Here is a 230,686-nt window from a genome sequence, read left to right on the forward strand (position 1 = left end):
AGGACAGCCAGCCTCGCCAGATTCCGCTCGGCGCTCACGCCCGCGGCCTGGAGGACACACTCGACGAACTGAGACGCTTCGGCTGCACCAAAACACTGCAGACCGCTGTTCAACGTCTATGGGCGGCAGGGCCCGCCAGCCCGGTACAAGCCGCCATACAGCGGTCGGTGACGGCGCCATGGACCCACACCAACGCGTCGTCGAAGCTGGCCCTTCTGCGGCACGCCGGAGACCTCCTCCCGCCCGAACTGGCCGATCAGGCAGGACACCACTGTCTGACCCTGCTCGAAGACCCTGACCCCTTCGCGCAACGCGTACGACCGACGTTCTCCATCGATCACTACGCGCACAGGGCTCTTTGGCGGGTCCTGCCCGCAGCCAGCGACGCGGTCCACGCGGCAGCAGCAGACGTGCTCCTGCGCATCCTGCCCGACCGGCCGGGCGCGCCTGCGGAAACCGACCTGATCAAACTCGCTGCGCACCTGAGGCCTTCTGCCGTCGCAGCCTCCTCCAGCCGGCTGCTCGCGGCCGCAACAGGCCACAGCAGCCCCAGCATGTCCGCCGCGTTCTTGGGCGTACTGATCGCCTGCGGCGACTCCGCGGCCGAAGCCGAGCTGCTGCGCCGCACCGAAACCGGCGACATCGACGCCATCGGCGAAGTGCGGTCACCGGCGGACCTCGCCCCCCGCACCGGCCAGCACGTGATCGGCCTGGCCGCTTCTCACTGCCAGCAGCAACTCGAGGAAGCTCACCGAAACAGCTGGGGACTCGGGGGCTGGGACTGGGCGCGCCTCCTGGCACTGTGCAGCTTTCATTTCCCCGAGCATGCCCGCTGGGACCCCGTCATCGACATCGTGCTCGATCCTCAGGTCGCCCAAGAGCACAAAGCAGGGGCCGTCCGCGCCCTCACCACACGCGCCGACCAGCTCCCCGCCGCAGCTGCCGCCCGTCTGCGGGCTGCCTTCGAGACGGGACTGCCCACAATCAGGGGGGTACCGGGCTTGATCGACGAAGCCGGGGACCTCACCGAGGCAGCCTTCGCCTTCGGCCTCGCCCTCGGCGCCGTCGATAGCAACACGGTGCTCCACCGCATCCTCACCTGGTTGCGCGGCTCCGCCTCACAACGCCAATCAGCCTCACGCCTCGTAACCGCCCTCAGCTACCACACGAACGACCCCGTCATCCAGGGAACGCTGGTCGCTCTCACCGGCGATCCGCAGTACCAAGTCCGCGCCGCAGCAGCCTTCTCCCTCACCCGCGGACTCCAGGAGAACCCCACTCCAGCCGTCGAAGCAGCCATCACCACAGCAGCATACGAACCCGGGTGCCGCGTGCCCCTCGCCATCGCCCACGCCCTCGACCACACATCAGCCCTAGAAACCCACCGCGCCCTGCGAAACGAGCTCCGACAACACATGTCCGCTCTCGTGCGCTCAGCAGCCACCCCCACAGCCAGCCCACCATCCACAACAAACACACCATGCCCCGCCACCACCCCTTGATAATCCCTGTCCTGTAGTCGACGCCCTGACACTGGCCGGGCCCCAGCGCCGAGGAGTAACAGCGCCCGCCACGGGCGGGCGCCATGCTCTCGCCTGCAGGTAGTAGGACAAAGCATCCGCGGTTTACAGCACCGCGAGGACGAAGGTCAGCAGCGCCAGGGACAGGGTGGCACTGCCCGCGAAGGCCACGCCACCGCGCAGCAGAGCGGTGGCATAGGTGGCTCCGTCGATACGAGCGAGCAGACCGGCCGCTGCTCCTACGAGCGTGCAGAAGAGACCGACGACGGCCAGAAGCAGGGCCAGCAGGATCAGGTGAATGGATGAGGTGTTCATGCCTTCTTCCCAGGACAACCGACGACGGGGACTCCGGCGAATTTCGCGGTTCTGGTGTTCACCGGGGTTCAGGGCGAACAAAGATGAACGAAGACGGTCGCCTGGGAGACGGAGAAGCAGGACATGGGGGACGTGTACGAGGATCCGCTGGCGGAACTCGCGCTACGGCTACGCACCCTCAGGGCGCAGCGGGGTCTGCAGATGGGTGGGCTGCAGCAGCGGACCGGGCTGGGGCGGACAACGATCAGCCAGGCGCTGAACGGCCAAGTGGCGCCCTCCGAGAACACACTGGTGGCCTTGGCGAAGGCACTGGGCGCGGATGTGGAGCCATTGCTGGCCTTACGCGACACCGCCGCCCGCGTACCGCAGGTGCGCCAGGGCTTGCCGAGGAGAGTCACCCGCAAGTCGGTGCGGCCCAGAGTGCAGCCCTCGTTCGAGGAGCGGTACCTCAGCTACGTGACAGAGCGGCATTCCCAGCTGACCGTCGTAGGGCTGGACCTGAGCCGGCCGGAACGTGCGCGCTGGCCGCTGGACGCGGCGTATTTGAGCTTGGAACTGGCGGAGCGGCCGGAAAACTGGCCTGCAGGCAGTGAGGAGCCGAACCGGCCATCCGTCGTGGTGAAGCGTGCCGAACACGCGTTGGCCGACTGCCGACGCGTGCTTCTGCGAGGGCTCGCTGGCAGCGGAAAGACAACGCTGCTGCAGTGGCTGGCTGTCGCCATGGCGCGCGACGAGCTGCCGGCAGAACTGGCAGACTGGCGGGGGCGGATTCCGTTCGTCCTGCCGCTGCGGACGCTGGTGAGGCGTGGGCCCCTTCCAGAGCCGCAGGATTTCCTCTCTGCGGTCGGCACCCCCCTGGCCGCCTCACAACCTGAAGGCTGGGCCGATGCCGTACTCGCCAGGGGGGAAGCACTCGTCCTGGTCGACGGCATCGACGAGGTTCCTCAAGAGCACCGAGGCGCCACCCGGGACTGGCTCGAGCGGCTCTTGGCAGCCTACGGGGACGCACGCTTCGTGGTCACCACGCGTCCGTCCGCTGTACCCGAAGGCTGGCTGGCTTCGTCGCGCTTCACCGAACTGTCAGTACGGCCTATGAGTGCCGCTGACATTGGACTCTTCGTCGGCCGGTGGCATACCGCCGCCCGGCAAAGTGCAGCAACCGACGCCGAACGGTCACAGCTGCATGATCTCGAAGCAGCGCTCCAGGTGACAGTGCGTGCTCAGCGTGACCTGGCGCAGTTGTCCAGCACACCCCTGATGTGTGCGTTGATCTGCGCACTGCACCGGGACCGCCGCGGTCACCTGCCCCACAGCCGCATGGAGTTGTATGAGGCAGCACTGTCGATGCTTCTAGTGCGCCGTGACCTTGAACGCAGTATCGATGTCCCGGAAGGCATTCAGCTCACCGAACACCAGAGCGTCCAGTTGCTGCAGCGCCTGGCCTACTGGCTCATCCGCAACCGCCAGACCGAGATGGAACGGACTACCGCGACAGCCCTGGTCGACGACGCTCTGCCAGCTATGCCGACTGTGGCCGAGCAGGGCACAGCCGACCAGGTCCTGACGCATCTGGTCGGCCGCAGCGGGCTGCTGCGCAAGCCCACCATGGACACCATCGACTTCGTCCACCGCACCTTCCAGGACTATCTCGGGGCAAAAGCCGCCATCGAGGCCCATGACTTTCCGCTGCTGGTCAACAATGCCCATGACGACCAATGGGAGGACGTCATACGCATGGCCGTCGCCCACGCCAGGCCTGTTGAAAGCGCAGATCTGCTACGCCGCCTCATTAAACGCGGTGATGCTGAGAACGAGCACCGGCCCAGGCTGCACCTCCTGGCGGCCGCCAGCATGCACTACGCCACCGAAGTAGCCCCTGACACGCGCCATAAGGTCACGGCGCGCGCCGCAGCCCTGATGCCGCCCCGCACTCTCCAGGAAGCAAACACCCTGTCCGCGCTGGGTCCCGGCATTCTGGACCTACTGCCACCCACCGCCGACGGACTGCCCGAAGACGAGATCATTGCCGTGTTGCGCACTGCCGCAGCCATGGGCGGCGACCAAGCTTATGCGTACCTGCAACATTTCGTCCCGACTGTCGCCCCCTCGGTGCCGCGCCACGAACTGATGCTGGGCTGGACCAACTTTGAGGCAGCCGATTACGCCCGCGACATCCTCCGCCTTGTCCGGGATCGCCTGCATGTCACCGTCCGGACTCGTGCGCAGTTTGACGCTCTCCCGCTGCTGACACCGATCGAACTCATCTCGTTCGAGCTGGCACTCACCCCGTCAGACATCCTCGAGCATCTTTCCCCGGAACACACCACATCCCTGTACCTCCGGGGCATGGAGGGGCCCTCGCTGCACAGCCTGTCGTTCGTTCGGTCTCTGGCCGCGCTGCGCTCGTTGGCTCTTGGCCCCTCGACACCCGTCGACGGCCTACACCATCTCGCCAGACTGCCCCTGCAGAAGCTGAACCTGCTGGACCTGCCTGAGGGTTTCTCCTTCCAGGCGCTCAACAATCTCCCACAGTTGCGTGAACTGCTGCTCTATACCGTCCTGCCGTGGAGAACGCTGCATACCCTGCCCGCCTCGCCAACTCTCACAAGGCTTTGGCTCGGCGGCCAGATAGAGGCCTCCATCACCGGCATCACCCAGTGGGCCATGCTCGAAGACGTTGTCGTCAACCATGTCATGGACGCACTGGAATGGGCCGAGCTCGCGGAGCTGCCTCAGCTGACCAGCCTTCAGGTCACCGACGCCGACTTCGCCAACGCCCCCCTCATGGCCACCGTCAATCGTCTCGGGCTCTCTGTGTCTCGGTCCGACATCCGCCTCGACCTGATCCCGGACCGGTTTCCGAATCTTGAGCAGCTAAGGATCAACGCTCTCGCAGACGTTGCCTACGATCTAGCCCCTCTCCAGTCCCTTATGAACGTGGAGATCCACCTCTACAACGCCGATCGCATCTCGCTCACCGGTCTGGAGGGATTCGCTCCAGAACGATTCACGCTCTTCCCCCGTCCACGGCCCATCCAGACGTGACCGTCAGCCCCGTCAGCCGCCGCCGAACGCCACTACGCCACCGCGCAGCGGGCAGCCGCCAGTGCCAACGATCCCCGTGGTCGGAGCGAACGCCCTGGCGTTCCGGACCCCTTCCGCAACTTGAGAAAGGGGGTCGACGAAGAGGAGTAGGCGAGGCTACTAGCATCCTTCGCCGCTCACCGAACTGCTGCCAAGGGTGCGCCCGTACCGGGAGGCCCCGGTCGAGTGGCCGGTGCACTACGCGAGGGAGGACCGAGGAGTCCTAGCCTGGCCCTTCCCGGCAGTCAGCGCTGGGGCGTTCGCGCCCCTACGCGCTGAAGTGTCCGCCGTCCGATGGGGTGGACTGGGCTGCGGTGGCCGAGGGTGAGGACTCGGCGGCGGACTCCGGCTCCGGCTCATCGACCACCGGCGCGACGTCGACGGCCGTGACTACAGCCTCCGCCTCGGCGACTACGGCCTCCTCCGTCGCGGGCGCGGTCTCGGAGGTCACGACCGTGGCCTGGGAAGCGGCGACGGCGCGGCGGTCGCGGTAGTCCTTCAAGACCTTCCACCCAGCCACCGGCACGCCGACGGCAAGGGCACCGAGAATGAAGGCTCGCCGCTGGCCTAGCCGTCGCCCGAGCTGGACGTAGGCCGCCCGTAGGGCATCAGGGCCTCCTAGCTTGCGTGCCTCCGCGCTGAGTTCCGAGTAGTCCCACACCGCGCTCCCCCTCACCTTTCGCTGCTGTCCAGTAACGGCTTGATCATCCCAGGGCCAAGCTGACTCGGGGGCGGATCAGGACAACCGGCCTACCGGACCCTGGATCTGAGGGCGGGGCGTTGTCGAAGCTGCGACCGCACTCTCACCGGCGGCCCCCGCTCCATAGCACACGCGGGCGTAGCGCAGCGCGGTGAGGGTGTAAGGCAGGTGGTGTTCGGCGGCGTCGCGTAGCCCCATCGCCTGGTCGTCGTCGACCGGGGCCGCCGGCGACGTCGCCGCTGGGTCGGCGGCCGGAGCCGGGGCCGGGTCGGGCGCCGCCGTGGTCAGCGTGGTGCTCCAGACGTCAGCAAGCGAGTCCGCGGGCACGGCAGCGGGCTGAGTGTCGGACGTGGGCGGCTTCTGCATCCGCACCGGGCTGGCCTGCGCGGGAAGGGCTGCGGGGTTCGGGCCGTCGGCGGCCTTCTTGCCGCTGGTGGCCCACTCGCGGGCTTCGGTCTCGTGAAGAACAGCACGTGGGTCTCGCCGGCCGAGGGCCGCACCTGGCACCACCACGTCACCCTCGTCACCGCCGCTCAGGCATTCCTCACCCTCAGGCGGCTCGACCCAAAAGTCCGCACACCGGCCTGACCCTCTACCAGGTCCTCGACGTTCTCCGGGACCTGCTGAGGTGCTGGACCGGTACCTGCACCCACCTGCGGACGCCCCCGCCCCGCCCCCGGAGCAGCCACAGACAACCCACAACCTAACGAAGCACTACTACTGTAGGCTCCACGGCCACTTGGACGGGACGTCCTTCACCTGCTCGCACCAGATGCCGTCGGTCTCCTCGATCAGGAACTCAATCCCGGCGCCCGCCCGGCCCGGAGGCTCCAGACGGATCCTCGACGCCCGCCCCCGCAGGAGATCTGCCACCCGCCGCGGTCCACCAGTCCTCGTACCGGTTTCCCGCCTTATCCGCAGCCCTACCGACAGCCCCATCCGGCATCACTTCCCCAGGACACGGCAGCAGGCTTCTCATCGCCAGCAAACCCCAGCAACCCGCGACGTTATCGCCGCCGACAGACACCCGCACGCGCCAGACCGCAGGTGTCAAAAGCATGACTTAACAGCAGGTCACCCCCACAACAAACATCCCTGCCATCTCCACAACATCTAGATAATGGACATCACCGGCGAGCGCGGAGTCGAAGCCGTCTGCTTCGCCGACACCCGCGGCTCCCAGGTCGAGATCGTCCAGAACATCGGCCGCGCGCTCCGGCTCAACCGCGACGGCTCCACCAAGGTAGCCAGGATCATCGTGCCGGTGTTCCTGGAGCCCGGCGAGGACCCGACCGACATGGTCGCCTCCACAAGCTTCAAGCCGCTCGTAGCCGTCCTCCAGGGCCTGCGCTCGCACGATGAACGCCTCGTCGAGCAGCTCGCCTCCCGCGCACTCACCAGCGGCAAACGCAAGGTCCACATCCAGCGTGACGAGGACAGGCGGATCGTCGAGGCCGGCGGCAAGGGCGAAGGCGAGGGCCAGGAGCGGGACGACACCGACGGTGCGGTCGAGTCGGCGCTGCTGCACTTCTCCACCCCGCGCGACCCGGCAACGATCGCGGCGTTCCTACGCACCCGCGTCTACCGCCCCGAATCGCTGGTCTGGCTCGAGGGCTACCAGGCCCTGCTGCGCTGGCGGAAGAAACACGAGATCACCGGCCTCTACGCCGTTCCCTACGACGTCGAGGCGGAGGTCGGAGCGACCAAGGCGTTCCCGCTCGGGCGGTGGGTACACCAGCAGCGCAAGGCCCTGCGGGCTGGGGAGCTGGAGGAGCGGCGCAAGGAACTGCTGGACGCGCCCGAGGCCGGGATGGTGTGGGAGCCGGGCGAAGAGGCGTGGGAGAACAAGCTCGCCGCACTCCGGTCCTACCGGCGAGCCACCGGACACCTCGCCCCCCCCGCCAGGACCAGGTCTGGGGCGAGGGCGAGGCCATGGTGCCCATCGGGCAGCACGCGGCCAATCTCCGCCGCAAGGGCGGCCTCGGGAAAGACCCCGAGCGCGCCGCAGCGCGGGGGGCACAGCTGGCGGCGATCGACCCGGACTGGGACTGCCCGTGGCCACTCGACTGGCAACGCCACTACCGCGTCCTCGCGGACCTGGTCGACGCCGACGGCGTCCTGCCGGCCATCCAGCCGGGTGTCCTGTTCGAGGGCGACGACCTGGGCAAGTGGCTCGCACGGCAACGCGAGGCGAGCACCTGGGCGCAACTGTCCACCGAGCAGCAGGAGCGCCTCTCCAGGCTGGGCGTGCAGCCGCTTGAGGCGCCGTCTCCCGCCCCGACGGCCACGCGGTCGACGAAGGGCCCGAGCAAGGCCCAACAGGCGTTCCAGCGCGGCGTACAGGCCCTCGCTCAATGGGTGGAGCGGGAGGGCCAGCGGCCGGTGCCGCGCGGGGCCATTGAGGAGATCGCGGTCGACGGCGAGACGGAGCCGGTGACCGTGAAACTGGGCGTATGGGTCTCGAACACCCGTGCCAGGCGGGACAAGCTCAGCGCCGAACAGCTCGCCGCCCTCGCGGCGTTGGGCGTCGACTGGGCGGGCCCGGCACCGACGGACGAAGGTTCTGAGCAGCTGGCGCCGACGGAAGCGCCCGTGCCGGAGCAGCGCGACGCGGGCGGCGCAGGGGCGGACGATGAGAGCGAAGCCGAGGTGGCCTGCGGCCTGGCGCGCATGAAGCGCCTCACCGAGCTGACCCGGAAGCACACCAAGGCCGAACTGCTGCGCATGGCCTACGCGGGCGGCCTGGTACGCCACAACTCCCCCGAGCAGTGGCGCAAGGACGAGATCGCCTCCGCCGTCGTGGACCAGGAGCTCAGGGCCGCCGCCCGGGCCGGAGCCGACCAGCCTCCCGCCCCGCCCACGGCTGTCGTCCCGGCGAAGCGGCCGCCGGTACGGCACCACCATGACGAGTGGGACATGACGATGTACGAGGGCGGTGCCTGCACCTGCGACCTCATCGAGCAGTACGGAACGCCCTCCGAACGGGACGACTACTGAGAAAGCCTCTGCCTGCTCCCTCCCACCGCGCCAGACCCCGGGCCCTCTCTTCGAAAGGCCTGGGGCCTCGTGCTGTCGGCACGGGCGGGCGGACGTCGTCTAGGTCGGCCGGGCCGGTGCGGGACCCGCTCGTGGGTCGTCTCCTCCCTAGCACGGAGTTATGAGATGAGATTGTCAAATGTTGACGTCCAGAACGCCAAAGATCGCAATCTGAACACGCAGGGGTTCCGAGCATCAGATGCGGGCCTGCCTGCGACTTTTGGTGAACAAAGGTTTCCTATCGGGGTCATCAGTGTTCACATGTTTTCCGACTAGCCGAGCTGAGCGGGCGTCCGGCCGTGCGTGCGCTCCCGTAACCGACAACCGAACCGCCCACGCTGGGGCGCATAGTTGGGCCCGTGAACACCGAACTGACCGTGCTCAAGCGGGACAAGGCCGTGAGCCAGGGCGACACGATACGGATGCTGCTGGACGAGTCCAAGCGCTCCAGCCGTGCCGTCCCCATCCGGCGTGCGTTCGTCCAGGACGCCCGCCCCGGCCCCCGCCTGGTCACGCAGCCCGGCCCCCTCCGTCACCTGCTGCGCAGCCCCGAGCGGCTGGAGCTCTTCCTCCTGGTCCACTGCGTCGCCGCACGGGGCCCACTCCCGCGCGGTCGCGTCGACGGCGACTGGGGCGTGACTCGCCGGTCCGAGACATGGGGCCGCGCCGCAGGGATCTCGTTCGCCACCGACGGCACGGCGAGCGCCGCGGTCTCCCGGCACCTGGCCAAGCTGAAGAAGCTGAAACTGATCAGCACGGCGCCGGACGGCCGGATGACCCGCATCACCAAGCTGCTCGAAGACGGCTCCGGGGACCCGTACACGCTGCCGTCAGGCAACTGGGAGGGCTCCCGCAAGGACATCTATTTCAAGGTGCCCTTCGCGTACTGGGAGCAGGACTACTACAAGTCGCTGACGATGCCGGCGAAGGCGATGCTGTTCATCTTCATGAGCCAGCGCAGCCGGTCCTTCGTCCTGTACAAGGACAAGCAGTTCGCCTCCTGGTACGGGGTCTCCCCGGCAACCGTCGGGCGCGGCATCACGGAGCTGAAGGCGAAGGGGCTGCTCTACGAGTTCCTCACTGAGCAGTATCTGGACGGCTCCTCCATCTTCGGCCAGAGCACGGGTGTGCGCTGGGCGCTCGCCGCGCCGTTCGACCTGAACGTCAACAAGACCGACCGGGAGGCGGCGGCCGCCGCCTGGACTCCGGCGGGGGCCGCCAGCACCGCGCTGCGGATCGCCTCCGGTGTCCCCGTGCTCTCGGGGACGATGGCCCGGGAATGAACACCGCCGGGACGCTACGTCCCGGCCCCATGACTCCCGGTCCGGCGCGAACGCGGGTCGGGCGCGGCGCAGGCCGCCGCCCCAAAACGGGCGACGGCCCCCTGTTGGAGCAGGGAGCCGCCCAGTGAAGAAACCGACAGTCACTCCCCAAGGAGGCACCATCAGCATGTTCAACGAGCCTAAGGGCACCGACCGACCGGCGTCGACCCGGCACCACCAGGGCAACGACAAGCTGCGTCACATCTGGCCCGCGATCCGGGCCCGGCTGCTGCAGCTGCTGGACGGCGGTCGCCGCCGTCGCCTGCGCGGCCTCGCCCGTACGGCGGGCTACGGCATCGTCCGCGGCTCCGCCGGCGCCGTGGGCGCGAGCGGGACTGGGTGGATCATCTGGTGGATCCAGCAGCGCTGACCCGGCGCACCCGCTGATCCCATCTCCGCCAACCTGGTGGTCCCGGTCCCTAGGCCGGGGCCGCCAGCGGCTCACCCCCTACAACGGTCACTGCACTCGGGCCGTCATACGGGGACGACGGCAAGGACCAGGCGCCAGAGTTCGGACAGCGGCCGCGCCGACGTGCGACACCAGCGAGCGCGGCCCCGATCCCCGGAGCGTCCACGCCGCCCATGCCGCCCTCCATCACCCGCAACTCCAGTTAGGGACATGGGTGAAAGCGGCCTCAACGGGGATGCCCCGAATTCGATCGCACCTGTATACAGGTGCGGTTACCGTCCTGGCATGGACGATTCACTCTCGTTCAAGAGCTTCCTGACGGGTTCCGGAAGAGCCGCGTACAAGGCCATGGAGGACCACGGGCGCGGCGAGTACGACGAGTTCGCTCTCCACGGTGGCGTTGCCGTCGAGCGGCTCGCCAAGGCCGTCCTGGTCAAGAAGAACCCGACCTATCTGGTCGAAATGCGCAACGGGAACTCAGATCTGCTGCTGTACTTCGGCGGTGATTTGGAGCTGGACCAGGACAAGGTCCGCACTGTCGGCGCCAAGGAGGCCCTCCAACGGCTCCGGCGCATAAAGGTGCTCCCGCCTGATCCTCAGCTCGATCGATTGATCGACCTCCGGAACGGCACCGCACACACGACTGTTGGCGACGAGGCCAGGTCTCTGCTGCCGACACTTGCCGAGACCATCGCCATCCTGTTGAAGGCCGTCGACATGTCGGCTGAGCAGTTCTGGGGTCGCTGGATCAGCGCGGTCAACGTGGCCGTCGACAAGCAGCGAGACGCGATCCAGCGGGACGTTGAGGTCCGGATCAAGCAGGCACGACACCTCTTCGATGACCGGTTCAAGGGACTACCTGAGGGCACCAAGGAGAGGGCACTCAAGGAACCCGTCGAAGGCCCTCATGCCGTTGCGGTGTCCGGGGAAGACGACAGGCTCATCGTGCTGATCTCCACTCTCGCGTGTCCTGCATGTGGTGGAGAAGCGCATATCCGGGTGACACCAATCCGCTCGACCACCACAGGGGCGGAGGTAACGGTGGACCTTCTGGACTGCCCCCTGTGTGGGTTGAAGCTGACCGGCCCTGAAGAGATCAAGGCTTCCGGTGCCGATGTCGAGAAGGCCGTGGTGCCATCGAACATCATCGTCTCGTGGGGCATGACCCTGCCGACTCCGCTCGACTTGAGCCGCATAAATACGGCTTGACCATCAAAACTCGCCGACCTGGAGGCCGCAGCCGAGAGCTACGGGTACGGCTACCACGGCCAAGCGCCCACCCCCGTCCTGGCCGACCTGATCGCTGACTTCGCCGGTCTGCGCCCGCTGCTCACCGTCCCGCAGCCCGCCCCGGTACGGGCGCGGCTGTGCGTACGGCCGGACAGATGGCCGGGATGACCGCGGTCGTCCTGCACGACCTGGCAGCCGCCGGGAATCCCGCGCCTGGTTCGCCACCGCCGCCCGGGCCACGGCCGAATCCCGCAATCCCCAGCTGCACGCCTGGGGGCTTGCCCGGGAGGCCATGGTGCCGCTCAACTACGACGCCCCGAAGGCGGGGCTGGCCGGCCCCGCCGACCAGGCCCGCCAGGCCGCAGGGCACCAACAGACCGAGCAGGCCCACGCCGCACTCGCCGGCGCCCTCATGGAGCGGCTCCCCGAGGGCGAGCGGTCAGACACGTGGCTGACGTACGGCGAGCGGAAGCACCACCACGCCTTCACCACGCTCGCAGACGCCCTCCGCGCGAACGAGAGCCAGCAGCGCGCCCTGGAGCTGTCCGCGCCGTCCCGCACCATGACGCGCTCCCTGCTGCGCATCGACGCGGCGGCGTGTTCCCACCGGGACGTCCTGGTGGACGATAGGCGTACGCGGCGACCGCTCGAATCGCCGGCGTTGGTGTTGGACCAGTCCCAGCAGGCGGCTGCCCCGTGCCGTCAGATCCGCCGGCACGCGTTCGCTGAGCAGGGCTTGGAATGCGGGTGAGGGAGCAGGCCGCCACGTGGCCATTACCTGATGGGATGCTCATCGGTTGAAGGTGCATGTGGCAGCAAGGTTCTTCGGCGCACCCGGCAGTCGCTTATCCCTGTCGATATAGCGCCCGTTTCCTGGATCCGTACGGTGGAGAACAGCGGATGCCGTGGGGCGAGGCGGCTGGTGTCGTTCGTCTGGAGGACTGCGGTCCTGTACGTCCGTTTCCACTGCGATCTGGCCGTCGTTTCGCGCCGGGCTGGTGGTGGTCGGCAACGACCGGGCGGCTGGTGCACTACAGGTCGGGTGTCATGCGTACCCAGGTGATGCTGCTGGACCGTGATCCTTCGGTCATGGCGATGGCCTGCCGCCCTGTAGACCTGTCCTGGCGAGGATCTGAGGGGACCGTGGTGTCGCATGCGCCGCATCTGATGGCACGGTTCAGCGACGGCGGCGGTCTGCTGCTCGACTGTGCCGGACGAGGGGAGATCTCTCCCCGGCTCCGGGATCTGAGGGGACCGTGGTGTCGCATGCGCCGCATCTGATGGCACGGTTCAGCGACGGCGGCGGTCTGCTGCTCGACTGTGCCGGACGAGGGGAGATCTCTCCCCGGCTCGCACACCGTGCTGACGTCATGGCAGCGGCGGCACGCGCGGTGGGGTGGCAGTACAGGGTCGCCTCGCCTCCCGAACCGGTTGTCGCCGCCAACCTGGGCTGGCTGTCGGGATACCGGCACCCTCGCTACCGGGACACCGCGCTCTTGGAAGGGGCGATGCGGGTCTTTGCCCGTCCTCGGCCGCTGATCGAAGGAGCCCGTGCCCTCGGGGACACCATCAGGGTTCTCCCAGCCCTCTTCCATGCCCTATGGACCGGGGCGCTGTCAGCCCCGCTGAACGAGCCCTTGCATGAACGGGTGACCGTGACAGCAGGACCAGGCAAGTGGGCGTCTGCGTGACGGCGGCAGTACTCGAGGTGGGGACCCAGGTGCGGTTCGAGGACCGCACCTGGACGGTGGTGATGCTCGAAGGGGCCCGTGTACGGCTGGTCGACTCGGACAAAGCCACGGCAACGGTGCTGGTGAACTATCTGTTCGCTGCTCCCGACTTCGAACTCGTCGGAGCGCCCCGCCCCCAGGTGCCTCCGTTCGGGCTCCTGGAGGAACTGCCTGTGCAGGCACGCGAGCGTGCTGAGGCCTGGGAGCGGCACGTGCGCGAGGTGGAGACGGGCCTTCCGGTGCCGGGGCAGGGCGGTGCGCCGCGGGCGGAGTTCGATCCGGCGCAGCGGACTGTGGCGGAACGGGAGGAGGCCAAGGCAGCGGAGTTGACCGCGGCGGGGCAGCCCACGAGTGCGGTGACCGTGCGGCGGATGCGGGCCCGTTACCGCGAGAAGGGGCTGTGGGGGCTGGTCGACCAGCGCACGGCGCGCAGGCGTTCTGTGGTGGGACGGGCCGATGAGCGTGTGGTCGCTGCGATCACTCAGGTGCTGGAGGCGCAGCGGGAACGCTCCAGTGGCACGCTGAGCCGGCTGCGGCGCATGGTCGGGTGGGTGCTGGAGGAAACCCATGGTTCCGGCGCGGTGGAGGTGCCGCCGGTGACGACGTTCAACCGGCTGGTGCACGCGCTCGCCGACGGCCATGGACTGCTGGGGTCGGCGGCGCAGCAGCGGCGGCGCACGTCGCGGCCGGCCCCTCCCTTCACCCCGACTGTGGCGCTGCGGCCGGGTGAGCTGGTGATGCTGGACAGTACGCCGCTGGATGTGCTGGTTGTCCTCGCGGACGGGGTGACGGGGTCGGTCGAGTTGTCGATCGCGTTGGACGTGGCAACGCGCAGTATCTGTGCTGCGGTGGTGCGTCCGGTGGGCACAAGGTCGGTGGATGCGGCGGTGCTGCTGGCGCAGATGGTCACGCCCATGCGGATGCGCCCGGGGTGGGAGACGGCGCTGGCGATGTCCCGGTCAGTCATCCCCTATGAGCGGCTGGTGTCGTTGGATGCGCGGCTGGAAGGGGCAGCGGCCCGGCCGGTGATCATGCCGGAGACGGTGGTGGTCGACCAAGGTGCGGTGTTTGTCTCTCATTCCTTCATTGCCGCGTGCGAGAGCCTGGGGGTGTCCGTTCAGCCGGCGCCGCCGGCCAACGGTCCGGCCAAGGGCCATGTCGAGCGGACGTTCCGCACCATCGGGGACCGGTTCTCCCAGTACGTGGCCGGCTACAGCGGCTCGGATGTCACCCGGCGCGGCACGCGCGTTGAGGACGAGGCGTGCTGGACGCTTGCGCAGGTGCAGGACCTGCTGGATGAGTGGCTGGTCACCGACTGGCAGCACCGCCCGCACGCGTCGCTGCGCCATCCGCTGGCGCCGAAGCTTGCCCTGTCGCCGAACGAGATGTGGGGCGCGCTCGTGGGAGTCACCGGCTATATCCCGGTGCCGCTGAGCGCGGACGACTACATCGAGCTCATGCCCATCAAGCGGGTGGCCATCAACGACTACGGCATCCGCTTCGACTACCGCACCTACGACCACAAGGTCCTCAATCCGCATCGCGGGGACCCGTCGGGTGCACCGGACGGCAGATGGGAGGTGCACCACAACTCCTACGACCCCAATCAGATCTGGGTGCGGCTGCCCACCGGGTGGGAAGAGGTGCCGTGGATCCACCGCGGCTGTGTCAGCCTGCCCTTCACCGACTTCACCTGGCAGCACGTCCGTGCCGCAGTCGAGCGCCGCTGCGACCGCGTCGAGCACGAGCGGCAGCTCGCCCAGGCCCTGGACCGCCTCCTGCGGCGTGCGAGCAACGGTGACGGGACTCGCCGCGAGCAGACGGTGGCGGCGCGCGCCAGCGCCGCAGCGTCCCTGGCCCGACCGGCCGTGCCGCAGGCGGTCCCGGACCTTGTGGCGGCTCCGACCCTCTCCTACGGCCTGGTGGGTGCCTTCACGCCGCTGGAAGAAGAGGATCAGCAAGGCGAGACAGGGTTCGAGGACAGCTGGGACGAGGACGACGACCTGCCCGGCCCCACTGACGCCGATGAGCCTGCTAGAGACGAACGGCCGGACTCCCCCGCTCAAGTTCAGCGCCCGTCCCGGATCTATGACGCCTACCAGGAAGCAGCACAGTGGTGACAGACGCCCATGCCGACAGCACCCTTCACGACGGAGCGAGGGCCGCGGCGTACGCGCCGCCGACCACGCGGGACGGCTGGCAGCAGTTCGTCGCCACTCCCCCGCTGCAGCCCCATCCGGCCGCGGACGAGGACTGGTCGCTGGAGGAACGGCTGGACTACCACTCCCGGTTCGTGGTGCTGACCACCCCGGCCATGGAACGCATCTCCGGGTCGCTACGGCGCCTGATGCTCCTCAACCGCCGCCAGCAGGGCACCGCACGCCGTGGCCTGATCGTCTCCGGACCGCCCACCACCGGCAAGACCACCACCCTGCTCGAAATGGGCCGCACCTTCGAACTCGCCGAGCAGCGCCGGCACCCCGGCCGCACGGACCGCCTGCCCGTGGTCTTCCTGGCCGTGCCACCGGCCTCCACACCCAAGATGCTGGTCAGCGAATTCGCCCGGTTCCTCGGCATCCCCATCGCGGCCCGCATGAACCAGGCACAGATCACCGACGCCGTCTGCCACCTGCTGTGCCTCCTGGAGACGAAGCTGGTCCTCGTGGACGACGTTCACCTGCTCGACACCCGCACCCGGTCCGGCGCGGAAACCTCCGACCAGATGAAACACCTCGGCGAGCGCATCCCCGCCACCTTCGTCTACGCCGGCGTCGACGTCGACGCCTCTCCCCTGCTGACCGGGCCGCGCGGCGTCCAGCTCGCCGGCCGCTTCACCCTGATCCGCAACACCGCGCTGCCCTGCGCCACCGAAGAGCAGCGCGAGATCTGGCGCGCTGTGGTCACCGACATGGAAGAAGCCCTGCGCCTACGCCACCACACCCCGCACACCCTGGCGCGGCACGCCGGCTATCTCCACCAGCGCACCGGCGGCGTCATGGGCAGCCTCTCCCACCTCATCCGCGAAGCCGCCCTGACCACCCTGCTCAACGGCAGCGGAAAGATCACCAAGAAGCTCCTGGCCGGCATCCAGCTCGACATCCGCGCGGAACAGCAAGCCCGCCCGCCCCGAAAACGCATCCCGCGCCCGCGCAGCCACAACGCGGGATCCTGACAGGTTGGAGCGGCGGTGACGAAGACCACCAGCGGGCGGCAGGCGCAGCCACTACAGCGCGAGCAGCCCGAACTCTCCGGGCACGCAGGGGCTTTGGGGGCAGTGCGGGTAGCGCCGCTGCACGGTGAGACGACGCTGTCCTACATGGGCCGAGTCGCCTCCCGCTACCGGCTCACGGCCAAAAAGCTCATCGGCGCACTCGTGGATGGGGGACGGCGTCCCAACCTCTTCACCGTGCGGCCCGACGGCGAAGTCGTCTTCAACGCCGAGGCCCGGGCGGTGGTCGCAGCCTTCTGCCGCATGCCTGAAGAACACTTGCGCCGTGCCCTTCCCGCCTGGGGCCGGGAGGTTCCTTCGAGCAGGCTAGGGAGCGGGCCGGCCGCCTGGGTCCGCACCGCAGCCACGATCCCGCCGACGGGCCCGGGTGCCGGGCCTGCACCGCGACCGCCACACAGGGCCGGGAAGAAGCACGCCGCTACCTCCTGCCGCACGCACGGGTCTGCGTCAAGCACCAGTGCTGGATGCTCGAAGCCCCCGTCGTCGACGGAGCGACGGCAGGCCCCGGGCAGCTGGACGTGCGGCATGTGCCGCAGGTCGCAACGGCCCAGCGTCGTCATGTACGGCTGCTGCGGCGCAGCCCGCACGCCGGCGAAGCGTTCGCTGTGGCGCAGGCGGTTACGGCTTCATGGTGGGACAAGGCCTGGCCGGAAGAGACCCTCTGGCCCGACCAGCTGCGGCTAATGGCTCACGGCAACGGCCTCGCCTGGCGCGTAGCGGCGCGGGATGCGGTGACCTATCCGGAAGCCGTCACGCTGGCCGCGACCCTGGCCGATGCGGGTGTGCAGCAGCAGCTGCTCGACGAGGCGGGCCGGCATCAACCGCACTCGCTCGCCGATGTCCCCCGCCTCGTCGGCGAACTGGCCCGGCGTCTTGAACGGCCGTGGATCGCCGGCCGCCTCGCTGCGATCACGACAGGACCGCTGAACACCTGGGTGCGCGCCTGCGTCCGCAGCCAAGCCGGACACAGACCGAAAACGCAGAGCATGTGGCGCATCTCCCCGCCCCACCGGCCCACCCCGGTTTCCCAGCTCCTGGCGGACAGCAGTGACCGGGGCGAGACACCTGTGCAGCCCGATCCTGCGTTGCTCCCAGACAGCGCCGAAGGCGCGGCCCGGGGGTTCGCGCGTGGGCTGCGCCATGCTCGTACCTACGCCGCCGAGCACGGCCACCTGTGCGCTCCCAACACAGTGCAGATGGAAGGCTTCGCCGTCGGCCTGTGGCTCGCCAACCAGCGCGCCGCAGGACCCGAGCTCGCTCCCGAACGCGCCGCCGCCCTCGACGCCCTCGACCCGTGGTGGAACCCGCCCTGGAACCTGTGGTGGCAGCGCATCTACCACCGTGCTCAAGCACACGTCCGAGCAGGACAGCCCCTGGCTCCTGACCTCGGATTCCCCGGCACACCCGAGGGTCTCGGAGAGTGGCTGTATGACCAGTGCGCCGACTACCCCCAGCTCCATCCGCAGCAGCAACGCCTCCTCACCGACATCGGCATCACACCGGAGCAAGCACGCGCAGCAAAGCCTCGGCGCAAGAACATCAAAGCTGTTCGCCACACCGCGCTGGATCACGCCCGCGCCTACGCCGCCCAGCACGGCCACCTGTGCGCCCCCACCTCAGCCAGCCAGGGCGGCTTCACGGTCGGCAAATGGCTGCACAGTCAACGGGTACGTGCCCGGCGCGGCCAGCTCGACCCGGTACTGAACCGGACGCTGACCGACATCGACCCCTGGTGGAACCCGCCCTGGCCCACCGACTGGCAGCGCGAGCACCACCATGCTCACGCCGCCGTCACGGCTGGCGCTCTCCCAGACCCCGAAGCCGGATTCCGGAACTTCGACGACCGCACCGGGCAGTGGCTGTACGCCCAGTGCGTCAACTACACCGCCCTCCAGCCCGGCCAGCAGCACCTCCTAGCCCGCCTCGGCCTCACCGAACTCGTCGCAGGCACGGCCGTGCCCAACCCGGCCACCCGGCATCCCGCCATGGAAACAGGGCTGCACTACGCCCGGGACTGGGCAGCCCAGCACGGCGACCTCGACATCCCCCGCACCGCCCCCCACCTAGGTTTTCCACTCGGCCGCTGGCTCGCCACACAACGACACCAAGCCAACCTCCACCGCGACCTCTTCGACACCCCCTGGCCGCACGGCGAACACCTCGCCCGCATCGATCCGTACTGGAACCCGCCCTGGGGCATGAAATGGCAACGCCGCTACCAGGCCGCCCGCACACAACTCACCCCCGGCCAAAACCTCGCCCCCGAGGAGGGCTTCCCCGGCACACCGGACTGGACCGGACAGTGGCTGTACAGCCAGTGCGCCGTCTACGACGACCTCCACCCCCGCCAGCAGCAGCTCCTCGCCGACCTCGGCCTCACCGCCGAAGGTGCCCGCACCGCCCGCCCCCGCCGCAAAACCCAAGCCGCCTCCTTCGCCGCCGGCCTCGCCCACGCCCGCGCCTGGGCCCAGCAACACGGCAACCTCGCCGTCCCCGAACCCGCCCGCCACGACGGCTACCGCCTCGGCACCTGGCTGCGCACCCAACGCCGCCGCGCCAGCCGCGGAAAACTGCCCGCCGACCGCATCAAAGCCCTGGAAGCCATCGATCCCCACTGGAACCCGGCGGGAGGACTGCGCTGGCAGCAGGCCTACCTCACCGCCCGCACCCACACCACCGGCCGCTCCCTGACGACGACCGCAGACCTCGACGCACTCCCATCGGCCACAGCGAAATGGCTGTTCACCCAGTGCTCCAGCTACGGCAGGCTCCACCCTGAGCAGCAACAACTGCTCGCCGAGACCGGCCTCACCAGCGAACGCGCCCACGTCTTGGCCCCACCACCGAAGCCTTCTCAACCGCCCTGCTCTGTCCGCCCCCGCCTGAAGAACCCGCCCTCATCCTTCAACGCCGGCCTGCCCTACGCTCGGGCCTGGGCCGCCCAGCACGGCAACCTCACCTCAGCCTGTTACCGCACTGAACACGACGGCTTCCCCCTGGGACGGTGGCTGTACAAACAACGCCGAGCCGCCCACGACCACCTGAAACGAACCGGGAATACCTGGCTCCACGATCCGCAGCTCACCGCACTCGACCCGTGGTGGAACCCACCCTGGCGGGTCACCTGGAACCACAGCTGGCACCTAGCCCACACCCACTACACGGCCGCCCAGCCCTTCCCGAACAACACCATCAAATGGATCCGCACCCAGCAGCGCGCCTGGGCTCAGCTCCATCCCCACCAACAACACCTCATGATCATCATCGGCATCCACGGCCCCACACCGCTATGCCGCTACAACAGCCGTCCAGCAATCCTGACCGACCAGCCAACAGAACTGATCAACATCCACGAGACCAGCCCGAGGCAGGAAAGCCGCAGCTCACAAGCCCGCCCAGGCCCCGCCCGCAAGCAACGCCACACACCCCGCCAGCACCCACCACACCGCCGAACCCAACCAGCCAACTGATCAGCCCAGCTCAACCCTCCGGCCACCGATCAGAAAGAACGAACCACGACATCACCGACACGCAGCTCCAGGCCGCGCGGCTCCTGGGCGTGGAGGGCCGCTCGGACGAGGTTCGCGGGGCTCGGCTGGCCGCGCTGCAGACGGCGCTGGTGAAGGCCTCGGCGGAGGAGGGCTTTTGTCGGACGCTGGTCTTTCACCATCAGGTGAAGGAGGCCGAGGCGTTCGCAGCCGGGCTCCTTGACGTCGCCGGGCGGCTGCATGCCGGTGCGCCGGAGCTGTATCCGCGCACGGTCTGGGCGGACTGGTTGTGCGGCGAACACACACCGGGCCACCGGCGGCGGGTGCTGGGCGAGTTCGCGGCTGGGATCGCCACGGACGGCACGGTCGTGGAGAAGGGCTACCTGGGCTCGGTGAGGGTCCTGGGCGAAGGCGTGGACACGAAGAACTGTGACTCCGTCTACTTCGCCGACGTGCGCGGCTCCATGCCTGATCTCGTCCAGGCCGTCGGGCGCGCCCTGCGCCTGCAGCCCGGCGAGGGCAAGGTCGCCTCGCTCGTGGTGCCGGTGCTGCTCGGGCCGGGTGAGACGGCCGACAGCATGCTCACCTCGCGTGCGTATGGCGGGCTCGCGAAGCTGCTCGAGGCGCTCAGGGCGCACGACGCCCGTGTGGTGGAGCAGCTCGCCGAGCAGCAGGTGCCAAGCGGCGTCCGGGGTGTCCAGTCCCGTTCGAGCGGGGCGGAGGACGAGGGGGCCGACGGCGACCGGAGCGGCCGTGGTCTGTCGGTGCCGCCCGGGAGCTGCTGAAGTTCTCGACGCCGCGTGACCCGGCGCAGCTGGCCGCGTTCATCAGCCTGCGGGTGATCAACCCTGAACACGCTCACTGGCGGCGCGGTGTGGAGGCGGCCGTCCTCTACCACCGACTGCACGGCGACCTGCGCGTGCCGTTCACCTACCGTGTGCCCGCCGGCGACGGTCAGGAGGCCGGGGCCGAAGGGTGGCCGGCCTCGCTCGCCGGTTTTCCCCTAGGGCAGTGGATCGCGGACGCCAGGCGGTTCTACGCGCGCGGGGACATGGACGAAGGCCGCGTCGAGCAGTTGGAAAAGCTCGGCATGGTGTGGTCGCACTACGACGTCGCGTGGGAGGAAGGCCTCGCCGCGGCGCGCGGGTGGGCTGCGGAGAGCGGGCACCTGTTGGCGCCGACCGACGCCACCTACCAGGGATACCGGGTGGGCATCTGGTTGAAGAACCAGCGGGCCGCAGCCCGGAAGGCGCAGGAGATCGAACAGCGGCGGGCCGAAGAACTGCCCGCTGCGTCGGCGGCCGGCGCACTGCCGGAGGAGCGACGCGAGCAGTTGGAGGACATCGACCCGTCGTGGTACCCCGCGTGGCCGGTGGAGTGGCAACGCGCTTTCCACCTCACCCGGCTCCACCTCGAGGCCGGCGGCGCGCTGCCCACCTCGCCGGGCGAGGTCGTACACCAGGGCGAGGACCTCGGCCGGTGGGTGCGGGCGCAGCGACTCGGCTGGGACAGGCTGACGACCGTGCAGCAGTGGATGTGCGAACACGTTCTCGGGATCGAACCCGCGAGCGAGGACGAGAAACCGCCCCCGCGCCGCACGCAGGCTGACAAGTGGGCGCTGAACTACGCCGCCGCCTGCCAGTTCTACGAACGGGAGGGGCACCTGCGGGTGCCCAGGAAGCACATCGAACGGCTCGCCATCGACGGTAGCGACGGCGGCGAGGACCAGGAGGAACGAGAGCTCAAGCTGGGCGCGTGGATCGGGAACCAGCGCAGCCGAGCCTCGACCCTGCCGCCGGAGCGGGTGGAGCAGCTGGCCGCCATCGGCATGCGCTGGACATGAGGCGAACAGGCTCCGCCGCCCAGGCGCAACCGCTGCGCCGCCAAGCCGACCGTCAACAGCCTTCCGCCGCAGGCACTAAGAACGCCTAACACAATGAGGTGGATCGGTTCTGGTGGCCGTGTCCGGTCGGTGGGTTCGGCGTTGTCCGGGTCATGAGGGCTTCGCCGTGGATCGTGTCGGATGACCTGTGGGAGCGGATCGAGCCGCTGCTGCCGAAGCGGGAGAGGCGGTTCAGGTACCCGGGCCGCAAGCCGGTCCCGGACCGACAGGCGCTGTGCGGGATCCTGTTCGTGCTACACACCGGCATTCAGTGGGAACACCTGCCTCAGGAGCTCGGCTTCGGGTCCGGTATGACCTGCTGGCGACGGCTGCGGGACTGGAACAAGGCTGGCGTTTGGCAACGGCTACACGAGGTGCTACTGGCCGAGCTGAATGCCGCCGCCCGCCTCGACTGGTCAAGAGCGGTCGTCGACTCCAGCCACGTCAAGACCTTAAAGGGGGCCCCAGACCGGACCGTCGCCAGTCGACCGAGGACGGGCCGGCTCCAAGCATCACCTGATCACCGACGGCCACGGCACCCCGCTCGCGGTCATCCTCACCGGCGGCAACCGCAACGACGTCACCCAGCTCATGCCGCTGCTCGGCGCCGTCCCGCCTGTCCGCGGCCGGCCGGGACGGCCCTGCCGAAAGCCCCAGTCGGTCTTCGCCGACCGAGGCTACGACCACGACGTCTACCGCGACCAGGTCCGGGCCCGCCGGATCCTGCCCCTCATCGCCCGACGCGGCACACCCCACGGCAGCGGCCTGGGCGTCTACCGGTGGGTGGTTGAGCGCACCTTCGCCTGGCTCCACGGCTTCAAACGACTCCGCGTCCGCTGGGAACGACGGGCCGACATCCACGAAGCCTTCCTCAAGCTCGCCTGCTGCCTGATCACCCACCGACAAGTGCTGTCCCTGACCTGACCGGCACTCGCCCCAAGTCGACAGACCGCCCCGGCAAACTGATCGCATGGACCGAGACACCCTGCAATCCGCACTGTCCCAGGACGTCAGCGCGTCTGCCCGCGCAGCCCTGGCCCAGCTGGAGGCAGGCGCGGACTTCGAGGTCTTTCTGAACCAAACAGCCTCTGCGCAACAGCTTTGGGACATCTGGTCGTGGCGGCACGAAGTCATGCTCGAAACGGGCGTCACGCCTCGGCCCGGACTTGTGGAAGCCATCGCCGGACTCCAAGCCGCAGGAACAGCCCGGGTCTACATGGCGACCGTCACTGGAACGCGGAGACGTTTCACGATCTTCCTGTCGGAAGACCTCACCCAGTGCGTTGCCTGCTGGTGACTACCTCATTGTGTTAGGCGTTCTTACAGCGGCTAACACAATGAGTTGATCTGTCGGTGGGTGATGAGGCAGCAGGCGAGTTTGAGGAAGGCTTCGTGGATGTCGGCTCGTCGTTCCCAGCGGATGCGGAGGCGTTTGAAGCCGTGGAGCCAGGCGAAGCTGCGTTCGACGACCCAGCGGTAGGTTCCCAGTCCGGTGCCGTGGAGGGCGCCGCGGCGGGCGATGACCGGGACGATGCGGTGCTGGCGGACCTGGTCGCGGTAGATGTCGTGGTCGTACCCGCGGTCGGCGAAGAGTGAGTCGGGCTTGCGTCGCGGGTGCCCGATCCGGCCCCTGATGGGCGGGACGGCGTCGATCAGTGGCATGAGCTGGGTGACGTCGTTGCGGTTGCCGCCGGTGAGGATCACGGCGAGCGGTGTGCCGTGTCCGTCGGTGATCAGGTGGTGTTTCGATCCGCTTCGGCCACGATCGACCGGACTCGGCCCCGTGAGGCCCCCCCCTTTTTATGGCCCGCACGTGGCTGGAGTCGACCACGGCACGCGACCAGTCGAGGCGGGCCGCCGCGTTGAGCTCGGCCAGTAGCACCTCGTGCAGCTGCTGCCAGACGCCAGCCTCGTTCCAGTCCCGCAACCTCCGCCAGCACGTCATGCCCGAGCCGAAGCCCAACTCCCTGGGCAGGTACTCCCACTGGATGCCGGTGTGCAGAACGAACAGGATGCCGCACAGCACCTGCCGATCCGGCAGCGGCCTTCGTCCAGGGTGACGAAACCGGCGCTCCTTGCGCGGCAGCAGCGGCTCAATCCGCTCCCACAGAGCATTCGACACGATCCACGGCGAAGCCCCCATACCCGGACAAAGCCCATCTCCGGACACGGACACGGCCAACAGGCCCTATCCACCTCATTGTGTCAGCCATTGTAAGACCCCGCGGCGAGGTCAGTCGTCCTCGGCGAAGAGGTGCGCGTCCTTCGACTCGTTATACGGGCGGCACTTCTTCAGCTCGTCGTCCCAGACCATCCTGTTGTTCGGGCTGTTCCGGTCTTCAGGGCAATCACGCTCGATGGGCTGCAGCCCCGCGTCGACCGTGATGAACCTGGTGGGGTCCCGAGGGTGGAGGTAATCGCCGGGCATCATGGCACTTGCGTCGTACCAGGGAGCGATCCTCGATGTTACGGCTTCCTCGTCAGCCATGGCCTCGTCCTTTCTAAGGGGGCATCGCCCGCACTGTACAGATCAACTCACGTCACCCGAGCCCAGTTTGAGAGTCTTCGTCCCGAAGGGCGAATCAAGCCGTAGCGCAGGGTGGTCGTGCGCGGTCTTCGAAATCGCGAGGCCGCCGGTTCGAATCCGGTCGGGCGTGGAAGCGGCCGCTGGCCTGCGGAAGGTGAGCGGCGTCACCTCGGCCGACGGCGTGCTCCCGCTCACCTTCGCCTCCGGGGGATCGGAACGGCCAGTAGCGGTGGCGGCCGGTCGCGGTGACCTGGTTCGCGATGCGGCCGTAGGCGCGGAGCTTGCCCCTCTACAGACTCAGCTCGTCCGGGGGCTGCTGGGCCTCCTCCTTCACCGGACGCCCGTTGACCGCAGTGATGGTCAGATCGTCGTGCTTCGTAAGGGCGCGTGACAGGGGGTGGATGGCGGTAAGGAGCCCGGTGGATTCCTTCACCGACACTTCGTAGCACGGGAGGCCCCTGATATGGGTCACGGCCGAGACCACTCGGCCAGCGGAATCGATCTTGTTGGCAATCGCAACGATCGGCACCTCCCTCCCCCCAGACAGGACAGCCCGCAGGTGGCGCACCCAAGGCTCAATGCGCGCAAAGGTGTCCTTGCTGGTGCAGTCGAACACGGCCAAGGCAGCGTCGGCGCCGATAAAGAACCCGTCCTTCAGTGGGGAGCCCGCATCGTGGCCGCCCACATCCCAGATTTCGAGGACGATTCTGCCCTCGGTCGTCTCCAGCGGCAGCCGGGAGACCTCGCAGCCGGTCGTCGGCCCGTACTCGCTCACGAACTCGTCCGAGAGCAGGCGCTTGGCCAGAGCGGTCTTGCCGACCTTCGAGTCACCGATCAGCACAACCTTGTAGCGCACCTCAGCAACATCAGACACGGCGAACTCCACTCCCTATAAACCGAAGATGATCAAAAGCTCACTACCCGCTTCTCACCTGCCACATCCTCTCGCAGAGTGTGCAGCACGTGCTGCATCCCGCGCAGCGCCTTGACGGTCCGGGACTGGAAAACGACCGAAATGCCGGGCCCGTCACTCCTTCCTCGGAAGCAGCGGCACGATCCACGGTGAAGCCCTCACGGCACGGACAACCCTCAACCCGCCTGCAAGGAACGGCCATCAAGGCCGATCCACCTCATTGTGTTAGCCGCTGTGAGAACTACCTACACCCCACCCAGCCGCACTCCATACAGAACACATAATCCCAGCTCACACACCCGGCCCACCGCACACGAACCGCCCACCCGGCCTCTCAACAAACCCACAACACACTAACAAGCCCTCTTCGGAGCGTTACCTGCTAAGGGGCCGCCTCCGAGCATGGCGCCAGCTATGCATGCAGTGGTGACGGCCTCACCCGAAAGCCCATCCGAAACTGATGGCCACAGCTTCTCCCCATTGGCCATCTTTGAACTCCATCGCGGCCTTCACGAAACCCATTGGGATGAGAGCGTCAGCGACATCACCGAAGCTAAGCAATCACACACGGAGGGAACCGTCGGCCGCAGCTGCGTTCGCCCGTCCGAGTACGTTGCACTGGGCGACAGCCCTCGCCCCGAACTTTTTCCGGAGCGGTATGAGGGCGAGCCCTGCAATGATCGCGAGGACCGCAACAAGTACCCGCACGTCGTTTCCTCCTACGTCATTGGCGTCGATCGAGTTGTAAACAAATTTCCTAGAACTGCACTTGTAGACCACCGCTGCACGTTGGGCTGGAGACGTATGTCCTATGAGCCTCTGCGCGTACGGTTGGACGCTTCATCTGCGGCGATTGCGAAGCAGGCCCGTCACGACGAAGATCCCCACAAATACGGCAACGACGATGAAGGCCACCTGCCCCCATACCGGCAGCTCGGGACCGCCTCCGGGAGCTGCTATGGGGATGTTCATGCCTTTTTGGTGCTTTTCGGCCGCAGTGGCTTTATCGAGCAGGAGCGACGTCGCTTGTCGATGGGTCGGCGGCGTTGCCCAGCCCCAGTGGACCTGAGTGTGGAGCTGTCCGATGTGGCCGCGGTAGCTGTCCACCCGGTTTTCCTCAAGAAACGGCTCGCGTCCGCTGCCGGCACCAGAACGAGCCAGGCCCAGCACACTGCAGCTAGCTAGTTTTCCCTCTTGGTATGGCGGAGCAGTAGCAGGCCGCACGCCGCTGCGGCAAGCGGGGCCACGTGAATTGCTGCGAGGCTGGCTCCCGACGCAAGCATAATGATGACCGAGACAGTCATAACCGCCGCGAATCCGACTAGGAAATAGGCCAGGATTCGCAGGATTCCCCTCGCCTCGCTATCCATTTTTCGGCTCACTTCCGACGCCAACGCGCTACGGCTACCATGATGACAACGATGGCCATGGAGCCCAGGAATATAGGAATCTCCCAGCCATCAGGAATCCAAGCTCCCTTTCCCGAAGCGTCGGCAAATTGCAGCACGATATCCGGCTCCTTCCTATCTTCAACGGTTTTGGCCGCTCCCGGGGTGGCGCATGACCGCCACCCCGGGTCGGGTTGGCGCGATCTTTTTATGACCACGCATCCTTTGTCTGGTCCTCAGCAAAGTTGCCCGCTGCGTCTCCGCCGACAGCACACGGGACCGCAGCGGCTGCGCCTACTACGGGACCTCCTCCAAGCGTGGCGCCGGCTACGCACGCAGTGGTGACGGCCTCGCCGAAAGCCCATCCGAAACTGATGGCCGCGGCCTCCCCCCATTGGCCTTCTTTGATTGCGCCTCCGAACTGGATCGCGGTCTTCACGTCGCCCATGGGGGTAAGAGCGTCAGCGACATCACCGAAGCTGAGCAATCCGGTGGGGTCGATGCGGTTGACCGGGTCGCCTTCGGCGTAGAGGTAGGGGTTCTTCTCCTGGCCGGAGGGGTCGGGGCTGGTGAAGCGGCCGATGTTGGGGTCGTAGTAGCGGGCCTCGTAGTGGTAGAGGCCGGTGGGGTCCTGGTAGCCGCCGGCGAAGCGGTAGGGCTGCGGGACCTGCTCGCTGGTCGTGGTGCGCTGGACGCCGCGGGGGCTGTAGGCGTAGGTGTTCACCTTCGTGCCGGCCTCGTCGGCGAGCGCGACGACGGAGCCGAGCGCGTCGGTGAGGTAGTAGTACGACTTGCCCCCGGTCGTCATGGAGTTCAGCGTGCCCCCGGGTTCCCGGTTGAATCCCATGTCCACGCCGGCGGTCGTCTCGGCCGAGAGGCCGAGCGGGCCGTTGTGGAAGAAGGTGTCGCCGAGCTTGATCCGCTCGCTCTGATCGGTCGAGCCGTACTGGCCGGCGTAGGTCTTGGCGCCGACGGTGATCGACGTCATCTGGCTGTAGTCGGACCACTGTTCGCCGGTGCGCGTCCCCTCGGGTGTGGAGGCGGCGGCGGTCTCGTTGCCGAGCTTGTCGTAGGACCAGTTGGCCGTCGAGCCGTTCTTCGCGGTGATCTGCTGGGCGTCGTTGACGGTGTAGGTGGTGCCGCGCGGGCAGCCGGGGTCGACACCCTGGCTGGTGAGGTTGCCGGCCTGGTCGTAGCAGTACTGCCAGGAGGCCTTGAGGGTGGTGCCCTGGTCTTCCCTGGCGTAGGAGAAGCGGCCGGCGCTGTCGTAGGTGTAGGTGGTCTTCAGCCCGGTGACCGCGTCGGTGCGGGTGCGGATCTTGGCGCCGTCCTTGCCGGCGTTGGAGTAGGAGTAGGCGAGGTCGACCAGGGTGCCCTTGGGCGAGGTCGCCTTGATCTTCTCCGGACGGCTCGACTTGTCCGGGGTGACGCTCTGGACGGTGCCGCCGGGGTAGGTGGTCGTGGTGCGGAAGTCGTTGTTGTTGTACTTGTACGTGGTCTTCTTGCCGGTCGGATCCTTCAGCTCGGTGAGCTTGTTGACCTCGTTCCACGTGTAGTCCGTGACGCCGGCCGGGTCCTCGTAAATGTCGACGTTGCCCGCGGGAGTGTAGGTGAGCTTGGTCTGCGACCCGTTCTGCAGCGTGCGGATGGTCTCCCGGGAGAGCGGGTCGAACTCGTAGGTGGTGACGCCGGTGCTGTCGTCGCGCTGGCGGAGGTTGCCGTCGCCGTCGTAGTGGTAGCGGACGGTGTCGTTGGTGGAGGAGACCAGCTTGATCCGGTCGCGGTTGTCGTACTCGTAGACCGTCTTGATGCCGCGGCCGTCGGTCACGGTCTCGGGGCGGCCGAGCGCGTCGTAGGTGTAGGTCGTTTCACCGAGTGGGGCGGGCGGGCTGACCTTGGACAGGTTGCCCTTGGCGTCATAGTCGAACGATGTCGACACCGACTTGGTGGCCGACATGGTGGTGGTGACCTTGCAGGTCTGGCCCTCGAAGCCGTCGCAGGTCGGGGTGGCGGGGTTGTAGTCGAAGGACCGCTTGCCGCCGCCGGTTCCCGTCACCGCGACCGACTTGGTGTTGCCGGCCGTGTCATAGGTGTAGTCGCTCTTCTCGCCGTCGGCGCTGGTGAGTGTCTTCGGCAGGTCGGCGCCGGCGATGGTCTGGTAGCCGGTGAGGGTGGCGGTGGCGCCGGTGGGCAGCCTGGCGGAGGTGGGGTTGTTGCGGGTGTCCCAGCCGTAGGCGGTGACGTTGCCTGCGCCGGTGCCGACGCCCATGGCGTCTTCGGCGGTGTCGATGTTGTGGTTGGCGTCGAAGGTCCGCTTCCGGGTGTGGCCGAGGGCGTCGGTGACCTTGGTGACGCCGCCGTCGACGTTGTGCTCGTACTTCGTGGCGTGCTGCTCAGGGTCGGTGACCGTCGTGGTCCCAGCAGCGGACGGGTCGGTGTTCGAGTACGCGTAGGTGTACGCCGGTCCCGTGTGTCCCGAGCCGTTGAAGTCGGTGGCCCTCAGCATGGAGCGGACGCGGTTGTCCTCGTCGTAGGTGAAGACCGTGACCCGCCCCTCCGGGGTGGTGATCTTCGTCAGGCGGCGGGAGGGGTCGTAGTCGAAGACGGTGGACTTGCCTTCCGTGTCCGTGGTCTTCACCAGATCGCCGGCCTCGTTGAGGTCGAAGACGGCGGTGCGGCCCGTGTGGTCCTTGGCCTGCCACTGGTTCGGGTACGTCTTGAGCAGGTCGACCCAGCGGCCCGAGCGGGTCTCGGTGAGCTTGAAGCCCTTGTGCTCGCTGCCGTCGTCGTGCTGTTCGACGGTGACGGTGCCGCGGTTCCTGTCGGTGACCTTCGTCAGCGTTCCGTGCTCGTCGTAGGTGTCCTTCGAGCCGGACTTGCGGTCGCTGAGGGTGTAGGTGCCGTCCGCGTTCTTCTTCAGGTCCTTCGAGTGGCCCTTGGGCGTGGTGTAGGTGCCGTCGGCGTTCGCGTCGAAGCGGACGGCGGCGCCGGTGGAGTCGTAGAGGACGACTTCGTTGCTGAAGAGGTGGAGATAGCGCTCGTACTCCTGCCACCACCGCTGGGAGACCTTGCCCCAGGGCGCGTCGAAGGAGTTGTACGTCCGCGCCAGGCGCAGCGTCTTGCCCACGCCCGCGACCTGGAAGTCGGTGCCGGCGAGCATCAGGTTGCCGGTGGACAGGTTGATCCGGGCCACCAGGGAGTCGGTGATCCGGAAGTCGGACATCTGGTGCCAGGGCACGGCTCCCTGGTCCTCGGGCACGTACACCGTCACAGCGGCGTCGGACGCGGCCGACCGGGACGACGCCTTCGGCGGCGTCGGTGGCTCACCGGTAAGGGCGCGCTCCTTCTGCTCGGCCCGCCAGGCGGCCTGCTCCTTGGTCGGCGCGGCCTCCTCCTGACCAGGCACCGGCCTGGTGTCACCGACCTTGACGGGTGGTTCCTCGAAGTCGGTCTTCTTGCCCCAAGACGAGGTCGGTCCCGGATCCGCCGGCGACGGTGCGGCCAACGCCGGTACTGCCGGGGCCACCAGGGACAGCGCCGCGAGCGCGGCTATCAGCCCGAAGCGCGACGATCTGCGGGCACGCCGAAACGGCGTGCGTATGGCACGCGAGTGCATCAACTTCCCCCCACAGGAAGACAGACACGGCAACCCCAACGGTCACCGCGGACTCACAACCTGTCACAAGAAGCACACAAAACAGCCCGCCCTCCCCCCGAAACGCATATGCATTCCGTCCGGAATAAGCCCCATCGCTTCTATGAGTCATACATGAACGAAGAGGTATGAAGCGGACGCAGATCGGATGGGTGAAGCGGTTCCGCTATCGATCCACCTGGAAAACCTGGCTTGAATCGAACGAATTGACCTCTTCCCGGAAGCAAGTGGTCAACGAGAGGCGCTTTCAAGACAGGTTCAGACCTGACTTGATCTTCCCGTCGAGCCCGGCCCCCAAGGGTTCCGTGGTCGTCACGGCACGCCACCGAGCCCCAGGAAGTTGTCTTAGAGCAATGGTCGAACGTGGGGCAGGGCTGCAAGCCCTCCCCCACGGCATGCACACTTGCCGCGCCCTGCATGCGTGGTCCCCCAGCCCGCGGCAACCGCCCCTGCTGCAAAGGACCCCTGACATGAGCGTGCCCGGAAGACGCCGAGCCTGCCCGCACCCCACCCGCGGGCGCCGCGCCGACACCGACCGCACCGCTCGCGCCGTGCAGCGGACCGGCCGGCTGCTGTGCTGGAGCCTGGCCGCCGGCATGGCCGGCGCCGCGACCGAGGCTCTGTTCCACCCCGGAGCCGGCTGGTGGCCGCTCCTGTGGCCCCTGCCCTGGTACCTCACCCCCGCCAGCGCCCTCACCTGGGGCATCCTGCGCCTACGCGAGAAAACAGCACGCCGGCCACCAGACGACCACGACGACCTCCCGGCGGAGGAGCACGGGCAAGCAGCCTGATGCACAGGCGCGCTGACCCTGCTGCGGTCGCTCCCCCACGCCTTCATCAGGCTGCCCCGTAGCGCTGCAGTCCCGCCCCCCAAACGGTCTGCCGCAGAGGCAAGACGGTGCTCAGCGCAGGAAGGCCCGGACGGCTCCCGGCCATGCCCGCAGTGCGGCCCGGCCTCTGGGACAGTGCTCTCGCCGTGCGTAGGGTCGGACGGGTGACGAGGAGGCAGACACCCCCGTGCCGGTGCCCTCTGCGGAGACGGCTGCCGCGGCGGCCGCGTTCCTGGACGGGCAGAAAATCACCGCTTCCCAGTGCGGGGGCTGCGGCAAAGAGATCTACGGCATCAAGGGCCGGTACTCGTGTGCCTGCGGGTGGACGAACCCCTGGTGGGAGGGGCACGGGGACCTGCCGGCCGCCGAAACCGACCCCGACTGGCCCGGCCACGTCGCGCAACCCTGACCCTGCGTCCCCCCCTGGTGGGGCTGCTGATGGCTGCTGGTGCACCGTGCCGGGCTTGTACGCCTGTGCGCCCTGCCGCGCGCGCTCCCGGCCTGCCGGGCGGCGTCGCACGGTCGAGCGTATGGCGGATGCGCAGGTACAGGCGTGTGCGGGGCGCGGAGACGGTTCGGACTGCCCGAACGGGGAGAACGACGACATCGGTGTGCTGGTGGACGGGGTGCGGTGCGAGGAGTGCCAGCACCACTACGAGCTGGACCACGCGGAGTCGGCACGGCGGCTGCCCGTGGACGAGGGGTTGACGCGGCCGCACGGAGACCCGCGGGAAGCCGGGCCGGGGACCGCGGCGTAGACCGATGACCTGCCGGCCCTGGTGGAGTGCTGATGGTGCCGAGGGGACTTCACTAACGCCGGTCCACATGCCGACACAACGACGTGCCCGAGCCCGCCTACCGCGCATCTTCGAACGCAGAACGGCCCGCGGGGCGGTGTGCACCTGGCGACGGGACTGGGCGTGGACCGGCCGGGCGGGTGGGGTGATGCGGTCAGCCGGCGGGGAGGACCGAGGACGATGGCAATGCTCACGATTGCGCTCCGGAGGACCCCTGCGTCGGCCGAGAGGCCGGTCAGACGGGGCCCCCAAGGTGAGGATCGCGGCCGACCGGATCCAGGCGCGCGCCTGACGGGGGCGGAGCCGGGTCGTGGAAGATCCGGCTCCGCCCCCGTCAGGCGCGGTTCGAAAGTCTCCGCTTCTCAGGTTGCCGCCGCGGTCTCCGCGAGCTTTTGGAACTCTCCCAGGTCGTAGTTGGCGAGCGTGGAGTCCAGGTTCGTCAGCGCGCCCAGGTGTTCGATGAAGCCCTTGGGGTCGTACTCGATCTGGAGGGTGACCCTGCTCGTCGTGTCGCTGAGCCGGTGGAAGGTGACGACGCCCGCGTGGTCCACCCCCTCCGTGGTCCGCCAGGCGATCCGGTTCTCCTCCACTACCTCGGTGAGCTCGGCGACGAAGTTCCTGTCCGCGCCGGGCAGGGCAAGCTGCCAGGCGAATCGGCGCTCGTCCAAGGGCTGAACCAGGCGGACGTGGCTCAGGAACGACGGCCACCTCGTCACGTCGCTCCACAGGGACCAGGTCACGGACACGGGGGCATTGATGTCGACCGTCTCTACCAGGGAAGAGGACACGCGGCACCTTCCTCGCTCGCTCGGGCCTGGGCTTGGTCCACCGCAGGCGGTACACGGACGGGTCCCTGTTACCCGCAAGGGGTCGCCGCACACGGCAACGACCGGAACGGCTACCTGGTTTCGCTCGTGAATGTCGACGAGAAGCGGTTCTGGCTCACTTTCCGTGGAGGGCTAACTGAACGTAATGTCGACCTCCTATGACCAGCGGTGAGAGGCTGACGTGAGCCAGTACTACGACTTGGTGTGGGCGATCGCGTATTTCCCCACGGGAACGTTCACGTAATTCCCCAGGTGCTCGTCCGTCAGCACGCAGTGAGGCCCTACTAGGTGTGTTGTTCGGGCAGGTTGGTGACGCGGCTGGCTGGTGGGTGGCCGCCGATGCCGGTGTGGGGTCGGTGGTAGTTTTACCAGTCCAGCCAGTCGGGAAACGCTGTCTGGCGTTCGCGGTCTGTGGTGTAGGGCCGGTGGTAGGCCCATTCGTCGAGCAGGGTGCGGTGGAAGCGTTCGACCTTTCCGTTGGTCTGGGGTCGCCAGGGCTTGGTCCAGCGGGGGCTGATGCCCAGGTCGTGGCAGGTCTGGCGCCAGGTGTTCTTGGTGTGGGCCCAGGCGTTGTCGGTGAGGACCCGTTCGATCGTGATGCCGTGTGCGGCGAACCAGGCGGCGGCCCGGGTGAGGAAGCCGGCGCAGGTGGTGGCCTTCTCGTCGGGGAGGTCTTCGGTGTAGGCGAGGCGGGTGTGGTCGTCCAGGGCGGTGTGCAGGTAGGCGTATCCGGTGCCGTTGCGGCGGTCCTGGTTGGCTCTGCCTGCTGCGCGGCCGAGGACCTTGTGGCCACCGCCGTCGGGGATGCGGCCGAGTTTCTTGACGTCGATGTGGGCCAGTTCCCCGGGCCGGGCACGCTCGTAGCGGCGCACGGGCTCGCCAGTGGCCCGGTCCAGCGTGGCCAGTGCGGGCAGGCCGTGCCGCAGGAGGATGCGGTGCGCGGTCGAGGCGGCGATGCCGCAACGGGCAGCCAGCCGCACCGGACCGATCCGGTGTTCGAGTCGCAGCCGCACCACCTGCTGTTCGACCGGGGCGGGCGTCTGGCGCGGGCTGTGGTGGGGGCGGCTGGAGCGGTCGAGCATCCGGGCCGGGCCCAGTTGCCGGTAGCGGCCCGCCCACCGGGCGGCGGTGGTGTGGCTGACCTGGAAGCGTTCCGCGGCCCGCCGCAACGGCCAGCCTTCGTCCACGACGCACCGGGCCAGGCGAAGCCGTCCGGTCGGAGTCAGCGGGGCGTTACGGTGGGACACGAGGGCCTCCTGCGGTCGGTGCAGATGTCGCAATCCACACCGAACCCAGAAGGCCCTCACCCGTTCAAGCACCCAGCACGCGTGTCACCAACGTCCCGGGACAGCACAACTAGGGCGTGTGTCGGAAGTGCTCTAGGTTGGCTGACGTGACTGGGCGGGGGCGGAGTTATCGATATGTCGGACCGGTCGAGCTGAAGGCTGCAGTACGGCCTGGTGACGGCGGGCGTCGTATCGGCTCGGCGGCTGACTTCGACGGCTGGATCACGGAGCAATCGGCGGCCGAACTGGCCGAACCGTTCACGTTCGTGGTCGGCGTGGACGGTGTGCTTCGGCTGGCGCCGCGCCGGAGCGAGCACGTGGCCTGTGCCGGCGGAGACATGGTCCTGAGCGCTGGTGAGATCAGCTTCATGCGCGAGGCAGACCGGTGGACCGTGAGCGAGGTCAGCAACCAGTCCACCGGCTACTGCCCAGATGTCACCTCCTGGGCGGAAGTCGCCCGCGCCCTGGACGCTGCAGAGCTCCAGCGGCCATCCGGCTTCACCCACGAGGTGGTGTTCCGGCGATGCCCCGACTGCCAGGAGCGCAACATCGTCCGTGAGGACGACTTCGTCTGCGTCTTCTGCGGCAGCGATTTGCCCGCGGCATGGAACGTGGATCCCGCCACGTGACGGCCCAAAGTCACAGCCACTCGCTGATGGTCGCGACCAGCACGGTCGCCTCGTAGCGGACGGCGAGCTTGTCGTATCGCGTGGCGACAGCACGGTGTCTCTTGAGACGGTTGATCCCGCACTCGACCGCATGGCGCTGGCGGTAGTCGGCCGGGTCGAAGCGCGGCGGCCGACCGCCGCGGGAGCCGGGCTTCTGGCGGTTGCGTGCCTGGTCGGCCTTGTCCGGGATGGTGCATCGGATTCCGCGTCGGCGCAGGCAGGCGCGATTGTTGCGGGAGGCGTACACCTTGTCAGCCCGCACCCGATCGGGACGAACGCGTGGCCGACCCGGCCCGAGGCGGGGCACGCGAACCTTCTCCAGCACCGGTTCGAATTGCGGCGAGTCTCCACGCTGCCCTGCCGTCACCACGATCGACAGGGGCTTCTGACCCTGTTCGACGGCCAAGTGCAGCTTGGTGGTAACCCGCCGCGCGAGCGCCCCAACCCATGATCACGAGACTCGGTGAACACGCCACCCGGCGGTTCCTTCTGCAGATCACCCTGCCTGCGAGCTCCGGCCGCATGCTGGTGAGCGCGGCAGACCGTGGAGTCGACGCTGAGGTCCCACGTGATTGCGCCCTTCGCATCGGCCAGGGACTGGAGGCGGGTGAGGATGCGGTGCCAGGTGCCGTTCCGCTGCCATCCACGGAACAGGTCGTAAACCCGGTTCCAGGGCCCGTACTCGACAGGGATGTCCCGCCACGGCACACCGGTCCGGACACGGAACCGTATGCCGTTGATCAGCTGCCGCCGAGGCCACACAGGCGGCCGCCCCACCTTCGTCCCCTTCGGCAACAACGGCCCCAGCACCGCCCACTGCTCGTCCGTGAGATCTCCCCGACCCATGAACCGTGATCATTCACAGCCCCAAGATCCACTTTCGACACACGGCCTAGAACGGAAGGGGTGAGGGCCTTCCGTTCCTTCGTGAGGCGCTTCCCCGGAGCGCGTCGGTCGCCAGGCGGTGTGTGTGGGAGGGGAGGCCATCGTCCGGCACGCTGCGGTTGGTCTGGCCCTTGCCGTGGATGTCGGTGAGCTCGGTGGCGATGCGGTTGTGGGTGGTCGTGGCCGGCACCCGGGCCGCTTTCAGCGGCGCGACCGTGTGGCGGGTCAGTTCCGGACGACGGCCACCTGCTGAGTGAGGAATCAGTTCCTGGAGCCGGCGATCGCGGTGACGCGGATCTCCACCCGCATGGCGGCGAGGCCGAGCACCGTGACTCCGGTTTCGGTCCAGATCGGCGCGCGTCCGTCGAGGCGGAGACGGAACTGCTCGGCCATGATGCGGTTGACGTCCTCGCTGATGGCGTCCTCACCGGGTGCGACCTTGTGGTATGAGTTGACGTGGATGACGTCCTGCCAGGTCGCGCCGACCGTGTCGAGCGCGCGCCCCACGTTCTCGAAGGCCTGGACGATCTCGTCCTCCAGCGAGTCGGGGATGTTCAGGTCATCGTCCACGCCTCCTTGGCCCGAGATCTCGACCCGGTCCCCGACGCGGACGGCGCTGCTGTAGCCGAGGGCTTCGTGAAGCTTCTCGCCATAGCCCGGAACGACGCCGAAAGTGACGGTGCTCATGGTTCTCCTTCTTCCTCTCTCCAGAGGCATGTTGCCCCCGCATGACTTCACGCGTAAAGTGAATCTAGCAGAAGATGACTTCAAGCGCAAAGTGATGGCGGGGTCTTCCCGAGAAGCGGGCAGCCCCAGGAGGAGGGTTCGTGAGCGACACCGTCGAGCATGAGGGTGACGGGGAACTGCGCTGGCTCAACGGCCAGGAGAAGGCGGCGTGGACGGGGTTGATCTCCCTGGTTCTGCTGCTGCCGGGCAAACTGGAGTCGCCGCTGCGGGAGGAACATGGCATCACCTTGTTCGAGTACCTCGTGCTCAGCCATCTCTCCGAGGCCCCGCGACGCCAACTGCGGATGGGTGAGCTCGCCTTCCTCGCCAGCGGATCGCTCTCCCGGCTGTCCAACGTCATCAAGCGGTGCGAGCAGCGCGGCTGGGTCGTCCGGGCCCCCGACCCGGCCGACGGGCGTTACACCCTTGCCGAACTCACCGACGCCGGTTTCGACATCGTGCGACAGGCGGCACCCACACACCTGCGCGCCGTACGCGGTCTCGTCCTCGACTCCCTCAACACCGCCGACCAGAAGGCCCTCGCCCGCATCGCGGAGAAGATGCGCATCGTCCCCGACGACTTCGCCTGAGGCCCGCTCCGCGTGACGACCTCGGACGAGGTGTTCGGGGTCCGCCGTCCCGCCAGTCGCCTGACACAGGCGGGATGCACGGTGCCGGCCGGCGAATGACCCCGGGCAGGCCGATTGGCGCAGCCTGCTCCGGGTCACCGTTGCATCTCCCACAGGCCATGGCCGCGTGGAGCGGTGTGACGGGCGCGGACTCAGGTGATTACCGCCATTCCCTGGTGGCTCGACTTCGCCGCATCCGCCGTCATCCGGCAGACCTGCTTCATGCATCCTGGACCACGCGTCGGCCGACGCCGATACTTTCCTCGTCGAGCCGCTTCGGCCCGCAGGCGCGCCGACCGGGCGCCGTTCAGGGACCGACGACGGGTCGCCGGGCGTGGGTCTGTACGGTGAGCGGTGTAACTCCCGAGCTGGAAGCGACAGTTCATGACTGACGTGACGAGTGGCACCGAGGCCGGGAAGGCCGCTGTGAGTGGGAGGAACGCGGTGGATGACGGGCTGGTGGCCGAGCTGGTGGCCCGGGCCCAGGCTGGTGGGGCGAAGCTCACCGGGGAGGATGGCCTGCTGCAGCAGCTGACCAAGCGGGTGCTGGAGTCTGCCCTGGAGGGCGAGCTCACCGATCATCTGGGACACGAGTCCGGTGAGCGGGCCGAGGGCGGCCGGGAGAACTACCGCAACGGGCACCGCTCCAAGACGGTGATCACCGAGTCGGGGCCGGTCGAGATCGCGGTGCCCAGGGACCGGGCCGGGTCCCTCGAGCCCCAGTTGGTCAAGAAGCGGCGTCTGGGCGGGGGGACGAGATGGTCCTGTCGCTGTCGGCGAAAGGGCTCACGCACGGGGAGATCTCCGCGCATCTCGCCGAGGTCTACGGCGCGGAGATCTCCAAGTCCACGATCTCCACGATCACCGACAGCGTGATGGCCGGCATGACGGAATAGCAAAACCGTCCGCTGGACAGCTTCTACCCGGTCGTCTTCATCGACTGCGTGAACGTGAAGGTCAGAGACGGACAGGTCGCCAACCGGCCTGTCTACATGGCGGTGGCGGTCACCGCCGAGGGGCACCGGGACATTCTGGGCCTGTGGATCGGCGACGGCGGGGAGGGCGCGAAGTACTGGCTCCAGGTCCTGACCGAGATCAAGAACCGCGGTGCGGCCGATGTCCTGATGCTGGTCTGCGACGGCCTGACCGGCCTCCCGGACGCCGTGAACACTGTCTGGCCTGCGACGATCGTCCAGACCTGTATCGTGCACCTGCTGCGGAACAGCTTTCGTTACGCGGCCCGGCAGGACTGGGAGAAGATCGCGAAAGCGCTCAGGCCCGTCTACACCGCTCCGACCGAGGAGGCCGCGCTGGAGCGGTTCGTGGAGTTCACCGACGCCTGGGGCGGGAAGTATCCGGCGATCGTCCGGCTTTGGGAGGCGGCCTGGGCGGAGTTCGTTCCCTTCCTCCGGTTCGACGTGGAGATCCGCAAGATCGTCTGCACCACCAACGCGATCGAGAGCATCAACGCGCGGATCCGCAAGGCCGTCCGGGCCCGGGGACACTTCCCCACCGAGCAGGCCGCCCTCAAATGCGTCTACCTGGCCTTCATGAGCCTGGACCCGACCGGCACCGGACGCAAACGCTGGACCATGCGTTGGAAGGCCGCACTCCAAGCCTTCGACATCACCTTCGTCGGCCGGCTCACCGCCGGCCGACGCTGAAGAAAACCGACCGAGTTCCACCGTTCGCTACACAGACCCCCCTCATGCGCTGTCACGGTTACTGGACCACGAGGCCGGTCCGGTCTGCCGCCGTGTGTGTCACGCAGGGCCCGTCGGGTGCGGGCACGCGGTCTCCAGGTTCAGGTCCAGGAAGTGGGCCGAACAGGAGATGCACGGGTCGTGGTTGCGGATGACGCGTTCGCACAGCCGGGTGAGTTCGGCCTCGGCATCCTGTCCGCGGTCGAGTGCGGCCTGGACGCTCCGGCGCAGGTCCTCCTCGATGGCGCCCTGGTTCTGGGCGGTCGGCGGAATGATGCGGGCGTCGGTGACACGGCCCTCGCCGTCGAACGCGTAACGGTGGTAGAGCAGACCCCGGGGTGCCTCCGTGGCACCGTGCCCTACGCCGCTGCGGGCGGGCACGGGCACGTACGGGCTGGCGGGCCGCTCGTACTCGGTGATGATCCGCAGGGCTTCCTCCACGGCGTAGAAGACCTCCACGGCGCGGACCAGGATGCTCCGGAAGGGGTTCCTGCACACCGTGCCCGGGCCGGTGCCGTCTCGGCCCTCGCGCAGCGGGGGATCGTCCAGTCCGGCCGCTGCTGCTGCTTCCAGCGCGGTCGGTGAGAGCAGGTGACCGCTCACGGCGTAGCGGGCGAGGGAACCGGTGAGGTGCCGGCGTCCGTCGAGACGCGAGTGGAGAGCGGTGGAATGGGGCACCTGCGTTTCCGTGACGTGGTCGCAGAACGTCCGGAGGGGGAAGCTCCAGGCAGGGTGTGTCGCGTCGTACGGGACGACGGTGGGCACACCGGACTCGATGGCGTAGGTGCCCGGCTCGGCCAGGGCGAGCAGGTCGGCCTCGCATTCGGCGTCGGGGAAGTCGAAACCTGCCACCCACTGGACGGTGTCCCAGGCGTCGTCGAGGGCGACGCGCAGACGCTCCGCGAGGGGGCGGAGCTCGGTGCGGGTGGGAGTGCGGTGGAAGCCGCCGAGGCGCACGCTGACGGGGTGGACGGCCCGTCCCCCGAGCAGCTCGACGACGGCGTTGCCGGTCTGCTTCAGCCGCAGTCCCCGCCGCACGTGGGCGGGCTCGGACCGGGACATGCCGATCACGTCGTCGTGGCCGAGGAAGTCGGGTGCGTGCAGCAGATAGATGTGGAGCGTCTGGCTCTCGATCCATTCTCCGCAGTACAGCAGGCGTCTCAGCCGGGCGAGCCGGCCGTCGACGTCCACACCGCACGCGTCCTCGACGGCCCGGCAGGCGCTCAGCTGGTAGGCGACGGGGCAGATCCCGCAGATGCGGGAGGTGAGGTCGGGGGGTTCGGTGTGGGCCCGGCCCCGGAGAAGGGCTTCGAAGAACCGCGGGGCCTCGTAGATGCTGAGCCGGGCCTCGGTGACGGTACGGTCGTGGATCCGCAGGCGCAGCGCGGTCTCTCCCTCGACGCGCGTGAGCGCGGGAACGCTGAGGATCCGGGAGGTGTCCGGGGACTGGCTCATCCGGGTCCTTCCTCCTCCACCGCGGTGAAGGCGGTCACGTTGAAGGTGTGCAGGTACCTGGCGATGTCCGCGTCGTCCATGCCGTCGCGGTGCATCAGCGGGACGAGCGCGGGGAGGTTCGTGGTGTCGGCCGGTCCGAAGCAGCCGTAGCAGCCGCGTCCGTAGGTCGGGCAGAGCGCTCCGCAACCCGCGTGGGTGACGGGTCCCAGGCAGGGCACACCGTGGGCGACGGTGACGCAGACGTTGCCGCGCCGCTTGCAGGAGAAACAGACGGAGTGGTTCGGGATTGCGGGTTTCCGGCCGGCGAGGAACGCCGTGACGACTTCCAGGAGCTGGCCTCGGTCGATGGGGCAGCCCCGCAGCTCGAAGTCGACGGGTACGTGCGCGGCGATGGGCGTGGAGGTCGCGAGGCTCTGGATGTAGTCGGGGCGAGCGTAGACGGTGGCCAGGTATTCCTCGATCCCGGCATAGTTGCGCAGTGCCTGCACACCCCCCGCGGTGGCGCAGGCGCCGATGGTGACGAGATACCGGGATGCGGCGCGGACTCGCCGCACGCGTTCCAGGTGTTCGGGCGTGCTGACCGACCCCTCGACCAGGGAAAGGTCGTACGGGCCGGAGGCGACCGCGCTGGAGGCCTCCGGGAAGTGGGCGATGTCCCACTCGTCTGCGAGGCCCAGCAGTTCGTCCTCGCAGTCGAGGAGGGTGAGCTGGCAGCCGTCGCACGAGGCGAACTTGAACACGCCGAGCCGGGGGCGGGATGGGGCGGGGGGAGCGCTCATCTCACAGTTCCCTCACGGTGAGCAGGGGTTCGGCCAGGTCGTAGCCGACCACCGGGCCGTCCCGGCACAGCAGCAGGGGTCCGAGCTGGCAGTGTCCGCAGTGGCCGGTGGCGCAGCGCATCGTGCGTTCGAGGGAAACCTGTACGTGGCTCGGGCGCACACCTCGGCGGATCAGTTCACGGGCGGTCGCACGGATCATGACCTCCGGGCCGCAGAGGAAGGCAATGGTCCTCCCCGGCCGGAACCGGGCCTCATGGACAAGCGTCGTGACGACTCCGACCCTGCCGCCCCAGTCGTCGGAAGGACGGTCGACGGTGACGGCGCTGAACGGCTTGCCCCAGGCGGGGAACTCGTCCTTGAAGAGGAGGTCGTCGGGGGTCCGGGCACCGGCGAGGACGTTCAGCCGCCCGAACCGGTACGGCTGGGCAAGGACCGTGTCGATCAGGGGCCGCAGCGGCGCCAGGCCGATACCGCCCCCGATGACGAGCAGGTCACGACCGCGGGCGGCCTCGATGTCCCAGGGCGTACCGAAGGGCCCGCGCACTCCGACGAACGCGCCGGCCGTAAGCCCGCACAGGGCACGCGAGACAGCTCCGACAGCGCGCACCGTGTGCGTGAGCCGGCGGCCGCCCGGGGCCCTGGACAGGGACACGGGAATCTCGCCGACGCCGAACGCGTACAGCATCGCGAACTGGCCCGGCGCGAACACGTCGACCGGCTCCCCGGCGGGATCCAGCACGAACGTGACCGTGTCGTGGGTCTCCTCCCGGCGGTCCACCACCCGGTAGGGACGAGGGATCAAAGACATGACGCCGGCCCGCCCGTGGACGGTCCGTACAGATCGAGCAACCGAGTGCGGGTCGCACGGAGCCGGTCCCCGATGGTCTCCGCGACGAGGGTGACCAGCGCCAGGCCCAGCGCCGGGCGTTCGACGCACAGGGCACGTACCGCGGGCGCGTCGAACTCCCAGGCCACAACCGGGGTTCTGGTCTCGGCACCGAGGTGCCACTGCCGAGGCGGGCACAGCCATGACCAGCCGAGCAGATCGCCCGTGCCGATGGTCTCGACGACCGCGCGTCCACGACCGGGCACGTGGACGTCGAGCGCGACGGTGCCGGAACGGATGATCCAGAAACGGTCAGCCTCGCCGCCCTCCTCGAAGATCCGCGTGGCGGCGGGGAACGAGGCGTCGCGGGCGAGATCCATCATCGGCTCGCGGTGCTCCGCGGGCAGCGCGGCAAGCAGGCCCGAGCGAGGGAGACCGGCCGTGCGGGTCACGGCGCGGCCTCGTTCCGCGACGCCTCCCGGTGCAGCGCAGCGGCCTCCTCGGTGAGGTCGATGCCGGTGGGACACCAGACGATGCAGCGACCACAGCCGACGCAGCCGGAGCTGTCGAACTGGTCGTGCCAGGTTCCCAGTTTGTGCGTGAGCCACTGGCGGTAGCGGCTGTGCGGGGTGGCCCGTACCGGGCCGCCGTGCAGGAGCGAGAAGTCCAGGTCGTAGCAGGAGTCCCAGCGGCGCCACCGCTCGGCGTGGTCGCCCGTGAGGTCGGTGACGTCCTCGGTGGTGGTGCAGAAACAGGTGGGACAGACCATGGTGCAGTTGCCGCAGCTCAGGCACCGGGACGTCACGTCGTCCCAGCGTTCCGCCTCGAGGCTGTCCCGCATCAGGGAACGCAGGTCCACCGGGGGCATGGAGCGGCCCATGTGCTCGGCGGCCTCCCGTACGGCCCCGGCCGCGGCAGCCCGCACGGCCTCGTCGGCGCTGCGGCGCGGGAGTTCCGCAAGCACCTCGGTACCCTCCTCGCTCCCGCTGCAGCACAGGAAGCGGTGGCCGGAGTCATCGACGAGTTCGGTGAGCGCGAGATCGTACCCGGCGTCCGCGCCGGGTCCGGACCCCATCGACACACAGAAGCAGGTGGCTCCCGGATCAGTGCACTCGACCGCGACCAGGAAGGCTCCCGTCCGCCGGGAGCGGTACTCGGGGTCCTGGTAGCGGCCACCGACCATGACCCGGTCCAGAATGCCGATGGCCCGTAGATCGCACGGCCGTACGCCGAGGAACGCGTAGGAGACGCTCCTCGGTTCCTCCGGGCGCACGACCGGTCCGCTCACGGGATCCCGGTCCACCGTCCATTGCCGGACGCGCTCGGGGTGCAGATACGTCTTCCACGACTGCGGCCCCGCGCTGTGCGCGAAGGCCGCCCCATCCGGACGGCGGCAGATCCGGTAGTGCCCCGCCTCCAGTTCGACCCCCCAGCCGTAGGGCAGCTCATCCGCGGAGTCCAGTTCGTCCAGGACGATCGCCCCGTCGCGCACGGTCGGGCCGATCACGGTGCGACCGCGCCTCTTGAGGGCACGCACGAGCGCGTCGAGTCCGCCGCGGTCGAGCACCGCCTCCGCCCGGTCGCCGGAGTCCGCTCGGTCGTCTTCGCGGTCGTTCATCCGCCTGTCCCTCGTCTCCGCGCGCCGCGTCACCGTGCCGTGCGCTGAGGGATGGGGCCCACCCTGACCCGAGCACCGTTGCACGGAGTGTCGCTGTCCGTGGACAGAGTGTCAGGCCGCTGGGGCCCATGCCCGGATCTGGGCGGCGTGTCATGCCCGACTGGTGTGCTCCCACGCCCGAACGGCCGGTGCGCCACTCAGTCGGCGTGGTGGCCGCTCGACGACGGTCCGCCACGCTCCTCGAGGTCGGCCATGATCCGTCCGGCCAGCCGGGGCACCGCGTGCGCCACCTCCGGGGTCAGTCCGAGGCCCGGTGAGTGGTCCGCTCCCTCCACCGCGTACAGAACGAGACGGTGCGGAAGGCTGCCGATGCTCTCACCCAGCCGTAGGGCTTCGGCGAGGCCGAGCCCGTGGGTGCTGTGCCGTCCGGCGCCGGCACGCAGAACACCGGCGGGGTCGTCGCACCATCGGGCCGTCCGCCCGGGACGCGCCGAAGGGGGAAAACAGGCGTCGACGACGACCGCGAGACCGACGTTCTCCCACAGCGCGATCAACCGGCCCGGTTCGCCGTCGGAACGCGCGAGGACGGTGTCCACCGGCAACCGGCACCTCATGCCCTGCTCTCCCAGCAGCGCAACCACGGCCCACCCCACCCCGTCGTCGCGGCGGAACTCGTTGCCGATCCCGATGACGACCGTACGGGCCAGCGGCTTCATCGACCTGCTCCATTCCCTCGGCGGCTGCTGGGACGCGGCCGAGCGGTCGGCGGGCATGTCCCCGCAACGAAGGGTGGGTGGGTGAAGTCATACGCGTGCTGGTCGGCGGGGCTGTCTGGTGAAGATCGTCGGTCAGCGGGCAGCCTCGTGCCAGTCGAGGAGCATCCGAGTGCGACTACCAGGCTGGCTGTGCACGCTTGTGTCCGACGGCCTCTTCGAACCCCGGGGGGGCTCACCCACAGGCTCACGTCGTCCACGCCCTCGGGTTCCTCGACGAGGAGAGCTGCGGCGTTGTCCAGGTTGAGCCATGCCTGCCAGCGGTGGCCGCTGGTGTCCAGGCCGGCGCAACGGTCCATTCGACCAAGGCGAACAGGTCCTCGTCCGCCCAGACACCCTGCTCCAATGGAACATCCTCGTCGAATACCAGCGCACCCTACGAGCGATCACTGACATCACCGCGGGGCGGCGTGGGGGCAGGACGGGGGCAACTCTGCGGACAGGCAGTGCCGTTGTCCCTATGGTGGGTGGTGAGGGACGGTCGGCGCTCGATGAGGGTTCGCGTACGCGGCCCCCGTCGGACAGCCGAGCGGGAACACCACTTATCACGTCGTGAGGGGACGGCATGACGGCGACAGCACCAGCGGGCGGGACACCGGAACCTCGGCCGCGCCCCGCCGGGAGCAGCGAGGGAAGCACCAGTGCGAGACCGGAACGGCAGAACGGAAGTCCGGACGGGACCTCACCGCACGCCGCGGTGCCGCCCCCGCCAACCCGGCCCCCGGACATGCCGCCTCCGCCTCCGGCGTCCCCCGGCGCGGGCAGCGGGGTCGACGACGACCTGCGGACGGTCCTTCCCGAAGCGCTCGGCGTGCCCGCCGGAGCATCCCGGCGCAAGAGGAGGCTGTGGTTGACGGTGGCGGCGGTGAGCGCTGTGCTGGGAGTTCTGGCTGGGGCGCTGCTGGCCTACGCCATGATCGGGCCGAGCGTCACCAAGGAGAACGACTCCAACAAGGCGTACGACGCCTCCCAGCCGCCGTTCACGGTGTCGGTGCAGCCCGAGCAGAGTGAGCCCCAGCAGTGGGCGATGGTGCTCGACCGGACGCTGACCGACGAAGAGATCCGGAAGATGAAGGCCAGTTCGGACGTCTTCTCCTACCTCAAGTCCCTGGGCGGCCGTCCGCTCGCCTACGCGCCGTCGCTGGAGCACGCTCCGCAGCGGTACCGGGAGCAGCAGGCGTCCAGTGGGGGCACGGAGTTCTCGGACACGCTCAAGATGACCGTGATGAGCACACGGCAGTACGCGGTGACCATCAACGACTGGAAGGTCACCGACCTCACGTGCCGGGAAAGTACCGCGCAGGCCGTCGTCGGCCTTCCGCCGCAGGGCGGGGCCGCCTACGAGGGTATCCGGCTGCACCTTCCGCCCCGCGCCGACGAACCGGTGCTGACCGACGACACCGAAGGACAGGGCGAGCCCTATTTCGAGAACCGCTTCGTCGAGGTCGGCAACGGCCAGTCCTCGGGCGGGCTCCGGGCGGAAGTCATCGCGCCGCGGGGACAGATCTGCGAGTGGGGCGTCCAGGTCCACTACAACGACACCTACCGGCCGGAAGGACGGTGGGTCCAACTGAAGGATGACAAGGGCCAGCCGCTGCGCATCCGTACGGAGTCGGTGCCCGAGAACCCCCGGCAGAGCTGGGTCTTCGGGTCCATGCCCTGGACGTCGTGTGACGACATGCCCGAGGAGGCGCAGTGTTACGGGCTCTGACGGGCAAGGCCGCGGTCCTGGCCGCCGTGCTGGCCGTCCTGGGAGTCCAGGGGTGCGGTTCCTCTCAGCCCGCGGAGGAGGAAGGGCCGGAGCCGGGTCCCTCGGCGCCCTACTGGGGCAACCGCGGATACACCCTTCCGAACAGTCCGTTCACCCGCGAGGACACGGTCGTTACCGTCACGTGCAGCATGGGCGCACGGTACGCCGGGGTCAACGTGCAGGCATGGGATCCCGAGCGGTGGGAACTGCGCGAGACGCGGGGCTTCTTCATCCCGGTCGACGCCGCGTTCACCAACTACCCGGACGTCAAAAACGTCAACAGCCCTCTCGTGGATCTCTGCGGAGTGAGTTCGGACAGCCCGTCGCCCTACGCCGTGGACGATCTGGAGTACCTGACTCCCCGGGTCCGTGCCCTGTTCGACCTGGCGTACACGCGTATGGCGGTGGTGCTCCGGGACGCGGAAGGCAGGGCGACGCACGCCGGCTACGTGGAGAGCGAAGGCAACGCCGACGACTTCGTGCGCCTGAGCGACGCGGAGGGCGACGACGAGCAGAACGCCGTGATGGCGCCCGACGGGCGCAGCGTGTGGTTCACGTACATCACCGCCGACGGTGAGCGCAGGATCGGCTCCCGGTCCACGGAAGGGGAGCACCGGCTGTCGGACGAGGGCCCTGCGATCGGGCACGACCTCCCCCTGACCGTTACCGGAAAGCCGCCGCGCGCCGTCCAGGCCAACATGGTCCACCTCGCTCCCGACGGCCGCCGCCTCACCGCGACCGCACCGAAGATCTACGGGCACATCTTCCACACCCGGGATTCCTCGGGCCCGCTCAACGCGGCGTCGGGCCGCTCCGCCAGGCTGCTCAGCGGGTGCGTCGGCATCGTGGGCTGGGTCGCGGACGAACGGGTGCTGTGCCGCACCCAGTCCGGCAATTTCCGGACGGTGGACGCCCGTAGTGGCCGCGCTGAGGGGAACGCCGTCGCCGCGATCCGGGAGGACGACGGGAGGGTCACCGAGGGGATGGTGGTCTCGGCGGACGGTGAGAAATTCATCGTGTCCGTTCACTTGCCCAACGACCGCTCGGGGCGGCCGTTGGGTCTGGGCGACTTCCGGGTGGTGTCGACCTCGGGGGAAGGGGTCGCGGTTCCTGTCTCCGCCGATTCCTTGACCAGCGACACGGTGTTCCTGGAGTGGCGCTGAAGCACGCGGGTGCGGGTGTACAGGCGGGGGCTGTACGGGGGAGGGCGAGCGCTCGGCTCCGGTGAGGAGTAGCGGGCTGAAGAGGAGCGAAGGCCGCGGCCGCGGTGCGTGCACCGCTGGGGCAAACGCCCAGTCGACCGTGACCGCAATCCCCTGTCCGAATGGCCTCCTGCAGGGGCCGCGAGCCAGCGGTCAGTGGATGGTGTTACGTTCCGCGGCATGACCGATCATGCGCTACGGCTGCTGCGGCAGGACCGCCGTCTGGCCGAACTGGCCGCCCTCCCTTTCGGCTTCGACCTCGACCGCGCAGCCCACGGTCATGTCGAGGAGGTCCGCCTCGCCTCGGGCGGGCCGCTGGAGACGGTGGCCGGGGACGACGCCGGCGGCACGTACTTCGTGTGCGCGGACGGCTCGGTGCTCTACGCCGACTCGGAGGGCGCTGCGGGGATCATCGGCTCCAGTGTCGACGAGGCCCTGGAGCTGGTGATCGGCCTGCCCGGCTGGCGCGGCTGCACACGTCTGTCGCCCGACGACGGCGAGGAGAAGATCCTGGCGTGCGTCGCGGAGACCGAGGACGAGATCCGTGAGTACTACGGAATCGACGAGGAGCGGGCCGAGCTCCGTGCGGCGCTGGGCTTCCCTGACCGCTCCCCGGTCGAGCTGGTGGGTAGACTGCGTGCGGCACTGATGCGCACCGAGCCGGACTTCGTGCTGCTCAACGCGGATGAGGGGTGCGCCTATGACCGGTTGGGTCCGGCCGGGCCCCCGCTGTGGGAGACCGTGCTCGCGGCGGGCCGCGCCAATCTCGCCCGCCTGCGGGAGGGCGACCACGCGGCATGGCGTGAAGTCGCCGAGGACCCGGTCCGCCGCCGGATCACCCTGCGGGCCGCGCAGTTCGACCGGGTCGAGGGCGATCTGGAACTGCTGCGGCACCTGCTGCGGCACGAGACACGGTCCTCGATGACGGACGAACTGCGGCTCGCGGCCTTGCTGGTAGGGCTGCGCGGGGACACCGGAGATCTGCCGCTGCTGCATGAGGTCCGGGAGACGGACTTCGACACGGCGTGCGGCCTGGGCGGTATGCCGGAACCGGGTGCGAGCGCGGACGAGTTGCGGCAGTGGGCGCGGGAGCTCGACGAGTCGATTTTCGGGACGGACCCGTCGGACGAGCCGGTCTCCACATGGACCGACCTGGCACGGGACCAGGGGATGACGGAACTCGCGCGGGTGACGCTGATCCGCGAACTCGACAGAATCTTCATGGACCAGAGCGCACTCCGCCGCCCCGATGCGCCCCGCACCCTGGCCACGGCTCCGCTGAGCGGGCTCGCCCGGGACTTCGAGGAACTCGGCGACCTGCCCCAGGCGCTGCGCGCCCAGCGCCTGTACGCCGCCCTTCAAGAGAAGGGGTGGGACCGGGTCTCGGCTGGGTACACCCTCGCCCGCCTGGAGCGGGAGGCGGACGAGCTGTCGCAGGCGGTGGACAGCCTGGCCGCCGTGCGCGACGTCCTGGCCACCCCGGGCGACGACTCACTGGGCTATTGGCAGCAGGTCAACCTCGGCCGCTTCATCGCCGAGGAGCACTACCGGCTCACCCTCGCCCTGGCCGACGCGCACCGCTCCGAGGAGGCCCGTGCCCTCCTCGTCGCCGCCGACGCCGTACTCGGCGAGCTCTCGGACAACGCCGCCAAGGGCGTCCGCGAGCTCGCCGAGCGGACCGCTGCCCGGGTGCGGGAGGTCGACTGAGAAGAGGCATGGTGGGCGGCCGGCCCGCCGGCAAGCGGTGACTGCCGAAGCAGCTCCGAGCTCGCCGATGCCGGTCAGCTGCCTTGGTAGATCGTGGTGCACAGCAGCGTGGCGCCGTCGTTCACCAGGGCGGCCCAGTACCGCGTCTGGTCGCCTGCCACCCGGCGGCAGTTGTTCGCGTCGGCGCCCGCCGGGGCGCGGTAGACGCCTGTGATGTGCATGATCTGGTTGTACGGGACCGGTACCGGCTCGCGTCGGCAGGCCACGGCCGTCATCAGGGCGAGGGAGATCGAGTCGCCGGACTGCCGACCGAGAATGCAGTAGTTGGCGTGGTAGACGCGGGTGAGGCAGAGCTTCGTGCTGTCGCCGGTGGTGGCGGAGCGGTAGCTCCAGTAGGACTTCCCATAGCTGGTGGGGCAGTCCGTGTTGATGGAGGTCACCTGGACCTGCGCCTGCTCGCCGGCGCAGGACACGGGGTCCGGCGGAGCACCGACGCTCCAGTCGACGCTGGTGCCCCCGCGGCCCGTGTCGTAGACCGCCAGGCAGTCGCCGACCGAGATGGCTTTGAACTGCTTCTCGGTGGGATCCGGAGCGGGTGTCGACCGCTCGGGGTCGGGCTCGGGCTCGTCAGCGCCCCCCGCACCGGTTTCGGAGTCGTCGGGGATGCGGCCGGTCGGCGAAGACGTGTACGGGGCCGAGCTGGAACTGGAGGGGGGCGAGTCGGCCAAGAAGTCCTTCAGCTCGCCCGCGTTGCTCAAGCCCAGCCAGCCCAAGATCGACAGCACGGATGCGATCCCGCCCACCAGTGTCCATAACTTGGCAGTGGAATGATCATTGGATGCGCCTGCCACCATGCCCTCCCCCGCTGAGGCTCAGGCGATGTTAACCATTCTGGCGCTGCCGAGAGCCGAACTCCCTTTATTCCAATCCGTCGGCCCCCATTCGCGCAGATCCAGCACCGGCGATACGGGCCCTGGGGTGGGGCGACCAGGGCGACTTCAGGAGTCGGGAGAGGGGAGGCGCCCCGTATCTCCGGCGATTCCCTGACCAAGGCACGGGGACTCCCGGGTGCGGAGCTGCCGATTCCTCCACGCCCCGCCGGGTACCCGCAGCGCGTCCGGCGATGTCTGGAGCGGACGGTCTCCGCTGGTGGAATACCCCCCTAGGTATAACTGTTAGAGTGAGTGAGCAATACCCCGTGGGGTACACCCTTCGAGAGGAGCCGTGAGCCGTGTTCTTCGTCGACACCTTCGAATTCGAGGGTCTGGGCAACCGCAGCTACCTGGCCGGCGGACCCCATGCCGCAGTGGTCGTCGACCCGCCGCGCGACATCGACCAGGTCATCGCAGCCGCCGCCAGGCGCGGGGTGCGCATCGCCTTCGTGGCCGAGACCCATCTGCACAACGACTACGTCACGGGCGGCCTGGAGCTGGCCCGCGTCACCGGCGCCCAGTACTTGGTCCCGGCCGGGGCGCATGTGTCGTTCGCTTGCACCCCGGTCGCCGACGGCGACACTGCGGGCGTGGACGCAGGTCTGGTGCTGCGGGCGATCGCGACCCCCGGGCACACCCCGCACCACACCTCCTACGTGCTGGAAGACGACGGGCGCGGGGTTGCGGTCTTCACCGGTGGATCGCTGCTGATCGGCACGGTGGGTCGCCCCGACCTGGTGGAGCCGCGGCTGACCGAGCAGCTGGCCCGGGCCCAGTACGCCTCCGCGCACCGGCTGGCCGACGAGCTGGACGACGAGGTGCCGGTGCTGCCCACCCACGGGTTCGGCAGCTTCTGCTCCTCCTCCCAGGCCGAGGGGGACGCGACCACGATCGGCAAGGAGCGCACCAGCAACGACGCGCTCACCCTTGATGTGGACACCTTCGTCGCGCAGATGCTTGCCGGGCTGGAGGACGTGCCCGCCTACTACGCGCACATGGGCCCGGCCAACGCCGCCGGCCCCGCGCCGGTCGACCTCACTCCTCCCGGACGTGCGGACGCCGAGGAGATCGCCGCCCGGCTGGCCGCGGGTGAGTGGGTGGTGGACCTGCGCAGCCGCATGGCGTTCGCCGAGGGGCATGTGGCCGGGTCTTTCAACTTCGAGGGCGAGGGCAAGCTCGCCACCTACCTGGCCTGGCTGATCCCATGGGGCAAGCCCGTCACCCTGCTCGCCGACACCCCGGAGCAGATCACCGACGCCCAGCGGGAGCTGGTCCGGGTGGGCATCGACCGCCCGGCCGCCGCCGCCACGGGCGACCCCGCCGGCTGGGTCCGTCAGGGCGAGCAGCTTGTCTCCTTCCCGCGTGCCCGTTTCGCCGACCTCGCCCAGGTGCGCGAGCGTGGCGACGAGGTGGTCGTACTGGATGTGCGCCGGGACTCGGAGCGCGTAGGCGGCTACATCGACGGCTCGGTCCACATCCCGATCCACGAGCTGCACGGCCGCGTCGGCGAGGTGCCGCAGGGGACGGTGTGGGTGCACTGCGCCGGCGGGATGCGCGCGGCGATCGCCGCTTCCCTGCTGGATGCCGCCGGACGGGACGTGGTCGCCGTCGACGACGGATTCGACGCCGCGACGGATGCCGGACTGTCCCTGATCTCCGGCTGATTCCGGCCGCTGCCCGCAAGGAAGGAAGCGTGTGATGTTCCTCTTTCGCCGAAACGGATCCCGCGTCACGGTCGACGAGGCACACGGCCGCACCAGTGGCGACCAGCCCGACGCGGTCCTGCTGGACGTCCGTGAGAAACCCGAATGGACCGCGGGCCACGCCCCGGCCGCCGTCCACGTACCGCTGACGGAGCTGGTCGCAGGTGGCACCCTGCCAACAGAGGCGGAGGGCCGGCCGCTGATAGTGATCTGCCGCAGCGGACACCGCTCCCAGCGGGCCGCAAAGCTCCTGACCGAGCGCGGAGCCCAGGCGGTCGACGTCGAGGGCGGCATAAACGCGTGGGCCGCCGCCGGGCACCCGGTCGTCGACGAACGCGGGAACAGCGGCCGGATAGCGTGACCGTACTCGTTCTCGCCCTCATCGCCGGGGCCGTCATCGGTCTCGCGCTCGGAGCCCTCGGCGGCGGTGGCAGCGTCCTTGCCGTACCGGCACTGATCTACCTGCTCGGCTTCACCCCGGCCGCCGCCACCACGGCAAGCCTGATCATCGTCACCGTCACCTCCGCCACGGCCCTGTACGCCCACACCCGCGACGGGAACGTGGCATGGAAGACGGGAGCGCTGTTCGCTGCGGCGGGCATCGTCCCCGCCTTCCTCGCCGGGGCCGTTGCCGGGCGCCTGCCCGAAGCGGTACTGACGGCGGCGTTCGCAGTCGTCGCCGCGCTGGCGGCCCTGCGCATGCTGCGTCCGTCCGCGTCAGAGCCGCCGGACCGGGTCCGTCCCGGCAAGGCGGCCGGTGCCGGCGCCGCGCTTGGCGCCGTGACGGGCTTCCTGGGCGTGGGTGGGGGCTTCCTCGCCGTGCCCGCCCTGGTGAGCGTCCTGGGACTGGCCATGCGGCGGGCGGTGGGCACCAGTCTGCTCGTCATCACGGTGAACTCGCTGGCCGCGCTCACCGCCCGCACCGACTCCGGTGGCGGGCTCCACTGGGAGATCATCGGCCCCTTCACCGGAGCCGCGATTCTCGGCGCCTGGGACGGCAAACGGCTCGCGAGAAGGATCACCGGCACCACCCTTCAGAAGATCTTCGCCGGCGTCCTGCTGGCGGTGGCGGCCTTCATGCTCGTCGACGTGATCGTCTGAACCCGAGGGCCGGCAGACGACGACTCCGACACGCAGGGACATCCGCCATGACCACGCCCACGGCCCTCGCCACTGACGAGGCGCGCGACCAGATCCTGCGTGCGCTGCCCGACAGCCAGCACGTCGCCGATCCGAAGCCGGACACCTCCCCCACGGCCGACAGCTCGCCCAGGTCGAAGGACACCCGCCCGTGAACACCACACCCCCCACCAACACTCCGGCCGATGCGGGCGGGCGGCCCGTACGGCTCGGGCTGCGGGAGAACTGGCCGCAGTTCACCCTGCTGGTCGTCGTCAATGTCTGCGTCGGCGGCCTGGTCGGCCTGGAACGCACCACCGTCCCGGTCATCGGCTCCGAGACCTTCGGCCTGACCAGCGATCTGGCCGTCTTCTCCTTCATCATCGCCTTCGGCCTCACCAAGGCGTTCACCAACCTCGCCGCCGGAGCGCTCACCGCTCGCTTCCGCCGCAAGCAACTGCTCGTGGCCGGCTGGCTGATCGGCATCCCCGTCCCCTTCGCCCTCGCCTACGCGCCGTCCTGGGGCTGGATCGTCGCCGCCAACGTCCTGCTCGGCCTGAACCAGGGCCTGACCTGGTCGATGACCGTCAACATGAAGATCGACCTGGTCGGCCCCTCACGCCGAGGACTCGCCACAGGACTGAACGAAGCCGCCGGCTACACCGCCGTCGGCGTCACCGCCCTGCTCACCGGCTACCTCGCCACCGGCTACGGCCTGCGCCCGATCCCCGAGCTCATCGGCGTCGTCTTCGTCGTAGCCGGACTGGCGTTGGCGCTGGCCGTCCGCGACACCGCCGCCCACGTCGCCCTGGAACTTGCGAGCCACACCAAGGCGCTTCCCACGGGCGAGCACACCGGCCTCAGGACCACGTTCACCCGCACCTCCTGGCACAACCGCTCCCTGCGCGGCGCCAGCCAGGCCGGCCTGGTCAACAACCTCAACGACGGACTCACCTGGGGCGTCTTCCCTCTGCTCTTCACCGACCACGGACTCGGCCTCGCCGCCGTCGGCCTGATCAAGGGCCTCTACCCCATCCTGTGGGGACTGGGGCAGATCTCCACCGGCCACCTCGCCGACCGCGTCGGCCGCAAGCCCCTCATCGTCCACGGCATGCTCGTCCAGGCAGCCGGCTTCGTTCTCGCCCTCGCCCTGCTCGACCGGCCCCTGCTCGCGGGCATCTTGTCCGCGGTCCTTCTCGGCGTGGGCACCGCCATGGTCTACCCGGCCCTCATCGCGTCCATCTCCGACCACGCACACCCCGCATGGCGCGCCAACGCCCTCGGCACCTACCGCTTCTGGCGCGACATCGGCTACGCCGCCGGCGCCCTCGTCGCCGGCGTCCTCGCCGACGCTCTGGGCCTGAGCGCCACCGTGATCGCCGCAGCGGTCCTGACCGCCGTCTCCGGGCTTCTCGCCGCCCGCTGGATCACCGAACACCAGCCCGCCTCCCGCTGAACGAGCAGCCTTCCCCGGCCGCTCGGGGCGGGCTTCGGGCCCCGCGAGGCGCTTGTCGCGCGAAGCGCTGCCGTGACCGGCCGGTCACGGGGCCCGGTGGTCAGGGTCGCCGGGCGGAGTCCGGAGCGCGCGTCACCTGATCGAGGTCGTGGACCGCTTTGGCCAGCAGGTCGAGCATGGCGATTTCGGCACGGGCGGGGTCCTGGTCCCGGACGGCGTCCAGGACGGCCCGGTGGCTGGGGACCGGGTCGTCGATCTGTTCATGGGCGTGCACGACGCGGTCACGTACGCGCAGTCCCGGTTCGAGCAGCAGGTCCATGCGTGCCAGCATGTCGTTGCCGGTCGTGTTGAAGGGAGTGCGGTGGAACGACGCGTCGGCCTCGGCGGCGTCCGCAGATGAGTGCGTGTGGGCGCGTGCCTTCGCGGCCAGGGCGGTCTGCAGTGCGTGCAGGTCCTGTTCGGTGCGGTGGAGCGCGACGCGGTGGGCCGCGGGGGGCTCGATGACGGAGCGGACGTCCGCCAGGTCCCGCATGAGGCGCTGCCTTCCCGGTGCGCGTCGACAGCCGGAGCTTGTCGCGGGGCAGCCACGCCGACGGACGGCCCACCGGCACGGCACTCGCCCGTGAGCACGGCGCGAACCATGCCGAGGCGCCGAAGGGGCCCGAGCCTTTGCGGTCGGGCCCTGGCGACAAGCCGTACTCAGGCCCGGGTGTCGCGAGTGGCCGCCGGAGCGGTGAACGCGGCGTGCAGCAGGCGGTTGAGCTCCTGGTCGAGACTGCGTGTCAGGGACGGGTAGGCGTGCTTTCCCAGGTGCCTGTGCTCGATGACCCTGCGGAAGTCGCCGCCGAAGACAGGAGCCGCGGCCTGGAACACCTCCGCTTCCCTCTCGCCCAGGGTCTGCAGCACGGGTACGTCGATCGGCTGGGCCTTCTCGAAGACACCGGCCCGCTCATGGGCGGGTGACCGCCAGGCCGACATCGCGATGAAGAACCGTACGTCACCCAGGCCCACGTCACTCCCCCGGGCCTGGCGGTGGAGTGCCGCGGAAGCCATCGCGGCGCCTTCACCGAACCCGGCGACACCGGCGAAGGGGCCGTGGTCCTCCGCGACCGATCTGAGGTACCGGAGGGACGAGTCCAGGGCCGCCACGGGGTCGTCGTCCCCCATCTCGGCGGGCGTGCTGCGATATCGGTTCCACAGCTCAGGGAAACCCGCTTGCCACCCCCGATAGGTTCCCGTGACGTCGTAGAGGCCCTCCTCGACCAGGGAGTCCAGGCCCCGGAGTTCGAGTTGCTCGGCACCGGTGAACGCCGGCATGGCGTAGGGCGCGTCGGCGATGACGAACTCGAGGTCTTCGCGTCTCGTCCAGCCGGCCTTCTTCAGCATGGCCCGTGCGAGGCGGCCGTCGGTCCCCCGGCCCGGCAGGAAGAGCACCCTGTGGCGGCGCGGCACGTAGATGCTCACCGGGCCGAAGCCGTCGCGCCTGACACGTCGCTCCACGGGAGACGCGGGGTCCCGCCGGTGGAGCAGTGAGATCGTGGGGGACATCATGTGCCAGAGGCCACCGCCCTCTTCCACCGCCTCGCCGAGCAACGTGGAGTACGCCTTCCACTCGGCTTCCCGCTCTCTTTGGAAGCGGTCGAACGGGCAGAGTTCCGCGGTCCTCGACGCGACGTTCTTCTTCGCACGCTCGATGTAGTCCCACAACTCCACGAGCAGCCGTTCGGTGGACGACTTCTCGGGACTCCCCACGGTGATTCTCGCGAACAGTTCCTCCAGTTCGGCGGGGTTGTCGCGAAAGCGCAGATACGCTTCGGCGAATGCCTGCAGGAAGAACACGTAGCTCGAGCAGAGCAGGGATTTGGCCTTTCGGGGGATCTGCGCGCTGTCGTTGTAGGCGAACAGATTGGGGTCGCCGTCGATCCACAGTCCTTCCACCCTGCTGTGCTCACCGAAGATCCCCGCCAGGACGCTCCGATCCGTGGTCGATCCCAGGCAGGTGACCAGTACGTCGGCCTTCACCTCCCTTCCGCTCGCGGTGACGACCGAACGGGCCGTCACATGATCGATCTCACTTTCCAGGACGGTCACCCTTCCGAGCGCCTGTGCCAGGAAGTAGAGGTCCGAGGCGGCAGGAACCGTCGACTGGTCCAGGACGAAGCTTCCGTCCGCGTCCCGGGAGAGAGAGGGGAGGGACTCTATGTCGACGCCGCAGAGCGCGTAGAACGGCCGCATGATGTCGACGACGTCGTTGAGCGGTGTCGCTCCCTCACTCGAATTGATCACCCAGTTGCAGAGGGTGGACACGACCAGGTTCCGTCGCCGGCAGACGATCGTGACATGACGCGCACCGTTCTCCAGGGCCGTTCGCATGTTCTCCAGGGCGAAGGCGCCGTGTCCGACGATCACGACCGACGCGTCGGTGAACTTCTCCGGTGGCGTGTCGTCGGCCACCCCGAGTCCGATGTGGCCCGTGAAGAGGTGCTCATCGCGAAAGTGGTGCGTCACGGGCCGGTGGAGCCCGCCCGTGAGGGCCGCCACACCACCGACGCGGACGGACTTGGTGACGCCTCCCTGGACGTACACGGCCTCGTACTCCCGCTCCCGGACCTTCCGGACGGAGACCACTTCGCAGTTGAAGCGAATCGGCTCCTTGAGCTCGGACGCGACGGCATTCGCCTGCCGCAGGACTTCTCCCCTGTCCGGGAACACCGACCGCCACCGGTGGTCGCCGTGCGCCGTGGGCAACGCGCTGTCGAAACTGTATGCCGGCGAGTCGATCTGGACTTTGGAATCGGTGTTGGCCAGTGAGCTCCACACGCCGCCGGCGCGGTCGCTCTTCTCCAGCACCATGACCGCGACACCCATCTTCTCAAGTCGCCGCGCGAAGCCGATGCCACCCAGACCCGCCCCTATGACAAGGACCGGGAGACGCGGCGACGGGGGCTTTCGCCCGGCACCGGGAGTACGGTGCACGGCCTGGTGCCGCACGGGCTCCCGCCGCACCTGGGCACGGTCGCTCGACTGCTTCCGCATCTGCTCGAAGACGTACCCGACCAGGGAGCGGACGTCTGCCGACTCGACGGCGAATGCCGTCGGCAGTACGACGTCGAGATCGGAGGCGATCCTGTTCCGCAGCAGGACGCCGCCCAACGAGTCCAGACCGGATTCCGAGAGTGTGGCGCTGTCCTCGACGGGTCTTCCCACGACCTCCCGGGCCGCCGTGCGGACGACCTGCTCCACGTTCGTCCGCGCCGGTGCGGGCGCGTCGGCCGCCCTCCGGGCGGTGAAGCGTGACACGAACCTGTTCCTCGGCGAGAGCGTGTCCCAGTCCACTGGGGAGACGCAGACCGATCCCCGCTCGGGCCCGGCGAGCAGCCGGTCCAGCGCCGCGCGCCCGAGAGCGTCGCCGATCACTCCGAACCCCGCGGTCCTCGCACGCTCGACCGCTCCGTGACGCGTGGCGATGCCGGCGTCGGACCACACCCCCCACTGGATCGAGAGCACCGGCTCACCTCGTGAGGACCACGACTCGGCCAACGCGTCCAGCGTGGTGTTCGCCGCGGCACAGCTCGCCTGGGCGACGGCCCCGAAGACCGAGGAGGCCGAGGAGAACAGCACCAGGAAGTCCGGCGGCGTGAACACGCTCCGGAGATTCTTCGCGCCCTCGACCCTGGCCGCGTAGGCCTGCCTGAGCTTCTGCTCCGACTGGTTCGCCAGCACGCCGTCGGCGAGGATTCCCGCGGCGTGAATCACCCCCGCCACCGCCGGCATACCGGCCTTCGCCATGGCGTCCCGCGCCAGACGAACACTGCGCGGATCGCTCACATCACACGCCAGCAACTCGACGCGCGCCGATCGGCGCAGGGTCGCGACCTCGGGCGGCTCGGCCGGCTCGGCGCGCGGCGACCGGGACAGCAGCACCACGTGCCGTGCACCCCGGTCCACCAGTAACCCGGCCGCCACCAGCCCCAGAGCCCCTGACCCCCCGCTCACCACGTATGTCGCGTCGGGACGGGCGGCGAAGCGCTCGTCGCCGAGGGGGTGCCGCCGCAGGCGCGGCACCTGGAGGACACCGGCCGCGGTGAACCGGTAGTCCTCCTCCAGACGCTCGCTCCGGCTCAGGGTCAGCGCTCGGGGGAGCTGCTTCCTCGACGCCTCGACGCAGTGGAGCGACAGGTCGGGCCGCTCCAGCCGGGCGGTCCGGCCGAGCCCCCACAATCCCGCGTCGTCGGCCGCGTCCGGCGTCGGCAGGAACACGATCCTGCGCGGGGTCGGTCCCTGCGAGCAGGCCTGCAGCAGGCGCAGGCCCGCCGCCACATCGGCCTCTCGCCCGTCGCTCAGCAGCGCGACGCAGCCCCAGGCCCCCTCGAGAAGCACGTCGCCGAGCGCGTCCGAGGCGCGCACCACGCGGTTGACCCACCCGTCGGGCAGGTCGATGTCGACGTCCGAGGAGGACAGCAGCAGGTGGGGACCCGGCAGCGGCACCCCGGAGGGCGCGTCGGCCTCGACCCATGCCGTCGAGTAGAAGCAGTCCGAGGCCGCGGACGGGGGCCCGGCCGCCGCGGAAACGCTCGTGGACACGCTGATCATTTCGGCTCTCCCTGTTCGTGGGGCTCGGCGGAGGTCTGGGGTGCGGTGTACGGCGGGCTCCGGTCTCAGCCGCCGGCCGTCCCGCTCCTCCCGAGGTCCCGGAACTTCTTGGTCGCGATGCTCACGCAGAGCGACGGCGACAGCCTGAAGAGCCACCAGAACAGCTTCCAGACGGCGGGAACGACGATGATTCCCTTGTTCCGGGCGACCGCGTCGAGCGACTTCGTGACGAATTCCTTCGGTGAGATCGGCTTCTGCTCCTCCCACATGTCCCGTGTCATCTCACGGGTCACGCCCTCCACGCTGCGGCCGTACACACCGCCCTCGATGAGGGGGGTCCGTATGACGCCCGGGCACAGCACGCTCACACGCACCCCGAGCTGGGCCGCCTCGATGCGCAGATTGTGCGAGAGGCCCACCACGGCGTGCTTGGTGGTGACGTAGGAGGTCGTCCCCGCACTGGGGACCAGGCCCGCCAGGGACGCGGTGTTCACGATGTGGCCGAAACCCTGGTCGATCATCAGGTTGTACGCGGCCTGAACGCCGTTGACGACACCGCCGACGTTGACGTCGATCATGCGCCGCCAGTCCTCGACGCGGTAGTGCCGGGCACCCGCACCCATGCCGTGGGTGATACCGGCGTTGTTGAACAAGTAGTCCAGACGTCCGGTCCGCGCGACGGTTTCCTTGACGAGTTGTTCGAACTTCGCGTGGTCGGTGACGTCCAGCCATGCGGCGGTCGCCTTCCCGCCCGTCTTCCGCAGAGCGGCGGCCACCTCCTCGGCCTGCTCGATCTGGAGGTCCGCCAGCACCACCTCACAGCCCCGGGCCACGAGTTCCTCGGCCAGGGCGCGCCCGATCCCCGACGCGGCGCCCGTGATGATCGCGGTGGCGTCCCGGTAGGTTCTGATTCCGCTCGATGTCGACATGACCGCATGTCCTTTCCGGATTCCTTGATCGTCCTCAGCCGCGCAGTGCGGCCGTCTGCTCCTGGAACTCCCGGAGCGCTTTCAGGTCCTGTCCGAAACGATTGACCGTGGGCACCTGCACGGAGCCGCTGCCCGGCGGCAGGATGTACTTCACGAACGTCGCGAGTGTCGCGCTGGGGCCGAGGTCGATGAAGGTCGCGTCGCCGGCGGCGGACATCTTCCCGATGGTCCGCGCGAACTCCACTGGACTCCTCATGGCGGCCCATATGCCGTCGGCCGTCACCTCGGCGACCTGGCCCGTCGAGGCGGACGAGACGATGGGAATCCTCGGCGGAGCGAACGTCACGGCCTTGAGGATGCCGCGGACCTGTTCCCCGACCGGGTCGATGAGTTCGGTGTGCACGCCGCGGTTGACCGGGAGCCGCTGGCAGACGATCCCCTGCTCCTCCAGGGAGCGTTCGAGCCGTTCCACCGCCCCGACCCGGCCGCTGACCACGACGTTGCCGTCGAAGTTGCGTCCCGTGACCCGGCAGTCGGTGAACAACCCGGCGTGGCCGTGCAGGAGTTCCTCCGTGGCGAGGACCGCCAGCATCGCGGACGGCGGGGTCCGGTCCACCAGCGTCCGGGCGAACTCGACGGCGAAGGAGATCCCGAGTTCCAGCGGCAGCACCTCCGCGACGACGGCCGCGGTGATCTCACCCAGGCTGTAGCCCACGAGGACGTCGGGCCGGTACCCCATTTCCTGCACCACCCGTGTGAGGCTGTACTCCACGCAGAGCAGAGCGGCGTTGGAGTCCGCCAGCGAGTCGAACGGATCGCTCTTCGCGCGGCCCTCGTCGAAGATCGTCTCGACCACCGACTTGCCGAGAACGGGCAGGGCGATGTCGTCGCAGTGATCCAGCCAGAGCCGGTAGCGCGGGTGCCGTTCATAGAGTTCGCGGGTCATGTGGAAGTACTGGGAGCCCTGCCCCGAGTACATGAACACGGTCGCCTTCGTCATCGCCGCTCCTCTCGCGCGTCCCGGTCGTGGGCCCGCGATGCCGTGGCGGTCAGCATTTCTCTAGGCAGATCGCCGCGCTGACCCCGCCGAAGCCCATGCTGAGGCTCACAGCCGTGCGCACCTCGCAGTCCTCCGCCTTCTCGCGCACCCAGGGGAACGTCTCGTCCAGCGGATCGACCAGGTTGCGGGTGGGATGCAGCTTCCCCTCCCTCATCTGCAGGAGCGTCGCCACGATCTCCACCGCCCCCGCGGCGGTGAGCCCGTGTCCGGTGATCGACTTGGTCGCGTTGATACGGGCGTGGGCAAGTCCGCAGCGCGCGAGTGCCTGTAGTTCGACCGCGTCCCCGGTGGGCGATCCGGTGCCGTGCGGGTTGACGTAGTCGACGGCTGACGCGGCCAGGCCGGCTTCCCGCAGGGCCGCCTGGACCACGGCCACCTCTCCCTCCACGGAGGGGTGGGGATTGCGGGTGCCGTCAAGCGCCCTGCCACCGCCGCGGAACCGCGCGTACGGCGTCGGACGCCGGCACCGGTCCGCCCGCTCGACGACGACCGCGGCGCACGCCTCGCCGAAGACGAAGCCGTCGTGGCCCCGGTCGAAGGGGCGGCACGCCGCGGCCGGGTCGTCGGCCCAGCGCGCGGAGCCCATGGCACCCATGGCCCGGAACGCCAGGCATTCCCAGTACGACAGGTCCATGAGCGCGCCCAGGGCGATGCAGACGTCGACCTCGCCGGACTGCACCGCCCGCACGGCCCCCAGCACCGCGAGCAGACCACTGGCCGAAGCGCCACCGAGCGTGTGCGCGAAGCCCCGGATCGGGAACTGCTCGGTGCAGAACCCGCACAGGTCGGAGTCCATGAAGCCCATGCCGTACGTCGGGCGCAGGAACTCGGGACGGTCCGCATGGCGGGCGTGCAGGAGGGTCAGCTCGCGTTGCTGGACGTTGGACCCGCCGACCACGAGGCCGATGCGGGACGGGTCGGCCTCGTCCAGTCCGGCGTCGTGCCATGCCTCGTGGAGCGTGGACAGGGCCGCCCTGGCCGAGAGCGACGCCGTGCGCACGCTGCGCGCGGTGATGCTCCCGGGCAGGCTCGGCTCCCCCATCTCGGCGCCCAGGAAGACCGCGGTCGCGTCCGTGGAAGGCGCCGGGGGCAGCCGTCCCGGACGCTGCATGGGCCCGAAGGCGTGCCGGCCCTCGAGAAGCGCCGCGACGAAGGCGTCCTTGCCCTGGCCCACCGCTGTGGTGACGCCCAGGCCGGTGACGACGACGTCGCGGCCGTCAGACCGCAGACTTGTCATGGATGAGATCCGCCAGCTCGCCCATGTTCTTCGCGTCCGCCAGTTCGACGAGGGGGATGCTCATCGACAGCGACTCCAGCGTCATGACGATGATCTCCGCACGGTCGATGGAGTTGGCCCCCAGGTCGCGCAGCGAGTCGGAGGGGGCGAATCGGTGTCCTTCGAGTTCGGGGATCACCTCGCGGGTGTGCTCCACGATCAGGTCGAAGACGCGCGTGTCCGGCATGTGGTCAGCCTCCTGTGTAGTGGGACGTGATGAGTGCCCGGACCTCGGGCTGGTGGAAGGTCTTCTCGTGCATGGCCACCTCGCGCTCGATGTAGCGCGGGAGCTCTGCGCGGAGTTCGGACACCAGATGGCTCTTGAGCGTGACCAGGGAGATCCTGGGCTTCTCGGCCAGGGTGCCGGCCAGTTCGAGGGCGTGGTGCAGCACGTCGGCGCGCGGCAGGACCGGGAAGGGGACGCCGCGTTCCTTCAGCTCGTGACCGTAGTAGGTCTTCGCCGAGAGCAGCATCTCCCCGGCCAGGCTCATGCCGAGTTTCCTGGGCAGGATCAGGGTCGCCCCCATGCCGGGAGTGAACCCGTACTTCATGAAGTTCGTCGTGTAGATGCTCTCCTGGCTGAGGATGACGAAGTCGGCGAACATTCCCATGGCGAAGCCGCCCCCGATGCCGTGGCCCTGCATCGCGGCGATGACGGGTACGGGACAGTCCAGCGCGAGACCGTAGATGTCGGCGTCGGTGAAACTGATGCGCCGCTCCTGGATCAGCAGCAGGCTCTCCTTGGTGCCGCCGCTCGCGAAGTAGTTGCCGTAGCCGGTGAGGACGACGGCCTTGCACCGTTCGTCGGCCGCGACCTTCGCGAAGGCGTCCTGCAGGCCCGTGATGAGCTGATCGGAGAAGGTGTTCTTGTGCTCCTGGTCCTGCATCGTGATCTGGACGACGGAGGGGGCGATCTCCCGGTAGTCGACGGGTGGGCCGTGCATTCCTACTCTCCTTCCCAGGGGAACTGCCCTGTCTTCACGTAGCGTTCGATCTTGCGCAGGTTCTCCGCGTCGGAGAAGACCTCCTTGTTGGCCGCGACGGCTTTGTCCCGGGAGGGGAGCAGGATGTCGTCGAGGTCGCGGAGGTACTTCTTGTAGCGGGTCACTCCCGTCTTGGGCAGGTAGCGCAGCCGCAGGAGGTGCCGGCGCAGCGGGTTGCCGCTGTCGTCCGCGCTGACGTCGACGAGTCCCCAGGTGGCCGCCTGCCGGGCGGTGAACGGTTGGGTCATCAGAGTGAGGTAGTTGGACCTGGCAGGGCCTACCTTCCTGGTCAGGAAGGGCAGGACGCAGGCCGGCATCAGCCCGAAAAGGAGCTCGGACAGGCTGAACGTCACCGTTTCCGCGCACACCACGATGTCGCACGCCGCCACGAATCCCACTCCCCCGGCGTTGGCCTTGCCGCGCACGTGCGCCACGGAGACGAACGAGCCGAAGGCCAGGGAGAGCCACAGGTCGTACAGGGCCGCCGCCGGCGATTCCCCGTTGTCGGCCTCGCCGCCCCCTGCGGCGAGCTCCCCGAAGTCGGCGCCCCAGCAGAACACCTCGGGCAGCCCTTCCAGAACCAGGACGGTGGCGTGTTCCTCGGCGAAGCGCACCACCTCCGCGCACTCCTGGACCAGACGGGTGCTGATGGTGTTGCCCGCTTCGGGCCGGTGCAGTTGGAGGTGACAGATCCCGTTGTCGAAGCGGACCTTGACGGTCTCGTATCCGGCCTTGTTCAGGACACCCACTCGTACTCCCGGTGGAACTCATCGATCCGCTTGAGGAAGAGGAGTTCCCGGCCGTTCCCGGTCCGGGCCTGCGGAACGATGTCGGTGCTCAACAGCGCGTTCCGGGTGCCGAATTTCACCGCGTGATTGGCCTGGAGCAGTGAGTCGTACTCCGGCATCGTCAGCTCGTACCGGGCGTCGAGGTGCTTCTCCATCTCGAGAGCGCGTGTGCGGTCCTGGCTCTCCTGGCGGGCCACGCCGCTGAAGAACTCGGAGCAGCAGCCGGAGCCGTAGGAGAAGACGCCGATGCGCTGGGGGCCGGTGAGATCCGCGTTGTCGATGGTGCTGGCCAGCGAGAGCATGGTGGTCGCGCCCATGATGTTCCCGACGCGCTGGCAGTACGTCAGGCCCGGGTGCATGCGCCGCTGGAAGTCCTCCTCGATGACCGCCGGGCGCGCCTTGGCGACCTTGCGCATCAGGTTGCGGTGGGCGCCCTTGATCATGCCGCCGAAGGGCGTGTGGAAGGCGAGATAGCCGAAGGTGGAGACGAAGTCCACGTCGCCGACCCGTCGCTGGTATTCGAGGAAGGATTTCTCGCAGCAGTCCAGGTACGAGAGCAGCGAGAGGTCCGCGTTGCCCGCTTCGCTGTCGGGCAGGGGACGGCAGGTGTCCATCACCTCGTAGCCGTAGTAGCCACTCGCGCCGACGTCTATCCGGAAGATGTGCGGGGTGTCGCTGACGATCATCGCCACGGCGCCGGCGCCGCCGCTCGGTTCGGCGAAGGACCAGTCCTCGGAGAGCGCGTCACCGCTCTCCGCGACCATGAAGCGGGTGATGTCGGTGGCGATGACCAGGGCTTTCGCACCCGGTGAGGTGCCCGACAGGATGAAGTTCGCCGCCGTCTGCAGCGCTGCGACGCCCGAGTAGCAGGCGTTCTTGATCTCGAAGAGGCGGCAGTTCCGGTTCAGCCCCAGGAGGTCGTGGAAGTACGTGCTCATGGACTTGCCGAAGTCGAACGCCGACTCGGTCGCGGTGATGACCAGTTCGATGGAGTCCCGCTCCTCGGGCGACAGGGCGTCGATGAGGGGCTTGGCCGCGTTGACGCCGAACGTCACGGGATCCTCGTAAGGCAGCGCGACGGTCTTCTCCTTCATGAGGAGGTTGTCGAACCTCGCGGTGTCGAGCCCGCGGTGGATCGCCAGCTTCTCCACGTCGAGGTAGCAGGAGCCGGCGAAGACGTTCAGTGCTTCGATTCCAACTGTCGTCATGACTTCTCTCCCTGGGGATTCCCGTCCGGTTTCATTCCGATTCACTGCGCGGCCGCGACCGGCTCCAGTTCCCGGAGGTCGAAGTACCCGCGGTATCCGTTCATGTAGACGGCCGCCCGATGCCCGAAGAGGACGGTCGCCGCCGTAGCGGTCTCCAGCTCCCCGTAGTTTCCGGTGGTGGAACGGAAACGAGCACCTACCGCATACCGTTCATTCCACTTCCGCACCATCTCTCCGGCGTTCTCCGGCTTCTTCGAAACCTCGGGCAGCGGTTTATCCGTGTTCTTGATTTCGCGACGTATCTTCGCCAGCAATTTCGTCAGCACGTTTCCGTGGCCAATTTCCTCGAACTCCACCCCCGGCTGCTCGAGAAGGTGCTCCATCGAGTCGGACCACCGCACGGCGCTCACCATCTGCCGCGTCAGGCTCTCCTTGACGAGGTGATCCTCATACGCTCTCGCCGTCACATTGGAAATCACCGGAATACACGGCCCGGACAGGTTCATCCCTGTCAGGAACTCCTCGAACTCCGCACGCGCCGGCTCCATGTACCGGGAATGGAAGGCCCCGCTCGTCCGCAGGGGCATGAACAAGTGCTTTCCGGTCTGGAACAGCGGCTTCGCGGCGTCGATGTCCTCGGCCCGGCCGGAAATCACGATCTGAGAGGGCGTGTTGAAGTTCGCCAGATCGACGGAGTCGAGTCCGTTCTCGGCGAGGATGGTGCGGATCTCCCGCTCCGACGCGTTCAGCACGGCTGCCATACCGCCGCCCGAAGCCCGGCCCATCAGCTCTCCGCGCTTACGCACCAGCCGCAGGCCCGTCTCGAAGTCGAACACCTCGGCCGCCAGCAGCGCGTTGTACTCGCCGAGGCTGTGACCGGCGACGACGTCCGGAACCATACCGGTCTCACGGATCTTCTTGTAGTACGACAGGGCGTTGACGACGTACATCGCGGGCTGCGTGCACTGGGTCCGGTCGAGCAGTCCCTCGGGATCCTCGAGGCAGAGTTCCTTGATGGAGTAGCCCAGGATCGAGTCGGCCGCACGGGTCAGATCCGGAAATTCGTCGAAAAGGGAAGCACCCATTCCCTTCTGCTGCGCCCCCTGTCCGGGGAAGACGTAGACCTTCATGGGCAGTCCCTTCTCGTCGTCTTTCTCCGCTGTTCGCGACGGCCGCGATCTTGTTGCGTTCTCACCCTGCCAGAAAATCGGCACCCGCGGCTACCTGTATCCCGAGAGAATCGAGGAAGCCTCACGCATCAACTCGCGTGCGATCCGGTCCGGATGGCGGTTTCTCCAGTTTTCCCACGGCGTGCCGCGCGCCCATTGATTAAAAGCTCCCAGTGCGGGGCCCGTGTGGATCTGCACATTTGCCCGGTCGACATCGGCGTCCATGAACGAGAGCCGACTGGAGTAGCCGTAGTACCAGCGGAACATGAGGGCCATGCGCCGCTTCGGGTTGCGCTCGGCCCGCTCGATCTCCGACTCGCGGCCCGTCTTCCGCAGGTGCTCGCAGGTTTCCCGCCAGACCTCTTCTGCACTCTTCTTGAAGTAGGCCTCCTGGATCTGTCTGCGGGTCTCCTGCGGTATCTCCTCCCACGATTCATGGCTCTTGTACAGGGCGTGCAGCCGGTTCGCCCGTGCCGGGAACAGCACGCCCTTCTTCAGGACCTGGACCAGGGCGCCGATCTCGAACATGTCACCCGCCGGGCAGTAGTCGGTGTCCTGGACGTCGATGGTCTGAAGGCGGTCCTTCACCGCGTCGCCGACCCCGGCCTCGACCGTGCACTGATTGATGGAGCCGGTCATGACGAAGTCGGCTCCCATGGCGAAGGCGGCGGCGACCGCCTGCGGCGTCCCGATCCCGCCGGCGAGTCCCAGACGGATCTTCTCGCCGTACCCGAACTCCTGTGCCGCGCGCCGTCGCAGGCTCTGCATCGACGGCAGCAGCACGGTGGACACCCCGCGGTCGGTGTGGCCTCCCGAATCCGCTTCGACGGTGAGGTCCTGCGCCACCGGAACGCCCCGGGCCAGCGCGGCCTGCCGGCGAGTGACCCGGCCCTCGGCCACCAGCCGTTCGACGACGTCCACCGGAGCGGGCCGCATGAACTCGCGCGCCACCTCGGGCCGCGACACCTTGGCGACGATCCGCGTCCCCCGTTCGATCGCGCCTCCCGGCCCGGCCCGCAGCCCCGACAGATGGAACAGGACCAGGGCCTCGGTGACCTTGATGAACGCCGACGCCTCGATGACGCTCACTCCCTGGGCCAGCAGCATCTCGACGTTGGCCGTCTCACGTGCCGGGTGCTGGAGGTCGCACAGCAGATTGACCCCGAAGGGCAGGCCGGGGTCCAGATGCCTCCGGATGTGGGCGATGTCGCCCGTCACCCGCTCGGGGCTCAGGCCGGCGGCACCCAGGAAGCCCATGAAGCCGGCCCGCCCCATGGCGACCACCAGTTCCTTCGACGCGATACCCCGGTACATCGACCCCGCCAGATAGGCGTAGTCGACGCCGAAGTCCCGGCGGAAGGATGCGCAGCCGAGCCGCCCCGCCGCGTCCCCGTCCCGTTCTCCCTCCGCGCTCACTTCGTGTCCTGCGCCTTCTGGTGGCGGGTGACCCATGCCTTCGCCACGGGGACGCGCCTGTCCCGCCCGGCGGAGTAGAACAGCTTGCAGAAGGACCTCACCGTGGTGAGCGCCGCCGGATCGCCCAGCATCACGAAGTGGTTCGCCGAGTCCACGTCGACCTGGTGGAAGTGGGGCAACTGCCGCTCCCACCCCGCCCAGTAGACGGCGTCGTCCAGGACCGCACCGTCCTTCTGCGTCGAGAACAGCGGCTCCATCTCCCCGTAGAACAGGCCGCTGCGGTTGCGGAAGTAGAAGCAGGCGACCGACTCCGGCCGGGGAAGCGGTGCGATGTCGTAGTCCAGCAGTCCGTAGGCCTCCTGAACCGCGAGATTGCGCAGCACCCGGTCGCGCAACGTCTGCGGGTCCCCCTTCAGCCCGCGTGTGCGGGCGAGGGTGAGCATCTGGTCGAGCAGGGCGACCTCGTCCTGGTCCCAGTCGACCTCGCGGCCGGACACCAGCGTGCTGGCGAAGTCCTGCGGCGCCGGCTTGGACGCGGCGAACAGCAGGGCGTTGACCTGCTGCAACAGCATGTCGGTACGCGACATGCTCACGTCCTGCACGCTGTCGTCGTAGGTGTCCACCATGACGATGCTCTCGACCGTCGCGCCCTGTTCCTGGAGACGGCGCGTCACCTCGTAGGCCAGCAGGCCGCCGAACGAGTAGCCGCCGAGGTCGTAGGGCCCCTCGGGCTGGACCGTGCGGATGATCCGCGCGTAGTGCGTCGCCAGCGCCTCGATCCCGTGCAGCGGCTCGCTGTCCGTCATCCAGCCGCGGGCCTGGATCCCGTGGAAGGGCCGCTCGACGCTGTCGGCGATCGACGCGTAGACCTCGACCCCACCGAGCCCGCCGTGGAACCAGAAGACCGGTCGGCCCTCGCGTCCGCCATTGAGCCGAACGACCTCCGGGATGCGCAACGGGGCGGCGGGCGCCGTCCCGGCCGCTCCGGGGCCCGGCCCGAACCGCCGCATCAGGTCCCGGGTCGACCGGCACTCGTTCAACGCGCCGAGATCGGCCGTGGGGTCGACCTCGGCCCGCAGCGCCTGGAGCAGCTGCGTGGCGTGCAGGGAGCTGAAACCGAGATCCTCCAGCGGTGTGGCGGGGTCGAGTTCGTCCGTCCGCATGCCCAGCAGCCCGGCGACGATGTCCGTGATCCGGTTCGTGGACGCCCCGGCCGGTGGAGCCGCCGCAGGAGCGGCGATCGCGGTCGCGGCGTCGCCTCCCGGGGGTGCGGGCACCCAGTACCGCTTCCGGTCGAAGGGGTAGCCGGGCAGCGACCGGAGGATCCGCGGGACACGGTCGCCGCGCCGTACCGACCCCCAGGGCACCGTCCCGCCCCGCGCCCACAGCAGGGCGAGCTTCTCGAGGTGGTTCTCGGCCAGCAGCTCGCGCACCAGTGCCTCCCCGGCCCTTCCGCCGAGCAGCAGGTCGAGGTCCGCGTCGTCCCGCCCGGCGCTGCCGGTGAACAGCGGTACGGGCGCGGTTCCCCCGGGACCGTCGAGGTAGTGGGCGAGGCCCGCGGCGACCTCATCGAGGCTGCCCGCCACCAGCGCCAGCCGGCAGGGCATGGCCTCGCGCCCGCACCGGAGTGTGTGGGCGAGGTCCTCGAGGGACAGGTCGGCCTGCGTGGGCAGGAAGTCCAGCAGGCGGCTCGCGACGGCTCTCAGCCGGTCCTCGGTACGGGCGGAGAGGACCACGATCTGCGGTGTCGGGCCGGTGTCCCGGGTCGCCGGTGCGGCGGTGTCGTGGGCCCCGGGCTCCGGCAGGTACTCCTCCACGACCAGATGGGCGTTGGTGCCGCCCGCCCCGAAGGAGTTGATGGTCGCCCGCAGCGGGTACTCCCGCTCCTGGCCGTCGAGGTTCACGACGGGCCGGAGCCACGGCTGCGGCTCCTGCGGCAGGTAGAACGCGGTGCCCGCGAGCTCCACCCCCGGATTGAGCCGGCCCTCACCGGCGAAGGGGACGAGCCGGCGATGCGCGAGCTGCAGGACGACCTTGCTCAGCTGGGCCACGCCCGAGGCCGCCTCCATGTTGCCCAGCGTCGACTTGACCGTGCCGAGGGCGCAGAACCGCTCGTCCCGGGTGCGCTCGCCGAAGGCGTCCCGCAGCGCCGCGAATTCGATGGCGTCGCCCATCTGGGACCCGTTGGCCGATACCTCGGCGTAGCTGATCGTGCGGGGGTGGACGCCCGCCCGCTCCAGGTTCTCGGTGATCAGCCGCTCCTGCCGCGCCGGGCTGGGCACCATGGGCCCGCTGGTGCGGCCCTTGTGGTTGGTCGCGCTCGACCGGACGACGGCGAGGATCTCGTCCCCGTCGCGGACGGCGTCGGCAAGTGGCTTCAGCAGCACCGCGCCGACGCCCTCCGCGGGAATGAAGCCGTCGCCGTCCAGGAGAGGCCGGCTGCCCGGGTCGCTGCCCGTGAGGCCGGTGAGACTCAGCCCCAGGTACTTCTTGGGGTGCAGGGAGAGATTGACGCCACCGGCGATCATCATGTCGCCGCCGCCCCGGCGCAGTTCCTCGCAGGCCATGTGGATCGCGACGAGCGACGAGGAACAGGTGGTGTCGATGGCCAGGCTCGGCCCCTGCAGGTCGAAGAAGTGCGAGACCCGGTTGGCGATGGCGCTGTAGCTCATGACCGACGTGATGGACTCGTGCACGAGATCGGACGACAACAACTGGTAGTGCTGGTACATCGCGCCGACGTAGACGCCGACCCGGCCGCCGTGCTCCTCGCGAAGCCGGTCCCGGGTGTAGCCGGAGCTCTCCAGCAGGGTCCAGACGCACTCCAGGAACAGGCGTGTCTGCGGGTCCATGATCGCGGCCTCGCGCGGCGAGACGTTGAAGAACTGTGCGTCGAAGTCGGCCGCGCCGTCGAGGAATCCGCCCCACCGGGCGGGGGTGCCGCCGGGCAGGTCCCGTCCGGAGTCGTCAGCGGGGCCGTGCTCCCAGCGGTCCCGGGGCACCTCGGTGACGCCGTCGCGGCCCGCGACCAGGTTCTCCCAGAACACGTCCAGGTCCTGTGCGCCGGGGTAGCGGCCGGCGAGTCCGATCACGGCGATCGCGTCCTCGCGGGTCGCCGGCCGTACCGGCTGCGCCGTGGCCGCCGGTGCCTCGGCCGGCGCCGGAGGCCGTACGGCGGTGACCGGGGCCCCTCCCCCGGGCGGGGCGGACCGGCCGGGCTCGTTGTCGTCGTGGAGGCCGACGACAGCCCGTACCGCGTCCGCGTGCGCCCGGAGGAAGTAGGCGCTCAGCTCCTGGATGTCGCGGTACTCGAAGAAGAGCGTCTTCGACAGCGAGCCGAAGTCGGCCTCCAGCCGGTTGGTGAGGGAGAGCGCGAGCACCGAGTCGATGCCGAACCGTTCGAAGGGCGCCGCCGGGTCGATCCGGTGACCGGGCATCTGGAGCACCTCGCTCAGCGTCTGCCGGAGCCGCGCGACCAGGGCGGCACGGACGTCCGCTTCGCCCGTCGCCTGCGGGGACGGGGCGGCAGCCGCGCCCGTCACCGGGACGCCCCGCCGGGGCGGCACGGGCCGGGACTCCCCGGGCGCCGCCGGCGGGCCCAGCACGGTACGCCTGATCCGGTCGGCGTCGCCCGCGACGACCAGGACCTGGTCGTGCGGCGCCCCCAGAGCGGCGTACAGCGCGGCCATGCCCTCGGTGGTCGGCATGGGCGCCATGCCCAGCCGCTCGCGCATCATCGCCTCGGTTCCGGGGTCCACCCGCATCCCGCCCCCGGCCCACAGCGGCCAGTCGACCGACACGGAGGCGCCCGAGCGCTCACCGCGGTCGGCAAGCTGCCGCCGGTGGTGGGTGTACGCGTCCAGGAACGCGTTGGCCGCCGCGTAGTCGCTCTGCCCGGCGTTGCCCAGCACCCCTGCCGCGCCGGAGAACGACACCAGGAAGTCCAGCGGTACGTCCTTGCTGGCCTCGTCCAGGTTCACCAGGCCGGCGACCTTCGGCGCGAGGACCTCGCGGCACTCCTCGGCGGTCTTGCCCCGGACGAGGCCGTCACGGAGCACCCCGGCCGCGTGGACGATCCCGTGCAGGGTGCCGTGTTCCCGCAGGATGCCGTCCACCAGCGAGCGCACGGCGGCGGCCCGTGAGACGTCGGCCCGCACGTAGCGGACGTCGGCTCCCAGGTCGCGCAGCGCGTCCAGGACCGACTCCTGCTCGGGACCGAGCGGTGAGCGGCCCGCCAGGACGATCCTGACGTCGCGCACCGCGGCGGCCATGTCCCGTGCGACGAGCGTGCCGATGCCGCCCAGTCCGCCCGTCACGAGGTAGACCCCGCCGCTGCGCCAGGGCACCCGCGACTCGGCGGGCGTGCCGGCCTCGCGCCAGCCGAGGGCCTCGACGCGGCCGGCGCGGAATCGCAGGCAGGAGGCGTCGGGATGGCGGCGGGCGGCAGCGAGCCGGGACATCATCTGCTCGGCCGTCTCGGCCGGGTCGACGAGCACGACCTGCGGCAGCAGCCCCGGCGCCTCGGCCTGCGCCGACTTGAGCAGCCCGAGCAGGCCGCGGGTGGTGTCGGGTCCGCTCTCGTCCGGGACGACGAGCTGAACACGGAGCCCCTCCCCCACGCCCTCGGCCATCACGCGGCGCAGGTGCTCCAGCGTCTGGAGGGTGTACTCGGTGTACCGCTCCGCGATCCCGGCCCCGGCGGAGGCCAGCGGAAGCAGCCGCGCCGCCGGTTCCCGCCGGGCGAGGAGTTCGCCGAGGCCGGGCAGGTCGGGCAGCAGCACGGCGCGTTCCTGCGGCTCGGTGTCCGGGCCCGTGCCGGGTGCGGTTTCCCGCCAGACCGGCAGGAAACCGACGCAGGACACCGCGTCGGACCCGGTCCCGCCGACCTCGCCCTCCAGGAGGCGGTAGGACATGCCGCGGATCCGGACGCAGACCCGTCCTTGGTCGTCGCAGAGGTCGATGTCGAGCTTGAAGACCGTCCCGCCCGCGCGGGAGCCGGCGCTGTAGCGGATCCAGGCCCACATCGACTCCTGGCTGCTGCCGAGCACGTCGAGCTCGTCCAGGGCGAACGGGAGGGAGGGCTTCATGCCGGACACGTCGAGCGCCGTGGCCTGCCCGGTCGCGAGGCCGATGCCGAGTGACGCCTGCAGGGTCGCGTCGAGCAGGCTCGGATGCAGGACGAACGCGTCACGGGCCGCGCGGACCGAGCCGGGCAGGACGAGGCGGGCCAGGACCTGGCCGCGGCCGACGTGCAGCCGCTCCAGGCCCCGGTGCGAGGGGCCGTAGCGGAACCCGATGGCCCCGTAGGCCCGGTACAGCGCGGCCGCGGTCAGCTCCCCCTGGTCGCACGCGGCACGCAGGGCCGGGACGTCGAGCGTCGCCTGCACCACCGGCCTGCGCACCACCTGCCCCTGGCTGTGCACCACCGGGGCGGCACCCGGCACCGTCGGGGGCGTGCCGGTGATCTCGTAGTCGGCCCCGTCGGGGCCCTTGGGGGCGAGGGACGTGACGAGGGTGACGGGCTCGGCGTCCACGGCCACGGGCCGCGCCCACACCACGTTGCGCAGCACGATGCCGTCGGCGCCGCCACCGGGCGCGGGCGTCCCCAGGGTCAGGGCGGCGGCGGCCCGTGCCATCTCCAGGCAGGCGACGCCCGGCAGCACCTTGCGTCCCTTGACCACGTGGTCCGTGAGGAAGTGCTCCTCACCGGTGAACCGCGTGCGGTAGCGCCGGGCCTGGAAGTCCGAGACGTCCTCGTGCAGCAGCGGGTGCGGCTCGGACGTGCGGGGGCGGGCCGGGGCGGGCGTCCGCTGCTCGGGCACCCAGTAGCGGTCACGGGCGAACGGGTAGGTCGGCAGCGGTACGCGGGTGTGGTGGTCCGTGGCGAAGAGGGCGGCGTAGTCGAGGTCGTAGCCCTGGACGTAGAGGTCCGCGACGGTCGACAGCAGTTCGGCGCGCGATGCCGGGTCGGTGGCGGCCTGCCGGAGGCAGTCGTTGCCGAGGTCGCGCAGCGCGGCACGCTCGTCGATCCCCTGGGCGGGGACCTCGCCGGTGCTCAGGCGGGGGCTCCGCCCCCCGTCGAGCCAGGTGCGCAGTGTCCCGACCAGTTCCGCGCCGTCCCGTACGACCCAGGCCAGCCGGTGCGCGAGGTGTCTGCGGCCGAGGAGGAGGGTGAAGGAGATGTCGCCCGGGTCCAGGGCGGGGCGCCGTTCGCAGTGCTCGATCAGGCGCTCGGCCTGCTCGGCGAGTTGCCCGGCGGTGGCCGCGGAGAGGGTGACGAGGTGCGCGGTGGACGCGGTGGAGAGGTGGACCGCGCCCGGGGCCTCCTCGAAGACTATGTGGGCGTTGGTGCCGCTGACCCCGAAGGAGCTGACCGCGGCACGTCGTGTGCCGTCGGTCCCCGCAGCCCAGGGGCGGAGCTCCGTGTTGACGTAGAACGGGCTGTCGGCCATGTCGATGTGCGCGTTCGCCTGCTCGAAGTGGATCGACGGCGGGATGGTCCGGTGTTCGAGCGAGAGCAGGACCTTGATGGCTCCGGCGACGCCGGCTGCGGTGATGGTGTGGCCCAGGTTGGACTTGACCGAGCCCAGCGCACAGTAGTCCCGGCGGTCGGTGTGCCGGCGGAAGGCCCGTTTCAGTGCCCGGTACTCGATCGGGTCGCCGAGCTTGGTGCCCGTTCCGTGCGCCTCCACCATCTGGATGGCGTCGGGGCGGATCCCGAAGGTGTCGTAGACCGAGCTTTCCAGTCGCTCCTGGGAGGCGGCGCTCGGTGCGGTGATTCCGTTGGACGCGCCGTCCTGGTTGATCCCGGAGCCGCTGATGACGCCCCGGATGTGGTCGCCGTCGGCGAGCGCGTCGCCGAGACGCTTGAGCACGAGGACTCCGACGCCCTCGCCGGGCACGAACCCGTCGGCCCGGTCGTCGAAGGTGTGGCAGCGGCCGCTCGCGGAGAGCATGCCGGCGCGGCCCGCCAGCACGTAGAACTGCGGGGTGCACTGCAGGGAGACCCCGCCCGCCAGGGCCATCTCGGTCTCACCGCCCCACAGGCCCTGGCAGGCGAGGTGGAGGGCGACGAGCGAACTGGAGCAGGCCGTGTCGACCGCGATCGCCGGGCCCTGGAGGTCGAGATGGTACGAGATGCGCGCCGGCATCGCCGAAAGCGCGTTGCCCCACATGGACTGCGGGGGCACCTCGGGGCCGAACAGCTGTGCGTAGCCGCTCTCCTGGCAGCCGACGTACACTCCGACGCGCCGCCCCCGGGTGCCGGAGCCCGCGTGACCGGCGTCCTCCAGGGCTTTCCACGACTCCTCGAGGAAGAGCCGTTGCTGCGGGTCCATGTAGGTGGCCTCGACGCCCGAGATGTTGAAGAAGCCCGGGTCGAAGCGGTCGATGCCGTCGATGAAGCTGCCGCGCTCGCAGCCGGGCGCACCGGCCGGGTGGTGGCCTGAGAGGTCCCACCGCGAGACGGGCCCGGTGAGGTCGTGGCCCTGTGCGAGGTGCTCCCAGAGCTGTTCGACGTCGGCCGAGCCGGCGAACCTGCCGCTCATGCCGATGACGGCGATGGGCTCCCTGGACGGGGCGCCCGCGGCGGTCCGCCGGGCGTCGGGCCTCGTTGCCGGCCGGGCGGCCCGCCGGGCCGCGGCCGGAGGCGCCGCCGTTTCCTCGGGCGCGCCGGGCCGCCCGGTCGGCAGCGGGGCGGCCGGCGCCTCCGGACGGGCGTGGTCGACGATGTACCGGGCCAGCCGTGTCACGGAGCCGTGATCGAAGAGGTCGGTCGTGGCGAGGTCAGTGCCGAGCGCACGGTTGATCTCCTGGATGAGCCGCACGCCTATGATCGAATCGACGCCGTAGTCCATGAAGGCGTCGTCCGCGGCGATCTGTGACCGGTCGATCTTCAGCGACAGTCTCAGCTGCTCGAAGATCACGTCCCTGACCCGCTGTTCCGGTGCCTCGTTCGGTGCGGCGGTCTCCCGGGCCTCCGGCCGGACGGAACTCCCGCCGACCTGATCCCCCGTCGCGGCCGAGACCTGCGGAGCCTCCTGGGTCTTCCGGACCTCCTGCCGGACGAGGCCGTCGCTCTCCGCGGCGACCACTTGGTAGCCCAGCTCGTGCAGCCGCGACGCCGGGAAGGACACCGATCCGTAGCCCTCGTCGTCGAGCACCTCCTCCCAGGTCTCCGGGGAGAGGCCGGGACCGCCCGGCATGCGCAGTTCGTCGTCCTCGTGGAGCCACCAGCCGTCGAGGAGGCCGAAGGTCAGGTGGGTGAAGAGCGAGTGGGTGGAGATCTCGTTGGCGAGCAGGACACCGTGCCGTTTCAGCGCGCCCTTGGCGTTGCGCAGTGTCCGGCGGATGTCCCTCGTCGCGTGCAGCACGTTGGTGGCGAGGACGAGGTCGTAGGAACCGGGGGTGACGCCCTGTGCCGCCGGCGGTTCCTCGACGTCGAACAGGCGGTATTCCAGGTAGGGGTACCGCGGCCCGTACTCCTCCTGCGCGTGCATCAGGAAGGACTTCGACAGATCCGTGTAGGAGTACGTCTCGACGTGCGCCGCCAGGGGCTCCAGCCGTTCGAGGACGGCGACGGTTCCCCCGCCGGTTCCCGCGCCGATCTCGAGGATGCGGACACGTGCGGCCGGGTCGGTGCGGACGATCTCCCGCACCACGGCGGCCGCGGTGTCCGCCAGGATCCCGTTGAAGCAGTCGGAGAGGGGATTGTCCCGGTAGATGCGCTCGACCAGTTCCATCGACGAGCCGGGGAACATCACGTCGGTGGCGAGTACCTCGCCCCGCAGGATGCCCGGCAGTGCCCGCAGGGTGGCGTCGAGCAGCCTGAACCGCGCGCGCCGGTCGGCGTCCCCCCGCGCGTCGGCGGCGTGCTGCTCCCAGGCCGACCATGCGGCGGAGCCGTCCACGCTCTCCGCCGGCACCGGCACCTTGGGCGAGCCGTCCAGGAGCCCGGCGCCGCGCAGCCGCCGCACGGATTCGTCCAGCCAGCGACGCATACCGTCACCGGGGACCGGGGGCGCGGCCTCACCGGACAGGTGCCCCGCGCGCGTCAGCTGTGTCAGCAGCAGGCGGCTCAGCAGGTCGTCGTCGACGGCGGCACCGGGCTGCGCGAGCTCTGCGGGGGTCGGCGCGCCGGCCTGCTCCCGGCACAGTTGGCGCAGGGGGACCCGCGTGCCTTCGGGCACCATCGTGATGGCTTCGCGCCGGATGTCGTTCAGCATGTCAGGAATTACCCCCGTGGGCCTTGATGAGCCCCAGTTGATCGAACGTGCCCGAAAGGAGGACGTCGAGAGCCGCCATGCCGTCCGCCGGCTCGATCGAGCCGGCCCCGGCCCTGTGCATGCGCTCCCGGTACTCCGGCGCGGCGACGACGCCGACGGTGCCCCAGTAACCCCAGTTCATGGTCTTGACGGGGAAGTCCAGCTCGCCGGCGAGCCGGTGGGCGTAGGCGTCCTCGAACACCGATCCCGCCACGTAGTTGCACTGCCCCGAGGACTTCAGGAAGGAGTTCATCGAGGAGAAGAAGAGGAGGAAGTCCAGGGGCTCTTCCCGGAAGACCTGGGCGAGTCGGACGCTCACGTCGACCTTGGCCGTGACCGCGGCGCGGAAGCGCTGCTCGTCCATGCGCTCCAGGCTCCGGTCGAGCAGCACGATCGCCGAGTGGACCACACCGTGAATGACCGGATGGGTCCGCTTGACGTCCTGGTACGCCCTCTCCAGCGCCGCCCTGTCGGTGGCGTCGGCCCGTACGTAGCGCGGTCGGGGGCCGAGCTCGCCCAGACGGCTCAGTTTCGCCCGGATCGACTCGTCCTCCTTCCTCCGCCCGATCCACACGACCTGTGCCCCGTGGGTACGGATCATGTGCTCGGTCCATGCCTCGCCGATGCCGCCCGCGCCGCCGATCACGACGTAGACGCCGCCCTGCCGGTACACCGTGCGCCGGGTGCGCTCCCCGGCGGTGTCTTGCACGGGCACGAGGCTCTGGCGGTACCAGCGGGCACGGCGGTACGCCCACACGCTGCCGCTCTCCCCGGCGGGCGGTGCGAACAGCTGCGCCACCGGCCAGTCGCGGTCCGGGTCGAGGTCGGCGAGGCCCACCGTCCAGGCCGGGTACTCCTTCGCCACCGAGCCGAGGAGTCCGTGCAGTCCGGCGTGGGCGGGGTCGGCCACGTCCGTGCGCCGGACCCGCAGGGCCCGCTCGGTCACGACCGTGACGTTGAGCGGACGGCGGCCGTATCCCAGCGTCAACAGCGCCTTCAGCGTGCGGAAGCAGGCGTACAGACCGGTCTCCTGCGCGTCCACCAGCGCGTCGTCCGCGGTGACGGCGCCAGCATCGGCGGCCGTCCGCCGGGGCGCCAGCCAGACGAGGTGCCCGAGGGCTTCGCCGGCGGCGTCGAGCTTCGCGGCGATGGTCCCGGTCGTGTCCGCGGGGTCCAGCGTCAGGTGTTCGGCACGGGGAAGGACGGTCCGGACACGCTCCCGCTGCTCCGCGGTGCCGCCGATCACGACGACCCGGCCGGACGGCAGCGCCACGTCCCCCGGCGCGCTCCGCGGGACCGCGTCCCAGACCGGCGCCAGCAGGATGTTCGTGCCGTCCGGGGCCTCGCCGCCGGGGCCGGGCTGCGCGTGGTCCTCCCCGGCGGTGGCGGGGTGCGGTGCCGGGAGGGACGCCTCGGGCCGTCCGGACTCCGGGGCGTCGCCGAACCAGCAGCGCTCACGCGCGAACGGGTACGTGGGCAGCGGGACCCGGCGGGGCCGCGTTGCCCCGGACAGCAGTGCCCAGTCGACGGGCGTTCCGCCGGTCCACGCCGCGGCCAGCCGCTCGGCCTCCGTCACCGACAGCGTGCCGTCCGCACCGGCCCGTGGCACGGCCCCGGGGCGGCCCGCCCGGTCCTTGCCGGCCAGGCCCGTGAAGACGCCGTCCCCGACTCCGTCATCGACGTACCGTGTCAGCTTCTCCAGCAGCTCTCCCGGCGTGCCGGCCACGACGGCCAGCCGCCGCGCCATGGCCTCCCTGCCCTGCTGCAGTGTGTGGGCGACGTCCGCCAGGGCCAGCGACGGGTGGGCGCGCAGGTGACCGGCGAGACGGGCGGCCGACGTCCTCAGCTGTTCCTCGCTCCTGGCCGACAGCACGAAGATCTGCGGGCCTCCGGCCGGCCGCTCCGCGGCATCCCGCGGAGGTTCCTCCACCACCAGGTGGGCGTTGGTACCGCTGAAGCCGAAGCCGCTGACCGCCGCGCGCCGCGGGACACCCGGCTCGGTCTTCCACGGGGAGAGCTCGGTGTTCACGCGGAACGGGGAGTTCTCGAAGTCGAAGTGCTCGTTGGGCCGTTCGAAGTGCAACGTGGGCACCAGCTGCTCGTTGCGCATGCACAGCAGGGCCTTCTGGATCGAGGCGATGCCGGCGGCGGCCGAGGTGTGGCCCAGGTTGCTCTTCACGGAGCCGATGGCGCAGTACCCGGTCTTGTCCGTGTGTTCCCGGTAGACCGTCGCGAGGGCCTCCAGCTCGATCGGGTCACCCAGCTTGGTTCCGGTGCCGTGCAGTTCGGCGTAGCCGATCCCGGCCGGGTCGATGCCGTACCGGTGGTAGACGTCGCGCTCCAGCTCCATCTGGCTCGCGCCGCTCGGCGCGGTGATGCCGTTGGTCCTCCCGTCCTGGTTGATACCCGAGCCGATGACCACGCCGTGGATGTGGTCACCGTCGCGGACGGCGTCGGCGAGACGCTTGAGGACGAGCGCGCCCACGCCCTCGCCGGGCACGAATCCGTTCGCACCGTTGTCGAAGGCCTTGCAGCGCCCGTCCGGCGACAGCATCCCCGCGCCGGACATGCCGAGGTAGGCGTCCAGGCTCAGATAGAGGGTGACGCCCCCGACGAGGGCCATGTCGATCTCGCCGCCGCGCAGGGCCTGCGTCGCCAGATGGGTGGCCACCAGAGAGGACGAGCACGCCGTGTCCAGGGCGATGGCCGGACCCTTGAGATCGAGGAAGTAGGCGATGCGCGCGGCCGTGATGGCATTGCTGCCGCTCGTGGCCGCCGCACTCGTTCCGCCGCCCTGCCGCTGCATGAGCATGCCGTACTCGCTGCTCATGATGCCGAGGTAGACACCGCACTTGCGGCCGCTCAGGGAACGGGGATCGTAGCCCGCGTCCTCGAACGCGTGGTACGCCTCCTGGAGGAACAGCCGCTGCTGCGGATCCATCGTCTCCGCCTCCGCGGGCGGGATGTTGAAGAACAGCGGGTCGAAGCTCTCGATGTCGTCGAGGCGCCCCAGCCACTTGCAGGTGACCTTGCCCTCCTGGTGGGGGCGCGGGTCGTAGTGGTCGACGACGCTCCACCGGGAGTCGGGCACCTCCTCCACGCAGTCACGGCCCTGCGCCAGGGTCTCCCAGTACTCGTCGAGGGTCGCGGACCCCGGATACCTGCCGGACATGCCCACCACGGCGATCGCACCGGCCGTGCGGGAATCCGCTCCCGGCGATTCCTCGGCGACGGACTCGGCGAACGTCGCCGGCACGACCGAGGACGCCGGCACGGCCGAGGGCGCCGGCACGACCGCCCTCGTCGGCTCCGGCACGGTGACCTCGGCCGGCCCGGCAGCGGGCTCCGGCACGGTGACTCCCGTCGGCCCGGCAGCGGGTTCGGTCACCTCACGAAAGGGACGCCCCTGAGGGGCGCCTCCTTTGGCCAGTTCCCCGGCGACATAGGCCGACAGCTCCACGACGGTGGGGTGGTCGTAGAGCCGGGTCACCGTCAGGTCCAGCCCGTACCGCTTGTTGATCGCCTTCATCCACTCGACGCCGACGATGGAGTCCAGGCCGATGTCGGTGAACTTCGTGTCCGGGTCGATCTCTTCCTCGAGCAGGAACAGGGCCTCGGCGAGGCTCGCCGTCAGCTCGCGGACGAGACTCTCCCGGTCCTGGACGGCGGGCCCCGGAACGGGCCGGCCGTGCTCCGGGGCGGGGCGGGGGGCGTCCTCCGTTCCGGTCTCCGGTGTCGCGTCTGGTGCGTCGGCTTCTCGGGACGGCTCTTCCGGCACCGGGAGTACCGGGACCGAGCCCGCCGGTGCCGGCCGTGCGGGGGCCGAACCGATCCCGGCGTCCAGGGGGGCCAGGCCGATACCGCGGGGCTTCGCCGCGATCCGGGGGGCCGGGGCGGGCGCCACCTGGACCGCCGCGTCGGCGGGCACCGCCGGCTCGGCCGGTTCGGCTGCCGTGACCGGGCCGCGGCCTGCCGTCACGGCAGCGGACCGGGCACCGTCGGCTGCCCAGAACCGCTTGCGGGCGAACGGATAAGCCGGCAGGGAGAGCCTGCGCGGCAGGCTGGTCGGGTAGTGACTGCGCCACGGCAGGTCGAGCCCATTGGTCCACAGTTCGAGCAGCTTGCCGAACTTCCCCTTGTCCACCCAGGCCGCGATGGTGCCTGCCATGTCCTCGTCCTCGGCAAGGACGGACACGACGTCCTGGGAGCGCCTGCCGCGGCCCCGGTGGGTACCGGCGTCGTCCTTGCCCTCGACGTAGTCGCCCAGCCGGGCCGTCAGCTCGGCCACCGAGCCGGCCAGGAACGCCAGCCGCTCGGCCATGTGCTCCCGGGCCACCTGGAGAGTGGCCGCGACGGCGGGCACGTCGGCGTCCTCGATCCGCTCCTCGCGCACCCAGTCCAGCAAGCGCCCGGCCTGCTCGCGCAGTTGCTCCTCGGTTCTCGCCGAGAGCACGATGACCGACCCCAGCGGCCACTGCGCCGGATCGTCGGCCGCCACGGGCCCGGCCGGTACGTACTCGCCCACGATGACGTGTGCGTTCGATCCGCCCGCCCCGAAGGACGAGATACCGGCGAGACGCGGGTACTCCCGGGGCCCGTCGGGTGTGTCGATCACCGGCCGCCGCCACTCCCCCGGCTCCCGCTGGACCCGGAAGGGCGTGCCCGTGAAGTCGATGTGCGGGTTGAGCGTCTCCGAGTGGAGCGAGGGCGCCAGCCGGCCGTGCGCGAGCTGCAGCAGCACCTTGGTGAAGGCGGAGATCCCCGCGGCGCTCTCGGCGTGTCCGATGTTGCTCTTGACCGAGCCGATCGCGCAGAACCCTCGGTCGTCGGTGTGGCGGGCGAACGCCTTGGCGAGGCCGGCGATCTCGATCGGGTCACCCAGTGAGGTTCCCGTGCCGTGCGCCTCGACGTAGCTGATGGTGCGGGCGTCGACCCCTGCCTTGTCGAGGGCACGGGCTACCACGTCAGCCTGGGCGTTCGGGTTGGGGACCGTGTAGCCGTTCGTGCGGCCGCCGTGGTTGACCGCCGTCGCCTTGATGACCCCGTGGATGCGGTCGTTGTCGGCGATGGCCCGGTCCAGCGGCTTCAGCATCACCGCCCCCACTCCCTCGGCGGGCACATAGCCGTCGCCGCCCTGGCCGAAGCTCTCGCAGCGGCCCGTACTGGACGCGAAGCCGGCCTGTCCCAGCAGGAGGTACTTCGCGGGGTGCAGGGACAGGTTGACACCACCGGCGACGGCGACCTCGCAGTCACCCGTCTGCAGGCTCTGGCAGGCGAGGTGGAGGGCCGTCAGGGACGAGGAACACATGGTCTTGACGGTGAGGCTCGGTCCCTGCCAGTCGCAGAAGTAGGAGACGCGGTTGGCGATGTTCGCGGCGTTGCCCGGCACCACCCTCCCGTCGGCGAGCGCCTGCTCGGTCGCCCCGTAGAGCTGGTACTCGTCGTACATCGCGCCCACGAACACCCCGACGTTGCCCCCGGCCCCGTCCGGAGAGGGCGCGGTGAGGTCGTGGCGCGTGTACCCGGCGTCCTGGAGCGTCTCGTAGACGCACTCCAGGAACAGGCGCTCCTGCGGGTCGGTGAACTCGGCCTCGCGCGGCGACATGTTGAAGAACAGCGGGTCGAACCGGTCGACGTCGTCGAGGAAGCCGCCCCACTTGGAGTTCGTCGTCCCCGGCCGCGAACGGTCCGCGTCGTAGTAGGCGCCGGCATCCCATCGATCCCGGGGGATCTCCGTGACGCAGTCCCGGCCCTCCCAGAGATTGCGCCAGAACGTCCGCAGGTCGGGGGCCTGCGGGTAGCGCCCGCTCATTCCGATGACGGCGATCTCCGTGCAGCGCGGCGCGGATCCGTGACCCTCCGTGCGGTGCGCCGGCCCGGCCGTGTCCACCGCCACCGCCCGTGCGGTGGCGGTGGACACGGCGGGCGGCTCCGCCGGTGCCGGGGGCGAGGGAACCTCGGCGGCCGGGACGGCCCCTCGCAGCTCTCGCAGCCGGTCCTCGTGGACCTCGGTGAAGTACCGGCTCAGCGCCTTGATGTCCCGGTACTCGAAGAACAGCGTCTTGGGCAGGAGCCCGAAGGACGCCTCCAGCCGGGCGGTGAGGTTGAGGGCCTGGATCGAGTCGATGCCGTAGCGCTCCAGGCTGCTGCCCGGCTCGATGCGCCGTGCGGGCACCTTCAGGACCTCCGACAGCAGCGTGGTGAGGTACGTGACGGTCCACTCGGCCAGTCCGTCGTCCCGGCCCGCCACCGGGGCGGCGGGGGTTGCGGTGTTCACGGGTGCCGTGGGTTCCCCGGCTTGCTGCATCGTCAGCGCCTTCCTTGTCCGGTCCGTGTGCCCAGCGGCGACGAGTACCTGGTGGTGGTTCGTGTGGAGGCAGCGGGTGAATGCCCGGACGCCCGCGTCGCGTTCCAGGGGTGAGATGCCGAAGCGGTCGCGCAGCACCGTCCTGGTGCCGGCGTCGGCGCCCATGCCGCCCTCGGCCCACAGCGGCCAGTTGATCGACAGGGTGCGGCCGGAGCGGTGTCCGTCGGCCACGAGACCCCGGCGGTACTCCGCGAACGCGTCCATGAACGCGTTCGCCGCCGCGTAGTCGGCCTGGCCGACGTTCCCCGTGACGGCGGCGCCGGAGGAGAAGGCCACGAAGAAGTCCAGATCGAGGTCCGCGGTCGCCTCGTCGAGGCTCACCAGGCCGCTCACCTTCGGTGCGAGCACCGCGCGGAACTCCCGTGCCGACTTCCTCAGGACGAAGTCGTCCTCGATCACCCCGGCACCGTGGACGATCCCGTGGATCGTCCCCGCCGTGCGCCGGACCCTGTCGACGAGGGCGGCGACCGCGCCGTGGTCGGTGACGTCGACCGGTTCGTAGGACACCTGCGCGCCCGACGCGCGGAGCCCTTCGAGGATCCGGCGCGACGGCTCCGTCTCCGGGGAACGGCCGACGAGGACGAGCCTGGCGTCCTTCACCTGCCGGGTGATCTCCTCCGCGAAGATGCGTCCGAGGCCGCCCAGGCCGCCGGTGATGAGGTAGACGCCGCCGGAACGCCACGGCGAGCCGGCGGAGCGCGCCGGGGACTCCTCGGCCCAGATGAGCACCTCACGCCCGTCCGGGCGGAGTCTCACGGTGGCGTCGACGGGACCGCGGCGCTCCCGCGCGAGAAGGCGGAGCCGTTCCGCGACCGGTGTCCCGTCGGCCATGACGACGACCTGGCCGGTGATCCGGGGGTTCTCCAGGGCCGCGGTCCTCAGCAGCGCCCCGAGCCCGGTCAGCACTCCTGACTCCGGCCGGTCGGTCAACAGGATCTGGAGGACGTAAGGGGTCTGCGTACCGTCACGCAGCAGCTGCTGGGTCCTGTCGAACACCTGTAACGCGTAGTCCGTGTAGCGCGCGTCCAGGGTGGCGGCCCGGGAGGTGAGGGTCACCACCTCGCAGTCCGGGTCCGCGGAGGCACCGCCCCCCAACGCCCCGTCCTCGGCGAAGACCACGGCCCGCCGCCCGACGGCGGGACCGGACGCGCGGGGCAGTGTCCTGCGCTGCCAGCGCGGGGAGGCCAACACCTCGCCGTCCGTGTGCGCGGCGGCTCCCCCGGGTGTCGCTCCCGGGTGCAGCGCGCGCACCGAGAGACCCCGTACGCGCACCCGGACGCGGCCGGCGTCGTCGCAGAGATCGAGATCGAAGGTACGGGTGGTGCTGCCCGCCGTGTCACGGGCGCCGGGCCGGCCCCAGACCCAGAGCGCTTCGCCCGGCGCGGCGAGCACCTCGACCCGGTCCACCCCGTACGGCACGAATGCCGCCCCTTCGGCATCCGGATCGCCGGTCATGAACGCCGCGCAGGTCTGCAGGGCCGCGTCCATCAGGCCCGGGGGCAGACAGCAGCCGGCCGCGTCGACGAGCGCCGCCTCGGGCAGCGCCAGACGAGCGAGCACCTGGGACTCCCCGAGGAGCAGGTGCTCGACCGCGCGGAACGAATCGCCGTAGGTGATCCCGGCGGACCGGAACGCGGGGTAGATCTCCGCCGCGTCCCACCGCCGTTCGCCGCATGCGGCCCGCAGTCGCGTGAGGTCCACGGAGGCGGGTGCCGCCTCGCACGGCCCCACCGAGCCCGTGCAGAGCACGGCGGCCCCGGAGCCGTCCCCGGCGGCGGAGATCCGGAAGCGGGCCCCGTCCGAGGAGTCGGGATGGAGCACCACGTCGAGGTCGCGCGGCTGGTCCTCGACGCGGAACGGCCGGATCCAGACCACGTCCGTGACGGCGAGTCCGGCGCTGTCCGCCACCGTCCCTCCCCTGGAGTCGGCCGCCGCCGCCAGCGCCATCTCCAGATACGCGGCGCCGGGCATCGTCCGCACCCCGTGCACCCGGTGGTCGTTCAGTACCGGCTCCTCGCCGGTGAAGGTGGAGCTGTAGCCCCGGCCTCCGGACGCGGAGGCACCGCGGTGCAGCAGCGGGTGGAGCACGGCGGCCGGAGGCGGTACGGACCCGGCCGGCGGCGGAGGACTCGCCGTCACCCAGTACCGCTCCCGGGCGAAGGGGTATGTGGGAAGGGGGATGCGGTAGGGCCTGTGCGGGGCGTGGAGCAGGGCCCAGTCGACGGCACGTCCGCCGGCCCAGACCTCCGCGACGCGGCGCCATGCGCGGGCGGCCACCAGCGAGCGGACCAGGTCCCGGTCCTCGTCGCTCTGCTCCTCCCAGCCGGGCGACTCCGGTGCCCGGCCGCGGAAGACCTCGACGCTGTCGTCCTCACCCAGATGGGTCCTCAGCCCCCGGGCCACCGCGTCGAGGGAGCCGGCGGTGAAGGCCAGCCGGCATTCCAGCGCCGCCCGCCCGACCTGGAGCGAGAAGGCCAGGTCGGCCAGGTCGAGCCGGGGCTGCTCCTCGACGAAGGCGAGGAGATCGCGTGCCCGGGCGTCCAACTGCCGTTCCGTCACTGCCGACAGGACGATCACGTCAGCCGATGCCCCGGCGTGTTCGGTCGTGTCACGCATGGCGATACTCCTCCAGCACCACGTGGGCGTTCGTTCCGCTGAATCCGAAGGAGCTGACGGCGGCCCGCCTCAGCTCGTGGCCGTTGCGTGCTTCCCAGAACTGGAGGTCCCTGCTGACGGTCAACGGGCAGTCGTCGGATTCCAGGAGCTCGTTGGGGGTCTCGACGTGGAGGGACGGCACGAGCAGGCCGTGGCGCAGGCCGAGCAGCACTTTGTGCACGCCGGCGATGCCGGCGGCGGCGGAGGTGTGCCCGATGTTGCTCTTCACCGAGCCGATCGCGCACGCCCTCGGGGCCACTCCCCGCTCACGGTAGACCGTGCTCAGGGCGTCCAGCTCGATCGCGTCCCCGAGCGTCGTCCCCGTACCGTGCGTCTCGACGTACCCGATGGACGCCGCGTCGATTCCGTGCCGGTCGTAGACCGTACGGAACAGTTCCATCTGGCTGTTGGCGCTGGGGGCGGTGATGCCGTTGGTCTTGCCGTCCTGGTTCGTCCCCGAGGCCAGCACCACACCGTGGATGTGATCGTGATCGGCTTCGGCGTCGCTCAGCCGCTTCAGCACCACGGCTCCCACGCCCTCGCCCGGCACGAAGCCGTCGGCTCCCTGGTCGAACGACCGGCACCGCCCCCGTGCCGACAGCATCCGTGCTCCCGACATCCTGACGTAGGTGCCCGGGAGCAGGTACAGGGACACACCTCCGACCAGGGCGACGTCGATCTCGCCGCTGGCCAGTGCCTGCTGGGCGAGGTGCAGTGCGACGAGGGAGGACGAACAGGCGGTGTCGAGGGCGATCGCCGGGCCCTTGAGGTTGAGGAAGTAGGCGATGCGCGCGGCGGCGATGGCGTTGCTGCTGCTGGTCGCGACGGTGTCTTCGCCGTCGTCGTTGCCGGACACGAGAAAGCTGTACTCGTTGCCGCTGATGCCCAGGTAGACACCGCACTTCGTCCTGCTCATCGATCCGGGGTCGTAGCCCGCGTCCTCGAACGCGCGGTACGCCTCCTGCAGGAACAGACGGTGCTGCGGGTCGATTCCTTCCGCCTCGGCCGGCGAGATGTTGAAGAACAGCGGGTCGAAGCAGTCCGCGTCCTGCAGGTAACCCATCGCGTCGCAATAGGTCTTGCCCTTCCGGCCGGGGCGGGGGTCGTAGTAGCGGGACATGTCCCAGCGGTCGGCGGGCACTTCCCGCACGGAGTCACGGCCGTCGCGGAGGTTGGTCCAGTACTGGCGGAGGTTCTCCGCGTCCGGGTAACGCCCGGACATTCCGACGACGGCCACGCGGTCTTCGCGGACGGCGGTGTCCGTGACGTCGTACGGGGTGTCTCCAGATGCCGGCAGCACCGGCTCGGGTTCCGGTTCCGGTTCGGATTCCGGTTCTGGTTCGGGAACCGGTTCCGGTTCGGGAACCGGCAGCGGTTCCGAGACCTGTAACGCCACCGGCGCCGGTGTCGGCACCGGCGCGGCCGCCGGCTCCGGGGACACCGCCGGGGAAGGAACCTCACCGGCCGGCATCTGCTGCTCCAGATGAGCAGCCAGCTCCATTACCGACGGATAGTCGTACAACCGCGTCGCCGTCAACGACGTGCCGTACGCCTTGTTGATCGACTTCACCCACTCCACCCCGATGATGGAGTCCAGACCCAACTCCACGAAATTGCGCCGCGGATCGACCTCGCTCACCGACAGGAACAACACCGCCGCGAGCCCCGCCCGCAACTCGTCCCGCAACACCCGCGAAGAACGGCCCGAAGCAGCCGCACGCACAGCCGGAGGGCCGTCGGGCCGCGGCGCGACAACCGGTGTCGGTGTCGGTGTCGGCACCGGCGCGGCCGCCGGCTCCGGGGACACCGTCGGGGAAGGAACCTCACCGGCCGGCATCTGCTGCTCCAGATGAGCAGCCAGCTCCATCACCGACGGATAGTCGTACAACCGCGTTGCCGTCAACGACGTGCCGTACGCCTTGTTGATCGACTTCACCCACTCCACCCCGATGATGGAGTCCAGACCCAACTCCACGAAATTGCGCCGCGGATCGACCTCGCTCACCGACAGGAACAACACCGCCGCGAGCCCCGCCCGCAACTCGTCCCGCAACACCCGCGAAGAACGGCCCGGCCCGTCGGCCCGGGGCGACCCGGCACCGGTCACGGCCGCCGGAGCGGGCGGCGCGGGTACCGGAGCGAGGGAGGGAACCGGGGGAACCGGCTGCCCCGCCCCCTCGCTCGTGTCGATCAGTACGACGTTCCCCGGCTTGCCGAGGGGAGCGGTGGCCGTCGGGACTGCCACCGCGCCCGGGTCCTGCAGACGGATCCGGTGCTTTCCGGGAGGGGCGCTCCGGGCGGCCTGTTTGGCCGGCTCCCGCGCCGGCGGCGCCGAGGGTACCGGGACGGGCTCCGGCGCGGTCGGCCGTGCCGCAGTACCACGCCCGTCGGTGGCCCAGTGCGTCGAGCGGGCGAAAGGATAACCGGGCAGCGAGACGATCCGTGGTGCGTCGTCCGTGAACAGCACCGACCAGTCCGGGACGGCGCCCCGGCAGTAGAGCTCGCCCAGGGCGTGGCACGCTTCCCGGTACCGCTCGGCCGGCACGCCCGGTGCCCGGAGCACGTCCAGCAGTGCGCGGGCCTGTACGTCCGACAGCGAACGGTCCTGGTCGCGGGGTGCTTCACCGCGTACGACCAGGGGATGATCCTGCCCGCTCCCCGCCGCGGCCAGCGCCGGGAGGACGTCCTCGACACCGCTGACGACGAGTGCGCAGCGGTGCGCGAAGTGCAGTCTGCCCTCGAGGAGCGTGTAGGCCGTGTCCCGCAGCCGCTGGTCGTCGAGCTCCCCCTGCGCGAGGGCGGACCGGAGCTCCTGGATGCGCCGCCGCAGTCCCTCCGGAGTCCGGGCGGACAGGAGCAGCGGCACCGCCGGGGCCCCGACTGCCGGGGCCGGGCGGGCGGGATCGGGGTAACTCTCCACCACCATGTGGACGTTGGTCCCGCTCATACCGAAGGAGCTGACCGCGCCGAGCCTCGTTCCCGTGGGGCCGGCCGGCCAGGCCCTGGTCACCTTGTTGACGTAGAAGGGGCTGTCCTCCCAGGCGATGTAGTCGCTGTCCTGGTCGCAGTGCAGACTGGCCGGGACGACGCCGTGGCGAACCGACTGGACGAGTGCGACCAGACCGACCAGACCGGAGGCGGCCAGGGTGTGACCGACCTGCGTCTTGGTGGAGGTCAGCGCGCAGAAGCCGGTCCTGTCCGTGCGTTCCCGGTACGCCTCGTTCAGCGCGTTCACCTCGACGGGGTCACCGAGTCGTGTTCCCGTGCCGTGCGCCACGATGTGCTCGATGCGCTCGGGGTCGATCCCGTGCCGCTCGTGGACCTGCCGGTAGAGCCGCGCCTGGGCCGCGCCGTTCGGAGCGGTGATGCCGTTGGTACGGCCGTCGTAGTTCATGCCGCTGCCGCGGATGACCGCCAGGACGCGGTCACCGTCGGCTTCCGCCCGGGACAGGCGCTTGAGGACGAGGGCGGGGACCGCCTCGCCGAGGACCATGCCGTCGGCCCGTTTGTCGAAGGCCCGGCAGACTCCGCTCTCGGAGAGCATGCCCGCCTTGTCCATCTCGGCGAGGCCGCGCGCGGTGGTCGCCAGGTTGACGGCGGCGACCACGGCGGTGTCGCATTCGCCGCCGCGCAGGCTCGCGCATGCCTGGTGCGCGGCCGTCAGGCCCGAGGAACAGGCCGTGTTGACGGCCAGCACCGGCCCCGAGAAGTCGAGGAGGTAGGCCAGGCGCGCGGCCATGATGGCCTCGTGCTGGGCGGTGATGCCGCCTTCTCCCCCGGTCAGGCCGGCGTAGTCGCCCTGTTCGGCGCCGACGAACATGCCGATCGTCCCGGCGCGCAGCCGCCGTTCGCCGTAGCCCGCGTCCTCCAGGGCGTGCCACGTCTCCTGGAGCAGCAGCCGCTGGCGCGGGTCCATGGTGCGCGCCTCGCGCGGCGATATCTCGAAGAACGCGGCGTCGAACTCCGCGACGCCCGGGACGAATCCGCAGCGGACGGCCTCCAGCCATGAGGCCTCCGGCCCCGCCCAGTCGGCCCGCCGGTCCGCGGGGACCGGCGACAGCGCGTCCTTCCCCCGCAGGAGGTTCTCCCAGAACTCGTCGACGGACCGGGCGGCGGGGAAACGGCCGCTCATCCCGATGACGGCGATCGGTTCCGGCCCCGCGTGCGCCGCCGGCCGCGGCGTCGCGGGGGCCGCGGTCCGGTCCTCGGCCGCGGTGACGGAAACCTGCGCCTCCGGTGCCACGGAGGACGCCGGCCCCGTGAAGGACGCCACGGCGGTGTCCGAGGCCCTGGTCCGCTCCGTGTGGTGCCGGCTCAGTGTCTCCCCGTGTTCCGCGATCAGGTGAGCGACCAGCTTCTCCGGGCTGGGGTGGGAGAAGAACACCGAGGGCAGCACGTCGATCGCGAGGCTTTCCCCAAGGACCCTGGCCAGCTTTGCCAGGCTGACGGAGTCGAACCCGAGCTCGGAGAAGTTCTCGTCGGCGTGGATGTCCTCGCGGGGCACCCTCAGCACGTCGACGATCGCCGTGCTGAGGGCCGAGAGCACCAGTGCCTCGGCGTCCATGTCGTCGCCGCCCTCCGTGTTCGTGGTTGCCGCCGGGCGGCTGACGGGTACGGCAGGGCGGAACTCGTGCCGTGACCCCGTCGGCGCGGGGCCGGCGTCCAACATGTCCCGTACGCGTGCCGGATCGCCGGCCATGACGATCCGCTGTGTCCCGCCCTCTCCCAGGAGGCGTTCGAAGAGCGTGAGACCCTCGGCTTCCTCCAGCAGACGCAGGCCGCTGGAGGACAGGTAGAGGTCGACGCCCGCCGTGTCCTCGAAGCCCATGCCGCCGCCGCTCCACAGGGGCCAGTTGACGGCGACCGTCGCGCCGGACGACGCCCCCTGGCGCACGCGCTCGTCGCGATGGCGTGCGTAGGACGTCTGGAAACGGTTGGCCACCGAGTAGGCGCAGCCGCCGAAGTCGCCGAGAACGGCCGAGGTCGACGAGAAGTGGCAGAGGAAGTCGAGAGGTTCCGCGGCGAGTACCTCGTCGAGCACGCGGGTGCCGTCCACCTTGGCGGAGAGCACGTCGCGGAAGGATTCGAGGTCAGCGGTGAGGAGCGAGCCGCGCTCGGCGACCCCGGCGGCATGGACGACACCGTGGAGCGGGCCGAAACGCTCGCGCGCCGCGGCCACCGCTTCTCCCATGGCTTGCCGGTCGGACACGTCGGCCTGCCGGTACAGCACCTCGCCGCCGAGCGACTCGATCCGGGCGATGTCGCGCCGTTTGCGGGAGTCGAGGGACGAACGGCCGGTCAGGACCAGACGTGCCGACCAGTTCCTGGCCAGGTGCTCGGCGAGGAGAAGACCCAGGCCACCGGTGCCCCCGGTGATCAGGTAGGTGCCGCGGGGTCTGAGGAGGTGCTTCCCGGAGGGGGCCGGACTCGGGAGGACCCGGCTGACGTGACGGGCACCGGCGCGGTACAGGGCGCTGCCGGACGTCGCGGCCGAGCACTCGGCCCACAGCCGTTCGAACCAGACGCCGCGGGGCGTCCTGCCGGGCAGGTCCTGGTGTTCCTCCAGGATCGCGGCGAACCGTACGGCGGGAAGCACCCGGTCGAGGGAGCGTTCGAAGCCGAGCCACGACTCGGCGTACGCCCGCCCGACGCCGTCGTGGAACTCTCCCGCCTGCAGGACGCGCCCCACCGGCAGCCCCGACGCCGCGATCGCCTGCAGCAGGTGCACGGTGGCGGTGTACGAGCCGGGCTCCGCCGCGTCGTCCAGGGACCACAGGTTCAGGACGGCGTCGACGGCGCCGTGCCGCGACCGGATGTCCTCGAGCACCCGCACGAGGTCGTCCGGGTTGCGGTGGTCGGCTTCGTAGGAGTGGTCGGAGACCCGGGTGAATCCCCGTCCCCGCGTGACGAACAGCAGGACTGCGGCGGGGTCGAGTCCGTGTGCGGTGCGCGCCAGCCCGGCGCGGTCCGCCGGACCGGGGCAGAGACAGACCAGGGTGCGCGGCGCATCCGCCCGGCGTGCGGCGGGCAGTGCCTCCGGCTCCCAGGACTCGGTGAACAGGAGGGCGGCCGGATTCCGGCCGTCACCGGTCACCGCGGGGGTGGGCGGCGCCTCCGTCCCGTGCCGGGCGCGGGCCGCGGCCGAGCGCGTGGTGTCGATCCAGTAGCGGTTCCTGGCGAAGGGGTAGGAGGGCAGGTCGATGCGGGCCGGGCACCTGCTCCCGTGCAGGGAGTGCCAGTCGACGGTGGCGCCCTGCGCCCAGAGCGCCAGCAGTCCCGCGAGGTCCCGCCGGGTGAGCGCTTCGGCCACGCCCGTGCCGTCGGCCGACGCGCGTGCCCTACCGCGGACGCACCCTTCGGCGTCCTCGGCGCCGTCGGCGAACTCCCGCAGACGGGTGGCCAGTTCCGGCATGGCGGTCACGACCGTGCCGAGCCGTTCGCGCATGGCCTCGCGCCCCACCTGGAGGGTGTGCGCGAGCGCGGGCAGGTCACCGGTCGAGAGGTTCTTCCGCTCGATCCAGTCCGCGAGTTGCGCCGCCTTCTGTCGCAGGCGCTCGGTGGTGCGGGCGGACAGGACGACCGGAACGGGTCCGTGCGAGGCGGCGGCGGGGTCCGGCAGGTCGTCCGGCTTCGGCCGGTACTCCTCCAGGACCAGGTGCGCGTTGGTGCCGCCCGCCCCGAAGGAGGAGATGCCGGCGGTCCGCGGGAGCTCGCGCTCCTCTCCGTCGACGGTGACGAGCGGACGTGTCCAGTCGGCGAGTGTCTGCGGGACCGTGAAAGGCGTGCTGCCGAAGTCGATGTGGGGGTTCAGCCGGGTGGAGTGGAGCGAGGGGGCGATCTTGCCGTGCCGCATCTGGAGCAGCACCTTGGTGAGCCCGGAGATTCCGGCGGCGCTCTCGGCGTGGCCGATGTTGCTCTTGACCGATCCGATCGCGCAGCGCCGGCCGTCGCGCGCGTGCTCGCCGAAGGCACGGGTGAGTCCGGCGACCTCGATGGGGTCGCCGAGTGCGGTTCCGGTGCCGTGCGCCTCGATGTAGCCGACCGTCGCCGGGTCGATCCCGGCCTGTCGCCAGGCGTCGGTGATCACGCGGGCCTGGGTGGCGGGGCTGGGCACGGAGTAACCGTTCGTCCGTCCGCCGTGGTTGACGGCGACGCCCCGGATGACCCCGTGGATGTGGTCCCCGTCCCGGACCGCCCGTTCCAGTGGCTTCAGCAGGACGGCGCCCACGCCTTCACCCGGTACGTATCCGTCGCCCCCCTCACCGAAGCTTTCGCACCGGCCCGTGCTGGAAACGAATCGGCTCCGGCCGAGGAGCAGGTACTTGTTGGGGTGCACCGACACGTTGACCCCGCCGGCGATCGCCATGTCGCAGGCACCGGACCGGATGCTCTGACACGCCAGGTGGACGGCGGTCAGCGAAGAGGAGCACATGGTGTCGACGCTCAGGCTCGGGCCGTGGAAGTCGAAGCAGTACGAGACGCGGTTGGCGACGGCCGAGATGTTCCCGGACACGGTCACCGGATTGCCGAGGATCTGCTCCTGGGCTCCGTACAGCTGGTATTCCGCGTACATCACGCCGACGTAGACGCCGATGGCGGGCGCACGGCCGGAGTCCACCGGCGCCTTCAGACGGTCCGGGGTGTATCCGGCGTCCTCGACGGTCTCGTGTACGCACTGGAGGAACAGGCGCTCCTGAGGATCCATCGTCTCGGCCTCGGCGGGCGAGATGTTGAAGAACAGCGGGTCGAACTCGTCGACGCCGTCCACGAATCCGCCCCACCTGCTGTACGTCTTGCCGGGCGCGTCCGGGTCCGGGTCGAAGTACGCCCGGTGGTCCCACCGGTCGGCCGGTATGTCGGTGACGCAGTCGCGTCCGGCGGCGAGATTCGCCCAGAACTCGTCCACGGAGCGGGCCTTGGGGTAGCGCCCGGCGAGTCCGATGATCGCGATGTCCAGCCCCTCCCGCCCGGGTTGAGCGGGCCCGGCGCCGGACGCCGGGGCTGAGGACGGCTCGGCCTTCCGTGCCGACCACCTCGTCGACGCCAGGGGTTTGCGTCGCAGGGGGCCCGTGGCACGGGCACCGCCACGGGGGGTGGGCGCATCCGCGGCGGGGGTGCCGGCGGCCGCGTCCGCAGTGCTCTCCCCGAGGAGAGCGGCCACCTCGGAACGCCGGGTGGCGACCAGGTGCCGGGCCAGTTCGCGGGGCGTGCCGAACTCGAAGAAGAGGGTGGTGGGCAGCGCCCCGAGGGCCGCCTCCATCCGCGCCGTCATCGCCATCGCCATGACCGAGTCGAGGCCGAAGCTCTCGAAGGCCGCCCGGGCGTCGACGCGGGCGAGGGGGAGCTTGGTGACCTCGGACAGAAGGCGCTCGAGGTACTCGCTCGCCCTCTCCTCGAGCAGGTCACTGTCGTAGTGCGTCACGAGTCCGTCCCATCGGTGGAGAAGGCGGGCAGCTTCCGCTGCGTCGGGCCCGGGGTCTTTCCCCGGGGGCGGTCGGCGGGAGGAGCCGGAACCCTCACCCGGCTGTGCCCGGAGCTCAGGATCCGGTGGAGGTCCCCCGTCTCCGCCGGGTCCGTCGGGCCCTCGTCCCCCAGTGGCCACAGAACGGACTGGCTGTGACCGAACCGCTCGCCTTGGGCGACGAGGTCCCGCCGGTACCGCGTGTAGGCGTTCAGGAAGGCGTGGGCGGCGGCTCCGTCGACCCGGCCGACGCCACCGTCCTCCCCACAGGGGGAGGAGAACGTCACGAAGAAGTCCAGCGGGAGCGACCGGGTCGCGGCGTCCAGGTTCACCACACCGGCCGCCGTCGCGGCCAGGCCGTCGCGGAAGCCGCGGTCCGAGGTGTCGGCGATGAGCGCGCCGTCGGCGGCCCCGGCAGCGTGGATGACACCGTCGATCGCCCCGTGGCGCTCCAGGATCCGCGCGATGAGCGCGTCCGTCTCGGAGGGGCTGGAGATGTCGGCTCGCTCATGGCGCACCGTGCCGACGGCGGCAGGCTTCCGCGACACCTCGAGGGAGTCGGGGTCCAGCGGGGAGCGGCCGGCGAGGATGACGGTGGCGTTCCCCGTCTGTGCGGCGATCTCCCGCGCGACCGCATGTGCGAGCGCGCCCGCCCCGCCCGTGACGAGATAGACGCCGTTCTCCTTCCACGGCGGTGTGTCAGGGCCGCCGGGGGCCCGGTACTCGGCCCAGACCGGTACCTCGCGGCGGCCTTCGACGTAGCGTACGAGCGTCTCCTCGGGGCAGCCGAGGTTCTCGCGGACCCGCAGCGCTGCGCGCTCGGGGGTGTCCGTCCGGTCCAGCACGACGACCTGGCCGGTGACGGCCGGGTTCTCGAGACCGGCCGTCCTGAGGACGGCCGCGAGTCCGCTCAGCAGCGTCGCGTCGGGCGTTCCGGGAACCACCAGCTGGACATGGTGCCGGCCGGTGGCTTCGCGCGCGAGGGAGCGCAGGTGTCCCAGAACCTGCACGGCGTAAGCGGTGTACCGGGCCTCCGGTGTCTTCTCCTCGCTGGTCAGGAGGAGCACATCGGCGGCGTCGCCCCGCAGGAGGGGCTCGAGTCCGGGCAGTCCGGCGAGCAGCACGGTCGGGCGAGCGGCGGGGAGTCCGTGCGGCCGGCCGGGTGCGGGGCGGACCTGCCACCGCTCGCTCAGCAGGAGCGGCTGTCCGGCGGGGGCCTCCGTCACCCCGGCCGCGGGAGTGCCGCCGTCCACCCCGGCGGTACCGGACCCGTCGATCGAGAGTCCGCCGATCCGGACGCGGACCCGGCCCTGCTCGTCGGCCAGGTCGAGGTCGAAGCCGGGGACCGGCGCGTGTCCGGCCCGCTGTGCGCAGGGACGGACCCAGGCCCACATCGAGGGCGTGCAGGCGTCGAGAACGAGGACTTCCTCGATGGAGCGGACGACCGGGGGGTCACCGCCGTCGGACGTCCGCTGCCGTCCGGGCCCGCTGAGGGCGTCGGAGCATGCCCGCACCGCGGCGTCGAGCAGGCCGGGGTGCAGCACGAGACCGTCCTCCGTGTCGCGCGCGGGGTCCGGCAGCACCAGCCGGACGAGGGCCTGCCCGTGTCCGGTCCAAACGGTTCGGACGGCACGGTGGCGCCCGTCGTCCCTGGTGGCCGGTTCCGGTGTCCCGCAGTTCCTGCGCAGGGCGGGCAGGTCGAGCACGGTCTCCTCGGCTCCTTCTGCGAAGTAGAGGACGCCCGCGCCGTGTTCGACGGCGTCGGGGCCGCCGTCCCCGCCCGGCGGTGTGCTCGTGATCCGGAAGCGGATGTCGCCGTCGTCCTGCGGTCGCAGCCCGATGTGCACCTCGCGGTGCCCGTCGCCCGGGTCGAGTGGCTGCGCGAACACGATGTCGCGCAGCACGACGGGCGCCGAGGGGTCGACGACGGCTCGGCTGCTGAGGCAGCTCGCGGCCACGGCCATCTCCAGGAAGGCCGCGCCGGGCACCGGCTGGGCGGCGCGTCCGCCGAGGAAGGGCTCGTCTCCGGTCAAGTGGGAGGTGAAGCGCTGCTCGGTGAAGTCGGACGTGTTGACCTGCGCGAGCGGATGCAGCGGCGCGGGTCCACCCGGCCCGGTCCGCCCGGCGGCGGGGAGCCCGTCGAAGGCGGAGTACCGCTCGGCCGCGAAGGGGTAGGTCGGCAGCGCGACCCGTCGTGGAGCCACGGTGCCGTGAAGGGACCGCCAGTTCACGGGCACACCGCTGACCCACAGTTCGAGGAGCTTGTCGTACTTCCCCTTCTCCGCCCACGCCGCGATCATCACGTCGAGGTCGGAGTCAGGCGCGAACAGGGTCAGTGTGCGGGCGGCGTCGTTGACCGAACCCCGGACGATCTCACCGCCCGCGAAGTCGTCGGCCAGGAACCGGCCGAGCCGGTGAACCAGGTCGGACACGGAGTGGGCGACGACACCCAGTCGTTCCTCCCTCGCCTCGCGGCCGACCTGCAGGGTGTGGGCGATGTCCGCGAGGGCGAGGTCCGCGTGTTCGGGGCGGCCCAGCCACTCCACCAGCTGCTCGGCCCGAGCCCTCAGCTGCTCGGTCGTGCGGGCGGACAGCGGTATCACGGCCCGCGGGTCGCCGCCGGCCGGTGCGGGCCGGGGCGGGCTGTCGGGGAGGTACTCGGCCATCACGACGTGCACGTTGGAGCCGCCCGCTCCGAATGCGGACACACCCGCGACGCGCGGCAGCACGCCACGCGTGCCGTCGTCCGCCACGGGGGCCGGCCAGTCGGCGAGCTCCCGCTGCACCACGAACGGGGTCTGCTCGAAGTCGATGTGGGGGTTGAGCGTCGAGGCGTGCAGGGACGGAGCCAGCAGGCCGTGCCGGAGCTGGAGCAGGACCTTGGTGATGCCGGCGATGCCGGCCGCGCTCTCGGCGTGCCCGATGCTGCTCTTCACCGAGCCGATCGCGCAGAACCCCCGGTCGTCGGTGTAGGGCCCGAACGCCTTGCACAGGCCGGCGATCTCGATCGGGTCGCCCAGGGAGGTGCCGACGCTGTTGGCGTCGACGTAGCTCACGTCCCGGGCGTCCACACCCGCCCGCCTCAGGGCCTCGCCGATGACCTCGGCCTGCCCCACCGGTTCCGGCACCGAGTAACCGCTCGTCCTGCCGCGGTGGTTGGCGGCGGTGCCCTTGATGACTCCGTAGATCCGGTCGCCGTCGGCGACGGCGCGTGCCAGCGGCTTGAGGAGGATCGCGCCCACGCCCTCCCCCGGCGCGTATCCGTCGCCTCCGGCGCCGAAGCTGGCGCAGCGTCCGTCGCTCGACGCGAGACGGCCCTGGCTGAGGAGCAGGTACTTGTTCGGGTGCAGCGAGAGATTCACCCCGCCGGCGACCGCCGTGTCGCAGTCGCCCGACTCCAGGCTCCGGCAGGCCAGATGCACGGCCATCAGCGACGACGAGCACATCGTGTCGACGCTCATGCTGGGGCCGTGGAAGTCGAACACGTGGGACACCCGGTTCGCGACGGACGCGGAACTGCCCGAGACGACCGGTGCCGTGCCGGTGTCCTGCGCCAGGGCGCCGTGGAGCTGGTACTCCTGGTACATCACCCCGACGAAGACACCCACGCGGCCGTCGAGGAGGTTCCCGGTACGGTCCTTGCCCGTGTTCCGGACGTACCCGGCGTCCTCCAGAGTCTCGTGCACGCACTGGAGGAACAGCCGCTCCTGCGGGTCCATGATCTCCGCCTCGCGCGGGGAGATGTTGAAGAACTGCGGGTCGAAGTCGTAGGCGCCGTCCAGGAATCCGCCCCACTTGGTGTAGGACCTGCCCGGTGTCCCCTTGCGCGGGTCGAAGAAGCGCCCGTGGTCCCAGCGGTCGCCCGGGATCTCGGTGACGCAGTCCTTGCCGGCGGCGAGGTTCTGCCAGAACTCCCGCACGTCGCGCGCCTGGGGGTAGCGGCCCGCCAGTCCGATGATCGCCGTATCGCCGGTTGCCGTGACCGGGGCCGGTCCGGCGCCGCGTCCCGCCGGAGCGGCGGCGGACACGTGCCGGGTCCGCTCCGTCCAGGGGACGGGCCGCTCGGAGGCGCCCGGAGCGACGGCCGGGATCCGCCGGGCCCCGCCTCCCGGGGGAAGGAGCTGCACGACCTCCCGGGGGCGGGTCTCCAGGAGGTGTCGGGTCAGCGCGGTGATGGTCCGGTGCTCGAAGAACAGGGTCTTCGGGAGCGGGCCGAAGACTTCCTCGAGGGTGCGGGTCATCTCCATCGTCATGACGGAGTCGACGCCGTAGTCCTCCAGGGGTGCCTCGGCGTCGATCCTGTCGGCGGGCAGGTCGATGACCGATGCGAGGAGCCGCTTGAAGTACGCCACGGCCTGCTGCGCGGTGGTCTCGTCGAGCCCTTCCGCGAGCGGGGGCGCCCCGTTCCCGTCCGGGTCCTGAGCCGCGGCGTCCGGCGAGGGTGCGGGCCGGGGCGCCGGACCGTCGACGAGAAGCCCGGCGAGCAGCGTCCGCGCGATCCTCCGGCGGTCGCCCGAGACCACCATCACCTGGTCGGACTGTGACTCCAGGGCAAGGTACAGGGCGCGCAGCCCTTCCTCGTCCCGCAGTGGAACGAGCCCGAAGCGGTCCCGCAGCGAACGCTCGGTCGCCGCGTCGACGCCCATCCCGCCGTCGGCCCACAGGGGCCAGGCGACCGACAGGGTCCTCCCCCGCCGCTCGCCCCGGGCCATCAGGGTGTTGCGGTGCGCCGCGAAGGCGTCCATGAACGCGTTCGCGGCCGCGTAGTCGGCCTGCCCGACATTGCCCAGGGCCCCCGCGACCGAGGAGAAGGCGACCAGGAAGTCGAGGTCCGCGTCCTGCGTGGCCTCGTCCAGGTGCACCAGTCCGGCGACCTTGGGCGCCAGCACCCGGGCGAACTCGTCCGCGTCCTTCCTGACGACGAACGCGTCGCATGTGAGCCCGGCGGCGTGCAGGATCCCGTCGATCCGGCCGTACCGCTCCCGGGTCTCCCGCACGAGCCTCACGACGTCGTCCCTGACCGCCATGTCGGCCTGCGCGTAGACCGCCTCCGCGCCGTGCTCCCGCAGCCGTTCCAGCAGTGCTTCCCTGCGCGCGTCATGGGGCGCCCGGCCGGCGAGCACGATCCGGGCCCCACTGGTCCGCTCCGCGATGTCCCGGGCGCACACCGTGCCCAGGCCGCCGGCGCCCCCGGTGATCAGATAGACACCGCCGTCCTTCCAGGGCGTCACCGCCGTACGGCGGTCCACGTCCTCCTCGCGCCACTTCAGGACCTGGCGGAGGCCGTCCAGGTACCGCACACCGAAGTCGGCGAGCGCCGCGCGCTCCGCCGTCACACGGGAGGCGGCACGCTCCGGAGCGTCGCGGGGGTCGACCAGCACCGTCTGGCCGAGCAGCCGCGGGTTCTCCAGCCCGGCCGACCTCAGGACGGCGGCCAGTCCCGTCCACAGCGACGCCTCGACGGCCGGGGCGACCAGCTGGACCCTGACCGGGTGGTGGGCGGGCTCCCCGAGCAGCCGCTTGACCTCGTCGAAGACCCTCAGCGCGTGGTCGGTGTAGCGGCGGCCGACGTCCGTGGCGCTCGATGTCAGCCGGACCACGCGCGCGGTGTCCCGCGCCTCGAGGGCCGCGGCGACGTCGGGGAGGTCCACGACAAGCACCAGGCCCTCGGGGGCCGACGCCGGGGCCGGCGCGGGCTCCGCGGTCACCCAGTGGGGTACCGCAAGGAGTTCCCGGGGGGCCGTCGCCGCCGTACGGGTGCGCAGGACGACGCCCTTGAGCCGCAGACACACCCTTCCGTCGTCGTCGCACACGTCGATGTCGACGCGCCGCGAACCGTCGTCCCGGCCGGAGCCGCCCCCGTCCGCGTCGTCCCGCAGCCAGGCCCACGCCCCCGCCGGGCAGGGGCCGAGGATGTCGACCTCGTCCACGGCGTAGGGCAGCAGCAGCGGTTCCCTCCCGGAGTCCACGGACAGCAGGCCCGCGCACGCCTGGAGGGCGGCGTCCACGATCGACGGATGGAGCCCGTAGGCGTCCTGGGTGTCCCGCACGGCCGGTGGCAGCGCGATCCGTGCCAGCACCTGGCCCTCGCCCGTCCACAGACGCTCGACGCCCCGGTGTCCCGGGCCGTAGGTGATACCGCGAGCCTCGGCCGTCGCGTACAGAACATCGGCGTCGGGTCCGGGAACCCGGCACTCCGCACGCAGCCGCGACAGGTCGACGCGGCTGCCGGTTCGCGCGGCCGCGGGCTGCGTCGACACGTGTGCCGTGCCCTCGCCGTGGACCACGTCTTCGGTTCCGGCCGCCGGGTCGCCCGGGACGAGGATCTCGAAGCCGACCTCGCCGGGCTTCCCGGACCGCAGGCGGACCTGGACGGTCAGCCCCACCTCGTGCAGGGTGACCGGCCGTGTCCAGACGACGTTCCGGAGCCTCACGACGTGGTGCGGCTCCTCGCACGAGGCCGCCACGGCGGCGCGCGCCAGCTCCAGGCACGCGGCACCGGACAGGACGGGCCTGCCGCCGACCCTGTGGTCCCGCAGAAAGAACTCCTCGCCGGTGTAGACCGAGGTGAAGCGCTGACCCTGAAGGGTGGAGGTGTTGGCGTGCAGGAGCGGATGGAGACGCGCGGGTTCCGCCGCCCGGTCCTGGCTGGGCGTGGCGGCGTCGGCCAGCCAGTGGCGCTCTCCCTGGAAGGGGTAGGTCGGCATGGACACACGGCGCGGTGAGCGGGCGGACTCGTCGTGGAGCCTCGTCCAGTCGACCGTGAGACCGGTCGCCCAGAGCTTCACGACCTCGTCGTGCGCGCCCTGTGCGAGCGCCGCGTCCAGTGTCCGTGTCCGTTCGGCGTCCGCGTCGGCGGTCCGGGCGGTCGCGGTGCCCTGCCGGCGTTCCATCCGGCCCCGGTACACCTCGGCGACCTGGTCCTCGCCCGCCAGGAACGCCCGTAGCTTGCCTGCGAGTTCACCGGTCGTCGTCGCGACGAGTCCGAGACGCTCCTCGTACGCCTCCCGGCCCGACTGGAGGGTGTGGGCGATGTCCGCGAGCTCGGTCGAGGCTCCCTCGCCCTCGGTCGTCCAGCGCAACAGCTGATCCGCCTGGGCACGCAGGGCCGCGTCCGTCCGCGCGGAGAGGACGACGGCGGCGGGGGCGCTGCGCGGCGGGGGGCCGTCGGCGGAGCGGGGAGCGGGAACGTACTCCTCGACGACGACGTGGGCGTTGGAGCCCCCCGCCCCGAAGGACGAGATGCCGGCGATCCGCGGGGCGGCGGTGCCGTCGGGGCCCGCCGGGCGGTTCCAGGGCATCAGCTCCCGGGCCACGTGGAAGGGACTGCCGTCGAAGTCGATGTGCGGGTTGAGCACCTCGGAGTGGAGGGAGGGCGCGATGTGGCGGTGCTTCATCTGCAGCAGCACCTTCGTCAGCGCCGCGATGCCGGCCGCGCTCTCGGCATGCCCGATGTTGCTCTTGACCGAGCCGATCGCACAGTACTGCGTCCGGTCCGTGTACTCGCGGAAGGCCCTGGTCAGTCCCGAGATCTCGATGGGGTCTCCGAGCGACGTGCCGGTTCCGTGCGCCTCGACGTAACTCACCGCTTCCGCGTCGACTCCGGCCTCGCGGAGCGCGTGTCCGATGACGTCGTACTGCGCGCGGGGGTTGGGGACGGAGTACCCGTTGGTCTTGCCGCCGTGGTTGACCGAGGTGGCGCGGATGACACCGTGGACGATGTCGTCGTCCTCGAGAGCGCGGGCGAGCGGCTTCAGCAGGACCGCGCCGACCCCCTCGCCCGGGACGTAGCCGTCACCCCCCTGCCCGAAGCTCTCGCACCGGCCCTTGCTGGAGGCGTACTTGCCACTGCCGAGCATCAGGAACTTGTTGGGGTGCAGCGAGAGGTTCACGCCGCCCGCGACGGCCATCTCACAGCCTCCGGTCCGCAGGCTCTGGCAGGCCAGGTGCAGCGCGGTGAGCGAGGACGAGCACATGGTGTCGACGGCCAGGCTCGGGCCGTGCAGGTCGAAGACGTACGACACCCGGTTGGCGATGGTCGACGCGCTGCCGGACAGCGTGACGTTGCGGCCGCGTGCCTGCTCCTGGGCACCGTAGAGCTGGTACTCCTCGTACATCACCCCTACGAAGACGCCGACGTTGCCGGGCAGTCCGCGGTCGTCGCAGTGCCGCAGGGTCTCGCGTGTGTACCCGGCGTCCTCGAGCGTCTCGTGCACGCACTCCAGGAACAGCCGCTCCTGTGGGTCCATGAACGCGGCCTCGCGCGGGGAGATGTTGAAGAAGAGCGAGTCGAAGCGGTCGACGCCGTCCAGGAAGCCTCCCCACTTGGCGTACGTCCTGCCGGGCGCGTTCTTGTCCGGGGTGAAGTAGGGGCCGTGGTCCCAGCGGTCGGCGGGGATCTCGCTGACGCTGTCGCGGCCCTCGGCCAGATTCCGCCAGAACTCCCGGACGTTGCGTGCCTGGGGATAGCGGCCGGCCAGCCCGATGACGGCGATCTCGGTGTCCCGGCCCGCCGGCTCCCGGCGGCGCCGCGCGACCGTCCGCCGGGCGTTCCCGGGCCTGGCCGCGGCTGGGGTGACGGTGTCCGCCGGCGCGTCCGACGGCTTGCGGTCCTCCTCGGCCGCGAGCAGTTCGGCCAGGCGCGGCCGGTGGGCGCCGAGGAAGTACCCGGACAGGGCGCTGATGCTCTGGTACTCGTAGAAGAGGGTCTTGGGCAGCGATCCGAAGGCCCTCTCCAGCCGGTTGGTCAGGTTCATCGCCATGATCGAGTCGATGCCGTACTGCTCGAGGGCGTCGTCGGCGTCGATCCGCTCGGCGGGTACGCGCAGCGCGGAGGCGAGGAAGCCGACAAGGTAACGGCTGACGCGCTCCTCCTGCGTGCCCGCGGGGAGGGAGCCGCCGTCCTCCGCGCCCGCGACGGCCGGAACGGCCTCTTCGGCGTGCGGGAGGGAGCCGCCGGTGCGCCCGGTCGTCCCGTGCTCCGCCAACGCCCTGGAGGTGAGCCCCCGGAGGCGGCAGCGCGGCAGGCCGGCCTCGTCGAGGAGGTCGATGTCCAGCTTGCGGATGCCGAGGTCGGGCCGGTCACCGTCGCCGTACCGGGCCCATGCCCACATCCGCGGGGTGCACGGCCCGAGGACGTCGAGTTCGTCGAGCGCGAAGGGCAGGTGGAGCCCGGCGGGGCCCGTGTCGTCGCCGTTCCGGCCGAAGAGTCCGACGGTGGACTGGAGGGCGGCGTCCAGCAGGCTGGGGTGCAGTACGTACCCGTCGGCGTCCGCCGTCGCCAGGGACGGCAGTCGCAGTCGTGCCAGCGCCTGCCCGTCGCCGATCGCCACGCTCTCGACGCCGCGGTGCGCGGGACCGTAGTCGAGACCCATGGTCCGGTAGACGCGGTAGCACTCCTCCGCGTCCAGGAGCGCGGCACCGCACGCCGCCCGCAGTGCGGCCACGTCCACCGCCGCCTGCTCGCCGTCGTCGGCGAGGGCCCGCACCGTGCCCTGACTGTGGACGACGGCGTCCGCACCGGGGTCGTCGACGGGGACGCCGGAGATCTCGAAGGTCACCTCTCCGGCGGGCCCGTCCTCCGCGGCGTACAGCGTCGTGACGAGGTGGGCGGCGGTCCCGGCGACGGTGAGCGGCTGTGCCCACACCACGTTGCGGAGCACGGTCCGAACGGTGCTCCCGTCGCGCGAGGCGTCCAGGGCGGCGCGGGCCATCTCCAGGTAGGCGGCGGCCGGCAGCACCTTGCGGCCGTTGACGACGTGATCGGTGAGGAAGGGCTCCTCGCCCGTGAGGACGGAGGCGAAGCGCTGGACGTCGAGGGTGGAGGTGTTGGTGTGGACGAGCGGGTGGAGCCGGCCGGAGTCGGCCGGGCGGGGCGCCGCCGCCAGGTCGCCCACCCAGTAGCGCTCGCGGGCGAAGGGGTAGCCGGGCAGCGGAAGCATCCGGGGGCGCCGGGCACCGTACAACTTGCCCCAGTCGACGCTCAGGCCCTTGACCCAGAGACCGAGCAGCCGGTCGAACTTGCCCTTCTCGATCCACAGGTCGACGGTCGCGGCCATGTCGCCGTCGTCGCCGAGGGCGGCGAGCGCCTCCCGGTGCTCCTTGACGTTGCCGAGGTACAGGTCCTCGACGTCCTCCTCACCGGCGACGAACGCGTCGAGTTTCCGGATGAGTTCGGCGAGGGAGCCGACGGCCAGCGCCAGCCGCGCGTCCATCGCCTCCCGGCCGAGCTGAAGCGTGTGGGCGACGGCACCGGGGGCGACGTCGGCCGGCTCCTGGGAGCGCAGCCAGCCGACCAGGTCCCGGGCCCGCTCCCGCAGACGCCCGGCGTCCTTCGCGGAGAGGACGATCAGTGCCGGGGCGCTCCCGGGCTCGGGGGCGGACGCGGCGTCGGCCCGGCGGTACTCGGCCACGACGACATGGGCGTTGGAACCGCCGGCGCCGAACGAGGAGACTCCGGCGATCCGGTCGCCCTCCGTCGTCCCGCCGTCGCCGCCGACGACCGCGGGCCGCGCCCACTCGGTCGTCTCCCGCTGGAGGCGGAACGGCGTGCGGGTGAAGTCGATGTTGGGGTTGGGCTCCCGCGCGTGCAGGCCGGCCGCGAGGGAGCCGTGCTCCATCTGGAGGACGACCTTGATCAGCCCGGCGATGCCGGCGGCGGCCTCGAGGTGACCGATGTTGCTCTTCAGCGAGCCGATGGCGCAGTGCTGCCCGGAGGCGGCGTCCGGTGCGAACGCCTGCGTCAGCCCGTCGATCTCGATCGGATCGCCCAGCTCGGTACCGGTGCCGTGTGCTTCCACGAAGCTCACCTCGCCGGCCGAGACCCCGGCGCGGGCGAGTGCCTCGCGCACGACCTCGGCCTGCGCGACCGGGCTGGGCACGGTGTAGCCGTTGGTGCGGCCGCCGTGGTTGACGCTGCTGCCCCGCAGGACGGCCCGGATGTTGTCGTTGTCCCGCTCGGCGTCGCACAGCCGCTTGAGCAGGACGACGGCCACGCCCTCCCCCGGTACGAACCCGCTGCCGCCGGCTCCGAAGCTGCGGCATCTGCCGTCGTCCGACAGCATCCGCTTGCCGGACATGAGGGTGTAGTTCGAGGGGTGCAGGTAGAGGTTGACCCCGCCCGCGACGGCCAGGTCGCACTCGTCGCGGAGCAGGTGCTGCATCGCCTCGTGGACGGCGCTCAGGGACGAGGAGCAGAGCGTGTCGACGGGCAGACTCGGCCCCGTGAGGTCGAGGAGGTACGACACCCGGTTCGCCACGGAGGCGAACGAGGTCAGGGGGTGCAGCTTCTCGTTCCGTTTCCACAGTTCGGGCCCGTACAGGTCGAACCCGGTCTTCGAGACGCCGGCGAAGACGCCCACCTTCCGGCGGTGCGCGTCGGCCAGGCGCCGCCTGGTGTAGCCGGCATCCTCCAGCGCGTTCCAGGACTCCTGCAGGAACAGGCGTTCCTGCGGGTCCATGCTCATCGCCTCCTGGGGCGAGATGGCGAAGAAGAGGGGATCGAACTCGTCGAACCCGTCGAGGAATCCGCCCCACTTGCCGTAGCTCAGGCCCGCGGCCACCGCCTCGTCGCGGTCGGGGTGGTAGAAGCCCTCCAGCGGCCAGCGGTCCTCCGGGATCTCCGTGACACAGTCGCGGCCGGTGGCCAGGTTCTCCCAGAACTCCCGGAGGTTCCGGGCCATCGGGAACCGTCCGCTCATGCCGATGACGGCGACCGCGTCCTCGGTGGGCCGCGGGGCGGGCGGGGTGGCCGCGGGTGCCGGCCGCTCGGTGAGGGAGGGGGCAGGCCGCGGTGCCGCGGTGGCCCGCCGGGGCTTCTCGGCTCCCGTCCAGTCCAGACACTGCTGCCGGTGCGTCCGCAGGAGGTGACGCGCCAGGGCATCCAGGGAGTTGAACTCGTACAGCAGCGTCTTGGGCAGGCCGGGAAAGACGCCGGCGAGTTTCCGGTTGAGCCGGGCGACGACGACGGAGTCGATGCCGTAGGCCGACAGCGGCGCGTGGGCGTCGATCTTCGCGGACGGGAGGCCGATGACGGCGCTGAACATCTGTCCGAGCCGGCGGAGGACCCTGTCGCGCAGCGCCTCGTCGTCGGTCTCCCCGGCCGCGGCGGGGACGGGAGCGGGCGCCGGGGCGGACTCGGCGGTGGCGGGCTGCTGCCGGAGCAGCGTCCGGCGGATGAGCGGGCCGTCGCCCTCGACCGCCATCACCTGACAGTGGTCCGATCCGAGGGACGCGTGGAAGACGCAGATGCCCGACTCGGTGCGCAAGGCGTGCATGCCCGTCTGTTCGCGCAGTGCGTTCTGCGTCTCCGCGTCGACCCGCATCCCGCCCTCGGCCCACAGCGGCCAGTTGAGCGAGAGGCTGCGTCCCGAGCGCAGGCCCTGCGCGACCAGAGCGCTCCGGTGGTGGGCGAACGCGTCCAGGAACGCGTTGGCGGCGGCGTAGTCCGCCTGGCCGACGTTGCCGGTGACCGCCGCCGTGGAGGAGAACAGGGCGAAGAAGTCGAGTGCGTCGTCCTTGCTGGCGGCGTCCAGGTTGAGGGTGCCGGCCGTCTTCGGGGCGAGGACCTCACGCAGTTCCCCGGCGCTCTTGTGCGCCACGAAACCGTCCCGGAGCACCCCGGCGCCGTGGATGATGCCGTGGAGGGCACCGTGCTCGCGCCGCACTCCGGTCAGGTACGCCTCGACGGCGTCCGGGTCGGCCACGTCGAGCCGGGTGTACTCGACCCGCGCGTGCGGGCGGCACAGTCCCTCCAGCAGGTGTCGCCGGTCGTCGTCGAGTGCGGAGCGGCCGCTCAGCAGGACGGACGCGTTCCGTACGGAGCGCAGAAGGTCCCGGGCGAAGATCAGTCCGAGGCCGCCGAGGCCTCCGGTGAGGACGTAGGTGCCGCCTTCCCGCCAGGGCAGGGCCGTGCGCTCGGGCATCGGCAGCTCGTGCCAGGTCAGTACCTCACGGACGCCGTCGCGGAAGCGCACGACGCGGTCGTCGCCGCGGTCGCGGCTCTCCAGGATCCGGCGCGCGGTGGGCTCCGGACCGGCGGCCGGGTCGACGAGCACCAGCTGGGGCACGATCGCGGGATTCTCCAGGCCCGCGCTCCTGATCATGCCGATCAGGCCGGACACGAGGGCGTCCTCGCCCCGCACGGAGCAGACGAGCTGAACCAGCGTGGCGGGCAGTTCCGGGTCTCCGGCCGGCGAGCGGAGCGCGGTGAGCACCTGGCCCGCGAGGTCGGCGTAGCGGTCCGCGAGTCGGGTGGCCCCGGAGCGCAGGAGGCGCACGTCGATCGTCGCGTCCTGCTGGAGCAGCGCGGGTTCCAGTTCGGGGGGCCCGGCGAGGAGCACCATGTGTCCCGGCTTCCGTCCGGTCGCGGGGCCGTCGCCGGCCCGCCAGACCGGGTGGCACCGCAGCAGCTCGGTCGGCGGTGCCGCGCCGGGGGCGCCGGCGGGCAGTTCCCCCCGTCCCTGACGGTCCCTCAGGTACCGCTTGACGTACTCCCTCGAGACGCGGTCGGCCTTGAGATCCAGCAGGAGCCGTTCCAGCCCACTGTCCATGATCAGCGCCCCTCGTTGTCGGTGTTCGCGCCGGCGCCGTCGAGGACGGACCGCCTGAAGTGCTCGGCGGCGGCTTCGACGCCGAGCGAGCCGTTCACCACCTCGTCGAGGAGGTCGTCGATCAGCGGATCCGGCGGGCCGTCCTCCGGCTCACCCTCCGGAGCGTCGGGGTGGCCGCCGGGGGCCCGCCCGTCGAGCGGCCGCTCCGCGATCCAGTACCGCTCCCGGGCGAAGGGATAGGACGGCAGCGGGACGATCCGTGCCGCCCCCGCCGGGAGGAGGGCGCCCCAGTCCAGCTCGAAGCCGTTCACCCACAGGTCGAGCACCTTGGCGTACGCGCCCTTGGCCAGCCACGTCCCCACGACCGCGCTCATGTCGGCGTCGGCGGTCAGCGCGGTCAGCGTGCGGTCGGAGCGTGTCACGCGACCGCGGTGCACACCGGTGGCGCCGCCGGGGTCGTCGAGGAAGGCCCGCAGCCGGTCCCGCAGCTCGGCGAACGAGCCGACGACCGTGGCCAGTCGCTCGCTCATGGCCTCACGTCCGACCTGCAGGGTGTGGGCGACGTCGGCCGGTGTCGCCCCGGTCCGCTCGGCTTCCGCGAGTGAGTCCAGCAGGGCGCTCGCCTGCTCCCGCAGCCGCTCCTCGTCCTTGGCGGACAGGACGACGACGGCCGGGCCGCCGGGCCGGCCGGCCGCGGGAGCCGGCCGGTCACGGACGTATTCCTCGATCACCACGTGGGCGTTGGAGCCGCCCGCGCCGAAGGAGGAGACGCCGGCCCGGCGCGGCACCTCGGTGCCGACACCGTCGACGGTGACGACCGGCCGCTTCCACTCCGCGCCCGCGCGCTGGACGACGAACGGCGTCGCGTCGAAGTCGATGTGCGGGTTGACTTCGTCGGCGTGCAGGCTGGGGACCAGCTCACCGTGCTGCATCTGCAGGACGGTCTTGAACACGCCGGCGATCCCCGCTGCGGCCTCGGCGTGCCCGATGTTGCTCTTGACGGAGCCGATCGCGCAGTACCGCACGTCCCGGGTGTCCTGGGAGAACGCCCGGGTCAGGCCGTTGATCTCGACCGGGTCGCCCAGCACGGTCCCGGTGCCGTGCGCCTCGACGTAGCTGATCGTGCGCGCGTCGATGCCCGCCCGGTCGAGCGCGTCCCGCACGACACGGCCCTGTGCGACCGGGTTCGGCACGGTGTAACCGTTCGTGGTGCCGCCGTGGTTGATGCTGGTGCCGCGGATGACGGCGTGGATGTGGTCGCCGTCCCGCTCCGCGTCCTCCAGCCGTTTGAGGACGAGCGCGCCGACGCCCTCGCCGGGGACGAAGCCGTTGCCGCCGGCGCCGAAGCTGCGGCACTCGTCCCCGTCGGCGAGCATCCCCAGACCGCACAGACCGACGTAGCTCGACGGATGCAGATAGAGGTTCACACCGCCTGCCACCGCCATGTCGCAGTCACCGTGGAGCAGGTGCTCGCACGCCTCGTGGAGCGCCGTCATCGACGAGGAGCACATCGTGTCGATCGGCATGCTCGGGCCGTGGAGATCCAGCTTGAACGAGACGCGGTTCGCTGCGGACCCGAAGGAGGTGTAGGGCCGGGCGGTGTCGCCCCGGCGCCAGCGCTCGGGCCCGTGGAGGTTGTGTCCGGCACGGGTGATCCCCACGAAGACGCCGACGCGGGAGCCGTGTTGCCGCGCGAGGCGGTCGCGCGTGTAGCCGGCGTTCTCGAACGCCCGCCACGCCTCCTGGAGGAACAGCCGTTCCTGCGGGTCGATCTCCAGGGCGTCGTTGGGTGTCATCTCGAAGAACAGCGGATCGAAGTCGGCGAATCCCTCGAGGAAGGCGCCCCACTTGCTGTAGCTCCTGCCCTGGGCGACGGCCTCCTCCTTGTCCGGTTCGTAGAAGCCGTCGAGAGCCCACCGGTCGGCGGGGATCTCGGTGACGGTGTTCCGGCCCTCGCGCAGCACCGTCCAGAAGGCATCGAGCGTCTCGGCCTGGGGGAAGCGCGCACTCATGCCCACGATCGCGACGCCTCCGGTGTTCCCGGGCCGCGGTGCCGGACGAGCCTCCATACGGCCGGGGCCGGGCGCCGGAAGCGACCCGGCCGGGGCGAGCGGGTCCGGGGCGGTGGCCCTCGGGCCGGCCGCCTGCACGTCCTGTTCGGCGGCGGGCTCGTGGCCCACTCCGAGGGCGCGGGCCACGGCCTCGCCCCGTTCGGTGACGAAGTACTCGGTCAGCGCCTCGATGGTGCGGTATTCGAAGAACAGGGTGCTGCTCGTCTCCCCCAGGTCCTTCTTGAGGCCGGTCAGCAGTTGGAGGATCAGGATGGAGTCGATGCCGTAGGCGGACAGCTGTTCACGGGCGTCGATGGAGCCGGCCGGGATCAGGAGGGTCCGTGCGACCAGCTCCTTGAGATAGTCGCGCACGGCGTCGGCGAGCACCGTACCGTCCACCCGGGCCGGTGCGGCCGGCCGCACCGGCCGGGAGCCGGCCGGCGGCGTTTCGGGCAGCGGCTCGGACAGGGGCTCGGCAGCTGGGCGCCGCTGTTGGCCTCCGGGGCGACGGATCACGCCGTCGCTGAAGCCGACCACCACTTGCTGGCCGAGCGGGTGCGCGTCCCGCGCGGGGAACCCGACGCCTTCGAAGCCCTCCTGCTCCAGCACCGATTGCCACGTTTCGGGCCGCAGGCCGGGCCCTCCGGGTTCCCGCAGGTCGGTGTCGTGCGGCCACCAGCCGTCCAGCAGCGCGAACGTCAGCATGCCGAAGACGCTGTAGCCGTTGATCTCGTTGACGACCAGGGCGCCGCCGGGCCGCAGCAGCCCCTTGCTGTGACGCAGCGACGCGCGGATCTCCTCGGTGGCGTGCAGCACGTTGGTCGCGACGACCAGGTCGTACGCGCCCTCGTCGAAGCCCTGCTCGGCGGCGGGCCGGCCGGCGTCGAAGATCTCACAGCGCAGATACGGATGGTGCGCGCCGAACTCCCGTTGGCCGTGGATGAGGAACGCCTTGGAGAGATCGGTGTAGCAGTACTCGCCGACGTGCTGCCGGTACGGCTCGAGCCGGCGCATGACCGTGGCGGTGGTGCCCCCCGTTCCGGCACCGATCTCGAGAATCCGCAGCCGGGCTCCGGGATCCCGCGCGAGCCTGCTCTCGGCGAGTGCGACGACACAGTCACCTACGACGTCGTTGAAGTAGTCGGCGATCATGTTCCGCTTGTAGATGCCCTCGACCAGGTCCAGCGAGGAGCCGGGGAAGATCACGTCGACGGCGGGGACGGCGCCGGTGAGGATGTCCGGCAGCGCGCGGAGCGTGGTGCCGACCAGGTCGACGGACGCGCGCAGCTCGGGGTCCGCGAGCCACTCGTCCCGGCTGCGTTCCCATGCGGCGGCGGTGGCGTCCGGGTCGACGGCGTCGGGAACGACGCGGTAGGAACCCCGGGATCCGGTCTCCGTGAGCCAGCCCTGCCGGGCGAACAGCCGCAGGGTCTCCGTCACCCAGCCCTCGTACTTCCCGAGGACCCCGCCGGCCTGCCGGAGGGAGTCCGCGTCGACGGTGTCCGTGCCGATCCAGCCACGGCCGCGCAGCGCGCACCACAGCAGCCGCAGCAGCAGCTCGTCCAGCGTCCGCAGCCTGGACTTGGCCCGTGCCTCCACGGTCCGCAGCTGCTCCGCGCGCGAGGGCAGCCTCGGGACGAGCGGCTCGCTCCGCTGCTCCGGCCCGTCCAGGACGCGGATCGCCTCGCGGTCGGTGTAGCCCTCGAACCGCTCGGGCTCGGCAGTGTTGAGGTAGGCCACCTGTCCGAGCGGAGCGGCCAGCAGCCGCTCGACGGCGTCCATCGCCAGAGCCGGGTCGATGTCGCCGAGGCCCTCGCGCCGGTAGATGCGCTCACGGACGTGCTCCGGGACGTCGAGTCCGCTGCCGACGGCGCCCCAGTAGCCCCAGTTGACCACCTTCACGGCGTACCGGCGGGCGACGGACAGCCGGCGGGCCAGGGCGTCCTCGAAGGCGTTGCCGGCCACGTAACTGCAGTAACCCCTGGTCGGGTTGACCGACGCGATGGAGGAGAAGAAGAGCATGAAGTCGAGTCCCTCGGCGTCGAAGACCTCGGCCATGCACACACTCGCGTCGATCTTGGCGCTCAGGCCCTGCCGGAACCGCTGCTCGGTCGTGTTGGGCAGGCTCTGGTCCACCAGGCCGAAGACGGACTGCACCACGCCGTGGACGGTGCCGAAGCGCTCCTGGATCCGGGCGTACGCGCCGCGCAGGGAGTCCATGTCGGCGGCGTCGGCCCGGACGTACCACGGTGCCCGGCCGAGCGCGGCCAGCCGGTCGATCTCCGCCTGGATGACGGCGTCCTTCTCCCGGCGGCCGATCCACACCACCTGGGCCCGGTGGCGCCGGATCATGTCCTCGCTCCAGAGTCGGCCGATGCCCCCGGCGCCGCCCAGCACGACGTACACCCCGCCCTCCTTGTACGGGGACCGGGCCGGTGCCGGCAGCTCCGCCCGGTACAGGCCGCGACGGAACCACCGGCCGTCGCGCAGCGCCCGCACGGTCGTGGCACCGGCCGTGAGCAGGGTGCGGGCGGGGAGTTCGTCGGACGTGCCCAGGTCGAAGCAGCCCACGCTCCAGTTGGGCAGTTCCTTGGCCATGACCTCGGCCAGGCCGAGCACCGCCGCGTCGGCGGGCAGCACCGGCTCGCCCGGCCGTACGGGCTGCGTCTGACGCGTCACCACCCTCCACGTCAGTTCCTCGGCGCCGTACCCCAGCTCGAACAGGGCCTTGACCAGCCGGAAGAACGCCTCCACTCCGGCGGCCGTGCGCCTCAGCAGCTCACCGGGCCCGGCGGCCGCGTCCGCCGGGGAGAGCCACACGAGGTCGCGGACCGCGACACCCCGGAGCTGCTCGATGAGCGATGCCGTGCTCGCCGAGCCGTCGGCGAGGAAGTGTGCGTCGGGGCACACGGCCTTCAGGGCGGCCCGCTCCGCGGCGTCGCCGCCCACGACGACGATGCCGCTCGGGACGGACCTGCCGGGGACGGGCTCGGGGGCCTGGTCCTCGGCCCAGACCGGCGCCAGTGCCACGTGGGCCGTGCCGGCCCGTGGTTCCGGCGTGGGGGTGCCGCCGGTGGGCCGCGCGGGCGTGGCACGGTCCTTTGAGGGCAGCCAGTGGCGCTCCCGCTGGAACGGGTAGGTCGGCAGGGGGACACGACGGTACGCGCCGCTTTCGAAGAGCCGCTCGTAGTCGAGCGGGCAGCCCTGCAGGTAGAGGGCGGAGAGGGCTTCCAGGTAGTCCCGGCGGGCCGTCCCGGTCGCGCCCTCGGCGCACCCCCGCAGGCAGCTGTCGCCGTACTGCTCGAGAGCGGGCTGCGGGCTCACCACGGTCTCCGTGAGGTCCGCGGTGCGTACCGCCGGTTCCCCTCCGTCGGTCAGCCAGCGCCCGAGGAGTGTCGCCAGGTGGGCGGTGTCCCGGGCCACGCACGACAGTCGGACGGGGCAGTGCCGCCTGCCCCGCACCAGGGTCGAGGCGATGTCGCCCAGGTCGGTGTCCGGGTGGCGGCGCAGGTGCTCCACCAGCCGTTGCGCCTGCGTCCGTACCTGCTCCGGGGACAGGGCGGACAGCACCACGAGGTGGTCCTGGACGGGCACGGTGTCGCGACGCGGCAGGCCGGGAGCCTCCTCGACCACCACATGGGCGTTGGTGCCGCTGAACCCGAAGGAGCTGAGCGCCGCGCGGCGCGGCCGGCCCGGCTGGACCGTCCAGGGGCGGTGCACCGTGTTGACGTAGAACGGGCTGCCTTCGAAGTCGATGTGGGGGTTGCCCTTGTCGAAGTGGAGGCTGCGCGGCAGCTCACGGTGCCGCAGGGCGAGCAGGATCTTGATGAGCCCCGCCATCCCCGAGGCCGGAGCGGCATGACCGATGTTCGTCTTGATCGACCCGATGGCGCAGTACTCACGTTCGTCCGTGTAGTGGCGGAAGGCACGGGTCAGTGCCTGGAACTCGATCGGGTCGCCGAGCCGGGTGCCGGTGCCGTGCGCCTCGACCAGCTGAATGCCGGCGGGGTCGATGCCGAAGGTGTCGTAGACCTGACGCTCCAGCCGCTCCTGCGACTTGGCGCTCGGCGCCGTGATGCCGTTGGACGTCCCGTCCTGGTTGATGCCCGAGCCGCGGACGACGCCGTGGATGTGGTCGCCGTCCGCGAGGGCGTCCCGCAGCCGCTTGAGCACGACGACGCCGACGCCCTCGCCGGGCACGAAGCCGTCCGCGCCCTCGGCGAAGGTGTGGCACTGACCGGTCTCCGAGAGCATCCCGGCCTTGTGGGCGTTCAGGTAGTAGTCGGGCGCGCACTGCACGGAGACCCCGCCGACCAGGGCCGTCTCGACCTCGCCCGTTCGCAGTGCCTGGCACGCGAGGTGGAGGGCGACGAGGGATCCGGAGCAGGCCGTCTCGACGGCGATGGCGGGGCCCCGCAGATCGAGGAGGTAGGAGAGGCGTGAGGGGATGATCGCCTCGGCGTTGCCCCACATGGCCTGGGCGGGGGCGTCCTCGCTGGAGCCGGGCAGGTAGTCGCTGACCTGGGTGCCGATGTACACCCCGCAGGACCGGCCGCGCAGGGCGTCGCCCGCGTAGCCCGCGTCCTCCAGAGCCTTCCACGCCTCCTCCAGCACGAGCCGCTGCTGGGGGTCCATGTAGGTGGCCTCGAGACCGGATATCTGGAAGAACAGCGGGTCGAACCGGTCGATGCCGTCCATCAGCGACGCGAAACGCGGGTGGGGCGCGCCCGGCGCCACGAAGGCCGACATGTCCCAGCGGGAGATCTCGCCGACCAGACTGCGCCCGTCCGCCAGGTGCTGCCACAGCTGATCGGTGTCCTCGGCCGTGCCGAACCGCCCGCTCATGCCGATGACGGCGACGGGCTCTCCCGCGGGAGCGGGGGCAGTCGCGGGGACGGCCGGTCGCCGCGTGCCGTTCCCGGTGGGCACCGTCATCAGGGCGGGCGGGTCCGGCGGTCCGGGAACGGCGGTCGGGGTGGCCTCGGGGACCGGGGCGGTTTCCGGCTGCGGGGCGTTCTCCGGCGTCAGGACGGCCGGAAGCGGTGACGAGGCGTCGAGGTGGTGCTCCACCACGTAGCGGGCGAGCGCGCGCACCGAGCTGTGATCGAAGAGGTCCGTGACCGAGAGCGAGATGCCCAGGTCGGTGCTGAGCTGCTGCGTGAGCTCGACGCCGAGGATGGAGTCCACGCCGTAGTCCGCGAAGGAGTCCTCCTCGGATATCTCCCGGCGGTCCAGCCCCAGGGACGTCTGGAGCCGCTCGACGATCACGGACCGCACCCGCTCCCGCGTGTCCTCCGCGCTCCGCGGGGCGGGGGCGTGCGCGCCGGCCGGCTCGCCGGTTGCGGCCACGACGATCTGGTGGCCCGCGTCGTGTACGGCGTCGGCGGGGAAGGACACCGCGGCGAAGCCGGCCTCCCGCAGCACCTGCTGCCAGGTTTCGGGGGCCAGCCCCGGGCAGCCCGGTATGCGCAGCTCGGTGTCCTCGTAGCGCCACCAGCCGTCGAGCAGCCCGAAGGTCAGGTGCAGGAACGGGGTGCGCGTGGCCAGCTCGTTGAGGACGAGCGTGCCGTCCGCCCCCAGCAGGGACCGCGCGTGCCGCGCCGCGGCGCGCACGTCGCGGGTCGCGTGCAGGACGTTGGTGGCGAGGACGATGTCGTAGCCGCCCTCGTCCAGCCCCTGCTCCGCGGGTGCGCGCTCCGCGTCGAACAGCTCGAACCGCAGGAAGGGGTGGTCGGCGCCGAACTCCTGCCGTCCGTTGCGCAGGAAGTACTGGGAGACGTCGGTGTAGCAGTACTCCGCCACGCTGTCGCGGTACGGCGCCAGCCGGCGCAGGACCTTCTCGCTGGTGCCTCCGCTGCCGGAACCGATCTCGAAGATGCGGACGCGGCGGGCGGGGTCGCGGGCGAGCAGGACCTCGACGCGTGCCGCCACCGACTCCGCCACGAGCTCGTTCAGCGCCGTGGCGCTCTCGCAGTCCCGGTACACGCCTCTCACCAGGCTCATCGACGAGCCGGGGAAGATCACGTCGGTCGCGCGCCGCCGGCCCGAGAGAACCTCGGGCAGCTCGCGGATCACGGGCTCCAGCAGGTTGACGTAGGGGTTGGTGCCGTCGCTCTCCCGGCACACCGCCTCCCAGCGCCGCCACACGTCGGCCTCGTCCCGACTCGCCCTGCCGGTGGGGGTGTAGCGCTCGGTGCCCGCTTCGAGGTAGCCGTGCTCGGCCAGGATGCGCAGGCTCTCGTCCAGCCAGCGGTCGTAGGCGCCGCCCGGGTCCATGGCGGCCCGCAGGTCGGCGACGGCACCGCCGGAGCTGTTCATCCCCAGCGTCCGCAGCTGCAGCAGGAGCAGTTCGCACAGCAGGGCGTCGTCGAAGCCCCGGGCGCTGCCGGAGTCCGCGAGCACGCGCTGGAGCAGCCGGTCGTCCGGGCCGCCGGAACCGGTGGGGCCGGTGTCGTCACCGGCCGGCCGCGGGACGACGGTCTTCTCCACGGCGAGCTGGTGGTACGGCCCCGAGAGGAGCAGGTCCAGCGCCGCCATGCCTTCGGCCGGTTCGATGGAGCCGATGCCGCTCCGCTCCATCCGGCGCTGGTACGCGGACGAGGCGACGACTCCGACGCTGCCCCAGTAACCCCAGTTCACCACCTTCACGGTGGTGGGGCGGCTCTGCCGCCACAGCCGGGCGAACGCGTCCTTGAAGACGCAGCCGCTCACGTAGTTGCTCTGTCCCGCGGAGCGGTGGAACGAGTTGGTCGAGGAGAAGAACAGCACGAAGTCCAGCGGCTCGTCCGCGAAGACCTGGGCGATGCGGACGCTGACGTCGACCTTCGCGCGCACCGCGGCCCGGAATCGTTCCTCCGGCATCCTGGCCACGCTCTGGTCGAGCAGCGCGAGCGCCGAGTGGACGACGCCGTTGATCTCGGGGAAGCGTTCCCTGATCCGCGCGACGGCGGCCTCCAGCTCCTCCCGGTCCGTGGCGTCGGCCTGCACGTACCAGGGGGCGGGGCCGAACCGGGACAGTGCGGCGATCCTGGCCCGGATGACGTCGTCCTCGGCCCGGCGGCCGATCCAGACCACCTGCGCCCCGTAGGCGCGTACCACGTGCTCCGTCCAGACCGCGCCGAGTCCGCCGGCCCCGCCGACGACCACGTAGACCCGGCCGCGCCGGTACGGCAGCGCGTCCGCGGGGAGGGCGCCGGACGGCACCGGTGTGAGGATCTGCCGGAACCAGCGGCCGCCGCGGTGCGCCCAGCTGTCGCCGGACGGCTCCGCCGGCAGACGCAGCGCCTCCCTCAGCACGTCGTCCCGCACGTCCTCCACGTCGGCGAGGCGCACCCGCCACCGCGGGTTCTCCTTCGACAGCGACCCCAGCAGGCCGTGCACGCCGGCGTGGGCCGGGTCGACGCGGTCGGTCCCGACGACGCCCTGACTGCGAACGGTGAGGGCGGTCCACTCCAGGTCCCGCTTGTCGTAGCCGAGGGACAGCAGCGCCTTGGCCAGCCGGAAGCCGGCGTACACGCCGTCCTCCTGGCGGGTGATCAGCTCCTCGCTGTCCGGCAGCGCCGTCGCGCCACCGCTCACGGCCCAGACCACACCCCCGTAGTGCCCACCGCGCGCGAGTCGTTCCCGCAGGCCGTCGACAGTGTCGTCGGCCCGCAGCAACAGGACGTCCACGTCTTCCCCGGGCCCGGTGAGGAGGGAGTCCAACTGCTCCGGATCCGTGCCGACCAGCAGCGTGCGTCCTCGCAGGCCGTCGCCGTCCGCCGGCGAAGCGAGCCCGGCGGGCTCCCAGCGCGGCTCGAGCAGCACCGGGCTCCCGGCGGCGGACCGCTCCGGCGCCTCGTCGAGGCCGGCGGGCAGCGGCCGGGTGCGGAAGGCTTCGAACCGTACGCGGACTTCGCCGCGCGGGTCGCACAGGTCGACGTCGAACGTGTCGCCGCTCTCCGTGGTGCGCCTGAGCCACGCCCACATGACCGGCTCGCACGGGCCCAGGACCTCCACCGCCCCGACGGCGTACGGGAGGTGCAGGCCACCGCCGTGCCTGAGACCCGCGGAGGCCTGCAGCGCGGCGTCCAGCATTCCCGGGGCCAGCGCCTGTGTGTCAGCGCCGTACTCGGGCACCTCGGGCAGCGCGAGTTCGGCGAGGACCTGGGCGTCTCCCACGAGAAGTCGCCGCACGCCCTGGAAGGAGGGTCCGTACGCGATGCCCTGACGTCGGTAGACGAGGTACACCTCGCTCGCGGTCATCTCGTAGCGGCCGCACTCGGTCCGCAGGGCCGCGAGGTCCAGCCGTGGCCGCGGCGCCGACCCCTCACCGAGCTCGATGCGCCCCTGGCTGTGCACGACGGGACCGTCGGCCCCGGACGCCAGGACGCGGTAGCGGGTCCCCGCGGAGCCGTCCGGTTCCAGTTCGACGTGGAGGCCGAGCGGGGTGTCCCCGACCGTCACCGGCCGCAGCCACACGACGTCGCGGAACGTGACACCGGCCGGCGCGGCGTTCCGCCGCTCGGAGAGCGCGGCGTGGGCGGCGCGGGCCAGCTCCAGGTGGGCGACGCCCGGCAGGATCCTCTCCCCGGCCACGACGTGGTCGCGCAGGAAGGACTCCGATCCGGTGAGCGTCGTGTCGAAGCGGCGTCCCGGGCCGGCGGGGCGACCGGGTGCGGCGGTGAGCACCCCGTTCGGCGTCGGCCGCCCGGTGTGCTGCCGCCACAGGCGTTTCCTGGCGAAGGGATAGCCGGGCAGCGCGACCGGCGCGGTGCGCCGGCCGCCGAACAGCCGGCGCCACGCGAGGTCGTACCCCCGGCAGTAGGCCCTCGCGGCGGCGCGCAACGCGTCCCGGAGGGAGGTGCCGTCGTGGTGCGGTGCTGCCGCCGCCTCCAGCAGCCGGTCCCCGGCCTGCCGGGCCGCGTCGTCCGGGGTGAAGTCCTTGGGCACCTCGCCGGTGAAGGCGTCGGGGTCGTGCCGGTCCGCGGACCACGAGCGCAGCAAGTGCACCGCCTCGGCGGCGTCGCGTGCCACGACGGCGCAGCGGTACCGGAAGTGCGGTCTGCCGTCCAGCAGCGTCGCGCCGATGTCCCGCAGGCCGTGCGGCTGCCCCGGGTCCTCCAGGAAGTCGATCAGGTCGGCGACGCGCTGCCGCAGTGACTCCTCGGACTTGGCCGACAGGGCCAGCAGGTGGGCGGACATGTCCGGGACCTCGTCCTCTCCGCCCGCCGGGGGGCTCTCGATCACCATGTGCGCGTTGGTGCCGCTCATACCGAAGGAGCTGATGGCGGCGGTCCTGCTGCGGCCGGCGGTCCGGGGCCACGCACGGTTCGTCTTGTTGACGAAGAACGGGCTGTCCTTCCAGTCGATGTAGTCGTTCTCCTGCGCGCAGTTCAGGGACCCGGGGATCGTCTCGTGGCGCATGGCCTGCAGGACCCCGATGAGGCTGACGAGCCCGGAGGCCGCGAGCGTGTGCCCCACGTTCGGCTTCACGGACGTCAGGGCGCAGTACCGTCGCTTGCCGGTGAACCCGCGGAAGACGTCGTTGAGCGCGTTGACCTCGACGGGGTCGCCGAGCCGCGTGCCGGTGCCGTGGGCGACCACGTACTCGATGTCGGCGGGGTCGACGCCGTGCCGCCGGTAGGTGTCGCTCAGCAGCGCGACCTGGGCGTCGCCGTTCGGGGCGGTGATGCCGTTGGACCTGCCGTCGAAGTTGATGCCGCTGGCGCGAATGACGCCGTGGATCCGGTCGCCGTCGGCCACCGCCGCCGAGAGCCGCTTCAGCACGACGACGGCGACGGCCTCGCTGAGCACCATGCCGTTCGCGCGCTTGTCGAAGGCGTAGGTCACGCCGTCCTCGGACAGCATGCCGGCCTGCTTGGTCCGGTTCAGCAGCTGCGAGGTGGTGATGAGACTGACCCCCGCGGCGAGGGCGACGTCGGACTCGCCGGCGCGGATGCTCGCGCATGCCTGGTGGGCGGCGACCAGCCCCGACGAACAGGCCGTGTTGATGGCCATCACGGGTCCGCTCAGGTCGAGCAGGTACGACAGGCGTGCGGCGAGGATGCCGTCGTGGTTGGCGGTGACGCTGCCCGCCTCGGGGTCCGGGGTGTCGTAGTCCCCCTGCTCGACCCCCACGAACATGCCGATCCTGCGGGTCGACGCGGGCGTCCAGCCCGCGTCCTCGAGGGCGCGCCACGACTCCTGCAGCAGCAGCCGCTGGCGCGGGTCCAGGCTCCTCGCCTCGTTGGGTGATATCTCGAAGAACAGCGGGTCGAATTCGTCCGGACCGGACACCTGGCCGACGCGGAACGTGGCGAAGGAGCTGTCGTGCGGCTCGCCCCACAGGTCGAGGCGCTCGCGGGAGACCGGTCGGACGGCGTCGCGGCCGTCCGCGAGGACCGACCACAGCTCGGCGGGGTTGTCGGCGCCGGGGAACCGCCCGCTCATGCCGATGACCGCGATGGCGTCGTCGTCCTGCGTGCGCGGCTCACGGACGCCGGGGGCCGTACCCGCGTCCTGGGTGTCGGCGGCGTCCTGGACAGGTTCTGCTCCGGGGCTCGGCCGGCCCACGGGGGGTGCCCCGTCGCCCTGGGGGCCGGACTCCGCTACGGCGGGTACGGAAACGGTGCGGGCGGCGTTCCGGTCGCCGTAGAACGCGGTCAGGAGCTCCGCGTGCTCGCCGGCGAAGTACTCGCGCAGTTTCCGCAGGGTGGAGCGGCTGTAGAAGAGGGCGGGCGTGACCTCGACGCCCCAGTGCTCGCCCAGCCCGCCGGCCAGTCCGGCCAGACTCACCGAGTCGAAGCCGTAGTCGGCGAGGTTGTCGTCCTCGTAGAGCCTGTCAGGGGACAGGCCGACCGCGTCGCTGACGATCCGTCGCAGGTCGTGTGCCAGGCGTTCCTCGACACCGGGGGCCGGGGCCGGGCCGTCCGCGCCCGTCGGGCCGGCCGGCCGGGCCGCGTCCGCACGGGGCGCCGGTGGTACCGGGGCATCGGTGGGGGGCGTGAGCCCCAGGAAGCGGGACACCCGGCTCGGCCTGCCGACAAGGATCATGTGCTGAGGTGCTTCCTGGGACAGCAGCCGCTCGAACAGGGCGATGCCGTCGGCCGTCTCGAGGAAGTCCTGGCCGCTCGACTTGAGGAGCATCGTGGTCGTGTCGTGGTCGAAACCCATGCCGCCCTCGCGCCACAGGGGCCAGTTCACGACCACGGTCCGTCCGGACAGGCGGCCGGCGCGCACCTGGGCGTCACGGTGTCGTGCGTAGGACATCTGGAAGCGGTTGCCGACCGCGTAGTCGCAGGTGCCGAAGTCGCCGATGACGGCGGCGGTGGAGGAGAAGTAGCAGACGAAGTCCAGTTCCTCGCCGGCCACCGCCTCGTCCAGTGTCAGCGTTCCCCGGATCTTGGGGTCGAGGACGTCCTCGAAGGACCTCAGGTCCTTCTCCAGCACGCTGCCCTGCCCCTGGACACCGGCGGCGTGGATGACGCCGTGCAGTACCCCGAACCGTTCTCGCGCCTGTGCCACGGCCTGCTTCATGGCGTCCCCGTCGCGGCTGTCCGCCTGGACGTACAGGACCCGCTGTCCGGCGGCGAGGCCGCGCAGGGCCTCCTGGCGTGTCTCGTCGAGCGGGGAGCGGCCGGTGAGGACGAGATTCGCGTCGAAGTGCTCCGCGAGGTGCCGGGCCACGATGAGCCCGAGTCCGCCGCAGCCGCCGGTGATCAGGTAGGTGCCGCCGTGCCGGAGGGCGCCGGAACGGTTCTCGTCCAGCGTGACCTCGCGGACGCGGCTCACGAAGCGCCCGCCCGAGTGGTACAGCGCGCTGACCGCCCGGTCCTGACGCAGCTCTCCGATCAGTCTCGTCAACCAGGCGGCGGTGTCCGCCGGCGCCAGCTGGTCGTGGGCGTCCTGGAGCACGGCCGCGACGGACAGCTTCGGCATCACCATGCCCAGCGAACGTTCGAAGCCGAGGTGTGCCTCCAGCAGGGCGCGTTCCCGGCCGTCGCGGTACTGCCCGGCCACCAGGTAGCGGCGTACGTCGAGCCCGGAGCCGGCGAGGGCCTGGAGCGTCACGACGACGTCGCCGAAGTCGCCTTCGCCGACCCCCGGTTCGAGCGCCTCCAGGCTGACGACCGCGTCGACGGGGACGGAAGCGGCCGCGATGTCCCGGAAGGCGTCCAGGTGGTCCTGGGCCGAACCGCGGCGGACCTGGTAGTGGTCGGGACGCGTCTTGCGGAAGGACTCTCCGCGTCCTATGAACACGGCGCGCAGACCGGGACCGACCTCCCGTGCGGCCCGGGCGATCGCCTCCTGGCGCTCCGCTCCGGTGCTCAGGAAGACGATGCCGCGCGGCGCCCGAGCGGTGCCCGGCTCCAGGGGCGCGGGCTCCCAGTCCTCCACGAACGCGAGGGGCCGGGCCGGCTCCCCGGCGGACCGGGCCGGGTCCGCCGGGGAAGGTCCGGCCGTCGCCGGCTCTGCCGGAGCCACCGTCCGCGTCGGCCGGAGCGCGAACGCGCCGGGCCCGTCGAGCCAGTGGCGTTCCTCGGCGAACGGGTACGTGGGAAGGGGGATGCGACGCGGGCCGGCGTGGCGGGCGAGGGACGTCCAGTCGAGGGCGAGACCCTTCACCCAGACGTTGGCCAGCTTGTCGTGCCGGCCCTGTGCGAGCCACTGCCGTACCAGCTCCCGCATCTCCTCGTCGGCGTCGAGGAGAGCGACGGCGTCCTTGTCATCCCTGGTGCTCCCGCGGAAGACGTTCGGGATCTCCTGCTCGCCGTCGAGGAACGCGCTCAGCAGCTCGCGGAGGGCGTCCCGCCCGTCGGCGATCAGGGCCAGGCGTTCCTCCATGGCCTCGCGGCCGACCTGGAGGGTGTAGGCGAGGTCCGCCCCGTCGGCGTCGCGGCCCGTCCCGGACAGCCACGTCAGCAGCGCCCGGGCCTTCTGCCGCAGCAGCTCGTCGTCCTTCGCCGACAGCACCACCAGCTCCGGACCCGGGGCCGGGCGTGCCGGACGCTCCGTCCCGGGCCGGTACTCCTCGATGATCACATGGGCGATGGCACCGTGCGCGCCGAACGACGAGACGCCGGCGATCCGGGGCAGGGTCCGCCGCACCCCGTCGACCGTCCGGGTGGGCCGCTCCCACGGTTCCAGTCGGCGCTGGACGTAGAAGGGCGAGTTGGGGAAGTCGATGTACGGGTTGAGCTGTTCGGAGTGGAGTGAGGGCACGAGCATTCCGTGCCGCATCTGGAGCAGGACCTTGGTGACGGCGACGACGCCGGCCGCGCCCTCCAGGTGGCCGATGTTCGATTTCACCGAACCGATCGGGCAGTACTGCTTCCTGTCGGTGTGTTTGCGGAACCCCCGGCTCAGACCGGTGATCTCGATGGGATCGCCGAGAGCGGTGCCCGTGCCGTGGCCCTCCACGTAGCTGATGTCCTCGGCCGAGAGACCGGCGTCCTCCAGCGCGGCCGTGACCATGTCCGCCTGCGCCAGCGGGTTGGGCACGGTCATGCCGTTCGTCTTGCCGCCGTGCACCGTGGCGACGCCGCGGATGACGCCGTGGATGTGGTCCCCGTCCGCGACCGCCTGGTCGAACGGCTTGAGCAGGACGCAGCCGACGCCCTCGCCCGGAACGTAGCCGGTGCCGCCCTCGCCGAACGAACGGCAGCGTCCGTCCTCGGAGAAGAAGTTCATCTGGCTGAGCGAGACGTACTTGTTGGGGTGCAGCGACAGGTTGGCGCCGCCGGCGAACGCGAGCGAGGAGGAGCCGCTGCGGATGCTCTCGACCGCCATGGCGATCGCGTAGAGCGACGAGGAACACGCGGTGTCGACGGTCAGGCTCTGCCCGTGCAGGTCGAAGAAGTAGGAGACGGCGTTGGATGCGGCGGCGCGGTCGGACAGGACGACGTCCTCGCCGCTGTACAGCTGGTACTCGTTCCACATCATGCCCAGGTAGACGCCGACCTTGCGGGCCTTGCCGGGGCTCAGGGACCGGCGTGTGTACCCCGCGTCCTCCATCGCCTCCCATGCGGACTGGAGGAACAACCGGGTCTGGGGGTCGGTCAGCGCGGCCTGGCGGGCCGACATGTTGAAGAAGAGCGCGTCGAAGTTCTCGGCCCCGTCGATGAAGCCGCCCCACTTGCTGGAGCTCTTGCCGGGTGTCTTCTCGGCCGCGTAGTACAGGTCCTTGTCCCACCGGTGGGGCGGGATCTCCTCGATGCAGTCCTGGCCGGCCCGCAGCACCTGCCAGAACTCGTCGAGGTTCCGTGACTTCGGGTACCGGCCGCTCATGCCGATGATCGCCACGTCACGGGGGCGTCCCGTGCCCCGGCCGTCCGCCGTCCCCCGGGGGGTCCGGTCAGCGTCCGCGGCGCCACTCGGCAACTCGGCGGACCGGCCCCGCGGCACGACGGGCCGGGAGGGCACGGCGGTCGCGGGAGAACGCTCCGCCGGCGCATCCGGAGGCGTCGCGGCGGGCCGCGGCGGTCCCAGCAGTTCGGTCAGGCGCGCCGCCTGGTGCTCGGTGAAGTACTCCGCCAGTTCCCGGATCGTCCGGTACTCGAAGAACAGCGTTCCCGGGAGAGTGTCGAAGTCCTTCGTCAGGAGCCGCATCAGCTCCATGATCTGGATGGACTCGATGCCGTATTCCCCCAGTTCCGCGGCGGCATCGAGCCGGGCCTTCGGGATGCGGAAGACCTGCGACAGCCGGTCCCTCAGATACTCGACGGTCCGCGTGAACATCTCACCCGAGTCGTCCGCGGCCACCGGCCCCGCGGCCTCCGTGGCGGCCACGGGCTCGTTCCGGCCCACCGGCTGCGGCCCGGCAGAGGCCGCCTCGACACCGGCGCCTTCGGAGCCGGCGAGCCGCAGAACCCTCTCGATCCTGGGACGCTCGCCCTTCGTCACGAGGACCTGGGTCTCGTCGGACCTCAGGATCTCCAGCAGCGCCCCGATGCCCTCGTCGGTCCGCAGTCCCCGCATGCCCGAATGGTCGCGGTAGAGGGTCCTCGCGGGGCCGTCCTCCGCGAGTTCGCCGAGCATGCCGCCCTCGTCCCAGTACGGCCAGTTGACCGATACGCTCCGGCCGTGCCGCAGGCCCTGCGCCCGCAGTTCCTCCCGGTGCAGGACGTAGCCGTCGAGGAACCGGTTGGCGGCGGCGTAGCTCCCCTGCCCGAAGTCGCCGACGTAGGCGGCGATGGACGAGAACACGAGGAAGAAGTCGAGCGGGTCCTCGGCGGTCAGTTCGTCCAGGTGGACGGTTCCGTGCGTCTTCGGCGCCAGGACGCTCTCGAAATCGGCCCAGTCCACGTCCATGACGCCCGTGCCGCCCATGACGCCCGCGCCGTGGAAGACACCATCCGGACTGCCGAATCGTTTCCGTATCGCGTCGAGCGCCGTGCTCACCGCGTCGCGGTCGGCCACGTCACAGGCGAGGTAGAGGACTTCGGCCCCGGCGGCCTCCAGTGCGGCGAACTCCTCCCTCAGCGAGGCGTCCGGCTCCCGGCGGCCGAGCAGCACGAGCCGCGCCCGGCACTCCCGGGCGAGGTGCCTGCCCAGGTGCAGGCCCAGGGCCCCGGCGCCGCCGCTGATCAGGTAGACGCCGCCCTCCTTGAGAGGCATCCCGGGGGCACCGCCGCGCGCTCCCGCGGTCCAGGGCCGCAGCACCCGCTCCGAGCGGGCGCCGTCGGCGTGCCGGACTTCGTGCCAGCCCCGCGCGGCCGGCGCCTCCGCCCGGCCGAGTTCGCGCAGCACGCTGCCGGCGACGGAGTCCGCGTCGTGCGCGTCGGCGACCTGGAGGCTCTCCACCCGGAACAGGTGGTCGACCGCCGTCACCGCACGGCCGAAGCCCAGGAGCGCCTCCGCCGCCGCCCGCTGCGGCCCGCTCCGGTCCGGCAGCACGAACAGATACCGGACTTCCTGCTCGGTCCCCGCCCGGTGCACGGCCCGGAACAGGTGCAGCAGGCTCTCCAGCTCGATCGTGAGGTCGGACGGGTCAGGGGTCAGCGGCCAGAAATTGACGATCGTCCGCGGTGCCAGGCCCCGTTCGTCCAGGGTCCGCAGAAGCCGGTCGAAGTCGCCGGCGCTGCGGCGGTCCACGGTGAACAGGTCCGGTCCGGACTCCTGGAACGCGTTCCCGTTGCGCACACGCACGACGCGGCCCCCGCAGCCGGACGCGAGCGGGGTGTGGCGCGTGTCCTCGTCGTCGAGGACGAGCAGGGTGCGCCCGGCGCCGGGACCCTCCGGCCGCCCGGCGGAGTCGGCGCCGGTGTCCGCGTCGGTGCCGGCATCGGTCCAGCGCGGCACGTAGTAGTGGAGCTTCTCGCTCTTGTCGGCCGTGAACTCCTTGAACACCAGGCCGGTGAGCCGGACGCATTCGGTGCCGCTGTCGTCGCAGATCGCGAGGTCGACGCTCATCGTGCCGTCGCGGGCGATCCGGTGGACGGTGGCATGGCAGTAGGACTGCCGCGGAATGGGCGCGAAGACCGCGAGTTCCTCGAGGCTGAACGGGATGCGCAGCACGCCGTCCTGCTCTCCGATGCCGCGCAGCGCGTTGAGCGCGGCGTCGAACAGCGAGGGGTGCAGCGTGAAGCGGGGGTACTCCTCCTCGAGGCCGTCGCCCAGCACGATCCTGGCCAGTGCCTCGGTCTCGCCGCAGTACAGCGTCTCCATGGCCTGGAAGGTCTCGCCGTAACCGAACCCCAGTTCGCGAAGGCTCGCGAAGATCTCGGGGTTCTCCCGGGGGGTGGTGCACCGCGCCTTGATCGCGGCGACGTCGATCGCGCCGCGCGGCGGCGTGGAAGGATCGGCCGCGTAGTCGGCACGGCCCTGGGAGAAGACCGTGCGCCCTTCCTCGGCCCCGTCATGGATGACGAACTCCAGCGCCTCCCGATCGAGCGGGGTGAGCTCGATGTGCACGCTCCGGGACGTGTCGTCCATGACGACCGGACGGCCCCAGATGATGCCGCGCAGGGTGACGCTGTCGGAGCCGGTAGCCAGCCGCGAGGCGGTGTACGCCATCTCCATGTGGGCGACTCCGGGCAGCAGGATCTTCCCGTCCACGACGTGGTCGCGCAGGAAGAACTCGCTCGCCGACAGTCGCTTGGCGAAGCGCTGCGACCCGAGGGTGGAGACGTTGGCGTCCAGCAGCGGGTGGAGCACGGCGGACGCGGGAGGGTCGTGCGGAGACGGCGCGCGGCCGGCTGTCGCCGGGCCGGCCCAGTAGGTCTCTCGGGCGAAGGGGTAGCCGGGAAGCGAGACGCAGGTGAGCGGCCGGTCGCCGTAGAGGTTCTCCCAGGCGAGCTCGTACCCCTGGCAGTAGAGGTCGGCCAGGGCCCGGACCGCGTCCCGGTACCGGCTGTCCCGGTCTCCGTCGCGGGCGCGCCCTATCAGCTCGTTCCCGTATTCGGTGAGCGCGTTCTGCGGGCGGAAGTCCCTCCCGGTGAGCCCGCGGAACACATGCGGGTCCTTCTTGCCGTCGAGGACCTGTCGCAACAGCCGCTCGGCGTCCTCCGAGGTGTCCGCCACCAGCGCGCAGCGGTGTGCGAAGTGGTGCCTCCCCGCGAGCAGTGTGCTGCTGATCCGCCCGAGCCCGACGTCCTCGGCGCCACCGGCTCGGAGGAAGGCGAGCAGGTCCGCCACGCGCGTCCGCAGTGCCTCCTCGGTCTTCGCCGACAGTGCCAGCAGGTAGGAGGGCCGGGAGACGGCCGGACGGGCGGCCGATCCGTCGCCGTGACTCTCCACCACGACGTGGACGTTCGTCCCGCTGATGCCGAAGGAGCTGACGGCGCCCGTCCGTTCGCGCCCCGGCCGGACCGGCCAGGGCCGGGCCTCCTTGTTGACGCGGAACGGGCTGCGTGTCCAGTCGATGTACTCGCTCTCCTGCTCGGAGTGCAGGCTCGCGGGTATCGTCCGATGCCGCAGGGCCTGCACCAGTGCGATCAGACTGACCACGCCCGAGGCGGCCAGGGTGTGCCCCACGCTCGGCTTGACCGAGGTCAGGGCGCAGTACTGGGTCTTGTCGGTGTATCGGCCGAACGCCTCGGTGAGCGCGTTCACCTCGATGGGGTCGCCGAGCCGGGTTCCCGTGCCGTGGGCGATCACGTGCTCGATCTCGGCCGGGTCCACGCCGAACCGCCGGTACACGGAGTCGAGGAGGGCGACCTGCGCCGGCTGGCTGGGCGCGGTGATGCCGTTGGTTCGTCCGTCGTGGTTGAGACCGCTCGCCGTGATGACCGCGTGCACCCGGTCGCCGTCGGCGAGTGCCTTGGCCAGCGGCTTCAGTACGACGGCCGCGATCGCCTCGCCCATCACCATGCCGTTGGCACGTTTGTCGAAGGCGTAGCAGACCCCGTCGGGCGACAGCATCCCGGCCTGGGTGGCGTGCTCGTGGAACTGGGGACCGGCCAACAGGCTGACACCCGCGGCGACCGCGGTGTCGCACTCGCCGCTGCGCAGACTCAGGCACGCCTGATGCACGGCTGCCAGCCCTGCCGAGCAGGCCGTGTTGACGGTCAGCACCGGACCGGAGAAGTTGAGGAAGTAGCTGAGGCGCGCGGCCATGATTCCGTCGTGCCCGGAGGTCAGGGTCTGTCCGTCGTCGGCCAGCCCCGGGTAGTCGCTCTGTTCGGCGCCGACGAACATGCCCATCGTGTTGTCGCCGAGCTGCTTCGCCCCGTATCCGGCATCCTCCAGGGCCCGCCACGCCTCCTGCAGCAGCAGGCGCTGGCGGGGGTCCATCTGCTCGGCTTCCTTGGGGGATATCTCGAAGAAGAGCGGGTCGAACTCGGCTTCGCCGGGTAACCATCCGCCCCTGACCCGAGGGGCGTTGCCGACACCTGCCCAGTTGCCCAGTCGGTGCGCGGGGACCGGCGTCACCGCCTCGCGGCCCTCGGCGAGCACCTGCCAGAGTTCGTCTACCGTGCGGGCCTGCGGAAAGCGGCCGCTCATACCGATGACGGCTATGCGGTGGTCGCCGTCGTGACCGGCGTCGGTCGCGGAAGACGTCGCGGCGCCGGTCCCGGGGGCCGACTCGGCCCGGGGCACGGTGGGCGCCTCCGTCCCGGCGGGCACCGCCCGTTCGGCGGTGCTCTCCTCGGCGGCCGTGTACGTCCGCACCACTGCGTCGGCGTACGGCTCCTCGAGGAGACGGTCCCTGACCATCTCCAGGGTGAAGTACCCGTAGAAGAACGACGGCGCCACGTCGATGCCGTAGTGCTCACCGAGCCGAAGGGCGAGGAGCGTGTTGCCGACCGAGTCGCACCCAAGGTCGGACAGCCGGTCCCGCGGGTGGATCTCGTCGGCCGCGAGCTTCAGCACGCCGCTGACGAGGCTCCGGAGATCGGCCTCGACCCGTTCCCGGACGTCGGTGTCCGCCCGTTCCCCTCGGCGTGTGCGCGCGGTCATGTCCGCCACGAGCCCCTCCTGCTCGATCGCGGAATCCGCCGCCTCACCCGTCGCGGACAAGGGCGTCCGGCTGGGGGCGGTCTCGTCCGCGGTGTCCGGTGTGATCCAGAAACGCTGCCGGTCGAACGCGTAGCCCGGCAGGCCCAGCCGCCGTCCCGGTGAGGACGTGAACAGTGCTTCCCACGCGTGGTCGTGCCCTTCGGCGAAGGACTTCGCCAGGTTCAGCAGCCGCTCGTGGTACTCGGCGGCGGGAAGACCGGACCCGGCCTCGTCGCCGGCCCACGGGGCTCCGGCCGGCTCACCGTCCGAGGGTGTGCCCTCGGGCTCGTGGAAGCAGTCGTCGGCCCGCCCGGTGTCGAGCAGCAGGGTGAGCTTCGCCCGCAGATCGTCACGGTCGCGGACGACCAGCGCGGTCCGGCGGGCGAGGTGCTCCCGGCCCAGGAGCAGGGTGGCACTGAGGTCGTTCAGGGCGGCGTGGGCGCCGTCGCCGTCGAGCCATTCCCGCAGGTCGCGGATGCGCCGCCGGAGCGCGGTACTGGTTCTGGCGGACAGACAGAGGAGATGGGCGGGGAGGTTCGGTGGATCAGCCGGTGGCGTGGTCGGTGCCTCTTCCAGGACCACGTGGGCGTTCGTTCCGCCGATGCCGAAGGAGCTGACGCTCGCACGACGGGGCAGCGGTTCGCCGGCCCGCGACCGCAGGGGCTTCCACTCACGCAGCCGGTCGGCGATGTGGAAGGGCGTGCCGTCCAGGTCGATGCGCGGGTTCAGCCGCTGGAAGTCCCGCAGGCCGGGCAACTGCCGCTGCTCCAGGGCGAGCAGGACTTTGATCAGGCCGGCGATCCCGGCGGCGGCTTCCAGGTGGCCGATGTTGGGTTTGACCGAACCCAGCCCGCAGTAGTTGTGCTCACCGGCGTCCGGCGCGCCGCTCGCCCTGCGGAAGCCCTCCACCAGCCCCTCGAACTCGACCGGATCGCCGGTCGGCGTCCCCGTGCCGTGTGCCTCGACGTAGGCGATGGTCTCGGGGGAGACGTCTGCGCGGGCCAGGGCCTCCGCTACGACCTGCGCCTGCGCGTCGTCGCTGGGATGGGTCAGGGTGCGTGTCCTGCCGCTGTGGTTCACGGCGCTGCCCCTGATGACGCCGTAGATGTGGTCACCGTCGCGCACGGCGTCCGCGAGGGGCTTGAGCAGGACGGTGCCGCCGCCCTCGCCCCGCACATAGCCGTCTGCTCGCTCGTCGAAGGGACGGCACGAACCCGTGGGCGACAGCATGCCGGCCTTGGCGAAGGAGGTGTACCGGGCCGGGGTGAGTACCAGGTTGATCCCGCCGGTGAGCGCGAGGGCGCACTCCCCCTGTTGCAGGGACTGGACCGCGAGGTGGAGGGCGTGCAGGGAGGCGGACGACGCGGTGTCGACGACGACACTGGGCCCCCGCAAGTCGAAGAAGTGGGAGAGGCGGTTGGCGATGACGGCGCCGATCGTCCCCGTGGAGTGGTGCGCCGCGACCTCGCGCAGCTGCCTCTCCTGAAGCTCCTTGTAGTCCAGGTTGTACGAGCCGATGAACACTCCGACGTCGCGCCCGGCGAGCGCGCTGGGTGCGATGGCGGCGTCCTCGAGACAGGACCAGGCGAGTTCCAGCATGATCCGCTGCTGCGGGTCGGTGCTCTCCGCCTCCAGCGGGGAGAGGCGGAAGAACTGTGCGTCGAACGCGTCCACGTCGTCGATCAGGCCGGCCCATCTGCTGGGAGGGTGCCCCGCATGGTGGCCGGAAGCGTCTTCCGGCTCGGTTCCTCCCATGTCCCACCGCGCCTGGGGCACTTCACCGATGTGCGACCCGCCGTTCCTGATGAGGTTCCAGAACCGGCGGTGGTCGTCCGCCCCGGGGAACCGGCACGCGATGCCGACGACGGCGATGGGGACATGCTGCGACATCGGTGGAGACTCCCCTTATCGTTGGCAATGTTGTGGTGCGCCACCATTGCTGCCCCTGACCGGACCTGGGTACACGGAGCAGGCAGGAACATGTCATGCTGAGCGGTTCCGGTTGCGTTCCGCCCGGATGCTTCGCGGCCGGCTGTGGGCTTTCGCAGCCGGTGTACCGCTGTCGGATGTCGCGGACTTCGCGGGGCAGCTGTTGCTGCTGCCTCTCTCGGGTGCGCGCGTTCACTGACCGCAGCACGCTTCCCGACCGCGCAGGCTGGGGGGCTGTTCGACACTCATGACGGTGGTGTCACACCAGAGGGGGAACCCGCGTCATCACGCCCTGCGGGCTCGCCGTTCCAGGAGCCTTCCGTGCGCCCGCCGGGCAGAGGCCGGGCGGGGCGTCCGGTCCGTCACCGGACGGGCGCCGGGGCACACGGGCGGCTCGCTTCGCCCTCGGGGCGGGCGCGCTAGCCCCGCCCCTTCGCGCTCATGACCTCCAGGCGCGCATCGAGGGCTTCGACGTCCGGAAGGAACCAGATATGACTTGACGCATTGGATTCATGCACCAGAGCGCGCAGTGCGGAACTGGCCTCCATATGACGAGAGATATCACCGACAACGGCCAGCCGCATGCGGTAGTTGACGAACTTCTGCATGATTTCGCCAGCAATACGGGTGCCGAGCGAGAAGAATTTCTCGTCGAGGCGATTCACAGGAACGGCCACGATCTCGGCGGCGAATAATGCCGAGCCGATCAGGTCCAGGGCATCCTGCTCGGTGACCACGGTGGGCCCCGCCGGATCGCACATCAATACCTGAATGCCGTGACGTTCCTGCAGTACGTCTGTCAATTCCCAGTCCCCCAGTGAAACAATCATGAGCGCATATCGCCGGAGGAAACTAACACGCACCTGTTCACCGGTCAACGCCACTCAGGCCCCGATAAGCTATTCAGCCATTGTGTGACGTGCAGGTTTACCGACCGGCCGGGCGCTCGCGGCGCAGCGGCGAGCGTCCCTCGGGCGGTCGGGCTCCACTGCCTTTCCCCCTGGTCGGACGGGTGGCGAACGAGCCCGCGACGCCGCACCGGAAGGAGGGGCGACACCCACACGTGCGGAAGAGTTCCGGCCGGCGGGGCGGGGAATCGAGCCAGACGACTGTATGGCCGGAAATCGGCAGGCAGACGTTCAGGGGGCCGGATCACCCGGAGCCCAGCGGCAGAAACCATCTGCTCACCGGCCGGCGGCCCGAAATCCTGAAACGCCGTGTATCGTGGCGGCCGCAAGCCGTACCCATGCCTGAAACGCGCCTTCTCCCGGTCCCGCGCGCAGTACCTCGACAAGCGCCCGTTGATCAGGAACACAGGCTTCTCATGTTTTCCCGGCCGCTCACCGGAGCACATTTCACGTGTACGAGCGAGGCCGGTTCCGCTCGCTGCAGATTCCTTGCAGAACCTGGCATTCAGTGCTCGACTACCCGCACCCGCACCCGCACCTAGCACGACCTGTTCATGTTCGCGTACCGACGCACGGGAGGAAGCATGTCCAGCAGCCACGACGGCGCGGCTCCGCTCCGGATCGACGAAAAGGAGTTCGAGCACGATCCGCATGCGTTGTACGACGTGCTCCGCTCCGAGGCACCGGTCCGCGAGATCATCGCGCCGGGCGGGACCAAGGTCTGGCTCGTCACACGCTTCGACGACGCGAAGTCCGTACTGACCGACAACCGGTTGTCCAAGAACATCGAAGTCGGCCAGAAGGTCATTCAGCGGCACACCGACGGTGAGACCGGCATGGTGTTCGCCAGTGAGTTGGCCGCGCACATGATGAACGCCGACCCGCCGGACCACACCCGGCTGCGCAAGCAGGTCAACAAGGTGTTCACGCAACGGGCGGTGGAGAAACTGGGCCCCCGGATCGAGAAGATCACCACCGACCTGCTCGATGCGATGGAGGGCCGGGACGCGGTGGACCTGATGCCCGCCCTCGCCTATCCGCTGCCCATGGCGGTGATCTGCGAGTTGCTGGGTGTCCCGGCCGACGACCAGGAGCGTTTCAAGGGTTGGGTCCCCACCCAGCTCTCCGGCGGTGACCCGGAGAGCATGGCGCAGGCCACCACGGCACTGCTCGGGTATCTGCACGAGCTGATCGAGAGCAAGCGGTCGGAACCGTCGGACGACGTGCTCACCGGCCTGGTGCGCTCCAGCGACGACGGGAAGCTGAACACCCAGGAACTGGTGTCGATGGCGTTCCTGCTGCTGGTCGCGGGTAACGAGACGACGGTCAATCTCATCGGCAACGGTATGCACGCGCTGCTCCGCCATCCCGAGCAGCTCGCCGCTCTGCGCGCGGACCGCTCCTTGATGGCCGGGGCGGTCGACGAGCTCCTCCGCTACGAGAGTCCGGTCAACACGTCCTCGCTCCGCTTCACGACCGAACCCATCGAGGTCGGCGGGGTGGTGATACCGGAGGGCGAGCTGGTGGTGGTCGCTCTCACGTCGGCCAACCGGGACGAGTCCCAGTTCCCGGACGCAAGCAGCTTGGACATCCATCGTCAGGCCGGCTCCGGGCTGTCCTTCGGCCACGGCATCCACTACTGCGTGGGAGCGCAGTTGGCCCGGCTGGAGGCACAGATAGCCTTCGACCTGCTCATCGACCGGTTCCCGCACATGCGGCTGGCGGCCGACCCGGCCGACCTCCGTTGGCAGCCGGGAACGGCGCTGCGCGGGCTGAGGTCTCTGCCGGTGTCGCTCGGCGCCGAACAGGGCTGACTCCCCCGCCGCGGGACGCCCACGTGAGGGAGTCCGGTCTGGAGGGCTGCGCGCCTCGGCCCGGCCTGTGACCGGCTCCCTCCCGGTACTGACGTTCTCGGCCGGTGACCGTTGCGGCGGACGAGTTCGCCGGCCGGGAGCGCGGAACTACGCTGCGGAGAAGGGACGGTATGGGCACCCTGCGGGAACATCGGGGTCCGGGCGGCTGTGAGCGCGGGGTGTCGTCGTGATCGACGAGTTGTTGCCTTCCTCCGTCGCCACGGGCAGCACGTTCGTCGACCACGACGCAGCACTGACCGCCCTGTACCCGCAGGAAGCCGCCGCCGTCGCGAGCGCCTGGCCGAAGCGCCGGCGTGAGTACGCGAACGTCCGCATGTGCGCACGCCGCGCCATGAACGAGCTGGGCGTGCCGCCGGCGCCTGTTCTGTCGGGCCCCCGCGGTGAACCGCTGTGGCCCGACGGCATCGTCGGCAGCTTGACCCACTGCCCCGGGTTCCGGGCCGCCGCCCTGGGCCGCTCGTCGGCGTTGGCGGGACTCGGCATCGACGCCGAACCCAACCTCCCGCTGACACAGGACCTGCTGGATTTCGTCTCGCTTCCTCAGGAACGTGCTCAGGTGGACGCGTTGACGCGGGCCTCGCCCGACGTCTGCTGGGACCGTTTGCTGTTCAGCGCCAAGGAGACGGTGTTCAAGGCTTGGTTCCCGCTCGCAGCGAGCGAACTCGACTTCACCGAGGCGGACATCCGCATCGAACCCGGCTCCGGGACCTTCTCCGCGCGCCTGCTCGTCCCGGGCCCCGTCGTCGACGGGGAACGCATCCACGGGTTCGGCGGCCGGTGGCTCGCACGCCGGGGCATCCTGCTCACCGCGATCGCCCTGTCGCGGACGGACCTGTCCGCCCGGCGGTACGCCGGCCGGGGCGGCGCAAGCCGTTGAGACGGTCTGCTCCACGGTCCGGCGTCTCGGCGGCGAGCCGCGTCGATGCCCAGGCTTCCGCGGGTGCGTCAGGGTGTTGAGCGCGCGACGCGGAACCCCACGTCGTCGATGCGGAAGGTCGGGTGGCTGCGCCGCCGCACCGACGCCCGGCAGCTCCAGTGCTCGTCGGCCCATCCACCGCCGCGGAGCACCCGGTAGGTGCCGTACACCTCGGCGTCGTAGACGTCCCAGCACCAGTCCCACGCGTTGCCCAGCATGTCGTACAGGCCCCATGCGTTGGGCTGCCTGCCACCGACGGCGTGGATGCGTCCCTCCGAATTGCCCTGGTACCAGGCGATGTCGTCGAGCCGTCCGTACCGAGGGCCAGTGGTGCCCGCACGGCAGGCGTGCTCCCATTCGGCCTCGGTAGGCAACCGGTACCCGTCCGCGGAGGTGTCCCATTCGGCCGTCTCGGCGTCACCGCTCAGGTGGTAGGCGGGCGTCAGACCCTCGCTCCGTGACAGGGCGTTGCAGAACCGGACCGCGTCCCACCACGAAACACCCTCGACCGGCAGCCTGTCCCCCTGGGTGTCACTCGGCCGTCGGCCGGTGACTCGCGCGTACCAGGACTGCGTGACCGGGCACGCAGACATCCGGAACGGCGCGACCTCGACTCTCCAGCTCCTCTGCGTCCGTCGGTCCGACAGCGTCACCTGTCCGGACGGGATCGCGACCATCTCGCCTTCTGCCCCCGCTTCCACGAGGGTCACCCTACCGGCATCTTCTCTGCCGGCGGCCAAAGGTACGGGAGCACGGCCCTTCCCCTCGCCTGTCTGCGCGTCGTCTCCAGCGGTGCTCCACATAAACCGTGTCACGTGGAGCACCCCGAAGTGTGACCATCAGCCCTCAGGGAGAAGACCTTGCCGGAGCCCCATTGCCTGCAGGTTCCGGCAAGTGCGGGTTTCAGCCTGGGTTCCCTCACCCTTTCGTGACCGGGAGCACCAGGTGACGGGATCCAAAGCCCTACCGGGCAGCGGGCGGGGCTTTCGGGTCGACGACGTTCTGCCGGGCGCTCGGCCAGGAGGAGGATGTCCGGCGCATCACCTCTGCCAGATCGCGGTGTATCCGGTCGGCTTCCCCGCGGACCTGGACGGGGATGTCGCCGCGTTCGGCGACAAGACGGTCGTAGACGGGGGTCTGTTGGAACACGATGGGGCGGCTTCCCTTCAGCGAGCGGTTCCCGAACTGGCGCAGCATACGGGCCGGGGCGACACTCCGCTGAAGGCGGGCCATTCAGGCCACGAGGACAGGGACAGCGGCCTCGGTGGTCCGGTCGCCGATCCTCGCCGGGAAGTGGTACCGCGCGTACGCGGAGCGGGGGGGGGAAAGCGCTCGAAGCAGCCGGCGGCCGGGCGAACAGGTTCAGGAAGCGCGCCGTACGGCGGCCGGCCCGTTGACGCCCGGCCCGAACTCTTCGGCGGCGAGCGGGCCGGCGGTGTGGATGCCGTACTCGTGCAGGGTGTCGGCCTGGCGGGGGTCGATGCCGTGCAGGGCTTCCACCAGCAGCGGGGCGCGCCAGCCGGCCACCTCGCCTGGCGCGACGGTGATCGACGGGCCGATCCCGATGCGGACGTCGACGCCGAGCCGGGAGAGCGTACGGCCCGGGGCGGGATAGACACGGTGACGGGCCTGCCCGGCGCCGTTTCGCCGTGGGCCTCCTCGCGCACCGCTCGAAGACGCTCCGATGGCCCAGGTGCGCTGGTGATCTGCGGTGGGTGAGGCACATGGTCGACAGGGTGGCCTCTTCCCGAGAACGGAGCGATACCTCGCAGCGCACCGCACAGATCTCACCCCAGGCCATGGAGTCGATCTCGACTCCCGAGCGGGTCGAGACCCACCTGGGGACTCTGCGGTTCCCGCTGGGTGTGCCCACCGACGACACCGCGAACCGGGTCTACGACCATGTGGCCTACGTGCGCGCGGTCAGCGCGTTCCTCGACGCGTATTCCGGCGTCAGCCTGTGGGCGGCCCGCCGGGGATTCCTGGAGGCCGGGATCCAGGACCACGACGTCCTGCTCTTCTCGGAGTTCATGGATCCCAAGACGCTCGTCCTTACCGGGAACGCGGACACCGTCTACTTCCTGACCTTCCTCGACCTGACCGAGGGTCCGCTGGTGGTGGAGGTGCCGCCCCTGGCGCTCTGTTTCCTCAACGACATGTGGTTCCGCTGGGTCGCGGACCCCGGCTTGGCGGGTCCGGACCGCGGAGCAGGCGGCAAGTACCTCTTCGTGCCGCCCGGTCATGAGGGCCCTGTTCCCGAGGGCGGGTTCTTCACGTTCCGGACCCGCACCACGCGGCTCGTTCTGGGTGGGCGGGCCTTCTTGGAGGGCGATGACCCGAAGCCGGCGGTCGAGCGGGTCAAGGAGGGCCTGCGCATCTACCGCTACGCCCCCGGGTCGTACGGAACGAGCGTCGGGGAGATCGTCACCGGCGGCACGGCCCCGCCGCTGCCGTGGACCGCCCGAACCTGGACCGCCGCTATGGAACGGCCCGACCCGCCGCGCTTCGTCGAGGGTTCAGGGCTTCCCGTGAACACGGTTCCGCCCGGGGACACGACGTACTTCGACTTCGCGAGTGAGCTCGTGCACGACCAGCCGGCCGAGGCGCTCGACCCCGAGATCGCCGGTGCGCTGGCCGCGGTCGGCATCGTCAAGGGCAGGCCCTTCGAGCCGGACCCGCGAATGCGGGAGATTCTCACCGAGGCAGCCTCGGTCGGCAACGCCACTGCCCGCACGCTCGCCTGCCGTCCGCGTCCGGCCGAGGGGGCGCACTACTACGGTGCGTCCTCCCGGTGGCTCAACGGCCTGCTCGTGTCCGGCCACGAGTTCCTGGCCCCGCCCGCGGACATCACCGACAGGGGCGTCGAGCCCCGCCCCGACGACGGCGCCCGGAAACTCAATCTGCGCTCCTGGTGGTGGTACCTGGGCGTGGGCATCAGCCCGGCGTTCACGGCGCCGCTGCCCGGGGTCGGCTCGCAGTACGTGTTTTCGCTGGCGGACCAGGAGGGCCGGGCCCTGGACGGCGGCAGGTACTACCGACTGGTACTGCCGCCGGACATTCCCGCCGCCCGATTCTGGTCGGTCACCGTCTACGACAACCAGACGCGGTCGATGCTCGACACCCCGCAACGGTTCCCCCGGGCCGGCAGTCAGGCCTATCCCACTCCGGCAGCGGTCGCCGGCGCGGACGGTACGACCACGGTGCACTTCGGGCCCGAGCGGCCCGACGGTGTGCCGGTGGGCAACTGGATCCAGACCATGCCGGGCCGGGGATGGTTCGTGGTCCTGCGGCTCTACAGCCCGCTGCAGCCGTTCTTCGACAAGACCTGGCGGCCGGGCGAGATCGAGGCGGTGGATTGACCTCGACGACAGCGCTTCGGAGATACGGCGGTCCGGACGGAGAGGCGCATGGGCACGACACCGCTGCCGAGTCGGAACGAGGAACGACCCCTTCAGGAGGAACCCAGTGCCCCACGTCAGCGACGCCCCCAACCCGGGCACCTCACCCGAGACCCTCGCGTCCATCGTCTGCCCCGACCGGCTGGCGACGCCCTTCGGCGCGTTGGACTTCTTCGACGGCATGCCCATGCCCGATACCGTCACCCGGAGCTACGACACGCTGGACCTGCTGCGCGGGATCGAAGCGTTCCTCAACTGCGTGCCCGGCGCCTCCATGGTGGCGTTGCGACGCGGACTGCGCAGCATCGGCGTCGACTCCCGCACCATCGGCTACACGGCCCCGCGATGCACCTCGGCCCCCGTGGTGCTCACGGGCAACACGGAAACCACCTACGGCATGACCTTCCTGGCACTCGACGAGGACGGTCCCACCGTGATCGAGGCGCCGGGGAACTCGCTGTGCGTCGTCGACGACATGTGGCAGCGCTACGTCACCGACATGGGCATCGCCGGGCCTGACAAGGGAGAAGGAGGCGAGTACCTCTTCCTGCCTCCGGGCTACGAAGGTGAGGTTCCCGACGGCTACTTCGCCGTGCGGCCGACGACGTACGGCTCCTGGGTGCTGCTACGCGCGCTGGGTGGCACGGAGAGCCTGCTCACGGCACGGATCTACCCGCTCTGGGCCTCGGCGGACCGGCCCGAGCAGCGCTTCGTCAACTGGGCGGAGTCAGACTTCAACACCGTCCACGCCAACGACTTCTCCTTCTTCGAGGAGATCGACACCATCGTCCAGGCCGAGCCGGCCGAGTCGCTCGACCCCGAGCGCGCCGGTCAGCTCGCCGCGCTGGGCATCGTGCGCGGCCGGCCCTTCCAGCCGGACGACCGTATGCGCTCGATCCTCGACACCGCCGCCAGAATCGCCTCGGGCATCGTGCGGACACTGGCCTTCAAGCCGCGCGACCCGGGCTTCTACCACTATCCCGACAGGTCGTGGAAGACCCCGTTCCCCACTGGAAGCTACGAGTTCCTGTCGGCGGAGGGCGCCCGCCTGCTGGACTCCCGTGCGGTGTTCTACTACTTCGCGACCGCCTCCTCGCCGGCGATGGTGACGGCGCCCGTCGGCACCGGATCGCAGTACGCCTACACGGCGGAGGACTCCACGGGCGAGTGGCTCGACGGCGGACGGCACTACACGCTCACCCTGCCGAGCGGCGTCCCCGCGAAGAACTTCTGGGCCGTCAACGCCTACGACCCCCAGACCCGGTCACTGTTGCGCACGGACCACCCCTACCCGAGCGTCAACAGCCAGTCGGAGGGCGTCCGGGCCGAGAGCAACGGCGACACGGTCGTCCACTTCGGCCCCACCGCGCCGGGAGCCGAGCAGGCGAACTGGGTGCAGACCGTACCCGGCAAGGGGTTCTTCGTGATGCTGCGGCTCTACGGCCCGCTCGAAAGCTGGTTCGACAAGAGCTGGCGGCCGGGCGAGATCGTACCGGCGTGAGGGAGGCGGCCGTGGGTGAGGCGATCGGTCAGATCCTGTCCTACGGCGTCGCCGTGGCGCTGAGCGCCTTCCCGATCATCGGGGTGGTGCTGATGCTCGCCACCCCCAGGGCGCGCTCCAACGGACCGGCGATGCTCCTGGGCTGGGCCCTGGGACTGGCCCTGGTCGGCACGGTCGTGCTGCTGGTCTCCGGCGGCGCCGGACCGACCGACCAGGGGCAGCCGGCCGACTGGGTCAGCGCCCTCGACATCGCGCTCGGCGTGCTGCTGCTGTGGGTGGCGGTGAAGGAGTGGCGCGGCCGGCCTCGCAGCGACCAGGAGGTGACGTTGCCCAAGTGGATGAGGACGGTCGACTCCTTCACGCCTGTCAAGGCGCTGGCACTGGGGGCGGCGTTGTCCGCCCTCAACCCGAAGAACCTGCTGCTCTCGATCGCCGCGGCGTCGGCGATCGCGCGCACGGGCACCTCCGCGGGCGCCCAGGCCGTGGCTCTGGCGGTCTACGTGGTGCTCGGCGCCCTCGGGCCCGGAGCGCCGGTCGTGCTCTACTTCGCCCTCAAGGGGCGCTCGAAGCACATCCTCGACGGCCTCAAGCTCTGGATGGAGCGGAACAACACGGCGATCATGGCCGTGATCTGCCTGCTCTTCGCAGCGAAGCTGGTGGGCGACGGCATCAGCGATCTCTCCTCGTGAGCCCGGACATCCAGCAGAGTGACCACGCTCGTCCCGGAAGCCGGCGACCTTCTTCATGCCGATCGAAGTGATGCTGGCATTCGGGTAGTTGCCCTACGGATGCACGGCTCTGTGTGAAGCTTTCCCCATGACTCACCCGCGTGAAGAAGTCAGGGCCAGGCTGCAGACCGATCGTCCGCACTCCGCTCGTGTCTGGAACTACCTGCTGGGAGGCAAGGACAACTACCCCGTCGACAGCGAGGCCGGTGAGGTCATCCTCAAGACCTTTCCGGAGTTCGCCGCCGTCGCGCGGCTGCAGCGGAAGTTCCTCGCACGCGCCGTGCGCTTCCTCGCGGGCGAGGCCGGTGTGCGTCAGTTCCTCGACATCGGCACCGGACTGCCCACCGCCGACAACACACACGAACTGGCCCAGCACATCGCGCCGGAGAGCCGCATCGTGTACGTCGACAACGATCCTCTCGTCCTGGTCCACGCGCAGGCCCTGCTCACCAGCAGCGACGAAGGCGCCTGCGCCTACGTCGACGCCGACGTCCGGGATCCGGAACGCATCCTCGCCGAAGCAGCGAAGACCCTGGACCTCAGCCGCCCGGTCGCCCTGACCATGCTGGGCATCATGGGGCAGATCTCCGAAGCCGAGCGCCCCGCCGACCTGGTGAGCACGCTGATGTCGGCCCTGCCCTCCGGAAGCTACCTGGCCTTGAGTGACGGCACGAACACCAACGAGGCGCTCAACACAGCGGTCGGGTTCTACAACGGGCAGTCGGCCAACACCTACCACCTGCGCTCGCCGCAGGAGATCGCCTCCTTCTTCACCGGGCTGGATCTGGTGGAGCCGGGGGTCGTGTCCACTGCCGCCTGGCGTCCGGACGCCGACCCGGCGGAGGAGGACACCGCCGACGTCTCCGTGTGCGGTGTCGCGCTCAAGAAGTGACCCGCTCCGGGCGACAGGAACGGCCCTTCCTCGAGGGCGGCCCTCCCTCCACCCAGGTCCAGGCGAACATGCCTCAGCCCGCTGGTGATCAGCCTGTCAACGCGGCGGGAACGTACGCACACGCATCAGGTCGCACTGGTACCAGGGGCCTGACTCACCACCGACGTCAGCCGGGTCGATCCGGACGAAGCCGGCCTTGACCAGCACCCTCTGGGAAGCGACGTTCTCGTGGGAGGTGCCCGCCCGCAGGGTGTGCAACCCGTGCCTCACCACCGCCAGGCGGCACAGGTGCCGGACGGTCGCGGTCGCCACACCGCGGCCGGCGGCCTGCCGCGCGACCCGGTAACCGAGTTCAGCGGTGCCGTTCTCGAGGTCGTACAGGTTGAACCGGCCCAGAACCGAGCCGTCCTCGGCAACGAGCACGTAGAAGGCACAGATGCCGGCGTCCTGCTCGGCCAGCAGGGCGCTGTACCGGTCGGTGAACGCGTCGAAGAAGTCGTCGCCGCGGTCGGGGACCGAGGCAGCGAAGTAGGCACGGTTGGCGAGCTCGAAAGCCAGAACCGCCGGGGCATGGCCGGTACTCAGCCGCTTCAACTGGGGCACCGACCGACCCTAACCGGATGGTGCGTTCGGAGCACCCGCGTTGCCAGTCGTTACGTGGTCCGCGGTGGCAGGAAGTGTTCGCGGACCAGGATCAGGTTGTCGATCCAGTCGTCCAGTTCCTCTTCGTCGCGGGTGGTCACCCGGCATGAAGGGGAGGTGCCGTCGGTGAGGTGGACGGTCACCGTCAGACCGAGGCCGCGGCCGGATTCCGTATGGGTGATCGCCCGGACCGTGTACCAGGGAAAGTCGGTCGGCCGGCCGTTGATCCCGAGGGAGATGCCGTCGGAGTCGGCGACGACGGCGTTCTTGCGGTCCATGGCCAGGAGCTGCGGGGCTCCCTCGGGCGAGGCCACGGTGGCCAGCGAACTCGACGGTGTGGGTGGGTGCGGAGGCGGAGGAGGAAACGCCGGAAAGGGCTCGACCAGCGTGGGCTCGTGGGCCGCATGCCGTTCCCGGGGAGCAAGCATGTCCAACAACTGCTCCGCGGTGGGGCGCTGCTGTGCGTTCTTGGTCATGCAGGCGATCACGGTGTCGCGCAGTGCGGGTGGCAGTGCGGTGAGGTCCGGTTGGTGATGGACGGACCGGTACATCAGGCTTGCCGGCGTGCCGTCTCCGAAAGCGCTTCCGCCGGCGGCCGCTACGAGGACAGCGCCCAGGGCGAAGATGTCCGCGGCCGGTGACACCGGCAGTCCCTCAGCCTGTTCCGGCGCCAGGAAACCCGGCGTGCCGACGGCGATGCCTGTCATCGTCAGGCGGGTGCCCTCGACGGCGCGAGCGATCCCGAAGTCGACGACCCGGGGGCCGTCATCGGCCATGATGATGTTGCCTGGCTTCAGGTCTCGGTGGACCAGGCCGCATCGGTGGATGGCCTGCAGCGCTTCGGCCAGCGCAAGCCCCAGCTGTCGCAGTCCGTCCTCCGCCATCGGCCCTTGCGAGGCAAGGAGCTGAGCAAGGGTGAGGCCCGGGATGTACGCGGTTGCCAGCCAGGGCGTCGGCGCGTCGGGGTCGGCGTCGACGACCGGTGCCGTATGGAAGCCGCCCACCGCGCGGGCCGCGGTTATCTCCGCTCGGAACCGCTCCCGGAAGCCGGCATCCCGGGCCAGCTCGGGTTTGGCCACCTTCACCGCCACGGCGCGTCCGCCTCGCGAGCGGGCGAGATAGACCGTGCCCATCCCGCCTTCACCGAGCACCCGCTCCACCGCATATGAGCCGATCCGCTCCAACGCCCCTCCCCCGCAAGCACTTTCGGGCGTCACCCTAAGGCAGTGCTTCCCACTCCGTCACAGAGGGTGCAGCGCGTGGGCGGCATGGGGTGGTTCGCGCCGTCGGTGGCCTCCCGCGACATGGGTGACGGAGACCACCGGCAGTAGTCACAGGCGCGGAGGGTCCGGTGGCACGCCTCATGCCTTGGCTCCGGGCATGCCGCTGGTCACGACGATCGCGGCCACGTCGCCGGTCTTGGCGCGGCCCAGCCAGACGACGCCGCCCGACTCCGCGGTGAACGTCACCAGATCGGCTTGCCGCGACTCGTCGGTTACCCGCTCACACCAGCCGGGCAGCTGTTCGGAGTCGCGCGACACCGGCCCGCCGTCCACATACGTGCGAAACGGCGCGGCCAGAGCCGTCCACGCGCCGGCGTCGGCGAAGCAGCCCACATTGGCGTCGGAGTAGAAGCGGAACTGCTCGCCCGGCTGAAGGCGGTCGATGTCGTCGTCGATCCCCAGGCCCATCTCCCACCCGATCACTGGGTCGTCGCTGATGCGCAAGCGGGTCGCGGCGCACGCAACGCCGTCGAAGTGCTCCCCGAAGAATTCGTACGGCCCCGCCGTCCACGCGATCTCCACCCGGTAGGTGCCCGGGGGAATCCGCACCGCCAGCTCCCGCGGGGGCTTCGTCGGCAGTCCTCGCTCGTACTCCCGGGCTTCGTCGTCATGCCACGGCGCGTCCACGACAAGGCGGCCGCTGGGTATGCGGATGGTGGTCACCTCTTCAACACCCGTGACCACGACAGGCGTCGTCGGATCGTCGTACACCGTCCCCAGGTGTTCCCCGGGCGTGAACACCGTCTCCAGGTACCAGGCGGCCTCCGGCCCGGCTGCCAGCCGGGCGTCCCCGATCCACGCCATGTCTCATCCCTCCGTCGCCGCCCGGGCCGGACGGTCAACCGAAAAGGTACGCGTGCCCAGTGACATCTGCGGCCACGTCGTCTGCTGCCGCGTCCCTGTTCCTTCCCGCCGCCCTACAGGTCGAACTCCAGGTGCTCGATGTCGGTGAAGCGGACCTCCTCCAGGGAGCCGGCGCGGCGGCCGCCGTCCTGGAAGTACACCTCACGGAGCGCGTCGGCGGCGATCTGCTGCAGCTGCTGGTCGCCTGCGCCGGCCTGCTGGGCGTCGAAGAGGCGGGCCGCGTGCTGCGGAGGCAGGGCGACGGTCAGGTGCCGGATGCGGGACTCGTCCGTCGACCCGATCGGCGCGGTGTAGCCGAGGCGGGCGCGGGTGTCGATGACGATGCCGCCGGTGGTCGCCGCCTTCTGCCGGGCCCTGGCCCGGATCTGCGGCTGCCAGCGCTTCTTCACCTCGCTCTCCAGGCGCGCGGCGAGGTCGGGCCGGGGCTGTTTGATCTGGTCCTTCACGTACCGCTCGACGGTGCGCTGGGAGATCCGCAGCATCTGCGCGACCGCGCGGGTGCCCTTGAGCTGTCTGACCAGGTAGCGCATCTGCGCGGGCGCGGTCTTGGGCGCCGGGCGAGTGAACGCCTTCTGTACCGCGGCGTCCAGGCCGTCCCCGAACAGGCTCATCGTGCTCCTCCCCTACTCTCCGTTGTCGGCGTCGGTGACGGTGCCGTCCTTGATGTACCGGGCGAGGTTGAGCTCCGGCGCGTTGAACCGCTCGCGGACCTCCTCGCCCCACAGGACGGTCTGGGTGCCCTCGTGTTTGACCAGGCCGGGATTGACGCCGAGTTTGAAGCCGCCCGGCAGCGGCTTGCCCTCCCGGTAGGGCAGGAAGTCCAGCGGGCTGGTGCCTTCGGCGGCGTAGACGACGCAGTCGGAGAGGACCGCGACCGGGTACTGGCCGGTGAACGCCGCGTGCCTGACGATCTTGCGATGCAGGTTGATCCGGGTGCGGGAAATGACGGCCGCGCGGATGTCCGGCCGCCACGTCGGGCGGGACAGGGCGCGCCACGGCTGACCGGGCCGCCAGCCCTCGCCGCGCGGGCGTTCACGCAGCTTGCCCAGGCCGCCCTTGACGGTCGCCTTGATCGCCGACACGGCGATCGTCAGCTGCGGGTCGCGCTCCCCGTAGCCGTCCATAGCCGCCAGGAAGTCCTCGGGCGCCATGTCGGCGTGCACGCCGAGCTCGGCCATCGTGCCCAGGTAGGCGTCCCGCAGCCGCTGATACCAGCCGTCCAGGTAACGGCCGTTGTCGTGGCGTACGTACGCCTCCAGCGGGCGCACCTCGTAGCCCAGCTCCACCGCGTAGGCGACGGTGGGCGTGGCGTACCAGGCCGGGCCCTCGGGGCGGTCGCCCTTCGGGGTGAACGGGCTGGGCAGCAGATCCCTGTCCAGCCGCACCCACTCCTTGCCGGCCTTCACCCTCGACAGGTCGACGTGGGAGAGGTCCACCAACCACGAGCCGGGCAGCTTCGGGTCGAACACCGGGTTCTTGATCCGGGTGGGTGCGCCGAGGCCGACGATGAGGCCGTTGGCGCCCGCCGCGAAGGCCATGTTCACGTCGATGCCGACCAGATGGCGCAGGGTGCACTCGGCGTCCGTCATCGGGCGCGCCCAGTCGCACGCCTCCTCGAACAACTTCTCCTCGGGGCCGCGGACATGGAAGCGGGGCAGGTCCGCCAGGAGGGGGTGGCCGTCGGGTGCCTCGCACGGCGCCGGGTCGACGGGGTCCTTGCCCAGGCTGCCGGGATTGTGTTCGCTGTGGCGACGGCCTTCGCCGTCCCGTTCGGAGGCGCGGGTCGGCGGGTGCAGGGCGGTCATCAGCTCCAGGCCGGTGACGGCGGTGGAGCCGCGCGGGGTCATGACGCGGGAGGCGTAGGCGCTCAGGACGCGGGCGAGGTCCGCCGGCGGGAGCTGTGCCGCGTTGCCCCAGTGGCGGGAGTCGAGCGCGTTCCAGGACGGGATGCACAGCTGCACACAGTTGCGTTCCGAGCCCTGCGCGGGACGGTAGATCCGCGCCCAGGGGCCGAAGCCCCGCTTGGTGAGTTTCCAGTCGGCGCGGGCCAACTGCTTGATGACCTTGTGGCCCTCCGGGATCCGTCCTGCCAGCCGCTCCTCCTCGCTGAGGGCCACGGGCAGGTGGTAGCGCTCGAGGGCGGCTTCCGTGAGCACGAGCAGCGGGTCGGCGTCCTTACCCGGCCCGGCCAGCCTCGGCTGCCCGAGCCTCGCCTCCCTGAGCGTCCATTCCACCAGGGCCGGGAGGCTCCCCGCGGGTACTCCGAGGACCAGGCCGCCGGTGCAGTACGCGAGGACCCGGCCGTCGTCGTCGATGTCGACGACGGCGAGCGGTCCGTTCTCGAAGCGCGGGTCGGTGCCGCTCTCCGGGGTGCCGTCCGGGTCCGGCTTCCGTGCGCCGGGGCGGCGCGACGCCGGTGTGCTTCCGGTGGTGCGCGCCGGACGCGGCGCGGCCGCCGGCGCAGGAGCGGAGGAAGGAGGGCCCGGAGGGGTCCGGGTGTTCCCGGCTCGACTCATGGCCGCAGCATCGGGCGCCGGGGCGGGGGGCCGGGTCTGCGCGTCCGCCGGGACGGGAGCGGCGGTGACGGGGGCTGGTGGCGCCGGGGCGGCTGCCCCCTCCAGGACGGGGGGCGCGGGGTAGAGCTCGGCGAGCTTGTTCATCAACCGCGCGTACGCCTCACGCTCCGGGCCCCGCGGCTCGACCGTCTTCCTGACCGACTCCCAGCCGGACACCGTGGCCCGGCGCACCTTCAGCGCGGCGGCCACTTCGTCCAGTGTCAGACCGTGGGCGACCCGCAGCCGCTTGCGCTCCTCGGCGGGCGGGAGGGACGAGCGGGACGCCACCAACGCGTCGACGGCGTCGAACAACTCGGACATGCAACACCTCCTGACCGGCACTCTATCCAGTGAACCGTACACACAGCGCATATTGCGCGTACAAACCACGTACGATTTACGGCGAAGGGGATCAGGTAGCGCTCTCGTCCGGCTTGTCGAGGAGGGCCAACTCCTGCTCGGTCAGGCGCAGGCTTCCGGCGGCGATGTTCTCCGCGAGGTGTGCCGTGTTCGTGGTGCCGGGAATGACCAGCACGTGCGGACCGCGGTGGAGGGTCCAGGCAAGCCGTATCTGGGCCGGCGTCGCACCATGGGCGCGGGCGACGGAGTGGACGCGCGCGTCGTGCTCCCGGTCTGCGGCTGCCTCGCGCCGCAGACCGGAAACCGTGAAGAACGAGACGAAGGCGATGTCCTGCTCCCGGCACAGGTCCACCAGCCCGCTCTCGTCGGCGCGGCGCCAGTCCAGGCCGTAGGAGTTCTGCACGCAGACCACGGGCGCGATCGTTCGGGCCTCGGCCACGTGCTCGGGCATGACGGCGGAGAGCCCAAGGTGCCGGATCAGGCCGGCCTCGCGCAGTTCGGCGAGGGCTCCGAAGTGCTCGGCGATCGAGGCCGTACCGGGGCCGTTGGCGCGCAGGTTCACCACGTCCAAGTGGTCCCGGCCGAGCTGGCGCAGGTTCTCCTCGACCTGGCCGCGCAGTTGGTCGGGGCGGGCCATGCCAAGCCACTCGCCGGCGGGATCGCGTGCCGGGCCGACCTTCGTCACCACGACCACGTCGCCGTGCCAGGACGCGAGGGCGCGGTTGACGAGTTCGTTCGCGGACCGCAGCGGCGAGAAGTAGAAGGCGGCCGTGTCGATGTGGTTGACACCCTGCTCGAACGCGCGGTGCAGCAGGCCGACGGCGAGGTCGCGGTCGATCGGCGCGCCGTCGGAGTTCCCCCTCATGCCGTTGCCCGTCAGCCGCATCGCGCCGTAGCCGATGCGATTCACCTCCAGGTCTCCGAGCTTCCAGGTGCCTGCTGCCGCCGCTGTGCTCACCGTGCTTCTTCGCGCGTCGATCCGTCAGACCCTGGAGTATGGGCCCGGAACGGTGGGCTACGACAGTTCGAAGGGCTGAACGGAATGTCACATCTCCCTCAGGAACTCGGCTTCGTCGCACGGTCGTTGACTCATGCGACGGAACACGGTTCAGCCGCCTTCCCCTGGATCAGCGGTCGACTTCGAGGTTCGCCGGATGGACCCCGGGCGCCGGCGACCGCCAGGGCCCGGCCGGTGGGAGGGACCCACCGGCCGGGCCGGGCGTCCCGTCAGGCGAACGGGATGGTGAGGACGGAGCCCGCGCCCACCTGGAGGGTGGAGGGGCCGTTGCCCAGTGCGCTCCAGACCTCCACGCGGACGGTGCCGCCGTCCAGGTCGCCCAGGGCGCCCGAGGCGGAGTGCAGGCCCTGCCGGGCCGCCGAGTACTCCTCCCAGCCGGGGACCGGGTCGGTGGCGAAGTAGCGGAACGTCTCGACGCGCTCGAACGTGCCGTCGCCGGTCAGGTCGTACGACACCCGGGCCTGCTGGGCGTGGCCGACGGAGCTGCCCGCGTCCACCTTGAAGGTGAAGGCGGTTGAGGAGCCCGACTTCAGGGTGCCGTTCACGTTCTCGACCTCGTAGACGAGCGGGTTCTTCGGGGTTCCGTCGTTGTTGGTGCCTCCGGCGGAGGGGATGGTGTCGGAGGAACCGGTCGCGGCCGCCTCGGTGGCGAGCCCGCCGCCCGACTGCGGGTAGAACGTGTCGCCGGTGACCGGCGGGGTGCCGGCCGTGGTCACCTTCAGCGTGCCGCTCGCCGGGCCGGTCTGGCCGGCTGTGTCGCGGGCCTTGACGCTGTAGGAGTACTCGGTGCCGGGCGTCAGTCCGGTGTCGGTGTGCGTGGTGCCGGTGACGGTGGCGACCTTGGTGCTACCGCGGAAGACGTCGTAGTCCTTGACGCCCTTGTCGTCCGTCGCCGCCCCCCAGGTCAGCTCGACGGAGGTACTGGTGACCTCGCCGGCGACCGGGGTGCCGGGCGCGCCGGGCGGCTGGTCACGCGTGCCGGTGGTGGTGACCGTCACGGTGTCGCTGGGCGGGCCGACCTGGCTGGAGGTGTCACGGGCCCTGACCTTGTAGGTGTACTCGGTTCCCGAGGCCAGCCCGGTGTCCGTGTAGGTGGTGCCGTCGACTGTGGCGACCTTGTCGTCGCCGCGGTAGACGTCGTAGTCCTTGATGCCGAGGTCGTCCGTCGCCGCCTCCCAGGTCAGCTCGACGGAGTCGTCGGTGATGTCGCCGGCGACCGGGGTGCCGGGCGCGCTGGGCCTGTCGTCACCGGGGGCGCCGCACAGCGTGCCGAGCTCGGTGTCGTCGCCCGCTCCGGACGCGGTCGACTTCGCCGGGACGTTGAGCACGCCGCCGTCGGAGAAGAGGACCGAGCACTCCTCGGCGCCGTAGTTGTGCGCGGCGTAGGTCTTGGTGCCGTTCTTGTCGAAGACGGTGGCCGTCGGCGAGTTGGCCGTGACGGTCATGTCCGGGGCGCCGAGGGAGTTCATCGTGGAGACCCAGTGGTAGGTGTGGGCCTTGGTCTCGCCGGCCTCGGGGACGTACCCGCCGTTCCACTGGTTCCAGTACTGCATGGCCTTGGCCGGGTCGTAGAGTGCCTGGACCTGCCAGAAGATGTCCTTCCACTCGACGGCCGGGCCGCCGTTCTCCTTCTCCATCTCGGTCACGCTGCGGCGCAGCATGTCCTTCTCGCGGGCCAGGTGCAGGGAACCGCCGGTCATGGGGAGGAAGTTGATGCCGTGGATCTCCTCGGGGTTGGCGGTCCACCAGGTGGCGTAGGCGCCGCCGCTGCTCCAGACCATGCCCACGACGTCGTGGGTGAAGTCCTCGGGGTAGACCTGCTGGTCGGCGTCGAACCAGTACTGCGCGATCGACTCCGACTCGGTCATCATCATGTAGACGCCCTGGTCACGCAGCGCCTTGTCGCCCGTCGCCGAGCCCCACATGATCAGGCCGGCGCTGAGGTTGATCGACTCCGAGGAGGACTCCTGGTTGTTGCCGGCGGCGAAGGCCTCGTGACCGGCGGCCCAGCTGTGACCGGCGTAGGCGTCGAAGCCGCGCAGGAACGGGTACTTGGAGTCGTCCCTGGCCGGGTTGGCGGCGTCCTTGATGAGTTCCTTCACCATGCCGCCCCACTCGGAGTCGGCGGCCCACTGCGGGTCGTACTGCGCCACGATCGCCGCGGCCATCACGTAGTACGAGTAGTGGAAGTGGTGGTCGTTCAGCTCCTGGTCGCTGCCGTAGGAGGCCGGGTAGCCGATGAGCGTGCGCCAGTCCTTGTCGTAGGAGAACTCCGAGGCCCCGCCGACGGTGAACCACTCCTCCATGCGGCCCTCGATCAGCTCGATGAGCTTGTCGCGGCTCGCGGTGTCACCGATCTGGTCGGCGATCGGCACGAGCTGGGCGAGCTTGCCCAGGGCCTTGCCGGTCCAGTAGGTGTCGATGGCCCCGCTGAACGGGTCGCCCTGCGTCAGCACGTCATTGATGTACGTCTTGAGCTTGGCCTTGTCGACGCCCGCGGCGCTGGGCAGCCCCGGCAGGACGCCGTTCACCTTCTGCACGGTGGTGAACGAGGTGCCCTCGCGGACCTTCATCTCACCGCGTGAGGACACGTAGCTGTAGTCGGTCAGCGGGTCGGAGGTGTGCAGCCACTGGTGCCGGTAGAGCGCCTGGAGGGTGCCCTTCTCCGTGCCCTCCTTCGGCTCGGTGATCAGCGAGTACGTCGCCTCGACCTCGCCGGCGCGCTCCCGGTACTCCCAGTCCACGGTGGAGCCGGTCACGAAGCTGAAGGCGTACTTCTCGTAGTCGGCGAGCGCGTCCTTGCTGGGCAGGACGGCCAGGGAGAAGTAGTCCTTCGAGCCGAGGTCGGCCCGGATCTCGTTGCCGGACACGGTCCAGTCGCTGCTGCTCGGGGCGAACAGCGCGTAGTCGTGGCCGGAGATGGTGACGCCGAGGACGTTGCCCTGGTCGGCGAAGACCGTCGGCGGGGCCGCGGCCTTGATCTGCGCCGCGCCGCCCGTGCCCTCGGCGTACACGTACGGCATGCCGTGGCCGATCGTGGTCCGCAGCGTGCGGGCGCCGTCGCTCCAGTAAGGGCTCACGGTCCAGTCGCTCCACCCGTCCGCCTTCGCGTCGGGCGAGTTCAGACCCGCCACGCCGAGGGTCAGGTCGGCTTCGTGCGCGAACTCGTACTGACGCCCGCCGCCCACGATCTCGTGGTCGGTCGGGTAACCGACCTCCAGGCCGCCGGCCACCGCCTTGTAGGTGAGGGGGTGCCCGTACATGTTCTCCGACCACGGGTTGGCGGCGAACCGCTGGAAGGCCAGCGAGGACCACCAGTCGTTGGTCGGTACCGGCGTGTCCGCCATGGCCTGCGTGACCTTCGGCTTGACCGCCTGGCCGCCGTTGTTGGACGGCCCCTGCCTCCCGGCCGGCCTCACATCGCTGTAACTTCCCTTGCCCACCTCGATGGTGGCGGCCGAGGCGACACCGCTGCCGACGGTGGCCACCAGGCCTCCCGCGGCCACCGCGGCCGCCGACAGTAGTGCCAGGGGTCTACGGAATCTCATGCGCAACCTCTCTGAGAGCGCTCTCAAGACGGCGTCAACGTAGACATCGAACAAGGGGCGGTCAATGCTTCAAGCACGAATTGGTGCCCTCGGCCGGCCCGGGGGCCGGCTGCGGCGGGCGGCGTGGGGACGCGCCACCCATCACCGGCCCGGGTGATGCGAGGAGGTACCGCCGCAGGTGGGAAGGCATGTCGCTGCGAACGCGCACCGGGACGCGACCGTCACCGGCGCGCGTAGCACGGGCCTGTACCGGACCGCGGTCGTGCGGTGTGCCGCACCGCACGAGCCTTCAGCGGCAGGCACCCACTGGCCGGACGCCTGCTCCGCACACCGGCCGGACGCGGAGCCGTCGCCGCCGCGCACATACCCGACCCCCGGCCTGAAAGCGCTCTCACGCTGGAGCGAGGGCATCTATCCTGTCCAGCGGGAGGAGCGGCAGGCGCCGGGTTGCCGCGCAGCAGACCAGGAGTTCCCTTGCTCGAGCAGACAGCAGCGAACCGTCCGACGCTGGAGGCTGTCGCTGCGCGGGCGGGCGTATCGCGGGCCACGGCGTCGCGCGTGGTCAACGGTGGCGCCGGCGTGCGTCAGCCGCTGGTCGACAAGGTGCGCGCGGCGGTCGACGAGCTGGGATACGTCCCCAATCACGCGGCACGCTCACTGGTGACCCGTCGGCACGGAGCAGTCGCCGTGGTCATCGCGGAGCCCGAGTTCCGGGTCTTCTCCGACCCGTTCTTCGCCCAGCAGCTTCGGGGAATCAGCCGTGAACTGACCTCCAACGACATCCAGCTGGTGCTGCTGTGGGTGGAGAACGAGTCCGATCACGAGCGGATCGCCCGGTATCTCGCCGGCGGCCACGTCGACGGGGCGATCGCCTTCTCCCTGCACGGCGACGGCCGTCTGCCTGCGCTGATCACCGGGAGCAAGGTACCCACGGTCCTCGGCGGCCGGCCGGGGGCGGAAGCAAGCCCAGCCCTGCCGTACGTCGACTGCGACAACCGGGGCGGCGCGCGGGAGGCCGTGCGCCACCTGGTCTCGTTGGGGCGCCGCACCATCGCGCACATCGCGGGACCGAGCGACCAGACCTCGGCGCTGGACCGGATCGCCGGCTACCACGACGTGCTGGTCGATCCCGACCCGGAGCTGCTGCGCGAAGGCCACTTCACCGAGGAGAGCGGCGCGCGGGCCATGGCCGAGCTGCTCGACCGGCGGCCCGACGTCGACGGCGTCTTCGTGGCCAGCGATCTGATGGCCCTGGGCGCTCTGCGGGTGCTCCACGAACGGGGCCGGCGTGTGCCGCGGGACGTGGCCGTGGTCGGCTTCGACGACATGGAGACGGTGGTGCGCGCAAGTGACCCGGCGCTCACCACGGTCCGCCAGGACGTCGAAGGTCTGGGCAGGCTGTCGGTGAAGTTGCTGCTCAAGCTGCTGAACCGGCCGGCCGGCCACGTCCCCGCGTCAGTGATCATGCCGACGACCCTGATCCGGCGCGCCTCGGCGTGAGACCGGCTCTCGGGCGGCGCCCGTGAGCACGCCGTCCCGCCCGCGTCCGGATCAGGGCCCCGTCCGGCCGGCCGGCTTCCCCCGCGCGGCCACCGGCCGCCGGGACCGCGGCCTCACGCACCCCTGACCGCACCGCCGTCCGCAGGTGGGGCGGCAGTGCGACGCGGCGAACCGCCTCGGGAAACGATCCGTCAACGGGGTGCCCATGACGGGAGTTGTGCTCCCGACGCGTTCGAGGCCTTGACGGACGGCGCACCGGCCGGGCACTCTCCACTCGCACCTTTGAGAGCGCTCTCAGAGCGCTCTCAACGCAATCGAGCCGAGGAGCCCACCCATGCCCACAGCCCGTGCCGCACGAAGAGCCGTCGCCCGACTGGGGGCGGTCGTCCTGACCGGGGCTCTGCTCGCCGCCTGCGGAGGTTCGTCCGACTCCGACTCCGCCGACGGCGGCAACGGCAAGATCACCGTCACCGTGGACCTCTTCGGCTCCTTCGGCTACAAGGAGGCCGGGCTCTACGCGGAGTACGAGAAGCTGCACCCGAACGTCACGATCAAGCAGACGGACACCGAGGACGAGGCCGACTACTGGAAGTCGCTCCAGACCCGCCTCGCGGGCGGCGGTGGCCTCGCGGACGTGCAGGGCATCGAGGTGGGCCGGATCGCCACCGTCACCCAGCAGCAGTCCGACAAGTTCGAGGACCTCAAGAAGTACGGCGCGGAGTCGCTCAAGGGGCAGTTCGCCGAGGCCAAGTGGGCCGCCGCCACGGGCCGGAGCGGAGAGGTCCTCGGGCTCGGGACGGACGTCGGCCCCGAGGCCATGTGCTACCGCACCGACCTGCTGAAGAAGGCCGGGCTGCCCACCGACCGCGAGGAGCTCGCACAGCGCTGGTCCAGCTGGGACGGCTACCTGGAACTCGGCAAGAAGTACAAGGCGAAGGCCCCCGGCAAGAGCGCCTGGCTCGACAGCGTCGGCAGTCTCTACTCGATCATGATCGGGCAGCAGAAGGAGCGGTACTACAGCGCGTCCGGAGAGCTGATCTGGGACGAGAACCCCGCCCTGCTCGAGGCGTGGGACCGCTCCGTGGAGGCGGCGGAGAGCGGACTGAGCGCCGAGCTCGACCAGTGGTCGCCGCAGTGGAACCAGGCCTTCGCCGCCGGCTCCTTCGCCACCATCCCGTGCCCCGCCTGGATGCTCGGCTACATCAAGGGCCAGGCCGGTGACGCGGGCCAGGGCAAGTGGGACATCGCCAAGCTGCCCGGCGGTGCCGGCAACTGGGGCGGCTCGTACCTCGCGGTCCCGCGCGCCGCCGAGCACAAGAAGGAGGCGTACGAGCTCATCAAGTGGCTCACCGCTCCCGAGCAGCAGGAGAAGCTCTTCCGCGAGGTGGGCAACTTCCCCTCCAGCACCGGTGCCATCGACAAGGTCGCCGACACCACGGACCCGTACTTCTCCGACGCCCCGATCGGCAGGATCTTCGGTGACGCGGCCAAGGCGGCGCCCGTGCAGGTCCTGGGTCTGCACGACCAGAGCATCGCTCAGCAGATCACCAACGCGCTGAGCGAGGTGGAGCGCAAGGGCACGGATCCCGACAAGGCCTGGAAGAACGCCTCGAAGGGCGTCGCCAACACCCTCGGCTGAGCCGAGCCGGCGCTCCAGCCCGACGTCCGCGCCCCGAGCGCCGACCCACGCCTCCGCCGCCGCCGCTGCCCGCCCCGCCGGCGGCGGCGGAGTTCCATGACCGCCGTCTCCCTTCCCGAAGGCCGCCCCGTGACCCTTTCCGCACTCGAGACGCCGGCTCCGCCGGTCCCGCCTCCCCCGCCCTCCCGGCCGAGCCCCGCACGGCGCGCGTGGCAGAAGATGTCGCCCTACGCCTACATCGCGCCGTTCTTCACCCTGTTCGCCGCCTTCGGCCTCTTCCCGCTGATCTACACGGCGTTCGTGTCCCTGTACCGGGTCGAGCTGCAGACCCCGGGTGACATGGAATGGCGAGGGCTGGACAACTACACGGCCCTGTTCACCGACGACTTCTTCTGGACCTCGCTGCGCAACACCTTCACCATCGGCGTCATCTCCACGGTTCCCCAGCTGGTCATGGCCCTCGGGCTCGCCCACCTGCTCAACTACCGGCTGCGCGCACGGACTTTCCTGCGCACGGCGATGCTGCTGCCGTACGCGACCTCCGTGGCCGCGGCCACCCTGGTGTTCGCACAGCTCTTCGGCCGGGACTTCGGCCTGATCAACTATGTCGCCGGGCTCGTCGGCATCGGCCCGATCGACTGGCAGACCGGCACGGTCGCCTCCCAGATCGCCGTCTCCACCATCGTCATCTGGCGGTGGACCGGATACAACGCCCTGATCTACCTGGCGGGCATGCAGTCCATCCCGCAAGAGCTGTACGAGGCCGCGGAGATGGACGGGGCATCGAAGTGGAGCCAGTTCTTCCACGTGACCCTGCCGGGACTGCGTCCGACGATCGTGTTCACCGTGATCGTCTCCACGATCGGGGCGACGCAGCTGTTCGGCGAGCCGCTGCTGTTCGAGGGGTCGATCTCGGGCGGCATCTCGCACCAGTACCAGACGCTCGGCCTGTACATGTACGAACAGGGCTGGGGCTTCTTCCACCTGGGCCGGGCCGCGGCCATCGCCTGGGTCATGTTCCTGCTCATCGTGGTGGTCGTGGGGGTCAACGCCCTGCTCGCGTACCGTCGTACCCGCAAGGAGGCCGTGCGATGACCACACTCGCCGACCCGCCGGTCACACCTCCCGCCCACCGGGAGCCGCCGGTCCGCCGCCGGGGACGGAAGTCCCGCGCCGGACGCACCAACCACGCCGGCAAGCTCACGTACGCGATCCTGACCGTCGCCGTCCTGGTCTCCGCCTTCCCGTTCTACTGGACCATCGTGGCGGCCAGCCGCTCCAATGCCGACCTCGCCCAGGTCCCGCCGTCACTCCTGCCCGGCCCGAACCTGCTGCGCAACTTCGAGGCGGTGCTGGAGGAGGCGGACATCGGCAAGGCCCTGCTGAACTCCTTCATCGTGTCCGGCTCGATCACCGTCGGCACCGTGCTGTGCTGCACCCTCGCGGGCTTCGCCTTCGCCAAGCTGCGCTTCCGCGGACGCGGCGCGCTGCTCGCGATCACCGTGGGCACGATGATGATCCCTCCGCAGCTGGGCGTCATCCCGCTGTTCATGCTGATCGCCGAACTGCAATGGGTGAACCAGCTCCAGGCCGTCATCCTCCCCGGCCTGGTGTCCGCGTTCGGTGTGTTCTTCATGCGCCAGTACCTGGTGCAGTCGCTGCCTGACGAGCTCATCGAGGCGGCACGGGTCGACGGCGCGTCCACCGCAAGGATCTTCTGGTCCATCGTGGTGCCGGTCGCCCGGCCGGGCATGTCCGTGCTGGGCCTGCTGACCTTCATGGCCGCGTGGAACGACTTCTTCTGGCCCATCGTCGCCCTGTCCTCGTCCGAACCGACCGTGCAGGTGGCCCTGCGCCAGCTCGGCGGGGGTTACGTCCACGACCAGTCCGTGATCATGGCCGGCACGCTCCTCGGCACACTTCCGGTGCTGCTGGTCTTCGGCCTCCTGGGCCGGCAGATCGTCGGCGGCATCATGCAGGGAGCCGTCAAGGGCTGAGCCCTGGCCCCTTGGTCACGCTTCTCCCCTCCCCCACCCGCGTCTTCGGAGCCGACAGCCCATGACCGTACTTGAGACACTCACCGACGACACGACCGTCCTCCGGTTCCCGAACGGTTTCCGATGGGGCACCGCCACGGCCGCCTACCAGATCGAGGGCGCCGCAGCCGAGGACGGCCGCTCTCCCTCGATCTGGGACACCTTCAGCCGCGCCCCGGGCAAGGTCCGCAACGGCGACACCGGCGACATCGCCGCCGACCACTACCACCGTATGCACGAGGACGTCGCCCTCATGCGCCGCCTCGGGCTGACCGACTACCGGTTCTCCATCGCCTGGCCCCGCGTCCAGCCGACCGGTCGCGGGCCGGCCGTGCAGAAGGGCCTCGACTTCTACCGGCGGCTCGCCGACGCGCTCCTGGACGCCGGTATCCGCCCGGTCGCCACGCTCTACCACTGGGACCTGCCCCAGGAGCTGGAGAACGCGGGCGGCTGGCCCGAGCGGGAGACCGCCCAGCGCTTCGCCGACTACGCCGCCCTCGTGGCCGACGCGCTCGGCGACCGGATCGGGACCTGGACGACCCTCAACGAGCCGTGGTGCGCCGCCTTCCTCGGATACGGGAACGGAGTGCACGCCCCCGGCCGCACCAGCCCGCTGGACAGCCTGCGCGCGGCCCACCACCTCAACCTCGCCCACGGCGCCGCCGTGCGCGTGCTGCGTGACGCCCTGCCGCCCGCCTCGCATCTGTCCCTGACGCTCAACCTGCACGCCCTGCGCCCGCTCACCCGGTCGGCCGAGGATCTGGACGCGGTCCGACGGATCGACGCCGTCGCCAATCGCGTCTTCCTCGACCCCGTCTTCCACGGGCGCCTTCCGGAGGACCTGGTCCAGGACACGGCGGGGATCACCGACTGGTCGTTCGTGCGGGACGGTGACCTCGCCATCAGCTCGACGCCGATCGACTCGCTCGGCATCAACTACTACTCCCCCACCGTCGTCGCCGCCGGCAGGTCGGAGTCGCCGTCCCCCTGGGCCGGCGCGGAACGCCACGTCCGGTTCCTGCCCGCACCGGGTCCCCGGACCGCCATGGACTGGCCCGTGGACGCCGACGGACTGTACGAGCTGCTGATCCGGCTGCGCGACGACCTCCCGGGCCTCCCCGTGATGATCACCGAGAACGGCGCGGCGTACGACGACTACGCCGACCCGTCGGGGCAGGTCCACGATCCGGAACGGATCGCCTACCTGCACCGCCACCTCACCGCCGTGCACCGGGCGATCGAAGAGGGTGCCGACGTGCGGGGCTACTTCCTGTGGTCGCTGCTGGACAACTTCGAATGGGCCTACGGCTACAGCAAGCGGTTCGGCATCGTGTACGTCGACTTCGCCACGCAGCGGCGCATTCCGAAGAAGAGCGCGGATTGGTACGCGGACGTCATCGCACGCAAGGGAGTGGAGGTCACCCGGCAGAACGCGTGACCGTGCGGCCAAGGCCCGCCGGGCCGCCCGCCGCGGGTGAGCACGCTCCGCGGCGGAGCCCGGCGCGACGGCCGCCTGCCCGACCGGGCGGTGCGGGACGGCCGTGGAGCCCGGGGACCCGCGCGGTGCTAGGCCGTAACGTGCCCGTGTGGCCGTCCTGGACTACGGCGACACCGGTACGGCGTCCGTGCCCGTGGCCCTCGACCATGCGGCGAACCGTCTGGCACCGGACGATCTCGTTGCGCAGGCCGGGTTCGGTGGAGGCGCGGCCGCCCTCGAGAGGCCACATGCGAAGGCGGCCGCGGCTCAACCGGCGGTACCGGTTTCGGGCCCGTCGGCGGGCGCGAGCGTGGCCCGGGCGGAGTCGGTGAGGGCGTCGAGTCGGGCGGCCAGATCGGGGTGGGCCTTCGTCAGGTGGGGGCGGGCCGCCTTCAGGGGACGGAGGAGAGCGGCGGGATCATCCTGGGCGAGGGCCTCATCGAGTTGGCCGACGGGCAGGCGGGCACCGGTGGGGAGGTCGGTGAGAGTGGTGATGTGGGCGGCGACGCGGCGCAGGTCGGCTGCGTTACGGCGGGCCCAGACGGCGAGGGTGCGGTCGGCGGCGCGGCGTTCACGGGTGGCCTGGACGCGTTGCTCGCCCGTACTTCCGGCGGGACCGGGCCTGCCTCGAAGGTAGCGCCGTTCGGCGGCTTGGCGGCTGGCGACGCCGAGCGGGTGGGCGAGTTCGGCCCAACTGGCGCCCGCGCGGCGCGCGGTCTCGATCAGGCCGGTCTCCCAGCCGGCCAGCTGCTCGCGCACCTGCCGCAGCAGCAGGAGGGAGGCCAGGGCCTGTTCCGGGTCGGCACCCCTGTCGCCCGGGCCGACGATGCCATCGTGCCGCGCGGCGCGCAGGGCGCCGTCGATGGTCTCCAGGGCTGCCGCCGCAGCGAGAAATGAAGCCGGACTCCGCGCATCGTCTCGGGAAGGGGCCGGCTCGCCGGCTGCTGCCATGGGCACCTCCGGGCGTGTCATCCATTCAGCGACATCATGTTTGTCATCCATTGGATGACATGCTACAACGGATTCGAGGCGCATTGGCAGCTACTGCCCGACCCCTTGGAGGTGTTTCACGATGTTGATGCGCACCGACCCCTTCCGTGAGCTCGACCGTCTGGCCCAGCATCTGACGGGCCCGGCCACCTGGTCACGGCCGTCCGCGATGGCGATGGACGCCTACCGCGAGGGCCACGAGTACGTGGTCGCCTTCGACCTTCCCGGAGTCAGCCCGGAGGCGATCGACATCGACGTCGAGCGGAACATGCTGACGGTCAAGGCCGAGCGACGCCCCCTGGCGAAGGCCGACGACGTGCAGATGGAACTCTCCGAGCGTCCGCTGGGAGTCTTCTCCCGCCAGATCGTGCTGGCCGACACGCTGGACACCGATCAGATCAAGGCCGACTACGAGGCGGGGGTGCTCACCCTGCGCATCCCGATCGCCGAGCGCGCCAAGCCACGCAAGATCGCCATCGGCGGAGGATCCGACCGCAAGGAGCTCTCCGGCTGACCGGCGGCAGGATCCGGCCGGCGGCGGAGGACGGGCACTCGGTCTCTCTCCCCTCCCTCGCCCGTCCTCCGCGCCCCGGCCGGAGCAGAGGAAGCCAAAAAGGGCGGCGGCCGACGTGACCGTGCGACGCGAAGCGTCCCCCCAGCCCACCTGACCACACTCGCATCCGCTGCCCACACCCCGCCGGCCACCGGATGCCACAACCACGACCACAGAAGGGCAACCACCGCAGATGTCCGACCAGCGCGCTCCACTCCAGCACCTGCCGGCTATGACGTTCGAGCAGATGCTGGAGAGGGTCCGCTACGAAGGCGCCTACCCCACCCGGGAGAGAGCCGAGGAAGCGGTCCGCCTCGTCATTGCGGGACTCGGACGCCAACTGACCGGCGGGGAACGCGTCGAACTGGCCGCCCGCCTGCCCAGGGAGGCCGCACTCGTCCTCACCGGACAAATCCCCAGCCCGCAGCCGCTCACCGGCTGGGCCTTCGTCGAAGACCTCGCCACCCGCAGCGGAGCCACTCCGGCCACCACCCGCTGGGACACCGGCTCCGTCCTCGCCACCGTCGCCGCCTCGGCCGGCCCGGAACTACTGACCCGCATCCTGCGCCGACTCCCCACCGGTTACGCCCTCCTGTTCGGCCGCGCCGAACTCACCCAAGCCGCCTGAGCCGGGCAGACATCCGCACACGTTCGGCGGGCCCGGCCCGCCGGCCCAGGGCGACACCGCCCCTGGACCGGCGGGCCGGGCCCGAACAGTCGGCATCGGCACGGGTCTCCCCCGGTCGCGTGGGCCGGGATTCCCGGATCGGAGACCGGTTCGCCGGTCTTGTCGTTCGCGCCGGCCCGGGCATCAGGGCCTCAGCAGTCCGCCCACCCACCAGTCATGCGGCTTGCCGTCGTTGGCGATGCCACGACTGCGCAGGGTCCCCTCTACGGTGAAGCCGAGTCTCTCGGCGACGGCGCGCGAGCCGGTGTTCCCGACCATGGCCCACCACTCGATCCGGTGCACCTCGAGCGTGGTCCAGCCCCAGTCGCACACCGCCCGCGCCGCCTCCACCGAGAAGCCCTGGCCGCGCTGCTCCTTGACCGCCCAGTAGCCCAGCTCCCAGACGCCGCGACTGACGAGGGTCAGGCAGTACGAGCCGACCAGGGCGCCGGTGTCCTTGCGGAACGCACCGAGTGTGTAGTCCCTGTCCTCGGCCCACTGGGAGGGCAACTTCTCGTGGACGAGCTTCTCCGCGTCCGCACGCCGGTACGGCACGGGCACCGGCGTGTAGAACTGGATGTCGTCGTCCTGGCAGGCTCTGTGCACCGCGTCCACGTCGGCAGAGGTGAAGGCTCGCAGCAACAGACGGTCGGTCTCAATCGTCACCGGCTCCATTGCGGCAGTATGAACACCGTTCCCAGGCAACGACCAGCGAATATCGCCCCGCATCCATCGACGCCACGGAAGCCGGGCCGGTCCAGCTCGTTCATCGTTGAGGACCACCGTGGCCGACCAGGAAACGGCCTCTCAGTATCCCCAGCTCGCGTAGATGGTGACGTTCTCACCATTGTCCCTGGCTCCGACGCACACGTCACGCCAGTCGAGCAGCCAGCCGCTGGAGCGGCAGCTCTCCTGCTGGAGGCCCAGTTCGCGGATGATCTCCGGGCGGGACAGGCCGTCCTCGCTGGTGACCGTCGCGGCGCGCCAGCAGCCGCCGGAACCGCAGCTGGTGCCTTCGTCGACCATACTGATTCCTGGCGGCAATGCGGGAAGGGCCTTGGACGGCGGGGCGTCTGAGCCTTCGCTGATCAACAGCGCGTACAGGAGGCCGACCGCGAGGGTGAGGGCGAACTGCGTCCCCAGGAAGCCGATCGCTCCGTTGCGGCGTGAGACCCATTCCGGGGGAGGAGAGTTCTCGTGCCGTCCTTCCAGTCCCGCGCCGCAGGCGATGAGCAAGGGCGCGAGAGCCGTGAACATGAGATGTGCGTCGGGTCTGGGGGCGTCTATCCAGCCCTGCTGAACACTGATCAGCAGACCGGCTCCGGCGAGCAGTGTGCCGCCGATCGCGAAGCCGACGGCGCGGGTGCGGGCGATCGTCATCCAGACGACGGCGGGCGCGACGGCGAAGAGTATCCCCAGAACGATCAGCATGTACGAGGGGACGTGCGGCTCCCAGCGCCCGGTTCCGCACGGCCGGGACTCACCTCAGGCCCGCATGCGAGCGAAGCGAAGATCCGGGTAGCGGTCTCATCGAACCGCACGCAGCCGTCGCGCGCGCAGCACGAGGTCGTCGGTATGGTGCGCGCCGGCGCCGCCGTCGGGGGCTACCCGTGGACGCTGTTCGTTCACCTCGATCTTCCAGTCGTCGTCGAGCAGGGCGGTGACCATCGAGGGCCAGACGTAGTCAGCCGGGTCGAAGCCACTGTCGTGTGTCTGCTGGGTCTCCATCCCCGCATGGTGTACGAGCAGCAGCACGCCGCCGGGTGCGACGGCCGCGAGCAGCGCCCGCTCGGCTGCGGCGTCGGGGGTGCGCAGCAGGGCGGGGTACTGCGCGGAGACCAGGTCGAAGGAGGCCGGCGGGAGCGCCGCTTCCGTCAGTGCAGCGTGCACCCAGCGAATGGCGACGCCCGCGTCCCGGGCGTGCCCGGCCGCCCGCTCCAGCGCCACGCCCGAAACCTCGAGCGCGGTCACGTCCCAGCCGCTGCGCGCGAGCCAGACGGCGTCCGCGCCCTCGCCGCAGCCGACGTCGAGCACCCGTCCGGGTACGAGACCGGCGACCTCGGCCACGAGCGCGCCGTTGGGCCGGCCGCTCCACAGCTGCTGCCGGTCGGCATACCGGGCGTCCCACTCCGCCCGTACCGAGGGGTCTCCGAGGTATCCGTCGCCGGGCAAGGAAGTGTCGGACGCGGGCGATCCCGCCGCGATGTCGTCGCTCATGGGCCCACCGTCGCCCACCGAAGCCCGGCAACGCCACTCGTGTTGCCGCTCCGGCAAACCGGCGTCCGGAGCCAGTCGCAGCGCGGCTGCAATGCCGCCGAGGCTTTCAGCGCGGCATACCTCTTCGCGGACGTTCGACGGCCGCAGTCCCCATCCCTGGCTCAAAGCGGACTCGGCCACGGCAGACCCGCCGTACGCGTAGCGCCTGACTGGCCTTAGTGCGCACACGGCGCGAACCCTCTCAACGTCCTTCTTGACGCCCTCCGCGACCCGGCAGCGGCCGACCCCTCAAGGGGCCTGGGGCCCTGGCGTTCGCCGTGCTGCTCGCTCACCGCACCACCGGCGGCTACCTCTCCGCGCTCCAGCGTTTCGACGCCTACCAGCGCGAGCTCGTGCGGACTGTCCTGCCCCCCGTCGAAGAGCGGCCGCTGCCGACCATCGGGCGCTACGAGGTGGTCCGTGGCCTGGCCGGAGTGGGCCGTTACCTGCTGGCCCGGGCGGAGAGCTGCGAGGAGCCGCTGACGGCGGTGCTCGACTACCTGGTGCGCCTGTCGCTCGGCACCGTGGAGCACCAGGGCGCGGCAGTGCCGCGCTGGTGGGCCCTGGACGCGCCCAGGATCGGCTCCGAGTCGGCGTTCCCCGGCGGCCACCTCAACCTGGGCCTGTCACACGGCGTCGCCGGGCCGCTCGCCCTGATGGCCCTGGCGTGGAAGCAGGGCATCCGGGTGCCGGGGCAGCAGGAGGCCATGGAGGCGACGGCCGACCTGTTGCGGACCTGGGCGGTGGCCGACCGGTACGGCCTGTTCTGGCCCGGCTACCTCTCCTTCGGCCAGTGGAAACGGGGGCCTGCCGCCTACGACGGGAGCGCCAAGTGGCCGGCCTGGTGCTACGGGACTCCCGGGGTTTCCCGCGCCCTGCAACTGGCCGGACGGGCTCTCGGCCGGGCGGAGTTCTCGGACCTCGCCCGCGCCTCCGTGGACCGGCTGCTCGTCCTTCCCCGGTCGGCCTGGGGCATCGACGACCATGCGCTGTGCCACGGCTGGGCCGGGGCCCTGCACCAGCTCGGCCGGCTCAACGAGGAGTGGCAGGACGTCCGGCTGGCCGAGCTGCGGGACGACATCGCCGCCGAACTCGTCTCCGCCTTCGACCCGTCACTGCCCTTCGGACTGCGGTTCACCATGACGAAGGTGCCGTTCGGCTCCGATGTCTCCGGCTACCTCGACGGCGCCGCCGGCGCCGCGCTCGCCCTGGACTCCTACGCGGTGGACGGCACACCGGCCGACTGGGACATGCCACTGCTGCTGGCCTGACCTGCCCCGCCTCACCGCTTCGCCGGGGAGTCCCCTGTGGCGGCAAGGAGAGCCTGCGCCTGTTCCCGGGCATGGCCGAAGGGGTCCGCGAAGATGTTCAGGCCGTGGGCGACGAGCGCTCCCTCGTGAAGCAGCATGAGTGCCTGGCCCAGGGCGCCGACCCCGTCCGGGGTGATGTCCCCGGCGAGGTCGGTGAAGAGGGTGAGCATCCACTGCTTCTGCCCGGTGATGATCCGGTGGGCCGGGTGGGACGGATCGCTGATCTCGGCGTGGGCGTTGACCATGCCGCACCCCTTGGAACTGTTCTTCGCCGACCACGCGCGTGAGGCGTCGAAGACGGCCAGGACGCGCGCCTCCGGTGTCGCCTGAGCGGTGTCGATGCACTGGGCGAGGAAGGCCCGCCAGCGTTCATCACGATCCGCGAGGTACTCCACGACGATCTGCTCCTTGGAACCGAACCGGTCGTAGAGGGTCTTCTTCGTCACCCCGGCCTCGGCGGCGATCAGGTCCACCCCGACGGCATGGATGCCGCGTTCGTAGAACAGCCCCGCGGCGGCCTCCAGGACGCGGCGTGCGGCAGGCGTCATCGCGATCCGTCGCGGCCTCTCGGTAGTGCCCATACCTCAACAGTATACCGATCTGTATAGTGAGTCGAGGAGTATACCGATCTGTCTAGTGGAGGTTGAGGCGTGAACATCCTGCTCTCGATCGCCTTCGTGATCTGCTGGAGTTCCGGGTTCATAGGAGCCAAGCTCGGCGCGGGCAGTGCGTCCGCGGTCACGATCCTGATGTGGCGGTTCCTGCCGCTGGCCGTCGCCCTGGTCGTCATTGCCTCCGTCTCCAGAACGGCGTGGCGGGACCTCGCACCGCGGGATGTGGCCCGGCAGGCCATGATCGGCACGCTGTCACAGAGCGGCTACCTGCTCACCGTCTACTGTGCGATCCAACTCGGGGTCTCCAGCGGCACCACAGCCCTGATCGACGGCGTCCAGCCCCTCGTCGCCGGGGCACTTGCCGGACCGTTGTTGCGTCAACACATCTCGCGCAAGCAGTGGCTCGGCCTGTGCCTGGGAGTGAGCGGCGTCGCCATCGTCACCATGGCCGATGCCGCGGCCGGCACCGGTGCGGCCTGGTGGGCCTATCTCATCCCTTTCCTCGGCATGTTCTCGCTGGTAGCGGCCACGTTCCTCGAAAGCCGCTCCCGCGTACGGGTCGAGCCCGCGGTGTCGCTGACCGTCCACTGCGCCACCAGTGCCGTCATCTTCACGGCCCTTGCCGTGAGCGCCGGAGCCGCGGAGCCGCCCGCCGAGCTCTCGTTCTGGGCCGCGATCGCCTGGCTCGTAGCCTTGTCGACCTTTGGCGGATACGGGCTGTACTGGCTCATCCTGAGGCGCTCCGGAGTGACCAAGGTCAACACGCTCATGTTCCTCATGGCCCCGGTCACCGCGGTCTGGGGAGCCCTCGCGTTCGGCGAGACATTCGGTCCGCACACCGCTTTCGGCCTGGCCGTCGGCCTCGCAGCAGTCGTCATCGTCCATCGCGGTGACACCTCATCCACCAGGGTGCGCACACGGGACACGGACACGGGCGAGGCCGCCAGGCCGGCCAAGTACGGCGCCTGACACCTCTGCGCAGTGACCGGTGACGACAGGCGGGCGGGTGCTGTCAGGCGCAACAGGGGCGCCTCACCGTTCCGTAATGGTTATGTGTAGAACTTGCAGGGACGCCGTAGAGTGATCATCTTCGGTTGTCGTAGCCGCACGTGGTGGCCGTGCTCGAACAGAGGGACGCAGGAGATGACTGACAGGGAATCGGGACCGGCGGACCAGCCAACTCCTGCCGCGCGCACGGAATTCTCGTTGGAGAAGAACACCGAGGCCAGGCATGAGGCGTTCAGGCGGCGGCGCACCGTGGCGGTCCTCGTGGCGGCGGGCCTCGCGCTTGTCACCGCCGTCACCGTCCTCGTGGCCGGCGACACTGAGCCGGTGTCGGCACGGTCCGGTGCCGCACCCGCGCCACCGTCGGACAGCGCGAAGAGCGGCACGTCCACCGAGCCCCGGGCCGAGGAGAGTTCGCAGGACCCTGACTCCGGGCCGCCCTCCATAGCCGTTCCCGACTTCAGCTCCGCAGCCGCACGCGACGTGGCGTTCGTCGGTGACGTCGGCCAGTTCACCGCGTGGCCCGGCGCCACGGAGTACGAAGCCATGTCGTTCTCCGACGGCGGATATGACATCTCGGATTTCCGCAAAGCCGCTATCAGGGACGCGAAAGCTGTCTGCAGCGAGTTCACCGGCGGGGCGGAGATGACCGATGTCCCTGACGCCGTAGGCCTGCCGCTCACCGACCCGATCGACCAGGCCGCCTTCCTCGTCGAGGCGGTCACCTTCTACTGCCCCGATCAGATCGCCGCAGTGACCGACGACGTGTACAGCGAGCCGGTGGCGACCGAACAGAACGAGGACTGCCCCGGCGTCTCCACCCTGAAGGCGACCGCCACGATCGAGCAGCCGGACGCCGATGACGACCCCACCTCCGCCACGTACGCGGTGAAGGTCCGCAACACCTCTTCGTACGACGTACGCGTCCAGCTCCAGCAGCGTTGGTTCGTCGACGGGCGGGCGCCCGGAATGGAACTCGCCTCCGAGTGGGTGCCGGAGTGGGACTTCTTCGGCGAGACGGGAGAGGATCAGTACTTCACCATCGAAGCGGGCGAGTCCTTCGCCTACGAAGGTGAGCAGGACGGTGTCTACCACTGGAACCGCACCGAAGTCCGCGTCGCCCCGAAGGAGTTCGTGTTCCTCGGATGCGGATACCGGCCCGGCCCCGGCGTCACCGCAGAGGAATAGGCGCGGCCGAACGTGCCAGCCACGTACAGGCACGACCGGTCACGCATCCAGGGAGACCGCACGCCGCCGCGACCCGCTGGGCAAAGTGGCCCAGGAGCCCGGTGAGAGCCGGACCGGCGGGCGGTGCGGCTCTCACCGGCGGCAGGTCAGGCCGCCGCCTGCCGCGGTCCAGTGGCCCCGCGTGATGCGGCATGGTGCGCGGGACGCCGCGAGCCTGCGGTCCGGAGGCGCTGCAGCCACAGGGAGGCTGTGAGCAGGAGGCCGCTGAAGACGGCCAGGAGGAGAGCGGACACCCACATCTGCCGGCTCCCGGGCTGTTGCCAGGCGGTCCAGGCGGTCAGCACCGCCCACAGCAGGGCACCTGCGGTGTAGAAGGCGCGGACCCGGCGCAGCTGCCGCACGGCCCGCAAGGACATGACGCGATCGGTCTTGGATGCCATGCCGGCCCGTGTACCCCCGCGAACGCCGTTCAACGGCCCAAGATGGTCAGGTCCGTCCTGCGACCGCCCTTTACTCGTCCTTGCTGCGGGTGCGGCCCTCGAAGTCGCGGCGCACTGCGGCGCCTTGGTCATCGACCAGTCCCGCACGGTCGGGGAGCTCCAGAGTTGCGCCGCAGTGGCGGCACAGCGTTCCGTCTTCGGCCGGCGTGCCGCACGCCTTGCAGAATCGGTTGCCCTCGTCGTTTCCGGTCCTGTGGGTCATGGCGCTCTCTCCTGCATGGATGGACAGTGAAGGGCGTGCAGGTACCCCCCGGTGCCGGTGCTGATTCCCTCCGCGCCTGCTTCCCTTTCCTGAGGGAGATGGGGTCCGGGTGTGAAGTTCGGTCTCGCGGTGCGGATGTTGCGGCTGCCGGTCGGCCGGGTGGTGGTGCGAGGAAGCTGTCGTCCGGCGTGCAGGAGGTAACAGCGGGCGCCGAACGGCCCGTCCGGGTCGTCGATACCGGGTAGGGATTTGGCTTAAGAACGCGCGGGCCGCCGCCCGAGGGGCTCGGAAGATTGACTTCTTACGGCCTCAGCTCTGCGCCTCCGCGTCGAGGCGCGCAAGCCCCTGTTCCCAGCGTCGCCGGCGCTCGTCCTCGGGCTGGTCCCACCAGGGGGTGCCCCGTTCGCCCAGCGCGACCTTCGCCTGGTCCACGCGTGCACGCGCTGCCCGCTCGGCCTGCGCGTCGCCCGCAGTCGTCGCGGAGCGCACCCCGCGACGAGCCGACATGAGGTGACGCCGAAGGCGAGCGGCGACCTCCTCAGGGATCAACGGATCGGTTGCCCGCCACTTCCTTCCCCCGATGACGACGAAGTGCCCGTCAGGGGTTCGCTGCGGTGGCTGATGTGCTTCCACGCGGACCATTCTCTCCGCTCCAGCCCGCCTCGGCACAGAGCCGTGACCCACCCCGCGTGAGTGTGAGCAGTACATGCCGTGCCATCGGAGCGTCTCCCCCACTGCTCGGCAGCCGAACGGTTCACCGGATAGCCGCCGCCCTGCCCGCGTGAGAATCTGGAAGGCGTATCAGAGTGGAGATGCCGCATCCCACGCATCTCATCGGCCGAGAAACGGAACGGAGAGACCTCAAATGACGGACGGCTTTGCCGTGGGAGACCACGTGCGCTGGAACTCCGAGGCCGGACACGTCGAAGGCGTCATCATCAAGAAGCACACCCACGATGTGGAATTCAAGGGCTATACGCGCCACTGCTCGCCGGACGACCCACAATACGAGATAAAGAGCGACAAAACCGGCCACATCGCCATACACAAGGGTGGGGCACTGAAGAAGGCGTAGACCCAATGGCCAGCCGCGTCCATACAATCGGCCATTCGACGCGTGAATTCGACGAGGTACTGGAGATGCTACGCAGCCATGACATCACCTGCCTGGTCGATGTGCGTTCCTACCCCTCGTCGAGGAAACATCCCCAGTGGAACCAGTCCGCCATCGTGCAGAACCTGCCGTCCAACATCGAATACCGCTGGATTGCGCAGCTCGGCGGCCGGCGGCACACCCCCAAAGGGGTCCCCAGTGAAAACGAGGCCTGGCGGGTAAAAGCGTTCCGCGACTACGCCGACTACATGGCGAGCGACGCGTTCGCGGAGGGCCTGCACGAGCTGATCCGACTGGCGCAGCATGAGCGGCCCGCGATCATGTGCAGCGAGGCCGTACCGTGGCGGTGCCACCGTCGGCTGATCACCGACGCGCTGCTGGTCGCCGGGGTGGAGGTCGTGCACATCATGTCGCGGACGGCCGCGAAACCCGCGGTCCTGAACGAGCACGCACGGGTTCGCGGTGGCCACCTCACCTACCCGCCGCCCGACCTGGAGGTCCCGTGACCTTCGTCGACGACGTCCGGGAAGCGGTGTGCTCGATTCCCGCGGGTGCCGTGGCCTCCTACGGTGACGTCGGCCGGCGGGCCGGTGTCGGTGCGCGCCAGGCGGGGCGGGCCATGAGTCTGCTCGACGAGGGCGTGCCCTGGTGGCGTGTCGTGTACGCGGACGGGACACCGCCCTTCTGCCACGGTGGGCGGGCGCCGGTCCTTCTGCGGGCCGAGGGAACGCCGATGCGCGGGACGCGAGTGGACATGTCCCGTGCTCGCCACCACTGGGGGCACTGAGCCCACCAGCGCTCTGCAGGCAGCTGGTGGTCAGGCGACCACCAGCAGACTCTGAGGCGCGGCCGCCTTCACACACGTCCGCAGCCAGTCGAGCATTCTCACGCGCTCCCATGACGGCGGCGGATGGCATCGTTTCGGGATCGCGCAGTACGACCTCGGCTCGACGTTCAAGCCAGGCTCAGGCGGTTCCTTCGACGGCCGGCCGCTCTGACGAGAGGCCGGCCTTCACGTTCGCCGACACGACAGTGCCGTCGTCGCCCGGGACGGACTACATGCAGCGGCGCGGGTCGGCGTCGATGAGGGTGGACACTACGACGCGGTGGTCCGCGGCACTGCCCTCGGCCACGGCCTGCGCGTTCTTCGCGGCCTGTGGGTCAAGATCCCCGTTCGTGATCGATGCCTGCCCCACTGTTCCCGTCAGCGACAGTAACGACCGCACGAATCCACACGGTTGTGAAGGGCCGCCCGGTGACATCGTCCCAACTCCACTGAGGCCACCGCGGAATGCGTCACCTGGCTCCAGGAGGATCTCCCGGACGGACGTCACACCTACTCCGCAGCGCCAGAGTTGACCGGGGTGCGGTCCAAGTTAACGAAGGGGCATGGCGCGAGGATTTCGCCATGCCCCTTCGCCGTAGGGTGGGCTCGTCTGCGACTCGGAGCCGGGCGGCCCGTGTCACGGCAGGTTCAGCTGCCAGGAGACGCCGTAGCGGTCGTTCACCCAGCCGAACTTGGTACTGAAGCCGTAGTTACTCAGCGGCATCAGCACTCCGCCGCCTTCACCGAGTGTCGTGAACAGGCGGTCCAGCTCCGCCTCGTCGTCGCACGTGACGAACAGTGAGAGCGAAGGGGTGAACGTGAACCCGTGCTTCACGTGGCTGTCGATGCACATGTACTGCTGGCCGCCGAGAGTGAATGTCGCCTGCAGCACGGATCCCTCCGGACCCGGTCCTTCCGGCCCATAGCGGGTGACGCTATCGACCGCGCCGTTGAAGGTGGCAACGTAGAAGTTCATCGCCTCCTCGGCCTGTCCTTCGAACATAAGGAAGGCGTTGATCTTTTGCATGAGCGGACGCCTTAGCTGTTGTGGTGGATGATCTGGACCAGGTTGCCGCAGGTGTCGTCGAAGACGGCCATGGTGACCGGGCCCGCGTTCATCGGCTCCTGTGTGAAGACCACGCCCTTCTCCTTCAGCCGGGTGGTCTCCTCGTGGACGTTCTTGACCTCGAAGGAGGTGGCCGGGATACCGTCCTCGACCAGCGCCTCCTTGTACGGCGGGACAGCGGGGTGGCCGGACGGCTCCAGCAGCAACTCGGCGCCCTCGGGGTTCTCGGGCGAGACGACCGTCAGCCAGCGGGCGCCGCCGCCGAGGGGGATGTCGTTCTTTTTCACGAAGCCGAGCACGTCGGTGTAGAAGGCCTCAGCCTTGCTCTGGTCGTCGACGAATACCTGGGCGACGTAAATCCTCATGGTCCAGTCTCCGGTTGGTGCGGCTTGAGCCAGCGCGAGACGATCTGCTCGAGCGGTTGGGCATCGAGGTCGTGGAACTTGTAGCGGCCCTCACGCCGCGTCGTCAGCAGTCCCGCGGCTTCCAGTACGGCGAGGTGCTGGCTGATTGCCTGGCGTGACAATCCCAGCCCATGCTTGCCGGACAGCCGCGTGCAGATTTCGAAGAGGGTCTGACCGTTCCGCCACGTCAGCTCGTCGAGGATCGCGCGACGGGTCGGATCAGACAGCGCCTTGAACACATCATCGGGCACACCTCCACGATAGGCAAGTATCTACTTGCCTATCAAGGCTGAGCGGTCATCCGTCGCGGAGGATCATGGACTTGAGGAACGTGGGCCACCAAAGCCGAGGAGTTGAAGGCCAAGGCCGCCCAGGCCGCCGCCCAGGTGCAGGACAAGATTCCCGGCCCGGTGAAGGACAAGGCCCCATCCGCCGCCGGGCAGGCCCGCGCCAAGGCCGCCCAGGCCACCCAGATGCTGCAGGACAAGGCACCCCGTGGCTGGCCTACCGCCGCAGGAATGGGGTGAGCGGATGGGAGCCTCGAAGATCGCCTACCAGCCGGGGCGGTCTCGCTCTGGGAGCCGTCAGCGGCATGCTCCCCGGCGCCGTGTTCAAGTAGGCGTGGAAGATGCTCGGCCACTCTCCAGCCGACCCCGCAGCACCCGAGCGCCAGACGTGATTCCCCGGCTTCCACGCTGCCGCCGGGCAGTTCGAAGGCGCCGCGGCGGTGCCGGCTCAGCAGGATGCCCTGTTCGCCGAGCAGCATTGCTCCGACGCCGATGGTTTGAGGCAGTACCCGTGCATACGGGCCTCGACCCTGCCGAGGGCGTCGTGCTGTTCCTGAGTGCCGAAAGCGTCTTCGACCAGGGGGCTCGGTCCTAACGGCCGGCCGTCGGGTGCCACTCGCGGCGGAGCAGGCCGAAGACCCAGGAGTCGGAGACGTCGCCGTTGACGACGCAGTCCTCGCGGAGGGTGCCTTCGCGGACGAAGCCGAGCTTCTGAAGGACCCGGGCGGACGCCACGTTGCGGGTGTCGGTCTCGGCCTGGACGCGGTTCAGGTCCAGGGTGTCGAACGCCCACCGCAGGACGGCGTGCGCGGTCTCCGTGGCGTAGCCATGGCCCCACGCGGCGGCGTCGAAGACGTAGCCCAGGGAGGCGCTGCGGAAGTCCGGGTTCCAGCTGGTCAGGCCGCACCAACCGATAAACGCGCCGTCGGAGACGCGGTCGACGGCCACCCGCGCTCCCGTGCCTTCCCCCTCAATCGTCCGGCAGGTCGCGATGAACCGCTGGGCGCGGACCGGTTCGGTCCACGGCGGGGAGTCCCAGTAACGCAGCACGTTGGCGCTGCTGTGCAGCGCGTAAAGCGGCGGGGCGTCGGCGTCGGTGAACGGCCGCAGTCGCAGGCGGGCGGTGTGCAGCTCGGGGGTGGGCAAGGTCATGCGGAGCATCCTGCCGCGTCACTCTCGCCCCCGGCCATCCGTTTATCCGGACGGTCGGGACGCTGGGCACCAGACCCCGACGGCGTCGGCCATCGCATCCAGCAGCAACGGCTCCATGCCACGTCCCTGAAGCCGTCCGTGCAGATCGCCTTGTCGCCCACCAACGCGCAGGTTCCCGCGACTGAGCGGCCACAGCATTCGCGAATCCGCCTGCTTCGCCCGGCGGCAGCGTGGAGGTCGGGGAATCCTTCGAAGGCGCGGTGATCCGCGAACTCACCGAGGAAACCGGGCTCGTCGCACATGCCGAGAGCGTCAAAGCGCTGGGCACGCTCGTCGATCACGTCGAGGGTGTAGGAGGCTGCCAAAGCTGGCCTGGCAGAAGTTCTCCGCCGGCGCCGGAGCGAAGGGCCACCGCTTCTACGACTGGGCACTGGTCGACACCACCAGCTGCTCGTCCGCCGCAACCGGCGCACCGGCGAACTCGCCTTCTGCCGTTGCTACTCAGCTACTCGGGTTCCGCTGTCCACCCTGGTGCAGGTCGCCGGGCGCAGATGGACGGTCGAGGAGACCTTCCAGTCCGGCAAGGGCCTGGCCGGACTGGACGAACACCAGGTCAGACGGTGGACGTCCTGGCACCGCTGGGTCACCCTCGCAATGCTCGCCCACGCCTTCCCCGAAAGACTCGGGCGGTGCACGATCCGGGCAAGGTGCTGCTGGATGTGGCGCTCGCGGTGGCGCTGGGCAGGGACTGCCTGGCCGATGTCGCGATGCTGCGGGCCGAGCCGGCCGTGTTCGGGCCGGTCGCCTCCGACCCGATCGTCTCCCGGCTCGTCGACACCCTCTGCCTCCGGCGGAAGACGGGCCCTGACCGCCCTCCGCGCGGCAGTACGCGAATCGCTGGAGGCGAGCCTGCGACGTCTGAGAACCGATCGAGTGGACCTGTTGTGGGCCCACGCTCCCGACTACGCGACTCCTATCGAAGAAATCAAGCGGTGTCTTCTGCGGGTGTGCGCCCCTGGTCAACCGCGCTTCCGGTCGCCGCACACCGCCCGGTCCAGCAGGCGGACCGCGGCCTCCGCCTGCTCGAGGAATCGCTTCTCGTCACCGAAGCGCGTGGTGAAGACAGCAGCCGCGGCCGACACCCGGCCGTCGGGCGTGACGGCGGTCTCGGAGGCGGTACCGAAGGACGTGCCGCCGTGGTACCAGATCCCGCCCCCGCAGCCCTCGGCCGGGCGCCAGGCGAGGCCGAGCCCGTAGCGGGTTCTGCCGTCGGTGGCGTAGCCGGGCGCCGGGACGGTGGTGCGCATCTGCTCCAGCTGCTCCGGCGGCAGCAGCCGGCCGCCCAGCAGGGCGCGCAGGAAGGTGTTCATGTCGCGGGTGGTGCTGATGATGCCGCCGTCCGCGCCGCCGCCCACAGCCAGCGTGGTGTCGGTGAGGTCGTCCCGGCCGGGGAACTGCGTGTACCCGGCGGCCGTCGGCATCGGCACGTACGGCGAGGTGTCCGGTATCAGCGTGCGGCGCAGCCCCAGCGGCTCGATGATCCGGTCGTGCACCTCCTGCGCCCAGAGGTTGCCAGTGGCCTTCTCGATGACCATCCCGAGCAGCACGTAGTTGGTGTTGGAGTACGCCCACTGCGTCTCGGCGCCCGGATCGTCCGCGTCCGGCAGCCAGCCGGGGGCCCGCTCCATCGCCACGGCGACCTGTTCCTCGGGGGTCTGCGAGCGGAACCGCTGTGCATGGAAGCGCTCGGGCGTCAGCTCCGCCGGGTCCTCGAAGGCGATGTCCGTGTAATTGGCCAGGCCGCTGGTGTGCTGGAGCAGGTTGCGCAGGGTGATGCGGCTGCCGTCGTTGCCGTTGCCGGCGACCACCCCGGGCAGCCACTGCTCGACGGTGTCGTCCAGGCTCAGCGTGCCCTCGCCGACGAGCTGGAGCGCGGCCACGGCCGTGAAGGTCTTGGTGTCGCTGCCGATGCGGTAGTAGGCGTCGAAGGGCACCCTGCCCCCGTCCTTCAGGCTCGCGGTGCCGGACCGGGCCTGCGTCTCGCGCCCGGCCGCGTCCCGGGCGAGCACCGTCAGCCCGGTGGCTCCCGTGTCCCGTACCACGTCCGCGTCCCGCTGCAGCCGCGACCGCGCGTCCCCGCCGCCGGTGCCCATGGCCTCGGCCGTGGTACCCGGCCCGAGAAGCGATGCGGTCCCGATTGCGGCGGCCCCGGCCACGGCCAGCCCCGCACGCCACCGTCCGGACCGGCCCCACCGCGCACTCTTCGTGATCTCCATGGTCGGAACGCTACGGAGGGCCGGCGCCGCGGACCATCCAGCTGGCTGCCCGGACGGGGGTGGTGCTGGCCCCCCCTACGGCAGTCGTTCCACACCACGCGGGCGCACCCGAACGCCTGCGCCAGCGCGCGGCGCTGGGAAGCGTTGGGGTAGGCCCGGTGGTTGTAGCGGAGCTGCACGCCATGCTGACGCGCTGCGAAGAGATCATGCGCAAGGTCTGTGAGGTGAACGCCGGGGCTTTCTAAGAGTCTCGGTAAGAGCCTCACCGACCCGGTCGTGGGCATTGGTGCGGACGTTTGGGCAGCCTGTGCGAACAGCCTTCGTCAGCTTGCTCCCAGTGGTAGCGGTGCGTCGATCCTGGTCACGGGGCCTCGAAATGGGTCACGGCCAGCGCCTTGTCCACCCGAGCGGCGGCCAAGTCGTCGTGGCGGATCACGAAACTCGTGCAGTACTCCTCGTAGACCCGGGATTCACTGGCGAGCGAAATCCATTCGCTGGTCAGCCGATGCTTTTCCTTCTCCAGGTAGGAATGCCATTTCGCGATCGGGACAGCTGGGATCGTGCCTGCCTTCTCGCGTCCCGCGAGGGTCTGCTCAGCAATGCTGTTGATCACCTCATCATCGGCATACCCGCCGATGACAACGCCGGCACCGGACGGCCAGAGGTCGTCGGCCAGAGCCCGAAGTTCGTCCAGGTGCGGCAGGTCACGCTCCATGTACCGGACCAACTGCTGCTGGAAGGGCGACATGTCCTCCCAGTCGAGATCCTCCCAGAACTCGTGCCAGTCCTCGTCGCCCTCCTGAAGCCAAAGGGGCAGTTCGGCTCTGAGCTCGGCGGTGACGTCGAGCCGCTCGCGGACACACTGGGAGCTGGGGGCTTCCGCGACCGCGGTTTCGGTGCCGTCCGGTACATACACGACTCGCGCGTACTTCCCGGAACCATCCCCATGGTCCATCTCCTGGTTCACGAAGAAGAGCAGCGTCCCGTCCTTCGGCAGGTCGAAGCCGTCAACTCTCGGCAGCGCCCCACAATCGACGGAAAGGAGCAAGGGCAACGGAACGTCCCCGGCGGACGGCCACTTCATGCCCACGGGCAGCCGGGGCGACCCACCGAACTGCCCGACCGGAGAACCATCGCCCACGGACAACCCGATCGACACACGAAGGTGCTGACTGAATCTGCTGATCTCGTCGCCCGGGATGCCCAACTCAAGCGCTGCCCGAAGAAACTTTCCCTCGTGATCCATGCCCGAGAAGATAGACCCTCTCCAACCCGGCTGTGTCATAAGGGTATTGGTGGGCACGGGCTGTAGGACTCGGGTGAGTGCACCCCCCTCCGCCTACCGGTTGACGGACCGCATGCCTGCCTCGTCGTACCGCTCACCGGCCGCCTCGGGCAGCTCCGCGTCGATGCGGGCCACGTCGTCCTTCGTCAGGTCGACGTCGACGGCGGCGGCGTTCTGCTCCAGGTAGGTACGACGCTTGGTGCCGGGGATCGGGACCAGATCGTCGCCCTGCGCCAGTACCCATGCGATGGCCAACTGAGCTGGCGTCACGTCCTTCTCGGCGGCGATCTCCTGCACCTTCGCCGCCAAGCGCAGATTCGCCTCCAGATTGGCGTCCTGGAAGCGCGGGTTCTGGCGGCGCCAGTCGTCGGCGTCCAGGTCGTCCGGCGAGGTGAACCGCCCGGCGAGGAAGCCGCGACCGAGGGGCGAGTACGGTACGAAGCCGATGCCCAGTTCCCGGCAGGCGGGCAGCACCTCGGCCTCTACGTCCCGCGACCACAGCGAGTACTCGCTCTGCACAGCCGTGAGCGGGTGCACGGCGTGCGCACGACGGATGGTCCGGCCGCTCGCCTCGCTCAGACCGATGTAGCGCACCTTGCCCTCGGTGACCAGTTCGCCCAGCGCGCCCACCGTCTCCTCGATGGGCACGTTCGGGTCGATCCGGTGCTGGTAGTACAGGTCGATGTGGTCGGTTCCCAGACGCTTCAGGGAGCCGTGGACGGAGCTGCGGACGTGTTCGGCCGAGCCGTCCTGCGGGCCGACCGTGTTGATGTCGCCCGGTACGGCGTCGTCCATCCGGTAGTTGAACTTCGTCGCGATCACATACTCGTCGCGGTGCCCCCGGATCGCCTTGCCGACGAGGGATTCGTTGGTGAGCGGGCCGTACATCTGCGCGGTGTCGAGGAAGTTCACCCCGAGGTCGAGGGCGTGCCGGATCGTCGCGATGCCCTCCTCCTCGTCGGCGGTCCCGTAGAAGGCGGACATGCCCATGCACCCCAGGCCGATGGCCGATACCTGCAATTCCCGCAGACCACGCTTCTGCATGTCGTGTCCCAGCCTTCCCTGCACGCTTGATCGTCTTTCGGGCGGCACGAAGTCTCCCGTCCATCCAGGCACAGATGGCACCACCCGGCATCCCCAGGGGTGGGCACTGAGACGGCCTCGTACGCCGTTGCGTCCTCGACGCTATGACTTCGAGCGCACTCCATCGCAAGTGATAGCTGAGGAAGACCCGGCTCGCCGCTCGGGACGGAGTGTCCGGTGGCCCGCATCTGCTGTGCGGAGTCGGGGCGAAACAGTGGGGAGAGCAAGGACCGCAGAGGAGAGCACGTGACCGACACGGGCGTGGGCCGAGGTGCAGTGCTGCCGAGAAGCGCGATGTCGAATGGACAGGCCGGTGATCACCGATGACGAGATGGACACCCCGGCCCGACGGCGGACGGCCCTCGGGGAAAGATTGCTCCCACACCTGGACGGCGGACCCACCCCCGCTGGGTGAGACGTGCGCGTCCTGCGCGCCGCACGAACGCGCGCCGACCGACCTGCTGCTGTGCCTGACCTGCGGCCACGTGGGCTGCAGCGACAGCTCTCGCGGCGCTCACGCCACGGCCCACTTCGACTCCAGCGCACACCCGGTGGCACGCACCCTCGCGAGCGACCGGGAATGGGCCTGGTGCTACGAGGACGAGGTGTATCTGGACCCGCTGGAAGAGCCCCTGCCGCGCTTCACCCCGCGGACGCCGGAGTCGGTCTGGGACTACCCACGGCCGCCCGTCATACGGGAGGACGACCGCGACGTGCGGGTGGAGTGCGCCGGACAGGTGGTGGCCGAGACCCGCAGGGCCGTCAGGGTCCTGGAGACAAGCCATCCCCCCGTGTTCTACGTCCCTCCGCAGGACGTCCGTACGGAGTTCGTCCTCCCGGCGGTCGCGGGCCGGACCTGGTGCGAATGGAAGGGGTCGGCCCGGTACTGGGACGTCATCGTGGAAAACGACGTGCGCGCTCGCGCCGCTTGGAGCTATCCCCGTCCTGAGCCCGGCTACGCACCCCTCGCCGACTTCTTCGCCTTCTACCCGAGCCTCATGGATCGCTGCACGGTCGACGGGGAGGAGGTCACGGCGCAGAAGGGGGACTTCTACGGCGGCTGGATCACCGCCGAGGTGCGTGGGCCGTTCAAGGGCGCCCCGGGCACCCAACTGTGGTGAGGCGGCGACGGTGAGTCCCGCTCGGACAGGTCGATCTTCTCGGGCACCCAGTCCTGCGGTACCTACGGAGGAAGGGCGCATTTCGTGGCGTGGCGCGGACCGGTGTGCATGGGGTTGCACGTGCCGTAGCGGCATGTGGTCCGGTGGACTCACGTCCTGATGCCTTGAGGAAAGGTCCCTGCTCATGCGTTCGTCCTTCATTCCACCCCGCCAGGTCAGAATCGGTGACGCGGCGGCCTTCGCCGGGACCACGCCACGGGCGATTCGCCATTACCACGAGATCGGCCTGCTCCCCGAGCCCGAGCGCGGCGGCGATGACCGCCGCCGCTACGGGTACGAGGACATGATCCGCCTGCTGTGGATTCGCAAGATGGCCGACGCCGGGATCGCCCTGGACGACATCCGTGACGCCTTCACCACCGGCACGGCTTCCGCCGGTGCGGACAGCGAAGACGGTATCGCGGGCATCCTGGAGCGGTTGGAGGAAACCCTCGCCGAGCAGGAGGCGGAATTGCGGCGGCAACGGACCGCCGTGCAGCGGATGCGCACCGAAGGCAGCCGGATGGGCCTGCTCTCCGACTTCGTCACCGAACGCCTCAAGAGCCTGCCCGAGGGCTCCCTGCGTCAGGCGGACCTGGACAGTCTGCTCGTCACTGAGCGGATCTTCGGCCCGCTCGGGGCGGCCGTCCAAGCCACCCGCTTCGTCGTCCTGGCCACGCATCCCACTCTGCGGGAGGATTCCGACCGCATCGATGACGCCGAGGAGGCGCTGGATGACAGTGTCGCCGTCGATGATCCACGGGTGGCTGAAGTGGCCGTCGAGCGGCGCGCCTTCGAAAGCGCCCTGCAGGCCGTCATCGAGGAGTCCGGCCTGGGCATGGACGACGATGCCCTCTTCGACGCCTGGGACACTTTGCACCCTGCCGCCGCCGATGACGGCGAGGGCGAGGCCGACCTCGGCTCCGGCAGGCGGGAGGCTGACTCCATGAGCGTGTTCGAAGCCACCGGCAAGATGCCCTACAACTTCTCCCCGGCCCGCCTGCGCTGTATGGAACTGGCGCAAGAACCGTCCGCCCAGGACTCACCCGCTACCCAAGACACGGCCTAGGGTCATCGGCGAACGGCGGGAGCGCGTCATCGGGCTGCTGCCGGCGGTCCTCAAGTACACCCGACGTACTCCTGGGCCTGCCGGCGACCGGTTGAGTGAGGCCGAGAGGGGGCTCCGGGTATACGGGGCCCCCTCACGCGCGTTCAGGCGGCGAGTACGGCGCGTGCCTCGGCGATGATGGCCGCGAGCTCCTCGGTCTCGGGCGTGGTGAGGGGGGTCAGCGGCGGGCGGACCGGTCCGGCCGCGAGGCCCTCCAGGGTGACCCCGGCCTTCACCAGCGCCACCGCGTACCCCGGGACCCGCTTGCGCAGCCGGACCAGCGGGTGGAAGAAGACGCGCTGCAGCTCGTCGATCCGCTTCTGGTCGCCCTCCTCGACCGCACGGTGGAAGGCGAGGGAGACGTCGGGTGCGAAGGCGAAGGCGGCCGACGAGTACAGCTTCACACCGAGCGCCCGGTACGCGGGCTGGCTGGCCTCGGCCGTGGGCATGCCGTTGAAGAACTGAAACTCCTTGCCGGTCCCGTCGAGCGCCTCCCGCACGGCGGGGACGATCCGCGCGAGGAGGTCGAGGTCACCGGTGCCGTCCTTGAAGCCCACGACGGTGGGCAGCCCGGCGACCGCCGCCGCCGAGCGTTCGTCGAAGCGGGCGTTGGCCCGGTTGTAGACGATCAGCGGCAGGGCGGTCTCGCCGGCCACTTCGCGGGTGTAGGCGACGAGCCCGTCGCCCGGGGCCTCGACCAGGTAGGGAGGCATGAGCAGCAGACCGTCCGCACCGGCCCGGTCGGCCGCCCGTGCGAGCAGGCGAGCCTGGCCGACCGCGCCGCCGGTGCCGGCGTACACCGGGACGCGGCCTGCCACCGCCTCGACGGCGGTGCGGACGACCGCGGTGTACTCCTCGTGGTCCAGGGCGTGGAACTCGCCGGTGCCGCAGGCGACGAAGACTCCGCCCGGTCCGGCGTCGACCCTGGCCGCGATGTGCCGGCGCAGGGCGTCGAGGTCGACGTCACCGGTCTCGGTGAACGGGGTGACGGGGAAGAACAGAACGCCTTCGAGCATGGGTGTTTTCCTACTCTGGGTGTGGGACGGGAGTGCCGGCCGGTGTCAACGGCCGGGCGACGGAGCGCGGACGACGTTGGTGAGCGCGTCCCCCCGCTCCAGCCGGTCGATGTTCTCGGCGATCTCGGTCGCGCGAGCGGCGAAGGTGTCGGCCGTGTGGCCCGAGTGGTGCGGGGTCATGAGTACGTTCGGCAGGTCCTGGAAGGGCAGCCGGCTCGGTGCGTCGGGCGGACCCGACCACCACACGTCCAGCGCGGCGCCCGCGATGGTGCCGGAGCCGAGCGCCTCGTAGAGCGCCTCCTCCTGGACCACCGGCCCGCGCGCCACGTTGACCAGCAGGGCCTCGGGGCCCATGGCCTTCAGTTCGGCGGGGCCGATCAGTCCGCGGGTGGCGGGGCTCAGCGGGACGGTGACCACCACGACGTCGGAGTCGGCGAGGAGTTCCGGCAGCCGGTCGTCGCCGCCGACCCAGTCGGGCCGCAGGTCCGCAGGGAACGGTGCCGAGGGGTCACGTCGTACGGCGCGGACCCGGAGGCCGACCGCCTGGCACAGCCGGGCGACCTCGGTGCCGGTCTCGCCGAAGCCGATGATGCCGACCCGGCGGCCGTGCAGTGTGGTCCCGAAGGGCAGTGCGGGATCGACCGCCACGTTGCTCCACCGCCCGGCGCGCAGCGCGCGGTCGGCGCCCAGGACGTCGCGGGAGAGCATCAGGACGGACATCAGCACGTGCTCGGCGATGGAGCGGCCGTGGTGGTGGGTGGTGGCGACGGTGACTCCCGGGTGGAGCGCGTCCAGCGGGATGCCGTCGTAGCCGGCGCCGACGACGTGGACGAGCCGCAGCCGCCGCGCGCGCCGGGCGTCCTCGGGACTCAGCTTCGAGCCGACGTAGACGTCGATGCCGACGACGGCCTCGGAGAACCGTGGGGCGTCCAGGTCGAAGGCTTCGAGCCAGTCGTGCCCGCCCTGTGTGGACGCCTTGAGCCGGTCGTGGAAGCGGCTCAGGATGCGGTGGTCGAGCATGATGCGCATCGGCCGCTCACCACCTGGGGGTCTTGGTGGAGAAGGACGGTTCGAAACGGCGCATGTAGCCGGTGTCGTCGCGGTCGCGCAGCCCGCAGTCGAGGTACTGCCGGTGCAGCCGGGCCAGGGCGTCCCGGTCCAGTTCGACGCCGAGTCCGGGAGCCGTCGGGACGGCGAGCCGGCCCTCGGCGAACCGCAGCGGAGCGGGGTCGACGACGTCCTCGTCGGGCCGCTTCCAGGGCCAGTGCGTGTCACAGGCGTAAGTCAGCCGTGGTGTCGCGGCGGCCAGATGGGTCATCGCGGCGAGGCTGATGCCGAGGTGCGAGTTGGAGTGCATCGACAGGCCGAGACCGAAGGTCTCGCACATCGCGGCGAGCTGCCCGCAGCGTCGCAGACCGCCCCAGAAGTGGTGGTCGGACAGGACGATACCGACGGCTCCCTTTGCCACAGCCGGGGCGAGGTCGTCGAAGGACACCACGCACATGTTGGTCGCCAGCGGCGTGGGCGTCTCGCGGGCCACGGCGGCCATGCCGTCGATGCCCTCGGTGGGGTCCTCCAGGTACTGCAGGACGCCGTCCAGCTCCCGGGCGACGTGCAGGGACGTCTCCGTACTCCATGCCGCGTTGGGGTCGAGCCGCAGCGGCAGCTCCGGGAACGCCTTGCGCAGCGCCTTGACCGCCGCGATCTCCTCGTCGGGCGGGAAGACGCCGCCCTTGAGCTTGATCGAGGTGAAGCCGTACGTGCCGATCATGCGGCGGGCCTGTTCGACCAGCCCCGCCGGGTCGAGGGCGGGGCCCCAGTCGTCGTCCTCCTGACCCGGGTGACCGGCCCATTTGTAGAAGAGGTACGCGCTGTAGGGGACCGAGTCCCGGACCGCTCCGCCCAGCAGGTCGCTGACCGGGCGGCCCACGAGCTTGCCCTGGATGTCCAGGCAGGCGACGTCGAAAGGGGACATGACGCGGTCCACGGTGCTGCTGCCCGTGACCATGCCGGACATGCCGTCGCCGCCCGTGGTGTCGGCGCCCAGCGCGCGGGTGGTGCGGGCGATCAGCTCGTTGAGGCTCCACACGTCCATGCCGGCCAGTTCGTCGGCGGTGCGGCGCAGCCGCTCCAGGTGCACAGCGCCGCCGTAGGTCTCGCCGACGCCGCTGACACCGGACTCGGTGGTGATCTCCACGATGGTGCGCAGGGCGTAGGGCTCGTGCACTCCGACCCTGTTCAGCAAGGGGTGGTCCCGGAAGGCCACGGGGGTCACGGTGACGCCGGCGATCCGCTCTGAGGTCCGAACCATGAATGCCATCCTCATATGTAGTCGGCGTTCTCATTTGTAGACAGCCAGGTGGGGCGGTGTCAATGGGTGGGCCCCGGCACCGGGGTGAGCAGGACTCCTTCGGTCATGAACCGCTCCACGTTGCGCAGCACCAGGTCGGCCATGGCCTCGCGGGTCTCCCGGGTGGCGCTGGCGATGTGGGGAAGCAGGACCACCCGGTCCGAGTCCAGGAGCGCCTGCGGCACGTTCGGCTCGTCGGCGAAGACGTCGAGCGCCGCGCCCGCGATCCGGCCCTCCTCCACCGCCGCGACCAGGGCGGGTTCGTCGACGACGCTGCCCCGCGCGACGTTCACCAGATGGCCCTCGGGACCGAGCGCGTCCAGTACCGCCGCCGACACCAGGCCCTCCGTGCCCGCGCCGCCCGCGACGGTGACGACGAGCGCGTCGCACGCCTCGGCCAGCGCCAGGGCGGTGGGCAGACGGCGGTAGGGGACGCCGGGCACCGGGAGGCGCGAGCAGTACGCCACCTCCACGCCGAACCCCTCGAGCCGTCGCGCCACGGCCCGGCCGATGCGGCCCAGCCCGAGGACGCCGACCCGCTTCCCGCTCACCCGCGCGGCCAGCGGGAAGGGCGCGGTGCTCCAGCCGCCGGCCCGCACGTACCGGTCGGCCGCCGACATCCGGCGCATGACGTCGATCAGCGCGCCGACGGCGAGGTCGGCCACGCAGTCGGTGAGCACGTCCGGGGTATTGCTGACGTCGATGCCGCGCGCCCGGGCGCGGACCACGTCCGTGGTCTCGTGGCCGACGCCGAAGTGCACGATCGCGCCCAGCCCCGGCAGCGCGTCCATCAGGGCATTGCCGACCCCGAACCGCGCGCTGGTGACGGCGACGGTCACCTCCCCGCCGTGGTCGCGCAGAAAGCGCTCCGGGTCGGGCAGTTCGTGCAGCCGCACAGTGCGGTGGCGCTCGGCGAGGGCCCGCTCCAGGCGGGAGAGGAGGGGGGAGACCTGGAGCAGGGTGGCCGGGGCTTGGGGGGCTTCGGTTGTGGTGCCGGGGCGGGACATGGTGCTCTCCTGTTCTTCGGCGAATTGCGGAATGCGGCGCTCCGCACTCTGGGGCGGAATCCCGTGGCCGTCGCGGGGCTGCCCGCCGCCGGACGGCGCGCGGCCCGGAGGGCTGTGACGCGGGAGCGGGACGGATCCGTTGCTGCACGTGTCTTGACGCTGCCGCAGTGCCGGTTTAGCTTCGGCGTTCACAGATGCAGACCGCGTACGCAAGTGTAGACAGCCTCTCGCAGCCGCCGTACGTGGAACGCGACACACCAGCACTCACCGGAGACAGGTAGACAATGAAGTTCTCCGTTTCCCCCCTCCCGCCCACCGGACGAAGGCGCCTGCGCGCGCCGACGGCGACACTCCTGGCGGGCACGGTGCTGCTGTCCAGCGGCTGCGCCGTGGCGGGCAGCGCCGCCGGTGACGCCGGCCGTGCCGACGGCCGCACCCTGCGGGTGGTGCTCACCCAGGAGCCACCGACCCTGGAACCCTGCGAGGCGTCGCTGACCGGCACCGGCGTGGTCGTCCGGTCCAACATCACCGAGCCCCTCGTCGAACGTGACCCCGACTCCGGCGAGCTGCACCCGCTGCTCGCGACCGGCTGGAAACAGACCGGCGACCGCACCTGGACCTTCGACACGCGTTCGGGGGTGACCTTCCAGAACGGCAAGCCGTTCACCGCGCAGGACGCCGCCTTCTCCATCGACCGGGCCGTCAACTCCGATCTGGCCTGCAACGTGGAGGGCTATGTCTTCGGGGACGAGGACCTGAAGGTGAAGGCGGAGAGCGACACCCGGCTGACCGTCACCACCGAGCGCCCCGACCCGATCCTGCCGCTGCGCCTGAGCTTCGTGGAGATCGTGCCGCGCACGACGGACCCCGATTCCAAGGTCCGCGTCCCCATAGGCACCGGCCCCTACGCCGTCAGCTCCTGGAAGGCCGGAGCGGCGATCGACCTCAGCCGCTACGACGACTACTGGGGCGACGCCCCGGACTTCCCCCGCGCCCGCTACGTGTGGCGCAGCGACGCGAGTGTCCGCGCCGCCATGATCGACAAGGACGAGGCGGAGATCGCCGTGGCCCTCGACCCGGTCGAGGCCGGGAAGGACACCACTGTCGCCTACCCCAACAACGAGACCACCGCGCTGCGACTGGACGGCCGCGAGGCGCCGCTCGACGACCTACGGGTACGCCGCGCCGTCGACCTGGCGGTGGACCGGGAGGGCATCATCGACGCGCTGCTCGGCGGACTCGCCGAACCGGCGGGCCAGCTGGTCCCGCCCGGAGTCGTCGGACACGACGAGGGGATCGAACCCGTCCGGCAGAACGTGGCCGAGGCCAAGGCCCTGATCGAGGAGGCCGAGGCCGACGGCGTACCCGTCGGCCGGCAGATCACCCTGGTCGCCCGCAACGGCATGTTCTCCGGGGTGTCGGAGACGGCGGAGGCGCTCCAGTACCAGATGCAGCGGATCGGACTGAACGTCAAGGTCCGTATGGCGGACACCGCCACCCAGCTCCAGTACCAGCTCCGGCCGCTGCCCGAGAACGTCGGCCCCATCGCCCTGCTGATCATGCACGGCAACCAGGCCGGTGACGCGGCCTTCACCACGAGCCAGTACCTGCTGAGCGACGGCCCCCAGTCCACGTTCGGCACCGAGGAGCTCGACCGGCGCATCGACGACGCCGGCGCGCTCTCCGGCGAACAGCGCCAGACGGCCTTCGCCAACCTGCTCGCGGACCAGAACAGGACGGTCGTCCAGTACGCCCACCTGGCCCACATGAGCGGACTGCTCGGCCTGTCACCGTCCATCCGGTACGAGCCGAACTCCGCCACAGGCGACGAGATGCGGCTGGCAGAGGTCGGCCCGGCGAAGGCGGGACGGCACTGACATGGTCACTTTTCTGCGCAAACGCATCCTCTCCAGCGCCGTCCCCCTGGTGTGCGTGGTACTGGGCGTGTTCTTCCTGGCCCGGATGACCGGCGACCCGGTCGACCTCTACCTCCCGCTGAGCGCCACCGCCGAACAGCGCGCGGAGTTCTCCGCCGCACAGGGCTTCGACCTCTCCGTCCCGGCCCAGCTGTGGAACTACCTCGCCGACGCCGCACGGCTGGACTTCGGCACTTCGCTGCGGACCGGGCAGTCCGCCACCGAGATGGTGCTGGACGCCTTCCCCGTCACCCTCCAGCTCGCCGGCGTCACCATGCTGCTGGCGATCACCGGGGCGGTGCTGATCGGCAGCCTGGCCGCCTACCGGCCCAACTCCCTGGTCGACCGGATCGCCGGCCTGCTGTCGATGACGGCCGCCAGCATCCCCGACTTCTGGTTCGCCGTCATGGGCGTCCTGGTCTTCGGCGTGAGCCTCGCCTGGCTGCCCACCTCGGGCACCCTCGGGGGGCCCGAGGTCTGGGTCCTGCCCGTCGCGACCCTTCTCATCCGCCCCTTCGGCGTGCTGGTCCAGGTGGTCCGCGGCAGCATGGTCTCCGCTCTCTCCGCGCCGTACGTGAAGGTCGCCCGCGCCAAGGGCGCCACGCCCCAGCGGGTGATCTTCGGCCACGCCCTGCGCAACGCCGTGACCCCGGTGCTCACCGTGGCCGGTGACCTGACGGTGGGCCTGGTCAACGGCGCCGTCATCGTGGAGACGATCTTCGGCTGGCCCGGCATCGGCAAACTCATGATCGACTCCATCCTTCAGCGCGACTTCGCGGTGCTCCAGGCCGCCGTCCTGATGACCGCCGTGACGATCTTCGCGCTGAACATCCTCGTCGACGTCTGCCACGCGCTGACCGACCCCCGAGTACGTCAGGCGGTGCCGGCGTGAGCGAAGGACGCATCGTGACCGAAGAAACCGAAGAAGAGGTCCCCGCCGCGAACGGGCGCGAGGACGCCCCGGGCCCCACCCCCGCCCCCAAGAGCCCGCCGCGCTGGTGGCTGCTGCTCGGCCGGGACCGGGTCGCCGCCGCCGGAGCCGTCGTCCTCTCCGTGGTCCTCCTGGTCGCCCTCTTCGGCCGGCTCCTCATCGGCGACCGCGCACAGCGCCAGGACCTGGACGCCTCCCTGCGGGCGCCCTCCCTGAGCGACGGCTTCTACGGACTGCTCGGCACCGACGTCCTCGGGCGCAGCGTGCTGGCCCGGCTGATCGACGCGGCGGGGACGACCCTGTCCGTGGCCGTCCCCGCGGTGCTCTGCTCGCTGGTGATCGGATCGGCGATCGGCCTGTGGGCCGGCTACCACGGGGGGCGCCGGGAAAGCGTGGCGATGCGCGTCGCCGACGTCATCCTCAGCTTCCCCTCCCTGCTCATCGCGGTCGTCGTGCTGTACGTCTTCTCGCCCTCCGCGCTCAACATCGTGCTGATCCTCGCCGTGGCCCGCATCCCGGTGTACCTACGCACCTCCCGCGCGGAGGCGGCCGAACTGCGCAGCCGCCTGTTCGTCGACGCGGCCCGCACCTTCGGCACCCCCAGCCGGCAGATCATCCACCGGCACATCCTTCCGATCGCCCTGCCGACGCTGCTGACGGTCGCCACCCTCGACTTCTGCTTCGTGATGCTCACCGAGTCCTCGCTGAGCTTCCTGGGCATCGGCATCCAGCCCCCGGACGTCAGCTGGGGCCTGATGGTCGCCCAGGGCCGGCAGTACCTCCAGACCGCCTGGTGGATCACTGTGCTGCCCGGGCTGGCCATCGTGCTCACCACCGTCTCCGCCACGGTGCTCGCCGCCTGGGCCCGCATCGCCACCGACCCCGCCCAGCGCTGGCGCCTGACGCTGCCCCGCAAGCGCCGCGGGGCCTCCGCCGCCGTTCCCCCGGAGATGATCCCGTGACGACCGCACCCGCGCCCGCCCCCTCCACCACCGGACCCGCCCTCGACGTCGAAGGGCTGTGCGTGGACCTGAGCACGGCCTCCGGAACGGTACGCGCCGTGGACGGCGTCAGTTTCAGCGTCCGCCGGGGCCGCACCCTGGCCCTGCTCGGCGAGTCCGGCTGCGGCAAGTCGATGACCGCGCTGTCGGTCGTGGGACTGCTCGACCCCGCGGCGGAGGTGACCGGAGGCGCCGTACGGGTCAGGGGCGAGGACACCCTGCGCCTCAGCCCGGCCGAGCGCCGCAAACTGGCCGGCCCCGTCCTGTCCATCGTCTTCCAGGACGCCCTGACCGCCCTCAACCCGGTGCAGCCGGTGGGCCGGCAGATCGGCGAGCCGTTCCGCATCCACCGCGGGCTCTCCCGGCGCGCGGCCCGGGAGAAGGCGATCGAGCTGATGACCCGCGTCGGCATCCCCGAACCGAGACAGCGGGCCAAGTCCTACCCGCACCAGTTCTCCGGCGGCATGCGCCAGCGGCTGCTGATCGCGATGGCCGTCGCCCTCGACCCCGACGTGCTCATCGCCGACGAGCCGACCACCGCCCTCGACGTCACCGTGCAGGCCCAGATCATGCGGCTGCTGCGGGACCTCCAGGACGAGCGGGACATGGCCGTCGTACTGATCACCCACGACCTCGCCGTGGTCGCCCAGCGCGCCGACGACGTGGTCGTGATGTACGCCGGAACAGTTGTGGAGAAGGGCACGGTGCGCGAGGTCTTCTCCGCGCCCCGCCACCCCTACACCCTCGGACTGCTCGACTCCGTCCCCGAGGACGCCGAGCGCGGACAGCCGCTGCCCGCCGTCCCCGGCAGCCCGCCCGAGCTGAGCGCGGTGCCGTCCGGCTGTGTCTTCCAGGCCCGCTGCCCGCTGGTCCGGGAACGCTGCGTCCGGGAACGGCCGTCCCTGCGCGCCACCGGCGACGGACGTTCGGCCGCCTGTCACTTCTCCGAGGAGCTCGACCGTGCCTGACTCCCGCACCACCACCGGGACCGCCGTGCCCCCCACCGACGCACACCCGCTGCTGGAGGTCCGCGGTGTCACCAAGGGCTTCGGAGGCGGCCGCCGCCGGCTGACCGCCCTGGACGGGGTGGACCTACGGCTCGACCGGGGAGAGACCCTCGGGCTCGTCGGCGAGTCCGGCTGCGGCAAGTCCACCCTCGCCCGGGTGCTGCTCGGGCTGGAGCGCCCGGACGCGGGCACGGTGCGCTACGACGGTGTCGACCCGTTCGCCCTGCGCGGCAAGGAACTGCTGAACTGGCGGCGCCGCGTCCAGATGGTGTTCCAGGACCCCTTCGCCTCGCTCAACGCCCGTATGTCGGCCGCCGATCTGATCGGCGAGCCCTGGCGCACCCACCGGGACGTCGTCCCCGACTCCAAGGCCCGCGAGAAGCGGATCCGTGAACTGCTCTCCCTGGTCGGGCTGCGGGAGAGCGACGCCCACCGCTACCCCAACGAGTTCTCCGGCGGCCAGCGCCAGCGCATCGGCATCGCCCGCGCGCTGGCCCTGGACCCCGACCTCATCGTGTGCGACGAGCCGGTCTCCGCCCTGGACCTGTCGGTGCAGGCGCAGGTCCTCAACGTGCTCTCGGAACTCCAGTCCCGGCTCGGCGTCGCGTACGTGTTCATCTCCCACGACCTGTCCGTGGTGCGGTACATCTCCGACCGGGTGACGGTGATGTATCTGGGCAAGGTCATCGAACACGGCGGGACCGAGGACGTGTTCGACCGTCCCCAGCACCCCTACACCGCCGCGCTGATGTCGGCGGCACCGGTCCTGGACGCCTCCCGCGCGGCTCACGACCGGGAGATCCAGCTCAAGGGCGAGGTCCCGTCGCCCTTCGACATCCCCTCCGGCTGCCGCTTCCGCACCCGCTGCCCACGCGCCGAGGACATCTGCGCCACCGCGGAGCCCCCGGTCGTCGTCCGGGAGTCCGCGGGCGCGGGCGACGACCACACCGCACTGTGCCACTTCCCCCTGGAGGCGCGGTCCGCGTGGGCGTGACCGGCACGGAGTTCGCTCTGCTCGCCCTCTCGGTGGGCGTCGGGGCGGTGCTCCAGGTGTCCGTCGGCTTCGGCCTGGGCATGATCGCCGCGCCGGTGTTCTCCCTGGTCGACCCCGCCTCGGCACCGCCGGTGGTGTTGCTGCTCGCCGCCGGGGTGACGGCGGCGGTACTGGTGCGGGAGCGGGGCGTGGCGGACCTGCGCGGCTGCGGCTGGGCCCTCGTCGGACGGGTGCCGGGAACGGTCGCCGGAGCGCTCCTTGTGGTGGTGCTGCCGGCGAAGCACCTCGCGCTGCTCATCGCCGGGGTGGTGCTCACCGGCGTCGCGGTGAGCGCGGCGGGGTACGCACCACGGGCGCGGCGCTCCTCGGTGTTCCTGGCCGGGATGGCCTCGGGGCTGATGGGCACGGCGACCTCCATCGGGGGTCCGCCGATGGCGATGGTGTGGCAGCGGCTGGGCGGGCCCCGGCTGCGGGCCACGATGAGCGCGTTCTTCCTGGCGGGCTCGCTGATGAGCCTGGTCGCGCTGGCGGCGGCGGGGGCGATCGGCGCGCACACCCTGCAGCGCACGGTGCTGCTCGCGCCGGCGGCGGCCGCCGGCGTGCTGCTCGCCGGTCCACTGACCCGCAGGCTTGACGCGCGGCACACCCGCACGGCGGCCATGACGCTCGCCGCCGCCGGTGCGGCGGGGCTGGTGGCGCAGCAACTGCAGTCTTAGAAAACCGGAGGAGCAGCCGGGCCCCGAAGAGCGGCTCACGGACATACAGGGCAATGGCAGGAACGAAGACGCCGGCCCGCAAACGGCGCCGAGCCGGGACCGCTCTACCCCACGGCACCGAGCGGATCAGCCCCGCTGTCGCGACGAGTCCTGTACGGCGGCTCACCGGTCGCCGCTGAAGTGGTCGCGGATTTCGTCGCTGCAGTCGTCCGCGCCAACCCGGGTTCGCGTGAAGGCCAGCACGCCATCGTCGTCGCCTTCTTGCTTGGCCTTGGCCAGCTGCGTCTCGATGTCCGCGATGTACTCGGCGCATTCTGCGCTGACGGGCTTCTCGGGTTGCGGACCAGGCGCCGGGAAGGCGTTGAGTGCGACGGTGGCGGCGATACCGACCGCACACAGCAACACCCACGCGACAACCCACGCGCGGCGGCTCATCGGTAACGGGTTGGGCATCCAGGCATCCTACGAGCGCCACGCGGACTGGCGCCGAGTGCAGCGTTGTCTCAGCGGCCGGCCACCCAGCGCGCGTGCTTGACGAGCCTGAACGCCTCACCGGTGGGGACGGCGTCCTGTGGCATCGCCTTCCCGCCCCTGCATGCCGCAGGCTGGAGGGAGAATCCCGGGGTGGATCCGTCCGACCGCGGTGGTCACCGGAAGGAGCTTGCGGCCACCGGCCACCTGGCGCGGCTGTGGCGCCCGGTCGGCGAGTCGCGGAGCATCGGTGTATGGCGGGCCGACGACGAGCACGATCTCCACGAGAAGGTGTTCGGCACGCTGCCACTGCGACCGTGGATGACGCGCACCGTCACCGCGCTCGAGTCCCATCCCAACGATCCGGGCGGGACCGGCGCCACGCCTTGACCGCCACGACCCACTCCCCCGGCTGGGCCGGTCCGATCCCTGCCCTCATCTTTGGAGCCGCTCATGACCACCCCACGGGACCTGTTGATCGTCGCCCTGGACGCGGTGCCCGACCGCCCCGTGGAGTCGGGCGACCTCTCCCTCGCGCTCGCGGGAGCCGAGGTGATCGACCTCCTCGCCGCCCGGGCACTCACCCTGGACGGTGAGCACATCGTGCCGGACAACCCGTGGCCCACGGGGGACCGCCTGCTGGACGAGGCCGCGTCGTCGTCGGCCCGGCAGGTGCCGTATGAGTCGGTCGACGACTGGCTGTGGCGCCGGGGCCGCGGCCTGTCCACGGCCTATCGGGCCGCCATGGAGGAGGACGGACAGCTCACCCGGCAACGCCGCCGCTGGGCGCTGTTCGAGACCGGCCGCCTCGTGCCGGCCGATTCGCCGGCACGCCGCCGGGCGGCGGACCGGTGGACGTCGCACGAGCCCGTCCTGGCCGCCCTGGCGGCGGCGCTCGGCATAGGCTGCCGGCGGACGATGGACGACGCCCCGGCCGTGGCCGACGACGCAGTCGTGACCGTACTGATCGCCGTCCACAACGCGGTGAGGGAACTGGAGGCCGTCCGGCAGCGGCGGGCCATCGAGCAGGACGCCTTCGACAACGTCTGGCGGGGCTGAGTGGTCCGAGCGGGATGCGTTCTCGTGCCGGACTGGCGGTCGAGTGGGACCCCAGACGTGGGATCAGTCCCCGGACGTCTGCCCCCGGCCCGGCACCTGGGGTGACATCGCGGCTGCGGCCTCCGCCTTGGCGTCGCTCACCGCGGCGGCGGCCTGCTTCTCTGCCTCGTCAGCGGCAGCCGCGGCGTCGAGCGAAACCACCGAGCCCGCTTCGAGCCCGGGAACCCGGCTTGCGTCCGATGTGTCGTCGGCGTCGGCGGTGGCTGCTTCCTCCGGCTGCGCGGCCGTGGGCGGACCCGCCGTCGGCTGGTCACCGAACGCACGGGTGACGGTCCGCACCGCCTCCGTCAGCTCCCCCGGGATCACCCAGAACGTGTTGTTGTCGCTGCTCGCCAAGTGCGGGAGCGTCTCCAGATACTTGTAGGCCAGGACCTTCGGGTCGGCGTTGTTGCGATGGACGGCCTGGAAGACGAGTTCCACCGCCTTGGCCTCGCCGTCCGCCCGAAGGATCATGGCCTGTTGCGTGCCCTGGGCCTCCAGGATGTCCTTCTGCTTAGTGCCTTCCGCAGTAAGGATCTTGGCTTGCCGCTCCCCTTCGGCGTGCAGAATGGCCGCGCGCTTGTCACGCTCGGCCCGCATCTGCTTCTCCATCGCCTCCTTGATGGTGTGCGGTGGATCGATGGCCTTGATCTCGACGCGGTTGACCCGGATGCCCCACTTTCCGGTGGCGTCGTCGAGCACGGCGCGCAGCCGGGAGTTGATCTCCTCACGCGAGGTGAGCGTCTCCTCCAGGTCCATGCTGCCGATGACGTTGCGCAGCGTGGTCACGGTGAGCTGATCGATCGCGTGCAGGTAATCGGCGACCTCGTAGGCCGCCGCCCGTGGATCCGTGATCTGGTAGTAGAGCACGGTGTCGATGTTCACCACGAGGTTGTCCTCCGTGATCACCGGCCTGGGGTCGGAGGAGTAGACCTGCTCGCGCACGTCGAGTTTGGTGTTGATGCGGTCCGCCACCGGCACGACGACGTTCAGGCCGGGTTGCAGCGTGCGGCGATATCGGCCGAACCGCTCGATGTTGTAACGGCGCGCCTGCGGGACGATCCGCACGGTGGAGGCCACGAGGAAGACGACGACGATGGCCGCCACAAGAATAAGGATGACAACTGGATCCACAGTGTGCCTCCGTCGCTGTGCGCGTTCAGCCGTTCACGGAAGGAGCTCGCGGGGGTAGACGATGGCTGTGGCGCCTTCGATCTCCATGACGTCCACCAGCGCTCCGATGGGTATCACATGGCTCTCGTCGAGTGCGCGGGCTGACCATTCCTCGCCCGAGAGCTTGATCAGGCCGTGCGTTGCGGTGACCTCCTGTACGACCTCGGCCCGTTTGCCGATCAGCGCGTCACTGCCCTCGCGTGTGAGGGGGGTCTGCGCCATGTGCCGCAGCGCGACGGGACGGACGATGACAAGACCCGCTGCCGCTGTTGTCGCGAAGGCGACGAGTTGGCCGAGCATGCCGATGCCCGCACCTGCGACCACGGCGGCCACCAACGCCGCGCCCGCCATCAGCCCGAAGGCCAGTGTCAGGGTGAAGAACTCCGCGGCGCCCAGCACCCCCGCGGCAAGCAACCATACGAACCACGGCATCGCACCGCCCTCCTTACAGGGGCTTCCCCACCGAGATACCCGCCGTAACGCGGGGCAGAACGGACACGGGAGCCGTGGTTCATGATCGTTGCAGGGATTGTCGTTCTATGAGTATGGGCTCAGCAGAACGTTCTGGGCCCTAGGCTCGGGCCATGAGCAGGACCGACCGCGCCAGCCGGGTCATCGCGGCACCACCGGCGACTGTCTACGGCGCCCTCCTCGACCGGGAGTCGCTCGAGGCCTGGCTGCCGCCGGACGGAATGCGCGGGCGGGTCGAGCGGTGGGATCCCCGGCCTGGCGGCGGGTTCCGGATGATCCTCACCTACCTCGACTCCACCGACAGCCCCGGCAAGACCTCGGAGGCGACGGACGTCGTCGACGTCGGGTTCGCCGACTTGGTGCCACCGGAGTGTGTGGTGCAGCGGGCGGTGTTCGAGGCCGACGATCCGTCGTACGCAGGCACCATGACCATGACCTGGCGCCTCGCCGCCGTCGGTGACGGGACCGAGGTGACCGTCACCGCCACCGACGTGCCACCCGGCATCGGCCAAGCGGACCATGAGGCCGGGATCGCCTCCTCGCTGGCCAACCTGGCGTCGTACGTCGAAGCGGCGAGCTGACTCAGGTCCTCGGTTGCGGCTTACCGCCTCGCCTTCCTACGGCCCGAAGTGGACGTGTGAGGCCCAGCCGAGCGGGGCGTCGGGGGCGCGGCGGCGGGCCTCCAGGACCGCGCGGTGGAGGGCCCGGGGTGTGCGGGAGGGGTGGATGCGGCCCGCGGGGTCGCCCAGCAGGGCGTACACCTCGTCGGTCAGGGCGCGGGCGCTGTCGTCACCGATGGGCCACAGGGTGGAGACGACGTGCCGGAAGTTGCCGAGGAGGAGGGCCGCCGCCAGGTGGATGGCCTCGTTGGGCAGGTCGGTGCCGCCGACGGCGGTCTGGCAGCCGGAGAGCACGGCCAACTGGGGCGTCTCCAGGTCGAGTCGGGCCAGGTCGGTGACCGTGAGCGGCCGGTCGTGCAGGTACAGGGCGCCCTTGCTGGGGTCGGCGAGGTTCTGGCCGGCGTGGCAGGCGAAGTGGACGCAGGTGTGGCCGTCGAGCAGGTACAGCGCCTGCTGGGCGGTGGCGGCCGCGCCGAGCCGCAGGGTGTGCCGTTCGGGGAAGCGGCGGCGCAGCGCTTCGGCCTCCTGGCGGGCGCCGGGCAGCGGGGTGAGGTGGGACGCGTACGGCGGTGGGTCGCCGAGGGCCAGGATCAGCAGCCGGCGTACGTGGTCGGGCGGCGCGGTGGGGCGCCGGGCCCGCAGGAGGCCGCGCAGGGTCGGCATGTACGAGGAGACCACGCGGGCCAGGACGGCGTCGTACTCGCGCTCGTCGTCGGGGTCGTGGTAGCCGGCGGCGTGCAGGGGCAGCAGGGCGAGCGGGCCGGTCGCGCACCACCACACGCGTCCGCCCCGCCAGGACGGGGCTAGCTCGGAATCGAGGACCGGCGCGGCGACCGTGTCCCACAGCCACTCCAGGGTGCTCAGCAGGGCCTGCTGGGTGGGTCCGGTAGGCGTCCCGGGGTCGTCGAGGCGTTCGAGGGCGGCGAGGTAGTCCCGCGTGCGGCGCTGCGCCGCGGGAGCGGTCAAGCCGGGCAGGGGGACGACATGGACCCGGCCGGGGGTGACAACGAGGGCGTCGCAGCGGAACCGGCTTACGTTGACGAGGATCATGGGGCCGCCGGCGGTCGCGGCCGAGAGGTCGGCGAAGGGCAGCGGCTTCAGGAAGTGCGCGAAGCCCGGCAGGAGCCGGATCTCGTCGAGCAGGGTGTCCCAGGCACGGGCCAGGCGGCGCCGGTACTCGGCGTCGTCATCGGGTCCGGTACGGCCGTCGGGCAGGTCGTCGAGGCCCGCCCGCAGTTCCTCCAGGCGGGCCGCCTGATCGGGGTGGGCGGTGTGCAGCGCGGTGAGGTCGGTACGGGTGTCGAGGACCTGGCTCCACAGGACGGAGCGGCCCTGGTCGAGAAGTTCGACGGCCTGTTCGGGCCACCCGGCGAGGACCGCGCAGGCGGCGGCGTCGGTGGCCAGGTGGGCGTACGGGGCGAGGCGGCGCTCTCGGTCGCCGCGGGGCAGTCCGCGCCAGGTGAGAAGCGCGAGCAGGTCGACGGCGGCCGCGTAGGCGTCGGCGGCCTCGGCCCAGTCGCCCTTCCCGTCGGCGGCGCGGGCGGCGGCGAAGTCGCCCCAGGCGACGGCGGCTTGGAGGCGCTCGGCCGGGGGCGAGGTGTCGGCGTGGGTGGCCGCCTCGCGGGACAGGGCCAGGCAGCGGGCCGCGTCGCCGGGGTGGGCGGCGGCCGGTCCGGCGAGGCTGCGGTCGCCCAGCATCCGGGCGAGGGTGCGCAGGACGTGGGCGCGTCGGGGAGAGGAGGGGTGCAGCGCGTGGGCGACCGTGTCGGTGAGGTCGATCGCCTCGTCGAGGTCGGCTGCCTCGCCGTGCCGTGCCCACCGATCCCACAGGGCGAGGCCGAGGTTGGTCCGCAGGTGCTTGTCCGAGGTTCCCGGCGGCTGGAGTCGCGCGGCCTCCCGTCCGGCGGCGACGGACTCCTCGAGGTCGTCGGCGTCGTCGGTGAGCAGGTAGCGGATGCGCAGGCGGTTGCACAGGGCGGTGAGGGCGCTGCGCCGGTGCTCGCCGGGCGGGCCGCCCACGATGTCGTCGGTCAGGGCGAGGACGGCGCGTCCGGAGTCGACGCACTGGTCGAGGTCGGTGCGGTGGCCGGTGTGCCGGTACCGGGTCAGCAGGACGAGGCCGAGCATGGACTGCCGGTCGTGCAGGTCGACGGTGCTCTCGGCGGGCGTCGTTTCGACCGCGCGGCGTGCGGAGGCGACCGCTTCCTCCAGGTCGCCTGCGGCGCCGTCGCGTTCGAAGCGGCGGACGAGGGCTCCGGCGAGGTGGGCGAGTTCCTTGCCGCGTCCGCCGGTCAGTTCGAGGACTCCGGCGAGCGAGCCGCCGGTCATGCGGTCGAGTTCCTCGACGGTGAGGTCCTGGCGGTTCAGCTGGTTGCGCAGTTGCTGGACGGTGGCGTCGGGACCGTGCGCGCCTCGGCGCAGGTGGTCGACGGCGGCGTCGAGGTCGCGGGGGTCGCCCTCGTGCTCGAAGCGCAGCAGCAGTCCGGCGCCCAGGTCGGCGTGGACGAGCGCCTGGTAGGGGTGGGTGTCCGGCATGCCGGTGAGCAGGCGGCGGCTGATGTCGACGGCCTCCGTGAGGGCCTCGGTGTCGCCGGTGTGCCGGAAATGTCCGATGAGGGTGTTGACGCGGTTGCTGTGACGGACGACGGAGCTGGGGTCGTCGGGGTCGCCGCCCGCCTGGCCGGCCGGCACGGCGGGCGGGTCGGCCGGGCCTGAGACGAAGGTGCTGGAGCGCAGGACCGGTACCGCCTTCTCCTCGTGGCGGGTGTGGATCTCGCGCCGGCGTTCGGTCACGGTGGCCAGCAGGTCGCGGGCGCGGGTGTGCCGGGGGTCGTCGGGCGGGAGGCGGTCCAGCGCGGCCGTCAGGCAGGTGTGAGCCTCGTCGAGGTCGCGCGCGGTGCCGCTGTGTTCCTGGCGGCGGAGCAGGGCGGCGGCGAGGTCGAGGGCGACGGGGCCGTGTTCCCCGTCGGCGGGGCCGGCAGCGTCGCGGGCCTGCCTTAGGGCGTCCACGCCCTCGTCGAGGTCGGAGAGGGTGCCGGAGTCCTCGTGGCGGGCGACGAGGTGGGCACCGAGCCGGTGCAGGGTCCGTCGGCGGTATCCGGTCAGGTCGAGCGGCCGGGACAGCAGGTCTCGCCACCGCTGGACGGCCGCGTCGCGGGTCTCGGGCGTGCCGAGGCGTTGGTGGCGGGCGTCGGCGATCATGGCGAGCAGGGTGCGGAACGGCACCTGGTTGCCGTCGCCCTCGGGGCACAGCCGCACCGCCTGCCGGACCGACTCCTCGGCCGCGTCCAGGTCCGCCGCGTCCTGCTCGGCCGCATAGCGGTTCAGCAGGGCCTGGCCCAGATAGGCGGCGTAGGGCGCGCGGTCGGGGAAGTCCGGGGGCAGGTCGCGCAGGGCGCCGCCGAGCAGTTCGATGCCCTGGTCGAGGTCGAGCAGGCCTCCCCCCTCCGGTGTCTGGGAGCGGTCGACCAGTTCGCGCCCCTCCTCGGCTCGCTGGTGGGGCGTCGGTGGGCGGCGGAGCGGCCGGCGGGTCACGTCCAGGGCACGGCCGGCGGCGTTCTCCCGTTCCAGGGCGACCAGTTCGGTCCGCAGGGCCGAAGCCGCCGCCGGACCGCCACGCGCGGCGGCCGTGGACACGGCCTCCTTCATCGCGCCCAGCGCCTCGTCCAGGTCTTCCTGGGCGTGCTCGCGGACGTAGCGGTCGTACAGCGTCGCCGCGAAGCTCCTGAGCTGGTCCGGCGACGGGCCGCCTGTGGGCCTGGCGTCGGCGACGGCGCCCCGCAGCACGTCCACCGCCTCGTCGAGGTCCCGCGACGCCCGGGTGTGGGCGTGGCGGGCCTGCAGGACGGTGCCCAACGTGAAGCGGGCGGCGAGGTGTTCACTTTGGCCGGGCGGTACGGCGGCGAGGTACTTGCGGCACATCCGTACGGCGGCTGCCGCGTGGGCGGCCGTGTCGTGCCGGTCCGTCCGGCGGGTGAGGGTGGCGACGAGTGCGTGCAGCGCGGCGACGCGTGTGGGGTCGCCGGTGGCGGTGAGTGCGAGTGCGGAGCGTCCCCACCCTTCGGCGCGGTCGAGGTCGCCCGCGTCCTCGAAGGTCACGGCGCGTTCGAGCCAGTGGACGGCGAGGAGCAGGGCGTAGGGGCACCGGCGCGGATGGGCCGGGGGCAGGTCGGCCACCGCGTTTTCCAATGCGACGAGGAAGGCGACGGGATCGGCGCCGCCGTCCTTCTCGGCCTGCGCGAACGAGGCGGCGGTCTCGGCGCGGGTCTCCGGGTCGGCCCCGAACTCCACGGCCAGGTCCCACAGGGGCGCGGGGAGCAACTGCGGCCGGGTGTCGTGCAGCAGGCCCAGGGCCGCGGCGATGTAAGAGGCCTCGGGAAGTACGGCGCCCTGGCGCAGGACCAGTTCGCGGGCGAGGTAGAGCAGGCCCACCAGAGTGAGGACCCGCTCCCGCTCGGGCGAGCGGGGCGGCGCCTCGGCGACTTGAGCCAGCAACTTGTCGGCATCACTCAGGAGTTGAGTACGGGCGACCTCGGCCGCGCGTCCGGTGCTCAGGTACCGGGTGACGCTGTCCTCGATCCGCCGCTCGGGATCGCCCCAGGCCCGTAACCTCATCCCGCCCCATCCTTTTCCCCGCCGTCACCCACCTGGCCTGTGGCACCCTGACGACACGACAGGCACACAACGATACGACCGTTCACCCCAGAGTGACCGACCTTGCGCGGAGGGTCCATGACGTCCGAGGAACCGACCGAGTCCGAGGCGCTCGCCATATGGTGTGCCCGGTTGCCGGGGCTGCGCGAGCAGGCGCGACGGACGGGTGTCGGTGAGCGGCTGGACCGGGACGTGGCCCGGGTCCAGGAAGGCGGTTCGGCGCTGCGCGCGGTGCGCAAGTGGGTACGGGACGGGGACCCTGAGGTCGTCCGAGCCTGGTCGGGCCGCGACGTGCTCGGCCTGGTCGGCTTCCCGGGCGTCACACGGCCGACGCCGGTCGGCACGGGCACCTACGTCTGTCCGCGTGAGCGGTGCGACCGGACGGCGGGGCGGGACGCGCAGGGGCATGTACCGGTGTGCCACGCCTTCGGTGCGGCCATGCGGCCGACGGCGTGACCTGCGATGGTCACGGGTGTACTCGCCGAACTGAACCGGCATGTGAACAGCCGCTGGTTCACCGCCGTGCTCCTGCCGGGCCTGCTGCTGGTCACCGTAGGGGTGGCGGGCCGGCACCTCGGTCACGAAGGGGCGCTGAGCGCCGACGAGTTGCGGGTGTGGGCCGAGTCGGTGTGGCACGGCTGGCACCGGGAGCCGTCCGGGGCGGCGGTGGACGTCGGCCTGGCGCTGCTCGCGGCGGGCGTGGTGGGCGCGCTCGCGAGTGAACTGGGCGTGGCCGTCGAGCGGGTGTGGCTGAGCGCCAGGCCCTCCGGTGGCGGGCGGCGGCGCCGTAGGGCGGTGCGCGCGGCCGAGCGGGCCGGGGTGGAGACCGTGGCGGCGTATCTGCCGCAGCGTCGGACGTGGATGAGCGACCGGATCAGGCTGGTCGAGGCGCGGACGCGGGCGCAGTACTGGTTCGACGCCTCGGCGGCCTGGCCCCGGCTGTGGCTGCTGCTGGGCGACGAGGCGCGCAGGCCCGTGATCAGCGCGCGGGCCGCCTTCGCGGATGCGGTGTCCCTGGCCGGCTGGGCCTGCCTCTACGCGCTGGTGGGGATCGTGTGGTGGCCGGCCCTCGTGGTCGGGGCCTGCGTCTTCCTCACCGGGTGGCGCCGGGCGCGCACCGCTCTGGACGATCTGGCGACGCTCATCGAGTCGGCCGTCGACGTCCACCACCGTGCGCTCGCCGAGGCGCTGGGTGTCCCCCTCGGTACGGAGGGGGTCGGGGCGGCGGAGGGCGCCCGGATCGACGACATGCTCCGCAAGGGCGGCGCCTGAACACACCGCGACGCGCCCTGCGGTGAGGTGCGGGGCGCCCCGCAGGCATGGTCCCGCGTGCAGCGTCTCGCAGCGCTCGGCCCGGTCAGGTTGATACCGCCGGCACGCCCCGCGGGAAGCCGCACGGGACTGATCGTCGTCCTCGGGGACAGCATCGTCCCGTCGGCCCGTATCCGCCGCGAGCCGCGACACCTGCGCCCATCCAGAGACTAGGTCCTGGCGATCTCTCGCCGGTGCTGATGGGTGAATCGGCGCAGGAGTTCCTCTGTCTCCCGGTGCTCGGCCCTGCGGTCGTCGCTGCCCTCGCTGGGCCGGGAACTCCAGACCCGACGTGCCAGGGCGTCGGCGAGATCGACGGTGTCGTCGGCGCACAGCAGGTAGAGGGCCGACCGGGCTTCCTGCAGCCGGCCCGCCAGTTCGTTGGCCCCGGCGCCGTCGTCACTCAGCCGGTTCTCCCGAAGGTAGTCGATGAGCTGGACCACGGCGGCGTTGAAGCCGACCCCGGCTTTCAGCTTCTGTTCGCGCAGCCACATGCGGTCTTGCCGACGCGCGGTGAACCACGACCCGAACACGGCCCCTATGAGACCGAAACCAGCCCCGATGGCCACGGACAGGATATTCACCACGTCAGCTCTCTCCCCCCGGCACACAGCTGGCAGCAGGCTACTGGCCATCAGGCACCCCAACGGACAGGCGCTGGACGCAAGGCCGCGGTTCCTGCAGGCCACCGACCCGGGAGGAACCCGGACCGTTGCTCAGTAGCCGGGCGGGATCCGGTCCTGCGGTCCGTCAGCAGCCCCTGCCGCGTCGCCGTCCCCACGCGCCCGCGTGGCCACCGCAGGGTCACTCGAGTCCGAGACCAGCTCCGCGATGCGCAGGGTGCACTCCCACTCCGTCAGCTTGCCTTTGATCACCACCAGGTATGACTCCTGCTCGGCGAAGCGGTACACGCGGCGCCGCTTCTCGACAATGTTCTTGCTGGGTGAGTACGTGTGGAGGGCGGCGCGGAGGGCCTTCAGTGCCTCGTCCTTCGTCTCCAGCCCGCGGCGGATGAACTCGGTCCTGTACGTGTCGCTGTAGTACTCCGCTGTCACGACCCAGTTGCCGTTGCCCATGCCCCTGCTCCCGCTCGGCGCCGTTGCCAGTCAGCCACAGCTCACGCTTCGAGGCAAGGGTGGTGCGGCGCCAGGGGCGGTCTTCGTGTGGAGGCGGTGGAGGGGACGAGCGGCTGTCCACCTCCGGACCGGGAGTGCGTAACGGCCGGACAGGGCCGGTCCGGATCGCGCAGCGCCCGCACACATCCGCCTGCGGCCGCCAATACACCTGGCCAACAAGCAGTGTTGGTGCCTGCGGTGGCGCGGGCTGTCTGGCTGTGGAGGCGGTTGTGGAGCCGTCGGCAGGGTTGCGACCTCTGCGGCTGGGTGCAGGTGGGGTGGCGGTGGTTTCTGAGCTGCTCGTTTGCCGCCAGGTGAGGGACTTGAGGGCCGGATGTCTCGTGTTCGGCATTCGCTGCGCGCACAACCATTGACTATGGACATCCCTGTACCTACGCTCTCGCTTGTCCATGGTTGTCCATACACAAAGGCGTGTGCCGATGAAGATCGCGGTTGTCGGAAGTTACGGAGCCGGCCTGACCATGCGGGTCCCCAAGGCGCCCGCAGCCGGTGAGACCGTCTCGGGCGGCCTCTTCGACTCGGGCGCCGGCGGGAAGGGCAGCAACCAGGCCGTCGGCGCCGCCCGGCTGGGCGCCGAGGTCGCGCTGCTCACCGCCGTCGGCGACGACGAGTTCGGCCGCTCCGCCCGCGAGCTGTGGCGGCGCGAAGGGGTGAGCGCCCAGCACGTGGTCACCGCCGGAGCGCCCACCATGGTGGGTTTCATCCTGGTCGAGCCGTCCGGGGAGAACCGCATCGCCATCGCCCCCGGCGCCCTGGACGACCTGGACGCCGCCGCCGTCGACGCCTTCCGTGCCGAGATCGCCTCCGCCGACATCCTCGTCGTCTCCATGGAGATCCCCGAGGAAGCCGTCGTCGCCGCCCTCCGTGCCGGACGCGAGAGCGGCACCCGCACCCTGCTCAACCCGGCCCCCGCCCGGCCGCTGCCCGACGCGTGCTGGCCCCTCATCGACGTGCTCACGCCCAACCAGACAGAGGCCCCCGTCCTCCTCGGCCTCGACGAGGGGCACGGGCTCGGCGACGAGGACCTGGCCCGCGCGCTGCAAGGGCGCACCGGCGGCACCGTCGTCATCACCCGCGGCGGCGAGGGCGCGCTGGTCGCCCAGGACACCGGCGTCATGGCGGTGCCCCCGCATCCGGCCCGGACGGTCGTGGACACCACGGGCGCCGGGGACTCCTTCACCGCCGCCCTGGCCGTCGCCCTGGCCGAGGGCCGGCCCGTCGACCGAGCCGTGGAGTTCGCCGCCACAGCGGGCGCGCACACCGTGTCGATCGCGGGCGTCATCCCCGCCCTGCCCACCCGAGCCCAGCTGAACGCCCTGATTGGAAGTGCCTCGTGACCTCGACCACCACCAAGCCGCCCTCCACCGCGGCACCGTCGTCCGACGCGAGCACCCGGCAGTCCCCGCTCGCGCTGCGCAGACTGCTGCACGCGCGGGAGGCCGGCGTCTTCGCCGCGCTCGTCCTGCTCTTCCTCCTGGGCACCGTGCTCTCGCCGACCTTCGCCCAGTCCGACAACCTCCTCTCGGTGGGCCAGCAGATCGCGCAGATCGGCATCATGGCCGTCGGGGCGACCTTCGTCATCCTCAACGGTGAGATCGACCTCTCGGTCGGCTCCACCTACGCGCTGTCCGCGATCTCCACCGGCATGCTCATATCGGACGGCTGGAGCTGGCCCGCGGCCATGTTCGTCGGCCTCGCGGTCGGCGTCCTCGCCGGACTCTTCAACGGCCTGGCCGTGGTGGTCCTCGGCGTCCCGTCCTTCATCGTCACCCTCGGCACGCTCAGCGTCTTCCGCGGCATCGCCCTGCTCATCTCCGACGGCGCCCCGATCTCACTGAGCTCCTCCCAGCCCGGCGTCGCGGAGTTCAACCTGCTCGGCCAGGGACGGCTGTTCGGCCTCGTGCCCATGCAGTTCGTCTTCTTCGCCGCCGTCGCCGCCATCGGCGTCGTCCTGCTGGCCCGCTCCCGCTTCGGCTTCAACACCTACGCGGTCGGCGGCAACCAGGAGGCCGCCCGGCTCGTCGGAGTCAACGTCAAGCGGGTCAAGCTGACCGCCTTCGTCCTCTCCGGCTTCACCGCGGGCCTCGCCGGCGTCCTCGGCCTGTCCTTCCTCTCCTACGTCCAGGGCGTGACCGGCCAGGGCCTGGAACTCACCGTCATCTCGGCCGTCATCATCGGCGGCGCCGCCCTCTTCGGCGGCTCCGGAACGATGTGGGGCACCGTCATCGGCGTCGCCTTCATCGGCCTCCTCCAGAACATCCTCAACATCAAGGGCATCTCGTCCTTCTGGCAGACCGTCGTCACCGGCCTCGTCATCGTCGCCGCCGTCGCGGCCGACACCTGGCAGCGCAAGCGCAAGACCCGCGCCTGACCCACGCCGTCCCGCACCCGTACACCCCCGCGGAAGCCCGCACCCCGGCACCACCGGCGGCTCGGACCGCACTGCCACCGCCGCCCCACCGGCCCTTCCTCCCCCCCGCCTCCTACAGACCCACGGAACCCCGACGAAGGAGCCCTCATGTCCCCGCGCACCCTCCTCAGAAGCCTCACCGCCGCCACCGCCGCCGCCGCGGCCCTCTGCCTCACCGCGTGCGGCGCCGTCACCTCCGCCGACAGCGGCTCCGGCGGCTCCGCCGACGGCTCCTTCACGCTCGCCCCGTACATCCAGCAGCGGATCGACGACGACAAGCCGATGCGCATCAAGCTCAGCTACCACGACCCGTCCCTCGCCTTCGCCACGCCGATCGGCGCCGGCATGAAGAAGGCCGGCAAGGAGCTGGGCGCCGACGTCTCCCTCATCGGCCCCACCGGCGGCGACGCCGCCAAGCAGGTCTCCGAGATCCAGACGCTCATCCAGCAGAAGGCCGTCGACGGTCTCGCCGTCTCCTCCGCCTCCAGCGACGCCCTCAAGCCCGTCATCAGCCAGGCCTACAAGGCGGGCATCCCCATCATCTCCTTCAACACCGACAACCCCGACTCCGAGCAGATGGGATTCGTCGGCCAGGACCTCAAGGGCTCCGGCAAGGCCCAGGCCGAACAACTCCGCAAGGACCTCAAGGGCGACGTCAACGGCAAGTCCGTCGTGGTCTTCTCCGTCGACACCGGCGCCGGCTGGTCGCACGACCGCTTCAACGGCTTCAAGGAGGGCCTTGACGGCAGCGGCCTGAAGATCGTCGGCCCGGTCAACGTCGGCAACGAGCCCAACAGCGCCTACAACACCGTCGAGTCCACCATGTCCGGCCAGTCCAACGTCGTCGCCGTCGCCGGCCTCGACTGCTGCTCCACCACGGCCGCCGCCAAGTGGGTGGCCCAGTCCGGCAAGGCCGACGACATCACCATGGGCGGCTTCGACCTGCTCACCCAGACCGCCGAGTACATCGAGCGCGGCGTCCTGGACTTCAGCATCAGCCAGAACCCGACCGAGCAGGGCTACCAGGCCGTCAAGGTGCTGCACGACTTCCTCACCGACGGCACCGAGATCAAGGGCGTGGACACCGGCGCCCAGTTCGTCACCCCCGACAACCTCGCCGACGCGACCGTGGAGGACTGATGACCCCCGCACCCCACGACGCCTCCCCGGGCGGCCCGCACCGCACCACGCACCCGGCCGCCGACGGGCCGGCCGTCCAGATCCGGGGCCTCACCCGCAACTTCGGACCGGTCCGCGCCCTGCACGACGTCTCCTTCGACGTCCCCGCCGGCGACATCACGGCCCTCCTCGGGGAGAACGGCGCCGGCAAGTCGACCCTGCTCAAGATCCTGGCCGGCCTGCAGCCGCCCAGCGAGGGCACCGTCACCGTCTTCGGCGAGGAGGTCACCTCCTTCGAACCGGCCACCATGCTCAGCCGGCACGGCGTGGCCATCGTCCCCCAGGAACTGTCGCTGCTGCCCGACCGCACCATCGCCGAGAACATCCTCAGCGGCGTCGAACCCGGCAACCGCTGGTTCCCCTCCCAGCGCCGCATGCGGGAGCGCACCACCGAACTCCTCGCCGAACTCGACCTCCGCCTGGACCCGGGCGCCTCCGTGCGCACCCTGGACCTGGCCACCCAGCAGCTCGTCGTGGTGGCCCGCTCCCTCGCCAGGGGCTGCCGCGTCCTGATCCTCGACGAACCCACCGCGATGCTCACCCCAGCCGAGGCCGACCGCCTGTTCGCCCTCATGGACAAGCTCAAGGCCGCCGGGACGACCATGCTCTACGTCTCCCACCGCATGCCGGAGGTCTTCCGCCTCGCCGACCACATCCAGGTCCTGCGGGACGGCGGCCACGTCGCCTCCTGGCGCAGCCAGGACACCACCCCCGACCAGGCCGTCGCCGCCATGGTCGGCCGCGAACTGGGCCAGCTCACCCGCCGCGCCACAGCCGCCGCCACACCCGCCGCCGAACCGGCCCTCACGGTCCGCGCTCTGAGCGGCAAGCGCCACCAGGACGTCTCCTTCAGCCTGCGCCCCGGAGAGATCCTCGGCATCGCCGGACTCCCCGACTCCGGCCGCGTCGAACTCCTCCACAACCTCTTCGGCTCGGATCCCGGCACCGGCGGCACCGTGGAACTGCTCGGCCGGCCCTACCCACGGCGCAACCCGATCGCCAGCGTCGAACGCCGACTGGCGTTCGTCCCCGGCGAGCGACGCGCCCAGGGCCTGCTGACCACGATGAGCGTCGGCGAGAACGTCGGCGCCCTCACCACCAAGGCATTCAGCCGGCTCGGCTTGATCCGCCGCCGCGCCTTCGACGCGGCCGCCACCGACCAGGCCAAGCGGATGCGGGTCAAGACCGCCACCATGACCCAGCCCATCACCAGCCTGTCCGGCGGCAACCAGCAGAAAGCCGTCCTCGGCCGCTGGCTCGCCATCGACCCGGGCGTGCTCATCCTCGACGAGCCCACCCGTGGCGTGGACATCGGCGCCAAGGCCGAGATCTACGCCCAGCTCACCGCGCTCGCCGACAAGGGCCTGGCCATCCTCTGCTCCTCCTCCGACCTGCCCGAACTCCTCACCCTGACCGACCGCATCGCGGTGATGAGCGAAGGCCGCCTCGTCGCCGTCGTCGACTCCGCCGACGCCACCGAGGAATCCGTGATGACCCTCGCCACCGGAGCGGCACCGGCCGCGGCCTGACCCCGCCCGCCCCGCAGACCCGCTACTCCCCCGCTTCCAAGGCCCCACCCGAAAGGAACCCGACATGAAGCGCTCCGGCATCCTCAACGCCGAACTCAGCGCCACTCTCGCCACCCTCGGCCACACCGACCTCCTCCTCGTCGTCGACGCGGGCTTCCCCGTGCCGCGCGACGCGCACCGCATCGACCTGGCGCTCGCCGAGAACCTGCCCGACCTGCGCACCGTCCTCGCCCTGATCGCCGACGAACTGGTCGTCGAAGGCGTGGTCCGCGCCGACGACGTCCCGAGCCACAATCCCCGCCTCGACTCCTGGCTGCACGAGCGCTTCACCGGCGCCGAGTTCACCACCCGCCCGCACGCCGAGGTCCTCGGCGACCTCGCCCGCGAGGCCAAGGCCGTGGTGCGCACCGGAGCCTTCGAGCCCTGGGGCAACATCGGCCTCTACTGCGGCGTCGACGCGCCCCGCTGGTTCGGCGGCGAAGGCGTCGTCGTCCCGGAGCAGTACGCCTCCAAGGTCTGAGCCGCACCGGCCCGCACGCGCGCGCCGACACCATCGTCAACTCGCGGCGGCAGCCAAGGAAGAAGAACCGGCGGCCGATCCGCCGGACTCCTGCCGCCCCCACCCAAGGGAGATCACCCCGTGTCCGAAATCACCGTCATCCCCGCCGAACTCGACCTCACCCCGGCCGAGTTGGCGCCCTTCATCCAGCACACCAAGATCGACCCGGACGCGACACGCAACGAGATGATCGCCCACGCCCAGGAGGCCGTCACCCACGGCTTCAACGCGGCGATGGTCCCCGCTTCCTGGCTGCCGGTCGTCGTCGCCGAGCTGAAGGGCACCGGCGTCGAGGTGGCCTCCGCCCTGGACTTCCCGACCGTCGGCGTCATGACCAGCGCCGGGAAGGCCGCCGAGGCCGCCGAGATCGCCCGCCTCGGCGCCGACCAGCTCGACATCGGCGTGCAGGTCGGCTGGCTCAAGAGCGGCCGCTACGACGACTTCCGCGAGGACATCGCCGGCGTCGTGCGCGCCTGCGGCCTGCCCGTCAAGGTCATGCTGGAACTGCCTCTGCTGACCGACGCCGAAAAGGAGGCCGCGGTCGAACTCGCCATGGAGGCGGGCGCGTCCTTCCTGAAGAACGCCAGCAGCGGCCAGATCGAGACTGCGAATCCCGCCAGCGTTCGTTACCTTGTTGACCGGGCACGGGAAGGAGTCCGGGTGAAGGCATCCGGCTCGATCAAGAGCTACAGCCAGGGCCTGGAGCTCCTGCGGGCGGGCGCCTGCCTGCTCGGGACCAGCGCCGGCCTGGCGATCATCACCGACACCGGAGACTCCTCCACCGCCAGCTACTGACCACCCGCCACCGCCGTGGCCCCGGCCGCCCACCGCGGCCGGGGCCACGGCACCCGCACCGGGGGCGGCATTCCGCCCCCGGTGAGAGCAGAAAGAGGAGATGCGACCACGGTGACGGCCGACAACGGCGGGCTCCCCGGCATCAAACGGGACGTCCCCACGGCGATCCACGTCCAGATCTCGGAGCACATCCGGCTGCGGATCGCCAGCGGCGAATGGCCGCCGCACTACCGCCTCAAGAGCGAACCGGAGCTGGCCCAGGAGTTCGGCGTCAGCCGCGGCACCCTGCGCAGAGCGCTGACCACGCTCATCGAGGAGGGCCTGCTGCGCCAGGTCCGCGGCCGGGGCACCTTCGTGACCTCGACGACGATCGAGCCCGCCATCGCGCAGAAGCTGAGCACCCTGTCCGAGGACTTCGCCGACCAGGGCGTGGTGACCACGACGACGGTGCGCGAGTGTGCGCTGATCGCGCCGCCCAAGCCGGTCGCCGCCCTGCTGGACGTGGCCCCGGGCACCCCCGTACTGCGCCTGGTACGAGTCCGGCGCACCGAACAAGGGCCGGTCGCCCTGCTCTTCAACTTCGTGCGCACCGACCTCGCGCCCGGTATCGAGAACATCGACTTCACCTCAGCCAGCCTCTTCGGCGTCCTCGAAGGCACCTACGGGCTGAAGATCGCCACCGCCCGCCGTACCTTCGGCGCCGAGGCCGCCGGTCCCGACGTCGCCTCCTCCCTCGACCTCGCCGAGGGCGACCCGGTCCAGTACCTCCAGCAAGTCACCTACCTCGCCGACGACCGTCCCGTCGAGTACTCCGACGTCTGGATCCACAGCGGCCGCCTCCGAGTCACCTCCCTCCTGCTGCGCCGCTGACCGCACACCCCGAGGGTGGCCGGGTTCCACGCGGCTGTGCCGGGGCGACCGGGACTCCTTTCGAAGGGATCAGTCAAGGAGTGCGGTCGCCTCGACCTCGACGAGGACATCCGGCTCGAAGAGGTACTCGACGCCGATGAGGGAGGCCGGAGGCATGGGAAGCCGGAGGCCGATCTCCTCGGCGACGGCCTCGACGCCGGCCATGAAGTCGCCGATCTTCTCCGGGCTCCACCGGGTCACGTAGAAGGTCAGGCGCAGCACGTCCGCGAACGACGCGCCCGCACCCTCGAGTCCGACGGCGGTGTTGCGCAGCGCCTGGGCGACCTGCCCGGCCAGATCACCGGGCGCGACCGGGGTCCCGTCGGCCTGGCGCGCGACCTGGCCGCTGACGTGGACATGCGTCCTGCCGGTGCCCACGGCGACGTGGTGGTACGGAACCGGCTGCAGCATGCCTTCCGGGGTGAAGTGCTGAACAGACATGGGTGTCTCTCCTCCGATTAGGTATCTGTAGGCTACTTAGTAGAAGAAGGACACTTCAACGAGACCAGGTTTCGCCATGGATACCGCCGACGAACTCCGCATCGATGCCCCCCACCGCGAACTGCTCGACCAGATCCTCGACAAGTGGTCACTCAGCGTCCTCAACGAACTCTGCGAACGTCCGTGCCGCTTCAACGAGCTGCGCCGCGCCATCCCCCAGGTCACGCAGAAATCGCTGACCTCGACGCTCCGGCGGCTCGAACGCAACGGCGTGATCGCGCGCGAGGTCGTCTCCACCCGCCCCGTGGCGGTCAGGTACCGGATCACCCCTCTCGGAAAGACCCTGCGGCACCCCATCGATGTGCTGCTGGCGTGGGCCACGCAGAACATGCCCGCCGTCGAGCGCGCACGCGAAGTTTTCGACGGGCAGGAAGAAGAGAACGCCGGTGTCAGTTCCGGTGTTCTGTGACGCCCCGTAACGGCCGTGTGCCAGGCAAGGGCTTGATCCCGTCGGGCTCGTCCTCGAAGTACGCGGCGCTCTCCGTGTCCGCGGGGTAGTACGACTCGATCGCGACCTCGTCCAGTGTGATGTCCAAGGGTGTGCCGAACGTGGTGATGGTCGAGAACAGCCGCACCTCTCGTCCGTCGAGACGAAGGACCATCGGGATCACCACATCGGATGCGACGGATCGGCGCGACGCGGTCTCGGAGTCGGGCTCCAGCAGTTCCTCGTAGAGCGCGGCGAGTTCGGCGTCGGGAGCGATGTCGAGCTGACGCGTGATGCGGGAGCGGAACACCGCACGCACGTCGGCCAGGTTGACGACCAGAGAAGCGAACCCGCGCGGGTCCAGTCCCAGCCGCACCAAGTTGACCGGTGGCCGCAGCAGTTCGGGGTCGACGTCCGCGAAGAACGGTTCGACCGCGCGATTGGTCATCACGATGTTCCACCGGCGGCCGAAGGCCAACGCCGGGTACGGTTCATGCGCGCGGAGCACCCTTTCGACCGCGTCCCGGGCCGCCGACAGCGCGTGGTCGTCGAGTGGCCGCTCGGCGTACCGGGGTGCGAAACCGGCCGCGAGCAACAGCCGGTTGCGCTCGCGCAACGGCACATCGAGCTGGTCCGCGAGCCGGAGGACCATATCGGCGCTCGGACGGGACTTGCCCGTCTCGACCAGACTGACGTGACGAGCCGAGACATCGGCCGCGATCGCGAGATCGAGTTGGCTGAGTCGTCGGCGATGCCGCCACTGCCGCAAGAGCTCCCCGACGGTATGCATGGTCATCGACAGTACTCATCGTGGAGCCGCGCGCCATGACATCGGACTTCATCGACAACCGCTGCGCCCGCGGAAACACTGCGTCCATGACGACAGACCACAAGAGCATCGTTGGACGAGCACTGGCGGAACTGATCGAGACGGGCAGCGTCGACGCGCTCGAACCGCTGCTGAGCGATGACTTCGTCCATCACAGGCCGGACTCGACCTCCTCGACCAAGACGGAATGGCTCGCCGCCGTGCACGCAGCACTCACGCCGCTCGCCGACATGCGGGTGGAGATCCACCACCTGCTGGCCGAGGGCGACCACGTCGTCATGCACTCACGGCGAGAGCTCCCCGAGCCCGGTCCCACGATCGCCGTCGTGGACATCTGGCGGATCGACGACGGACTGATCGCCGAAGCCTGGGAGATCATCGAGCCGGTGGCCCACGCAGCCGCCAACCTGTCGTGGTGGAAGCCCGACGAGCGCTGACCGGTGTTGCGCTGCCTGCCCGGCCTCCACGGCGAAGCCGGGCGGGCCTCAGGGTCCGGCCCAGGGTTCCGTCGCTCCGGGACCGCTGCCGGCCCGTCGCCATCGAGCGACCACAGTTCGCCCGACACGATCCACTCCCCCGTCGCATTGACGATCAACCATCGGACAGGCACAGAACGGGCCGGTCTCGATCACTCCCCCGTGTCCAAGTCCCTGCGCCGTATGCAGGAGGCCGGACTGCTCACCCGGGAGCCGGCCTCCCGCGACCGGCGGGTGGCTGCCACCACCTGCGCGCGCCTCATCGAGAAGTCGGTCAGGGACCACGGCCGACAGCCACCTGGCGAGTAAGCGGGCACGGAGAGCCGGCTGACGTGTCGGAACCACCCTCACCACCGGCGCCGGCCGGGTATTCAGGTCACCGGGCCTCGCGACCAGTTACTGGAGGGGTGCGCTGCCGTGGACGTTCTCCCTGCGGCCCGAACATGATCAGGTATTCGACCGGTCCGTCGGATCCGGCGTTCGCGACTGCGTGGGGTGTACGGGTGTCGAATTCGACGACGTCCCCGGCGGTCAGGACGAGGTCCTGACCGCCGAGTGCGAGCCACAGCCGCCCGTACAGGACGCACAGCCACTCGTATCCCTCGTGGGACACCTGCCGGGGGCGCCCAGGCGGCTGGGCGACTGCGGGCAGGACGTGCTTGTGGGCGTGCAGGCCGCCGACGTAGCGGGTCAGCGGCAGCACCGCCTTGTCGTCGCCGAAGCTGTACGGCGCCGTGCTGCGGGGCTCGGCCGCAGGGTCGGGTGCGGTGCCGGCCAGCTCGTCCAGGCCGACTCCGTATTCCTTCGCCAACTGCAGCACCACCTCCAGGGTGGGCTTGCGCCGGCCGGTCTCGATCCGCGAGAGAGTGCTGGGCGAGATACCGGTCGCGCGGCAGACGTCGGAGAGTGTGACGCCGCGGCGCTCCCGCACGGCCCGCAGCCGGGGCCCCATCGCCGCCAGCGTCCGGGCCACGTCGTCTTCTGCCACGTTCCTGTTCCTTCCCGCCGTGCCGCTTCATCGCCCTGGCCTGCAAGCTTGCCAGGATGGCAACGCTTCTCGCACCCGGTGGCCGCCGCGCCGCATGATCAATGGGTATCCGCCGCCCATCCGCGACCTGGGAGAACTCCCCATGCAATCCGCGCCGACCACCGCACTTGGCCACCGCACCATCGAGGCACCTGCCGGGCGCCTGCACCTGGCCGTGCAGGGCACCGGCCCGCTGGTCCTGCTCGTGCACGGTTTCCCCGAGTCCTGGTACTCCTGGCGCCGCCAGCTCCCGGCCCTCGCCGCGGCGGGGTACAGGGCAGTGGCGATCGACGTACGCGGCTACGGCCGCTCCTCCAAGCCCGCCGCGACCGACGCCTACCGCATGCTCGACCTGGTGGAGGACAACGTCGCCGTCGTGCGCGCCCTCGGCGAGGAGAGCGCGGTGATCGTCGGCCACGACTGGGGCTCCAACATCGCCGCCGCCTCCGCCCTGCTCCACCCCGGAGTCTTCCGCGCGGTCGGCTTGCTGAGCGTCCCGTACGCGCCGCCCGGCGGCCCCCGCCCCACCGACGTCTTCGGCAGGATCGGCGGCCCCGAGCAGGAGTTCTACGTCTCCTACTTCCAGCAGCCCGGCCGCGCCGAGGCGGAGATCGAGCCCGACGTCCGGGGCTGGCTCGCCGGGTTCTACGCGGCGCTGTCCGGCGACACCATGCCCGCCGAGGGCGAGCCCGACCCGCATTTCGTCGCCCGAGGCGGTCGGCTGCGCGACCGCTTCCCCGCCGGCCCGCTCCCGGCCTGGCTGAGCGAGGAGGACCTCGACGTCTACGCCGGGGAGTTCGAACGCACCGGCCTGACCGGCGCCCTGAACCGGTACCGCAACATGGACCGCGACTGGGAGGACCTCGCCCCTCACCGCGGAGCCCCGATCACACAGCCCGCCCTGTTCGTCGGCGGCGCACTGGACGCCTCCACCGCCTGGATGGCCGACGCCATCGACGCCTACCCCACCACCCTCCCCGCCCTGTCCGCCTCCCACCTCCTGGACGGCTGCGGCCACTGGATCCAGCAGGAACGCCCCACCGAGGTCAACAGCCTGCTGACCGACTGGCTCGCCACGATCCAGGACTGAACCACACGGCCTGCCCGGCAGCTTGACGGCACGCCTCGATCGGCCGCGCCAAGGCAGCACTCGCCCGCAACTACACCGACAGTCGACCGAGCCTTGCCCTGAGGGCCCCCGGGGTCGCGGTCCAACAGGCTCAGTGCTATCTCAATCAGGCCATAGGCGCAGGCCTGGACGAGGACGGAGACTTCAGCCAGTCACACAATCCGCAACAAGGGACTTCCAGCGATGTGCCGGCATCGTCGTCCACGGTCGCATCGGAGCCCACACCTGGTCGTTCCTTTCCTTCTGGGCCAACGCACCAGATGCCCCCTTCTGTTGACGGGCAACCTCTCCGGCGACATCCTCAGCGACCTCGCCGCCGCGGTCGCCGGGTCCATCGGCATCGCCCCGGCCACCCGCGGGCCGCCAAGGATGTCACCGACGCGATCGCCGCAGTACTCGCCAAGACCGACACCCGCACCCGCGACCTCGGCGGCACCTCAACCAAGAGAGGTCCCCGATCCGCGGCCCGTGCCGGACGTGACCGGAGGTGATTCCGCAGGGCGGAGCAACTCACCGGTGGTGTCGTGGAGCGGGCTCACGGCGCTCAGGCCTCCTATCGTCATTCCATGAGGCATGGTCGGGGCCAACGGGAGAGCAGCGATCGGCAGCACCGATCGTCGCGTTGCTATCTGTCGGTGGTGTGGTATCTGTGGGCCGTCGCTTTCCTCAACTTCCTCGCCGCGGTATGGGTCTCTTTCGGCAACGACATCCGGCGCCACAACGACGACGAGTTTTTCACGCCTTACCTGCTGACGGCGGGCTTCTTCTCCGGCGCCGTCTCGCTTTTCCTGGCTGTCACCATGCGGCGTCGCAAGCGTGCGGCGTGGATCCTCAATCTGGTGCTCGCCGGTCTGATTCTGGCTCTGAGTGCCCTGGCGATGGGACTGCCGGTCTACCGGCAGCATGCTCAGAACTGGTTCTCGGTGTTCCTCACCGCGCTATTCGCAGCCACCCTGCTCTGTGGGCGGCGCGAGTTCTACGCGAAGGGCGACCAGTCCAATCCGAAGCTGGCGGCTTCGGTCGCGGTGGGGGGATTCCTGACGTGTTCGCTGCTTGCCGCCGCACTCGTCACGGTGACCAACACGGATCCGGACGCCGGGCGCTCCAAATTCCTGGAGCGTTGGCACTACGGAGTGCTCCGCATGGTCTCCCTCGCCTACGAGGACGTTCGCTTCGGGGCCATCACCACCCCCAACTGGGCCAATGTGCTGATCAACCTCATGAGCACGGTGCTGGTCCTGCTGGTCCTGTACGCGGCGTTCCGCTCCCGGCGGGTTGTCGACGCCATGACCGGAGAAGATCTGCGAGGCCTGCGCGCGCTGCTGGAGCGGCACGGGGAACGCGACTCCCTGGGGTATTTCGCGCTGCGGCGCGACAAGAGCGTCGTCTGGTCCCCGTCGCGCAAGTCCGCCCTGACCTACCGAGTGGTGAGCGGGGTGTCACTGGCGTCCGGTGACCCGATCGGCGATCCGGAGGCCTGGCCGGGGGTGATCGACCGCTGGCTCGCCCAGGCCCGCGAGCACGGGTGGACCCCGGCCGTGATCGGTGCGAGCGAGGAAGGCGGCACCGTCTACGCCCGGCACGGTCTGAACGCCCTCGAACTGGGCGACGAGGCCATCGTCGACCTCGGTGAGTTCACCCTCGAAGGCCGAGCCATGCGCGGTGTGCGCCAGGCTTACCACCGTATCGAACGAGCGGGCTACACCGTTCGGGTCCGCCGGCACGCGGACATCCCGCCGCGGGAGATGGCCGAGCTGATCCGGCTCGCGGACGACTGGCGCGACGGTGAGACGGAACGTGGCTTCTCCATGGCGCTGGGCCGCCTCGGCGACCCGCAGGACGGCCGCTGCGTCATGGTGCTGTGCCATGACGAAGAACGTCCGCGCGGCCTGCTCAGCTTCGTGCCCTGGGGCGATCAAGGGCTTTCCCTGGATCTGATGCGCCGCGACCGCGACTCCGAGAACGGCCTCTTCGAATTCATGGTGCTGAAACTGATCCAGGGCGCCGACGAGTTCGGAATCCGTCAGATCTCCCTGAATTTCGCGATGTTCCGCTCCGTCTTCGAGCGCGGCTCCCGGCTCGGCGCGGGCCCGGTGCTGCGACTGTGGCGCTCGTTGCTCAGCTTCTTCTCCCGCTGGTGGCAGATCGAGTCGCTGTACCGCGCCAACGCCAAGTACCGGCCCATCTGGGAACCGCGCTATCTGCTCTTCGAGAAGAGCGCCGACCTGCTGCGCATCACCGTGGCGAGCGCCCGCGCCGAGGGTTTCCTCGAGGCGCCGGGACTGCCGAAATGGCTCAACCGGCAGCATGTGAGAAATGCGGACCCTGGGCATTGACACCTTCTCTCCTCAAGGGGGGATCTCCCCGCCTTCCGCGGTGGTCGGGCCTCCGTGTGAGTGTCTGCCGGTGGTGCCTGCCCCGCCCTGAAGCAAACGCCCGTTCTGATAGCGGCATGACCCTCGACCGGCCGATGTACCGCGTCAAGCGACACCTCCTCGGCAAACCGCTCACCACGGAACGTGTCAGCGAGGAGAAACTGAGCAACCGGACCGCGCTCGGTGTGCTTGCGTCCGACTGCATCAGCTCTTCGGCGTACGGCTCCGAGGAGATGCTCCGTGTCCTCGTGCCGGTCGTCGGAACAGCCGCCTTCACCATGGTCATGCCGGTGACCGGCGCGATCCTGCTGGTGCTGCTGCTTCTGACGCTCTGCTACAGCGATGTCGTGACCATCTACACCCGGGCCGGGGGCTCCTACGTGGTCGCCCGGGAAAATTTCGGGCCGGATGTCGCACAGGTCGCCGCCGTGGCTCTGCTCGTCGACTACATCGTCACCGTCGCCGTCCAGGTCTCCGCCGGCACCAACGCCCTGATCTCGCTCGCTCACCTGGCCGGCAACGGCTGGACGGGCCTGGACCATCTGCAGTTGCCGGTCTCGGTGGCGGTCATCGTTCTGCTCGCTTACGGGAATCTGCGCGGAGTCCGCGAGGCGGGCCGGATGTTCGCGTTGCCCGCCTATCTCTTCATGGCCGCCATCGGTCTCGTCCTCTTCATGGCGGCCGTACGCGCGGCGACGGGCGGGCTGCCGCGGGCGGATCTCAACGCCCCCGGTGTCGTGCCGCTGGGCACTCCCGGCCACGGGTGGCTCTACGGAGCCTCGCTCTTCATCGTGTTGCGTTCCTTCGCCAACGGAGGGTCCTCCCTCACCGGGCTCGAAGCGATCTCGAACGGCATCTCCGCCTTCCGTGAACCGCAGGGCCGCAACGCCCGCCGCACGCTGATCGCCATGAGCTGTGTGCTCGCTGTCCTGGTCCTGGGTGTCTCCACCCTGGCGCACTACACCCACGCCGTCCCGTACATCGACGGCACACCGACCGTCATCGCACAGGAGGCACGGCTCGCTTTCGGGAGCGGCACGGTGGGGACCGCCGGGCTGGTCTTCGTGCAGCTGTCGACCGCCCTGGTCCTCTACACCGGCGCGAACACCCCCTTCACCGGCTTCCCATTCCTGGCCAGCTTCGTCGCGCAGGACCGGTTCCTGCCGCGGCTGCTGACCCGGCGCGGGCACCGGCTGGCGTTCTCCAACGGCATCATCGCGCTCGCTGTTCTCTCGCTGGCCCTGCTGCTCGTGACAGGTGCCAGCGTGGACAAGCTGGTGGCTCTGTACGCGATCGGCGTGTTCACCGCCTTCGCCATGGCCGGGTCCGGTCTCACCGCCTACCACCTGCGCCGACGCGAGCCGCTGCGCCGGGTGAAGATCACGGTCAACATGCTTGCGGCGATCATCTCCGCGGCAGTCGTGCTGATCTTCGCCGTCACCAAGTTCACCGAGGGCGCCTGGCTGGTCGTCGTGGTATTCCCTCTGGGCGTGTGGGCGCTGATCAGGATCAACCGCGAATACCGGCACGAGGCCGCCGCTCTGCAGCGGCTTCCCACGGGCGCGGACCGGCCGCGTGCACGCCGTCACCAAGTGTTCGTCCTGGTCGAGACGCTTGACCTGGCCACACTGAAGGCACTGCGGTACGCGCACGAGCTGCGGCCCGACAGGGTCCAAGCGGTGCACCTGGCGGTCGACGAAGCGCACGCACGGCGACTGTCCGCCGTCTGGGAGTCGACCTCCGCGACCTCGGTCGAGCTGGAACTGGTGGCCTGCCCGGACCGTCGGCTGCGGCACGCTATGAGGGAGCTGGCCCTCCGCACCACACAGGACGGGGAAACCTCGCTGACGGTACTCGTGCCACGGCGGATGTACACCAACGTACTCGGCAAGCTCCTCCACCGGGGCACCGGCGAGACGATGGCAAGGGCTCTGGGGCAGCTGCCGCACGTCGCGGTGACGATCCTGCCGTTCGACGCATCACGCGCCGTGCGGCTGCTGGAATCGGGCCATGTGCCCGAGCTGGACTGAGGGCTCCTTCCTGGTGTGTGGCGGGGCGGGCGGTGGGTTGCGATGTCCTGCGGGTCAGCGTCGGCCGCGGGGCGCGGGAGCGCCGGGCCGTGGGGCGGCCGCGGGGAGGGCGTTCGCGTCGGCCCGCCGCGCCGTCAGCGACTCGCGCGCAGCCTGACGGGTGTGCCTGCGGCGCCAGTAGGGGTTGTCGTGGGACAGACCGCCGGAGACTCTGCCGTACATCCCGAAGGTCGCGATGAGCAGGCCCATGACGTAACTGAACATGACGTTCGTCATGGAGAAGTCGAGGATGTTGGCGGGCCGGTCGAGGATGAAGGTGTGCGCGAAGCCGCTCAGGAGGAACAGGATCCCCACCACCATGTTCACCGTGGAGGCGAGGTTGCCGCCGATGCCTGCGGCGACGAGCAGCAGAAGTCCGAACACCAGGGAGATCAGGCTGAGCAGGCCGTTGGTCGACATGCCCGCGATACGCGTGCCGTCGGTGTCGAAGGGGCTGAGCCTGTCGGCGAAGCCGAGGGCTCCGAAGACGAGCAGGACCACGCCGCAGCCACCGGCACCGTAGCGGTACACGGTGGCCAGGCGGTGGTCGACGGGAAGTTCTTCACGCAGTCTCATCGCGGATCCTGCCTTCTGGGGGGAGTGGGTACTGGCCCCGGCTGCGGGCTGTGGCGTCGTCGACGTACTTGTCCGCTGTTTCGGATCGGCGATGTCGTTCGGTTGCAGTTTGCGTCGATACCCCCCTCATTCGGACCCGCGTCAGTCGGCCGCTTCGCCTCGGCGGCGAGCCCGCGCCCGTTCGCCCGTTCGCTGCGCCTTGCCGATGAGCCGTTCCCGGCCCCAGGACATCAGGAGGGCCAGCGGGGTGGCGAGCAGACCGATCAGCAGGGCGGGGCCCCAGTCCATGCCTTCCCTCCGGTAGCGCATGAACAAGACGACGACGGCGTAGGTCAACACGACGATCAGGGCGTTCTTCAGGGGCTTCGGCAGTGTCATGAGCCCGCGCGTGCCCCTCTTCCCCGGGGGCATGGCGGAATCCTTCACCTCACTTCCCGGGACTCACGCCGTCCCGGGGCGCGGCGGCCCACGCGTCCGCTGGACGGACGACGCTATCCAGGCTCCTGTCTCCCCCGCGGGCCGTCGGGCGCCTGGGCCCAGGCCAGCAGTTCAGGGGCGTCCAGCGCCGGTATCCAGAGGTCGGCGCCGGTGGCGCCGTCACCCGGCGGCTGGGGGCCGACGCCCAGGACCCGCAGGCCGGCCCGGCGGGCGGCTTCCACGCCGGTCAGGGAGTCCTCCACCGCGAGCGCCCGGTGGGGCGGGACACCGCAGAGCCGGGCCGCCACGGCGTAGACGTCCGGGTGCGGCTTGGGGCGTACGCGGTCCCCGGGGTCGGGGACGACGATGTACCGGAAGTGTGCGCTCAGTCCGGCCCGCTCCAGGCTGCCCTCGACCACCACCCTCGGGCAGTTGCTGGCCACCGCCAGCGGCAGCCGGCCGGAGAGCAGCCGTACGAGCCGCGCCGCACCCGGCATCGTCACCGGTTCCTCGGTGACGAGTGCCAGGAAGTGGTCGAGAAGCGCGGCTGTCAGGTCCTCGATCAGTTCGGGCTTGTGCACGGACTGCGCCATGAGCCGGCCGCAGTCCTCGTAGTGCAGGCCCAGGGCCTGCTCCGCGAACCCGGGCGGTGGTTGAAGTCCGTGCTCCCGGAAGGCCAGGCTGCGGGCCTCCTGCCAGTGGCGTTCGCTGTCCATCAGGGTGCCGTCGCAGTCGAAGACGACGGCCTCGGGCGACCAGTTGAGCAAGTGGTCGTCTGTGGCGGACACAGGGCCTCCTTCGCCTCTGCGCGCACACGCACGCACGCATGCGGCATTTCCGGCTATCCGCTGGAAACGGAAAGATAGTGACCGCTACGTTATTTCCGTCCAGGCAAATCGGGCAATAACCCTTTTCGGTGACTCGGCCGGCGCCGGAAACGACCTTCGGCCGTCTGACGTCAGCGGCGGTGACGTCGCTGTGTGCGGTCAACCCAGCCCCCTTGCACATGCGTTGAGGCGAGGGCGCGGGCTCGGCGTCACTCCGAACACATGGCGTCCGTTACCATTCGCGCGCGTTCCCATTCGAAAGAAATCCGTAATTACCGCACGGAAGTGGCCGTTCGGGCTCCAGGCGTACGCGGGCGCACTAAATTCGTGACCGGCGTAAAAACAGAGCGAGGGCGGACGGGACGTTGCAGGAACGGGCAAAGGCAACCCGTAGGTCACTGCTGGAAGCGGCTGCCCAGCTGTTCGCCGAACAGGGGTACTCGGCCACCAGCGTCAACGACATAAGCGCCAGGTCCGGCCGGACCAGCGGTGCCGTCTACTTCCACTACACCTGCAAGGAAGGGATCGCCGTAGCCGTCGTCGAGGACCGGTTCGCCACTTGGTCCCAGCTCACCACCCCGTACGAGGACGAGACGGTCCCCCCGCTCGAACGGCTAGTCGCCCTCAGCTACGACATCGCCCATGCCCTGACCCAGGACACCGTGACACGCGCCGGCGCCCGCCTGTGGGCCGAACGCACCACCATCAAGGCCACCCTTCCCGACCCCTTCGCACTGTGGACCGCCGCCGCCACGCGACTGCTAGCGCAGGCCAGGCTGGCAGGACACCTGAACGAGCACATCCGCCCCGCCCGCACGGCCCGTGCCCTGGTGCGGGCGTTCTTCGGCCTGTGCATCCTCACCGAGGCGCTCGACGGTACGACCGTCCTCGACGACCGCCTGACCGACTGGTGGCACCTGACCCTGCCCTCCCTCCGTCGCGAAGCTGCCCGCGAGAACCTTCCGGCAAGCCGGTGACGCACCCGGCGGTGATAGCCCGCCAGGCAGGTCGCCGACCGCAGCGGCGATCTTCTCCGTGCCGCCGCGGGTGTTGTCCTACCGTCCGGTAACCGCAGGCATTTCCTCAGTGCGCCCTCCCGGTCATCCGCAGACACCTTCAAACGCTAGGGTGACGGGCACCTGACAGTTTCCCGTCTTCGAAAAGCCAGGCTGCCCGCGCAGACATCTCTTCATGTGCTTGCGCCGGGTTTTCGACGGTTTCCGTCCAGCGTCAGACTATGACGTCGCCCTCATTGGGAGTGGCGACGCGGAGAGAAGAAGGTACGTGAGTTCCATGTACAGCGCTCGCCCGCGAACCGGCGTCGCGCATCTCGCACCAGCGCCGCATCGTGGTGACGTACGTGTCGAAGGCCGCCGCACGATTTCCACGGCAGGGTACGCGACTGTCGTCCCCGCCTCCGCGCTCGGCCGGACGTATCCGGCTCGAACCCCGTGGGGCCCCTGTGGCCCGACGCCGGGTGCTGCCCGAAGACGGCTTCGGCACGCGGAAGCAGCGCGCTGCCTTCACTCCTGTGCCGCTGCGGCAACGGATCATGCCTGGCTTCGACGATGACGGGCAGGTTCGACTTCATGCGTCTTCCCTCGCTCCACGACAGACCGCCCGAACCGGCGGAGGGAGGGAGCTGGGCGGCCACAGCCCGCCCGGCTTCCCCTGCGGTACCTGGTCACATCGCGGTCTCCCGACCCCCCGTCAGCGCCGAGGACGTCGCGCTGGTGCGGGCCAGCCTCGAGGTCGTCGGCCCTTATGTCGCCGAGCTGGCCGGGCACTTCTACAGCATCCTCTTCGCGCGTTACCCCCAGGTCAGGGATTTGTTTCCGGCGGATCTCGACGTCCAGCGCGAACGTCTGGTGCGTGGCCTGCTGCGCATCGTGGAACTGGTCGACGACCCCGACAACCTCGTGGCGTTCTGCTCCCGTCTGGGACGCGGCCACCGCAAGTTCGGCACGCAGAGCGCCCACTACCCGGCCGTCGGCGAATGCCTGCTGCAGGCCCTCGCCCAGTACGCGGGCCCCGCGTGGAGCCCTGCGCTGGAAGCGGCATGGCAGCGCGCCTACTCCGCTGCCGCGGACGTGATGGCCCGGGCCGCCGAGGAGGACGCCCGTGAGCGCCCGGCCGTGTGGGACGCTCACATCGTCGAGCACGTGCACCGCGGAAACGGCATCGCGGAGATAACCGTCCAGCCCCAGCAGCCGTATCCCTTCGTGGCGGGCCAGTACGTGACCGTCGAAACGCCCTGGGCACCGAGACACTGGCGTCAGTACTCCCCCGCGCACGCCCCACGGCCCAGTTCCGAACTGACCTTCCACGTGCGTGCCGTACCGGGCGGAAAGGTCAGCAACGCGCTCGTCCACCACGCCCGTCTGGGAGACCCCCTCAGGCTCGGTCCGCCGGAAGGCGACATGGTCCTGCGCCCGAACCGGCAACGTGATCTGCTGTTCGTGGCCGGCGGCACCGGCCTCGCTCCGATTCGCGCCCTGATCGAGGAGGTGGCCCGGGACGGTGTCGGCAACGTGCAGGAAGTCAGCTTGTTCATCGGCGCCAGAACGGCGGACGAACTGTACGGGCTCAATGACATGCTGCGCATGTCCCAGCGCTACCACTGGCTCCGCGTCCGCGCGGCGGTGTCCCACGAACGCATCGCAGGACTGGAAGGCACGCTTCCCGAGGTACTCGCGGAGTTCGGCCCCTGGTACCGGCACGAGGCATACCTGTGCGGCCCACCGCAAATGCTGGGCGACGCCGTACAGGCCCTGCGTCGCCATGGCGTCCCACCCCAGCACATCCATTACGACCCCTGGGACACCCCCGTGCTGACCGCCCCCCTGGGGCCGCCCCCGTCCGACGAGGAGACCGACGAGCTGTGAACGATCCCGAGACGACCGGCTCCTTCGGGGAACGAATGCTGCAGCAGCAGTTCGGCACCGCCGACCGTGCGGCCGAATTCTACGACCGTCAGGTGCACGACTACCTGACGCCCGCCATGAGGGAGTTCATAGCACGGCAGAACATGGTGTTCCTGTCCACCGCCGATTCCCGGGGCGCCTGCGACGCCAGCTTCCGCGCCGGGCCACCGGGCTTCTGCGTGTCTCCTGACGACCGCTCCCTGACCTACCCGGAGTACCGGGGCAACGGTGTTCTGGCCAGCGCGGGCAACATGACGGAGAATCCCCACCTCGGCATGCTGTTCATGGACTTCACCCATGACCACATAGGGCTGCACGTGAACGGCACGGTCCGGCTGTACACGGACCACGAACTCCGCGCGTGGTATCCGCATCTGCCGACCGAGACCGCACCCGGTCGCCAACCTCATCTGTGGGTGCACGTGACCGTCGACGAGGCGTACGTCCACTGCTCCAAGCACATACCCCACCTCGAGCCGGCCCCGCGCCCTCGCTTGCCCACGGACCGCAACCGGCCCAAGGACAGCGCGTACTTCCCCGAGCCGTCCCCCGTGCACCAGGGAGTCGCCGAAGCCGGAACCGACCACACGTCGTGGCGGGACCGCCTTCGGATCCGCCGCTGAACCCGAGGCTCGGCGGACGACGTCGTTCGGGGGCGTCCAGCGCCGGTAACCACAGGTCGGCCCGGGAGGCGCGGCAGGGCGCACGCGCCCCCGGGTCGGGGACGCCGATGATCGTCACCCCCGCCGGGAGCGGTGACATCGCTTCCCCGAAACACCGAGGCATCTGTCAAATATTAGACATTTAACTACCTGTAAAGTAGTGCGAGGTTTGTCCTGGACGAGTTGCCGCTGATCGGTCTTCCACCTTCGCAACACGCGCACGGCGATGGAAGATCGGCCGTTCTCACTCCCGGTGCCCTCACCTCGCGATATGCTGTCCAATATTTATCAAGCTGTCGGGCAGACCTGGGAGAGTGCGACAAACGTGGAACCACACACGAGACGCGCCGCCCGCGGGGCTACGGCGAAGCTCATCGGCCAGAAGGTGCTGCGCCCTCGCGAACAAGTGGAGGAGAAGATCCGCGCAGCGATCCTGTCGGGCGAGTTGCGCAGCGGTGAAAGACTGCCTTCCGAGGCGGAACTGGCCCGGCAGTTCGACGTCAGCCGCACCACGGTGCGCGAGGCTCTGCGGTCGCTGGTCAGCCAGAAGCTGATCGACAAGACGCCCGGTGTCGGCGGTGGCAGTTTCGTGCGCAGTGTCGACCACCAGTCCCTGGGCAATCTTCTGCAGGAGTCGCTGCACAACCTTCTGCAACTGGGCAACCTGCGAGTGGAGGAGGTGGCCATGCTGCGCCAGTACCTCGAGGTGCCGGCCGCACGGCTTGCCGCCCAGCACCGCTCGGACGAGGACCTGGCAGGGTTGCAGGACATCGTCGAACGGCAGAAGACCATCTCGGTCGACGACCCGGACGTGCCCGATCTCGATGCCCGGTTCCATGCCGCGATCGCGAAGGCGTCGGGCAATCGGCTCCTCGCATCATTCGTCCACGCGCTGCACCGCGAGACCGAGCCGGTGCACTACCTGGACCTGTCCCCCGAGGTCGGCCGCACGACCGTGCGCCAGCATCAGAAGATCGTCAAGGCGATCGCCGCGTCCGACCCGGACTCGGCCGAGCAAGCCGTCAACGAGCACCTCGTCTACCTGCGTGAACACGTACTGAGCCTGTGATCGCCTGACGCCGACCGCTCCCGCCTGCCGCTCATGACGCGGTCGGCGGGAGCGTGGACGGCCGGCGTAGCGGAACACGTCGACGGGCGGAACTCACCAGGAGTAGAAGCCCTGCCCGGTCTTGCGGCCGAGGTGCCCCGCCCTCACCTTCTCCAGGAGAACGGCGGGGGGCGCGAATCTCTCCCCCACCTCGCGCGCGAGGTGCTCCGCGATCGCCAGCCGCACGTCGAGCCCCACCACGTCCGTCGTCTTCAGGGGACCCATCGGGTGCTTGTAGCCCAATGTCATGGCCGTGTCGATGTCCTCCGCGGAGGCGACCCCGTCCTGGAGCATCCGCATCGCCTCCAGCGCGAGCGCGACTCCGAGCCGGCTGCTGGCGAATCCCGGGGAGTCGGTGACCGTGATGGCCGTCTTCCCCAGTGCCTCCACCCATGCCTGGGCTTCGCCCACCAGTTCCGGCGCGGTCTTCGGGCCCACCACGATCTCGACGAGTTCGCTGGCCGGCACCGGGTTGAAGAAGTGCAGTCCCACCAGCCGGTCGGGCGCCGGAAGGTCCGACGCCAGCCCGTGGACCGGCAGGCTCGAGGTGTTCGTCGCCAGGTACGCGTCCGGGGCCACTGCCGCCACCGAGGCCAGCACCCGCCGCTTCAGCTCCATGTCCTCCGGCACGGCCTCCACCACCAGCCCGCACCCGGCCAGCACCCCGGGATCGGTGGAGACCGAGAGCCGGGCGGCGACTTCCGGCAGCGGTCCGGGGAGCTTTCCGCGCTCCCGTGCCCTGGTCAGGCTCGTCTCCACCCGCTCACGGGCCGCGACGGCGGCCGGTTCGGAGACCTCCACGACGGTCACCGACGTGCCGGCCAGCAGGAAGGCGTGCGCGATGCCCGCTCCCATGCGGCCACCGCCGTACACGCCGACGTTCTCGGGCAGACTCATCGGTTCTCCGATCCATGGGTGACGTTCTCGAGGACGACGGCGAGGGCCTGGCCGACGCCGATGCAGATCGCGGCAACCCCCCAGCGGTCACCACTCAGGCGCAGCCGGTGCGCCAGGGTGCCGAGAATCCGGGCACCGGAGGCACCCAGCGGATGCCCGATGGCGATCGCGCCACCCCAGGCGTTGACGATCGCGGGATCGATCCTCCAGGCGTCGACGCAGGCCAGCGACTGGACGGCGAAGGCCTCGTTCAGTTCGACGGCGGACACGTCGGACCATGTGATCCCGGCCCGGGCCAGCGCGGCGTTCGCCGCTTCCACGGGGGCGAAGCCGAAGTCCTGCGGGGCCAGCGCGTGCGTCCCGCGTCCCGCGATCCGCGCCAGCGGACCGGCCCCGACGGCCTCCGCGGCGGCCTCGGAGCCGATGACGAGAGCGGCGGCGCCGTCATTGAGCGGAGAGGCGTTGCCAGCCGTGATCGATCCGCCGGTGCGGAAGGAGGGTTTCAGCCCGGCCAGCGTTCCTGGCGTCGAGCCGGGCCGGATGCCCTCGTCACGGGTGAGCCCCGTCTCGGGCACGGGCACCACGAGATCGTCGTAGTGGCCGGACTCCCAGGCCGCGTGGGCCAGTTGATGTGACCGGGCGGCGAAGCCGTCCTGCCGCTCACGGGAGATCGCGAACCGGTCGGCGAGCTGCTCGTTGCACTCCCCCAGCGAAGCGGTCCACTCCTGGGGCATCCGCTCGTTGACCAGCCGCCAGCCGAGCGTCGTCGACACGGCGGTGACGTTCCCGGCCGGATAGCCCTTGGCTGGTTTGGGCAGCACCCAGGGCGCGCGGGTCATCGACTCGACGCCCCCGGCCACGACGATGTCGGCGTCCCCGCACTCGACGGCGCGTGAGGCGGTCATCGCGGCGTCCAGCGACGAGCCGCAGAGCCGGTTGACCGTCGACCCCGGTACCGAGACCGGCAGCCCGGCCAGCAGCACCGCCATCCGCGCGACGTTCCGGTTGTCCTCCCCGGCGCCGTTGGCGTTGCCGTAGACGACATCGCCGACGCACGCCGGATCGAGGGAGGGCACCTTGCCGAGCACGCCGGTCAGGGCGGTCGCGGCGAGATCGTCGGGGCGGACTTCGGCGAGGGCGCCTCCGAAGCGCCCGAACGGCGTCCGCGCGGCGGCATAGAGGAAGGCGTGGTTCATGCGGCGTGCTCCTTGGAGATGAGCATGCTCTTCAGACCGTGCTGGACCACGGTGCCGTGCTGGTTGACGACGTGGGCCTGGAACTCCACTACCCCGCGGTCGGAGTGGGAGGAGGACGGACGCCGGGCGGTCACGGCGTAGTCGACGTGCAGGGTGTCACCGAAGTGGATCGGGGCGGTGAACCGCCAGTCGCTGATGCCGAGGAAGGCGATCACCGACTGGTCGAGTTCACCCGTGCGTGCCCACATCAGCCCGTGGGCGAAGGAGAGTCCAAGCAGGCCGTGGGCGATCCGGGTGCCGAACGGCGTCCCCTTGGCGAACTCCTCGCTGGTGTGCAGCGGGAACCGGTCACCGGTGAGCCCGGCGAAGGCACCGACGTCGGCCTCCGTGATGGTCCTCGACGGGCTGCTCCAGGAGCGGCCTACGACCAGGTCGTCGAACCAGAGCGTCATCGCCCCGCTCCGCCGCCCGTGCCGGTGGTGAGGACGACCTTGCCCTTGACCTTGCCTTCCCTCACGTACTGCAGGGCGTCACCGGCCCTCTCCAGCGGGAACGTCCTGTCGACGGCCGCGTTGAGCTTGCCCCGCACGAACAGGTCGAACATCTCGGCCATGGTCGACCGCATCAGCTCGGGGTGCCGGTCCCGGTAGTCGCTGCTCTGCAGGCCCACCACGCTGATGCTCTTGACCAGCAGGTGACCGGGCTTGATCGGGTTCTGCCCGCCGGAAGCGAAACCGACGACGACGATCCTGCCCTCCCACGCGGTGGCCCGGATGATCTGGGTGAGGTAGTCGCCGCCCAGCATCTCCAGCACCACGTCGACGCCCTTGCCGTCGGTGGCGGCGAGGAGGTCGTCGCGCAGTGTCTCCGGAGTCGAGGTGAGCACCACGTCGGCGCCCTGCCGGCGGGCCAGTTCGCCCTTGCCGGCGTCCTGGGCGAGAGCGATGACCCGGGCGCCCCGGGCCTTGGCGAGCTGCACGCCGGCGGATCCGACCCCGCCACCGGCGCCGGTGACGAGCACCGTCTCACCGGAGCGCAGCTGACCGCGCCGGAGCAGGCCGAAGTAGGCCGTGGAGTACACCAGGCCGAAGGCCGCCGCCTCCTCGTCACTCATCTCGTCGGGGAGCTCCATGACCAGCTCCTCGGGGACGGACAGTTGTTCGGCGTAACCGCCGTACTCGACCAGGGCCAGTACCCGCCGGCCGACGGTGATCCGCTCGACGCCCTCGCCCACCGCGATCACGCGTCCGGCCGCTTCCTTGCCCGGGCTGAACGGGCGCTGCGGCAGGTTCTGGTAGGTCCCCTCGACCACGAGGGCGTCCGGGAAGTTGACACTCACCGCGCCCACCCCGATGACGACCTCACCGGGTCCCGGTACCAGGTCGGGCACCTCCTCGACCACGAGACCGGAGGGGGGACCGAACTCCTTGACGAGTACAGCACGCATCGTTGGCTCCTTGGTGAAATGTGTGTGTGGGGCCGGGCGGTCAGGCCCAGGGCGACGCGTCGCCGAGCTCGGCCAGTGAGGGGTAGGGGGCGGTGCCGGGCGCGCGCCGGAGCGCGGCGGAGACGGGGCTGGGCAGGGTCGCGAACGACGCGTCACCACCGGGCGCGGACACCCGCTCGGGGGCGTCGACGTCGACGAGTCCCGCGTCGACCGCCTCGTCGAAGGTGGCGACGACCACGGTGCAGACGTCCTCACCGTCCAGCACGCTTCGCCAGTGATCGCTGGTCTCGGCTGCGAACCGGGCGGCGAGCGCCGTGACGACGTCCTCCTCCTGTCCGGCGTCGTCGTGGAACTTCTCGTCCAGTCCGACCAGTTGGACGAGGCGCTCCCAGAACTTCTGCTCCAGCGCGGCGCAGGCGATGTGGCGGCCGTCGGAGGTCGGGTAGACGTGGTAGCGCGGGCTGCCGCCGGTGAGCTGCTCGGCGCCCGGCTTCGGCCAGCCGGCGCCGGCCTGGTGGGCCGCGAAGTAGCCGTAGCCGAGGACCTGAAGGTTGTGGGTCATCGACACCTGGAGGTGTGTGCCCTCGCCCGCGCGGTCGCGCTGCCGCAGGGCGAGCAGGATGTTGACGACCGCCGGGTAGGTACCGGCGGCGATGTCCGCGAGAACGGTGACCGGCAGTCCCGGCGCGCCCGTACTGTCGGTGACGACTCCGAGGAGACCGGACTCCGCCAGGTAGTTGAGGTCGTGCCCGGCCCGCTGGGCGTGCGGACCGGTCGGCCCGTAGCCGGTGATCGAGCAGTACACGACGTCGGGGTTGACCGCGCGGACGGCGTCGTGTCCCAGACCGAGCCGGTCGGCGACTCCCGGCCGGAACTGCTCCATGACCACGTCGGCCTCGGCGGCCAGTTCCAGAACCCGGTCGCGCTGGGCGGGGTCCTTGAAGTCGACGCCGTAGGCCCGCTTGCCCCGGTTGAGCACGGCGTAGTTGGCGCTCGCCTCGCCGAACTTCGGGTCGTAGGTGCGCATCTCGTCGCCCCGGCCCGGCCGTTCGAGCTTGACCACGTCGGCGCCGGCCTCGGCGAGCATCAGCGTCGCCAGGGGGCCGGGGAGAAGGGTGGAGAGGTCGAGGACCTTGATGCCGTCGAGGGGCAGGGCGGCGTTCACGCGATCATCTCCCGCAGCTTGAACTTCTGGATCTTCCCGCTCGGGGTCATCGGCAGCTCGGGCGCGTTGACCACCCGCTCGGGGAGGTAGTGCTTGGACAGGCCCTGGGCGAGCAGGTAGTCCGCCAGGTCGGCCACCGTCGGCTCCGGTGCGCCGGCACGGGTCACCAGCACCGCGCAGATCCGCTCGCCGAGCCGCTCGTCGGGGATGCCGACCACGGCCGCGTTGACCACGTCGGGGTGGTCGAAGAGGACCGACTCGACATCGGTGACCGGGATGTTCTCCCCGCCGCGGATGATGATGTCCTTGGTACGCCCGCGCAGGGAGAGCCAGCCGTGCTCGTCCAGGCTGGCCCGGTCGCCGGTCCTGAACCACAGGCCGGGCAGGTAGGCGTCGTCGGTGGCGTCCGGCCGGTCGTAGTAGCCGTAGACGACACCCGGCCCCCGCATGAGCAGGTCGCCGACCTCGCCGGGCGGTACGTCGCGGCCGTCGGGCCCGACGACGCGGACCTCGGAGCCGTCGAAGATCGACCCGTCGGTGCGCTGGATCGCGGCCGGCTCGTCGGGCGTGCAGGAGCTCATGATGCTGCACTCGGTGAGGCCCCACGCGGGGGCGATGTAGGCCCCGAGGGCCTCCTGGGCACGCGCGGGGAGATTGCGGGGCACCGGGGAGCCGGCGATCACCAGGCATTCCAGCGGACAGTCCGGGTCGCCCGCGAGGTCGGTGCGCATCATGTCCTGGAGGAAGGTGGGAGCGCCGAAGAACGCCGTGACTCCCTCCTCGCGGATCACACGTACGCCCCAGACCGGATCCCACCGGTCGACATGCACCGCGGTGCCCGCGAGCAGCACCGTCAGCACGATGCCCCATGCGAAACCGGTGTGGTGGCCGACCGGCGAGGCGACCAGGTGCACCATCGGGGCGCCGTACACCTGTGGACCGATGTGCTCGGCCTGGCGGCGGACGGCGTAGATGAGCGTGTTGTGACTGTGCATCGCGCCCTTAGGCTCACCGGTGGTGCCGGAGGTGAAGCCGAGGTAGCAGATGCGGCTGGGTACGGGGTCGGGGAACGTCCGCGTCGGCACGCCGGTGTGGCTCGACCAGAGCGACTCGCCGTCGCGGAGGTCCGAGGCGTCGTCGTCGAGGACGACGACGTGCTCGAGCGTCGGTATGCCGGCCCGCAGCCTGCGGGAGAGCTCGAGGTGCTCGGTGCTGCGCCACCGCCGCGGAATGACCAGGACCTTGGCCTTGCTGCGGCGAAGGATCGCGGCGGCCTGGCGTTCGCCGTACGCCACCGGGATCCCGGCGTAGACGGCGCCGAGCTCGTTGATGCCGAAGACCATCTCGGGATACTCGACCCAGTTGGGAAGCATCAGGACGACGGCGTCGCCCCGGGCGACTCCCAGGGAGGCGAAGACGCTCGCCGCGTGGTGGGCGTTCGCGTCGAACTCGGCGTAGGTGCGGCTCACCCGGTTGCCGCCGGTGCGGTGTCCCACGAGCGCCACACGGTCCGGATGAGCCTGCGCCGCGTCGGTCAGCAGGGAGCGGATCGACCGCTCCTCCCACCAGCCGGCGTCCCGCCATGCCTCGGCGTCGACGTCGGTGACCGGGGTGTGCTGGCCGTCGAGGAGATCGGTCAGCGGGGTAACGCTCTGACTCGTGGTCATCATCCGTCCTTACGAAGGGAGGTGCCCGGGGCGAGGCCCACCAGGGTGCGCGCGGTGGTGACGGCGGCGCCCTGGAGGTCGGCGGCGGCGCGCAGGGAGACCGCGTCGCGCAGGTACCGCTCGGCCGGGTACTCGGCGAGGTAGCCGTAGCCGCCGTGCGACTGAAGTGCGGCGGCCGCCACGGTGATCGCGCCGTCGCAGGCCTCGCGTGCGGCCGAGAGGGAACGGACCGGGTCGTCGGCCACGGCCACCGCGGCCGCGAGGGCGATCGCGCTGCCGGAGGCCTGGGCGAGCAGCGACTGGCGCACCGTGGG

159 protein-coding genes, 1 tRNA gene and 11 pseudogenes (1 of these 171 cut by a window edge) are annotated in these 230,686 nt (G+C 70.5%); 86 read left to right on the plus strand and 85 right to left on the minus strand.

Annotated elements, in window-relative coordinates; genetic code table 11:
• The coding region (locus tag CNQ36_RS00005) for a hypothetical protein (RefSeq protein WP_163013154.1) at window positions 1-1,502 on the plus strand (1,502 nt) is incomplete at its 5' end.
• A 123-nt stretch (window positions 1,503-1,625) separates the two neighbouring features.
• Here CNQ36_RS00005 and CNQ36_RS34975 read toward each other — a convergent pair.
• Window positions 1,626-1,835 (minus strand): hypothetical protein, encoded by a 210-nt coding sequence (locus CNQ36_RS34975; protein ID WP_206278386.1) that lies wholly within the window; start codon window positions 1,833-1,835, stop codon window positions 1,626-1,628.
• Between the two features lie 123 nt (window positions 1,836-1,958).
• Between CNQ36_RS34975 and CNQ36_RS00015 the strand changes: the two genes are divergently transcribed.
• Window positions 1,959-4,880 (plus strand): NACHT domain-containing protein, encoded by a 2,922-nt coding sequence (locus CNQ36_RS00015; RefSeq protein ID WP_121544385.1) that lies wholly within the window; start codon window positions 1,959-1,961, stop codon window positions 4,878-4,880.
• A 307-nt stretch (window positions 4,881-5,187) separates the two neighbouring features.
• Here CNQ36_RS00015 and CNQ36_RS34515 read toward each other — a convergent pair whose 3' ends face one another.
• Window positions 5,188-5,421, minus strand: a complete 234-nt coding sequence (locus tag CNQ36_RS34515; protein ID WP_163013155.1) for a hypothetical protein — start codon at window positions 5,419-5,421, stop codon at window positions 5,188-5,190.
• A gap of 657 nt (window positions 5,422-6,078) precedes the next feature.
• Here CNQ36_RS34515 and CNQ36_RS35535 point away from each other — a divergent pair.
• Window positions 6,079-6,207, plus strand: a complete 129-nt coding sequence (locus CNQ36_RS35535) for a hypothetical protein (protein WP_266104755.1) — start codon at window positions 6,079-6,081, stop codon at window positions 6,205-6,207.
• Between the two features lie 129 nt (window positions 6,208-6,336).
• On the opposite strand, the gene CNQ36_RS34520 is transcribed toward CNQ36_RS35535, so the two are convergent.
• Window positions 6,337-6,492: a hypothetical protein gene (locus CNQ36_RS34520; RefSeq protein ID WP_163013156.1), complete on the minus strand. Its 156-nt coding sequence runs from the start codon at window positions 6,490-6,492 to the stop codon at window positions 6,337-6,339.
• A 247-nt stretch (window positions 6,493-6,739) separates the two neighbouring features.
• Here CNQ36_RS34520 and CNQ36_RS00030 point away from each other — a divergent pair.
• From CNQ36_RS00030 to CNQ36_RS00090, 14 genes and pseudogenes are all read left to right on the plus strand, one after another.
• Window positions 6,740-8,616 (plus strand): annotated as a pseudogene (locus tag CNQ36_RS00030) (helicase associated domain-containing protein); the annotation flags it as partial.
• A gap of 398 nt (window positions 8,617-9,014) precedes the next feature.
• Entirely contained in the window at window positions 9,015-9,938 is a 924-nt protein-coding gene (locus CNQ36_RS00035; protein WP_121544388.1) for a hypothetical protein, read from the plus strand.
• A 166-nt stretch (window positions 9,939-10,104) separates the two neighbouring features.
• Window positions 10,105-10,347, plus strand: a complete 243-nt coding sequence (locus CNQ36_RS00040) for a hypothetical protein (RefSeq protein WP_121544389.1) — start codon at window positions 10,105-10,107, stop codon at window positions 10,345-10,347.
• A gap of 324 nt (window positions 10,348-10,671) precedes the next feature.
• Window positions 10,672-11,595, plus strand: a complete 924-nt coding sequence (locus CNQ36_RS00045; protein ID WP_121544390.1) for a hypothetical protein — start codon at window positions 10,672-10,674, stop codon at window positions 11,593-11,595.
• Window positions 11,596-11,908: 313 nt separating this feature from the next.
• Window positions 11,909-12,367, plus strand: a complete 459-nt coding sequence (locus CNQ36_RS00050) for a hypothetical protein (protein WP_121544391.1) — start codon at window positions 11,909-11,911, stop codon at window positions 12,365-12,367.
• A 149-nt stretch (window positions 12,368-12,516) separates the two neighbouring features.
• Entirely contained in the window at window positions 12,517-12,897 is a 381-nt protein-coding gene (locus CNQ36_RS35540; RefSeq protein WP_121544392.1) for a TnsA-like heteromeric transposase endonuclease subunit, read from the plus strand.
• On the plus strand, window positions 12,897-13,307 hold the full coding sequence (locus CNQ36_RS35545) for a TnsA-like heteromeric transposase endonuclease subunit (RefSeq protein ID WP_121544393.1): 411 nt from the start codon (window positions 12,897-12,899) through the stop codon (window positions 13,305-13,307). The genes CNQ36_RS35540 and CNQ36_RS35545 overlap by 1 nt, the downstream gene beginning before the upstream one ends.
• Window positions 13,308-13,369: 62 nt before the next feature.
• The gene (locus CNQ36_RS00065) at window positions 13,370-15,466 is read left to right on the plus strand and encodes a transposase (protein ID WP_410177128.1); all 2,097 of its coding nucleotides are present in this window, start codon (window positions 13,370-13,372) and stop codon (window positions 15,464-15,466) included.
• Window positions 15,460-16,518 (plus strand): TniB family NTP-binding protein, encoded by a 1,059-nt coding sequence (locus tag CNQ36_RS00070; protein ID WP_121544395.1) that lies wholly within the window; start codon window positions 15,460-15,462, stop codon window positions 16,516-16,518. Before CNQ36_RS00065 ends, CNQ36_RS00070 begins: the two co-directional genes overlap by 7 nt.
• Before the next feature lie 521 nt (window positions 16,519-17,039).
• Window positions 17,040-20,045 (plus strand): helicase associated domain-containing protein, encoded by a 3,006-nt coding sequence (locus CNQ36_RS00075; RefSeq protein ID WP_121544396.1) that lies wholly within the window; start codon window positions 17,040-17,042, stop codon window positions 20,043-20,045.
• Between the two features lie 89 nt (window positions 20,046-20,134).
• A complete protein-coding gene (locus CNQ36_RS35765; protein WP_410177111.1) occupies window positions 20,135-20,848 on the plus strand; it encodes a helicase-related protein in 714 nt (237 codons plus the stop codon).
• A 53-nt stretch (window positions 20,849-20,901) separates the two neighbouring features.
• The gene (locus CNQ36_RS35770) at window positions 20,902-21,906 is read left to right on the plus strand and encodes a helicase associated domain-containing protein (protein WP_410177112.1); all 1,005 of its coding nucleotides are present in this window, start codon (window positions 20,902-20,904) and stop codon (window positions 21,904-21,906) included.
• A 152-nt stretch (window positions 21,907-22,058) separates the two neighbouring features.
• Window positions 22,059-22,869, plus strand: a protein-coding gene (locus tag CNQ36_RS00085; RefSeq protein WP_163013395.1) for an IS5 family transposase whose coding sequence is annotated in 2 segments (ribosomal slippage) — window positions 22,059-22,402 and window positions 22,401-22,869 — 813 coding nt in all. Because the reading frame shifts where the segments join, the coding sequence is not laid out codon by codon here.
• Window positions 22,870-22,915: 46 nt separating this feature from the next.
• Window positions 22,916-23,242: a hypothetical protein gene (locus CNQ36_RS00090; protein ID WP_121544397.1), complete on the plus strand. Its 327-nt coding sequence runs from the start codon at window positions 22,916-22,918 to the stop codon at window positions 23,240-23,242.
• 32 nt (window positions 23,243-23,274) lie between these two features.
• Here CNQ36_RS00090 and CNQ36_RS00095 read toward each other — a convergent pair.
• A protein-coding gene (locus CNQ36_RS00095; protein ID WP_410177113.1) for an IS5 family transposase occupies window positions 23,275-24,088 on the minus strand; the annotation gives its coding sequence in 2 pieces (ribosomal slippage) (window positions 23,275-23,745 and window positions 23,747-24,088; 813 coding nt in all).
• Between the two features lie 90 nt (window positions 24,089-24,178).
• Entirely contained in the window at window positions 24,179-24,433 is a 255-nt protein-coding gene (locus tag CNQ36_RS00100) for a hypothetical protein (RefSeq protein ID WP_121544399.1), read from the minus strand.
• A gap of 95 nt (window positions 24,434-24,528) precedes the next feature.
• Here CNQ36_RS00100 and CNQ36_RS34525 point away from each other — a divergent pair.
• Window positions 24,529-24,603 (plus strand) — tRNA-Arg (locus CNQ36_RS34525).
• 158 nt (window positions 24,604-24,761) lie between these two features.
• On the opposite strand, the gene CNQ36_RS00105 is transcribed toward CNQ36_RS34525, so the two are convergent.
• The 3 genes from CNQ36_RS00105 to CNQ36_RS00120 all read right to left on the minus strand — a co-directional run bounded on the left by CNQ36_RS00105 (window position 24,762) and on the right by CNQ36_RS00120 (window position 30,179).
• A complete protein-coding gene (locus CNQ36_RS00105; protein ID WP_163013157.1) occupies window positions 24,762-25,346 on the minus strand; it encodes a GTP-binding protein in 585 nt (194 codons plus the stop codon).
• An 879-nt stretch (window positions 25,347-26,225) separates the two neighbouring features.
• The gene (locus tag CNQ36_RS00110) at window positions 26,226-26,492 is read right to left on the minus strand and encodes a hypothetical protein (protein WP_163013141.1); all 267 of its coding nucleotides are present in this window, start codon (window positions 26,490-26,492) and stop codon (window positions 26,226-26,228) included.
• Between the two features lie 489 nt (window positions 26,493-26,981).
• Entirely contained in the window at window positions 26,982-30,179 is a 3,198-nt protein-coding gene (locus tag CNQ36_RS00120) for an RHS repeat-associated core domain-containing protein (protein ID WP_323135668.1), read from the minus strand.
• A gap of 719 nt (window positions 30,180-30,898) precedes the next feature.
• Here CNQ36_RS00120 and CNQ36_RS00125 point away from each other — a divergent pair.
• From CNQ36_RS00125 to CNQ36_RS00135, 3 genes are all read left to right on the plus strand, one after another.
• Complete coding sequence (locus tag CNQ36_RS00125) at window positions 30,899-31,219, plus strand: hypothetical protein (RefSeq protein WP_228312874.1); 321 nt, start codon at window positions 30,899-30,901, stop codon at window positions 31,217-31,219.
• A gap of 226 nt (window positions 31,220-31,445) precedes the next feature.
• On the plus strand, window positions 31,446-31,667 hold the full coding sequence (locus CNQ36_RS00130; protein WP_121544404.1) for a hypothetical protein: 222 nt from the start codon (window positions 31,446-31,448) through the stop codon (window positions 31,665-31,667).
• Window positions 31,668-31,788: 121 nt separating this feature from the next.
• Entirely contained in the window at window positions 31,789-32,016 is a 228-nt protein-coding gene (locus CNQ36_RS00135; protein ID WP_121544405.1) for a hypothetical protein, read from the plus strand.
• 401 nt (window positions 32,017-32,417) lie between these two features.
• Here the strand turns inward: CNQ36_RS00135 and CNQ36_RS00140 are convergent, their stop codons facing one another.
• Together CNQ36_RS00140 and CNQ36_RS00145 are read right to left on the minus strand one after the other, a co-directional pair.
• Window positions 32,418-32,843 carry an SRPBCC family protein gene (locus CNQ36_RS00140; RefSeq protein ID WP_121544406.1) on the minus strand — a complete coding sequence of 142 codons (426 nt, stop codon included), beginning with the start codon at window positions 32,841-32,843 and terminating at the stop codon, window positions 32,418-32,420.
• A gap of 323 nt (window positions 32,844-33,166) precedes the next feature.
• Window positions 33,167-34,129 (minus strand): annotated as a pseudogene (locus CNQ36_RS00145) (IS481 family transposase).
• Between the two features lie 146 nt (window positions 34,130-34,275).
• On the opposite strand from CNQ36_RS00145, the gene CNQ36_RS00150 reads away from it, so the two are divergent.
• The gene (locus CNQ36_RS00150) at window positions 34,276-34,797 is read left to right on the plus strand and encodes a hypothetical protein (protein ID WP_121544407.1); all 522 of its coding nucleotides are present in this window, start codon (window positions 34,276-34,278) and stop codon (window positions 34,795-34,797) included.
• 10 nt (window positions 34,798-34,807) lie between these two features.
• Here CNQ36_RS00150 and CNQ36_RS00155 read toward each other — a convergent pair.
• Together CNQ36_RS00155 and CNQ36_RS00165 are read right to left on the minus strand one after the other, a co-directional pair.
• Window positions 34,808-35,682, minus strand: a protein-coding gene (locus tag CNQ36_RS00155) for an IS5 family transposase (RefSeq protein WP_206278387.1) whose coding sequence is annotated in 2 segments (ribosomal slippage) — window positions 34,808-35,259 and window positions 35,259-35,682 — 876 coding nt in all. Because the reading frame shifts where the segments join, the coding sequence is not laid out codon by codon here.
• Window positions 35,683-35,982: 300 nt separating this feature from the next.
• On the minus strand, window positions 35,983-36,408 hold the full coding sequence (locus CNQ36_RS00165; protein WP_121544409.1) for a Rid family hydrolase: 426 nt from the start codon (window positions 36,406-36,408) through the stop codon (window positions 35,983-35,985).
• 140 nt (window positions 36,409-36,548) lie between these two features.
• On the opposite strand from CNQ36_RS00165, the gene CNQ36_RS00170 reads away from it, so the two are divergent.
• Window positions 36,549-37,037, plus strand: a complete 489-nt coding sequence (locus tag CNQ36_RS00170) for a MarR family winged helix-turn-helix transcriptional regulator (protein ID WP_121544410.1) — start codon at window positions 36,549-36,551, stop codon at window positions 37,035-37,037.
• Window positions 37,038-37,460: 423 nt separating this feature from the next.
• A pseudogene (locus tag CNQ36_RS00175) lies at window positions 37,461-38,740 on the plus strand (IS256 family transposase).
• Between the two features lie 99 nt (window positions 38,741-38,839).
• Here the strand turns inward: CNQ36_RS00175 and CNQ36_RS00180 are convergent.
• The 6 genes from CNQ36_RS00180 to CNQ36_RS00205 form a co-directional block, all read right to left on the minus strand.
• Window positions 38,840-40,234 (minus strand): Ni/Fe hydrogenase subunit alpha, encoded by a 1,395-nt coding sequence (locus tag CNQ36_RS00180; RefSeq protein WP_121544411.1) that lies wholly within the window; start codon window positions 40,232-40,234, stop codon window positions 38,840-38,842.
• On the minus strand, window positions 40,231-41,013 hold the full coding sequence (locus tag CNQ36_RS00185) for an NADH-quinone oxidoreductase subunit B family protein (RefSeq protein WP_121544412.1): 783 nt from the start codon (window positions 41,011-41,013) through the stop codon (window positions 40,231-40,233). Before CNQ36_RS00185 ends, CNQ36_RS00180 begins: the two co-directional genes overlap by 4 nt.
• Window position 41,014: 1 nt before the next feature.
• Window positions 41,015-41,821 (minus strand): FAD/NAD(P)-binding protein, encoded by an 807-nt coding sequence (locus CNQ36_RS00190; RefSeq protein WP_121544413.1) that lies wholly within the window; start codon window positions 41,819-41,821, stop codon window positions 41,015-41,017.
• The gene (locus tag CNQ36_RS00195) at window positions 41,812-42,222 is read right to left on the minus strand and encodes a cyclic nucleotide-binding domain-containing protein (protein WP_121548299.1); all 411 of its coding nucleotides are present in this window, start codon (window positions 42,220-42,222) and stop codon (window positions 41,812-41,814) included. Before CNQ36_RS00195 ends, CNQ36_RS00190 begins: the two co-directional genes overlap by 10 nt.
• Window positions 42,223-42,287: 65 nt before the next feature.
• Window positions 42,288-43,457, minus strand: a complete 1,170-nt coding sequence (locus CNQ36_RS00200; protein WP_121544414.1) for a 4Fe-4S dicluster domain-containing protein — start codon at window positions 43,455-43,457, stop codon at window positions 42,288-42,290.
• A 197-nt stretch (window positions 43,458-43,654) separates the two neighbouring features.
• Complete coding sequence (locus tag CNQ36_RS00205) at window positions 43,655-44,173, minus strand: hydrogenase maturation protease (protein ID WP_121544415.1); 519 nt, start codon at window positions 44,171-44,173, stop codon at window positions 43,655-43,657.
• 922 nt (window positions 44,174-45,095) lie between these two features.
• On the opposite strand from CNQ36_RS00205, the gene CNQ36_RS00215 reads away from it, so the two are divergent.
• The 3 genes from CNQ36_RS00215 (at window position 45,096) to CNQ36_RS00225 (ending at window position 48,889) form a co-directional block, all read left to right on the plus strand.
• Window positions 45,096-45,941, plus strand: coding sequence for a hypothetical protein (locus tag CNQ36_RS00215; RefSeq protein ID WP_228312875.1), 846 nt, complete (start codon window positions 45,096-45,098; stop codon window positions 45,939-45,941).
• Between the two features lie 188 nt (window positions 45,942-46,129).
• Entirely contained in the window at window positions 46,130-47,143 is a 1,014-nt protein-coding gene (locus CNQ36_RS34980) for a hypothetical protein (RefSeq protein ID WP_228312876.1), read from the plus strand.
• A gap of 219 nt (window positions 47,144-47,362) precedes the next feature.
• Window positions 47,363-48,889, plus strand: a complete 1,527-nt coding sequence (locus tag CNQ36_RS00225; protein ID WP_121544417.1) for a hypothetical protein — start codon at window positions 47,363-47,365, stop codon at window positions 48,887-48,889.
• Between the two features lie 74 nt (window positions 48,890-48,963).
• On the opposite strand, the gene CNQ36_RS00230 is transcribed toward CNQ36_RS00225, so the two are convergent.
• Window positions 48,964-49,674 carry a hypothetical protein gene (locus tag CNQ36_RS00230; protein WP_163013158.1) on the minus strand — a complete coding sequence of 237 codons (711 nt, stop codon included), beginning with the start codon at window positions 49,672-49,674 and terminating at the stop codon, window positions 48,964-48,966.
• 446 nt (window positions 49,675-50,120) lie between these two features.
• Between CNQ36_RS00230 and CNQ36_RS00235 the strand changes: the two genes are divergently transcribed.
• From CNQ36_RS00235 to CNQ36_RS00250, 5 genes are read left to right on the plus strand one after another with little or no spacing between them, the layout of a single operon-like run.
• The gene (locus tag CNQ36_RS00235) at window positions 50,121-51,485 is read left to right on the plus strand and encodes an MBL fold metallo-hydrolase (RefSeq protein ID WP_121544419.1); all 1,365 of its coding nucleotides are present in this window, start codon (window positions 50,121-50,123) and stop codon (window positions 51,483-51,485) included.
• 34 nt (window positions 51,486-51,519) lie between these two features.
• Complete coding sequence (locus CNQ36_RS00240) at window positions 51,520-51,885, plus strand: rhodanese-like domain-containing protein (RefSeq protein WP_163013159.1); 366 nt, start codon at window positions 51,520-51,522, stop codon at window positions 51,883-51,885.
• Window positions 51,882-52,625: a sulfite exporter TauE/SafE family protein gene (locus CNQ36_RS00245; RefSeq protein WP_121544421.1), complete on the plus strand. Its 744-nt coding sequence runs from the start codon at window positions 51,882-51,884 to the stop codon at window positions 52,623-52,625. The genes CNQ36_RS00240 and CNQ36_RS00245 overlap by 4 nt, the downstream gene beginning before the upstream one ends.
• 47 nt (window positions 52,626-52,672) lie before the next feature.
• On the plus strand, window positions 52,673-52,819 hold the full coding sequence (locus CNQ36_RS34535; RefSeq protein WP_163013160.1) for a hypothetical protein: 147 nt from the start codon (window positions 52,673-52,675) through the stop codon (window positions 52,817-52,819).
• Window positions 52,816-54,099: an MFS transporter gene (locus tag CNQ36_RS00250; RefSeq protein ID WP_121544422.1), complete on the plus strand. Its 1,284-nt coding sequence runs from the start codon at window positions 52,816-52,818 to the stop codon at window positions 54,097-54,099. The genes CNQ36_RS34535 and CNQ36_RS00250 overlap by 4 nt, the downstream gene beginning before the upstream one ends.
• Window positions 54,100-54,199: 100 nt before the next feature.
• Here CNQ36_RS00250 and CNQ36_RS00255 read toward each other — a convergent pair whose 3' ends face one another.
• From CNQ36_RS00255 to CNQ36_RS00335, 17 genes are all read right to left on the minus strand, one after another.
• Window positions 54,200-54,631 (minus strand): FadR/GntR family transcriptional regulator, encoded by a 432-nt coding sequence (locus CNQ36_RS00255; protein ID WP_121544423.1) that lies wholly within the window; start codon window positions 54,629-54,631, stop codon window positions 54,200-54,202.
• Window positions 54,632-54,798: 167 nt separating this feature from the next.
• A complete protein-coding gene (locus CNQ36_RS00260) occupies window positions 54,799-58,692 on the minus strand; it encodes a KR domain-containing protein (protein ID WP_121544424.1) in 3,894 nt (1,297 codons plus the stop codon).
• A 65-nt stretch (window positions 58,693-58,757) separates the two neighbouring features.
• Entirely contained in the window at window positions 58,758-59,621 is an 864-nt protein-coding gene (locus tag CNQ36_RS00265; RefSeq protein ID WP_121544425.1) for an SDR family NAD(P)-dependent oxidoreductase, read from the minus strand.
• A gap of 34 nt (window positions 59,622-59,655) precedes the next feature.
• Window positions 59,656-60,621 carry an acyltransferase domain-containing protein gene (locus tag CNQ36_RS00270; RefSeq protein WP_121544426.1) on the minus strand — a complete coding sequence of 322 codons (966 nt, stop codon included), beginning with the start codon at window positions 60,619-60,621 and terminating at the stop codon, window positions 59,656-59,658.
• Window positions 60,622-60,670: 49 nt separating this feature from the next.
• A complete protein-coding gene (locus tag CNQ36_RS00275) occupies window positions 60,671-61,918 on the minus strand; it encodes a beta-ketoacyl synthase N-terminal-like domain-containing protein (protein WP_121544427.1) in 1,248 nt (415 codons plus the stop codon).
• Window positions 61,899-62,144 (minus strand): acyl carrier protein, encoded by a 246-nt coding sequence (locus tag CNQ36_RS00280; RefSeq protein ID WP_004936936.1) that lies wholly within the window; start codon window positions 62,142-62,144, stop codon window positions 61,899-61,901. The genes CNQ36_RS00275 and CNQ36_RS00280 overlap by 20 nt, the downstream gene beginning before the upstream one ends.
• 4 nt (window positions 62,145-62,148) lie before the next feature.
• Window positions 62,149-62,901: a polyketide synthase gene (locus CNQ36_RS00285; RefSeq protein ID WP_121544428.1), complete on the minus strand. Its 753-nt coding sequence runs from the start codon at window positions 62,899-62,901 to the stop codon at window positions 62,149-62,151.
• Window positions 62,902-62,903: 2 nt separating this feature from the next.
• Entirely contained in the window at window positions 62,904-63,689 is a 786-nt protein-coding gene (locus CNQ36_RS00290; protein WP_121544429.1) for an enoyl-CoA hydratase/isomerase, read from the minus strand.
• Entirely contained in the window at window positions 63,677-64,936 is a 1,260-nt protein-coding gene (locus tag CNQ36_RS00295) for a hydroxymethylglutaryl-CoA synthase family protein (RefSeq protein ID WP_121544430.1), read from the minus strand. The genes CNQ36_RS00290 and CNQ36_RS00295 overlap by 13 nt, the downstream gene beginning before the upstream one ends.
• A 41-nt stretch (window positions 64,937-64,977) precedes the next feature.
• Window positions 64,978-66,066, minus strand: coding sequence for an ACP S-malonyltransferase (gene fabD, locus CNQ36_RS00300; RefSeq protein WP_163013161.1), 1,089 nt, complete (start codon window positions 66,064-66,066; stop codon window positions 64,978-64,980).
• A 90-nt stretch (window positions 66,067-66,156) separates the two neighbouring features.
• The gene (locus tag CNQ36_RS00305; protein WP_206278388.1) at window positions 66,157-67,521 is read right to left on the minus strand and encodes a PfaD family polyunsaturated fatty acid/polyketide biosynthesis protein; all 1,365 of its coding nucleotides are present in this window, start codon (window positions 67,519-67,521) and stop codon (window positions 66,157-66,159) included.
• Window positions 67,518-76,745, minus strand: a complete 9,228-nt coding sequence (locus tag CNQ36_RS00310) for an SDR family NAD(P)-dependent oxidoreductase (protein ID WP_121544433.1) — start codon at window positions 76,743-76,745, stop codon at window positions 67,518-67,520. Before CNQ36_RS00310 ends, CNQ36_RS00305 begins: the two co-directional genes overlap by 4 nt.
• Before the next feature lies 1 nt (window position 76,746).
• A complete protein-coding gene (locus CNQ36_RS00315; protein WP_121544434.1) occupies window positions 76,747-85,767 on the minus strand; it encodes an SDR family NAD(P)-dependent oxidoreductase in 9,021 nt (3,006 codons plus the stop codon).
• Window positions 85,760-94,228, minus strand: a complete 8,469-nt coding sequence (locus tag CNQ36_RS00320) for an SDR family NAD(P)-dependent oxidoreductase (protein WP_163013162.1) — start codon at window positions 94,226-94,228, stop codon at window positions 85,760-85,762. The genes CNQ36_RS00315 and CNQ36_RS00320 overlap by 8 nt, the downstream gene beginning before the upstream one ends.
• Window positions 94,225-107,817, minus strand: coding sequence for an SDR family NAD(P)-dependent oxidoreductase (locus CNQ36_RS00325; protein WP_121544436.1), 13,593 nt, complete (start codon window positions 107,815-107,817; stop codon window positions 94,225-94,227). Before CNQ36_RS00325 ends, CNQ36_RS00320 begins: the two co-directional genes overlap by 4 nt.
• Before the next feature lie 2 nt (window positions 107,818-107,819).
• Window positions 107,820-131,177: an SDR family NAD(P)-dependent oxidoreductase gene (locus CNQ36_RS00330; RefSeq protein ID WP_121544437.1), complete on the minus strand. Its 23,358-nt coding sequence runs from the start codon at window positions 131,175-131,177 to the stop codon at window positions 107,820-107,822.
• 458 nt (window positions 131,178-131,635) lie between these two features.
• A complete protein-coding gene (locus CNQ36_RS00335) occupies window positions 131,636-132,019 on the minus strand; it encodes a DUF4180 domain-containing protein (protein WP_004936897.1) in 384 nt (127 codons plus the stop codon).
• A 689-nt stretch (window positions 132,020-132,708) separates the two neighbouring features.
• On the opposite strand from CNQ36_RS00335, the gene CNQ36_RS00340 reads away from it, so the two are divergent.
• Together CNQ36_RS00340 and CNQ36_RS00345 are read left to right on the plus strand one after the other, a co-directional pair.
• Window positions 132,709-133,938: a cytochrome P450 family protein gene (locus tag CNQ36_RS00340; protein WP_121544438.1), complete on the plus strand. Its 1,230-nt coding sequence runs from the start codon at window positions 132,709-132,711 to the stop codon at window positions 133,936-133,938.
• Between the two features lie 226 nt (window positions 133,939-134,164).
• On the plus strand, window positions 134,165-134,875 hold the full coding sequence (locus CNQ36_RS00345) for a 4'-phosphopantetheinyl transferase family protein (protein ID WP_121544439.1): 711 nt from the start codon (window positions 134,165-134,167) through the stop codon (window positions 134,873-134,875).
• Between the two features lie 68 nt (window positions 134,876-134,943).
• Here CNQ36_RS00345 and CNQ36_RS00350 read toward each other — a convergent pair whose 3' ends face one another.
• The 3 genes from CNQ36_RS00350 to CNQ36_RS35110 form a co-directional block, all read right to left on the minus strand.
• Window positions 134,944-135,591 (minus strand): formylglycine-generating enzyme family protein, encoded by a 648-nt coding sequence (locus CNQ36_RS00350; protein ID WP_121548301.1) that lies wholly within the window; start codon window positions 135,589-135,591, stop codon window positions 134,944-134,946.
• 286 nt (window positions 135,592-135,877) lie between these two features.
• A complete protein-coding gene (locus CNQ36_RS00355; RefSeq protein WP_121548302.1) occupies window positions 135,878-136,063 on the minus strand; it encodes a hypothetical protein in 186 nt (61 codons plus the stop codon).
• Window positions 136,064-136,276: 213 nt separating this feature from the next.
• Window positions 136,277-136,441, minus strand: a complete 165-nt coding sequence (locus CNQ36_RS35110; protein WP_228312877.1) for a hypothetical protein — start codon at window positions 136,439-136,441, stop codon at window positions 136,277-136,279.
• Between the two features lie 209 nt (window positions 136,442-136,650).
• On the opposite strand from CNQ36_RS35110, the gene CNQ36_RS00365 reads away from it, so the two are divergent.
• From CNQ36_RS00365 to CNQ36_RS00380, 4 genes are all read left to right on the plus strand, one after another.
• Window positions 136,651-138,273: a DUF1254 domain-containing protein gene (locus CNQ36_RS00365; protein WP_121548303.1), complete on the plus strand. Its 1,623-nt coding sequence runs from the start codon at window positions 136,651-136,653 to the stop codon at window positions 138,271-138,273.
• A 106-nt stretch (window positions 138,274-138,379) separates the two neighbouring features.
• Entirely contained in the window at window positions 138,380-139,813 is a 1,434-nt protein-coding gene (locus CNQ36_RS00370; RefSeq protein ID WP_121544440.1) for a DUF1254 domain-containing protein, read from the plus strand.
• A gap of 11 nt (window positions 139,814-139,824) precedes the next feature.
• The gene (locus CNQ36_RS00375; RefSeq protein WP_121544441.1) at window positions 139,825-140,502 is read left to right on the plus strand and encodes a GAP family protein; all 678 of its coding nucleotides are present in this window, start codon (window positions 139,825-139,827) and stop codon (window positions 140,500-140,502) included.
• A 127-nt stretch (window positions 140,503-140,629) separates the two neighbouring features.
• Window positions 140,630-141,433 (plus strand): SAM-dependent methyltransferase, encoded by an 804-nt coding sequence (locus tag CNQ36_RS00380; RefSeq protein WP_121544442.1) that lies wholly within the window; start codon window positions 140,630-140,632, stop codon window positions 141,431-141,433.
• A gap of 96 nt (window positions 141,434-141,529) precedes the next feature.
• On the opposite strand, the gene CNQ36_RS00385 is transcribed toward CNQ36_RS00380, so the two are convergent.
• The 7 genes from CNQ36_RS00385 to CNQ36_RS00415 form a co-directional block, all read right to left on the minus strand.
• A complete protein-coding gene (locus tag CNQ36_RS00385; protein WP_121544443.1) occupies window positions 141,530-142,036 on the minus strand; it encodes a GNAT family N-acetyltransferase in 507 nt (168 codons plus the stop codon).
• 50 nt (window positions 142,037-142,086) lie between these two features.
• Window positions 142,087-143,259: a serine/threonine-protein kinase gene (locus CNQ36_RS00390; RefSeq protein ID WP_228312878.1), complete on the minus strand. Its 1,173-nt coding sequence runs from the start codon at window positions 143,257-143,259 to the stop codon at window positions 142,087-142,089.
• Between the two features lie 177 nt (window positions 143,260-143,436).
• Window positions 143,437-144,162 (minus strand): DUF4241 domain-containing protein, encoded by a 726-nt coding sequence (locus tag CNQ36_RS00395; protein WP_004936862.1) that lies wholly within the window; start codon window positions 144,160-144,162, stop codon window positions 143,437-143,439.
• Between the two features lie 113 nt (window positions 144,163-144,275).
• A complete protein-coding gene (tpg, locus tag CNQ36_RS00400; protein WP_121544445.1) occupies window positions 144,276-144,833 on the minus strand; it encodes a telomere-protecting terminal protein Tpg in 558 nt (185 codons plus the stop codon).
• A 12-nt stretch (window positions 144,834-144,845) separates the two neighbouring features.
• Window positions 144,846-147,098: a telomere-associated protein Tap gene (gene tap, locus CNQ36_RS00405; protein WP_121544446.1), complete on the minus strand. Its 2,253-nt coding sequence runs from the start codon at window positions 147,096-147,098 to the stop codon at window positions 144,846-144,848.
• Window positions 147,099-147,189: 91 nt separating this feature from the next.
• Entirely contained in the window at window positions 147,190-148,095 is a 906-nt protein-coding gene (locus CNQ36_RS00410; RefSeq protein WP_121544447.1) for an aldo/keto reductase, read from the minus strand.
• 269 nt (window positions 148,096-148,364) lie between these two features.
• A complete protein-coding gene (locus tag CNQ36_RS00415) occupies window positions 148,365-151,703 on the minus strand; it encodes a glycosyl hydrolase (RefSeq protein ID WP_121544448.1) in 3,339 nt (1,112 codons plus the stop codon).
• 474 nt (window positions 151,704-152,177) lie between these two features.
• On the opposite strand from CNQ36_RS00415, the gene CNQ36_RS00420 reads away from it, so the two are divergent.
• The 6 genes and pseudogenes from CNQ36_RS00420 to CNQ36_RS35550 form a co-directional block, all read left to right on the plus strand.
• The gene (locus CNQ36_RS00420; protein WP_121544449.1) at window positions 152,178-153,203 is read left to right on the plus strand and encodes a LacI family DNA-binding transcriptional regulator; all 1,026 of its coding nucleotides are present in this window, start codon (window positions 152,178-152,180) and stop codon (window positions 153,201-153,203) included.
• A gap of 334 nt (window positions 153,204-153,537) precedes the next feature.
• Entirely contained in the window at window positions 153,538-154,842 is a 1,305-nt protein-coding gene (locus CNQ36_RS00425; RefSeq protein ID WP_121544450.1) for an ABC transporter substrate-binding protein, read from the plus strand.
• A gap of 219 nt (window positions 154,843-155,061) precedes the next feature.
• Window positions 155,062-155,937 carry a carbohydrate ABC transporter permease gene (locus CNQ36_RS00430; RefSeq protein WP_228313115.1) on the plus strand — a complete coding sequence of 292 codons (876 nt, stop codon included), beginning with the start codon at window positions 155,062-155,064 and terminating at the stop codon, window positions 155,935-155,937.
• The gene (locus CNQ36_RS00435; RefSeq protein ID WP_121544451.1) at window positions 155,934-156,839 is read left to right on the plus strand and encodes a carbohydrate ABC transporter permease; all 906 of its coding nucleotides are present in this window, start codon (window positions 155,934-155,936) and stop codon (window positions 156,837-156,839) included. The genes CNQ36_RS00430 and CNQ36_RS00435 overlap by 4 nt, the downstream gene beginning before the upstream one ends.
• A gap of 61 nt (window positions 156,840-156,900) precedes the next feature.
• On the plus strand, window positions 156,901-158,316 hold the full coding sequence (locus tag CNQ36_RS00440; protein WP_121544452.1) for a GH1 family beta-glucosidase: 1,416 nt from the start codon (window positions 156,901-156,903) through the stop codon (window positions 158,314-158,316).
• Between the two features lie 148 nt (window positions 158,317-158,464).
• Window positions 158,465-158,572: pseudogene (locus CNQ36_RS35550) on the plus strand (3-oxoacyl-ACP synthase); the annotation flags it as partial.
• 50 nt (window positions 158,573-158,622) lie between these two features.
• On the opposite strand, the gene CNQ36_RS00450 reads toward CNQ36_RS35550, so the two are convergent.
• Window positions 158,623-159,306, minus strand: a complete 684-nt coding sequence (locus CNQ36_RS00450; protein ID WP_121544453.1) for a type III effector protein — start codon at window positions 159,304-159,306, stop codon at window positions 158,623-158,625.
• A 121-nt stretch (window positions 159,307-159,427) separates the two neighbouring features.
• On the opposite strand from CNQ36_RS00450, the gene CNQ36_RS00455 reads away from it, so the two are divergent.
• Both CNQ36_RS00455 and CNQ36_RS00460 read left to right on the plus strand, forming a co-directional pair.
• Window positions 159,428-159,859, plus strand: a complete 432-nt coding sequence (locus CNQ36_RS00455; RefSeq protein ID WP_004936823.1) for an Hsp20/alpha crystallin family protein — start codon at window positions 159,428-159,430, stop codon at window positions 159,857-159,859.
• A 232-nt stretch (window positions 159,860-160,091) separates the two neighbouring features.
• Complete coding sequence (locus CNQ36_RS00460) at window positions 160,092-160,526, plus strand: DUF2267 domain-containing protein (RefSeq protein ID WP_121544454.1); 435 nt, start codon at window positions 160,092-160,094, stop codon at window positions 160,524-160,526.
• 183 nt (window positions 160,527-160,709) lie between these two features.
• Here the strand turns inward: CNQ36_RS00460 and CNQ36_RS00465 are convergent, their stop codons facing one another.
• The 3 genes from CNQ36_RS00465 to CNQ36_RS00475 form a co-directional block, all read right to left on the minus strand.
• A complete protein-coding gene (locus tag CNQ36_RS00465; RefSeq protein ID WP_040908137.1) occupies window positions 160,710-161,240 on the minus strand; it encodes a GNAT family N-acetyltransferase in 531 nt (176 codons plus the stop codon).
• A 132-nt stretch (window positions 161,241-161,372) separates the two neighbouring features.
• Complete coding sequence (locus CNQ36_RS00470; RefSeq protein WP_121544456.1) at window positions 161,373-161,996, minus strand: hypothetical protein; 624 nt, start codon at window positions 161,994-161,996, stop codon at window positions 161,373-161,375.
• Window positions 161,997-162,092: 96 nt separating this feature from the next.
• A complete protein-coding gene (locus tag CNQ36_RS00475) occupies window positions 162,093-162,782 on the minus strand; it encodes a class I SAM-dependent methyltransferase (protein ID WP_121544457.1) in 690 nt (229 codons plus the stop codon).
• Between the two features lie 284 nt (window positions 162,783-163,066).
• Between CNQ36_RS00475 and CNQ36_RS00480 the strand changes: the two are divergent.
• Window positions 163,067-164,092, plus strand: a pseudogene (locus tag CNQ36_RS00480) (lanthionine synthetase C family protein); the annotation flags it as partial.
• An 11-nt stretch (window positions 164,093-164,103) separates the two neighbouring features.
• Here the strand turns inward: CNQ36_RS00480 and CNQ36_RS00485 are convergent.
• Complete coding sequence (locus CNQ36_RS00485; protein ID WP_121544458.1) at window positions 164,104-164,712, minus strand: TetR/AcrR family transcriptional regulator; 609 nt, start codon at window positions 164,710-164,712, stop codon at window positions 164,104-164,106.
• A gap of 69 nt (window positions 164,713-164,781) precedes the next feature.
• Here CNQ36_RS00485 and CNQ36_RS00490 point away from each other — a divergent pair, with 69 nt between their 5' ends.
• Both CNQ36_RS00490 and CNQ36_RS00495 read left to right on the plus strand, forming a co-directional pair.
• Window positions 164,782-165,714 carry a DMT family transporter gene (locus CNQ36_RS00490; protein ID WP_121544459.1) on the plus strand — a complete coding sequence of 311 codons (933 nt, stop codon included), beginning with the start codon at window positions 164,782-164,784 and terminating at the stop codon, window positions 165,712-165,714.
• Window positions 165,715-165,888: 174 nt separating this feature from the next.
• Window positions 165,889-166,938, plus strand: coding sequence for a DUF732 domain-containing protein (locus CNQ36_RS00495; RefSeq protein ID WP_163013163.1), 1,050 nt, complete (start codon window positions 165,889-165,891; stop codon window positions 166,936-166,938).
• 146 nt (window positions 166,939-167,084) lie between these two features.
• On the opposite strand, the gene CNQ36_RS00500 is transcribed toward CNQ36_RS00495, so the two are convergent.
• The 3 genes from CNQ36_RS00500 to CNQ36_RS00510 all read right to left on the minus strand — a co-directional run bounded on the left by CNQ36_RS00500 (window position 167,085) and on the right by CNQ36_RS00510 (window position 168,282).
• Window positions 167,085-167,378, minus strand: coding sequence for a hypothetical protein (locus CNQ36_RS00500; protein ID WP_121544461.1), 294 nt, complete (start codon window positions 167,376-167,378; stop codon window positions 167,085-167,087).
• A gap of 70 nt (window positions 167,379-167,448) precedes the next feature.
• Complete coding sequence (locus tag CNQ36_RS00505) at window positions 167,449-167,640, minus strand: hypothetical protein (RefSeq protein WP_121544462.1); 192 nt, start codon at window positions 167,638-167,640, stop codon at window positions 167,449-167,451.
• A gap of 309 nt (window positions 167,641-167,949) precedes the next feature.
• Entirely contained in the window at window positions 167,950-168,282 is a 333-nt protein-coding gene (locus tag CNQ36_RS00510; RefSeq protein WP_390340846.1) for a hypothetical protein, read from the minus strand.
• 223 nt (window positions 168,283-168,505) lie between these two features.
• Between CNQ36_RS00510 and CNQ36_RS00515 the strand changes: the two genes are divergently transcribed.
• From CNQ36_RS00515 to CNQ36_RS00525, 3 genes are read left to right on the plus strand one after another with little or no spacing between them, the layout of a single operon-like run.
• Window positions 168,506-168,715, plus strand: a complete 210-nt coding sequence (locus tag CNQ36_RS00515; protein ID WP_004936778.1) for a hypervirulence associated TUDOR domain-containing protein — start codon at window positions 168,506-168,508, stop codon at window positions 168,713-168,715.
• A 5-nt stretch (window positions 168,716-168,720) separates the two neighbouring features.
• Window positions 168,721-169,260 (plus strand): DUF488 domain-containing protein, encoded by a 540-nt coding sequence (locus CNQ36_RS00520; protein ID WP_121544463.1) that lies wholly within the window; start codon window positions 168,721-168,723, stop codon window positions 169,258-169,260.
• On the plus strand, window positions 169,257-169,541 hold the full coding sequence (locus tag CNQ36_RS00525) for an MGMT family protein (protein WP_121544464.1): 285 nt from the start codon (window positions 169,257-169,259) through the stop codon (window positions 169,539-169,541). The genes CNQ36_RS00520 and CNQ36_RS00525 overlap by 4 nt, the downstream gene beginning before the upstream one ends.
• Window positions 169,542-170,217: 676 nt before the next feature.
• Here the strand turns inward: CNQ36_RS00525 and CNQ36_RS00530 are convergent.
• Genes CNQ36_RS00530 through CNQ36_RS00540 form a run of 3 tightly spaced genes read right to left on the minus strand, consistent with a single transcriptional unit; the run spans window position 170,218 to window position 171,301 of the window.
• A complete protein-coding gene (locus CNQ36_RS00530) occupies window positions 170,218-170,607 on the minus strand; it encodes a VOC family protein (protein WP_004936765.1) in 390 nt (129 codons plus the stop codon).
• Window positions 170,608-170,618: 11 nt separating this feature from the next.
• Window positions 170,619-171,011 carry a VOC family protein gene (locus CNQ36_RS00535; protein WP_004936762.1) on the minus strand — a complete coding sequence of 131 codons (393 nt, stop codon included), beginning with the start codon at window positions 171,009-171,011 and terminating at the stop codon, window positions 170,619-170,621.
• Window positions 171,008-171,301, minus strand: coding sequence for an ArsR/SmtB family transcription factor (locus tag CNQ36_RS00540; protein WP_121544465.1), 294 nt, complete (start codon window positions 171,299-171,301; stop codon window positions 171,008-171,010). Before CNQ36_RS00540 ends, CNQ36_RS00535 begins: the two co-directional genes overlap by 4 nt.
• Before the next feature lie 102 nt (window positions 171,302-171,403).
• On the opposite strand from CNQ36_RS00540, the gene CNQ36_RS34540 reads away from it, so the two are divergent.
• Window positions 171,404-171,577, plus strand: coding sequence for a hypothetical protein (locus CNQ36_RS34540; RefSeq protein WP_163013164.1), 174 nt, complete (start codon window positions 171,404-171,406; stop codon window positions 171,575-171,577).
• 351 nt (window positions 171,578-171,928) lie between these two features.
• Here CNQ36_RS34540 and CNQ36_RS00550 read toward each other — a convergent pair whose 3' ends face one another.
• Window positions 171,929-172,489: a GNAT family N-acetyltransferase gene (locus CNQ36_RS00550; RefSeq protein ID WP_121544466.1), complete on the minus strand. Its 561-nt coding sequence runs from the start codon at window positions 172,487-172,489 to the stop codon at window positions 171,929-171,931.
• A 352-nt stretch (window positions 172,490-172,841) separates the two neighbouring features.
• Here CNQ36_RS00550 and CNQ36_RS00560 point away from each other — a divergent pair.
• Window positions 172,842-173,161, plus strand: a pseudogene (locus CNQ36_RS00560) (transposase); the annotation flags it as partial.
• 2 nt (window positions 173,162-173,163) lie between these two features.
• A pseudogene (locus tag CNQ36_RS00565) lies at window positions 173,164-173,383 on the plus strand (IS1380 family transposase); the annotation flags it as partial.
• A gap of 125 nt (window positions 173,384-173,508) precedes the next feature.
• Here the strand turns inward: CNQ36_RS00565 and CNQ36_RS00575 are convergent.
• The 4 genes and pseudogenes from CNQ36_RS00575 to CNQ36_RS00590 form a co-directional block, all read right to left on the minus strand.
• A complete protein-coding gene (locus tag CNQ36_RS00575) occupies window positions 173,509-174,765 on the minus strand; it encodes a serine hydrolase domain-containing protein (RefSeq protein ID WP_228312879.1) in 1,257 nt (418 codons plus the stop codon).
• A 74-nt stretch (window positions 174,766-174,839) separates the two neighbouring features.
• Window positions 174,840-174,944, minus strand: a pseudogene (locus CNQ36_RS00580) (helix-turn-helix domain-containing protein); the annotation flags it as partial.
• A gap of 182 nt (window positions 174,945-175,126) precedes the next feature.
• A complete protein-coding gene (locus tag CNQ36_RS00585) occupies window positions 175,127-176,011 on the minus strand; it encodes a DUF1963 domain-containing protein (RefSeq protein ID WP_121544468.1) in 885 nt (294 codons plus the stop codon).
• A gap of 93 nt (window positions 176,012-176,104) precedes the next feature.
• A complete protein-coding gene (locus CNQ36_RS00590) occupies window positions 176,105-177,094 on the minus strand; it encodes an aldo/keto reductase (RefSeq protein ID WP_121544469.1) in 990 nt (329 codons plus the stop codon).
• Between the two features lie 362 nt (window positions 177,095-177,456).
• Between CNQ36_RS00590 and CNQ36_RS35775 the strand changes: the two genes are divergently transcribed.
• Complete coding sequence (locus CNQ36_RS35775; RefSeq protein ID WP_121544470.1) at window positions 177,457-178,254, plus strand: DUF427 domain-containing protein; 798 nt, start codon at window positions 177,457-177,459, stop codon at window positions 178,252-178,254.
• A 184-nt stretch (window positions 178,255-178,438) separates the two neighbouring features.
• Window positions 178,439-179,362, plus strand: a complete 924-nt coding sequence (locus CNQ36_RS00600) for a MerR family transcriptional regulator (RefSeq protein WP_121544471.1) — start codon at window positions 178,439-178,441, stop codon at window positions 179,360-179,362.
• Window positions 179,363-179,505: 143 nt separating this feature from the next.
• On the opposite strand, the pseudogene CNQ36_RS00605 reads toward CNQ36_RS00600, so the two are convergent.
• The 4 genes and pseudogenes from CNQ36_RS00605 to CNQ36_RS00620 form a co-directional block, all read right to left on the minus strand.
• A pseudogene (locus tag CNQ36_RS00605) lies at window positions 179,506-180,429 on the minus strand (5-dehydro-4-deoxyglucarate dehydratase); the annotation flags it as partial.
• Window positions 180,430-180,462: 33 nt separating this feature from the next.
• The gene (locus CNQ36_RS00610; RefSeq protein ID WP_121544473.1) at window positions 180,463-181,446 is read right to left on the minus strand and encodes a 2-hydroxyacid dehydrogenase; all 984 of its coding nucleotides are present in this window, start codon (window positions 181,444-181,446) and stop codon (window positions 180,463-180,465) included.
• Window positions 181,447-181,453: 7 nt separating this feature from the next.
• Entirely contained in the window at window positions 181,454-182,728 is a 1,275-nt protein-coding gene (locus tag CNQ36_RS00615; RefSeq protein ID WP_163013165.1) for a glucarate dehydratase family protein, read from the minus strand.
• A gap of 59 nt (window positions 182,729-182,787) precedes the next feature.
• On the minus strand, window positions 182,788-183,774 hold the full coding sequence (locus CNQ36_RS00620) for a 2-hydroxyacid dehydrogenase (protein WP_163013166.1): 987 nt from the start codon (window positions 183,772-183,774) through the stop codon (window positions 182,788-182,790).
• A gap of 284 nt (window positions 183,775-184,058) precedes the next feature.
• On the opposite strand from CNQ36_RS00620, the gene CNQ36_RS00625 reads away from it, so the two are divergent.
• Genes CNQ36_RS00625 through CNQ36_RS00650 form a run of 6 tightly spaced genes read left to right on the plus strand, consistent with a single transcriptional unit; the run spans window position 184,059 to window position 190,339 of the window.
• Entirely contained in the window at window positions 184,059-185,651 is a 1,593-nt protein-coding gene (locus CNQ36_RS00625) for an ABC transporter substrate-binding protein (RefSeq protein ID WP_163013167.1), read from the plus strand.
• A gap of 1 nt (window position 185,652) precedes the next feature.
• Window positions 185,653-186,582 (plus strand): ABC transporter permease, encoded by a 930-nt coding sequence (locus tag CNQ36_RS00630; protein WP_121544475.1) that lies wholly within the window; start codon window positions 185,653-185,655, stop codon window positions 186,580-186,582.
• A 14-nt stretch (window positions 186,583-186,596) separates the two neighbouring features.
• The gene (locus CNQ36_RS00635) at window positions 186,597-187,583 is read left to right on the plus strand and encodes an ABC transporter permease (RefSeq protein WP_121544476.1); all 987 of its coding nucleotides are present in this window, start codon (window positions 186,597-186,599) and stop codon (window positions 187,581-187,583) included.
• Window positions 187,580-188,590, plus strand: a complete 1,011-nt coding sequence (locus CNQ36_RS00640; RefSeq protein ID WP_121544477.1) for an ABC transporter ATP-binding protein — start codon at window positions 187,580-187,582, stop codon at window positions 188,588-188,590. The genes CNQ36_RS00635 and CNQ36_RS00640 overlap by 4 nt, the downstream gene beginning before the upstream one ends.
• Entirely contained in the window at window positions 188,583-189,623 is a 1,041-nt protein-coding gene (locus CNQ36_RS00645; RefSeq protein ID WP_121544478.1) for an ABC transporter ATP-binding protein, read from the plus strand. The genes CNQ36_RS00640 and CNQ36_RS00645 overlap by 8 nt, the downstream gene beginning before the upstream one ends.
• Window positions 189,614-190,339, plus strand: a complete 726-nt coding sequence (locus tag CNQ36_RS00650; protein ID WP_121544479.1) for a sulfite exporter TauE/SafE family protein — start codon at window positions 189,614-189,616, stop codon at window positions 190,337-190,339. The genes CNQ36_RS00645 and CNQ36_RS00650 overlap by 10 nt, the downstream gene beginning before the upstream one ends.
• Before the next feature lie 162 nt (window positions 190,340-190,501).
• Here the strand turns inward: CNQ36_RS00650 and CNQ36_RS00655 are convergent, their stop codons facing one another.
• Entirely contained in the window at window positions 190,502-190,792 is a 291-nt protein-coding gene (locus CNQ36_RS00655; RefSeq protein WP_121544480.1) for a hypothetical protein, read from the minus strand.
• A 171-nt stretch (window positions 190,793-190,963) separates the two neighbouring features.
• Between CNQ36_RS00655 and CNQ36_RS00660 the strand changes: the two genes are divergently transcribed.
• Window positions 190,964-191,200: a muconolactone Delta-isomerase family protein gene (locus CNQ36_RS00660; protein ID WP_228312880.1), complete on the plus strand. Its 237-nt coding sequence runs from the start codon at window positions 190,964-190,966 to the stop codon at window positions 191,198-191,200.
• A 63-nt stretch (window positions 191,201-191,263) separates the two neighbouring features.
• Entirely contained in the window at window positions 191,264-191,869 is a 606-nt protein-coding gene (locus tag CNQ36_RS00665) for a GOLPH3/VPS74 family protein (protein WP_121544481.1), read from the plus strand.
• Window positions 191,870-191,932: 63 nt separating this feature from the next.
• Here the strand turns inward: CNQ36_RS00665 and CNQ36_RS00670 are convergent, their stop codons facing one another.
• Window positions 191,933-193,042, minus strand: a complete 1,110-nt coding sequence (locus CNQ36_RS00670; protein ID WP_121544482.1) for an SPFH domain-containing protein — start codon at window positions 193,040-193,042, stop codon at window positions 191,933-191,935.
• 33 nt (window positions 193,043-193,075) lie between these two features.
• Window positions 193,076-193,513: an NfeD family protein gene (locus tag CNQ36_RS00675; RefSeq protein ID WP_121544483.1), complete on the minus strand. Its 438-nt coding sequence runs from the start codon at window positions 193,511-193,513 to the stop codon at window positions 193,076-193,078.
• 152 nt (window positions 193,514-193,665) lie between these two features.
• Between CNQ36_RS00675 and CNQ36_RS00680 the strand changes: the two genes are divergently transcribed.
• Window positions 193,666-194,133 carry an SRPBCC family protein gene (locus CNQ36_RS00680; protein ID WP_121544484.1) on the plus strand — a complete coding sequence of 156 codons (468 nt, stop codon included), beginning with the start codon at window positions 193,666-193,668 and terminating at the stop codon, window positions 194,131-194,133.
• 36 nt (window positions 194,134-194,169) lie between these two features.
• Here the strand turns inward: CNQ36_RS00680 and CNQ36_RS00685 are convergent, their stop codons facing one another.
• Window positions 194,170-198,786 carry a CHAT domain-containing protein gene (locus CNQ36_RS00685; protein WP_121544485.1) on the minus strand — a complete coding sequence of 1,539 codons (4,617 nt, stop codon included), beginning with the start codon at window positions 198,784-198,786 and terminating at the stop codon, window positions 194,170-194,172.
• Between the two features lie 117 nt (window positions 198,787-198,903).
• On the opposite strand from CNQ36_RS00685, the gene CNQ36_RS00690 reads away from it, so the two are divergent.
• Together CNQ36_RS00690 and CNQ36_RS00695 are read left to right on the plus strand one after the other, a co-directional pair.
• A complete protein-coding gene (locus CNQ36_RS00690; protein ID WP_004936659.1) occupies window positions 198,904-199,281 on the plus strand; it encodes a hypothetical protein in 378 nt (125 codons plus the stop codon).
• A gap of 6 nt (window positions 199,282-199,287) precedes the next feature.
• On the plus strand, window positions 199,288-200,097 hold the full coding sequence (locus CNQ36_RS00695; protein WP_163013168.1) for a hypothetical protein: 810 nt from the start codon (window positions 199,288-199,290) through the stop codon (window positions 200,095-200,097).
• Window positions 200,098-200,306: 209 nt separating this feature from the next.
• Here the strand turns inward: CNQ36_RS00695 and CNQ36_RS00700 are convergent, their stop codons facing one another.
• Window positions 200,307-200,723: a hypothetical protein gene (locus tag CNQ36_RS00700; protein WP_121544487.1), complete on the minus strand. Its 417-nt coding sequence runs from the start codon at window positions 200,721-200,723 to the stop codon at window positions 200,307-200,309.
• Between the two features lie 129 nt (window positions 200,724-200,852).
• On the minus strand, window positions 200,853-201,212 hold the full coding sequence (locus CNQ36_RS00705; protein WP_121544488.1) for a hypothetical protein: 360 nt from the start codon (window positions 201,210-201,212) through the stop codon (window positions 200,853-200,855).
• A 479-nt stretch (window positions 201,213-201,691) separates the two neighbouring features.
• Between CNQ36_RS00705 and CNQ36_RS00710 the strand changes: the two genes are divergently transcribed.
• The 7 genes from CNQ36_RS00710 to CNQ36_RS00740 all read left to right on the plus strand — a co-directional run bounded on the left by CNQ36_RS00710 (window position 201,692) and on the right by CNQ36_RS00740 (window position 208,614).
• On the plus strand, window positions 201,692-202,609 hold the full coding sequence (locus CNQ36_RS00710) for a ribokinase (protein ID WP_121544489.1): 918 nt from the start codon (window positions 201,692-201,694) through the stop codon (window positions 202,607-202,609).
• Window positions 202,606-203,643 (plus strand): ABC transporter permease, encoded by a 1,038-nt coding sequence (locus tag CNQ36_RS00715; protein ID WP_121544490.1) that lies wholly within the window; start codon window positions 202,606-202,608, stop codon window positions 203,641-203,643. Before CNQ36_RS00710 ends, CNQ36_RS00715 begins: the two co-directional genes overlap by 4 nt.
• 147 nt (window positions 203,644-203,790) lie before the next feature.
• Complete coding sequence (locus CNQ36_RS00720) at window positions 203,791-204,822, plus strand: sugar ABC transporter substrate-binding protein (RefSeq protein WP_004936653.1); 1,032 nt, start codon at window positions 203,791-203,793, stop codon at window positions 204,820-204,822.
• A complete protein-coding gene (locus CNQ36_RS00725; protein WP_121544491.1) occupies window positions 204,822-206,390 on the plus strand; it encodes a sugar ABC transporter ATP-binding protein in 1,569 nt (522 codons plus the stop codon). The genes CNQ36_RS00720 and CNQ36_RS00725 overlap by 1 nt, the downstream gene beginning before the upstream one ends.
• 64 nt (window positions 206,391-206,454) lie before the next feature.
• Complete coding sequence (gene rbsD / locus CNQ36_RS00730; RefSeq protein WP_121544492.1) at window positions 206,455-206,910, plus strand: D-ribose pyranase; 456 nt, start codon at window positions 206,455-206,457, stop codon at window positions 206,908-206,910.
• A 120-nt stretch (window positions 206,911-207,030) separates the two neighbouring features.
• Entirely contained in the window at window positions 207,031-207,744 is a 714-nt protein-coding gene (deoC, locus tag CNQ36_RS00735) for a deoxyribose-phosphate aldolase (protein WP_121544493.1), read from the plus strand.
• 111 nt (window positions 207,745-207,855) lie between these two features.
• Window positions 207,856-208,614: a GntR family transcriptional regulator gene (locus CNQ36_RS00740; protein ID WP_121544494.1), complete on the plus strand. Its 759-nt coding sequence runs from the start codon at window positions 207,856-207,858 to the stop codon at window positions 208,612-208,614.
• Between the two features lie 69 nt (window positions 208,615-208,683).
• Here the strand turns inward: CNQ36_RS00740 and CNQ36_RS00745 are convergent, their stop codons facing one another.
• A complete protein-coding gene (locus tag CNQ36_RS00745) occupies window positions 208,684-209,094 on the minus strand; it encodes a RidA family protein (RefSeq protein ID WP_004936639.1) in 411 nt (136 codons plus the stop codon).
• A 76-nt stretch (window positions 209,095-209,170) separates the two neighbouring features.
• Between CNQ36_RS00745 and CNQ36_RS00750 the strand changes: the two genes are divergently transcribed.
• Window positions 209,171-209,563 (plus strand): winged helix-turn-helix transcriptional regulator, encoded by a 393-nt coding sequence (locus CNQ36_RS00750; protein WP_121544495.1) that lies wholly within the window; start codon window positions 209,171-209,173, stop codon window positions 209,561-209,563.
• On the opposite strand, the gene CNQ36_RS00755 is transcribed toward CNQ36_RS00750, so the two are convergent.
• Window positions 209,544-210,371 carry a helix-turn-helix domain-containing protein gene (locus tag CNQ36_RS00755; RefSeq protein ID WP_121548308.1) on the minus strand — a complete coding sequence of 276 codons (828 nt, stop codon included), beginning with the start codon at window positions 210,369-210,371 and terminating at the stop codon, window positions 209,544-209,546. The two genes, CNQ36_RS00750 and CNQ36_RS00755, sit on opposite strands and share 20 nt — an antisense overlap.
• An 86-nt stretch (window positions 210,372-210,457) precedes the next feature.
• Here CNQ36_RS00755 and CNQ36_RS00760 point away from each other — a divergent pair, with 86 nt between their 5' ends.
• A complete protein-coding gene (locus CNQ36_RS00760; RefSeq protein WP_121548309.1) occupies window positions 210,458-210,847 on the plus strand; it encodes a nuclear transport factor 2 family protein in 390 nt (129 codons plus the stop codon).
• Window positions 210,848-211,021: 174 nt separating this feature from the next.
• Window positions 211,022-211,195: pseudogene (locus CNQ36_RS00765) on the plus strand (MarR family transcriptional regulator); the annotation flags it as partial.
• A 67-nt stretch (window positions 211,196-211,262) separates the two neighbouring features.
• Here the strand turns inward: CNQ36_RS00765 and CNQ36_RS00770 are convergent.
• Window positions 211,263-211,874, minus strand: a complete 612-nt coding sequence (locus CNQ36_RS00770; RefSeq protein WP_121544496.1) for a helix-turn-helix domain-containing protein — start codon at window positions 211,872-211,874, stop codon at window positions 211,263-211,265.
• Between the two features lie 142 nt (window positions 211,875-212,016).
• On the opposite strand from CNQ36_RS00770, the gene CNQ36_RS00775 reads away from it, so the two are divergent.
• From CNQ36_RS00775 to CNQ36_RS00790, 4 genes and pseudogenes are all read left to right on the plus strand, one after another.
• The gene (locus CNQ36_RS00775) at window positions 212,017-213,003 is read left to right on the plus strand and encodes an alpha/beta fold hydrolase (RefSeq protein ID WP_121544497.1); all 987 of its coding nucleotides are present in this window, start codon (window positions 212,017-212,019) and stop codon (window positions 213,001-213,003) included.
• A gap of 264 nt (window positions 213,004-213,267) precedes the next feature.
• Window positions 213,268-213,533 (plus strand): annotated as a pseudogene (locus CNQ36_RS35780) (isocitrate/isopropylmalate family dehydrogenase); the annotation flags it as partial.
• A gap of 75 nt (window positions 213,534-213,608) precedes the next feature.
• On the plus strand, window positions 213,609-215,378 hold the full coding sequence (locus CNQ36_RS00785) for a phosphatidylglycerol lysyltransferase domain-containing protein (RefSeq protein WP_121544498.1): 1,770 nt from the start codon (window positions 213,609-213,611) through the stop codon (window positions 215,376-215,378).
• A 116-nt stretch (window positions 215,379-215,494) separates the two neighbouring features.
• Window positions 215,495-217,447 carry an APC family permease gene (locus tag CNQ36_RS00790; protein ID WP_163013169.1) on the plus strand — a complete coding sequence of 651 codons (1,953 nt, stop codon included), beginning with the start codon at window positions 215,495-215,497 and terminating at the stop codon, window positions 217,445-217,447.
• 54 nt (window positions 217,448-217,501) lie between these two features.
• Here the strand turns inward: CNQ36_RS00790 and CNQ36_RS00795 are convergent, their stop codons facing one another.
• The 3 genes from CNQ36_RS00795 to CNQ36_RS00805 all read right to left on the minus strand — a co-directional run bounded on the left by CNQ36_RS00795 (window position 217,502) and on the right by CNQ36_RS00805 (window position 219,267).
• Window positions 217,502-218,062, minus strand: coding sequence for a DUF4383 domain-containing protein (locus CNQ36_RS00795; protein ID WP_121544499.1), 561 nt, complete (start codon window positions 218,060-218,062; stop codon window positions 217,502-217,504).
• Between the two features lie 141 nt (window positions 218,063-218,203).
• The gene (locus CNQ36_RS00800; RefSeq protein ID WP_121548311.1) at window positions 218,204-218,440 is read right to left on the minus strand and encodes a hypothetical protein; all 237 of its coding nucleotides are present in this window, start codon (window positions 218,438-218,440) and stop codon (window positions 218,204-218,206) included.
• A 113-nt stretch (window positions 218,441-218,553) separates the two neighbouring features.
• The gene (locus CNQ36_RS00805; protein WP_121544500.1) at window positions 218,554-219,267 is read right to left on the minus strand and encodes an HAD family hydrolase; all 714 of its coding nucleotides are present in this window, start codon (window positions 219,265-219,267) and stop codon (window positions 218,554-218,556) included.
• 404 nt (window positions 219,268-219,671) lie between these two features.
• Here CNQ36_RS00805 and CNQ36_RS00810 point away from each other — a divergent pair, with 404 nt between their 5' ends.
• The 4 genes from CNQ36_RS00810 to CNQ36_RS00825 all read left to right on the plus strand — a co-directional run bounded on the left by CNQ36_RS00810 (window position 219,672) and on the right by CNQ36_RS00825 (window position 223,961).
• On the plus strand, window positions 219,672-220,283 hold the full coding sequence (locus CNQ36_RS00810; RefSeq protein ID WP_121544501.1) for a ScbR family autoregulator-binding transcription factor: 612 nt from the start codon (window positions 219,672-219,674) through the stop codon (window positions 220,281-220,283).
• Between the two features lie 591 nt (window positions 220,284-220,874).
• Window positions 220,875-222,191, plus strand: a complete 1,317-nt coding sequence (locus tag CNQ36_RS00815) for a globin domain-containing protein (RefSeq protein WP_121544502.1) — start codon at window positions 220,875-220,877, stop codon at window positions 222,189-222,191.
• Window positions 222,188-222,853 (plus strand): pyridoxamine 5'-phosphate oxidase family protein, encoded by a 666-nt coding sequence (locus tag CNQ36_RS00820; protein WP_121544503.1) that lies wholly within the window; start codon window positions 222,188-222,190, stop codon window positions 222,851-222,853. The genes CNQ36_RS00815 and CNQ36_RS00820 overlap by 4 nt, the downstream gene beginning before the upstream one ends.
• Before the next feature lie 310 nt (window positions 222,854-223,163).
• Complete coding sequence (locus CNQ36_RS00825; protein WP_228312882.1) at window positions 223,164-223,961, plus strand: FadR/GntR family transcriptional regulator; 798 nt, start codon at window positions 223,164-223,166, stop codon at window positions 223,959-223,961.
• A 93-nt stretch (window positions 223,962-224,054) separates the two neighbouring features.
• On the opposite strand, the gene CNQ36_RS00830 is transcribed toward CNQ36_RS00825, so the two are convergent.
• The 7 genes in view from CNQ36_RS00830 to CNQ36_RS00860 are tightly spaced (at most 40 nt apart) and all read right to left on the minus strand, a layout consistent with a single transcriptional unit that may run on beyond the window.
• Complete coding sequence (locus CNQ36_RS00830; protein ID WP_121544505.1) at window positions 224,055-224,897, minus strand: 3-hydroxyacyl-CoA dehydrogenase family protein; 843 nt, start codon at window positions 224,895-224,897, stop codon at window positions 224,055-224,057.
• A complete protein-coding gene (locus CNQ36_RS00835) occupies window positions 224,894-226,093 on the minus strand; it encodes a thiolase family protein (protein ID WP_121544506.1) in 1,200 nt (399 codons plus the stop codon). The genes CNQ36_RS00830 and CNQ36_RS00835 overlap by 4 nt, the downstream gene beginning before the upstream one ends.
• Window positions 226,090-226,545: a MaoC/PaaZ C-terminal domain-containing protein gene (locus tag CNQ36_RS00840; protein WP_121544507.1), complete on the minus strand. Its 456-nt coding sequence runs from the start codon at window positions 226,543-226,545 to the stop codon at window positions 226,090-226,092. The genes CNQ36_RS00835 and CNQ36_RS00840 overlap by 4 nt, the downstream gene beginning before the upstream one ends.
• On the minus strand, window positions 226,542-227,540 hold the full coding sequence (locus CNQ36_RS00845; RefSeq protein WP_004936598.1) for an NADPH:quinone oxidoreductase family protein: 999 nt from the start codon (window positions 227,538-227,540) through the stop codon (window positions 226,542-226,544). The genes CNQ36_RS00840 and CNQ36_RS00845 overlap by 4 nt, the downstream gene beginning before the upstream one ends.
• A gap of 40 nt (window positions 227,541-227,580) precedes the next feature.
• Window positions 227,581-228,705: a CaiB/BaiF CoA transferase family protein gene (locus CNQ36_RS00850; RefSeq protein ID WP_121544508.1), complete on the minus strand. Its 1,125-nt coding sequence runs from the start codon at window positions 228,703-228,705 to the stop codon at window positions 227,581-227,583.
• Window positions 228,702-230,372, minus strand: a complete 1,671-nt coding sequence (locus CNQ36_RS00855; protein WP_121544509.1) for an AMP-binding protein — start codon at window positions 230,370-230,372, stop codon at window positions 228,702-228,704. Before CNQ36_RS00855 ends, CNQ36_RS00850 begins: the two co-directional genes overlap by 4 nt.
• A protein-coding gene (locus CNQ36_RS00860) for an acyl-CoA dehydrogenase family protein (protein ID WP_004936592.1) crosses the window boundary here: on the minus strand, window positions 230,372-230,686 show its end. 738 nt of this gene lie beyond the right edge of the window; 315 of the gene's 1,053 nt are visible here — the last part of the coding sequence; the start codon falls outside the window, past its right edge; its stop codon occupies window positions 230,372-230,374. Before CNQ36_RS00860 ends, CNQ36_RS00855 begins: the two co-directional genes overlap by 1 nt.

The sequence above is a fragment of the Streptomyces fungicidicus genome (assembly GCF_003665435.1).
GTDB classification, from domain to species: Bacteria; Actinomycetota; Actinomycetes; order Streptomycetales; family Streptomycetaceae; genus Streptomyces; species Streptomyces fungicidicus.

What these genes read in the sequence shown, in the direction of transcription:
- CNQ36_RS34975 (WP_206278386.1), bottom strand. Translation starts at nt 1,835, where the DNA reads ATGAACACCTCATCCATTCACCTGATCCTGCTGGCCCTGCTTCTGGCC.
- CNQ36_RS00015 (WP_121544385.1), top strand. Translation starts at nt 1,959, where the DNA reads ATGGGGGACGTGTACGAGGATCCGCTGGCGGAACTCGCGCTACGGCTA.
- CNQ36_RS00040 (WP_121544389.1), top strand. Translation starts at nt 10,105, where the DNA reads ATGTTCAACGAGCCTAAGGGCACCGACCGACCGGCGTCGACCCGGCAC.
- CNQ36_RS00045 (WP_121544390.1), top strand. Translation starts at nt 10,672, where the DNA reads ATGGACGATTCACTCTCGTTCAAGAGCTTCCTGACGGGTTCCGGAAGA.
- CNQ36_RS00050 (WP_121544391.1), top strand. Translation starts at nt 11,909, where the DNA reads ATGGTGCCGCTCAACTACGACGCCCCGAAGGCGGGGCTGGCCGGCCCC.
- CNQ36_RS35540 (WP_121544392.1), top strand. Translation starts at nt 12,517, where the DNA reads ATGCCGTGGGGCGAGGCGGCTGGTGTCGTTCGTCTGGAGGACTGCGGT.
- CNQ36_RS35545 (WP_121544393.1), top strand. Translation starts at nt 12,897, where the DNA reads ATGGCACGGTTCAGCGACGGCGGCGGTCTGCTGCTCGACTGTGCCGGA.
- CNQ36_RS00065 (WP_410177128.1), top strand. Translation starts at nt 13,370, where the DNA reads ATGCTCGAAGGGGCCCGTGTACGGCTGGTCGACTCGGACAAAGCCACG.
- CNQ36_RS00075 (WP_121544396.1), top strand. Translation starts at nt 17,040, where the DNA reads ATGCTCGAAGCCCCCGTCGTCGACGGAGCGACGGCAGGCCCCGGGCAG.
- CNQ36_RS00090 (WP_121544397.1), top strand. Translation starts at nt 22,916, where the DNA reads ATGGACCGAGACACCCTGCAATCCGCACTGTCCCAGGACGTCAGCGCG.
- CNQ36_RS00100 (WP_121544399.1), bottom strand. Translation starts at nt 24,433, where the DNA reads ATGGCTGACGAGGAAGCCGTAACATCGAGGATCGCTCCCTGGTACGAC.
- CNQ36_RS00125 (WP_228312874.1), top strand. Translation starts at nt 30,899, where the DNA reads ATGAGCGTGCCCGGAAGACGCCGAGCCTGCCCGCACCCCACCCGCGGG.
- CNQ36_RS00135 (WP_121544405.1), top strand. Translation starts at nt 31,789, where the DNA reads ATGGCGGATGCGCAGGTACAGGCGTGTGCGGGGCGCGGAGACGGTTCG.
- CNQ36_RS00165 (WP_121544409.1), bottom strand. Translation starts at nt 36,408, where the DNA reads ATGAGCACCGTCACTTTCGGCGTCGTTCCGGGCTATGGCGAGAAGCTT.
- CNQ36_RS00180 (WP_121544411.1), bottom strand. Translation starts at nt 40,234, where the DNA reads ATGAGCCAGTCCCCGGACACCTCCCGGATCCTCAGCGTTCCCGCGCTC.
- CNQ36_RS00185 (WP_121544412.1), bottom strand. Translation starts at nt 41,013, where the DNA reads ATGAGCGCTCCCCCCGCCCCATCCCGCCCCCGGCTCGGCGTGTTCAAG.
- CNQ36_RS00190 (WP_121544413.1), bottom strand. Translation starts at nt 41,821, where the DNA reads ATGTCTTTGATCCCTCGTCCCTACCGGGTGGTGGACCGCCGGGAGGAG.
- CNQ36_RS00195 (WP_121548299.1), bottom strand. Translation starts at nt 42,222, where the DNA reads ATGATGGATCTCGCCCGCGACGCCTCGTTCCCCGCCGCCACGCGGATC.
- CNQ36_RS00200 (WP_121544414.1), bottom strand. Translation starts at nt 43,457, where the DNA reads ATGAACGACCGCGAAGACGACCGAGCGGACTCCGGCGACCGGGCGGAG.
- CNQ36_RS00205 (WP_121544415.1), bottom strand. Translation starts at nt 44,173, where the DNA reads ATGAAGCCGCTGGCCCGTACGGTCGTCATCGGGATCGGCAACGAGTTC.
- CNQ36_RS34980 (WP_228312876.1), top strand. Translation starts at nt 46,130, where the DNA reads ATGGGCGCACGGTACGCCGGGGTCAACGTGCAGGCATGGGATCCCGAG.
- CNQ36_RS00225 (WP_121544417.1), top strand. Translation starts at nt 47,363, where the DNA reads ATGACCGATCATGCGCTACGGCTGCTGCGGCAGGACCGCCGTCTGGCC.
- CNQ36_RS00240 (WP_163013159.1), top strand. Translation starts at nt 51,520, where the DNA reads ATGTTCCTCTTTCGCCGAAACGGATCCCGCGTCACGGTCGACGAGGCA.
- CNQ36_RS34535 (WP_163013160.1), top strand. Translation starts at nt 52,673, where the DNA reads ATGACCACGCCCACGGCCCTCGCCACTGACGAGGCGCGCGACCAGATC.
- CNQ36_RS00255 (WP_121544423.1), bottom strand. Translation starts at nt 54,631, where the DNA reads ATGCGGGACCTGGCGGACGTCCGCTCCGTCATCGAGCCCCCCGCGGCC.
- CNQ36_RS00260 (WP_121544424.1), bottom strand. Translation starts at nt 58,692, where the DNA reads ATGATCAGCGTGTCCACGAGCGTTTCCGCGGCGGCCGGGCCCCCGTCC.
- CNQ36_RS00265 (WP_121544425.1), bottom strand. Translation starts at nt 59,621, where the DNA reads ATGTCGACATCGAGCGGAATCAGAACCTACCGGGACGCCACCGCGATC.
- CNQ36_RS00270 (WP_121544426.1), bottom strand. Translation starts at nt 60,621, where the DNA reads ATGACGAAGGCGACCGTGTTCATGTACTCGGGGCAGGGCTCCCAGTAC.
- CNQ36_RS00275 (WP_121544427.1), bottom strand. Translation starts at nt 61,918, where the DNA reads ATGACAAGTCTGCGGTCTGACGGCCGCGACGTCGTCGTCACCGGCCTG.
- CNQ36_RS00280 (WP_004936936.1), bottom strand. Translation starts at nt 62,144, where the DNA reads ATGCCGGACACGCGCGTCTTCGACCTGATCGTGGAGCACACCCGCGAG.
- CNQ36_RS00285 (WP_121544428.1), bottom strand. Translation starts at nt 62,901, where the DNA reads ATGCACGGCCCACCCGTCGACTACCGGGAGATCGCCCCCTCCGTCGTC.
- CNQ36_RS00295 (WP_121544430.1), bottom strand. Translation starts at nt 64,936, where the DNA reads ATGACGACAGTTGGAATCGAAGCACTGAACGTCTTCGCCGGCTCCTGC.
- fabD (WP_163013161.1), bottom strand. Translation starts at nt 66,066, where the DNA reads ATGAAGGTCTACGTCTTCCCCGGACAGGGGGCGCAGCAGAAGGGAATG.
- CNQ36_RS00310 (WP_121544433.1), bottom strand. Translation starts at nt 76,745, where the DNA reads ATGCTGAACGACATCCGGCGCGAAGCCATCACGATGGTGCCCGAAGGC.
- CNQ36_RS00315 (WP_121544434.1), bottom strand. Translation starts at nt 85,767, where the DNA reads ATGCGTGACACGACCGAACACGCCGGGGCATCGGCTGACGTGATCGTC.
- CNQ36_RS00325 (WP_121544436.1), bottom strand. Translation starts at nt 107,817, where the DNA reads ATGGACAGTGGGCTGGAACGGCTCCTGCTGGATCTCAAGGCCGACCGC.
- CNQ36_RS00330 (WP_121544437.1), bottom strand. Translation starts at nt 131,177, where the DNA reads ATGTCGCAGCATGTCCCCATCGCCGTCGTCGGCATCGCGTGCCGGTTC.
- CNQ36_RS00340 (WP_121544438.1), top strand. Translation starts at nt 132,709, where the DNA reads ATGTCCAGCAGCCACGACGGCGCGGCTCCGCTCCGGATCGACGAAAAG.
- CNQ36_RS00350 (WP_121548301.1), bottom strand. Translation starts at nt 135,591, where the DNA reads ATGGTCGCGATCCCGTCCGGACAGGTGACGCTGTCGGACCGACGGACG.
- CNQ36_RS00380 (WP_121544442.1), top strand. Translation starts at nt 140,630, where the DNA reads ATGACTCACCCGCGTGAAGAAGTCAGGGCCAGGCTGCAGACCGATCGT.
- CNQ36_RS00395 (WP_004936862.1), bottom strand. Translation starts at nt 144,162, where the DNA reads ATGGCGTGGATCGGGGACGCCCGGCTGGCAGCCGGGCCGGAGGCCGCC.
- tpg (WP_121544445.1), bottom strand. Translation starts at nt 144,833, where the DNA reads ATGAGCCTGTTCGGGGACGGCCTGGACGCCGCGGTACAGAAGGCGTTC.
- tap (WP_121544446.1), bottom strand. Translation starts at nt 147,098, where the DNA reads ATGTCCGAGTTGTTCGACGCCGTCGACGCGTTGGTGGCGTCCCGCTCG.
- CNQ36_RS00415 (WP_121544448.1), bottom strand. Translation starts at nt 151,703, where the DNA reads ATGAGATTCCGTAGACCCCTGGCACTACTGTCGGCGGCCGCGGTGGCC.
- CNQ36_RS00425 (WP_121544450.1), top strand. Translation starts at nt 153,538, where the DNA reads ATGCCCACAGCCCGTGCCGCACGAAGAGCCGTCGCCCGACTGGGGGCG.
- CNQ36_RS00430 (WP_228313115.1), top strand. Translation starts at nt 155,062, where the DNA reads ATGTCGCCCTACGCCTACATCGCGCCGTTCTTCACCCTGTTCGCCGCC.
- CNQ36_RS00435 (WP_121544451.1), top strand. Translation starts at nt 155,934, where the DNA reads ATGACCACACTCGCCGACCCGCCGGTCACACCTCCCGCCCACCGGGAG.
- CNQ36_RS00440 (WP_121544452.1), top strand. Translation starts at nt 156,901, where the DNA reads ATGACCGTACTTGAGACACTCACCGACGACACGACCGTCCTCCGGTTC.
- CNQ36_RS00450 (WP_121544453.1), bottom strand. Translation starts at nt 159,306, where the DNA reads ATGGCAGCAGCCGGCGAGCCGGCCCCTTCCCGAGACGATGCGCGGAGT.
- CNQ36_RS00455 (WP_004936823.1), top strand. Translation starts at nt 159,428, where the DNA reads ATGTTGATGCGCACCGACCCCTTCCGTGAGCTCGACCGTCTGGCCCAG.
- CNQ36_RS00460 (WP_121544454.1), top strand. Translation starts at nt 160,092, where the DNA reads ATGTCCGACCAGCGCGCTCCACTCCAGCACCTGCCGGCTATGACGTTC.
- CNQ36_RS00465 (WP_040908137.1), bottom strand. Translation starts at nt 161,240, where the DNA reads ATGGAGCCGGTGACGATTGAGACCGACCGTCTGTTGCTGCGAGCCTTC.
- CNQ36_RS00470 (WP_121544456.1), bottom strand. Translation starts at nt 161,996, where the DNA reads ATGCTGATCGTTCTGGGGATACTCTTCGCCGTCGCGCCCGCCGTCGTC.
- CNQ36_RS00475 (WP_121544457.1), bottom strand. Translation starts at nt 162,782, where the DNA reads ATGAGCGACGACATCGCGGCGGGATCGCCCGCGTCCGACACTTCCTTG.
- CNQ36_RS00485 (WP_121544458.1), bottom strand. Translation starts at nt 164,712, where the DNA reads ATGGGCACTACCGAGAGGCCGCGACGGATCGCGATGACGCCTGCCGCA.
- CNQ36_RS00495 (WP_163013163.1), top strand. Translation starts at nt 165,889, where the DNA reads ATGACTGACAGGGAATCGGGACCGGCGGACCAGCCAACTCCTGCCGCG.
- CNQ36_RS00500 (WP_121544461.1), bottom strand. Translation starts at nt 167,378, where the DNA reads ATGGCATCCAAGACCGATCGCGTCATGTCCTTGCGGGCCGTGCGGCAG.
- CNQ36_RS00505 (WP_121544462.1), bottom strand. Translation starts at nt 167,640, where the DNA reads ATGACCCACAGGACCGGAAACGACGAGGGCAACCGATTCTGCAAGGCG.
- CNQ36_RS00510 (WP_390340846.1), bottom strand. Translation starts at nt 168,282, where the DNA reads ATGGTCCGCGTGGAAGCACATCAGCCACCGCAGCGAACCCCTGACGGG.
- CNQ36_RS00515 (WP_004936778.1), top strand. Translation starts at nt 168,506, where the DNA reads ATGACGGACGGCTTTGCCGTGGGAGACCACGTGCGCTGGAACTCCGAG.
- CNQ36_RS00520 (WP_121544463.1), top strand. Translation starts at nt 168,721, where the DNA reads ATGGCCAGCCGCGTCCATACAATCGGCCATTCGACGCGTGAATTCGAC.
- CNQ36_RS00530 (WP_004936765.1), bottom strand. Translation starts at nt 170,607, where the DNA reads ATGCAAAAGATCAACGCCTTCCTTATGTTCGAAGGACAGGCCGAGGAG.
- CNQ36_RS00535 (WP_004936762.1), bottom strand. Translation starts at nt 171,011, where the DNA reads ATGAGGATTTACGTCGCCCAGGTATTCGTCGACGACCAGAGCAAGGCT.
- CNQ36_RS00550 (WP_121544466.1), bottom strand. Translation starts at nt 172,489, where the DNA reads ATGACCTTGCCCACCCCCGAGCTGCACACCGCCCGCCTGCGACTGCGG.
- CNQ36_RS00575 (WP_228312879.1), bottom strand. Translation starts at nt 174,765, where the DNA reads ATGGAGATCACGAAGAGTGCGCGGTGGGGCCGGTCCGGACGGTGGCGT.
- CNQ36_RS00585 (WP_121544468.1), bottom strand. Translation starts at nt 176,011, where the DNA reads ATGGATCACGAGGGAAAGTTTCTTCGGGCAGCGCTTGAGTTGGGCATC.
- CNQ36_RS00590 (WP_121544469.1), bottom strand. Translation starts at nt 177,094, where the DNA reads ATGCAGAAGCGTGGTCTGCGGGAATTGCAGGTATCGGCCATCGGCCTG.
- CNQ36_RS35775 (WP_121544470.1), top strand. Translation starts at nt 177,457, where the DNA reads ATGACGAGATGGACACCCCGGCCCGACGGCGGACGGCCCTCGGGGAAA.
- CNQ36_RS00600 (WP_121544471.1), top strand. Translation starts at nt 178,439, where the DNA reads ATGCGTTCGTCCTTCATTCCACCCCGCCAGGTCAGAATCGGTGACGCG.
- CNQ36_RS00610 (WP_121544473.1), bottom strand. Translation starts at nt 181,446, where the DNA reads ATGCGCATCATGCTCGACCACCGCATCCTGAGCCGCTTCCACGACCGG.
- CNQ36_RS00615 (WP_163013165.1), bottom strand. Translation starts at nt 182,728, where the DNA reads ATGGTTCGGACCTCAGAGCGGATCGCCGGCGTCACCGTGACCCCCGTG.
- CNQ36_RS00620 (WP_163013166.1), bottom strand. Translation starts at nt 183,774, where the DNA reads ATGTCCCGCCCCGGCACCACAACCGAAGCCCCCCAAGCCCCGGCCACC.
- CNQ36_RS00625 (WP_163013167.1), top strand. Translation starts at nt 184,059, where the DNA reads ATGAAGTTCTCCGTTTCCCCCCTCCCGCCCACCGGACGAAGGCGCCTG.
- CNQ36_RS00630 (WP_121544475.1), top strand. Translation starts at nt 185,653, where the DNA reads ATGGTCACTTTTCTGCGCAAACGCATCCTCTCCAGCGCCGTCCCCCTG.
- CNQ36_RS00655 (WP_121544480.1), bottom strand. Translation starts at nt 190,792, where the DNA reads ATGCCCAACCCGTTACCGATGAGCCGCCGCGCGTGGGTTGTCGCGTGG.
- CNQ36_RS00665 (WP_121544481.1), top strand. Translation starts at nt 191,264, where the DNA reads ATGACCACCCCACGGGACCTGTTGATCGTCGCCCTGGACGCGGTGCCC.
- CNQ36_RS00675 (WP_121544483.1), bottom strand. Translation starts at nt 193,513, where the DNA reads ATGCCGTGGTTCGTATGGTTGCTTGCCGCGGGGGTGCTGGGCGCCGCG.
- CNQ36_RS00680 (WP_121544484.1), top strand. Translation starts at nt 193,666, where the DNA reads ATGAGCAGGACCGACCGCGCCAGCCGGGTCATCGCGGCACCACCGGCG.
- CNQ36_RS00685 (WP_121544485.1), bottom strand. Translation starts at nt 198,786, where the DNA reads ATGAGGTTACGGGCCTGGGGCGATCCCGAGCGGCGGATCGAGGACAGC.
- CNQ36_RS00690 (WP_004936659.1), top strand. Translation starts at nt 198,904, where the DNA reads ATGACGTCCGAGGAACCGACCGAGTCCGAGGCGCTCGCCATATGGTGT.
- CNQ36_RS00695 (WP_163013168.1), top strand. Translation starts at nt 199,288, where the DNA reads ATGGTCACGGGTGTACTCGCCGAACTGAACCGGCATGTGAACAGCCGC.
- CNQ36_RS00705 (WP_121544488.1), bottom strand. Translation starts at nt 201,212, where the DNA reads ATGGGCAACGGCAACTGGGTCGTGACAGCGGAGTACTACAGCGACACG.
- CNQ36_RS00710 (WP_121544489.1), top strand. Translation starts at nt 201,692, where the DNA reads ATGAAGATCGCGGTTGTCGGAAGTTACGGAGCCGGCCTGACCATGCGG.
- CNQ36_RS00720 (WP_004936653.1), top strand. Translation starts at nt 203,791, where the DNA reads ATGTCCCCGCGCACCCTCCTCAGAAGCCTCACCGCCGCCACCGCCGCC.
- CNQ36_RS00725 (WP_121544491.1), top strand. Translation starts at nt 204,822, where the DNA reads ATGACCCCCGCACCCCACGACGCCTCCCCGGGCGGCCCGCACCGCACC.
- rbsD (WP_121544492.1), top strand. Translation starts at nt 206,455, where the DNA reads ATGAAGCGCTCCGGCATCCTCAACGCCGAACTCAGCGCCACTCTCGCC.
- CNQ36_RS00745 (WP_004936639.1), bottom strand. Translation starts at nt 209,094, where the DNA reads ATGTCTGTTCAGCACTTCACCCCGGAAGGCATGCTGCAGCCGGTTCCG.
- CNQ36_RS00750 (WP_121544495.1), top strand. Translation starts at nt 209,171, where the DNA reads ATGGATACCGCCGACGAACTCCGCATCGATGCCCCCCACCGCGAACTG.
- CNQ36_RS00755 (WP_121548308.1), bottom strand. Translation starts at nt 210,371, where the DNA reads ATGCATACCGTCGGGGAGCTCTTGCGGCAGTGGCGGCATCGCCGACGA.
- CNQ36_RS00760 (WP_121548309.1), top strand. Translation starts at nt 210,458, where the DNA reads ATGACGACAGACCACAAGAGCATCGTTGGACGAGCACTGGCGGAACTG.
- CNQ36_RS00775 (WP_121544497.1), top strand. Translation starts at nt 212,017, where the DNA reads ATGCAATCCGCGCCGACCACCGCACTTGGCCACCGCACCATCGAGGCA.
- CNQ36_RS00785 (WP_121544498.1), top strand. Translation starts at nt 213,609, where the DNA reads ATGAGGCATGGTCGGGGCCAACGGGAGAGCAGCGATCGGCAGCACCGA.
- CNQ36_RS00790 (WP_163013169.1), top strand. Translation starts at nt 215,495, where the DNA reads ATGACCCTCGACCGGCCGATGTACCGCGTCAAGCGACACCTCCTCGGC.
- CNQ36_RS00795 (WP_121544499.1), bottom strand. Translation starts at nt 218,062, where the DNA reads ATGAGACTGCGTGAAGAACTTCCCGTCGACCACCGCCTGGCCACCGTG.
- CNQ36_RS00800 (WP_121548311.1), bottom strand. Translation starts at nt 218,440, where the DNA reads ATGACACTGCCGAAGCCCCTGAAGAACGCCCTGATCGTCGTGTTGACC.
- CNQ36_RS00815 (WP_121544502.1), top strand. Translation starts at nt 220,875, where the DNA reads ATGACGGGCAGGTTCGACTTCATGCGTCTTCCCTCGCTCCACGACAGA.
- CNQ36_RS00825 (WP_228312882.1), top strand. Translation starts at nt 223,164, where the DNA reads ATGCTGTCCAATATTTATCAAGCTGTCGGGCAGACCTGGGAGAGTGCG.
- CNQ36_RS00830 (WP_121544505.1), bottom strand. Translation starts at nt 224,897, where the DNA reads ATGAGTCTGCCCGAGAACGTCGGCGTGTACGGCGGTGGCCGCATGGGA.
- CNQ36_RS00835 (WP_121544506.1), bottom strand. Translation starts at nt 226,093, where the DNA reads ATGAACCACGCCTTCCTCTATGCCGCCGCGCGGACGCCGTTCGGGCGC.
- CNQ36_RS00840 (WP_121544507.1), bottom strand. Translation starts at nt 226,545, where the DNA reads ATGACGCTCTGGTTCGACGACCTGGTCGTAGGCCGCTCCTGGAGCAGC.
- CNQ36_RS00845 (WP_004936598.1), bottom strand. Translation starts at nt 227,540, where the DNA reads ATGCGTGCTGTACTCGTCAAGGAGTTCGGTCCCCCCTCCGGTCTCGTG.
- CNQ36_RS00855 (WP_121544509.1), bottom strand. Translation starts at nt 230,372, where the DNA reads ATGACCACGAGTCAGAGCGTTACCCCGCTGACCGATCTCCTCGACGGC.